The organism is Cobetia sp. MMG027 (assembly GCF_027947415.1).
Classification (GTDB): Bacteria; Pseudomonadota; Gammaproteobacteria; order Pseudomonadales; family Halomonadaceae; genus Cobetia; species Cobetia marina.
Genome location: NZ_JAQJIO010000005.1, coordinates 57,551 through 288,236, shown reverse-complemented (window position 1 = coordinate 288,236; position 230,686 = coordinate 57,551). Strand labels below are relative to the sequence as shown.

Here is a 230,686-nt window from a genome sequence, read left to right as displayed (position 1 = left end):
AGCGGATTGCGCTGGTGGCTCACGATGGCAAGAAGGATGAGATGCTGGCCTGGGCCATGCGCTGGCGCGATGAGCTGTCACGCCACCAGCTGCTGGGCACCGGCACCACGGCCCGACGCATCAGCAAGGAGCTCGGACTTGAGGTCGAAGGCCTGATGAGCGGGCCGCTGGGTGGTGATCAGCAGATCGGTGCGCGCATCGCCGAAGGCAATCTCGACCTGCTCATCTTCCTGTGGGACCCGTTCGCTCCGATGCCGCACGACCCTGACGTCAAGGCGCTGCTGCGCCTGGCGACACTGTGGAACGTGCCGGTGGCCAACAATGTCGCGAGTGCCGACTTCATGTTCCACTCATCACTGATGTCGGAGTCGGTCGAGATCGCGGTCCCCGATGCCAATGACTGGGTCAGCACCCGCGCCTGACACTGGCACATTGCCGATACACGCAAACGCCCGCCCCTCTTTTGAGTGGGCGGGCGTTTGCGTATGGGCTCGTGTCAGCGTGATCCACATGGTCATTGGCTTTATGCAGAACAGCGAATATCCGCGAAAATGTCGTAATCAAACTACATTTCGGACCTGTACCTGACTGACAGCCTCAAGCGCCTTCCTCCAGGCGTCTGATGCCTCACGCCTGAATCCTGAGCTGGCTGGCGATGATCGCCCCGCGTGAGGCCATGCAATAGAGCCCGATGTGATGGGCGTCTCGCTGCGGGTGGATGGCGGGCGCAGGCAGTCCAAGGGCAGCCACACTTTCCGCACTCAGATCATAGGTGGCGCAGGCAGGCTCCAGCACCACGATGTCGCTCACCTCGCCCAGCAGACCATGATTGCGTGCAGAGAGAAGCGTCAGCACCAGGTCCATCACGCAGATGTCCGTGCAGATTCCCGCCACTATCAGCGTCTTCAGTCGCTGCCGGCCAACCCACTCCTGCAGCGCATTGACGCCGCTTGCCGGGTCGATCGCGCCAATATATCCATTGATGCAATCCTTGCGCACCAGAGTGGCATGCGGATCGCTCTCCAGCCACGCAAGCTCGGCCACCAGCTCATCCTCACCACTACCCTGCTCACAGTGAGCGGGATAGGGCGGCTCCGGGACGCCGGGTGAGTGGGAGTCAATGAAGGCCAGCAGCGGGCGAGCATGCGCCGAGAAACAGCGCGCCACGTCGTCACTGAGCGCCACCATGCGGGTTACCTGGGCATTGTCGGCCTGCGGGGCCAGAGCGCCTCCTTGCACCTGACAGAAGCCGTTGATCTCATCGACCAGAATCAGTCCGGCACTCGGCAGCGAACATTCGTAAGGGGCAGGCCGTACCGGCAGGCGCGCATCCAGCGCAAGGGGGGAGTCGAGAGGCGCGGGGGATGCAGGAAACGACAACGGCGAGCTGTCGGGGCTGCTGGCCGAGGTAGCATCGGCCTTTGACGCTCTCGTGTCAGTCTCTGAGGAAGCAATGGAGTGAGGCATCGTGTCGTACCCGAGGCAAGGAAAGCCTTCAGAGTATCAGCAGGTCACCGGACATGGCAGCGACGCACGGGCGATGGCTGCCATGTCGAAGGATACTCAGCCCGGATCAGACTCGCCTGCCACACAATCTGGCGAAGTTGAGGGCGCGTCGTCCAGATATCCCTGGCCACGCACGCTGCTGGTATCGCGCTTCAACACCGCAAACTGAGCGACACGCCCGGGGTCGTCCTCGATCCGCTCGGCAAGGCACACCAGACCCGGCCTGCGTGCGAGAGACGGTGGCGCGATCGCCAGGGTATCGTGGCGCCTCTCGGCCATATCCAGCGCATCCGCCATGTGCAGGCATTCGATGCGTGCGACACCGGGGAGATTGTGCTCAAGCCACTCGCTGCACTCCTCGAACAGAGCCTCGCGCGCCACGATGCGCTGGACCTTCGAGGGACAGAGGTCCGGTGGCCCCAGCAGGCTGAGGCTGATGGCACGGAAAAGCCGACGCTCCACCCGAATGCCCGGCCAGCAGGCCAACGCCTCGTGGGTGGCCGTCACCGGTCGCTGATGCCCTCTTGACCAGGGGACGACGGCAGCCTCCACCTCTCCTCTCACCAGAGCGTTGACCACCTCGTCGATGCCCGCATAGGCACTCAAGGTGGCATTCGAGGCATACATCTTGGCGGCGCATTCGCGTGAGTACCCCCCGAGCCGTCCCGGGTAGCCGACCCGCAGCACATGAGCCGATGCGCGCGTTGTCGATGCATTTTCCTGAGCTTCGCTTACCGTCACCTTCATCCCTGCCCCTCATGACAACGACTGATGAACATCCGACTTGCCATCAGCATAGCCGTAAATGGCGCACTCAGGCGAAACCACCATTGGCACCGATGACCTGCCCGGTGACCCAGGCGGATTCCTCACCGGCCAACCAGGCCACGACGGCCGCGATATCCGTGGCATCCGCGATACGTCCCAGCGCTGCCATGCCCTTGAGACGCTCGATGGTCTCCTCGCTCTTTCCATGCCGGAACAGCCCGGTATCCGTCGGGCCCGGCGCCACGGCATTGACGGTAATCCCGCGTGCGCCGACCTCCTTGGCCAGCACGCGAGTGAGCTGGTCCACCGCGGCCTTGGACGCCGCATAGGGACCATAGGTGGCGAACATCTGGCGCGTCACGGAGGTGGAGATATTGATCACGCGGCCCCCATCACGCAGCTTGCGCGAGGCTTCGCGCATCATGTTGAAGCTGCCGGTGAGGTTGGCCTGCATCAGACTGGAAAAGTCCTCATCCGTGAACTCGGCCAGCGGCTTGTAGAGGCTCATCCCGGCATTGTTGACCAGAATATCCACTCCGCCATAGTGCTCAGTGGCCAACGTGAACAGCTGACTGGCCATCTTGCTGTCGCCGACATCGCCCTGGACGGCAAGCGCCTGCCCGCCAGCTGCCACTATCTCGGCCACCACCTGATTCGCCCCATCGACATCACTGCGGTAATTGACCACCACCCGGGCGCCGTCCGCCGCCAGACGCTGAGCGATGCCTGCGCCGATGCCGCGCGAGGCTCCGGTCACCACCGCCACCTTGCCGCTCAACTGCTGTGCATTCTCCGACATGGCTGTCTCCCCTTTCGTCATGGGCCATCGATTTCAAGGTCCCTCAATCTCAAGGTCCCTCAATCTCAAGGTCCCTCAATCTCAAGGTCCCTCAATCTCGAACCTTGAGCGTCTCAGTCAGACCTCATCATTGCAGCAACCGGATGCCACTGACACCCCTGCAACGCGGGGTTTCGTATCAACAAAAGAACCGCCACCCCGGGCATGCCGGTGGTGGCGGTTCTTTTACATCGGAGGCCTGCCTCAGGCTTGGCCGTTGGCCTGACGCTCGAAGGTATCGGCACGCAGGATCTCGATCCAGTAGCCGTCGGGATCCTTGACGAAGGCCAGACCCTTCATCTTGCCATCATCGGGGCGCTTGACGAACTCGACACCCAGCGATTCGAAGCGCTCGCTGGCGGCGTAGACGTCCGGCACGCTGACCCCGATGTGGCCGAAGCCCTGAGGCTGGGCGTTGCCATCATGATAGGCGAAGTCCGGGTCGTCCTCGGTCCCCCAGTTGTGCGTCAGCTCCAGCATCGCCTCACGCCCGAAGGTGTAGGTGGTGCGCTTGAGATCATCACTCGGCACGTCGCTGGCCTGGTCGTCGTCCAGATAGGCGAGGAAATAGAGGCTGAACTGCATTTCCGGGAAGTCGAGCTTGCGCACCAGGCGCATGCCGAGCACACGGGTATAGAAGTCCAGACTACGCGTCGGATCCTTGATGCGCAGCATGGTCTGGTTGAAGACATAGCCTCGGGTAGCCGGATCAATCTGCTCACTCAGGCCGGGAACCTGCTCGAAATGTGTTGCCATGATGGTCCTTCCACAGGAAAGGACGGCAGGACATCCACGATGCCCGGCCGTCCCTGGTGATCGAATAGCTGTCAGATGGAGACGGCGAGCGGGTTTTGCAACCTCGCCGGCCGCGGCATCACTCGATTTCGATCAGTACTTCCCCCGGCGTGACGCGATCGCCGCGAGCCACGTGGATGGCCTTGACGGTACCGTCGACGCGCGCCGTGATCTCGGTCTCCATCTTCATCGCCTCGCTGATCAGCACCGACTGGCCTGCCGTGACGCTGTCACCCACCGCCACCAGCACCTCGACGATATTGCCCGGCATCGCCGTGGTGACGTGCCCCGGCGCAGACGCACTCGCGCGCCCGCCGCTCTGGCCACCTGCCACGTAATCGTCCTTGGCTTCGAACACCACCTCTTCCGGCATGCCATCCAGGGTCAGATAGACGTGACGCTTGCTGCCCTTGGCACCGCCGACGCCGGTGATCTGCACCGCATAGGACTCGCCGTGGACATCGATGACGAACTCGGTCGGCACGCCGGAAGACACCGGACGCTCCGCCTCGCCCTGTGGGATGATTTCCGGCGTGAGGGTGCCGGCGCGGCGCTCGCTGAGAAAGTCACGTCCCAGCTCCGGGAACATGGCAAAGGTCAAGACATCCTCAGGGGACTCGGCCAGCTCGCCCAGCTCCTCGGTGAGACGCGCCATTTCCGGGCTCAGCAGATCCGCCGGACGCCCGACCTCCACCGGTGCGTTGCCGATGGCACGCGAGCGAACCTCTTCGTTGACCGGCGCCGGCGCCTGGCCATAGCCGCCCTGCAGATAGCGCTTCACTTCATTGGTGATGCTCTTGTAGCGCTCACCGGTCAGCACGTTGAGCACCGCCTGGGTACCGACGATCTGTGAGGTCGGGGTGACCAGCGGCGGATAGCCCAGATCGGCACGCACACGCGGAATCTCGGCGAACACCTCACGAATGCGCTCCAGCGCATTCTGCTCCTTCAACTGACTGGCCAGGTTGGACATCATGCCGCCGGGGATCTGGCTGATCTGGACCGAGACATCCTCACGGGTGAATTCACTCTCGAAGGCCGAATACTTGCGGCGCACCTCACTGAAGTAGTCACCGATCTCACGCAGCGACTCCAGTTCCAGTCCGGTGTCCCAGCGAGTGTCACGCAGCGAGGCGACGAAGGATTCGGTGGCCGGGTGGCTGGTGCCACCGGCGAAGGCCGAGATGCAGGTATCGATGTGGCGGCAGCCCGCCTCGACGGCCTTGATCTGACACTGCGATGCCAGGCCTGCCGTGGCATGGCTGTGCAGGTGGATCGGCACTTCGACAGCCTCGACCAGCGCACTGACCAGGTCGAAGGTGGCATACGGGGTCAGCAGCCCGGCCATGTCCTTGATCGCGATGGAGTCGGCGCCCATCTCGACCAGCTTGCGCGCCTGCTCGACATACATTTCCAGCGTATGCACCGGGCTCACGGTGTAGCAGATGGTGCCCTGGGCGTGCTTGCCGGCCTTCTTGACCGCGCGCATGGCGGTTTCCATGTTGCGCAGGTCATTCAGGGCATCGAACACGCGGAAGATATCGATGCCGCCGGCCGCGGCACGCTCGACGAAGGCCTCCACCACGTCATCGGCATAATGACGATAGCCGAGCAGGTTCTGGCCGCGCAGCAGCATCTGCAGCGGCGTGTTGGGCATGGCTTCCTTGAGCGACTTCAGACGCGCCCAGGGGTCTTCCTTCAGAAAGCGCACACAGGCATCGAAGGTCGCACCGCCCCAGACCTCGAGGCTGTAGAAGCCGGCCTGATCGAGACGTGCCGCGATGGGCAGCATGTCCTCGGTGCGCATGCGCGTGGCGATCAATGACTGGTGGCCATCACGCAGGACGACTTCGGTGACCTTGACGGCATCAGCCGCAGAGTCGCTCGCGGCATGGGGAGTGGAGGTAGCAGCAGTCATGTCAGGTGTCCTTGTCATTGTTGGTTGAGGAGTCGGGGGAAGGACTCGAACGGCATGTCAGGGGTGGACTCAGAGACCGGCGTGCGCCGCGATCGCCGCCGCGATCGCCAGTGCCGTCTGTTCCGGCAGGCGCTTGACCGAGTACTGGGTCAGCTCCGGATGCGCCGCCACGAAACCGGTATCGAAGCGCGCGTTGCGGAAGTCCGGATGCTTGAGGATTTCCTGATAGTAAGGCGCGGTGGTCTTGACCCCCTGCAGGCGCATGTCATTGAGGGCGCGTGACCCGCGATTGATGACCTCTTCCCATGTCAGCCCCCACACGATGAGCTTCAGGCACATGGAATCGAAATACGGCGGGATGGTGTAGCCGGTATAGATCGCGGTATCGGTTCGCACGCCAGGCCCGCCGGGGGCGTAGTAACGCGTGATGCGCCCGAAGCTGGGCAGGAAGTCGTTCTTGGGGTCCTCGGCATTGATGCGGAACTGGATGGCATAGCCGTGATGGCGGATGTCTTCCTGACGGAAGGCCAGCTTGTGGCCCCAGGCGATGCGGATCTGCTCGCGCACGATGTCCACGCCGGTGATCGCCTCGCTGATGGTGTGCTCCACCTGGACGCGGGTGTTCATCTCCATGAAGTAGATCTCGTTGCCCTTGACCAGGAACTCCACGGTACCGGCATTGCGATAGCCCACGGCCCGCGCGGCGCGCACCGCCATCTCCCCGACGTAGGAGCGCTGCTCCGGCGTCAGCTGAGGGCTGGGGGCAATCTCGATCAGCTTCTGGTTGCGGCGCTGGATGGAGCAGTCACGCTCGAACAGATGGATCACGTTGTCGTGACTGTCGGCCAGAATCTGGACCTCGATGTGATGCGGGTCGACCACGCAGCGCTCCAGGAAGACATCCGCACTGCCGAAGGCCTTGGTGGCCTCCGAGATCACGCGCCCCCAGGCCTGCTTGAGCTGCTGGGCATCATCACAACGCCGGATACCCCGCCCCCCACCACCTGAGGTAGCCTTGAGCATCACCGGATACCCCACCTGCTCCGCCACGCTCAAGGCTTCCTCGACATCGGCCAGATTGCCCTTCGAGCCCGGCGTGACCGGCACGCCAGCCGCTTTCATGGCGGCGCGGGCTTCGGTCTTGTCTCCCATGCGCGCGATGACATCACTGGACGGGCCCACGAAGGCAATGCCCGCCGCTTCGCAGATTCTCGCGAACTCAGCGTTCTCGGAAAGGAAACCATAGCCCGGATGAATGGCATCACAGCCTGTCTCGCGGGCCAGATCCACCAGGCGACGGGGGTCCAGGTAGCCGGCCAGCGGGTCTTCGCCGATGAAATGCGCTTCATCGGCACGCTTGACGTGAAGCGAGAAACGATCGGCTTCGGTGTAGACCGCGACAGAGCGGATGTCCATCTCGGCACAGGCGCGTACAATGCGCACTGCGATTTCCCCTCGGTTGGCGATCAGCAACTTGCGGAACATGGTGACTCTCCCTGACGGAACGCGGTGATCTTGTTGTTGACGGCTTGCGTCTGACTCTCCTGCAACCCTGGAGGCTTGCGAGGGCAGTCATGTTCTCAGGCTTTCCACGCTACCCAGCGAGAGACCAATAGAAAAGTTGATATTTTTTTGCCAATCTATAAGTAAAACCTTATGACTGGGTGTGTCATGTCGCGTCCAAATCTGCTAAACCGATTAACTTTCAGACAGTTACAGGTATTTCAGGCCGTCCATCGCCAGCAGTCCTACTCGCGTGCGGCTGAGCAACTCGGACTGACACAGCCCGCCGTCAGTGCCCAGATTCGCCAATTGGAGCAGGCGCTCGAGCAATCGCTGTTCAAATATGCCGGCAAGACCCTGCATATCCTGCCGGCGGCGGATGCGCTGGCAAGCTCGGTACAGTCGATCTTCGGGGAAGTCTCGAGCCTGCAGATGGAGCTGTCGGAAATCGCCGGCACCATCCGTGGCGAGCTGAATCTGGCGGCCGTGTCCACGGCCCAGTATGTGGTGCCGCACATTCTGGCGCGCTTTCGTGCCCGCTACCCGGAAGTCTCGGTGCGCCTGCGCGTCTGCAATCGCGGCCAGGCACTGGAACGCCTCGCCGAGCGACGCGATGACCTGGTGATCATGGGCATGGTGCCCGATGACGCCAACCTGGCCTTCATGCCGATCCTGGACAACGAGCTGATCCCCATCGTCTGGCCCGGCCACCCGCTGCTGGACGTCAAGGGCGTCACGCTGGAGGATCTCGCCCAGTACTACATGCTGATGCGCGAGCCCGGCTCCGGCACGCGTACCGCCTTCGAGGAATTCGCCGCCCGCGAGCGCGTCTCGCTGCGCCATACGCTGGAGCTGGGCTCCAACGAGGCCATCAAGCAGGGCGTGATGGCGCATCTGGGCGTGGCGATCCTGCCGCGGCTGGCCGTCCAGCTGGAGCTGGCCTCCGGCCTGCTGGCCTCGCCGTCCCTGCCGGGCTTCCCGCTCAGACGCTCCTGGTGCACGGTCTATCCCAAGGATCGCTACCCCACGCCGGTCACCGAGCTGTTCCTGCGTTTCGTGCGCGAGCTGCTGCCGGAGCTCAACGCACACTTCAGCGCGCCGATGGAGCCGATTCCCGGGCACAGCGTCGCCTGCCTGCCGCTGGCCACGGAGCAGTGACGCTCCACCACACGCCCCTGTGCTCATGAACCAAAAAAACCGCCGCGGAGATGATCTCCGCGGCGGTTTTTTTTCGGGCCAGTCCGGCTTATTTCACTTCCACACCATGCGCCTGCTTGTCGGCGTGATAGGAAGAGCGCACCAGCGGACCGGAGGCGACATGCGAGAAGCCCATCTCGCGCGCCTTCTGACCGAGCCAGTCGAAGGTATCCGGGTGGACCCAACGATCGATCGGCAGGTGGCTGCGTGACGGCTGCATGTACTGCCCGAGGGTCAGCATGTCGACGCCGTGATTGCGCAGGTCCTGCATGACCTCGAGCACCTGCTCGTCAGTCTCGCCCACCCCCAGCATCAGACCGGATTTGGTCTTCACTTCCGGGCGACGCTCCTTGTAGCCCTTGAGCAGATCCAGCGACCACTGATAGTCGGCGCCCGGACGCACGCGGCGGTACAGGCTCGGCACGGTCTCCAGATTGTGGTTGAAGACATCCGGCGGTGTCTGCTCGAGCACGTCCAGCGCGACCTGCATGCGGCCACGGAAGTCCGGTACCAGCACTTCGATCTCGGTACCTTCACACTTCTCGCGGATCTCGCGGATGCACTCGGCAATGTGGTTGGAGCCACCGTCACGCAGGTCATCACGGTCAACGGAGGTCACGACGACGTAATTCAGGCGCATCTCGGCGATGGCTTCGGCCAGCTCGCGCGGCTCGTCGGCATTCAGCGCATTGGGACGACCGTGGGCCACGTCACAGAACGGGCAGCGACGGGTACAGATATCGCCCATGATCATGAAGGTCGCGGTGCCCCCGCTGAAGCACTCGCCCAGGTTCGGGCAGGAGGCTTCTTCACACACCGTGTGCAGGCCGTGCTTGCGCAGGGTCTGCTTGATGCGGCTCACCTCAGGGGAGGCAGGCATGCGCACGCGCAGCCAGTCCGGCTTCTTCGGCAAGGTCTCGGTGGGAATCACCTTGACCGGAATGCGAGCGACCTTCTCGGCGCCACGCAGCTTCACGCCACGCTCCTTGCGAGCAGGAGCAGCGGAGGGAGCGGGCTTCGGGGTAGCGGTGGTCTCGGTCATCAGTTCTGTCCTGCTGTTCGAGAAATGTCAGCCAGTGCCGCGGGCAGCCCGCTCACCGGAGTCAGGGTCACGTCCCCCAGGCTTGCGCCCAGACAACGCACCAGGCGGTCACGCTCAGCGGCAAGATCCACCGGCTCGCGCGTCAGGTCGCGTAGCTGGGTCATCGCCATGCCGGCATAGCCGCAGGGATTGATGCGCCCGAAAGGCGCAAGGTCCATGTCCAGATTGATCGCCACGCCATGGAAACTGCATCCACGTCGGATGCGCAACCCCAGCGAGGCAATCTTGGCCTCTTCCATCGAGCGGCGCGGATCATCCATGCGCTGCGCCGATTTCTTCACGTAGACCCCCGGGGCATCGGGGCGTGGATACGCCTCGATGCCGTGCTCGGCCAACGCCGCCACCACCGTCTCTTCCAGCGCAGTGACCAGCTGACGAACGCCGATGCCGCCACGCTTGACGTTGAGCAACGGGTAGAGCACCAGCTGGCCGGGGCCGTGATAGGTCACCTGGCCACCCCGGTCGGTCTGCACCACCGGGATGTCACCCGGCATCAGCAGATGTTCCGGCTTGCCAGCCTGTCCCTGGGTAAAGACGGGGGCGTGCTCCACTACCCACAGCTCATCCGGGGCCTCCGGCGAGCGGGTATCGGTGAAGTCACGCATCGCCGACCACACTTCCTCATACGGCAGCACGCCGAGGTGGTGGACGTGAATCGTGTTCATGCATGCGCTCCTGTGCTCATGGCGCAAGCCAGTGAAGTCGCTCGTCTCACGCGAACGTCACAATACCATGTGGATGCGACCGGTGGCCTTGAGGTCACGGTGCAAGGCATCCAGCTGGTCGGTTCCGGTGGCTCGGATCACCACGCGGATGCTGCGATAGTTGCCGTTCTTGCTGTCCTGCCAGGTGATGGCCGTGGCGTCGAAACCGGGCGCATGCACTTCCAGGACATTGCAGACCACTTCGACGAGATCTTCGGCGGCATTGCCGACGATCTTGAGGGAGAAATCGCAGGGGAATTCGATCTTGGGGGGTGTCTTCTCACCCGCTTTTGGCGTGTTGGCCATGGGAAAGCCCTTCCAGTGATTCTATTTCCGACCATTCTACTCAACAAAGGGCGATCCGTCAGCCGGATCGCCCTTCGTGAAAGACGCATCCCCGGGTTTCAGGGGCGCGTGGCGGGCACCGTCGCATCATCTTGCTCGCTGGCAAGGGCGGACGGCACCAGCCTCAGTTGAACAGGCCGTGGAAGAACAGCATCAGGGCGTCCCACAGACGCTTGAAGAGACCGCCCTGCTCGACTGATTCCAGGGCGACCAGCGGCTCTTCCGCCAGCACCTTGTCCTCGAGCTTGATCTGCAGGGTGCCGTACTGCTCGCCGACCTGCACCGGTGCCTTGATGGTGTCCTTCAGATCAAGACGGGCGGTCAGCTTGTCGGCCTGGCCACTCGGCAGGGTCAGATAGACTTCCTTGGCCATGCCAAGACGCACCTGATCCTTCTCGCCGCCCCAGACACGGGCCTGATTGAGCACGGCCCCCTTGTCATAGAGCTTCTTGCTCTCGAAGTAGCGGAAGCCGTAGGTCAGGAGCTTCTGGGATTCCTGGGCACGCGCCTCTTCGGAGCTGGTGCCCATCACCACGCTGATCAGACGTGTGTCTTCCTTCTTGGCAGACGCCACCAGGCAGTAACCCGCTTCATCGGTATGACCGGTCTTCAGGCCGTCGACGTCCTTGTCACGCCACAGCAGCTTGTTGCGATTGGGCTGCTTGATGCCATTCCAGGTGAAGTACTTCTGGGAATAGATCTGATAGTGATCCGGATAGTCGCGGATGATGTGACGCGCCAGAATCGCGAGATCATGTGCCGTGGAGTAGTGCTCCGCGTGCGGCAGACCGGTGGCGTTCATGTAATGGGTATTGTTCATGCCCAGACGCTTGGCGTGCTGGTTCATCAGGTCGGCGAAGGAGCCCTCGCTGCCGCCGATGTGCTCGGCAAGCGCGACGCTGGCGTCGTTGCCTGACTGGATGATCACGCCATGCAGCAGATCATCGACCGAGACACTGGTGCCCTCGCGGATGAACATGCGCGAGCCGCCGGTCTTCCAGGCGTTGACGCTGATACGCACGTTCTCGTCCGGCGTCAGCTTGCCGTCATCGATTTCATTCTCGACCAGATAGGCCGTCATCATCTTGGTCAGACTTGCCGGCGGCAGACGCTTGTCGGCATTGTGCTCGACCAGGATGCGACCGGAATTGGCATCCATCAGAATCCAGGAGGACGCGGCCAGTTGCGGCGCCGCCGGAATCAGGGTGTCGGCCTCGATGGCCCGGGCCGGCGTGGAGGTGACGCTGGTCAGCAGCGCGATACCGCTGGCCGCCATCAGCCCGGCAAGACGGCGCCGCAATGGAAGAAGTCTGGCTTTCAGGGACATGTTGAAATCTCTTTGACACTCATGCGTTAGCCGGGGCACAAGCCCCGGCCATGTTGCACCCTCGTGGGATGCATGATGGATGCGCCAGATCACCGCCGCTAGCGCGGTGCCTGTACGCTGAAGGCGCCGGAGAAGCCGGCATCGGCGATCGCGGACTTGAGCGACTCGATACGCACGCTTTCTTCAAGCGGGCCCACCTGCACCTTGTAAAGATTGCCACTGCCCAGCACTCGGACCGGGCGATCAAGCGCCGCGCTGACGCGCTTGCTGATGCGGTCTGCCGTTTGCAGGTCACTGACCGCCGCCACCTGCAGGAAGCTGGCATCAGCGCCGCTGGCCGTGGTGTCGGTCGCGCGCGCCGCAGAGGCTACCACGGGCTTGGCGGCAACGCTCGTGCTGGACGTCTTCGCCACCACGGAATCGCCGGTTGCGCCCATTTCCTCAAGCCCTGCGATGCCCTGCTCGCGACGCACCGCCTGACTGCGAGCCAGCAGGCGCTCGGACTCGGCCGTGCCCTGGGTCGGACTCGGTCCCGGCCGCCAGGTGCTGGCATCCAGCGTCTCGACGCGCACATGACCGGTACCATGGCCAAGCATGTCGAGACGCCACGCCGCACTGTAGGACAGGTCAATCAGGCGATCATCATGGAAGGGCCCACGATCGTTGACCTTGACGATGACCTGCTTGCCGTTGTCCAGATTGGTGATTCGCGCGTAGGTCGGCAGCGGCAGCGACTTGTGGGCCGCCGTCATGGTGTACATGTCATAGATCTCGCCGCTGGCGGTGGCGTAGCCATGGAACTTCTTGCCATACCAGGAGGCGGTACCTTCCGCCACGTAGCCGCGCGGATCATCCATCACATGATAGGTCTTGCCCCACACCTCATACTCGCTGCGGTTGCCGCTGCGCGTATAGGGCTCGGGCTTCGGCACGGCATCCGGCACCGCGGAGACGTCCGGCGCGTCGTCGGGATAGGCGTCCGAATCCATCTCGTAACGCCCATTCTTGCCCGCCTTCTTGCCCGTGCTCGGCGAAGCACCGTCGCTGACCGTGGTGCCACCACTGCTGGCACAACCGGCCAGCAGGGCAAGCGCCAACGTCAACGGCAGCGCGCGTGACCAGCTCATCCGGCACCCCCATCCTCGAGACGGCGCTTGATCGCCTGGGACAGCTCATTCACGGCCATCGCATACAGATGGCTGTGGTTGTAGCGAGTGATGACGTAGAAGTTGTCATAGCCCACGGCGTAGCGATACCCCTGCTTGAGGTCCAGCGCCAGCGGGATGATCTGGGTATTGCCTGCCACGCCACCCGCGACCTCGACCCCTGCCGCCTCAAGTGCCGAGACGCTCATGTAGGGCTTCTTGGTCTTGTTGAAGGTGACGGAAGACGGCGGCGTACCGGGGCCATCGGCTGCGCTGACGACCGGTGCACCGGCCTTCCAGCCGTGACGGGCGAAATAGTTGCCGACACTGCCGATGGCATCGACGGGGTTGTGCCACAGGTCCCGCACACCATCGCCATCGAAATCGACGGCATAGGCCTGATAGCTGGTGGGGATGAACTGTGGGTAGCCCATCGCACCGGCATAGGATCCCTTGATGGAGAGCGGGTCGATGCCCTGCTCCAACGTCAGCTGCAGGAAGGCGGACAGCTCACCACGGAAGAACTTGCCACGACGCGGATGATCGAAGGCCAGCGTGGAGAGTGAGTCGATCACGCGGTGGGTACCGGTGTGCTTGCCGAAGAAGGTCTCGACGCCAATGATGGCGGCGATGACTTCCGGCGGCACGCCATATTCGGCCTGGGCACGATCGAAGGTCTCGCGATGCTCGGCGATGAACTTCACGCCGGCCTCGATGCGAGATTCCTTCATGAAGATGGCGCGGTACTGGTCCCAGCGCAGGTGCCCTTCCGCCGGGCGCGACATGGCATCCAGCACTTTCTGGCTGTAATCGGCCTGATTCATCAGCTCGGTCACGCGAGCGCGATCCAGCCCCTTGGCCACCAGCTCATCCACCAGCTTGGCCGTCTCCGGGTGAGTTGCGGGAGCAAAGCCATCCGGCGCCGCCATGGCCGCCCCTGACATGCCCAGCAACGGCGCGATCATCAGGGCTGCGCCCCAGTGCTTCAGACGCCGCCCACGTGCGTTAATCACCGTCATCGACTCTCTCCTTGCCTGTCTGCGGGCGTCGGCCCGCGAATGTCCTTGCCATCCGGTAGCTGCAAAGGCCGCGTCAACGCGACAGCAGGCGCCGGTGGGTATGAATGCTCATGAGAATACCGAAGCCCGCCAGCAAGGTCACGCTGGAGGTCCCACCATAACTGACCAGCGGCAGCGGAACGCCCACCACCGGGAGAATGCCTGACACCATGCCGATGTTGACGAACACATAGACGAAGAAGGTCAGGATGATGGCTCCCCCTGTCAGGCGCGCGAAGCTGTCCTGACCATGGTTGGCCATCACCAGCCCGCGCAGCACGATCAACACGTAGAGGGCGAGGAAGAAACTCATGCCCAGAAGCCCGAGTTCCTCCCCGATCACCGCGACGATGAAGTCGGTATGCCGCTCAGGCAGAAATTCCAGCTGCGATTGGGTCCCCAGGGTATAGCCCTTGCCCAGCAGGCCTCCGGAGCCGATGGCGGTCTTGGACTGGATGATGTTCCAGCCGGCACCCAGCGGGTCGGACTCCGGATTCAGGAAGGTCAGCACACGCCGGCGTTGATAGTCATGCATCACCATCCACAGAAGCGGCAGCGCCGAGGCGATCAACGCCCCGAAGAAGGCGATCAGTTTCCAGGAGAGTCCCGCCAGCAGGATGACGAAGACCCCGGCCGCCGCGACCAGCAGCGAGGTTCCCAGGTCCGGCTGCCGAGCGATCAGCAGCACCGGCGTGACGATGATCACCCCACAGATGACCAGATCGCGCCAGCGTGGCGGCAGCGGCCGCTGCCCCAGCCAGCAGGCGACCATCATCGGCATCGCCAGCTTCATGAGCTCCGACGGTTGGAAGCGCACGACGCCGGGAATCACCAGCCAGCGCTGGGCCCCCATGCCGACATCCCCCAGTACCTCCACCGCCACCAGCATCAGGAAACCGCCACCATAGGCGACAGGTGCCCAGCGATACAGCGTGCTCGGAGAGAGCTGCGCCAGGCCGATCATGACCCCCAGCGCCAACGCCTGACGTGACGCCTGGCGCAGCGTGAAATCGATATCCTGACCGCTGGCGCTGTAGAGCACGATCAGACCGCACCCCAGCACGATCAGCAGCAACAGCAGCAGCCAGGGGTCCAGATGGATCCGCTCCCACAGACTGGTGCGACGCCGGCGATTGAGCTCGCCTCCCACGCTGCGCATCGAGCGCTGATAATCAGTCGGCATCATTGACTCCTGCAGGGGTTTCGCTCTGCTCGGCCTGCGCCGCCGTCTCTTCCAGGGCCGCCGCCAGCGTCAGGGCGGCATCACGGGCGACAGGATCAATGCGCGGCAACAACCAGTAATCCGTGATGGCACGTGCCATGGGGCCGGCCACCGAGCTTCCGCCCTGACCGTTCTCCACCACCACGGACACGGCGATCTCGGGATTCTCGACCGGCGCGAACGCCGCAAACAGGGCATGGTCGCGCAGACGTTCCGCCAGCTCGTGACCGTTGTACTTCTGGTCCTGCCCCAGGGTGAAGACCTGCGCCGTACCGGACTTGCCGGCCATGCGATACTTGAGCCCGGGCCCGACGTACTTGCGCGCCGTGCCCTCGCGGCCATTGACCACGTCCTCAAGCGCGCCGATGACCTCGTCCCACCAGGCAGGATTCTCCACCACCACGTCAGGCTTCTCTTCGCTGCGCGGCAACAGCACCGTCTCATCGCCGATGCGCTTGGCCAGATGAGGCGTCACATGCCGGCCACGATTGGCCAGCACCGCCTCGGCGGAGGCGAGCTGCAGGGGCGTCGTCAACCAGTAGCCCTGGCCGATCCCGATGGAGATGGTCTCGCCGGGATACCAGGGCTTGTCGTAGCGATTGCGCTTCCATTCCTTGGACGGCATCAACCCCGGCAAGGCACCCTGCACGTCCAGCGCGGTCTGCTCACCGAACCCGAACTTGTGCATGTACTCGCTGATGCGATCGATGCCCAGTCGATAGGCGACATTGTAGAAGTAGGTGTCATTGGAGACGGCGATACCGCGCCGCATGTTGACCCGTCCATGCCCCCAGCGCAGCCAGTTGCGATACTTGTGGCTGTCATTGGGCAGCTGGAAATACCCCGGGTCGAAGAAGGTGGTCTGCGGCGTGATGACGCCATTGTCCAGCCCCGCCAGCGACATGAAGGGCTTGACCGTCGAGGCAGGCGGATACTGTCCACGTATCGCCCGATTGAACAGCGGCAGGTCGATGTCGGACTGCAACGCACGGTAACTCTTGACGCTGATGCCGGTGACGAACTCGTTGGAATCAAAGCCCGGCACCGAGGCCATGGCGAGGATCTCGCCGCTCTCCGGCTCGATGGCCACGATCGCCCCACGGCGCCCCTTGAGCAGTCGATAGGCCAGATCCTGCAGGCCACGGTCGATGGTCAGCGTCAAGTCCTTGCCGGGCTGCGGGTCGATACGCGACAGCTCACGCAGCACGCGGCCGCGCGCATTAGTTTCCACCTTGCGCAGCCCGGCCTGACCATGCAGCGCCTCTTCATAGAAGCGCTCGATCCCGGTCTTGCCGATGAAGTGCGTTCCCGAATAGTTGCCCTTGTCGAGGGTCTTGAGCTCCGCCTGATTGATGCGCCCGACATAGCCCAGCGTATGCGAGAGCGGCTTGGCATCCGGGTAGTAACGCAGCAGCTGGGCCTCGACCTCGACACCTGGCAGGCGATAGCGATTGACCGCCAGACGCGCGATCTGCTCCTGGCTCAGTTCACTCATCAACAGGGCTGGCTGATAGGGGCGCTGTCGCTGACGCGAGCGTTCCTTGAAGTCTTCGATTTCATCAGGGGGGAGATCGAGAATCTCGACCAGACGCTCAAGCGTCGTCTCCAGATCACCGGCGCGTTCGCGCACGATGGTCAGGTTGTAATTGGGGCGATTCTCGGCAAGCAGACGACCGTTGCGGTCATAGATCAGGCCGCGCGTCGGCGGCAGGGGTTCGACACGCACACGGTTCTTGTCCGAGCGCGTGGTATAGATATCGTGTTCCACGACCTGAAGAAAGACCAGCCGTGCCAGCAGGCAACCGGCCAGCACCAGCACCAGGCCGGCGGCCACGATACTGCGAAGGCGAAAGATCCGCACTTCCTGTTGGGGATTCTTGATCGTCGCCCGGCGTTGGCGCATGGCGGGTCTCGCAACTCGTGTCTTGTCGCAAGCGGCAGGCGCTTAACGGTGATAAGGATGCCCGACCAGCAGTGTCCAGGCGCGGTAGAGCTGCTCCGCCAATACGATGCGCACCAGCGGGTGCGGCAGGGTCAGCGCGGAGAGCGACCAGCGCTGATCCGCGCGGGCCAGCAGGCGTGGATCGAGCCCGTCAGGACCGCCGATCAGGATGGCCACATCGCGACCGCCCAGGCGCCAGTCATCGGCGTGCTGAGCCAGCTGCTCCGTGCTCCACGACTTCCCTAGGACATCAAGGGCGACAACATGTTCATTTCCCTTGAGTTTTTCGAGCATCCGATCACCTTCACTGGCCATGGCACGGGCAATATCCGCGTTCTTGCCACGGTTTCCGGGCGCCAGTTCGATGAATTCGAGGGAAAAGTCTCTTGGCATGCGTTTGAGATATTCCCGGCTACCCTTCTCCACCCAGTCAGGCATCTTCTGCCCGACCGCCAGTACTCGGATCTTCATGTCCTGTCCCGTGTCGTCAGTGGCCAACGGGCATGCCCGCTGACCCTCTCCTTCCGTCCAACCACCACGGGCCCGCCCTGTCAGCATGCTGCCCGCAACCGGCGCCGGTGGCACCGCCGTGCCGCATCACTCCGCCTCTTGAGGCAGGCAAGAGCGGAATCAGCTGCGCTGTTCGAACTCTTCGCTCGTCTCGCGGGGCAGATCGCTCCACAGGCGCTCGAGGTCATACAGGGCACGGGTTTCGGCCAGCATGACGTGGACGACGACATCGCCCAGATCCAGCAACACCCAGTCGGAACCGTTGTCGCCTTCGCAACCCAGCGGCTTGACGCCGGCTTCTTTCACCGTGACCTGCACATTGTTGGCCAGAGCGGCGATATGACGGCTGGAAGTCCCCGTCGCGATCACCATGACATCGGTGACGCTGGTCAGCTTGGAGACATCGATCTCGCTGATTTCCTGGGCCTTGAGGTCGTCAAGGGCGTCGATCACCAGGTTTTTAAGAGCTTCGGTCTGCATGATTCCTCGGAAGTTTGTTCGGCAGGGGGCGCATTCTACCCGTTGGTGATGCGCTCGCCTATGGGCATCGTCAATCTACGCGTCACGAACCCTCACTCACAGGGCGGGCAGTAAAGCGACCGGGCCTCGATATGGCGGATGACCGTCTCGGGCAGCAGGTAGCGCACGCTATCCCCCAGCGCAAGCCGCTCGCGTACGAAGGTCGCGCTGATCGCCATGCGGGTCGGCAATGACAACCGCAGCAACAGGCCGCCGGGACGCGCCATCAGCTCGGCCACCGTCTGCACTTCCCGCCCCTCGATCAAGGCCTTCAACGCCTCTGGCAGAGGAGCATCATGATCAGGGCGCTCGATCACCACGACATGGGCATCATCGAACAATCGCTCGGCGGCATGCCATTCGCCAAGCTTGAGAAAGGCATCATGGCCGATGGCCATCACCAGCCGCGCCTGAGGGCCATATTCGCCGCGCAGGCTCGCCAGGGTGTCGGCACTGTAGGACGGCCCATCCCGGAAAAGCTCGCGGGCATCCGCCTTGAGCCCCGGCTCACCGGCAATCGCGGCCTCCAGCATGGCCAGACGCTCCTCGCTGCTCACCCCGGGTGCGGCACGATGTGGCGGCTGATGGCAGGGAATCATCAACACATGATCCAGGCCCAGCGCCTCACGCAGTTCGATGGCGCTGCGAAGGTGCCCGTGGTGTACCGGGTCGAAAGTGCCCCCGAGCATCGCCACCCGGGGGACCGGCCCGAGACAGCCCTCGAAGCCGGGCTGTGGCTTCTCGTCAGGCAGAGTGTCGCAGGCCTCCCCACCCGGCTGTGCGGCAGGTTCGCGCTGCGCGGCGTCGCCGTCGACATTCAGCGGGCGCTGGCTATCGTCCAGCGCCCGTGGCGATGCGCTGACCGAGGAAGGGTCTGGAGATCTCACTGACGAATCTGCCCATCGCCGAACACGACATACTTGCGTGTGGTGAGCCCTTCCAGCCCCACGGGCCCGCGAGCGTGCAGCTTGTCGGTGGAAATGCCGATCTCGGCACCCAATCCGTATTCGAAGCCATCGGCAAAGCGGGTGGAGGCATTGACCATCACGGAGCTGGAATCCACTTCGGCCATGAACCGACGCGCCAGCGCATAGTTGTCGGTGATGATGGCTTCGGTATGCCCGGAGCTGTGACGCTCGATATGCGCCATCGCCGCTTCCACGCCCTCGACGACCCGAATCGCCAGAATCGGTGCCAGATACTCGGTATCCCAGTCCTGATCCGTGGCGGCCACGGCCTCGGACAGGATGTCACAGGTGCGTTCACAGCCACGAATCTCGACCTCATGGACCGCCAGACGCTCGGCGATGCGCGGCAGCACCTCGGCCGCGACAGCCGCATCCACCAGCAGGGTCTCCATGGTGTTGCAGGTACCGTAACGGTGTGTCTTGGCGTTCTCGGCGATGCTCACCGCCATGTCGAGATCTGCCGTGGCGTCGATATAGACGTGGCAGATACCGTCGAGATGCTTGATGACCGGCACGCGCGCCTCATTGGTGATGCGCTCGACCAGACTCTTGCCCCCACGCGGGATGATGACATCGACGTACTCGGGCATCGCGATCAGACGGCCCACCGCGGCACGGTCCGTGGTGGCCACCACCTGCACCGCCGTCGCCGGCAGCCCGGCCGCCACCAGCGCCTCGCGGATGATCTCACCCAGCGCACGGTTGCTGGACGCCGCTTCTGAACCACCACGCAGGATGCAGGCATTGCCGGACTTGAGGCACAGGCTGGCGGCCTCGATGGTGACGTTGGGCCGTGATTCGAAGATGATGCCGATCACGCCCAGCGGCACACGCATGTGACCGACCTGGATGCCGCTGGGACGATATTTCAGGCCATCGATCTCACCGACCGGGTCCGGCAGGGCCGCGACCTGCTCGAGCCCCTCGATCATGGCGTCGATACGCGCCGGCGTGAGGGCGAGGCGGTCGACCATCGCCTCCGACAGGCCATTGTCTCGCGCTCGCGTCAGGTCATCGGCGTTGGCGGCGGTCAGCGACTCGCGGCGCTCGTCGATCAGTCGCGCCATGATCTGCAGCGCCCGGTTCTTGAGGCCGCTGTCGACACGACGCATCACCACGCTCGCTGCGCGGGCATCGCCGCCCAGACCGTTCATGTAAGCCACGACGTCCGTGGTGTCGTGCTTGCCCAGCTCGCTCATGTGCCTTGTCTCATTCGTAGAAAGATGTAGGAAAATGCCTTCCGCCCGCTCTGGCGCCTGTGGATCAGCCGAGGGAGGGGCGAAGCGAAAGCGCCGGATCACCTCGACACTTCGGAAAATCATGGTTTGGGGTATGCTGGCCCGTATCAGCGCCTGGCAGAGCCGGGACAGGCAGGCGGCATCACGCTCGCACATCCTGTCATGGCATGGCTCAATGCGCTGCGCCCCATCCGACCGAGGAGTCTGGTCGGATTCATGTCATCCACGGGAAAGGTGCCAATATAAGTCACCATGGAGATCAAGTTCAAAGTCCGGGTCAGTCAGTTCATCTGTCTGCTCGGCTCTGTGCTGTTGCTGCTGGAAGCGGCGCGCCAGATCAGCCTCGCCCTGACCATCACCGGACTGCTGCTGGCCATCGGCGGCACCTTGCTGCTGGTGGTCTCCCTGGCGCACGAACTCTTCACGATGGGCTGGTTCCGGACCATGGCCATGCTCAGCGTGGCGGTGATCATGGCGCTGCTGGTGCTGCTGGCACCCGAGCAGCACATGATGTGGCTATGGGGATTTGCCGTGCTGCTGCTCTATCCGCGCCCCGCGTGGCTGGCGCCGGCCTGCGCCATCATCGGGCTGATCACCACCTGGCTGGCACTCACGCCGCTGGGCAGTGACTGGCTGAGCCTTGGCATCGGCATCACGGCCACCTTGATGGCGCTGGGCGCCATCGCCGGGCAGCGTCAGCAGGAGGTCTGGCGTCAGCTGGAGCGGCGCGGTCGCCGTGACGCGAATCGTGCCATCTGGTCACAATACCAGCTGCTCCGGGATCTGCCGCGGGAAATTTCCCGGGCAGATCGTGAAGGCATCCACATCGAGCTGATCCTGCTGGAGCCAGCCACGCCCACCCGCCTCACGCGTCGCCGTCTGCTGAATACGCTGGACAGCGCGGCGCTGCCCCATGAAACACGCTATCAGCTTGACGATGACTGCCTGGCGTTGCTGTTGGTGGCACGCAGCGAACACGCTGCCAACCTGCGGCGGCGTCAGCTCATGGAGCATCTTGCCATGCCAGTGCGGGCGCGGGTCCAGCCGCTGAACGATACCGAGGCCGACCATCTCGACCTGCAGGCGGCGAGCGCCAACCTCAGCGAGGAGCGCGAGCCGATCACTCACCTGCCCGCGCTCCCCTCCCGAAAGGCGGCACTCGCCGACACCCCCCAGGCGGAGGCTGAAGACTGATGTCCTCGTCAACGACGGCCACGCGCGCCAGAGAGCGCCGCCGGCTGGCCAATCGCAAGACCCTGATCATGCTACTGGCGACCCTGGTGCTGGCCACCTACGCGCTCTGGCGTTATCTGGTCGGGGACTACTCCCACATCCTGACACCGGTGCTGGCCACCTTGCTGATGGGGATCGCGACCGCTCTGCACCTCCTGGATGAAGAGCAGCCACTTCCCGCCTATCTGGCGCTGATCGGCGGTTACCTGATGCTGGCGCTGGAGGCCCCCAGCGCGCACATCGGAATGTCGCTGTGGCTGGGATTGCCGAGCATCCTGACGCTGCTGCTGCTGCCATTGGCGCCGGCGATGCTCTTGAACGTGGTACTGGCCCCGCTGTGGCTATGGCTGCTGGGTCAGCCGGATGACAACTTCGGCGAGGTACTGCGCTATGTCTGCCTGCTGCTGGTCGCCAGCCAGCCCTTCGTGATCAACAACCTGCAGTCAGGTGTCATGCGCATGACCGCCAGCGAGGAAGTCGAGTGCAATGCCTACAATGCGCGCACCGGCCAGCAGCGGCTGACCAGCGAGGCCGCACGCGCCAGTGCGCTGGAGCAGCCGTTGAGCATCCTGGTCATCTACCTGCCGCAGCTGGAGATGCTCGGTGAGCAATTCGGGGAAGACCGCCGCATCGAGTGCCTCTCCTCGGCCTGCGATGTCATGCAGGGCATCTCGCGTCAGGGCGATCTGCTGTGTCGCAGTGACAAGGCCACGTTCTGGCTGATGCTCCCCAATACCGGCGAGGCCGGCGCCCTGATCATGCGTGAACGCCTGACGGCCGCCCTGGCGGCGACGACACAGCCCGAGACCGGCTCGATCATCGCTCACGCTCGTCTCGTCAACTACAAGGCGGGCGACACGGTACAGAAACTCGAACAACGCCTGCTGGCCGCCCAACTCACCCTGATGGACCTCAATGAATGAGCAACACCCTTGCCACACTGACTCACTGGCTGGACCCCACCTCCCTGATGGCCACGCTGAGCGAGCACCCCGTGGCGCTGATTGTCATCATCGGCTTCATCTCCCTGCTCGAATCCCTCGCCATCGTCGGCCTGCTGGTCCCCGGCGTGGTCATGCTGACGGCCGGCGCCTCGCTGGCGGGGCATCTTGAGCTTTCCCTGCCACTGGTGCTGCTTTCCGGTGCGCTGGGGGCCGTGATCGGCGATGGCGTGAGCTTCTGGCTCGGCGTCCATCATCGGGATCAGTTACCGCAGCGCTGGCCCTTCTCGCGCCACCCCGAATGGATCGAACACGGTCAGCGCTTCTTCCATCGTCACGGCAGCTGGTCGATCGCCTTCGGGCGTTTCGTCGGCCCGGTACGCCCGATCATCCCGCTGGTCGCGGGCATGCTGGACATGCCGGCCTCGCGCTTCTTCATGGTCAATGGCCTCTCGGCACTGGCGTGGTCTCCCGCCTATCTGTTGCCGGGCTACCTGCTGGGCCAGACCTGGCAATCACTGTTCACGCTGCCACCGGGCGCCAACGGCCTGCTGATCGGCCTGGCCAGCGGCCTGATCGCCTGCGCCTTTGCCTTCTCCTTTCTGCGCCGCCAGCTGGGCCGCGAAGGCCGCCTCTATCACTGGCTGGCGCGCCGCATGCGTCGCTCGGCATCCGGCCGTCGCCTGTGGTGGCAGCTGCGCCACCCCGACCCGGAAGGCGAGTTCCCGCTGGCCTCGATGGCACTGCTGGTCTTTGCCGTCATCAGCGTGCCCGCGATGAGTCTGGCGGCACTCGCTCACCCCGGGCCCTGGCAGATCGACGTCGTCGCGGCCTCGCTCGCCGACAGACTCCACACCCTGCTGCCCGAGAACCTTCTGCACCAGGCCAGCCTGTGGCTCTCGCAGCTCGGCGATGGCACGGGGCTCGCGGCACTCGTGGCGCCCTGGCTCGTGTGGCTGGCACTCACGCGCCGCCATGCGATATGGATCCATCTGAGCGCCGCCTGGGTCGGCATCGCCTGCGCCAATACCGTGCTCAAGTATCTGATCCAGCGCCCCCGTCCGGACACTCCCGCCTTCCTCGAGGGCTCGATGTCGTTCCCCAGTGCCCACACGGCCGGTGCCGTCGCGGTATTCGGCCTGGCAGCCGCCTTCATCGCCGAACGGCAACCCTCTCCACGCCGACGCTGGATCTACTGGAGCGCCATCATCGCCTGTAGCGTGATCGGGCTGTCTCGCATCTTCCTCGGCGTGCACTATCTGAGCGATATCCTGGGCGGCGCCTGTCTGGGACTGCTGGCGTGTGCTCTGGTGCGCATCAGCTACCCTGCCTTCGTCCAGCAACCCTGCCCCTCGCCGGCCGCCCCCGTGGTGTGGTTGAGCCTGGCGAGTCTGGGTCTGCTGACGGCGCGCCTGCTGTGGCTGCCGCTCTAGCCCGTCATTCACGATCGACCCTCAAGGTGATCGCTGCACGTCATCATCACCGCCACCTTCGCCTTCTGCCCAAGAGGATACCCATGCCCGGTCCTGCCGCTCCCCCTGCCAACCAGCCCCAGGCGCTCATGTCGATTCATCTCGGCATCGCGCTGCTCGGCGGCACGGCGCTGTTCTCGAAGGGCCTGCCACTCTCGGCGCTCGACATCACCACCTGGCGCAGCCTGCTGGCCGGCCTGTTCCTTCTGTGGATCGCACGGCTGAAGTGGCAGGTCTCGCTGCGCCTGAGCGGCCGCGACTGGGCGCTGGTGGGCGTGGCCGCGGCGCTGATGGCCGCTCACTGGGTCAGCTACTTCCACGCGATGCAGGTCTCGTCCGTGGCCACCGGCATGCTGGCACTGTTCACCTATCCCATCTTCATCGTGCTGCTGGAACCCTGGGTGGAGGGCACGCGCCTGAAAGCCGGGGATCTGGCGGCGGCAGGGCTGGTGTGCATCGGCGTCTGGCTGCTGGTTCCCGGCGGCGACAGCAGCGCGCAGGGCGATAGCCTGGCGGGAGTGTTGTGGGGCGTGTTCTCGGGCCTGCTGTTCGCGGCGCGCAATCTGCTGGTGCGCTACCGTCTCAGCCACCTCAACCCGGTGCTGTCGATGAGCCTGCAGGCGCTGGGCGTGGTGGTGCTGACATTGCCGTTCGCCTCCGGCGAGATCATGGACGCAAGCCCGGGAACAGGCATCGCCATGCTGGTACTGGCCGTCGTGTTCACGGCCACCCCCCATGCCCTGATGACCTTCGCCCTGGGTGGTCTCAGGGCCAAGACCGTCGGCATGATCGGCTGTCTGCAGCCGGTGTATGGGGTGCTGCTTGCCTGGTTGATTCTCGGCGAGGCCCCCACCTGGATGACGCTGGTGGGCGGCAGTTTCATCGTGGCGGCGGCGGCACTGGAGACCCTGCGACGCAATTGACTCGCACACCACCGTTGAGACAGCTGCCGGCGTTGCGCCAGCCGCCCCGATAGTCCCCGTCGTCGCGGTTGCTCCAGCCGGCGAACACACGAAGGCCCGCCATTGGCGGGCCTTCGTGTGTTCGGGGTGTGTCGGTCAGCGCCTTGGCATGCCGAGGTCAGCCGGTGGCGAGCCAGATGCCCACCCCGACCATCAGGGTCCCCGCGACCCGGTTCATGAGCCGCACGCGCGAACCACGACCGAGCCAGCGCGCCAGTCCACTGCCGCCACCGGCATACAGCATCAGACAGCTGAATTCGAGCGTGAGAATGATACCCACCAGCGCCACCAGCTGTGGCGTCATCGGCAGGCTCGCGTCCAGAAACGGCGGCAGCAGCGCGATGAAGAACGCCCAGCCCTTGGGATTGGCGATGGCGGTGACGAAGCCCTGTGCCGCCAATGTCCGCCGCGAGGCGCGTGGTGCAGCACTGGCCTCGCCCACGACCCCCAGCGCCAGGCGCCCCCGCGAGCGCCACATCTGGATGCCGAGCCACACCAGATAGGCGCCCCCGGCCAGCTTGAAGGCCGAGAACACCAGCGGATAGCGCAGCATGATGGTCGCGACCCCGATCACGGCCGAGACCGCCACCAGCCCGACCCCCAGCAGCTCGCCCACCATCATCCACAGGGTGCGGCGCACCCCTTGCGTCATCCCCAGGGTCATGGCCAGCGTCATGCACATGCCCGGTGTCAGCGACACCAGAAAGAAGGTCGGCACGAACACCGACAACAATGACCAATTCAGCATTCCCTGCTCTCCCTGCACAATCCGATGATCAAGATGACGACACTAGTCACCACTGACATGCCCTTCGCCCCAGCGCGGCATCAGCGCATGCGCGATTCCCAGCTGATTGAGAATGCGCGCGACGATGAAGTCGATCATGTCATCGAGTGTCTGCGGGCGGTGATAGAAGCCGGGGGCGGCGGGCAGGATGACGGCCCCCATGCGCGTCAGGCTCAGCATGTGTTCGAGATGGATCGCCGAGAACGGCGTCTCGCGCGGCACTAGGATCAGCGTGCGACGCTCCTTGAGGGCGACGTCGGCGGCGCGTTCGATCAGATTGTTGCTGGCGCCGGTCGCGATAGACGAGAGCGAGCCGGTGGAACATGGACATACCACCATGGCACTCGGCGCGCCGGAGCCGGACGCCACGGGCGCCATCCAGTCCTCGCGGCCGAAGCAGCGAATCTGACCGGGCCTGGCGGCGTAGCGCTGGGTAAGCACCTCGGTGAGGCGAGCCGGGCGCGCCGGCAGTTCTTCATCGGTCTCGGTGGCGATCACCATGTGGGCCGCCTTGGAGACCATCACCATCACCTCATGACCCGCCGCGACCAGGCATTCGATCAGCCGCAGGCCGTACTGGGCACCCGAGGCCCCGGTCAGCGCGACGGTGACCGCTGACTTGAACTCCCCTTCGGGGGCTTTCGCTTGCTGGCTCATGCCTCACCTTCCCGTGCTGCCAGTGCACTCAACAGACGTTCGTGGATACCGCCGAAGCCGCCATTGGACATCACCACCACCCAGTCGCCGGCGCGGGAGTCATTGGCGATCTTGGCGATCAGGGCGTCGAGGTCCTGCTCGACATCGGCTTCAACGCCGAGAGCACGACACTCGCTGACCGTCTCGTCGAGTGACCAGCCCAGTGTCGGGCCCGCGAACCAGCTGACCCGATCCGCTGCGGTGACCGCTGCCGGCAGGCGCGCCTTCATGGTGCCAAGCTTCATGGTGTTGGAGCGCGGCTCGATCACCGCCCACAGACGACCGCCCTGCCCTTCGGCTGCCACGCCCGGCGCCAGGCCCTCAAGCGTGGTGGCGATGGCGGTCGGGTGGTGCGCGAAGTCATCGATGACCTTGACGCCGGCCACCTCACCGCGCAGCTCCTGACGGCGCCTGGGCGGCGCGAAGCGCGCGAGCGCCTGCAGCGCCGCCTCGACACTCACGCCGCACTCGACGGCAGCGGCCACCGCGGCACAGGCGTTGGCCACGTTGTGGCGTCCGCGCATCGCCCACTGACACTCGACGAAGCGGTCCGCCTCGCCGGACACGGCGGCCGGCGCCAGCGCGAAGTGGCTGCCATCGGCACTGATCAGACGATAGCGCCAGTCGCCACCGGCGTTCTCGATGCCACCTTCATCGCCGAAGCGTGTCACCGGCGTCCAGCAGCCTTGATCCAGCACGCGTTCCAGCGCCTCGGCACCGGCGACGGCGTCCGCCGCGACCACCAGCTTGCCGCCAGCCGGCACGGTACGCACCAGGTGATGGAACTGCCGTTCAATGGCCGCGAGATCCGGGAAGATGTCGGCGTGGTCGAATTCGAGATTGTTGAGCACGGCGATGCGCGGACGGTAATGCACGAACTTGGAGCGCTTGTCGAAGAAGGCCGTGTCGTACTCATCGGCCTCGACCACGAAGGGTGCCTGCGGGTCGCCGATACGCGCGGAATCGCCCAGCTGCGGCGGCACGCCCCCGATCAGATAGCCCGGCGTGAGGCCCGCGCATTCGAGAATCCAGGCGGTCATGGTCGCGGTGGTGGTCTTGCCGTGGGTGCCGGCAATGGCGATCACCGGTCGTCCCGTCAGCACCTCGTCACACAGCCATTGCGGGCCGGAGGTGTAGGCCAAGCCGCGCTCGAGCAGCGCCTCGACTTCAGGATTGCCGCGCGAGACGGCATTGCCGACCACCGTGAGCTCTGGCGCGGGCTCGAGATTGTCGGCGGCATACCCTTCCATCAGGGTGATACCGGCCTCGGCCAGCTGTGTGCTCATGGGCGGATAGACATTGGCATCGCTGCCGGTGACGCGATGGCCGCGCGCACGCGCAAGCAGTGCCAGAGAGCCCATGAAGGTACCGCAAATACCGATGACGTGAAGGTGCATCTGTTTCTCCAATCCGGAAGCCCGAGCAGCCTAGCATGCCCGCCAGGCGGCGAGTAGCACGGGCGTGTCGGGGCAGAACGACAGATACGTGGCATCCGGGCGTCGTGCAGGGGTCATGTCTTTCGGATATGATGCGGCGGGTAAGCGCCAGCCCGTTCAAGACCATGACAAGGAAGCAGAGACGAGAAGCCCATGCCCCAGCACAATGCCTTCTACGCCCAGTCCGGTGGCGTTACCGCCGTCATCAATGCCAGCGCCTGTGGCGTGATCGAAGCCGTGCGTGAACACGGCGACCAGATCGGCAAGCTCTACGCCGGTCACAACGGCATCATCGGCGCCCTGACCGAAGATCTGATCGATGTCAGCCAGGAAAGCGACGAGAACATCGCCGCCTTGCGCCACACCCCGGGCGGTGCCTTCGGCTCCTGCCGTTACAAGCTCAAGAGCATCGAGGATCACCGTACCCAGTACGAGCGTCTGATCGAGGTGTTCAAGGCCCACGATATCCGCTACTTCTTCTACAACGGTGGCGGCGACAGCGCCGACACCTGCCTGAAGGTCTCCCAGCTGGCCGAGACCATGGGCTACCCGATCCAGGCCATCCACGTACCCAAGACCGTGGACAACGACCTGCCGATCACCGACAACTCGCCGGGCTTCGGCAGCGTGGCCAAGTACATCGCCACCTCCACCCGCGAGGCCGGCCTCGACATCGCCTCCATGTGCGCCACTTCCACCAAGGTGTTCATCCTTGAGGTCATGGGACGTCACGCTGGCTGGATCGCCGCCGCCGGTGCCCTGGCTGGCGAAGATGCCACTCAGCCGCCGCACATCGTGGTCTTCCCGGAAGTCGCCTTCCACCGCAAGGACTTCATGGCGCGTGTCGACCAGTGCGTCAAGGACCACGGCTACTGCGTGGTGGTGGTCTCCGAAGGTGCCCGCTATGAAGACGGCACCTTCCTGGCCGATGCCGGCAACACCGATGCCTTCGGCCACCGTCAGCTGGGCGGCGTGGCGCCGACGCTGGCCGGCATGGTCAAGCAGGATCTCGGCTACAAGTATCACTGGGCCGTGGCCGATTATCTGCAGCGCGCGGCACGCCACATCGCCTCGAAGACCGACGTCGAGCAGGCGTACGCCACGGGTCGTGCTGCCGTGGAAATGGCCCTGGCCGGCAAGAACGCCGTGATGCCGGCGATCCGTCGCCTCGGCGATGGCGCTGACTACGCCTGGGACATCATCGAGGCACCGCTGGAGCAGATCGCCAACCATGAGAAGTTCATGCCGCTGGAGTTCATCAGCGAAGACGGCTTCTACATCACTGACGCCTGCCGCCAGTACCTGTCACCGCTGATCCAGGGCGAGGACTTCCCGCCCTTCGTCAATGGTCTGCCGGCGGTCGCCCGCCTCACGCTGGCCAAGGTCGAGAAGAAGCTCACGCCGTTCTCGATCTGATCGATCGCGCTGCCCGCTTCCCCGGGCAGCGCTGTGCCAACGCCGTTGCGGCACCCATGAGAAAGCCCCGCACAGATCACTGTGCGGGGCTTTCTCGTTCATGACGCGAGGCTGCTCTCGACAACCGCACGCCACCGACACACGCAGGGCTATTTGAGCAACCAGGACAGCACCAGCAGCAACAGCAGGATGCCGGCGACGCCCTGCCAGAAATTGGCCGGTTCGCGCATGGCCTCGGATGGCGTGATGGCCTTGCCGGGGTCCTGCTGTGGCAGGCGCAGCGCATAGAGCAGCTCCGACAGACGCCGGAAGCGCAAGGTGCGCTGGGGGTCCAGCGCACGCCTCAGGGCATCGTCCAGCATCTGGGGAACCTGCGGATTGCGCATGCGTGCCGGCTGATACTCCAGCAGCTCGAGGTCCGTCTGGGTGCGCAGCTGATCCATCGACTGAGCGTAGGGCTGCATGCCGGTCAGCAGCCAGTAGATCACCGACGCCAGCCCGTACTGATCGCTGCGGCGACTGACCTCGGCCCCCAGCGCATATTCCGGCGCACTGTGCTCGGTCAGCCCGACCTGGCGCACCAGGGGACCGGCACTCTCGTGCCCATCCCCTTCGCGCAGATGACAGGCCCCGAAGTCCACCAGCACCACCTTGCCGTGACGGTCGATCATCACGTTGTCGGGGTGGATCAACTGATGCAGCACTTCACGCCGATTGAGTGCGTGGACCGCCTTGCCCAGCTGGCGGGCGATATCCAGGCGCTGCTCGAGATTGGCCTGGGGATGCTGGCGCGCCCAGTCGGTCAGCGTCTGCGCCTCCAGATGCTCGAGCAGATAGTAGAGGTGATCCCGCGGGCGCGAGGGTTCCACCACCTTGACGACAAAGGGCGAGTTGACGCGATCCACCACCCACTGCTGGAGCAGGAAGTGCTCGAGATAGGCGTTCTTGAGCGAGAGCTCCGGACTCGGCGCCTTCATCACCATCACGCGCCGGCTCTTGAGATCCCGGACCTTGTAGACGCGCACCCGCGCACTGCGTGACATGACTTCCAGCACTTCCAGCCCATCGATGCGATCCCCCGGCTCCAGCTCGCGCGGCACCGGCAGATCCCCATAGATGCGCCCCGGCGTGTCTTCGCTGGCACTGGCCAGGCGATCGATACGCACCAGCTGGAAGCAGAACTGATCCGCGGTATAGCCACGTTCGTCGGCACGGTCCGCAGCGGCATGCGCGAGACGCTCGCTGGCGGCGTCCAGATCCGAGACATCGTCACGAATCAGTGACACGAAGTCCGAGGGCAGCAAGGTGCCGCGCACCGCTTGGGTGGTCAGCAGGAAGATGTCGCCCTGCTTGAGCGGCAATTCGATGTAATCGATGTCGAGACTGACATCCATGCCCAGAGCCCGTGAGGGATAGCGATAACCGCCCAGGTCCGTGACATGATCACGCGAGATCTGTTCGAACTCGCCACCACGCAGACGGAACACCACGGTATCGCCGGCATGGAACAGATGCGCCGACTGGCCACGGAAGATGACCGCGGAAATCGAGGTGACGTAACTGCCGCCACGCACGAAGCGACTCTGGCTGTAGCACCAGCTGTTCAGCGCTCGCAGCACACGAGTCGCGGAGTACTTGACGCTCCAGTTGTCGGGCGTGGCGAAGTAGTCGGCCAGAAAGCCACGCACGGCCAGATCGCCCGCCTGCTTGGCGATGGCGTTCTTGCTGGTGGTATCCGCGATCAACGCACAGCCGCCCTTGGTCGCCAGCGGGCCACGCTCGACAGGAATTTCCAGCGACATCGAGCTGCGGTGGCGCTTGCGGTCCGGTGCCACGAAGGCCTGACCATAACTGAGTGAAAGCTCTGCATCCGCCAAGGCGGTCTCCTTGCATGTCTGTCCTGCGGTGACGACCCTGCTGGTGCATGCCGGCCACGACAGGCCTCGTCACAGTGTCTGCACGGCACCGCGAGTCGCGCGGCGATCCTTGAACAACGGGCACACCATCGGCCAGAGTATCGAGGGATGGCCTCCACATGGGCTCGCGCGCTGCCAAGTGTTACCCGAGTCAGCCTGCAGTGCCACCACTCGTTGGTGCAACGCAAGGCGATCGAGCGTGGCATAATGGCAAAACGGTCTGCCAGTTCGTATAATTCAGCGGAATTTTGACCCGCAGGCCTTCAACCCGCAAACCCAAGGACTCGACAATGAGTTTCGACAAGATCCCCGCTGGCAAGGAATTGCCGAACGACGTCTACGTAGCGATCGAGATTCCGGCCAATCACGCGCCGATCAAGTACGAGATCGACAAGGACATCGATGCACTCATGGTGGATCGTTTCATGGCCACTCCGATGTTCTACCCGGCCAACTACGGTTACATCCCGAACACCCTGGCTGACGATGGCGATGCCCTCGACGCGCTGGTCGTGACTCCGTATCCGGTCGCGCCGGGCAGTGTCATCCGTGCGCGTCCGGTCGGCGTGCTCAACATGAGCGACGAAGCTGGCGAAGACGCCAAGCTGGTCTGCGTACCGCACCAGAAGCTGACCTCCCTGTACGACGACGTCCAGGAAGTCACTGATCTGCCGGAACTGCTGCGTCAGCAGATCGCGCACTTCTTCGAGAACTACAAGGATCTCGAGAAGGGCAAGTGGGTCAAGATCGATTCCTGGGACGGCGCTGATGCCGCGCGTGCCGCGATCGAGAAGGCAGCAGCTGCCTACCAGAAGGACTGATCCTTCCCGTGACGGTCGCCAACTGACCCTCATTTGCTGACCGCTCATGAAAAAGCCCCCGTCATTGACGGGGGCTTTTCGTTTTCTGGGCTCAGCCCGATCCAGCTCAGGCTGACGAGGCTGGCGGACATGACCTCCGTCAGGGTCCGCCAGCCTCGCGTCAGACTTCAGCCCTTCTCGAGCAGGCTGCGCAGGTCACTGATCGCGGAATTGGCGCGTGCGATGTAGTTGGCCATGACCAGCGAGTGATTGGCGAAGAAACCGAAGCCGGAACCGTTGAGGATCACCGGGCTGCCGATATCGGTCTGGGTCGACTCCAGCTCACGGATGATCTGGTCGATGGAGGTCAGGGCATTCTTGTCTTCCAGAACGCCCTGGAAGTCATGACGCACCGCCTTGAGCAGATGGATCAACGCCCAGGAGGTGCCGCGCGCCTGATAGAAGACATCGTCGATCTCGAGCCACGGCGTCTTGATCTCTTCTTCCGTCTGGGTGCTCTTGGCCGAGGTCGCGTTCTTGTCACCGGCCAGACTCAGATTGAGCTGAGACTTGCCGACGCTCGCGGACAGTCGCTGTGACAGGGAACCGAGACGATTCTCGACATCCGACAGCCAGGCCACCAGATTGTCGGCGCGCGCATAGAACTGGCCATTGTTCTGGGTGTCATCGCTCAGACGCTTGAGGTAGTCCCCCAACTGGCGGTTGGCATCGGCATATTCATGCTCGGCTTCCGGCAGCATCCAGGCATTGGCGTCGATGAACAGCAGCGATTCCGCCTTGCCCAGCGCCTTGTCATCACTGGACTGAGACTGTGAACGACTGAATTCCTTGCGCAGCTCGCGCGTCATGTCGCGCACCTGCACCAGCACGCCATATTCCCAGTTGGGCATGTTGTCCAGCCACAGCCCCGGGGGTGCCACGTCATTCTTCAGATAGCCGCCGGGCTTGTGCAGCAGGGTATCGTTGAGTTTCATCAGGGTCGCGACAGTCGCCGTGCCCGTCGGCAGCACCTCGAAGGCCGGTGCCGGCTGCTCGCCATCGACACTGGCAACGGGTGCCGCCAGCCCATGTACGCGGGCCAGTTCGGTGCGCGTGGCCTGGTCGACATTGAATTCGTCCGGCTCGCTGCTCCAGTAGATCCCAAGGCCAACGCAGACCAGCAGGTAAATGACGAACAGCCCGACCAGTGGTTTCCAGATCCAGCCATACTGAGGTGTTTCCAGCACGTCGCGACCCGCGCCACGCTTGCTGCCTTTACCGAATAGGGCCATGCGTTCTTCCTTGTATGAAGCCTTGTAAAAAGCCGTGTGAAAAAAGACGAGTCAGAAGACCGTGAACCGGTGTCGATACCCGCGTTGCCTCCAGCGCCGGTACTCATGACGTACGTCCTATCCTATCATGCGTCCCTGCGTGTGCCAGTCGCGCTCATCGCGACGTCAGAACCGGGGGGAGATCATCGCTACATGGTGGCGCATTCATCCTGGTGCAAGTCGCGACCCGTGATCATCGTGGGCATCATTGCCGGCCCTCTTTCCGTGACGAACACCTCAAGCGAGCTGATCGCGCAGAGGGCACAGGCACTCGCAAGATCGGCTTCTTCTCCCGGCACTGCAAAAGGATGCCTTCGTGCTTCGTCCGTTTCCCGCAAATGACGCGATCTCCCGCCAGATTCGCGCCAGTCTCGCCCTCGCCCGACCGATGCGCCCCGGGGTGCTGCTGGTCATTGTGCTGCTCCTCAGCCTGACCATTTTCGCCCTGCCAGCCCATGCCGGGCTGTTCGGCAGCAGTCCGGCCGCCTCCTCCAGCAGCGAATCGTCTACTGGGCTGTTCACGAGTCAGGCATCCAGCAGCGACTTCCTGCCGGTCAACGAGGCCTTTACGCCCCGCGCATGGCGTGAAGGCGACACCCTCTATGTCGGCTTCACCAGTGCCGAGGGCTATTACCTCTATCGCCATCAATTCGACTTCGCGACCTCCCGTGACGACCTCCGGCTCGGTGCCGCGGACCTGCCCCCCGGCGAATTCAAGCAGGACCCCTATCTGGGTGACGTGCACGTCTTCCATGACCCACTGGTCATTCGCCTGCCTCTGACAGCCGCAGACCGTCAGAATGCCCCGGACGAGGCGTCATCGATCAGTGGTCCGGTACCGATATCCATCACCTTCCAGGGGTGTGCCGACGCCGGCCTCTGCTATCCCCCCGAGACCGTCACGCTCGAGGCCGGTGAGCAGAGTGCGCCCGACGCCTTTGCCCACCTGATGCCTGATGCCGCCACCCTGGAGAGCGGCGCTGCCGACGACACTGGCGCACATCGTGACGGCGAGCCCACTGCCATCCCGGGGACGGATGGCAGCTTTCGAGCATTGTTCACGGATGCCGGCCTCGTCACCTTGCTCGGGCTGTTCTTCCTGGCAGGCCTCGGGCTGACCTTCACGCCCTGCGTGCTGCCGATGATCCCGATTCTCAGCTCGATCATCGTCGGCCAGCGCCCCAGCCGCCCGCGCGCCTTGCTGCTGTCCTCAAGCTACGCCCTGGGCATGGCGCTCACCTACGCCGCGGCCGGCACGCTGATGGGTCTGTTCGGCGCCGGCCTCAACCTGCAGGCCCAACTGCAATCTCCCGTCGTGCTGATTCCCTTTGCCGCCCTGTTCGTGCTGTTCGCGCTGGCCATGTTCGGCGCCTTCAATCTGCGCCTGCCCGGCCGCCTGCATTCGCGCCTCGACACGCTGCAGGGGCGCCTGATGAATGCCGGCCCGGGGGGATTGGCGCTGGCAGGCGCGTTATCGGTACTCGTGGTATCGCCCTGCGTCTCGGCACCTCTGGCCGGTGCGCTGGTCTATCTCTCCGCCAGTGGCGATGCCACCAGTGGCGGGTTGGCGCTGTTCGCGCTCGGGCTCGGCATGGGGGTGCCGCTGATACTGGTCGGCACCTTCGGCGCCAGTCTCCTGCCCAGGGCGGGCGGCTGGATGGAAGGCATCAAGCAGGCCTTCGGCATTCTGCTGCTGGGCGTGGCGCTGTGGCTGGTAGAGCGCTTGCTGCCGGCCTCGCTGACGGTGCTGGGCTGGGCGGCATTGGCCATCGGCACCGGGGTGGCGCTCGGCGCGATCAGCTCCTCAAGCCACGGCTGGGCCCGCGCCCGTCAGGCACTGGGGCTGCTGGCACTCGGCTGGGGAATGATCAGCCTGCTGGGCGTGGCCGGCGGCGCAAGCGACCCGCTACGCCCATTGGCACCCTTCACCGGAGGCGGAACTGCCTCGGGACAGGCAACCGAGCAGACGCTGGACTTCACCAGCGTCACTGACATGGCTGCCCTCAAGCGCGAGCTGGCACTGGCTGACCGTCGCGGGCAACCGGTCTTCGTCGATTACTACGCCGACTGGTGCATCTCCTGCAAGGTGATGGAGCGCGAGGTCTTTCCGCGCGTCGCAAGCCAGCTGCGCCAGTTTCATCTGATTCGCGCCGATGTCACTCAGACGGATGCCACCACCCGTGAGCTGCTGTCATCGTTCGGCCTCTTCGGACCGCCCAGCCTGCTGTTCTTCGCAGGACAACAGGAAATGACCGAAGCGCGGATTCAGGGAGAGGTCGATGCCGAGCAGCTGGGCGAGCATCTCGACAAGGTGCTGCGTCACCATCGCACTGCCGTGGGTGCATGATCTGGCGGGAGTCAGCCATGCCGGACACCGGCAGATGACGTCGCGATGTTGACAGGATGGCAGCGCGGGAGAGTCGGCGTGGCAATCAGGATAAAAGCGGCAGGAAATCCGGTTCGGTGCCAAACTGGACAGCGTTCGAGAATTTCGGCAGAATCCGCGTCACTGCGACAACAGTCTAGGCTCAATAGGTAAACGTCGCGGATAGTGACGGTATCTTTGCATTTTCACCCAGGGTTAACAGCTCAGCGAGTCACGCACTTGCTTCCGCTGACAAGAGGACTTTCATGGCGCGCATCCTGGTACTCAACGGCCCCAACCTCAATCTGCTGGGCACCCGCGAGCCCGAGGTGTACGGCACGACCACCCTGGAAGATATCCGCTCACGTCTGGAGACACGGGCCAGCCAGGCTGGCCACCAGCTGGACTGGCTGCAATCGAATGCCGAGCATGTACTGGTAGATCGCGTGCATGCGGCCCGTGAGGATGGCACCGCCATCATCCTGATCAATCCCGCGGCCTTTACCCATACCAGCGTAGCGCTGCGCGATGCCCTGCTGGGGGTCGCACTGCCCTTCATCGAGCTGCACCTGTCCAATACCCATGCCCGCGAGGCGTTCCGCCATCATTCCTATCTTTCCGATGTGGCACGCGGCGTGATCATGGGGTTTGGCGCTCGAAGTTACGACATGGCGCTTGATGCCGCCCTGGCCGATCTTGCCTAGCAGGAGAGTCCCGGCGCAGCCTTCAGGCACGGCAGGCCTCATAGCTGCCTGAGACAAGGATTGACCGGCCCATCGGTCGGGACAGCCAATATCGCTGTCACCCGCAACCAGAGACGTCTCGGTTGCACACCCCATTTCCAGCCACCTTTATATCGGGATGAATTTCATGGATATCCGCAAGGTCAAGAAGCTGATCGAGCTGCTCGAAGAGTCCAACATCAGCGAAATCGAGATCCAGGAAGGCGAAGAGTCCGTTCGCATCAGCCGCCATCCGCAGGGCTTCGCCCAGCAGCCGATGATGCAGGCCCCGATGATGATGCAGCAGCAACCGATGCAGCAGCAGGCCGCACCGGCAGCCGGCAGCGTCGAGGCACCGGCAGCCGCCGCTCCGGCAGCGCCGCAGGGCCACACCATCAATTCGCCGATGGTCGGCTCCTTCTATCGCTCTCCGGCACCGGGCTCCAAGGCCTTCATCGAAGTCGGCCAGAGCGTCAAGAAAGGTGATACCGTCTGCATCGTCGAAGCCATGAAGATGATGAACCAGATCGAAGCCGACAAGGATGGTGTGGTGGAAGCCATTCTGATCGAAGACGGCGAGCCGGTTGAATTCGACCAGCCCATGATCGTCATTTCCTGATCCCAACGGACACGTCACCATGCTCGACAAGGTACTGATTGCCAACCGCGGCGAGATTGCACTTCGCATCCTTCGCGCCTGCAAGGAACTGGGCATCAAGACGGTAGCGGTGCACTCCAAGGCCGACCGCGATCTGATGCACGTCCGCCTGGCCGACGAAGCTGTCTGCATCGGCCCGGCCTCCTCTGCCAAATCCTATCTGCACATCCCGGCGCTGATCGCAGCCGCCGAGGTGACGGACGCCGACGCCATCCATCCGGGCTACGGCTTCCTGTCGGAAAACGCCAACTTCGCCGAGCAGGTCGAACGCTCAGGCTTCGCCTTCATCGGCCCGCGCGCTGACACCATCCGCATGATGGGTGACAAGGTCGCGGCCATCGAAGCGATGAAGCTGGCCGGCGTCCCGACCGTACCGGGCTCCGATGGTCCGGTGCCGCAGGATGAAGACGAGATGTTCGCCATCGCCGAGCGCATCGGCTACCCGGTGATCATCAAGGCCGCCGCTGGCGGTGGTGGTCGCGGCATGCGCGTGGTGCACTCCAAGGCCAGCCTGCTGTCCTCGGTGAGCATCACCCAGGGTGAAGCCGCCGCGGCCTTCGGCGACGGCACGGTGTACATGGAGAAATTCCTCCAGAACCCGCGTCACGTCGAAGTCCAGGTGCTGGCCGATGGCCAGGGCAACGCCATTCACCTGTATGACCGCGACTGCTCCCTGCAGCGTCGTCACCAGAAGGTGCTGGAAGAAGCGCCGGCACCGCAGCTGGATGAGGAAGCCCGTGCCAAGGTCCTCAAGTCGTGCACCGATGCCTGCATCGAGATCGGCTATCGTGGCGCCGGCACCTTCGAATTCCTGTACGAGAACGGCGGGTTCTACTTCATCGAGATGAACACCCGCGTTCAGGTCGAGCACCCGGTGACCGAGATGGTCACGGGCGTCGACATCGTCAAGGAGCAGCTGCGCATCGCCTCCGGCCTGCCGCTCTCCATCAAGCAGGAAGACGTCAAGCTGCGTGGCCACGCCTTCGAATGCCGCATCAATGCCGAAGACTCGCGCACCTTCATGCCGTCTCCGGGCAAGGTCGAGCTCTATCACGCGCCGGGCGGTCTGGGCGTGCGCATGGACTCGCACCTGTACTCCGGCTACACCGTGCCGCCGCACTACGACTCCCTGATCGGCAAGCTGATCACCTGGGGTGAGAGCCGCGAGATCGCATTGACGCGCATGCGCAATGCCCTCGATGAGCTGCTGGTGGAAGGCATCAAGACCAACACTGACCTGCAGAAGGATCTGGTGCGTGATGCCGGCTTCCAGGAAGGTGGCGTCAACATCCATTATCTGGAGAAGAAGCTGGGCCTGTAATCTGCCCTGCTTGAGACTGGCAGCATCGGTCGACACATGACAGAAGGGTGGCCTCGGCCGCCCTTCTGTCGTTTGCGCAGGGGCCCTTGAGTGCGCTCAGGGTCATGCCGGCATCCGAGCGCCCCTGCCCCCACTGCCGCTTCGTCTATTCTCTTCACTCCCTACCTATTCGACAGGAGCCACCATGTCCTGGCTGCAACTCAAGGCGCGTATCGCCCCCGACCACGCCGAGATTCTCGAGCATCTGCTGATGGAAGAAGGTGCCTGCGCCATCACCCTGCAGGACGCCGAGGATCAGCCACTGTTCGAGCCGGACCTCGGCAGCACGCCGCTGTGGAGCGAGACAGTGCTTACCGGCCTGTGGGATGGCACCGAAGGCATCGAGACCATGCGCGAGCGGGTCAAGGCCGGCTGGGCGGCACTGATTCCCGATGAGCCCTGCCCGGAGATCGAGGTCGAGATTCTCGAGGACCGCGACTGGACACGTGAGTGGATGGACGGCTTCGAGCCGCTCAAGATGGGCCAGCGGCTGTGGATCGTGCCCAGCTGGCATGACGCGCCCGAACAGGACGCCGTCAACCTGATGCTCGACCCGGGTCTGGCCTTCGGCACCGGCACTCACCCGACCACCGCCCTGTGCCTGGAATGGCTCGATGGCCTGGCCGTGGAGGGCAAGCTCGCCCGGCACAGCGTGCTGGACTTCGGCTGCGGCTCCGGCATCCTGGCCATCGCCGCACTCAAGCTCGGCGCGGTGGATGCCATGGGCACCGATATCGATCCCCAGGCCCTGCAGGCCTCCCGCGACAACGCCCAGCGCAACGAGGTCAGCGACAGGCTGACACTGTGCTACCCGGACCGCCTGCCGGACGCGGGCTATCAGATCGTGGTCGCCAACATCCTGGCCGGCCCGCTGGTCGAGCTGGCCCCGCAGATCGCGGGCAGTGTGGCCCCGGGTGGCCTCCTGGCGCTTTCCGGCATTCTCGCGCCCCAGGCGGGAGACGTGCTCGAGGCCTATCGTGAGGCCGGCCTGATCATGGAAGAGCCCACCGAGCGCGATGGCTGGGTGCGCCTCAACGGCCAGCGCCCGCTCGAGGGCTGAGCCACGCAATACCATGAGTGCCGCAGCGCAGGGAATCCACGGCGCAAAGGAAGACCTCCGGAACGCGCCACGGATGAAATAGCCCTTCAAACCCTGCGGCGCTCTAGGTATCATGACGCCCCCGTGATGCCTGCATCGCGCGCCACCCCACTGCATGACACGAGCCCCATGACCGAGACATCCCTTCACGCCGAGCTCCCGCGCATCGGTGTGCACCAGTTGCCCAATCGCGTGATTCTGGCCCCGATGGCCGGCGTCACCGATCGCCCGTTCCGACAGCAATGTCGTGAGCTGGGCGCGGGGCTCGTGGTCTCGGAGATGGTGACCAGTGACAAGCGCCTGTGGAACACCGTCAAGTCGCGCACGCGCATGAATCATGCCGGTGAACCCGGCCCGCGTGCCGTGCAGATCGCCGGGGGCGATGCCGCGATGCTGGCCGAGGCCGCCGCGCTGAATGCCGAGATGGGCGCCGAGATCATCGACATCAACATGGGCTGCCCGGCCAAGAAGGTCTGCAACAAGGCCGCCGGGTCTGCCCTGATGCGCGATGAGCGTCTGGTCGGCGAGATTCTCGAGGCCGTGGTGCGTGCCGTGAAGGTGCCGGTCACGCTGAAGATGCGCACCGGCTGGTGCGAGGAAACACGCAACGCCATCACCATCGCGCGCATGGCCGAGAGTGCCGGCATCCAGGCGCTCTCCGTGCATGGTCGCACCCGTCAGCAGAAATATACCGGTGAGGCCGAATACGACACCATCGCTGCGGTGAAGGCGGCAGTCTCGATTCCGGTCTTCGCCAATGGCGATATCGACAGCGGCGAGAAAGCGCGACATGTGCTTGACTATACGGGCGCCGATGCCGTGATGGTCGGCCGTGCGGCCCAGGGCAACCCCTGGATCTTCCGCGAGATCAATCACTATCTGGCCACTGGCCATGTAGCTTCCGGCCCGAGCGATGCGGAGCGTGCCCAGGTGATGCGCACCCATCTCGAGGCCCTGTATGAATTCTACGGTGACTACATGGGCGTGCGCATCGCGCGCAAGCATGTGGGCTGGTACCTGGCGACCCGCGAGGATGGCAGTGAGTTGAAGCGCAGCTTCAATCCTCTCGAGGAGCCCGATGAACAGCGCCAGTTCCTGACCCGCCTGTTCGGCGAGCCGGAAGGCATCGCCCGCACCGAGACGCAAGGAAGTCACGCAGCATGACCAGCAGGCACCCTCTATCCCCTGACGACGCAAGCCAGGCCACGCTGATGACGCCCGTTCGGCACCATCAGACCCTGCGCGAAGCCGTCGAGCATTCCATGGCGCGCTACTTCGCCCACCTGGATGGCGAGCAGGTCACCGACCTGCATGCCATGGTGATGGCCGAGGTCGAGGCGCCGCTGCTGGAAGCGGTGATGGCCCACGCCCAGGGCAACCAGACCCGCGCCGCCGATATGCTGGGCCTCAATCGAGGCACGCTGCGCAAGAAGCTCAAGCAGTTTGATCTGATCTGACCCCGCCGGGGCATCCTCACAGGTGCCCCGGCGTCTTTTTGTTGATCCACGAGTGGAGCATCATGCAAGCCAAGCCCCAAGCCATCCGTCGCGCCCTCCTGAGCGTTTCCGACAAGACCGGCATCGTCGAATTCGCCCGTGCCCTCGACGCCCGTGGCGTCGCCCTGCTGTCTACCGGCGGCACCTTCCGTCTGCTCAAGGACAACGGCCTGGCCGTGACCGAAGTCTCCGAGCACACCGGCTTCCCGGAAATGATGGATGGCCGGGTCAAGACCCTGCATCCCAAGATCCACGGCGGCATTCTCGGTCGACGCGGTCAGGATGATGCGGTGATGGCCGAGCACGGCATCGACCCCATCGACATGGTCATCGTCAACCTGTATCCGTTCGCCGCCACCGTGGCCAACCCGGATTGCTCGCTGGAAGACGCCATCGAGAACATCGATATCGGCGGCCCGACCATGGTGCGTTCCTGCGCCAAGAACCACGCGCACACCACCATCGTCGTCAACGCGGCCGACTACGACCGCGTGATCGCCGAGATGGATGCCAATGACAACGCCGTCAGCGACGAGGCGCGCTTCGACCTGGCCGTGGCAGCCTTCGAGCACACCGCCGCCTACGACGGCGCCATCGCCAACTGGCTGGGTCAGCGGGTCGAGGGTGGCAGTGATGGTCTGCCGCGTCAGTACAACGTCAGCCTGAGCAAGAAGCAGGACATGCGTTACGGCGAGAACCCGCATCAGCAAGCGGCCTTCTACGTCGAGGACGGTGCCACCGAGGCCAGCGTCGCCACGGCCGTGCAGGTCCAGGGCAAGGCGTTGTCCTACAACAACGTCGCCGATACCGATGCCGCCTTCGAGTGCGTCAAGGCCTTCGACGAGACCGCCTGTGTCATCGTCAAGCACGCCAACCCGTGTGGCGTCGCCATCGGCGAGTCTGCCCTGGCCGCCTACGAGCGCGCCTATCAGACCGACCCGACCAGCGCCTTCGGCGGCATCATCGCCTTCAACGTGCCGCTGGACGCCGAGACCGCGCAGGCCATCGTCTCGCGCCAGTTCGTCGAGGTGATCATCGCCCCGGGAATCAGCGACGAAGCCGCTGCCATCGTCGCCACCAAGGCCAACGTGCGTCTGCTCGACGTCGCGGAGGCCTGGGCGGCCGAGCGTACCGGCGGTCACGACTTCAAGCGCGTCACCGGCGGTCTGCTGGTGCAGGACCGCGATCAGGGCATGGTCGGCCGTGATGAACTCAAGGTCGTCACCGAGCGCGCGCCGAGCGAGCAGGAACTCAACGACCTGACCTTCGCCTGGAAAGTGGCCAAGTTCGTCAAGTCCAACGCCATCGTCTACATCAAGGATGGCCAGACCATCGGTGTGGGCGCCGGTCAGATGAGCCGCGTCTATTCGGCCAAGATCGCCGGCATAAAGGCCGCCGATGAAGGGCTGGAAGTGCCGGGCTCCGTGATGGCCTCCGATGCCTTCTTCCCGTTCCGTGACGGCATCGACGCCGCGGCGGCGGCCGGTATCACGGCCGTCATCCAGCCAGGTGGCTCCATGCGTGATCAGGAAGTCATCGATGCGGCCAACGAAGCCGGCATCGCCATGGTCTTCACCGGCATGCGTCACTTCCGTCACTGATCGACGGCTCTGACACATGATGTGTGAGCCTCTCTGACGCTCACGAAAAAGCCCCCGCCAGCGAATCGCTGACGGGGGCTTTTCGTATGCCGGGGCATCAACGCCTGCCCCTATTCGACAGGCAGTCTGACCAGGCGCAGGAAGTTGTCACGGGCGACATTGTGCGCCGTCTGTGGCGACAGGGCATCGAGGAATGGCGTGTAACTTGCCAGGATATCGCCCACCGAGCCGAAGCGCCCGACCACGTCACTGCCAAGCACGAAGCGCTGTGGGAAGCGCTCGACCAGCTTGACCCAGCGCGGGCGCGGCTGGCCCTTGTCATCCAGCAGATACGGCTCCAGCACTGACCAGGACAGGTCGATATTCAGGTTGGGATAGGTTTCCAGCATGCGCTCGATCTCGCCGTGCAGCCATGTCATGCGCCCCAGGCGACGATTGAGCTCGGCACTGGTACCCGCATGTGCCCAGATGAAGGTCGTGTCCGGATTGTCGCGCACCGCACTCTCGAATTCCTCGAGATACAGCCCCTCATGCCCCTCACGCTTGCTGGTGACATTGGAATGCACCATCACCGGCAGGCCCTTCTCCGCCGCCAGCGCATAGACCTTTCTCAAGGCGGGATGATTGGCTCGTGGCGTCTCGCCCTCGGTCAGGCGCGTCAGGTCATCATGACGCGTGAAGACCTCGCCGATGCCTTTCCAGAAGCCGGGATAGATCGCCATCAACTGGCGAATCTCATCGGCAGCATTCAGATCAGTGGGGTTGAAGCCGGTGATGAACGGCGAGAAACGCGCCTGGACCGGCTCGGGAGCGCGAGTCAACGCCTCGGCCAGAATGTAATCGGTACCGGAGTACCAGTAGACCGGCCCATCATCACCCATGTAGTAACGCGGCTTCTTGGGCGCGTCCTGCTGCCATTTCTTGGCGACACCGATGCCCGTGATCAGGGCATGATCCACCTGCGCCTCATCCATGGCATCCAGCAAGGCCCCCAAGCCATCGCCCTGCTGGAAGAAGTCGACGAAGTGCAGGTGGGCGTCGCTGTAGTGATAATCGCGTGTCTCATCGGCAGCCACGGGCTCGGCGACAGCTATGCTGCCGGCAAGCCCCAACAGCAACGCCAGCGCCCCCTGGAGGAGAGGACGCTGGCGCAGACAGGACAGGCGAGAGAAACGGACGGGGTGAAAGGCAAGCTTCAGCATGGGTGGCTCCGAGGAAAGATCGCTCGATTCTGCGGTGCCCACCCTTGCCGACGCAAGTGTCCTCAGCTCGCCAATACCGCACCATTCATGCCGGAGGGGCGGCTGGCCTGTTGTTCAGCTGCCTGCTGACGACGGGCAGTCACACGATTCCAGACCTTCTCGTGGAAGAAGAAGGCGACGGTGTTGACCGCAGGCTCGACGATGGCGACCAGACCGCCGACCACGATGTCACCGGTCAGCAGGTAGGTGACACCGAAGGCGATGGAGAAGTGCATGCTGGCAAAGGTCAATGTCTTGATCATGTTGGCTGCCCTCCGGGCGGTCTGTGCTCAGCGAGACGCTGAACCCCAGCGCGTCGCGTGTCTCTTGGTGGGCAACCTGTTGTTGCCTCGATGTAATGAATGATAGTGAGTCTCATCTGCAACTTGAAATCACTTTGCCCTACCCCGCTGATAAGGGCTGGCTATCAAGCGCTCGGATCACCACGCGCCACAGCCCACAGGATTGGGTAGAATGCGCAGCCGTACCATGCGATTGCATTCCCATCCACTCTGTCTCCTCAAGGTCGCCATGACGCCGCCACTCGACTCTGATGCCCTCCAGACGCTGCTTGAACGCCTGTCCAATGATGCCAGCCGCTGCTTCAACGAGGGCAAGGTCGCGGATTACATCCCGGCCCTGGCGCAGGTGGACCCGGATCAGTTCGGGATTGCCGTCTGTCATGTCGATGGCCGCGTCCAGTATGCCGGGGATGCACACACGCGCTTCTCGATCCAGTCGATCTCCAAGGTCCACGCACTGGTACTGGCGATGCAGCGTCTGGAAAGCGACGAGATCTGGTCACGCGTGGGACGTGAACCCTCTGGCCAGGCGTTCAATTCGATCATGCAGCTGGAGGTCGAGAACGGCATTCCACGCAACCCGTTCATCAATGCCGGGGCACTGCTGATCACGGACCTGCTGGTCTCGCGCATCGTCTCGATCCAGAACACGCTGCGTGAACAACTCAGACGCCTGTCCGGCAGCCCCGACATCGGCTTCGACGAGAAGGTGGCGCGCTCCGAGATGGACCACAAGGCACGCAATGCCTCGCTCGCCTACCTGATGCAGGCCTATGGCAACGTGCACTCCGATGTGGATGACCTGCTGGACACCTACTTCCACAGCTGTTCGGTATCGATGAACTGCGTGGAGCTGGCCCGCAGCTTCGCCTTCCTGGCCAATCGTGGCGTCAATCCGCTGGATGGCAAGGAAGTGGTCTCGCCCTTGGAGACACGTCAGCTCAATGCGCTATTGCTGACCTGTGGGCTCTATGACGCGGCGGGAGACTTCGCCTGGCGCGTGGGCCTGCCAGGCAAGAGTGGTGTCGGCGGCGGCATCATCGCCATCCTGCCGGGACAGATGAGCATCTGTGTGTGGTCGCCGCGCCTGGACGGCTATGGCAACTCGATTGCCGGCCGGCATGCATTGGAAGGATTGGTGGCGGGAATGGGGCTGTCACCGCTGGGCTGAGGAGTGAGGAGTGAGGAGTGAGGGCTGAGAAGGGAGAACTGAGAAGTGCGGGCTGACAATACTGAGCTGGGAACCGGCCATAAAAAAGGGCAAGTCGCGTCCGCCACGCCACTCGCCCTGTCTTCAATCCTTGAAGACTATCACCACAGGTCCCGCTCTTTGACTGTAGCGTAAATAAGCATATCCACAAGTAAGAGAATGCCGACAAAGCACACCTGTCTTTGTCCCTGATCTGCGGTAAAAGACGGCGGCATACCGCTTTGGTCTGACACACGCAGCGCGATCAATGCCCGAGACACCTCACCTCTACGACCAATGACGCATGGGCCTCTTGTCGCGAGATTGCTCCCTCTCGCGCATGCCGCTTTCTCATCAGCAGCGAAAATTCCATAGATTGCAGACACGCTTGGCAGCAACAGGCCGGATGACTGAATGACATGAAAAAGCCCGCCCGGTGTCCCGGGCGGGCTTTTTGCAACTGATGTCGTGTCCGGTCATTGCCTTGAGCGCTGGCCATCTATCGACGATGCCACGTTCAAGGATGCAGGCTCAAGCAGGGATCGACGGCGCAGACCCGATGACGAACGGCTCAGCCAAGTGAGAGACACAGATACTTGGTTTCCATGTACTCCTCGAGGCCATACTTGGAGCCCTCACGGCCCAGCCCCGATGCCTTGGTGCCGCCGAAGGGCGCGGCGGCGTTGGAGATCAGTCCGGTGTTGATACCGACCATGCCGTAATCCAGACCTTCCGACACGCGCCAGACACGCTTGAGATCCGTGCTGTAGAAATAGCTGGCCAGCCCGAACTCGGTATCGTTGGCCATCTCGATGGCCTCTTCCTCGCTCTCGAAGGGGAAGATGGCTGCCAGCGGCCCGAAGGTTTCCTCACGGGCCACCTTCATCTCCGGCGTCACCTGCGAGATCAACGTCGGGGTGAAGAAGCTGCCACCCAGCGGATGCGGATGACCGCCCAGCAGCAGCTCGGCCCCCTTGTCGAGCGCATCCTGCACGTGATCCGTGACCTTCTCGACGGCGTCACCATCTATCAGTGGGCCGACCTTGACGCCCTCTTCCATGCCGTTGCCCACGGTCAACTCGGCATTCATCGCCGCTGCCAGCTTCTCGCTGAAGGCATTGACCACGCTTGACTGCACCAGGAAACGGTTGGTGCAGACGCAGGTCTGACCGGCGTTGCGGAACTTGGCTGCCATCGCGCCATCCACCGCCGTATCGAGATCGGCGTCTTCGAACACCAGGAAAGGCGCATTGCCGCCAAGCTCGAGCGAGATCTTCTGGATATGCTGTGAGGCATTGGCCATCAGTCCGCGGCCAACTTCGGTGGAGCCGGTGAAGGTGACCTTGCGCACGAGACGCGAATCGGTCATCGCCTTGGCGATATCCCTGGCAGAGCCCGGCACCACGTTGAAGACACCACGCGGCACGCCAGCGCGCTCCGCCAGCACCGCCAGCGCCAGCGCCGAGAAGGGAGTCTGACTGGCAGGCTTGACCACGATGGGGCAGCCCGCCGCCAATGCGGCACCCGCCTTGCGGGTGATCATCGATGACGGGAAGTTCCACGGCGTGATCGCCCCCACGACACCCACGGGTTGCTTGAGCACCATGATGCGCTGATCACGCTTGGCTGCCGGAATGGTATCACCGTAGACTCGCTGCCCTTCCTCGGCGAACCAGCGCAGGAAGCTGGCGGCATACTGGATCTCACCGGCGGATTCGGCGAGTGGCTTGCCCTGCTCCAGGGTCATGATCTGCGCTAGGTCATCCTTGTGCTCCTGCATCAGGGCGTACCACTTCATCAAGATGTCGGCACGTTCCAGCGCGGGGGTTTCCTTCCAGTCAGCGAAGGCATTCTGGGCCGCCTCGATGGCACGCTCGGTTTCCGCATAGCCCAGGCGAGGCACTCGGCCGATGATCTCGCCGGTGGCCGGATTGTCGACCTCTATCTGCTCACCGGAATCCGCGGCGACCCAACCACCATCGATATAGGCAAAGGGGCGAAAGAGACTGGTATCGTTGAGATGTTCCATGAAGACTCCAGAGGCATGCAGGTGGATCGAGGCGGCATTGAGCGCTAGCCGAGACTATTCAAGACTAGCCTAATAGAACCTAGATGCGGGTTCAGTGCCAGAACCACAACCCTGCCAGCACCAGCCCTGCCATGGCCAGCCCCGTGATCACACGCCCCATGGGCCACTCGCGTCGGCCGGATGGCTGCTTGCCGGCCCCGACAGACGACGGCGGTACCTCACCGAGCTCGCGCTCCGGCGGCATCGACACGACACGCCGCGCCTTCTGCTGCTTGACCCGCGCATTGAACACCTGACTCGCACGCCCGTCACGCACCTCGAAATCCACCGCCAGTCCCGGCCCCGGGAGACCGCGACCGCGCCAACCGACAAGATCGAACACGTACTCGGCGCCCTTGTCATCCGTGATGACACCCTCCTGGGTGGCATCATCGAACCGAGTGATCTCTCCGATCATGCTGCCCCTCCTGACATCCCGTCTCTCCTGACTGTCTAGCGTCCGACACTTGCCGTCTGGATATGGTCTTCCCGGCTGTCCGACAGGGTGATGGACACCGAATCGGAGAAGCGCAGCGCATGCGGCTTGTCGATCTCGACCTGAGCCGTCAGCACCTGCTCATGCTGCATCACGATATCCAGCACTTCCCGCGTCATGCGCTCGAGCAATGCGAAACGCCCATCCTCGACATGCGCGATCAGCTGCTTGGTGATGGTGCGATAGTTGAGGGCTTCGCTGATGTGGTTGAACTGAACCGCACGCGCGGCGCGGTAGCGGATCACCACATTGATCACGACATCCTGACGATTCTGGATCTCGTCATCGTTGATCCCGATATAGGTGCGCAGACGCAGGTTCTTGATGCGAATGGTGGCAAGATCATGATCGAGATGTTCATCGTGCAAGGCATGCATCGGCATCGACGGGGACTCCTGAACAAGAGATGTCAGACAAACGACTCACAGACGACGACGCCGCCTCGAGAGGCGGCGTCGTGGCTATCGGATCAGCTGATCAGGGTCAGGAATTCCTGACGGGTCGGCTGATTCTCGCGGAAGGCCCCCAGCATCACGGAGGTCTTCATGCTGGAATTCTGCTTTTCCACGCCACGCATCATCATGCACATGTGGCGCGCCTCGACCACCACCGCCACACCCCGTGCGCCGGTCACCTGCTGGACCGCCTCAGCGATCTGCTTGGTGAGGTTTTCCTGGATCTGCATGCGGCGCGAGTACATGTCGGTGATGCGCGCGAACTTGGACAGCCCCAGCACCTTGCCCGCCGGCAGATAGGCGATATGGCACTTGCCGATGAACGGCAGCATGTGATGCTCGCACATCGAGTAAAGCTCGATGTCCTTGACCAGTACCATCTCGTCGGTGTCCGAGGTGAAGACGGCGCCGTTGACGATCTCCTCCAGCGACTGATGATAGCCATGGGTCAGGAACTGCATGGCCTTGGCAGCACGCATGGGCGTGTCCTGCAGGCCCTCGCGCTGCGGATCCTCACCCAATGCAGTGATGATCTGGCGGTAATGGTTGGCAATCTCTTCGGTCATCCGTCTGCCTATGGTATCGGTCAGGGGCGCGCATGAGCGCACGCATAGCAGGGGTAAAGCACATAACTTATACAATATCTTAACGTTGAATTGATCTTGTAAAAGTTAGTGTTCAATGTCAGCGCAGATTCTACCTCAGGCCTGCCTCCAACGCAGGCCTGATCACGTCTTTCCCGCAAGGCCGCAACGACGACGCCCTCAACGCAAGGCGTCGAGGGCGTCGGGTCATGGGACTCAAGAATGGCCCACCGGTCTCCGGCGCGGGCGGCTCACGCCAGCCAGCGAGGAGCATCAAGCACGACTCGCTGCTGCTCAAGACTGCGGATGTGGTCATCCCAGTACCCCAGGCTCGCGACATGCGAGAAGGCCTGCGGGAAGGCGGGATCCGTCCAGCGCCGTACCACCCAGGCACTGTGACGCACCATGCGCAGCGTACGCAGTGTCTCGATCCACTTCAGCTCCCCGCGATTGAAGTCGCAGTGCTGCTCATATCCTTCCAGCACCTCGGACAACTGCATGTGGAGCTCGGGGTCACTCTCTCCCGTCAACAGCATCCACAGATCCTGAATGGCAGGCGCATTGAGACAATCATCGAAATCCACCAGCGCGAAGCTGTCATCCCGCCCCAGCATGTTGCCGATATGGCAGTCACCATGCGCACGCAGCAAGCCACTCTGCGGCCAGCTCTGCTCCGCCACCAGGGGGCGCAACGCCTCGATGACACGCTGATAGCTTTCACTCTGACGCTCACTCAGCCAGTCGGAGGCCAGCACGCTGTCACGACTCTCGTCGAGGATGCGCAGTGGCGTGAGCGTTTCACGCTCCTGGAAGAGGCCTTGACGTCCGACGGCGTGCACGCGACCGATCAGCTCTCCCAGATGGTAGAGGTGCTCGGGAGATTCGAGTTCGGGAGCCCGCCCGACCACATGGGGAAACAGCGCGAAGTCGAAGCCTTCGTGATGATGCAGGGTCTCCCCCCTGGCATCCGCCCAGGCCGGCGCACCGGGAACGCCCTCGGCTTCCAGCTCGGCCAGAAAGGCGTGTTCCTCGAGGATCTGGGCGCGGCTCCAGCGATCCGGACGATAGAACTTGGCGACCCAGCGCCGCCGGTCATCATCGGCCAGGTGATAGACCCGATTCTCATAACTGTTGAGCGCGAAGGGCTCGCCGGGCAACCAGAAACCAAGCGACTCGACGGCGGCCACGACACGATCCGGCGCAAGCGCATCAAAGGGATGTGAACGCTTGTCCAGTTCGCCTTCCCGGGATGACGCAGCCTCCCAGGTGTTGCCGTTGGCGCGCTCATCAAGCTCGCGCGAGGTGCCGGATGATTGCGAATCAGCAGGTGTAACAGGATCAATAGGCATGGCAATTCCTCGGGCATGGACCAGCAAACGGCTGCCGGACCTTGCATGCTATGAGATTAGACCCTCACACCGCCAGTCCCGCAGGCCATAGACCAATAGCATCATGGCGAACCAGGCGGCGTACGCGCCAGCACACAGGCGACGACCTCTCGAGCCCCCGCCCGCTGACAGGCCTGCGCCAGGCTGTCGAGGGTCGCGCCACTGGTCATGACATCATCGATCAACAGCACGCTTTCCGGCAGAGGAGCGCTGATGTCATAACGTCCGCGTTGCGCCTTCAGACGTCCGCGCCGCCCCCGCAGACGCTGATCCTCACCGGCCGCATGTCCCGAGCGAATCCGCACCACGTCACCGCGTTGTCGTTCACGCACCCGCAGACCACGCGTCAGCTCCACCAGCACCTCATGCCCCCGCGTTCGTCGCCGTCGCGAATCCCCCGGCACCAGGATGACCCATGCCTCGGGACGTGCTGCCAGCCACTCCCGACAGAACGGGGCCAGCTCTCGCGTCATCAATTGGCGCAGCAGGAGCCCGGCACGCCTCTGATGCTGGTCCTTGTAACGCTGGAAGAGACCCGCGATCAGCCCCTCATAGCGCAATGGAGCGTACACGTGCTGATAGGCCGGTGGCGTCCGCAGACACCGTGCACAGGCCACCTGACTCAATGCCTCGGAGGCCACCGGCTCGGCACAGCACGGGCAGGCATGACGATTGCGCACGATCCGCTCTTCACAGGCCTCGCACCAGTCGCCATGGCGTCCCCTCGGGCGCCTGCCATGCGCATGCCCTCGTTGCTGCTGCAGGCAGAAGGCACAGGGGCGTGACACACGCCTCCTGTCAACCAGCAGACCTTCCAGCGTTGACAGCACTCGCGAAAACTCTATCATTTCAGTCAACCCTCATTCATGAATCGCGTTGACTGACCGACAGCCGTCGCTCGCGGGACTGGATGGCGGCGTGCGCCTGACCCGAAGACACTGGCGATCGTCCGGCGCTGACTGCCACCTGACGCGTCTCACTGCCTGCCTGAAGAAGGATCTCACTCCCATGACCGTAGAAGCCCCGAGCGTGACCACGCAAACCTCGCACGACGAACGGACCAACGCAGATGGCGAGGTACGTCACGACTGGCGCGTCGAGGAAATCGAAGCGTTGTTCGCCCTGCCCTTCAATGACCTGCTGTTCCGGGCCCAGCAGATCCACCGCCAGCACTTCGATCCGAATGCCGTCCAGGTCTCGACCCTGCTGTCGATCAAGACCGGCGCCTGCCCGGAGGACTGCAAGTACTGCCCGCAGTCAGGCCACTACAACACTGGCCTGGGTAAGGAAAAGCTGATGGAGATCCAGAAGGTGGTCGAGCAGGCCCGCGCCGCCAAGGATGCCGGTGCCAGCCGTTTCTGCATGGGCGCCGCCTGGAAGAGCCCGCGGGAGCGCGATCTCGAGGTGGTCACCGAGATGGTGCGTCAGGTGAAATCACTCGGACTGGAAACCTGCATGACGCTGGGAATGGTCGATACCGATCAGGCCAGAAAGCTCGCGGATGCCGGCCTCGACTACTACAACCACAATCTGGACACCTCACCGGAGTACTACGGCGAGATCATCACCACGCGCAGCTACAGCGAGCGCCTGGACACCCTGGCCAGCGTGCGCGAAGCCGGCATGAAGGTATGCTCCGGCGGCATTCTCGGCATGGGGGAAACCACCACGGATCGTGCCGGCCTGCTGCGCCAGCTGGCCAATCTGCAACCACAGCCGGAATCGGTGCCGATCAACATGCTGGTCAAGGTGGCGGGCACGCCGCTGGAAAATGTCGAGGATCTCGACCCCATCGAGTTCATCCGCGCCATCGCCGTGGCGCGCATCATGATGCCGAAGAGCCACGTGCGCCTGTCCGCCGGTCGCGAGCAGATGGACGATTCCACCCAGGCGCTGGCCTTCCTCGCCGGTGCGAACTCCATCTTCTATGGCGAGCGTCTGCTGACCACCGGCAATCCGCAGGCCAACCGTGACCGCGAGCTGTTCGAGCGCCTTGGCCTGCACCCGGAAACCCGCCAGGAAGTCGCCAGTGACGATGTGCGGGAAGCGGCGCTCAAGGCGGCCATGGAAGAACAGGCGCGCGCCAACGTCGAAGGCAGCCTGTTCTACGATGCCACCCGCGAGGCGACGCCCGCCAGCGATGAAGGCCACGTCCGTGAACGCAAGCCCTGCGGTCTGGTGGTCTGATCTCACGTGGCCACCGACACGCCTACCCGCTCACGCTCACGCACGCGCTCCAGTGGCGGCGCAAGCTTCGCCCACCTGGACGACCTGCTCGCCAGACGCGAGCAGGTCGGGCGCTATCGCCGGCGCCTGACACTGGACTCCCCACAGGGGCCCCACGTCAGCCTCGCCGGGCAGGCAGCAGGTGAAGAGGCACGTCCGCTGCTCAACTTCACCGCCAATGATTATCTAGGACTGGCCAATCACCCCACGCTGATCGAGGCCGGTTGTCGTGCAGCCCGGGAATTCGGTGTCGGCAGCGGCAGTGCCCATCTGGTCAATGGTCACCAGGCGCTTCATCACCGACTGGAAGCCCGTCTGGCCAAATTGACCGGACGCCCGCGTGCGCTGCTGTTCTCCACCGGCTTCATGGCCAATCTCGGCGTGATCGATGCGCTCGCGAGCGCCTCGCGCGAGGCCGGGCGCACTCTCGAGATCTTTCATGACCGTCTCAACCACGCCAGCCTCCTCGATGGCGCGCGGCTGGCATCCTCCGGCAACTCAGCCGTGCGCTCACGCCGCTTCCATCATCGCGACCTCGAGGATCTCGAGCGCCAGCTGGCACGCTCACAGGCCGACGACAGGCTGGTGATCAGCGATGGCGTGTTCAGCATGGATGGCGACTGTGCCGATATCACGGGCCTCGCTCGGGCATGTGCTCGCCATGGCGCCTGGCTGATGATCGACGATGCGCATGGGGTAGGCGTGCTGGGCGAGCACGGCGAAGGACTGGTCGGACGGGACACTCCGCTGGCCGAAGTGCCGGTATTGGTGGGCACGCTGGGCAAGGCCCTGGGCAGCGCTGGCGCCTTCGTCGCCGGCAGCGAGGCGTTGATCGAAAGCCTGATCCAGCTGGCCCGCCCATATATCTACACCACGGCGCAACCCCCGCACGTCGCTGCCGCCACCCTGGCAGCGCTGGATATCGTCGAGCAGGAACCACAGCGACGCGAGCACCTGGCAGCGCGCGTACGACAGTTTCGCGAGGGGTGTGCAGCTCTGCTGGCAGGCAGTGGTCTGGCGCTCGGCCTGCCCCCGGTGACGGCAGGCACCCCCTCGCTCCTCACTGACCCGATGACACCGATCCAGCCACTGGTACTCGGTAGCGAAACTCGTGCCCTTGCCTGGAGCGCGGCACTGCGCGAGCGAGGCATTCTGGTATCTGCCATTCGCCCCCCGACGGTCCCTGCCGGCAGTTCACGCCTGCGCTTCACCTTCAGTGCCGCGCACAGCGAGAACGATGTCGAGACTCTGCTGGCCGCCCTCAGGGAGGTGCTGGAATCGAGCACTACCAGACCCACCACGGGGGCCGAGACATGACGCGATTGACACGTCTGGTGCTGTTCAACGGCTGGGGTATCGATGCCCGCATCTGGCAACCCTTGAAGACGCGACTGGCCGAGCGACAGCAAGCTGCCGAACGAGAGCGGACTGCCGGACCTGCGACACGCCCGATCGAGATCGTGACGGCAGACTGGCCCCTTGCGGCGCCTGACGATCCCGAAGCAGCTCCTTCGCACCTCGGCGGAGCGGACACGCTGTGGCTGGGCTGGTCATTGGGTGCGCTACGCGCCGAGGCACTCGCGACTGCGCTGCCGATGGACCAACGGCCCGCGGCACTCATCGCGTTGGCCATGGGGCCGGCGTTCATCACGCCGGATCACGCGACTCCCGAGACGACTCTTGCTCATCGCAGGTCCCCGGCGCCCCTTCCGGCACTGCCCAGCACCACGCTCACCACTTTCCAGACAGCCTTTGCCCGCTCTCCGCTCGCCAGCTGGCAGCATTTCCTGCGCTGGCAGGCCAGTGGCGAGCCTGACCCGCGCGACTGCCTGCGGCAGTTGCGTGAATTGATCGGCACTCGCCCTGAAAGCTCTGTCGATGCACTCTCGGCAGGGCTCGAGGAGCTGGCCACGCGGCGAATGTCACTGACACGAGCAGGTCCGAATCTCGAGTTCTGGCTGGGCCGGGATGATCCATTGCTGGCACCGGGACTTGCCGAGGCACTGCGTGATCACGGCCATCAGGTGGTGGAATATTGCGGCGGACATTGTCTGCCACTGAGTCACCATGATGACCTGGCCGATGCCCTGCTGACTCGCATGGGCCATGTCGTCGTTGCAAGGGAAGAAGACTGAGATGCAGATGGTGACCCTGCCCCACGCGTCGTCGCGCCAGCGTATCGCTCAGGCCTTCGATCGCGGCGCGAGCGAATACCTCACCCTGGCACGCGCCCAGCATGTCATGGCCAGCCGATTGTTCGAGACCTTGCCGACAACGCTTCCGGATGCTGCGGTGGTGCTGGATCTGGGGTGCGGCCCCGGCCAGTGGACACGTGAGCTGGCGTGCCACTACCCCACCGCACGTTGCCTGGGGCTGGATCTGTCGATGGCCATGCTCAGAGAGGCCTCGAGATCCGCCGACACGCCGCCTCGGCACATGACACCAGGCAACGCGCAACCTCCTATCCACTGGTTGCGCGGCGATGCCGAGCGCCTGCCAGTGGCCGACAACAGTCTGGACCTAGTGTTCTCGAGCCTGGCAGTGCAATGGTGCCCCACCCCCCGCCACTGGCTGGGGGAGCTTGCGCGTGCACTGAAGCCGGGTGGCAGGGCGCACATCAATACGCTCGGACCAGGCACATTGGCAGAGATCCGCCATGCCTGGCAGCGACAGGATGGCTCGGTCCGACACTTTCCCTCCCGAGAGCAGCTGATCGACTGGACACGGCGCACTGGCCTCAAGGTGCATTGCCAGACACATCGTCATGTCTTCCATTATCCTGACGTCTCGGCCGTCATGCGCTCCATCAAGGGAATAGGCGCCCAGACAGCGAGCGGGTATCGCCTGACACGTGCGGATCTGGCCCAGGCGACCGCCCGACACGAGGCGCTTCGCACATCGCAAGGATTGCCTGTAAGCTATCAAGTCATTGAACTTGTCATCGAAAAATCAGTCACAGTCTGATAGACATCAACGCGAACACTTTGCAGAAAGATAACGAAATGCCATCAGCGCACTTGAGCAATACCAGCCAGCCTTCCGCCTCCCATGCCATCCCCCACGGCATCGCGGCCTTCGTGACCGGCACCGACACGGAAATCGGCAAGACCTTCATCGCAAGCGCCTTGCTGGCTCGTGCCCGCATGCGGGGCCTGAGCACTCTCGGACTCAAGCCCGTGGCGTCAGATTGTTTCGAGAGTCACGACGGGCTGGTCAATGCCGATGCCCTGTCGCTGCAGGCACAGTGCGAGCCGCCCGCGGATTACGAGAGCATCAATCCCTGGCGATTCGCTCCGGCCATCGCGCCACACATCGCCGCACGCCAGGCAGGCGTGAGTCTCGAAGTGGCCAGGATCTCTCGACACATTCGTCACCAGCGCGAGACGGCCCCGCGTGACCTGACCTTGATCGAGGGAGCAGGCGGCTGGCGCGTTCCGCTCAATGACGAGGAAGATTTCTCGGATCTGGCCATCGCCTTGGGGCTACCGGTGATCCTGGTGGTAGGCCTGAGACTCGGGTGCATCAATCATGCACGTTTGACCCTGGAAGCCATCGAGCGCGATGGGCTTGAGGTGGCAGGCTATGTCATCAACCATCTGGAAGCCGACATGGAAGTCAGTGAAGACAACATGGCGACGTTGTCGCGCACGCTGAAAGCGCCCTGTCTCGGCGTGGTGCCTTGGGTGCGTGATGATGACCTCACTGACAGCCGCCATGCGGCAGAACGCGCCGCGAGCTATCTGCAATTGCCCTGCGGACTCGAGTCACGCAGCCAACATGGCCACCATGACTGACAAGCCGTCGCTGTGGCCTCCCTCAAGGGATAATTGGCCACAAGCGATTGACTTGAAAGGCATCGCAGGTAAAATGCACGCCAGCTTCTCGCGGAAGTGGTGGAATTGGTAGACACGCCAGATTTAGGTTCTGGTGCCGCAAGGTGTGGGGGTTCGAGTCCCCCCTTCCGCACCATCAGCACATTCTGCTGATGCCCTCTCGAAGCATCCTCTCTGTCTTTACTGATCTATCCCCTGCTCCATCAGTCCGCTGTCCACATGATGCAACTTGCTGTGTGATGCGACCTTTCATGGGATACGACTTTCCATATGCTTCTCACGCGTATCGCGATCTCTCGTCGTGGCTTGCCGCACGCTGCATTCCCATGGCGTCGGGCTTGTGTACTCCGTCATTTCCCCTTGCCGTTCTCGCTAGCCGTTTCCCCCTGGCTTCTCCCTCTGTCGTCACACTCCAGTCGTTTCCCTGTCGGATTCAGCGCCCCCTTTCAGCGCCCCCTTTCAGCGTCCAACCGCTTGCATCGAGGAAACGACATCCTCTCTGTTCTTGTCTGGCTCAACGAGGCCTCAGCCTGTCCTGCAGCGTCGCCAGCGTCAGGCGCGCATCGTCCAGAAGTGCCTGTTGCTCATGACGATCATGATGCGCCTCACCGGCCGCTGCCAGTTGCAGATTCAGATACTCGACACCGCTGGTGAAGCGATAGAACGCCTTGTGCGAGGCCACGGCACGGAATGCCTCGAGCTGATCTCCGGGCACCTCAAGAGGTCTGCCGGCGATGACCTCGGGCTCAGCCTCGCGAAGTGTCGCAAGCAGTGGCCTCACGGCAGCATTCCACTCGTGACGACGCGGTAGATGGCGTGCAAGCAAGAATCCGACGAGGCCGCCAAGCACTATCCCACCAAGGCCCCACAGCAGTTCACTTGTCATGTTGGTGTCTCGGTGCATCCATCAGTGATCCAGCATCCTGGTAATAAAGCATGAGTCCTTCTGATACTAACGCGCTGGTGCGCACGGAGTGTAGCGCCTTGACGGAATCCTCCATTCCCGACATCCGTCATGAGACCTTCGTCCCACAAGATCGGCCTGCTGCAGCGGACGATCACGCCATCAGCGCCAGGCGTTCAGGGACCGGCTCAGCGAGCCCGCCCGCGGACTCACTGCGCCCGCCCTCCCCACAGAATCAGCGCACTGCCCAGCAGGCAGACCAGCGAGCCGAGCAGATCCCAGCGACCCGGCACCTGTTGCTCCACCAGCCAGAGCCAGAGCAGCGAGGTGACGATATATACCCCACCATAGATGGCAAAGGCTCGCCCCGCCTGATCGACATCCACCAGCGACAGCAACCAGGCAAACGCACCGAGGCTCATCATGCCCGGGATCAGCCACAAAGGGCTGCGATCCAGTTTCCACCACGCCCAGAAGGCGAAACAGCCGGCAATTTCCGCCAGTGCCGCCAAGGGATAGATCCATACGATTGCCATGACGATATCCTTGCAGGGAAAGATGACAGCGCCTCATCACCTGTCGTGATCAGACGACTCCCCTGTACGAGAAAAAGCGAATAGGATTGACCTGCGGCTGACAGGAACCTCGGGGCCACCCGGACGCCAACCGCTTCCCACGAAAACAATGCCAGGATTGGCGACGTCTTGCGGCGCAGCATAGCGCGACGCGACGTGATGACAAGGAACCTGCAGATGACTCGGCCACGTCTGATCATCAACCGTCTGGATGCGGATCGCATTCAGCGCCTGATCGATAGCAAGCAGCATGATGACGAGCTGGCAACCCGCCTAGAAAGCCGCCTGATTCAGGCGGAGATCGTGCCACCGGATGACTTTCCGAACAATCACGTCAGCATGCGCAGTCATCTGCGCCTCACCGGCTCTCGCTCTGGCCATCATGAACTGATGCTGCGTTATCCAGACCCCGCAAGCGAGGAATGCATTCCGTTCGCCTTCGGCTCCACCGCGCCTTCCCTTCAGCCGGCCATAGCCCCGCTGTGCATCATGTCCCCCCTGGGAATCGCCCTGCTGGGACTGGCAGTCGGCGAGCAGATCACCCTGCCCTGCGAGGATGGCCTGAGCGACATCATCCGTGTCGATGCCATCCTGCATCAGCCTGAGGCCTGTGGTCAGTTCCACCTCTGAATTCGCCGCCAGCGCTGTCGCCTTCTCGCCCGCGCTGGCGCAACAGACCCCAGACCGGCCAGGTTGACAGCCGCCCTGTACCCTGCCGGCCGACACGATACGCTATGATGAAAGTCAGCAGGGTTGCCGGACCTTGCTGCATCACGCCAATGCTCTCTGACCTCCCCACGCCACCTATCCCGCTGCGCACGCGCCAGCCGGGCACTCATCATGTCTGTCAGGAGATCTTCACATGGGCATCTCATCGCACTCGCACATGGGTCTTGGCGCTCAGGCGCGCCTCAAGGAATCGCTGGCCCACTACTCGGCCAGCCATCGGCACCCCGACAATATTCGTCTGCATCTCATCTGTGTACCGCTCATCTTCACCGCGACGCTGATCCTTGTCTGGCGGCTGCTGGGGGGCCAGGGGATGTCCAGCGAACCCGGCGCGGGACTGTGGATGCTGCCCGGCGGCCTGCTGACCCTCGCTGCGCTCGGGTTCTATGCCCGACTCTCGTGGCGCGCATCGCTGGTGATGCTGGTCTGGAGCCTGATCAGTCTTGCCGCGATGTTCGCGATGCTTGGCCTACGCTGGCCAGTGGTCCCGTTGATGGTGGCAATCTTCCTGCTTGCCTGGGTCGGTCAGATCATCGGCCATCGGCTCGAGGGGCGAAAACCCGCATTTCTCGATGACCTGCGCCAGCTTCTCATCGGTCCGCTGTTCGTACTTGTCGAACTGTTTCCCGACCTGCGCGACTGGCTTCTCGCATCCAAATCCTCCTCTGACGACGCCTGAGTCCGCCCTCTGCCCTGCAAAGATCTGCAATGCAAAGGCCTGAAACGCAAACGCCCAGCGATCCGGAAGGATCGCTGGGCGTTTGCGTTTCAGAGTGTCACGAATGAGCCGTTGCCCGAATCATCGCATGGCTCGCCGTACCGGCACGGCTCACTGCGCCGGATCGAAATCCTCGAGACGGAAGGCCATCAGCGGTGCAGCACCTGCCGCGATCTGGGCTTCCAGCGCGACGGCGCGCGGCAAGACCCGCTGGACGAAGTAGTTGCCCATGGCCAGCTTGCGACGGTAGAAATCCTCCCCGCTGGCTCCCGATGTCGCCAATCCCTGTACCGCGGCGCGCGCCATGCGCAACCACAGATAGCTGTAGACACACAGCCCGGCCAGGTCGAGGAAATCGCAGGCCGCTGCCCCCAATTCCTCGGGATTGTCATCCGCGCGGGCCAGCAACTGCTCGGCGACACGCTCCAGACGCGCCAGTTCCTGCTGGCAGGCCTCGGCGAACGGCCGGGTCCGCTCGTCGTCATCCTGTCCCTCAAGCTCGGCCCTGACCTGCTCGGCAAAGCGTGCCACGTACCCCCCGCGATTGCGGTAGAGCTTGCGTCCGACCAGATCCATCGCCTGGATCCCATTGGTGCCTTCGTAGATCATCGCGATGCGGGCATCGCGCACGTACTGCTCGGCACCCCACTCCACGCAATAACCATTACCGCCATAGAGCTGTTGCGCCATGACAGTGGCATCGAAGCCACGATCCGTCAGCAGCGCCTTGGCGATCGGCGTCAGGAATTGCACCAGTGCATCCGCATCAGCCTTCACCGCTTCATCGGCGTGATACTTGACGCGATCCAGCTGCTGACCGGCGAAGACGGCAAAGGCCCGTCCGGACTCGTTCCAGACACGGGTTTCCAGCGCCATGCGGCGAACATCAGGGTGAACCAGAATCGGATCAGCCGGCTTGTCTGGTGCCTGTGCGCCCGTCGGTGCGCGGCTCTGCAGACGTTCAGCAGCGAAATCCATCGCACTCTGATAGGCCACTTCCCCCAGCCCCAGCCCTTGCAGGCCGATGGAGAGGCGCTCGTAGTTCATCATGGTGAACATCGCCGCCAGCCCCTGGTGCGGCTCGCCGATCAACACCCCTTCGGCACCATCGAAGTTCATCACGCAGGTCGCGCTGCCCTTGATGCCCATCTTGTGCTCGATGGACCCACAGCTGACCGCATTCGATGTCGCGGGCTGTCCCTCGGCATCGAGCAGTTGCCTGGAGACCAGAAACAGCGAGATGCCGCGGGTGCCGGAAGGCGCATCCGGCAGCTTGGCCAGCACCAGATGCACGATGTTGTCGACCATGTCGTGCTCGCCACCGGTGATCCAGATCTTGGTGCCGGTAATGCGATAACGTGGCAGCCCCAGCAGTGGGTCATCACCCTCGAGGGGCTCGGCACGAGTGCGGATCATGCCCAGGTCCGTCCCGCAGTGAGGCTCGGTCAGACACATGGTGCCCAGCCAGTCGCCGGCGTACATGCGCGGCAGAAAGACCCGCTTGACGGATTCAGGGGCATGACTGTCCATCGCCAGACAGGCCCCGGCATTCAGTGCCGGGTAGAGCGCGAAGCTGGTATTGGTGGCGTAGAGCATTTCCTCGAAGGCCACGGTGAGCATCTTTGGCATGCCCTGACCGCCGTATTCAGGGTTGCCACCCAACCCCATCCAGCCACCCTCGGCGAGCACCCGATAGGCTTCCTTGAAGCCCTTGGGCGTGGTGACACGCCCCTCTTCGAAGCGCGCGCCCTCGGCATCACCACTCAGGTTCAGCGGCAGCAGCTCTGCCTGGGTCACGCGCGCGCCTTCCTCGAGTATCGCCTCGGCCAGTTCCGCATTCACCTCGGAAGTGGCCTCCATGGTCGCCCATTCCTGCTCGGCCGCGAATACCTCGTTGAGCACGAAACGTGCATCCTTGAGCGGTGCCTGATACTTGGCCATGTGACTCTCCTTGCAGGTCTCTTCCGACGACGTCTTGCAACGGCGTGGTTCGTGATGGCGTGCTGTCGGCCGCGAGCCTTCCGTCGTGACACTGCAATACCGTGACACTGCGCCGCTGGAGCGCTGACAGGGACCGACCCGCGATTCAAACGATTGCTTGAAACAATAGGCGCAATCGCTGTCTGCGTCATCTCGACCTTGGCCCAAGGCGTACCGCGCGACGCTCGCTGCGAGCCACGAGACCTCATGACGCAAGACGCCGCCCCGGCAGGAACCGGGGCGGCGTCTTGAGTACTTGATTACTTGAATGCTCGAAGCCTCACCTCTCTCAGGCAGTGTTCACCTGGGCCAGCGGCGTCGGGTGCTTGCCATCTTCCCAGCCAAGGCTGCTGTCAGCCGTCGGCGAGAACCACTTGAGGGAATCATGCAGGCTGACGACATCCCCGACAATGATCAACGTCGGCGGCTTGAGCCCCTGCCCCGCCACCTGTGCCGGCATCTCCGCCAGAGTCGCCACATGCACGCGCTGACGCGCGGTAGTGCCCTGCTCCACCAGAGCGATCGGCGTGCTGGCCGCCAGACCATGGTGGATCAGCTGCTCGCAGATCAGCGCCAGACTGCCCAGCCCCATGTAGAACACCAGGGTCTGGGCGGGGCGTGCCAGCGCCTCCCAGTCCAGGTCACAGCTGCCATCCTTGAGGTGCCCGGTGACGAAACGCACCGACTGGGCATGATCGCGGTGGGTCAGCGGAATCCCGGCGTAGGCGGCGCAACCGGAGGCCGCGGTGATACCTGGCACCACCTCGAAACTGATCCCGGCATCCGCCAGCGTCTCGAGTTCCTCACCACCACGCCCGAAGATGAAGGCATCGCCGCCCTTGAGGCGCACGACGCGATGGCCAGCGCGCGCATAGTCCACCAGTGCCTGATTGATGCCTTCCTGGGGCACGCTGTGGTCACTGCGCGCCTTGCCGACATACAGCCGGCGGGCTTCAGGCCTGGCCAGTGCCAGAATCTCGTGACTCACCAGCCGGTCATGAATGATCACGTCGGCCTGCTGCAGATGACGCAATGCCTTGAGGGTCAGAAGCTCCGGGTCGCCGGGGCCGGCGCTGACCAGCGCCACCTGACCATGCGTGCCGGTGAAGCGATCCTCCTCCTTCACCGGCAACACCGCCTCGCCCGCGACCAGCCGGGGCGGAAGACGCACGCTGGAGTCCGCCGGATGACGCGGCGCAAACACCATGACGTGCTGCTCACGCGCGTGGCGCAGGATACCGCGGTCCCGGCCCTCGCTACCCGTGACGACCAGCCACAGCTGGCCGGGTGCAGGCACCGGCAACAGCGTATCGGCCACTTCCCAGCCCTCTTGACCGCACAGTCTCTCCAGCGCCGGCATTCGGGCATCGCCGTAGACACACAGATCCGCCCCCAGGCCGGCAAAGCGCTCGGCCAGCGCCAGCGCCTCCTGGCCACCGCCGATCAGGCACAGCTGGAGTCGTGAAGGATCACAAGAGAGATTGAGAAATTCCATGGGCATATCCACAAACGGGGCGAGGCTGGGTAGCAGCCTTCGATGAACGGCATTTTAGAGCATAAGAAACACTCTCTAAAATAACCAATAAGCATAACGACCCCGAAGGCACGTTGTAGCAGAGCCGCAGACGAAAAACCCCCGCTTCCGGCCGGAAGCGGGGGTTCGGGGCGCGAGCGGAGCTGCGCGGCGGGCCTCAGATGTTGAGGGTGTCCACACCGCCCATGTAGCTGCGCAGCGCCTGCGGCACGCTGATGGAACCATCCGCATTCTGATGGTTCTCGAGCACCGCGACCAGACAACGTCCCACCGCCAGGCCGGAGCCATTCAGTGTGTGGACCAGCTGCGGCTTCTTCTGTCCTTCGACACGGGCGCGTGCCTGCATGCGACGTGCCTGGAAGTCTTCGCAGTTGGAGATGGAGGAAATCTCGCGATAGGTATTCTGGCTCGGCAGCCAGACTTCCAGGTCATAGGTCTTGGCCGCCGCGAAGCCCATGTCGCCGGTGCACAGCGTCACGGCACGGTACGGCAGCTCCAGCGCCTGCAGGATGGCCTCGGCATGGCCGCGCATCTCTTCCAGCGCGTCATAGCTCTTGTCCGCCTCGACCACCTGCACCATCTCGACCTTGTCGAACTGGTGCTGGCGAATCATGCCGCGGGTATCGCGACCATAGGCACCCGCCTCGCTGCGGAAGCACGGCGTATGCGCGGTGAACTTGAGCGGCAGATCGCTGGCGTCGAGAATCTCGTCGCGCACCATGTTGGTCAGCGGCACTTCGGCGGTCGGGATCAGGAAGAATTCGCGATCGTCATTGAGCTTGAACAGGTCTTCCTCGAACTTGGGCAGCTGGCTGGTGCCCATCAAGGAATCACGGTTGACGATGTAGGGCACGTAGAACTCTTCGTAACCGTGCTCGAGGGTCTGCTTGTCGAGCATGAACTGCACCAGCGCACGATGCAGGCGTGCGATGGAGCCGTGCATGATGGCAAAGCGTGAACCGGTGATCTTGGCGGCGAGCTCGAAGTTGAGCTGCCCCTTGAGTTCCCCGAGGTCAACGTGATCACGCACCTCGAAATCGAACTCACGCGGGGTGCCCCAGCGATGCAGCTCGACATTGTCATTCTCGTCGGCGCCTTCCGGCACGTCGGCGTTGGGCAGGTTCGGGATGCTGGCGGCCATGGCCTCCGCCTTGCTCTGCAGCTCGGAGAGCTCTTTCTTGGCGGCGTCGAGGCGCTCGCCCAGATCACTGACTTCCGCCAGCAGCGGTGCGATATCTTCACCGCGAGCCTTGGCATTGCCGATGGACTTGGAGCGAGTGTTGCGCTCGTTCTGCAGCGATTCGGTCTCGATCTGCAGATCACGGCGACGCGCTTCCAGGGCGGCGAAGGCCTGGGTATCCAGCTGATAGCCACGACGTGCGAGGCGCTCGGCGGTCGCGTCAAGATCGGCGCGCAGAAGTTTCGGGTCCAGCATGTGGGAAGGCTCTCTCGTCAGTTCACTCAGGCCGCATCGCGGCACGGTAAGGTCATGCGCACTAGTCTACCTCAGCCACGCCCCGCTTCGCAGCCGCCGCAATGCCGAGGCAGCCACCCGGGGGCAGGCCGTCGCTCACAGCAGGGCGCGGGCGAGCTTCATGCCGAGCGCCACCATGCCCAGACAGGCCACCACGCTCACCGCGACGTAGATCAGCCCTGCCAGCATGCGACCGCTGATCATCAGATTGAGCGCTTCGAGGGCGAAGGTGGAAAAGGTGGTGAAGGCGCCGGTGAAGCCGGCCACCATGATCGCCTGCCAGACAGGCGCAAGCTTGAGCTCCTGGGTCACCCAGATGAACAGGAAGCCCATCAGGCAGCTGCCGAGGAGATTGACCCCGAGCGTCCCCCAGGGGAACCCTCGACCCGCCGTTCCCGTGATCCAGCCACTGACCAGATAACGTCCAAGAGCGCCGATGGCGCCGCCCGCTGCTACTGCCAACCAGGTTCCCATGTCTCGCATCTGCCTCATGTCATGAGCCGCCAACGGCTCGTCCAGCTGTCGAAATACAAGACCATGCCTCAGGTACGCAGCCGCACCTGAGGCATGTCATTGACTGCCAGTGTAAGAAAATCGCGGGACGCGGGGAACTCGGGTCACGGGAAAGACGGGTTCAGCAAAGCATGACTCGCCGCCCGTGATGACCGACGGACATGGAATCAGTTCAGCTCGCTTCTCAGCCCATCCAGCACTTGCTGCCACCGATGGTGGGCACCGTCCTTGCCGCCCAGTTGCTCAAGCCCGCGTGCCGTCCAGGTGCCGGGCGTGCCGATGCGCGAGGCAAGCTCGCCCGGCGGGGTATCGGGATGGGCTTCCATCAGGGCAAGGGCATCACGCATCTGGGTCATCAACAACTGGCGGGCCTGCGGCCCGGTGATGCCGGGGACGGTCTGGAACCAGTCAAGCAGCGCCTGCTGCTGGGCCAGCTGCCAGGCATTCACGCAGACTGCCAGCATGCTGGCCTCGAAGGCGGCCTCTTCCTCGAAGGCAATCACCTGCCGGACTGCCGGACTGAGCAGGTCCCGCGTGAGGGGGTCTTCCGGATAGAGCGTGAGCGCGCTCTGCCCCTCGGACACCGCCAGCCCCGTCATCACGCGCACCACCCTGGCCGGCGCGAACCAGCGCTGCAGGTTGGCGAGTGAGACACCGGCCGCCATCACCATCAGATGATGGTCCTTGCTCAGAGCGCGGCTTTCACGCAGTTCCATGGCCAGCGCTTCCAGCTGCTGCGGTCGGACCCCGACCAGCACGCAGAGGCTGGCTTCGCACACCGCGACGTTGCTGGCGTGGCGGACGGCACCGAAACGCCAGCCCAGACGGTGGCTGCGAACATCATTGCGCGGCGAGAGGTGGAACTCCAGATCATGCCGCGAGCGCCCATCGCGCAGGCAGCCTCGCGCCAGCGCGACCAGAAGAGACTCCGCCAGTTCTCCCACGCCCAGCACCCCCAATCGCGTAGGAGGCTGACGGGATTCGCGATGGCAGGTGGAGGTCGAGGGATAGGATGACGATGCCATGGAACGGCTCCTGCTGAGAGAAAGGAAACGAGCAAACCACAAGGGTGTCGGTCGATGGTGCCTCTGCCGATATCCTGCATCGGTAGCTTCTTCACGACAGAGGATGCGGCAAGAGGGATTGCCTCGAGAAGCTCCCGCATGAAGGGGCGTGCCACAACGAGACGTGGCGGGAACTTCCCGGCAATCTAGCCCCTTTCAAGCGTAGTCAGTCCTGACTCGGATGACCGGATTATCCTGACAGGACAGCGCAGGATGCCCCTTGAGGCTGGGGCCACGCCTTCAGCTCAGGTAAGCTTAGGCACATCGGCCCACGTGGCCTGCCTGACGCGACTCACTGCCCGAGCGAGATCATGACCGAACGCCTGCTGGATACGCCTGCCCCCGTCGATGCCCTCTACCTGGACTTCCTGGCCGCCCTGCGCGATGCAGGCTTTGCCGGTGACATCAGTCCGGACTACGCCAACCGTACCGTGTTGTCGACTGACAACTCACTGTATCAGGTACTGCCTCAGGCCGTGGTCTATCCACGTCATGCCGAGGACATCCAGTGCATCGCGCGGCTGTCCAACGACCCCCGCTTCGCGGCGGTCACCCTGGCACCGCGTGGCGGCGGTACCGGCACCAATGGCCAGTCACTCAATGATGGTGTGCTGGTGGATGTGTCGCGCCACATGAACCGCATTCTCGAGATCGATGTCGAGAAGCGTCGCGTACGGGTCGAGGCCGGCGTGGTGAAGGATCAGCTCAATGCCGCGCTCAAGCCGCATGGACTGTTCTTCGCCCCGGAACTCTCGACCTCCAATCGTGCCACCATCGGCGGCATGATCAATACCGATGCGTCCGGCCAGGGGAGCTGTGAATACGGCAAGACTCGTGACCACGTGATCACGCTCGACAGCGTCCTGCTCGACGGGACACGCCTGTCGAGCCATGCCATCGACGATGCCGAGCTCGAGGCACTGTGCGCACGCGAGGATCGCGTCGGTGAAATCTACCGCACCGCGCGCGCCATCGCCGATGAGCGTGCCGAGGAAATCGCCGACATCTTCCCGCCGCTCAATCGCTGCCTGACCGGCTACGATCTCGCCCACCTGCGCGAGGCCGATGGGCGCTTCAACCTCAACAGTCTGCTGTGCGGCGCCGAGGGCACGCTGGGCTTCGTGGTCGAGGCCGAGCTGAATGCCCTGCCCATCGCGCCCTGCTCGACGCTGATCAACCTGCGCTACGCGAGCTTCATGGACGCGCTGCGCGACGCCAAGACGCTGATGGCGGTCGAGAGCAACCGTCCGACTTCCATCGAGACGGTGGATGACACCGTGCTCAACCTGGCCATGCAGGATTTCGTGTGGGACAGCGTCGAGGAATTCTTCCCGGCCAGTGCCGAGGGCTCCCCGGCCATCGGCGGCATCAACCTGATCGAATTCAATGCCGACAGCGAAGCGGCACTGGACGCCAAGGTGGCCGCCTTCAGCGAGCATCTGGCCAGTGACACCAGCGTCGAGCGCCTCGGCTTCACCGAAGCGCGTGGGCGTGCGCAGATCAGTCGCGTCTATGGCATGCGCAAGCGCTCGGTGGGCTTGCTGGGCAATGTCGAGGGGGAAGCCCGTCCGCTGCCCTTCGTCGAGGACACGGCCGTTCCGCCGGAGCATCTGGCGGACTACATCGCCGAATTCCGAGCCGCTCTCGATGCCCGCGGCCTGCGTTATGGCATGTTCGGGCATGTCGATGCCGGCGTGCTGCACGTACGCCCGGCACTCGACATGAAGGACCCCGCCCAGCAGGCGATGATTCGCGAGATCTCCGACGAGGTCGCCGCCCTCACCCACAAGTACGGTGGCCTGCTGTGGGGAGAACACGGCAAGGGCGTGCGCTCGGAATATGCCCCCCGCTTCTTCGGCAGCCTCTATGGGGCGCTGCAGGACGTGAAGGCGGCCTTCGACCCGCGCAATCAGCTCAATCCGGGCAAGATCACCTCGCCCCGCCTGCCAGCCACACTGGTCGACGACGCTGGCGCCAGCGAAGGTGAGAGCGACAAGCGTGATCACGCTGACAGCGCCGTCGAAGCCTTCGACCCCCACCTGATGCGCATCGATGACGTGACCATGCGCGGCGATCTCGATCGCCAGATCGATGAACGCGTGTGGCAGGAATACGCCAGCGCCGTCTACTGCAACGGCAACGGTGCCTGCTACAACTACGACCCCAACGACGCCATGTGCCCGTCCTGGAAGGCGACGCGTCAGCGCATCCATTCGCCCAAGGGACGCGCCAGCCTGATACGTGAATGGCTGCGCCTGGAAGGCAATGCCGGACGGGACGTGATCGCCGAGGCGCAGGCCGCCCGGACGCCGGGCCTCAAGGGGGCCGGCCTGTGGCTGGCGCGTCTGCCGACCCGCATCGGCGCTTCGCTGAAGGCGCGTCGTGGTGGACAGACGCAGACTGGCGCTCAGGAGGCCGGCTTCGATCAGCAGGTCTATCAGGCGATGGCCGGCTGTCTGGCGTGCAAGTCCTGCGCGGGCCAGTGTCCGATCAAGGTCAACGTGCCGGACTTCCGCAGCCGCTTCCTCGAGGTCTATCACCATCGCTATCAGCGTCCGCTGCGCGATTACCTGATCGGCAGCCTCGAGTTCGTGCTGCCGTGGGCCGAGCGCGTCACGCCGCTCTACAACGGCCTGCTGTCCAATCGCCTGGTCAGTCGTCTGCTGGAAGGCCCGATCGGCATGGTCGATGCCCCACGCCTGTCGCGCGCCAGTCTGCGCAGACAGCTCAAGAGCTGGGGCGTCTCGGAGGCGACCCCGACCCAGCTCGGCCGCCTGACCGAGTCCCAGAAGGCCAGAAGCGTGATCCTGGTGCAGGACGCCTTCACCAGCCACTTCGAGGCCCAGCTGGTGATGGACATCATCGAGCTGCTGTCACGACTCGACATTCGGGTGTTCGTCGCGCCCTTCGCCCCCAATGGCAAGCCGCTGCAGGTACAGGGCTTCACCGGCGCCTTCCAGCGCACCGCGCGCGCCCAGGCCAAGCGTCTCAAGGCGATCGCCGATTTCGGCGTGCCGCTGGTCGGCATCGACCCGGCGATGACCCTGACCTATCGTCAGGAGTATGTGAAGACCCTCGGCCCGGACGCCGTGCCGGATGTCCTGCTGCTTCAGGAGTGGCTGATCAGCCTGCGCAAGCTGCTGCCGGTGGGTGTCACGAAGACGGTGCTGGGCAAGATGGACCCGGGCCTGACACTCCTGAGCCACTGTACCGAGAGCACCAATGCGCCGGGGTCCGCCAAGGCCTGGCAGCAGGTGTATGCCGCCTTTGGTCTCAGCCTCGAGACACTCTCCACCGGCTGCTGCGGCATGTCCGGCACCTATGGTCACGAAGCGCGCAATCTCGAGACCTCACGTGCCATCTATGAGCTGTCGTGGAAGGCGGTGGTCGAGGACGAGGCCAATCAGGGCAAGCTGGTCGCCAGTGGTTATTCCTGTCGCAGCCAGAGCAAACGCTTCTCCGAACGTCAGCTGCCGCATCCCCTCCAGGCGCTGCTGCCACTGGTGCGTCGCGCGCAGTGACAGCCAGGGGGCCCAGTGGCCGTGCAGGAGGAATGACATGAGGGGAGCGCGATAAGGCAACGCGACGTTGCATACCACGGAATCAATCGCTAGTCTGCGCCCTTCCGGCCAGCCGTGATGTTGGCATCTGGCCGAGACAAGACGATTCGATGAGCGGTGACCGCGTCAGTGGCACCGCTCATTTTCGCTGACTCCAAGGAAGCTTCCCGATGACGGAACCCGCACTGGCCCTGACCCTGATCGGTCTGATGGCTCTCGGCTGTCAATGGCTGGCCTGGCGCATGCGTCTGCCCGCCATCCTGCCGCTGCTGATCGTTGGCATCCTTGCCGGCCCCGTCACGGGCTGGCTCAAGCCGGATGAGCTGCTGGGAGACCTGCTGTTCCCGCTGGTCTCGCTGGCAGTGGCGGTGATCCTGTTCGAGGGCAGTCTGACGCTGGACTTCAAGGACCTGCGGGGACACGGGCACATCGTCAGACGACTGGTGACCACCGGGGTGGTGATCACCGGCGTGATCGGCACCGTGGCGGCGCATTATCTGCTCGACATGCGCTGGGAGATGGCCGCCGTGCTCGGGGCACTGCTGGTGGTGACAGGCCCGACCGTGGTGATGCCATTGCTGCAGACCCTGCGCGCGCGCGGCAACCTGACCCAGATCCTGCGCTGGGAAGGCATCATGATCGACCCGGTGGGCGCGCTGCTGGCGGTACTTGTCTATGAGTACGTCGCACTGGGCATGACCGGCAATGCGGTGTCACATACCCTGGTGCTGTTCGCCCAGACCGTGGGCCTCGGCCTTGGCATGGGCGCGCTGGGCGGCTGGTGCTGGGGGCTGGTGCTGCGCCACTTCTGGCTGCCCCAGAAGCTGCACAACTTCGGCACCCTGATGGTGATGCTGGGACTCTTCGCCATCTCCAATACCCTGTTCCACGAATCCGGACTCCTGACCGTGACCGTCATGGGGGTATGGCTGGCCAACATGCGCGGCGTGCCTACCCAGCAGATCATCGAGTTCAAGGAGACGCTCACCGTCCTGTTGATCTCCGGGCTGTTTCTGCTGCTGGCGGGGCGCCTGACCGTCGAGCAGCTTTCGCTGCTGTCCTGGCCGGCGTGGGTCTTCCTGGCCGTGTTGATGTGGGTCGCGCGCCCGCTGACTGTCTGGCTGTGCACCCTGGGCAGCGAATTGACGCTGCGCGAGAAGGCGCTGCTGGCCTGGCTGTCTCCTCGCGGTATCGTCGCGGCCGCCGTGGCCTCGCTGTTCGCGCTCAAGCTCGAATCCCAGGGCATCGAAGGCGCCGAGATGCTGGTCCCGATGACCTTCCTGGTCATCATCGGCACGGTGGTGATCCAGAGCTTGCTGTCACGCCCCATCGTCAAGGTGCTGGGTGTCGGTGAGCCACCGCCCTCGGGCTTCCTGATTCTCGGGGCCAACTCGGTGTCGCGCCTGGTCGCCCGCGAGCTGGTGGATGCCGGCTTCTCGGTACGCCTGACCGATACCAACTGGGACGCGGTACAGGAAGCCCGCATGGCAGGCCTGCCGGTCTATTACGGCAACCCGCTGTCCGAGCATGCCTCACAGCATCTCGAGTTGACGGGCATCGGCCATCTCATGCCCCTGTCGCCCTATCGCGAGCTCAACAGCCTCGCGGCGCTGCATTTCGAGCACATCCTCGGCCACGGCCGGGTCTTCCGGCTCGCCGAGGACAATGGCAAGAATGCCAAGCGCCAGCAGGACCAGGCGCTCGGCCACCTGCCGCTGTTGTTCGATGGCCAGGTCACCTACGCCAAGCTGGCCAGCCTGCTGTCACAGGGGGCGGAGTTCCGACGTGCCCGCATCAGCGAGAACTTCAGTCTCGAGGACTATCGCCGGATTCATGATGACCGACTGCTGACCCTGTTCTGCATCAGCAGCCAGGGCCGGATTCGCATCGCCAATTCCGCCGTCGCACTGGAACCCAAGGCCGGTGAGACGCTGATCAGCCTGATCTATGCCGACTCGCCTGAGCTGACCCGACCGGCACAATCCAAGGCGGACAAGGCCGAGTCGAGCAAGTCATCCCAGGCCACAGAAGGGACAGGCTCTGACGCGAGTTCCACCACCCGCTCCACCGCGAATTCCGGCACCGCCACGGGCTCCGGCCCCCTACCCGCCAGCCGTCTCCCCGGTGGCCGGGCCTGATGACGGCTTGAATGCATCCCGAAAGCGGCATGCGCGCAGACGGCACGGCGCCCGGAGATGATGCCAGCCCCCTGACCACGAGGCCCGCTTCCTGCGGGCCTCGTGGCGAATGGCGCACAGCCGCGAAGCGGGATTCACAAAAAATGCCTAAAACGTTAGTGGCAGACTCCGACAGCCGCCCAAAATGCTGGTAGAGTACGCGCCAGTTTTGGCAGCCCTGTCCGGCAGCCAGCGCTATTGCCTTGTCCTCAACGTAACACCTACGCATTCAGGAGCTGCTTGATGCAGATCGTCATGGGCCTGGTGGGCGTCTTAGCCCTCCTGGGGATCGCCTTCCTATTATCTGAAAACCGACGCGCCATCAGCTTGCGCACCGTACTGGGGGCCTTTGCCATCCAGGCATTGCTGGGGGCATTCGTACTCTACGTTCCCGCCGGCAAGAGCATGCTGCTCGGTCTCAGCGAAGGGGTTCAGGCCGTCATGTCCAGCGCCAACGTGGGCATGGACTTCCTGTTCGGTGGCCTGGTCAGCGACAAGATGTTCGAAGTCTTCGGTGGCGGTGGTTTCGTGTTCGCTCTGCGCGTACTGCCGATCATCGTGTTCTTCTCGTCATTGATCGCGGTGCTCTACCACCTGCGCGTGATGAACGTCGTGATCAGTGTGCTGGGTGGTGGGCTTTCGAAGATTCTCGGCACCAGTCGTCCCGAATCGCTGTCCGCCGCGGCCAACATCTTCGTCGGCCAGACCGAAGCACCGCTGGTCGTGCGTCCGTTCATCGCCGGCATGACCCGCTCGGAGCTGTTCGCGGTGATGACCGGTGGCCTGGCCTCCGTGGCCGGTTCCGTGCTGGTGGGCTATGCCTCGCTGGGCATTGACCTCAAGTACCTGCTGGCAGCGTCCTTCATGGCAGCCCCGGGTGGCCTGCTGATGGCCAAGATGCTGATCCCGGAGACCGAATCCAAGACCCAGAGTGTCGAGGAAGCCCTGGGCAAGGACATCGATCGCCCGACCAACGTCATCGATGCTGCCGCGTCCGGCGCAGCATCCGGCGTGCAGCTGGCCATCAATGTCGGCGGCATGCTGCTGGCCTTCATCGCCTTGATCGCGCTGGGCAACATCATCATCGGCTGGATCAGTGGATTGTTCGGCTATCAGGACATCACGCTGCAGCTGCTGCTGGGCTATGCCTTCGCGCCGGTCGCCTGGGTCATCGGCGTGCCGTGGCATGAAGCCATCCAGGCCGGCAGCTTCATCGGTCAGAAGCTGGTGCTCAACGAGTTCGTCGCCTTCGCCGACCTCGCCAGCCATCAGATCAAGCTGTCCGAGCATTCCGAAGCGATCATCATCTTCGCGCTGTGTGGCTTCGCCAACCTGTCCTCCGTGGCCATCCTGATGGGCGGCCTGGGACTGATGGCACCGAACCGCCGCAGTGACATCGCGCAGATGGGCATGAAGGCGATTCTCGCCGGTACGCTCTCCAACCTGATGTCAGCCAGTCTTGCCGGACTGTTCCTGTCGCTGTGACGCTCATCGCAAGCCTCGCATGCGAGTGAGACACGCCGTCAGGTGACCTCTCGACAACGCCCGCCCAGTGCGGGCGTTGTCGTATCCAGCCCGCGTCACGAGCCAGCGAACGCCAGACCGGCAGACGACAGGGCCTGCCGATTGACTCCCTGTCGCCCTCCCCAGACAATAGCTCGGGTAGAAGCCTGGGTGCTCGGGAATCGGGTGAAAGCCCCGTACTGCCCCCGCAACGGTGATCGCAACGCTCATGCCGGTCGAGATGACCAGCCACTGCCTCCGGGACGTCCTCGTGACGACCCTCAAGGGAAGGAGGTGGGAAGGCGCATGAGGGGGTGAGACGTTCCAACAGGACGTCCGCCAGGCGTCAGTCCGGAGACCGGCCCTCGCTTCCACACTGGTTGATGCGGAGGGCCTCACCAGTGGCAAATTCGTCGGGATGTCCTTTTTCAAAGGGGCACGCCGCGACGATGTGCATCCACGCACCCTGTCACGCCTGTCCTCCTCATTGCGTCTGACGCTTGAGGATCATTCATGAATACTTACAAGACCCGTGGTCGCGCGCACGCGCAGGCCAAGTACACCCTCGTGGGCAGTCTGCTGCTGCTGACACCTCCTGCCCTGGCGGCACAGGAGACCACCGCCCCTTCATCGGATAGCCTGGAGACCGTTCAGGTCACCGCCAATCGCATCCCCCAGCTGCAGAATGATGTGCTGGCCAGCACCGACGTCATCACGCGTGGCGAGATCGAACGCCTGCAGGCCAGCTCGCTGGTGGACCTTCTGCAGTCGCGCAATGGCATCGAAGTCGCGCGCAGCGGTCCGATGGGGAGCCAGACCAGCCTGTTCATGCGCGGCACCGAGTCCGACCACACCTTGATCCTGGTCAACGGCCAGCGCATCGCCAACAGCGCCGATGGCCTGGCGCACTTCGAATTTCTGCCGCTGTCTGCCATCGAACGTGTCGAGATCGTGCGGGGGCCGCGCGCCAGCGTCTACGGCGCCGATGCCATCGGCGGCGTGATCAACCTGATTACGCGTGGCGGCAGCGAAGTCGGCCAGCACGCGGAAGTCACGCTGCGCGCCGGCAGCGACGGCACCTTCCGCCAGAACGCCCAGTTCAGCTCGGTGGAAGATGACACGCGTCTCTCCGCCAATCTCCATCATGATGAAAGCGATGGTTTCTCCGCCCGCGATACCGGCAGTGAAGATGATGGCTACGAGGCCACGGGTGCCGAACTGCGCCTTGGGCACGACTTCGGCCAGCGAGCCACGCTGTCTCTCGGCGTCGCCAAGACCGACACGGACTACGATTACGACGATTGCTACGACAGCAGCTTCAGTGCCTCTGAAGACTGCAGCGGAGAAGGTAGCCAGCTGGTACTGGATGCCAGCCTGCTGACCCACCTGAACCCGAACTGGGACATGACGGTCAGCGTGGCGCGTACGCGCGACGAGTACGAGAACACTGAAGCCGGCAGCGATGCCGGGCGTGTCGCCAGTGCCCGCAACGAGATCGGCCTGCGCCACGACTTCTACACCGACCTCGGCACGCTCAGCCTGGGGGTGGATCACCGCGAGGAAAGTCTGGACGCCGATGGCCCCTACTTCACCGCCGACGGCTATGAAGTGGACAGTCGCTATGCCACGGGGGTCTATGGCAGCTGGCAGCTCCAGCAACAACGCCATCACGTCACCACCAGCCTGCGGTATGACGATGACAATCGTTATGGTCATCAGATGACCGGTGGCTCCAGCTATGCCTATGACCTGACTCAGGCACAGCAGCTCGGCGCCAGCTACTCGAGCGCCTTCAAGGCCCCCAACCTGATCGATCTCTACAGCCCTTACGGCTCAGGCAACCCGGATCTGGATGCCGAGACCTCCACCACGGCCGAACTCTTCTGGCGTCTGCAGGAGCAGCGGTGGCATGTGGGCGTCAATGCCTTCCAGACGGATATCGACAATCTGATCAGCTACGAAGGCGCCGACTTCACGCCGATCAATATCGACCGCTCACGCATTCGTGGCATCGAGCTGAGCAGTGGCTGGAAAGGTGACGCGCTCAGCGTCAATCTCGCCATGACCTGGCAGGACCCGGAAGACCGCGAGACAGGAGAGCAGCTGAAACGTCGGGCCAAGCGCTTTGCGCGCCTGGATGCCGATTACGCCCTCGCCGACTGGAGCTTCGGAGCAACGCTGCGTGGCAGTGCTAGCCGCAGCGATACCGATGCCGATACCTACACGGACACTCGCACCGCCGGCTATGGCGTCTTCGACCTGCGCACCAGCTGGCAGGTGATGCAGAACGTCAAGCTGAGCGCCAAGCTGGAGAACGTCTTCGATCGTGATTATCAGCTGGTCAACGGCTACAACACCCAGGGGCGTTACGTCGAAGGCGGCGTGACCTTCTATTTCTGAGCACCTCTTACTGACGACGGGCCACACTCCTCACTGCGCCGCCCCGAGAGCGGCGCAGTGACAATGACTGACGGAGCACACGCATGACGGACCGCAATACCCGCCACAAGACGGCAATGGAAAAGCTCAAGTCACATGTCGACGACAAGGTGGCACAGGCCAATGAGGAGCGCGGCCAGCTGCTGGTCTTCACCGGCAACGGCAAGGGCAAGACGACCGCTGCATGGGGCACCATCACCCGGGCACTCGGCTATGGCTACAAGGTCGGTGTCATCCAGTTCATCAAGGGACTGTGGGAGTGCGGGGAGCGTGAGCGCCTTGCCGAGGATGCCAATCTGGAAGTCCACGCCATGACTACCGGCTTCACCTGGGACACCCAGAATCGTGACGCCGATACCGCGGCCTGTCAGGCAGTGTGGCAGGAAGCGAAGCGCCTGATGCGCGATGAAAGCGTCTATCTGGTCGTGCTTGATGAACTGACCTACATGGTCAAGTTCGGCTACCTGCCATTGGAAGAGGTGATGACGGCGCTGGAAGGTCGCCCCGAGGAGCAGACCGTCATCATCACCGGACGCAATGCCAACCGCGAGATCGTTGCCTGTGCCGATACCGTCACCGAGATGACCGAGATACGTCACGGCTTCAATCATGGCCTCAAGGCGCGCCGCGGCATCGACTTCTGATCAGCTCGACCCACGTCACCGAGCTGCACGCTGCACCGAGATGGCATGGCAGATCTGCGCCATCGCCTCGACGCTGCGCGGCCCCGGACGGCTGACCGGGTCCGGATCCAGTCCGACAAGCGCCACCGAGGCCAGCGGGCCACCCCTGGCTCGCCAGGCTGCCTTCCAACGCTCACGGGGGGCGCCTGCGGCCACCGGATGCAGAATCAGCCGAGGCCCTGCCAGCCACAGCGCTTCACGGCGTATCTGAGGCACCACGGTGGGGGCGTCAGACAACAGCGGCTCTCCCCCGCAGCGGCGAATCAATTCATTGACCAGATGCCCTCCTGCCAGAGTCGTCATCGGGCTCTCGCCCAGCTGGAAGAAGACCGGCAAGGGCGCGTCGCCCTCCATGCCATCGCGTGCCTCCAGGTGACTGATGCGCTTCTCGAGACGCGCCACGTAGGCCTCTGCCTCGGGCCGGGTGCCCATCAACACCCCCAGGCGCTCGATATTGGAGAGTACCTGCGCCAATGTCCTGGGCTCGCTGAGGAAGGTCGTCAGCCCCAGCGCCGTCAGGCGCGCCTGCATTTCCGCGGACAGCCCGCTGCCCCACGCCACGATCAGCGCGGGTCTGGCCGCCAGCACCGCCTCCAGATTCGGCCCTTGATAGCTCGCGACACGCGGCAGCGTCTTGACCTGTGGCGGGTAATCACTGCCCTGGCTGACGGCGACCAGATGTGCAAGCCCTCCCGCCGCCGCGACCAGCTCCGCGGCATGGGGCGCCAGGGTGACCACACGATGAGCGGGCCGGGAAAGCGTCACCGTCTCGCCACCATCATCCACGACGGAAAGACTCGCCGCCCAGGCGAGCGACGGCATTGCGGTGAGCAGCAACGCTGACAATGCCCCGAGGAGCGTGCGTCGTCCCTGAGATAGCGTGACGGTATTGATGGTATCGCTCCTGTATGACCGCGACGTCCCTGACGCCATGAGATGCCTGATCGAGGCACACGATCGCTTCAGCGCCTCTCGTGCGAAGTGCTATCGTGATCCACGCGATGTCGGACGTTCACGCCATCATTCTGTGTCAATATCGACATATGAAAATATCACCATATGACAATATCGCCATGTGCCAAAAAGGAGTTTCCATGCCCCGCATCCTGCCATCCGTAACTGCCGACGCGAGCTCAGGCGTCCAGCATTCCTTCTTGCGTCTAGGGCTGGTGCTGGCACTGAGTGCCGTCAGCGCCGTGAGTACGGCACAGGCTGACCAGACACCTGCACCGGCGCTTGTCCATGTCAGTGCCAGTGCCAGCATCGAAGCCGCGCCGGACAAGGCCAGCATCGAGGCGCGTCTCTGGGAGAAGACACCGGCCAGCAAGGTGGACGACAAGGCACCGGACAGTCAGAAGCAGGGAGAAGCCGCGCGCCAGGCCCGCCAGACACTGGAAGGCCGCATGAGCACGCTGATCCAGGCACTGGAAAGCGCCGGTATCGAGAGTCGCCTGATCAAGGCGGGCAGCCTGACCCTGCGACCGGAGCGCTACTACGAGCGCACGGCCAATGATCAGAACCCGCAGCAATGGCAGCGTACCCATCTCGAGCGCCCGATCAGTATTTCGCTGAAGAATCTGGACCAGGTGCCGGAGGTGATCGACCTGCTGTTGGGAGCGGGGGTGAATCAGCTGGCGGGCGTGCAATATCAGCTCAGTGATCGTGCAGCACTCGAGGACAAGGTACTGCAGCAAGCCCTGACCAAGGCACGCCACAAGGCCGAACTGATGGCCGAGACGCTGGGAGCAACACTGGGTGATGTGCAGTCGATCAATGAATCTTCCCAGAGCCCTCGCCCGCCGATGATGGCCATGCGCGCCGACATGGCAGAAGCCAAGAGTGGTGGCAACGAGTATCGTCCCGGCGAGCTGTCACTGGAAAGTGATGTGCAGGTCAGCTGGGGACTGACATCAGCCGACTGAGCGTCGACACCCCGAACGCCACTCTCCAGACGCCAGCCGCTTGTCCAGAGCCGCTGGCGTCCACGCGTGACTGAAGCTCGGCCTATCTCGAGAGTGACACCCCGCGATTCACACCCCCTCGGGCGCTGACTTACGCCCGGCCACCAAGCTCCGTCTCGATGGCGGCAAGCGCTGCCATGGGATTCTCGGCCTGAGTGACCGGACGCCCGATCACCAGGTGGGTGCTGCCAGCCGCCATTGCCTCGCCCGGCGTCATGGTGCGTCGCTGATCACCGGCCTGGGCAAAGCTCGGGCGGATACCGGGCGTCACCTTGAGGAAGTCCGGCCCACACAGCGCCTTGAGACTGGGTGTCTCGCGCGCCGAGCACACCACACCGTGCATGCCGCTTTGCTGGGCAAGGCTCGCCAGACGCTCGACCTGGGCCAGTGGCGTGACATCCAGGCCGATACCCGCAAGATCACTCTGCTCCATGCTGGTCAGCACGGTCACGGCAATCAGGCGCGTCTCGAGCTGGCGCGTGGCCAGTGCACTAGCGGCGGCTTCCATCATGCGCGCGCCACCACCGGCGTGCACGTTGGTCATCCAGACACCGTGCTCGGCAGCCGCCAGCACGGCCTGCGCGGTGGTATTGGGAATATCGTGGAACTTGAGATCCAGAAAGACCTCGAAGCCGCGCTGATGCAGCGCCTTGAGGATGTCCGGCCCCACTCGCGTGAACAGCTCCTTGCCCACCTTGACGCGGCAGCGCGTCGGATCCAGCTGGTCCGCCATGGCCAGTGCGGCGGCCATATCCGGGTAATCGAGGGCGATGATCAGGGGGGAAGTCGTGGCAGGCATCCGGGCTCCGGGCAATGAGACTAGGCGCGATGACAGGGGGTCATGGGCTCGGGGCAACATTATAGCGCCCACCAACGCACCTGTAAGCTCAGAGAAAGCCGAATCGAATCAGCTCGCTATTCGCGCTAGCACTTTCGCGCGTTGAGCGCTGAAGCGGCCCCAGGGATGAGGAATCGTTTAATTCTTAATGACTACAAAACTCATCCTTCAGCCACAGTGATTCACGTGCTGGGCACAGGGCATCACGGCCCGACCAGACGCCCCGACAATCATCATGAAACAAGGAAAAGCTCATGAAAACTCTGATGGGATCACTCGTCGTCGCAGGCCTGATGGCTTTCACCCCTCTGACGCAGGCTGCCGAGATGAACATCAACACCGCCACCCCTGAGCAACTGACTCAGCTCAAGGGCATCGGTGACAAGAAGGCACAGGCCATCGTCGCCTGGCGCAAGGCCAATGGCCCCTTCACCAGCGTCGATCAGCTGGCTGAGGTCAAGGGCATCAGTGCCAACACGCTCGAACGCATGGAGACCACACTGACGCTCGACAAGACCGGCAACAGCGCCATAACGACGGGTCAGCCGGTCAGCGACAAGGCCGCGCCGCAGGTCAAGACATCCGGTGAGGCGACGCCCAGGGAGATCACCAGCAACCAGAGCTGACCAAGACGGCCGAGGTCAGGTCTCGACTCCCGCCACCCTGCAGGTGGTGAGAAACCACCGGCGAAAGACCAGCCTGGCCAGCGACAGGGGAGTCCCGACAAAAGCAGCGCCGCAGACCTCCTGCGGCGCTGCTTTTGTCGGGGTCAACACGACGGTGCCCGAGAAGCACGGCTTACATGAGGCGTTGCTTTCCTGCCACGAAAAAAAGCCGACCCGAAGGCCGGCCAGCGGGGTTTCCCCCTCCCCTGACGGTGAATCGGGCACCTGCATGCCCGATTCTGGCAGTGAAGCCATCCCTGGCTTTCCCCTTCCCCAAGGGGCTTCCTCAAGCGCCTGCCTCTGCCGGCAACCGACGCCCTGCAACTTCTCCCTGACCAGACGGTGGCCTGCGCCGCTTTACGATACCTCGAAGAGTATCTCCCCCGAAGCATGATGCCCTATGCGGCATCCTCGTACGCCGCCCGTCTCGACATGAGCACTCTATCGCGATCATCGGAAGGCGAAGATGACATGCGTCAATTTCGTGCGCCTGGGTGGCATCACGCCGCTGCCTTCATGATCCACGTCAATTCATGGGCACTCCGCCCCCATGAATCCGTCCCGGAATGACACGCAGCAGACCCGAAACGCAGCAGACCCGAAACGAAGAAGGCGCCTTCGATCATCATCGAAAGCGCCTTCCTGATCAGCGACAGGGAGACCCCTGAAGCGACATGCGGCATCAGCGCGACTTCAGCGACGCACCTTCTTGTCTTCCACTTCGGTATGGCTCACCTCAAGCCCCAGCGGATGGCCTGCTGCCAACTCGGCCCGAGTGGCATCGCGCACTTCCAGCACCTCGACATCCCAGCTGAGGGCCTGACCGGCCAGGGGATGATTGGCATCGACCTTGACCTGCTGATCACCGACTTCCAGTACGGTCACCGAGCGCTGCCCTTCGGGAGTTCGCGCCTGGAAGCGCATGCCCGGTGCAAGCTCCCCCGGGCCGAAGGCATCACGCCCGAAGTACTGGACCAGCCCCTCATCCCGCTCACCGAAGCCTTCCGCCGGCGTCAGGTTGACGACCTTGCTGTCGCCGACGCTGCAACCTTCAAGCGCGGATTCCAGAGCAGCAAGTATATTGTCATGGCCGTGCAGGTAATCCATCGGTTCCCGATCACGAGAAGTGTCCAGGACGGTGCCATCTGCGGTACGCAGCGTGTAGTGCAGGCTGACCACCTGCTGAACGGTAATCGACATGAAACAACTCCAGAAATGACAAGTGCGGTGAGCTCACGCCCTCCCCGGAGGGCGCAGGCACCGAGACTCAGGATTCGCGACGACGCAGCTGACGACTGGACAGCTCGACGCGCTGCTGCTGATTGATCAGATTGAGCAGCACGATGACGCGCTCGTCGCCCTTGGCACTCTCGAAGACACCACTGAGCGAACTCAGCGGCCCATCGATGATCTCGACCTGCTCGCCGGCACGGAAGTAGAGGTTCTCGGCTGGCTGCTCCTGGCGTTGCTCACCATTGGCGATCAGCGCCTCCACCAGCGAGGTGGGGACCGGTGTCGGGGTCGTGCCGAAGCTGACCAGCTTGAGCACGCCACGTGTCGAGCGAATCGGGCGCCAGTTGTCGTCCACCTGATCCAGCCGGATGAACAGGTAGTAGGGGAAAAGGGGCTCTTCCACCCAGCGCAGCTTGCTGCCGCGCTTTCTTTCCACTTCCAGCAGGGGGTGGAAGACGTGAAATCCCTGATTGGTGAGGTTCTCCGCCGCACGGAAGGACTCTCCACCCTTGCACTGGATCAGATACCAGTGCGCCTTGGCAGCGTCTCGGACTTCACTCATGATGACCTCTCATTGCCTACCTGCCCACAGGGGCCCGACGCAAGCCCTTCATCACGCCAGCCAGCTGATGGTCAGCGGCACCTCAGGACAATGCATGGCCCTTGCGCTCAGGCAGTGCGACAATCCCGCCATTGACGATGCATGTGGCGCATGGCCATGGGTCACGCGCGACTCCCGCGCGGATACACTCTCTGCAAGGACAGGCAAGGCTTTGACTTCAAAGGATTTACGCTTACTCGTTGGCCGTCATGGTATCACGTTCCTGATGGGATTCGCCTCAGGCCTGCCGCTGCTGCTCACCGGGAGTGTCCTGCAGGCCTGGATGACGGATGCCGGCGTATCACTGGACGCCGTGGGCCTTCTGGCACTGGTCGGCCTGCCCTATACCCTCAAGTTCCTGTGGGCCCCCTTGCTGGATCGCATCATGCCGCCCGCACTGGGGCGGCGACGCGGCTGGCTGATGATCGCGCAGCTGGCCCTGACCGCGCTGATCGCGCTGCTGGCCCTGCAGGACCCGCACATGTCGCCGCTGACCATGGGGGCCATCGCGCTTTCCGTCAGCTTCTTCAGTGCCACCCAGGACATCGTGATCGATGCCTACCGACGTGAGCATCTGCCGGACAACGAACTGGGGCTGGGCTCCAGCTTCTATGTCTATGGCTATCGCATCGGCATGCTGATGGCCTCGGCCGGTGGCCTGGTGCTGGCAGACATGATCGGTTTCCGCATGACCTACCTGATCATGGCCGCGACCCTGGGAGCCTGCATGCTGGTGACCCTGCTGGCGCCGGAACCCGAGGCACAGGCAGCGCCGCGTGCCCATCACCTGCACGAGATCCTCTGGGACCCCATCCGCCATTTCATGAAACGTGATGGGGCCATCTGGCTCTTGCTGTTCATCCTGCTCTACAAGCTGGGCGATTCCGTGGCAGGCAATCTGACGACGCCTTTCTACAAGGAGATCGGCTTCAGCAACTCACAGATCGGCGCGACCGTGAAGCTGTTCGGCCTGTGGCCATTGCTGGCAGGCACCTTCTTCGGCGGCCTGATGATCATGCGAATCGGCATCTACCGTGCACTGTGGTGGTTCGGCATCCTGCAGATGGTGTCCACAGCCGGCTTCATCTGGCTGCATCACGTCGGTGACTCGCTGGCCTGGCTTGCCGGAGTGGTGGCATTCGAGAACCTGGCGGCCGGCATGGGCAGCGCCGCCTTCATCGCCTTCATGGGCGCACTGACCGACAAGCGTTTCACCGCCGGCCAATATGCCATGCTCTCCTCGATCATGGGCTTGCCACGTGTGGTGATCGCCGCCCCCTCGGGCTATCTGGCCGATGCCGCCGGCTGGGACAGCTTCTTCTGGATCTGCACCCTGGCCGCCATCCCGGGGCTGTTGCTGCTGCTGCGCTTCCGTCATTGGGGGGCAATGCTGGCAACGCCCCACAAGGCGCCAGCGATGTCGGGAGATTGAGAGACAAGCTACCTGAACTGTCTCGGCCGTCGACAGGCTGAGCCGGAAGAAGAGAGAGGCAGGGCAGCTATGTGGAAGAAGGCGCCATGCTCGAGGACTGCGTCATCCTGCCCTTCACCCGTGTGCATGGTGGTCAACAGATGACCGCCGGCATCCTGTTTGAAGGGGAGGCACTCGATGAGCGCGCCCCCCACTGGTTCAAGGACCGACGCCAGGCGGGAGCAGCCTCTCAGCGTGGCGTGGCCTATCGCAACCCGGCACGTCCTCAATGGCAGGAACGTCTCCTGGCCGGCTTGATCAGCGTGGCGGTCCGGCCTCTGGGAGCGCGCCACAAGGCGCTCGTGCATCGTCTGCGCCAGGTACAGAACGGTCACATGCGCTTGCTGGGCATACTGCCGGAACATGCCCCGCCCCCACTGGACCGAGTCGGCGTCAGCAGCGCCGGGGCTCTCCAGCCTCCTGACTGGCGTGCCACGCCGGACGCCTTCGCCGCGACGCTGGAGGCCATTTAGGTCGGGCAGACCCCGGGCCTGCGCGCAGCCTTGCGGGAAGCCTGGCGGCTGCGCCAGCAAGGCAAGCAGCAGTGATCGCCCCCCTACACGCATCCCCCTGAGCCCGCCTCACGATACGAGGCAAGGCACAAAAAACCCCCGCAGTGCCTAAGCACTGCGGGGGTTTTTCCTTCGGGCCTCGTCATACGGGACCTTGCCACACGAGGCCTTGTCATGTGAGCGCTTGCGATCACTCGTCAGGCAGCATGAGCGACCCTTGACACCGGCTCAGCGGTGCTTGGCCAACCAGGCAAGCGCGCCTTCGCTGCGCTTCCACTGATCGCGCATCAGGGTGCGATACTGCCAGGCCTCGCCTCGCGTGCCGGGCTCCGGCGCTTCCACCGCCAGACTCACCGGCCGCGGGTGCTCCGCCACCAGCAGACTGATCAGATGGGAGTTGGCTTCGCGCACGATCACCAGTGCCTCTTCGGCATCCGCCTGACGTCCCAGACGATAGAGTGCCAGCACATGCCCCATCAGAATGCCCAGCAACGGCATTTCATCCTCGAGAGCACGGCGTGAGATATCGTGCTCCGCCAGGGTGACAGCCTCATCATCGCGGCCTTCGCGCAGCAGCTGATCCAGCACCAGCTCGCGCAGACCGAGACTGTCTTCCTCGTCCAGCTTGAGCAGGCGCTCCGCCAGCTGACGTGAGCGCTCGCGCTCACCGCGCTCCATGCCGATCACCAGTCCCAGCCCACAACGCAGCAACTGGGCGTTGTCACCATCCTCCCAGCGCAGCAGGCCGCCGGCCTGTTCGATCTGGTCGAGCCAGCGCTCGAAACGACGCGCCAACGGCACGAAGAAGGTGTCCGACATCCACGGCAGACTGCCGAAACGACTGGCCAGCGCCAGGATCAATCCCTGACAGACCGCAGGAACATCCAGCCATTCGGGACTGGCACACAGCTGTTGCAGCCACTCGTTGGGGTCCTGGGTCTCCCACGGGTCGACATCCAGCGCCAGCGCTGCCTCTTCCTCGATCCGCGCCGGGAATACCGCTTCCCAGAGCCCCAGTGTCACCGCCTGCTCGGCATTCTGACGAAACAGCAGACTGCCGTCGTCCTGAGTCTCCAGCGCCAGACGTGACGGGTGCTCGATCACCTCGAACAGCGCCTGCAGCGAGGCCAGTGAATCCGAGAGTGACTCGTCGGAATTGACCATCTGCTCGGCGAGCGTCGCACGCGGGTTCTCGGCCAGATCAGCCAGGAACTCCAGCTGCCCCGGTTCGATATCCTTCTGCTTGGAGAGACGCCGCCACCAGAAGCGCGCACGTTCCTGCGCCTCTTCCGGCTGCCCTTCATGCAGCAGCAGCATGGCTTCGATATAGGCCAGCGTCGGCGAGTCCGGCAGGGTCTGCTGCGCGCGGACGAAGGCGGCTCGCGCCGAGCCGAGGTCATCACTATCCAGATGCAGCAGGCACTGATGCTCCAGTGCCACACCGCGCAGGAAGGCGGGACCACGCTCCAGCACCTCATCCAGCAACAGGGCCTTCTTGCGGGTGAAGCCGCGCTCCTGATAGAGATCCAGCAGCAGCTCGAAGCCAGGCTCGGCCTGCTCCGGAAGGCGCGACCAGTCACTGGTGTCGAACAACGCTTCCATGATCTGCTGGGCACGCCCGCGGCTACCGGCCTCGGCACTGATCAGTCCCGCCTCCAGCAGCGCCTGAGCCGGCGCGAGCCGCGAAGCCAATGCGGCCTTGAGCTGCTCGCCCTTGAACTCGCGCAGCGACAGCATCCACATCAGGTGCTCCGGTATCGGCGGCAACTGGACCTTGTCACAGCACTGCTTGTACTTGCGGCCGGAATCGCACCAGCAGGGCTCGTTGCGACCGGGCGGTGCCAGCGGCTCGCAGGCGAAATCGAGGCGTACCAGCGGCGTCTGGCTCCACAGCACCGGTGCCAGTGCTACCGCCAGCGCCTCATCACCACCGCTGTAATTCACCCCCTCCGAATGCGCCCACTGCATGAAGGCAGGAAAGGATTCATCAGAGCGGATGGCATCAAGTGCCCCACTGGCGTAACTCAAGAGCCGTTCGACCCACTCGGCAAGCATGGCATCTCCCTAGAAAAAACGTTTCACGGCCCCGCGGACATGGCGCCCGACGGGGCCTGCGAAGCAGGAGGCGGAGTCTATCACGATGATGCCTCACGCCTCATCGTTCACTCCCCCAGTCGGGAGACACAGCGATGACCGGCCGCCTTGAGCTGCTCGGACAGGCAGGCGATGTGCGCCGGACCGACCTCGCAGCAGCCGCCGACGATACGCAGTCCCCGCTGCACCCAGCCCAGCGCATGGGCAGCATACTGCTCGGGCCCGAGATCCTCGCGCGCCTTGAGGTCCTTGACGGTGCCGCCGGGCTTGAGCGCCGCGATCGACGTGAAGCCGTTGGCATAGGCGCCCGCCGGCAGCGAACTGCCAAGCAGCGTGTCAAGGCTGCCCTGAATGGCCTCCGGCGCACTGCAGTTGATCAGAATGGCATCCACGCCGAGCGCTTCCAGCATGGCGACGGTGTCCGCCAGCGGCTCACCGCTGCGCAGGGTCGCATTCAGATCGTCCTTCACGGTCAACGAGACCCACACCGGCAGGCCACTTTCCAGCGCTGCAGTGGCGGCGGCCTGTGCCTCGTCATGCGAGGACAGCGCTTCGCAGAGCAGCACATCGACCAAGGGCGCCTGCAGCGCCACCAGGGTGCGATAACTGGCCAGCGATTCTTCCTGATCCGGTGCGACATCGGGCCGATAGGTCGCGACCAGTGGCGGCAGACAACCGGCCACGCGGATATCCGTCTCGCCACTCAGGGCGATGGCATCCCGCGCCGCCTTGCCAGCGGCCGCATGCACGGCGCCGATGGTCTCGCCGACTCCCGCCAGCGTCAGGCGTTGGGGCGTGGCCGTATAGGTATTGAGCGTGATGACCCGGGAGCCGGCACGAATGAAATCCAGATGCAGATCACGCACCAGCTCGGGCTGATCCAGCATGACCTGGGAGGACCATAGCGGTGTCGGCTCACGACCGCTGCGACGCACCAGCTCCTGCCCCATTCCGCCGTCCAGCAGCACGACATCCCCGGCGCGCGCCCCTTCCCCTGCTGGCGCCCCCGTTACTGCGACTTGTTCCACACGACCTCCTGAGCGATTCGATATCTCTGCAGCATCTGAACTGATGAACTGGCGGCCTACGCCTGGCTGTCAGCCGCGGCGAAATTCTAGCATGGTCAGGCGCGTGACGGCGTGCCGCTCACTGGAGCGAAATGGGTCGCCAGTGCTACTGTTAGCAGCGCCTTTCGCCAGCGATCCCTTGCGCTGCCCCTGCCTGCCCCGCAAGCCCATGCCGCGTCTCGCGGACGTGCCCCATTGATTGAAGGAAGTCTGTCTTGTTGCTGCCGAGTCTCTTTCGTCCCCGCGCCAACCCTGCCAATGATGCACCCCAGGTGCGTCTTGAGCGTGAAGGCCGGGACGAGATTCGCCGCATCACCCAGGCCGTCGAGCGCGTGCCATGGTCAGTGAGCCTGATGCAGATCCTGTGGACGGCCGGCCCGGTGACGCTGATCGGTGCCTGGGGGGGCTATCTGCTCGGGTATGGCAAGGAACCCACCTTCGAGAACTACATCTTCTTCATCTCCTACACCGTCATCACCGGTGTCGCGGGGATCGTGGCCAACATCGCCCACAACCTGACCAGTTCTCGCCGCTATGACCGCACCGAGGCCAAGATCGAGCGCGTCATCGATACCGTGCCTGAGCTGATCCTCGCCACGCGCAACCTGATCGTCGAGAGCCTGGAAGGCGATGCCCGTCGCCGCGAAGCCGCTGCCATGCTGCTGCGCAAGCAGGATCTCGCACCGGAAGGCGTGGAACTGGCGGCGCTGGAGCTGCTGGATGATCGTGACGCCGCCCGCATCATCAGTCAGATCGACGTCTATCGTCGCATCGGTCTGCACGCCCGTATCCGCGACATGAACACCCTGAACCGCGAATGGCTCGAGCCCCAGTTCAATGAGCTGGCGGAGCTGGCGCCCGAGGCCATCGGCCTGCTGCGTGAGCGCTTCGAGGGCCGAGCCCCGGATCTGCACAAGGGCGTGCCTCGTGACGAGAACTTCATCGAGCGTGTGCTGGCCGCCATCGAGCAGGACAACGACCTGCTGATGACGATGCAGGACGTGGAGGAGATGCTGATCCTGGCCTTCGAGTTGATCAGCGGACGCAAGATCCCGCTGTTGACCTTCGAATATCGTGGACGCTGGAAGCTGGCTCGCACGCTGGACAATCTCGAGCACGCCCGTTCCCGTTACCGCATCCGCCAGGCGACGGGGCTGTCACGCCTCAAGGCCCTGACGGTCTATCTGGCGGAGCAGTCCGGCACTCTGGTGGAAGATGCCGCCTCCGGGCTCAGGGCCGAGGTACTGCTGGAGCGCTCCACCCAGGCCATGGACGCGCTCGCCGAGCAGGTGACGCACCTGGCGATCGCCGTCAACGAGGGTGACCGTGAACATCGCAGCGCCCTGCGGACGCGCGCCGACATCCTCACCAACGCCATTCGCCTCTACAAGACGGTCACCAGTGCCTATGAGCAGGTCGGTCGCAGCCACGCCGTCTTCCTCAAGATGTCCAAGCGCTGGGAGAATATCTCCTCGCAGATGTCCGACGATGCCACCCGCCTGCGTGTCGGGCCGGGGCGGCGCGGTCTGCGCATCCAGGAAAAGACCATCGCGCTGGATGACGAGGCCAAGGCGGAGGTCTGCAAGCACCTGGCGGATCACCTCAGCAAGAGTCATATCAAGCGCGTCGACAGCGAGATCGCCTCTCAGGCCCGCGAGACGATCCTGCGCGTCGGCGTCGACAAGGCAAAGGCCATGGCGATCGAGATCGCCCTGGCGCTCGAACCGCACATCCACCTCTCACGCCCGGCCGTCCAGCGCGCCATCAATGGCTCGAATGCCGCCTACTTCGGCCAGCTGGAGCCCAACCAGTCCGCCGCCGCCAAGGCGGCCCTCGGCAGTGCCATGGTGCGCGAGATCGACGACGACCTGTCACGTACCGCCGAATCGCTGGCCATCGCGCTGGTGCGTCACTATCGCGTCGAACTGGAACCGCTGGCGATCGACTTCCTGCGCGACACCTTCGGGGCGCGAGAAGCGACGCTCAACATGCTCAGCAACTACCAGCCGGCGGATCACCACCCGATCAGCTACCTCTCCAACCGCCCGCCGCTGATCCAGACCGCCAACCGCGACTGGTATCGTGCGCTCGTTCAGGCACGCCGTGCCCTCGACGACGATTGATCCCCGCGCCGTGCCAGCGGCATACTGTATGGATCACCATGCAACGTGCCACTGACCGCCAGGATGACCGATGCGCCTGATCATCGCCGAAAAGCCCAGCCTCGCCCGCGCCATCGCCGAGGCCCTGCCCGGGCGCAGCAGCAAGCGCGACGGCTATATCGATGCCGGAGACGCTCGCGTCACCTGGTGTATCGGCCACCTGCTCGAACAGGCGCCGCCGGACGACTATGACGAGCGCTTCAAGCGCTGGTCACTGGATCACCTGCCGATCATTCCAGCACAGTGGAAACTCAAGCCACGCAGTCAGGCACGCGGCCAGCTCAAGACCATTCGAGAACAGCTCAAGCTGGCTGACGAGGTGATACATGCCGGCGACCCGGATCGCGAAGGCCAGTTGCTGGTGCAGGAAGTGCTCGAGCACATGCGCTGGCGTGGGCCGGTCAAACGCCTGTTGATCAGCGACATGAACCGCTCCGCCGTCACGCGTGCCCTCAACAAGCTGGATGACAATCAACGCTGGCAACCCCTGTACGAAGCCGCGCTGGCTCGCCAGCGCGCCGACTGGCTGTATGGCATGAATCTGACACGCGCCTGGACATTGACGGGCCGTCAGGCCGGCCATGATGGCGTGTTGTCGGTGGGGCGCGTGCAGACACCGCTGCTGGGGCTGGTGGTGCGTCGCGACGAGGAGATCGAGGCCTTCGAGCCGCGTGCCTTCTTCCCGTTGTGGATCGAGGCCGGCGTGGCGACCGGCAGCTTCAAGGCCTGGTGGCATGCCCCCAGCTCCCCGTGGCTGCAACGGCTCGCGACCAAGGGCACTCAACTGCCACTGGATGACAAGGGCCGCCTGCTGGACAGCCGCCCCGCCGAGCGCCTCGCCCGCCACCTGGCGACACTGAAGACCCCGGGCGATGGTCACGTCGAGAGCGTCGAGGCCAGCGACAAGTCCCAGCCCGCGCCGCTGCCCTACTCGCTCTCGGCGCTTCAGGTCGATGCCGCTCGCCGCTATCGCCTGCCGGCCCAGAAGGTGCTCGACACCTGCCAGGCCCTCTACGAGCGACATCAGCTGATCACCTACCCGCGCTCCGATTGCCGCTACCTGCCCCGCGAGCATCATGCCGGCATGGCCAACCTGATGATCAGTGCCTGCAGTGGCGATGATGAGCTTGAGCGTTTCAGTGGCGGCGCGGATTTCAGCCTGCGCTCACGCGCCTTCAATGACGCCAAGGTCAGCGCCCACCATGCCCTGGCACCGACAGGGCGCGAGCCGGACTACGCACGCCTGTCGCGTGACGAAGCCAACCTCTACCGCATGATCACCCGCAACGTGCTGGCCCAGTTCTATCCGGCCTACCGCTATCGTGAGGTCAAGGTCGAGCTGCGTTTCGCCAAGGAGCCCTTCCGCGCCAGTGGCCGCAGCGTCATCGACGAAGGCTGGAAGGTGCTGTTCCAGCGCGCGGCACAGGCATCCGACGACAAGGCCCCGGCAGACGACAAGACCCCGCCTCCTCTGCCCGCCTTGCAGGAAGGCGAGCCGGCCTGCGTACTCGACTGCGGTATCGAGGAGAAGGAGACCCGCCCGCCGGAGCCCTTCAATGATGCCAGTCTCATACAGGCGATGATGAACATCGCCCGCTACGTGGAAGATGACGCGGTACGCCGGACGTTACGTGATGTGGATGGCCTGGGCACCGAGGCGACACGTGCGGGCATGCTGGAGACACTGATCAATCGCGGCTACCTGGTGCGCGATGGCCAGGCCATGCGCTCCACGCGTATCGGTCGCGCCCTGATCCATGCGCTGCCGGACGCCGTCTCACGCCCCGAACGTACCGCCCTGTGGGAGCAGCGCCTGAGCATGATTCACGAGCAGGGCGATCCGGCAGCGCCTTTTCTGAGCGAACTGGTCGATGACCTGCGTGCCCTGCTGGCTGACAGCTCGGCCAGCCGCCTGAGCGCTGCGCTGGCCAGTGTGGGTGGCGCGACACCGCGCAAGAATTCCGGGGCACGCAAGGGCAATGGTGCGCGGCGCAAGAGCGGAACCTCTCGACGCAGCAAGACCGGCACGAGCAAGACCAGTACGAGCAAGACCGGCACAAGCAAGGAAGCCGGCTCCGGCAGCACCCGACGCTCTAGCGGCACTCGCAAGCCGGCCGGCTCCCGCCGCAAATCCCCCAGCCAATGAGCCACTTCGCCTCTGTGCCCGCTCACCCAGGATGAGAAATCACGCATGACGACTTCCACGCCGGCTGACGACAATCACACACTCTCGACGGCTTTCGATTCACTTTCCCAGCGTCCTGCCGCTGCAGGCGATTGGCTGTGGATCGTCGGCCCCGGGGCCATCGGTCGATTGCTGGCGGCCACGCTCGCTCACGCCCGCCAGCGCGAAATGGCAACGCAGGGAAGGAGCACATTGCCAAACCTTCTGTTGGTGGGTCGCCGGGCATCCGTCAGCGAGATGGTGACGATCGACATGAGCACTCCGGAAGGTCAATCTGTTAGCTCAGAGATAACTTATTCCTCGATTGGCCAGCTGAGAACCTCGCCATATCATCCACCTGCCGCTATCTGGCTGGCCACCAAGTCACATGCCATCGAGTCTGCCTGGGCACACGTCGCGCCGCTGATAGACTCACGGACACCAGTTACCTGTTGGCAAAACGGGCTGAGCGCACAACCCTGGTTGGCAGAGCAGCACCCTCAACTGCTGTGCGCCAGTACGACCGAGGGTGCCTGGATTCCGGAATCGACCGCGCTTGCCACACACACCCTCCCAGAACGCCTGGCCGTGCAACACGCCGGCCATGGCCAGACCTGGCTGGGCACCTGGTCATCGCAGGCCGATCCGACATCCTCCTCCTCTGCCATGGCGGCCGCAGAAAGGCAGGTTGCCTGGCTGCAGGCGGCTGGCCGTGAGTGTGACCTCAGTGCCGACATCGGCACTCGCCTATGGCACAAGCTGGCGGTCAATGCCGCCATCAATCCACTCGTGGCACGCTTTCGGATTCGCAATGGACAGCTGCGTGATCGTCCCTTTTCCCTGATGGTGCGCCAGGCCGTCGACGAGATCACTCGGGTGCTGGAAGCCGAGGGTATCGCCCCGCCAACGAATGGCTGGCAGGCCCTGGTCGACCAGGTCATCCGTGCCACGGCGAACAACCGTGCCTCGATGCTTCAGGATGTGCTGGCAGGTCGCACCACGGAAGTGGAGGCCATCCTTGGCCCGTTGCGACACGCTGCCCTCCGTCACGGGCTGTCACTGACCGATGACCTGCCTTTGCTCGAGCAACTCCACACTCACCTGAGCAGTCAACAGCCCTGAGCGCTTAGCGCTGGATCCCCGCCCCCTCCTTAGCCATAGCCTCAGACCTGTGACTGCTGGCCCGCCTCGACGTCATTCTCTGGCATTCGGCCAAAAAAAGACCCGCCTCGCGAGAGACGGGTCACAAGCAACAGCCAAGCTGTCGAGAGAGAGCAGCAATGTTCGGTCTTGCGCGTCAGGCCACCGATTGCCGTATGGCAACCCGCTGACCTGGCGAAAATCAGTGGTGGAAACGCTCGGACGCTTCGCGCGCCAGCTCACGAATGCCATCCCAGTCGCCTGCATCGATCAATTTCTGCGGCGCCACCCAGCTACCACCGACACACATCACGTTCTTGAGTGCCAGATAGTCACCGGCATTGTTGAGCGTGATGCCGCCGGTCGGGCAGAAGCGTGCTTCGCTGATCGGGCCACCGAAGGACTTGATGGCATTCACGCCACCCGCGGCCTCGGCCGGGAAGAACTTGAAGCGGCGGTAGCCGTACTGCCAGCCGGTCATCAATTCGGACACGGTCGCGACGCCCGGCAGCATCGGCACGCTGCTGGTCACGCCATACTGATAGAGCGCTTCGGTAGTACCCGGCGTGACGACGAAATCGACGCCCAGCTCTTCCACCTTGCGATACTGTTCCGGCGTGAGCACGGTGCCGGCACCGATGCTGGCATTGGGCAGCGCTTCACGCATGCGGCGAATCGCCTCGAGAGCGCAGTCAGTTCGCAGGGTGACCTCGAGAACGGTCAAGCCGCCTTCATAGAGCGCCTTGCCCAGCGGCACGGCGTCCTCGATGCGCTCGACGGCGATCACCGGCAGCACGGAGGCCTTCTGGCAGATGCTGTCGATCTCGGTCGTGCGCGTCGAGGGAAGTTGTTTTTCGAAGCTCATGGCGTTCTCCTTGCGCCGCAGCGCTGATGTTGTCTAGTACGCCACGGCGCTGATGTGGTTGATAGCGCCGTGGCCGATAGGATCAGGGGGCCCAATACAGCGCCAGAGGCGCGGACAGGAAGGCGCGGATCGGCAACTCGCTGACGGCCTCGACATCGCCCAGCGCACGTGACAGCACGGCCTGCTTGTCGGTGCCCGTCAGATGCAGCACGGTACGGCGCGTCTGCCGCAAGCGCTCGAGGCTCAGGGTGATGCGCGCCTGCGGGACGCTGGGGGCACGCATCGGCACACAGCAATCACGGCTGGTCAGCGCTTCCTGCAGGCGATCCCCATCCGGGAACAGCGAAGCCGTGTGACCATCGCCCCCCATGCCGAGAATCACCGCGGAGGCCGGCCAGGAGAGTGCCGCGATGCGAGCACTCACTTCGCCGCAACCCGCCTCTGGCTCTGCTTCGGCGTTGGTCAGCGGATGGAAGGTCGCGGCAGCGGCTGCGCCCTTCAACAGATGCTCACGCACGAAGCGGGCATTGCTGTCGTCGGCGTCTTCACTTACCCAACGCTCATCCGCGAGGGTGATGTCCACACGCGACCAGTCCAGCGGCTTGTCACGCAATGCGGCGAACAACGGCTTGGGCGTCGAGCCCCCGGAGACCACCAGCAGTGCGCGAGCCTCAGGCGACGCCGCCAGGTCAGCGGTCAGTGCTGCCGCGAGATACTCGGCCAGCGACTCGGCAGTCTGCTGGCGCGGGTCCTGGGTGGCGTTCTGTGTCATGTCGACAGCCATCTCAATACTCCTCATACCAGCTGCGACCATCACGCGTGATCATCGCGATGGAGGAGACCGGCCCCCAGGAGCCCGCCGGGTAACGACGCGGCGTGGCAGCGCGCGACTCCCAGCCATCGATGAGGGTATCGACCCAGCGCCAGGCGTGTTCGATCTCGTCACGACGCACGAACAGATACTGCTGCCCCTTGATGACCTCGAGCAGCAGACGTTCGTAAGCTTCCGGAATCCGGCGCTTGGGGAAGGCGCTGTTGAAGTCGAGATCCAGCGGACCCGGACGCAGGCGCATGCCCTTGTCGAGACCGGAGTCCTTGGTCAGCACCTGCAGGGAGATGCCTTCGGAGGGCTGGAGACGAATGATCAGCTTGTTGGCCGCCAGCGAGCGCTGGTCCGGATCGAAGATGTAGTGCGGCTGCTGACGGAAGTGGATCACGATCTGTGACAGCTTCTCGGGCATGCGCTTGCCGGTACGCAGGTAGAACGGCACGCCTGCCCAGCGCCAGTTGGACACTTCGGTCTTGAAAGCCACGAAGGTCTCGGTGGAGGACTCGGTATTGGCGCCCTCTTCTTCCAGATACCCCGGCACGTGCTGACCATCGACGGCACCCGCGATGTACTGACCACGTACCAGATCAGTGTTCAGACGCTCACCGGTGATCGGGCGCAAGGCCTTGAGCACCTTGACCTTTTCATCGCGAATGGCATCGGCGTCCAGATTGGACGGCGGGTCCATCGCGATCAGGCACAGCAGCTGCAGCAGGTGATTCTGCACCATGTCACGCAGCTGACCCGCCTGATCGAAGTAGCCCCAGCGTCCCTCGATACCGACCTTCTCGGCCACGGTGATCTCGACGTGGGAGATGTGGTTCTGGTTCCACTGATTGCCGAACATCGGGTTGGCGAAGCGCAATGCAATCAGGTTCTGAACGGTTTCCTTGCCCAGATAGTGATCGATGCGATAGATCTGCGACTCGTGGAATACCGCGCCGATGGCATCGTTGATGACACCGGAGCTTTCCAGGTCGGAGCCGATCGGCTTCTCGACCACGACACGCGAGTTCTCATCCAGACAACCGGCGGCCTGCAGGTTGTTGCTGATGTCACCATAGATGCGTGACGGCACGGAGAGATAGATCATCAGCGGGCGCGGCGAAGGCTTGCCCTTGGCGTCAACCCGCCAGTCGGCGATGGCCGAGTAACCTTCCACCGTGCTGAAATCCAGCGCGGCGTAGCTGATACGGGCGAGGAAGCGCTCGATGGCAGCCTTCTCGAAATGCTCCGGCTTGACGCGCTCCTTGAGCGAGGCCTGCACGGTTTCCTTGAAGGATTCGAGGCTGACGTCCTGACGCGCCAGGCCGATCAGGCGAGTCGCCTTGTCGAGCAGACCATCGCGATCAAGGTGATAGAGGGCTGGATACAGCTTGCGCTTGGCGAGGTCGCCCAAGGCGCCGAACAGGGCAATATCCACGCCCGGAATGGTGTCGGAACTCATGCAGCCGATTTCTCCCGTCGAAACTGCCCTGCATGCCTGGCTGGCCGATACGGTGGTGCCCTCCCTGAATCTCCGATGGCGCGACGCGAGGGGCGCAGCACGCAGGATTTCAAGAGGCATGTGGGACACCGGGACGGCTGTGGCGATACATGGCTGGTTATATTAACAACAAATGTAGCGATAACGTCGCGCTCTCTCAAGACAAATCGCCCAACAAGTAGGTAAACTTACCTAAAAGTGGTAGCCAGCGGACGTTTCACTGAGCTTGGAGCATCGTCCGAGGCAAAGGGATGCTTGGCCTGCCAGACGAGTGAGGCTAGGATGCCCAGATTACGTAGTTATTTCACTACACAATGGCAAGGTAATCGGCGAATGGCAGTACACGACCTCATCAACCGCATCCGCGAACGTCTCGACGACCTCAATCGTTCAGAGCGCAAGGTCGCTGACGTCATTCTGACAGATCCGTCGGCCGCCACGGGAATGAGCATCGCGGCACTCGCTCAGGCCTCGCTGGTCAGCGAGCCGACCGTCAACCGTTTCTGTCGCAATTTCGACGCCAAGGGCTTCCCGGACTTCAAGATCAAGCTGGCCCAGAGTCTGGCCGGTGGCACGCCCTATGTCTCGCGCAGCGTCGAGCAGAATGATGACGCCGAATCCTATGGCGACAAGATACTTGGCGCCACGGTTGCCGCTCTCGATGATGCGCGCCGCGCCCTTGATGCCAAGCGCATCGAACGTGCGGTGGATTATCTGAGCCAGGCCAAGCAGATCTGCTTCTTCGGCCTGGGGGCTTCCGGGCCGGTGGCGGCAGATGCCCAGCACAAGTTCTTCCGTTTCAATCTGCCCGTGATGGCCTATGAAGACGTGCTGATGCAGCGCATGGTCGCGGCCGCCTGCCATACCGGTGACGTGATCGTGATCATCTCCTATACCGGCCGCACGCGGGAACTGGTCGATATCGCCAGGCTGGCGCGCGGCAACGGTGCCGCCGTGCTCGGCATCACCGCGCCGGACTCTCCGCTGGCGCGCGAGTGTACCGAGGTGCTGGAAGTCATGGCACCGGAGGACACCGACATCTACATGCCGATGACTTCGCGCATGATCCATCTGGCTCTGATCGATGTGCTGGCGACCGGCGTGACGCTCAGGCGTGGCGTGGACTTCCAGCATCACCTCAAGAAGATCAAGGATAGCCTCAAGGACACCCGTTTTCCGCCGGAATCCTGACGGTTCAAGCAGCGGTGGACTTGCACCGATGCCGCCAAGGCACAACAATACGCGCCATGAACCTGCATGCGGCCGCTGGCTGCATGATCTCCCATGTCGTGAATGCCGAGGAAGCCCCCATGCGCTGGTTGGCCACTGCTGCTCTGACCCTGTTCTCTGCCCTGCCTTTCAGCATCAGTCTGGCGCAAGCCGAGACCTTCAAGTTCACTGCCATTCCCGATGAAGATGAGTCGCGTCTGGTGGAGCGCTTTGACAAGGTCGCCGACTACCTGGAAGAGAAGCTCGGGGTGGATGTCGAGTACGTGCCGGTCAAGTCCTACAGCGCCGCGGTCAGTGCCTTCCGCAATAATCAGATCCAGATGGCATGGTTCGGCGGCCTCACCGGTGTCCAGGCCCGCCAGCTGGTGCCGGGCTCCCAGGCGATCGCCCAGGGTGTGGAAGATGCCGCCTTCCGCAGCTATTTCATCGCACGACGTGATCTCAAGCTGGCCGGCGATGCACAGACGCCGCTGGAGACGCTGCCCGAATCCGTGGAAGGCCATTCCTTCACCTTCGGTGCCAAGACCTCCACTTCCGGCCGCCTGATGCCGGAATACTATCTGCGCGAACAGTTCGATGACGCCCCCGAGAAGGTCTTCTCGCGCGTCGGCTTCTCCGGTGATCACTCACGCACCATCGCGCTGGTTGCCGCCGGCACCTACGACGTGGGCGCCGTGAACTACGCCGTGTGGGAAGCCGCCGTCAAGGATGGCAAGGTCGATCCCGCCAAGGTCCAGGTACTGTGGGAAACTCCGGCCTACCCCGACTATCAGTGGACAGTGCGCGGCGATGCCGACAGCCACTACGGTGCGGACTTCACGCAGCACCTCACTCAGGCGCTGCTGGACATGAAGGATCCGGACCTTCTGGAAAGCTTCCCGCGCTCCGGCTTCATCCCGGCCAGCAATGATGACTACGCCCCGATCAAGACGGTTGGCGAGCAACTCGGTCTGCTGCGCTGAGTCATGACCCAGGCAACACCCTCTCCCCTGCTGCACCTGTCACGACACCACCTCGGCCATGGCGCCGAGGTGGTGTTGCGCGATCTGGACGTTCAACTCGAGCATGGCGAGCGCGTCGCTCTGCTTGGCGCCAGCGGTGCAGGCAAGTCCACGCTGCTGGAAGCCTTGCGCAGCGCCCTGCATGAGCAGGGTACGCCTGCAGCCTGGTGCCCTCAGCGTCAAGGACTGGTGCCTCAGCTCTCCGTGTATCACAACATCTTCATGGGCAGGCTGGATCAGCAATCGTCGCTGACCAACCTGCTCAATCTGCTGCGCCCCAGGCCCGCTCATTGGCAGGCAGTCGCCGCCGTATGTGAACCTCTGGGCATCGCCGGCCTGATGGAGCGCTCGGTCGAGGCGTTATCCGGTGGACAGCGTCAGCGGGTGGCCATCGCCAGGGCACTTTATCAGGGACATGATCTGTTTCTCGGGGACGAGCCCGTGGCGAGCGTGGACCCACATCAGGCCAGTCAATTGATCCACTGGATTCACTCTCGCCATGCCACCAGCGTGGTAGCGCTTCACCAGAAGGAGTTGGCACTCACTCACTTCACTCGTGTCATCGGTCTGGGCAAGGATGAGAACGGCAACGGCAAGGTGCTGCTCGACGCCAATACCGACGACCTGAAGCCGCAGGACCTCGACTGCCTCTACCCTGCCGCCAGCAGTGAGCCACTTGATGTCGACTGATCCCGGCCTCGCGCTCTCCAGACTGCGCAAGCCGCCACGCTGGTGGCAGGCGCGCAGTGAAGGCTCACACTTGCTTCGGCTCGGTATCGGCCTGCTGGCTGCCATGCTGATACTGGCACCCTTCGGTGATCTCTCCATTACCTCACGGGAGCCATGGCAGGAGCTTGGCCGCATGCTGAATGGCCTGGTGATGCCGACCCCCAGTGCACTGGAATCACCAGTGCATGCCTTGATCCTGACGGTGGCGTTCGCCCTGTGGGGGACGCTGCTGGGGGCGCTGCTGGGACTGCCCCTTGCGCTGCTCTACTCCCGCTCACGAGCATTGCGCGCTGTCTGCGCCGGCCTGCGGGCCGTGCATGAGCTGTTCTGGGCACTGCTGCTGCTGCAGGTATTCGGCCTGTCCGCCATCACGGCGCTGGCCGCGATCACCATCCCCTACGCGGCAACCTTCGCCAAGGTCTACGCCGAGATACTGGAACAGGTTCCCCAGGCACCGCGCCGCGCTCTGCCTGCCGCCACATCACGCCTGATGTGCTTCGTGTATGCAGAACTCCCACTGGCATGGTCGCGATTGGCGAGCTACACCCGTTACCGTTTCGAGTGCGCGCTACGCGCCAGCGTCCTGCTGGGCTTCGTCGGCTTGCCGACGTTGGGCTTCTATCTGGAAAGTGCTTTCCGCGAAGGGCGCTACCATGAAGCCGGCGCTCTGCTGTGGATCTTCTACCTGCTGATCGCCACGCTGCCATGGTGGGGGCATCGTCGCCTGCTGCCCCTTCTGGGAGTCGCCAGTCTCTGGTGGCTGGGGCCATGGCCGGACGTGAATCCGACACTGCTGTGGCGCTTCCTCAGCCACGACATCTGGCCAGCGCCGCTGGTCAATGCCAGCGTCGATTCACTGATCTCCGGCCAGCTACTTGCTGATCTGCTGGATTGGGCGAGCTATCTGCCCCACCTGCTGTCCGCGCTGGGCAACACCCTGCTGCTCGGTCTGCTGGGCACCGCAGGCAGCCTGCTGATCGCCATGCTGCTGTGGCCATTGGCCAGCCGACATGTGGGCAATCGTGTCTCCCGACAGACCACTCAGGGGCTGATGATCTTCCTGCGCACCACCCCTGAGCTGATGCTGGCCTTCATTCTGCTGCTGCTGCTGGGCCCCTCGCTCCTGCCTGCCTGGCTGGCACTGTCCCTGCACAATGGCGCCATCATCGCCTTTCTATGTGCACGACATGCCAACCAGATCCAGCTGCCGCCCGGCAAGCCCCGCGGACGACTGGAAAGCTGGCTGTATGAGATCAACCCGAGAGTCGCGCCCGGCATGTTCGCACTACTCTTCTATCGCGCCGAGACCATCATTCGCGAGACGGCGATTCTCGGCATGCTCGGCGTGGCAACGCTGGGCTTCCATATCGATTCGAGCTTCGAGTATCTGATGTTCGACCAGGCCTTTGCATTGCTGCTGCTGACCGCAATACTCAATATCGTCGTGGACAGCGTCGCGCGCCGTCTGCGTCCGACGCATGAAATCGCCGAAGACAGCTGCATTCGCTGACCTCACTCCTTGCTGACCTGCATTCGATTCATGTGCAAGCAGTCACTTCCCTCACACCCGGCCTGCCGCGAGCTTCCCATGACGACATCCGCTCAGATGAAGACAGATTCTGCCGCACAGGCCAGACGTGAGGCGCAGCGCATCACCCTGATCGGCGCGGCGCTGGATGGGGTGGTGGGCATCGCCAAGTTGATCGTCGGCAAGCTGGTCGGCTCTCAAGCCTTGATCGCCGATGGCATCCATTCACTGTCAGACCTGGTGACGGATGCCTTCGTGTTAGTGGCCACTCACTTCGGTCGTCAGGCACCGGATCGCTCCCACCCCTGGGGGCATGAACGCATCGAGACGCTGGGCACGCTGGTGCTTGGCAGCTTGCTCATCGCCGTGGCGGGTGCAATCGGCTGGGAAGGCGTGCTGCGCAGCTGGGAGCTGATATTCGGTACCCTGAGCATTCCGCTGCCAGGGGCTCTGGGCATCGGCGTCGCGGTGATTTCCTTGATCGCCAAGGAAGCCATCTTTCGTGCAACGCTCAAGGTGGCTCGCAAACAGAAGTCCAGACTGCTGGAAGCCAATGCCTGGCACTCACGCAGCGATGCGCTCTCGACCGTCGCCGTGCTGGTGGGCTTGATCGGCACTCAGCTCGGGGCGGGCTGGATGGATGGGATAGCTGCCATCATCGTCGCGGTGATGGTCGGCAAGATCGGCATATCGCTGGCGTGGGAAGCCTCACGGGAATTGATCGACACCGCTCTACCACGCGAACAACAACGCGCCATGAGTGAATGCCTGCTGTCATTGCCGGAAGTGCGTGGCGCACATGATCTTCGCAGTCGCACGCTCGCCGGTCGTATCGTGCTGGAAGTCCACCTGCTGGTCGCGCCACGCATCAGCGTCTCCGAAGGTCATGCCATCGGCCATCACGCCGTGGCACGCCTCAAGTCAGAATTCCCCCAGCTCAGCGATGTGCTCTATCACATTGACCCCGAAGACGATTCACATATCGGCCAGGCGGATACGACACATCCCACACCCATGCAGCCACTACCGCTGCGCAGCGAGATCATCACTGCACTTGATGCCTGCTGGCAGTCACACCCTGTATGGCAAGAACGCAGCGGGCTGATGCTTCACTATGTCAATCATGTCACCACACCCCCTTCTGCTCCCTCGAGTGCTCCGCATGTCGATGTCCAATTGGAGGTTGCCGATCAGGCACTCACTTCGCTCAGCGAATGTAACCTGGCACCTGCATCACGCAACACGACAGTCGATGAACTGCAACGCCTGGCAAAGGACATCCGCTGGCTGGGCACGGTAAGACTCAGCATCATTTCGCGTGCCCAAGACGCCGAAACGTGAGTTACACTTTGCGATACACAGCAGTCTGCCCAGCGGTGCAGTGCCTCAACGAACCCTCTGGTGACGATGATGTTCGTCACCTTGCCCATCTTCAGTGATCACACAAACACCCAAGGAGCACGCCATGAGCAACGCATCCGGCGAAATGCACAAGACACGCATCATCAATGAACTGAAAGGTTTCATTCGCAAGCTGCTGCAAGACCCGAAGATTCTCGAGCAGTCACTGGTCGTAGCGCGATCGCGCCTCAAGGAAGGGGCAGAACAAGGAAAGAATGAGCAAGCAGTGCTGGCCATCATCGCCAACGAAATTTCTGACACTACCAGTATCCATATCCCGGAAGATCCGGCAGAGCACTCCGATGCGGACAAGCTGTTCCTTGAGCTGCTGAAGGATGTGGTAGAGGAAGAAGAAGCACTTTATTGAAGACAATAAAAAACCGCCCCGGAGGGCGGTTTTTTTACAATACAATCTTAGCATCCAGTTGGTGCAAGATTTGCCGGAACACCAGTCGTTGAACAAGTCCAGCTACCACTCGCATCGCGAGTCCATACAAGTGTTGAATTTGCAGCTGTCAAAACTGGCGCAGCATTATTACCAAAAGTAGAGGTGATAGTCGTTGCGGTAGTCAACGGGTTAGTCACAGCAGGAACACCAGTGCCAGCAGGGAGTGCGGCAATCGCCGGTGCAGCATTACCGCCTGTCAGAAGGTTTGACCCAGTAGCGCCCGGATCACATTGACCTGCGCCAGTACCAATTACAGTACGCCCATTCAATATACACTCCTCTACCGAGGTTTTGAGAGCACCAGATTCACTCATTACTCGAGAAACTTGAGATCTTGCAACATAATCCTGGTAACGCGGAATCGCGATGGCCGCCAGAATACCGATAATCGCCACAACGATCATCAGCTCGATCAATGTGAAACCTGCCTGTTGCTTGCGTGTCATGGTGTGACTCCCTTGCCTTTGCGTAGTGAGATCAGGTCGTACGTCCTGAAACCCCGGTTACTGTCCCTGAACATCAAACTGTTACTTAGGGCGACATGCCGTGTCGAGCGTTGCCACTCTGTATCAGCATTCCACCATTGTCAGCATAACATTCTGATATCACGGGGTATCGACCGGACGGGACGAGTGATACCACAGCCACAGTTCAGGTGCCATTGCCATGTCGCAAGATGCTTTCTTGGCGGCGCTGACGGCTGCTTGGTTGTTACAATAGATTACACTCAGTGACATTGCAAGCAACGAACACAAAAACTTCACGATCGAGATTCAGGCGCTCTTCAACGTTACTCCCGCCCCATCAGCATTTGGCTACCTCCCTCCACAAACTCTATCCCCTTCTCATGTCACGATGCGCCATTCCTAGCACAGGGCAATCCAGCTACACTCTTCTGCAAGACGATGTTTGTAATACGATGGCTTGCCGCACCACAGTTCACGCATAGCGCATCAGCACCTGTTTCACGTGTGAAGCAGCGAAAGTAGGCCTATAGGCAACTGCAACAGGAAGAGTGTCATGCCCCAGTCAGAACACACGCTAAAAGGATTTGCTGCACGACTGGTCGACTCTGGCCTGCTCGAACCACAGGCAGCGCAGCTGGCTGAGCAGGAAGCCAATGAGGCCGGGGAAAGCCTGTTGCTGCATATCATCGCACACGGCCTGGTACCGGCACGTGACGCGACATTGGCAGCGGCCTGGGAATATGGCCTGCCGTATGTGGATCTCGATGCCCTTCGTATCGACTCACTGCCCGCCATTGATGAACTGCCTGAGAAGGTCCTTCGTAAGCTAGGGGTATTGCCACTCTATCGCCGTGAGCATCGCCTGACCGTCGGCGTACCCTCCCCCTCGACGCTCACGCATCTTGATGAACTGCAATTTGCCACGGGCTTGTCGATCGAGAGTGTCCTGGTCGCTGCCGACCAGCTGACGCCAGCATTGGAGCAATATCTGGAAGCCGGCGAAGAGAGCGCCATGGATATGCTTGGGGGCGAAGGTGAAGCCCTCGATGGCTTGGAGTTCGAGGGAGAGGAGGATAACAACAACGATCTGGCTATCACAGCCAGCAGTGACGATGCGCCAGTCGTGCGCTTCGTTCACAAGGTACTGCTGGATGCCATCAAACGTGGCGCCTCGGACATTCACTTTGAACCTTATGAATCCACGTACCGGATTCGCTTTCGTATCGATGGCATGCTGGTCGAGAATACTCGTCCGCCCTTCAACATGCGCAACCGTATCTCGGCGCGCTTGAAGGTGATGTCGCGCATGGATATCTCCGAGCGACGTCTGCCTCAGGATGGCGCCATCAAACTGCGACTTTCCAAGTCACGCTCCATCGATTTTCGTGTCAACACCTTGCCAACCGTTTACGGGGAGAAGTTGGTACTGCGTATTCTTGACCCCAGTTCCGCCAAGATGGGCATCGAGGCACTGGGCTTCGAGCCCGAACAGCGTGCCATGTTCGAGAAGACACTTGGCGAGCCTCAGGGCATGATCCTTGTCACCGGCCCTACCGGTAGCGGCAAGACCGTCACCCTTTATACCGGCTTGAACATCCTCAATACGCCTGAGCGCAATATCTCGACCGCGGAAGACCCGGTCGAGCTCAAGGTAGAGGGTGTCAATCAGGTCAACGTTTTGCCCAAGATAGGACTCGACTTCGCCTCGGCACTGCGCGCCTTCCTGCGCCAGGATCCCGACGTGGTGATGGTCGGGGAGATTCGGGACAAGGAAACCGCCGAAATTGCCGTCAAGGCCGCGCAGACAGGCCACCTGGTGCTCTCGACCCTGCATACCAATTCTGCCCCTGAAACGTTGACGCGCCTCAGCAATATGGGCATCGCGCCCTTCAACATCGCAAGCTCGGTTTCCTTGATCATCGCGCAACGTCTGGCGCGGCGTCTGTGTCCCCACTGTCGCCAACCTGCCGAGATCCCCCAGGAAGCCATGGCCTCGATGGGCTTCAGCGCAGAAAATGGCTTCAGTGAGGAAGATCTGGAAAATGCCACCATCTATCGCCCGACGGGTTGCAGCCAATGCACGCTGGGCTACAAGGGACGCGTCGGCATCTATGAAGTGATGCCCATCTCAGACGAGATGAGCCGCTTGATCATGCGGGAAGGCACTGCGATAGAACTGGCGGACCAGGCGCGCAAGGAAGGGTTGTCGGATCTGCGCCGCAGCGGCCTGCGCAAGGTCATGGCGGGCATGACCTCGCTGGAAGAAGTCAACCGTATCACCAAGGATTGATGACAACATGCTGGAGCGTTGACAGCGCCGATGTGAACAATCTTCACCAGCGCTGACTTTTGCTCAGTCATCAGGCACATTGAACATGGATTACCTCCCCCTGCGATGAGCAGGTCACTCATGCACTGACTGCCAGCAGTGTAAATCGCGGCATAGGGAGGGAGCAGCCACTGGCCTGCTCACGTGTAACATGAGTCTCGCGAGTCAAGACAGGGACTCTCATTCATCAGGGAATGACAACCGACATGGCGACGATCAGAACTGCCAAGAAAGACAAGAAGAAGGCGGGCATAGAAACCTGGCAATGGACGGGCAAGAATTCGCGTGGTGAAAAGGTCAAGGGCGAGCTGATGTCCGCCAATGTCGACCAGGTGAAGAATACGCTGGTCGGCCAGGGTATCGTCGTCAAGCGTTTGCGCAAGAAATCCGCCCTGTTCGGTGGCAGCAAGAAAGTCAGCGGCAAGGATGTCACCATGTTTGCCCGCCAGATGGCAACGATGATTCGCGCCGGTGTCCCCGTTCTGCAAGCCTTCGGTATCGTCGCTGAAAGCATGAAAAGCCCGGGCATGCGACACCTGGTGGAAGATCTGATGAATCAGGTCGGTGCGGGCGCCAGCTTCTCGGAAGCACTACGCAAGCACCCGCAACATTTTGACAATCTCTTCTCCAACCTGGTCGCCGCTGGTGAGCAGGCCGGTGCCCTCGACAAGATGCTGGACCGCGTCGCGACCTACAAGGAGAAGATCGATTCCCTCAAGGCTCGCGTGAAAAAAGCGCTCTACTACCCCATCGCCGTCATTGGTGTGGGTATCGGGGTGACGGCGATTCTGTTGATCAAGGTCGTTCCCCAATTCGAAAGCCTGTTCCAGGGCTTTGGTGCTGAACTACCTGCTTTTACTCAGCTGACCATCACTTTGTCGGAATACGCCCAGAATTATTGGTACATCGCTTTGGGCGCCGTGATTCTGGCAGGCATACTTGTCGCTCAAGGCATGAAGCGCTCCGACAAGTTCGCCTATGCCATGCATCGCTTCATGCTCAAGATACCGGTGCTGGGTGATATTCTCGACAAGTCATCCGTGGCACGTTATTCACGCACTCTCGCCACCACCTTTCAGGCTGGCGTGCCGCTGGTAGAATCACTGGATACTGCTGCAGGCGCTTCCGGCAACAAGGTCTATGAACGCGCCATCGCCCAGATCAAGGAGGATGTCTCCACGGGTCAGCAGCTCAACTTTGCCATGCGCAATACTCAGCTGTTTCCCACGCTGGCGGTGCAGATGGTGGCCATCGGAGAAGAAGCCGGCTCTCTGGATGCCATGCTCAACAAGGTGGCCGACTTCTATGAAGAAGACGTCGACAACAAGGTCGATGCCCTGACCTCACTGCTGGAACCCTTGATCATCGTGGTGCTGGGCACTCTGGTTGGCGGGCTGGTGGTGTCGATGTATCTGCCGATCTTCGAACTCGGCAACGCTATCTGATACTTCACGGTCAGATGCTTCATCATGACAGGCGGCCGCGACACCCGAAGGGGCGCGGCCGCCTCATTTCCAGTCCAGCTTTTCTGACAAGGATGTTCCGTGGATTCTCTCGCCTCTCTCCCCCCCGCTCTTCAGGCCTGCCTCGCGGGGATTTTCGGCCTGTTGATCGGCAGTTTTCTGAATGTAGTGATCACACGCCTGCCGGTGATGATGATGCGCCAGTGGCGTGCAGAAGCACGTGAAGCGCTGGAACTGGAGCCGGAAGCGTCGCCACGCTTCAATCTGTTGGTGCCTGCCTCACGCTGCCCTGGCTGCGACACCCCAATCAAATGGCATGACAATCTCCCTGTCATCGGCTGGCTGAAACGCCGCGGCCGCTGCGCGAGCTGCAATACCCGTATCAGTGCACAGTATCCACTGGTGGAGCTCGCCGGTGGCGCGCTCGGCGCTTCCATCGCGTTGATCTACGGCCTGGAAGCACAGAGCCTGTGGATCTTCGGCGCCTGTCTGACACTGCTGGTGTTGTCAGTGATCGATTTCCGCACCCAGCTGTTGCCTGATGCCATCACGCTACCGTTGCTGTGGGCCGGTCTCGCCTACCAACTGCTTTTCCAGCCATTGATGCTGCCAAGTGCCGTGATTGGTGCCATGGCCGGCTATCTGGTGCTGTGGAGCTTCTACTGGCTGTTCAAGCTGGTGACTGGCAAGGAAGGCATGGGCTATGGCGATTTCAAGCTGTTGGCGGCACTGGGCGCCTGGCTGGGCTGGCAGTGGTTGCCACTGCTGTTGATCCTCTCTGCGGGACTCGGCGCAGTACTCGGGATCCTGTTGCAACTGCTGGTACCGCGCCTGCGGGGAGCCCCCATGCCATTCGGCCCTTATCTGGCCGTGGCAGGCTGGATCGCACTGCTGTTCGGCACCCCGCTGATGAGCCTCTACCTCAGCGTGATAGGTGCCTGATGACGACTGCGCTCAATCAAGGCCCCATCATCGGGTTGACGGGCGGTATTGGAAGCGGAAAATCCAGTGTGGCACGGATGTTCGGAGAGCTCGGCATCCAGTGGGTGGACGCCGATGATGTCTCGCGCGAGATCGTGCGTCCCGGCGAAACCGCACTGGCCGAGATCATCGCCCACTTCGGCGAGTCGATCGTCACGGCGCAGGGCGAGCTTGATCGCGCCGCGCTGCGCGAGCGGATCTTTGCTGCCCCCGAGGAGCGTCAATGGCTGGAGCGCTGCACCCATCCGCGTATCCGGGAGCGCATCGTGCAACACCTGGCGGCCATGACCAGCCCCTACCGTCTACTGGTCTCTCCCCTGCTGTTCGAGTCCGGCCAGGACAGCCTCGTCTCACGCACCCTGGTGGTGGATGTCAGCCAGGATGTTCAGCTGGCGCGCACGCTGAGCCGCGATGGCGTCAGCGAAGCGCAGGTACGCGCCATCCTCGCGGCCCAGCTGCCGCGCGAGACACGACTGGCCAAGGCCGACGATGTCATCGACAATAACGGCAATCAGGCGAGCTTGCGTGAGCAGGTCGTGGCCATGGATGTCCGCTATCGCTCGCTGGCCGCCTCCAATGCATCATTTCAGGAGCTTCCCGATGTCTGACTCCGCGTCCTCACAGCCCCACAAGGCGCCCTTGTCCGTTGCCTGCCCGCATTGTCGAACCCCCGTGGCATGGAGCGCCGCCAGCGAATTCCGCCCCTTCTGCAGCAAGCGCTGCCAACTGCTGGACCTCGGCGCCTGGGCTGATGAGTCCCACAGCATCGCCGGCGAGCCGGCCATGGACGAGACCAGCATCGACGAGATGGTGGCACGCATGGAGCGCGACATGAATCAGCAGTAGCGCTCGAGAGAGCCCTGCTGGTTCAGACTGGCTCAAGCTCGACGCTCAAGATGCTCGCCAAAAAAAGACCCTCGAGGCTGGCCTCGAGGGTCTTTTTCGTTCAGGCAACTGCCATCAACGCGCGATCATCACTTCCAGAAGTCACGAATCGACGCAATCCCCTGTGCGCCGACGGCGCGCGCATGGTCACTGTCGTAGCGCGACATGCCCCCAAGGGCATAGACCGGCATGCAGGCCTGCTCGACCAGCTCCTGGAAGTCATGCCACCCCAGTGGTGCACGCTCAGGATGGGAAGGCGTGACACGCAGCGGTGAAAGGCTGACGAAATCACAGGTCACCCGTCCCGCCTGATCCAGCTGTGCCTGGTCATGCGTCGAGGCGGACAACCACTTGTTGGCCGCGATCGGACGCTCGGCCTTCTCTGCCAGCTCCGCCAGACGCACGCTGGTCAGGTGGATACCGTCCGCATCGACCTTGTCGAGCATGGAAGGCTCGGCATTGAGCAACAGACGCGCACCACGTGCATGACAGATCGCCAGCGCCTTCTCGGCCCGGGCAATGTACGCCGCCTCATCGAGTTCCTTGGCACGCAGCTGTACCAGGCGCACGCCATCTTCATCCAATGCACGGATCAAGCGTGTCTCGAAGATTCCCTCATCAGCCTCTTCCGGCGTGATCAGATACTCGCGTGGCAGCGAGACCGCGCGCAGAATCGGCAGATTCGCAGCCGGGAAGGCGTATTTGTAAAGGTCCTCGATCTCGACCCAACGCACTGCCTGCCCTTCGCGGCCGAAGGGCTCGCCATTGAACTGACGCGTTTCCCACACATCCAGCAGGATATGCTTGTCCGGGTATTCGTGATGAATGCGGATCAGCGGCTGAGCACGCGTGATCTCGACCCCCAGCTCTTCGCACAGCTCACGCTTGAGCGCTTCCAGACCGGTTTCGTAGGGCGCCAGCTTGCCACCCGGAAACTCCCATAAGCCGCCCTGATCCACCGTCGAGGGACGGCGTGCAATCAGGACCTGGCCCTGTTCGTTTAAGATGGCGGCAGCCGCCACGTGAACCCTTCGCTTCGGCATGATGCCTGTACCTTTGACTCGCGTTGTACATCCGACTCCACCCTGATGAGGCGAAGCCTGCGGGAGATGTTGCATTACCGTTTCAGCGTAAGCCTCTGCCCTCAGGCATCAGCTACGATAATCGGCATTGATCGAGACGTAATCGTGGGACAGATCCGATGTCCAGATACGCGCCTTCTGCTGGCCACGCCCCAGGCGGATACCGATCACCAGCTCTTCCTCGGCCATGGCAGCACTGCCGGCAGCCTCGGTATAACTGGCGGCTCGTCCGCCCTGCTCGACGATGCTCACGCCGTTGAGCGTGATCGCAACGCCGTCAACCTCAAGATTCTCCAACGGCGCCCGTCCGACGGCCGCCAGAATTCGTCCCCAGTTGGCATCACTGGCGTAGAGAGCCGTCTTGACCAGTGGCGAGTGAGCCACGGTGAAGCCGACCGCACGCGCCTCTTCCACGGAGCGCGCTTCCTCCACCTCGAGGGTGACGAACTTGGTCGCCCCTTCACCATCACGGATGATGGCCTGCGCCAGCTCGAGCATGACGTCGGCCAGCGCAGCCTCGAAGGCGACCAGATCCTCACCCTCGACTCGAGCGGCCCTGGCCGTGACAGCCAGCATGCACGCATCATTGGTCGAGGTATCGGAATCCACCGTAATGCTGTTGAAGCTTCTGACCACGACCCGGCGCAGCATCTCATCCAGCGCAGACTGATCGATGGCGAGATCCGCGTCAGTGGCCACGAAGCCCAGCATGGTCGCCATGTTGGGGCAGATCATGCCAGAGCCCTTGGAAACCCCGGCAATGGTGACACACTCGCCATTGGCCAGCGTCACGCTACGCCAGCTGCCCTTGGGCCGGGTATCGGTGGTCATGATGCCGTGTGCCGCGTCGGACCAATTCCCCTTGCCCAATGCCGCGAAGGCCGTCGGCAGTGCGCCGGTCAGACGATCCATCGGCAAGGGCTCACCGATCACGCCGGTGGAGAACGGCAGAACGGCCTGTGCATCACAACCCGCGACATCGGCCAGGAACTCACAGGTAGCAAGCGCGTCTGTCATGCCCTGCTCACCTGTCCCCGCGTTGGCGTTGCCGGTGTTGATCACCAGATAGCGCGGCCCATCGATCTCGGCCTTGAGATGTCGACGCGCGACATGCACCGGTGCCGCACAGAAGGCATTGCGCGTGAAGGTTCCCGCGAGACGCGATCCTGCATCGAGCGCCATGATCACCAGATCACGTCGCCCCGGCTTCTTGATACCGGCTTCAGCAACCCCGATCTGCAGGCCGGAAATTTCCGGCATGTCTGCGGGGAAAGTGGAAGGCCCTACCGCCATCGTTCACGTCTCCAGTCGCGTTGTCCTGTCACTACACGGCATCGCGGGACAGACGGTGCTGCTCCGCGATGCATTCGATACTCAGTACTGAAAAGCTATGCTCAACGCTGAAAATCTCAGCTCAGCTTGCCATGGCACTGCTTGTACTTCTTGCCGGAACCGCAGGGGCACGGATCATTGCGGCCAACCTTGGGGACATCACGGCGCATCGGCTCATTGTCGCCCTGCGCCTGCGGTGCCGCACCGTACTGCGCCTCGACGATCTCCTCGGCAGCCTGAACGCTCTCATCGCTGACGGTGTCATCTTCCACGCGACGCGTCTCGGCACTGGCCTGCTCGCGCTCGAGATTGGCACGCCGCTCCTCTTCCAGCGTGTCGACCTCTTCCTGACGACGTACCTGGACGTGACTCAGAATGCGCACCACGTCAGCCTTGATGTTGACCAGCAATGACTGGAACTGTTCGAACGCCTCGCGCTTGTATTCCTGCTTGGGATTCTTCTGAGCGTAGCCACGCAGGTGGATACCGCGCCGCAGGTTGTCCATCGCCTGCAGATGCTCTTTCCAACGCGTATCAAGCACCTGCAGCATGACCTGCTTCTCGAAGCGGCGCATCAGCTCGGGACCGACAGCCTCTACCTTGCCGGCATAGAGTTCCTCGTGTGCCGTCTGCAGTCGTTCGCGCAGAGTCTCTTCATGGAAGTGCTCATCCTCTTCCGCCCATTGCACGAGCGGCAGGTCGAGGTTGAAGTCCGTCTTGAGGTCATTCTCGAGCCCCGGAAGATCCCACTGCTCCGGCAGGCTCTGCGGCGGCACGCGCATGGAAATGGCGTCGTCCAGCACTTCACGGCGGATGCCGGCGATGTTCTCGGCGATCTCGTCGGCTTCCAGAATGTCGTTGCGCTGCTCGTAGATCACGCTGCGCTGATCGTTGGCGACATCATCGTACTCAAGCAGCTGCTTGCGCACGTCGAAGTTGCGACCCTCGACCTTCTTCTGCGCGCGCTCGACGGCATTGGAGACCATCTTGTGCTCGATCGCTTCGCCCTTCTCGAGCCCCAGCGCGCCCATGAGGCGCTGCACGCGATCGGAGCCGAACAGGCGCATCAGGCTGTCTTCCAGCGACAGGAAGAAGCGCGTGGAGCCCGGGTCACCCTGGCGACCGGCACGACCGCGCAGCTGGTTGTCGATACGACGCGATTCGTGACGCTCGGAGCCGATCACGTGCAGACCGCCCGCCGCCAGCACGGCTTCGTGACGCTCCTGCCAGCCATGCTTGATCTCGTTGATCTGCTCTTCGGTCGGCGCTTCCAGCTCGGCAAGCTCAGCTTCCCAGTTGCCGCCCAGCATGATGTCGGTACCACGACCCGCCATGTTGGTCGCGATGGTCACCGCGCCCGGACGACCCGCCTGGGCGATGATGGCAGCCTCACTGACGTGTTGCTTGGCATTCAGGACATGATGCTTCACGCCAGCCTTGTGCATCATCTGGGACAGCAGTTCCGAGGTCTCGACTGACGCCGTACCGACCAGCACCGGACGGCCTTCGGCGACCTTCTCGCGGGCATCCTCGATGATGGCGTTGAACTTCTCTTCCGCGGTCAGATAGACCAGATCATTCATGTCCTTGCGCGCGATGGGCTTGTTGGTGGGGATCACCATCACGTCGAGGTTGTAGATCTGACGGAATTCGAAGGCCTCGGTATCGGCGGTACCGGTCATGCCGGCCAGCTTCTCGTAGAGACGGAAGTAGTTCTGGAAGGTGGTCGAGGCCAGCGTCTGGCTTTCCTTCTGGATCGCCACGCCTTCCTTGGCCTCGACGGCCTGATGCAGGCCCTCGGACCAACGACGACCTACCATGGTGCGGCCGGTATGCTCGTCGACGATCACCACCTCGCCGTTGTGGACGATGTAGTCGACGTCCCGCACGAACAGATTCTGGGCACGCAGCGCGGAGTGCACATGATGCAGCAGACTCAGGTTCTGGGCGGCGTAAAGAGAGTCTTCCTCGCCGAGCAATTCCTGGGCACGCAGCAGTGACTCGACCTTCTGATGGCCCTGCTCGGTCAGCTCGACCTGCTTCTGCTTCTCATCGAGAGTGAAATCGCCACTCTCCGGATCTTCTTCGTCGGTGCATTGCACGAGCTCACGCGCCATGCGATCGATGATCTTGTAGAGGTCGGTATTCTCCTCCACCGGACCGGAAATGATCAGCGGCGTGCGCGCCTCATCGATCAGGATGGAGTCGACCTCATCGATGATGGCGTAGTGCAGCTTGCGCTGGACCTTGTCTTCCAGCGCGAATGCCATGTTGTCGCGCAGGTAATCGAAACCATATTCGTTGTTGGTGCCGTAGGTGATGTCGGCCTGGTAGGCGGCACGCTTGTCCTCATTGTTCTGGCCGGAGAAGATGACGCCCACGCTCAGCCCGAGGAATTCATACAGCGGACGCATCCAGTTGGCATCACGCGTGGCCAGGTAATCATTGACCGTCACCACGTGAACGCCTTCACCAGCCAGGGCATTCAGGTAAACGGCGAGTGTCCCCACCAGCGTCTTGCCTTCGCCTGTCTTCATCTCGGCGATGCGCCCTTCATGCAGCGCGATGCCGCCTACCATCTGGGTATCGAAGTGACGCATGCCCATGATGCGCTTGCTGGCCTCACGCACGGTGGCGAAGGCCTCCGGCAACAGCTTGTCGAGGTTCTCGCCTTGCGCAAGGCGCTCACGGAATTCAGCCGTCTTGCCCGTCAGCGCCTCATCCGACAGTGATTCGAGACTTTCCTCGAGGGCATTGACAGCATTGACCCGCTTGCGCAGTCGCTTCACCTCACGGTCGTTCTTGGAGCCCACTACCTTGGTCAGAAATTTACCCAGCATCATCTATCCCTGTCCGTGCCCGGTCGGCACGCCTTCTAGAATCTTGAGATATACGCGTGCGCTTCACGCGCCAGAAGCATCCCGCAGATGGCAACTGGCAAACGGCACACGCGAAAAGGAAACGACATCACCATCACCGGCGCCGAGGGCCAGGTGACGGGCAGACTCTCTCAGGACACCAGAGGTGGTGCGCGCGGGGACATGGCATTCGCCAATCCGCGCAGCAGTACGCGAGCACAGGAGACAAAGCGTCGTTGACGCGAAAGATTGGGACTTCTCTGAGCACCGGGACGGATGAGTCGGCGCAGTGAACGCAGGCTCTGGCGGCGGCTCTCGGCGCGAATCACGCCCGGCGCCAGCAATTGGATGCTGGCCAGGGTCAGATTGACGCGCTCGACCTGCGCAGCGCTCAAGCCTGCGGGGAACAGACAGCTGATCAGCAGGCCGGCCAGCAGCCAGCGCGGTGCCGTGCGCACCGACCAGCGACGCGCGCTGCCGCTACCGGAAGCCGGCAACGGTCTCGAGCGTGCTATGGCGTCGTCATGGCTCATGCTGTTGCCGGACTCCTGCTCATGATAGATTGCCGGAAACCACTGAACCGGCATGCAAGCCCATGAGTATAAAGGCTAAGCGTTTCCGCGCCCAGCCCGCGGCGCGCCTCTTGAACGGCAAGGGCCAGCTTGGCAACGTCATGCGCCAGGCGCGAATGCTGGAGCAGGCCCAGTGGCATCTGCGTGAGGCCCTGCCCACGGACATGCAGGAGCAGGTCTTCGTCGGGGGCTATCACGAAGGAACCCTGACACTGATCACCAATCGTGCCTCCTGGCTGACCTGGCTACGTTATGAGCAGCGCAGGCTGATCAGCGTCCTGCGCGAGATCCCCGAGCTTGCCGCACTCACGCGCCTCAACTTCAAGGTCCGCCCCGTTCGTCCTGTCTTCGTACCGGCTCAACAGCCCAGGCATCTCCCTGCTGCGGCAGCGGAGCATCTGTTGGACTGTGCCTCCCACACCCGGGATGAACACCTGCGCCGCTCGCTTGAGCGTCTGGCAGCACATGCTGATGATCTGCAGGACACCCCGTCTGGCGACGATTGATGGTGGTGCGACATCCCTCTCTCTTGCGGGCGACCGTCGCGCCGGCGCTATTTCCTGAAGACAAACAAGCGCGCCGCCCATGAGGGCGGCGCGCTTGTGATCGTTTCCATGCTTCGGCTGGCAAGGACCGAAGTCTGACATCAGGCTGGACGGGCTAGGTCACAGTCAACTTTCTTCAGGTCGTGCTTGTCACCATCTCGTGATCAGACGGCAAGTGCCGGTGAGGCGTAGGAAATCGGCATCGCTTCGGCATTGTCGAAGGTCACGATCTCGTAGCTGTCTGCATTCTCGAGCAGGGCACGGCACAGCAGATTGTTCAGGCCGTGGCCTGACTTGTAGCCACGGAATTCCCCGATCAGGCTGTGGCCCAGCTGATACAGGTCGCCGATGGCATCCAGCACCTTGTGCTTGACGAACTCATCGTCATAACGCAGACCTTCGTCATTGAGGATGCGGTAATCATCCACCACGATGGCGTTGTCGAGGCTGCCACCCAGCGCGAGGTTCTGGGAGCGCAGGAATTCAAGATCACGCATGAAACCGAAAGTACGAGCGCGAGACACTTCCTTGACGAAGGAGGTCGTGGAGAAGTCGACCGTGGTGGTCTGCTTCTGCTGCTCGAACACCGGGTGATCGAAGTCGATGGTAAAGGACACCTTGAAGCCGTTGTGCGGCAGGAAGGTCGCGACCTTGTCGCCATCACGCACTTCGATCTCGCGCTTGATGCGGATGAACTTCTTGAGCGCGGACTGCTCCTGGATACCCGCGGACTGGATAAGGAAGACGAACGGACCGGCGCTGCCGTCCATGATCGGCACTTCCTGCGCGGAGAGCTCGACGAAGCAGTTGTCGATCCCGAGACCGGCGAAGGCGGACATCAGATGCTCGACAGTCATCACCTTGTCCTGACCGTTGGAAACGGCAGTACACATGGTGGTGTCACGCACGCCCGTGGCATCGGCACGGATGTGTGCATGCGGCTCGAGGTCGGTACGCACGAAGACGATACCCGTGTTGACCGGAGCCGGGCGCAGGGTCAGATAGACCTTGTCACCGGAGTGCAGACCAACGCCTGTTGCGCGGATCGTATTCTGAAGCGTTTTTTGTCGAATCATAGGAGATAGCCAGTCAGCCTGAATTTGGAAACAGTGTTCATGATAACAGCAAAGCAGGTATTCAACAAATTGTCACCTACCGCTGATAGGGAAATTCAACATTGCCACGGGGGCACCATTCAACCCTTCAAGACGCTGACTGGAGCCATGTTGACTATGAACGCGCAAACCCAAAACAGTTCTCACTCTCAGCGACATCAATCGATAATCAATGTGCAAGAACTGCCAGGTTCCTCCCTCTCTTACGCAGGCAACCGCCGTGGCGGATGCCTGCCTTTCCTCTTCAGCCTGCCTGTCATGCCATCCATCTGAATCGCCTGGAATGCCTTTTCGCGCCTCCCAGAACGACTTCACCCACCCGGGTCGCCCCGGGTGGGTGAAGAAAGGCAAAGCGCCTCTATCTGACCGCGCTGTCACCAGAAGATGTCATGGACACCCTGTCGACGTGCGCTTACCTCTCAATCCGCCTGACGGCGCAGGAAGGCAGGAATGTCGAGATAGTCATCCATGTCGCGATTCTTGCGCGGTTCTGGCTTCTTGGCTGCGGCCTGCTGCTGCTCTTCCTTGGCCTGACGGGTGACCGTCGGCGTCTGGAGGCTGCGATAATCAGCCGGCTTCTCCACCGTGCGCTTGGCCGGTGCGGTTTCACGCGCAGCCGGCTTCTCGACACGGCCATCGAGCCCCGCCGCCACGACGGTGACACGCAGCTCGTCGCTCATGTCCATGTCGATGGAGGTACCCACCACGATGGTCGCGTCCGGAGAAGCGAACTCCTGCACGGTGGCACCGACATCGTTGAACTCACCGATGGAGAGATCCGGGCCTGCCGTGATGTTGACCAGGATGCCGCGCGCGCCGTGAAGATCGATATCCTCAAGCAGCGGGCTGCGAATGGCCTTCTCGGCCGCCTCGCGAGCGCGGTTCTCACCGACGGCATCACCGGTTCCCATCATGGCCATGCCCATCTCGGACATGACGGTGCGCACGTCGGCAAAGTCGACGTTGATGATGCCCGGGCTGGTGATCAGCTCAGCGATGCCCTGGACAGCGCCTAGCAGTACATCGTTGGCCGCACTGAAGGCACTCAGCAGGCTGGCGCTCTTGCCGAGGACCGAGAGCAGCTTCTCGTTGGGGATGGTGATCAGGGAATCGACATGCTCGGACAGCTCCTTCATGCCCTGCTCGGCCGCCTTCTGACGACGCGGCCCCTCGAACGGGAAGGGACGCGTCACGACTGCGACCGTCAGGATGCCCAGTTCCTTGGCTACCTGTGCCACGACAGGAGCGCCCCCGGTACCGGTACCACCCCCCATGCCTGCGGTGATGAAGACCATGTCGGCGCCTTGCAGCAGCTCGACGATACGCTCGCGATCTTCCATCGCCGCCTGACGACCCACTTCCGGGTTGGCGCCAGCGCCGAGACCCTTGGTGATCTCGCTGCCGAGCTGAAGGACTGTCTTGGCGGCCACGCGCTTGAGCGCTTGAGCATCGGTATTGGCGCAGATGAATTCGACGCCTTCGATATTGCTCTCGACCATGTGATTGACGGCGTTACCACCGCCGCCACCAACACCGATCACCTTGATGACCGCGCTGCTGGAGGGTGCGTTATCTACCAGTTCGAACATATGCCCTGTCTCCTGGATCACAGTCTTTCTGTAATCCCTGTCAGAAATTTCCCTTGAACCAGCCCTTGATCCGCTCCAGCGTGGAGGTGTCGTGCTCATGGCCGTGAACGCGTCGTGCGGCAGATTCCTCCCTGCGCACCGCGACCGCAGTCGAGGATGGCGTATGCCGCTCCTGTTTCATCCCGTAATGTAGCAAACCCACACCCGTGGAATAAATCGGATTACGGACCACATCTGCCAGTCCACGCACATTCTGCGGGCAGGCAATGCGAACCGGCATGTGGAAGATCTCCTCCGCCAGTTCCACCACACCTTCCATGCGTGATGTACCGCCCGTCAGTACCACACCCGCTGCCACGAGATCTTCATAACCACTGCGACGCAGCTCATCGCGGACCAGGGTGAAGAGTTCCTCATACCTGGGCTCGACCACTTCCGCCAACGCCTGGCGGGACAGATCACGGGCCGGTCGATCACCGACACTGGGCACCTTGATCGTCTCGTCGCTGGACGCCAGCTGTGTCAGAGCACAGGCATACTTGACCTTTATTTCTTCAGCGTACTGGGTCGGCGTACGGAGTGCCATCGCGATATCATTCGTTACCTGATCTCCCGCGATGGGAATCACGGCCGTATGACGAATGGCACCTTCGGTGAACACCGCGATGTCGGTCGTTCCGCCACCGATATCCACCATGCAGACTCCCAGCTCGCGCTCATCCTCGGTCAATACCGCATGACTCGAGGCGAGCTGTTCGAGAATGATATCGTCGACTTCAAGACCACAACGACGAACGCATTTCTCGATATTCTGTACGGCATTCAACGCCGCCGTGACCAGATGCACCCGCGCTTCAAGGCGCACACCGGACATCCCGAGCGGTTCACGAATACCTTCCTGACGATCAATGGCATATTCCTGCGGCAGCACATGTAGAATCCGCTGCCCCTCGGAGATTGCCCGTGCACGCGCCGAATCGATGACTCGTTCGATATCGGACGGTGTCACTTCACGATCCTTGATCGCGACCACACCATCGGAGTTCATCGAGCTGATATGACTGCCGGCAATCCCCACGTATACCGAGTGGATATCGCAGCCCGCCATCAATTCAGCTTCCTCCACCGCGCGCTGGATCGATTGCACGGTCGACTCGATATTGATGACGACACCCTTCTTCATGCCGCGTGAAGGATGTGAGCCGATACCCGCAATTTCGATGCCACCATCGTCGGTCGGTTGCCCCACGATCGCGACCACCTTGGAGGTTCCGATGTCCAGCCCGACCACCATATCCTGTGATTTGGAATGTCCTGCCATAGGTCGGGCCAGCTCCTTGATTCTGGTTCGTCATGAAAAAAATAGCGCGATCGGCGGCGGCAAGAATGCCAGAAACCACCCAGTCAGGTTAACGCTCCGTTTAACCCGAAGATGAATTTGCCTTCATAGTATAGAAGTCACCACTAACGGCACACCAGCCTGAAAATACCAGGAGGCGCAAATCCCCGCTAGAATAGGCGGGATTGTCCCGAAATGAAACTGGAGATAACTCCATTTCACTAATATCAGCGCCTCAAGACCTTCGTTCTGAAGTGTCGCCGATTCTCCCTCAACCGTTGCTTTCTTCCAGTGCTGTCGTCTCGCCATGCCACGCCACGGCTACGCCGTTGGGATAGCGGAGGTCAATGTAGCGAATCTGCGACGCCTGACCCCCCAATTGACGCTGCCAGGCTGCCATGAAGCGAGCCAGACGGGCCTCCCTGTCATTGCGACCCAGCATGACCCAGACGCTGTCATTGACCTGAAAACGCCAGGCGCCACGTGGCTCGAGACGCAACTGGGAGACATTGAGCCCCAGACCGCCCAACTGGCTCTGCAGCGCGTCCAGCTCGGCCAGCACCTCGGAACCGCTACCCTTGGGGCCTGCCAGATTCGGCAGATTTCCCAGCTGGGTGACAGGGGCTGCCTTGAAGGCCTCGCCTCTCACGTTGATCAACTCACCATCATTCCAGTAGGCCACCGGCTGCTGCTCGAACAGCTCGAATTCGAGTGTATCCGGCCAGCGACGCGAAATGCTCACCTCACTCAGCCAGTCGATCGCCAGAGCGCGACGCCGAACTTCCCCCAGCGGGACAGAGAGCCAGCTTTGTCCGCGAATCAACGGCGCGATATGGCGCTGGAGATAGGCGGCGCTCACGTGTTCGAAGTCACCCTTGATGGTGACTCGCTCGATGGGGCGGTCCAGCCAGGTCCACAATGCCTGGCCACCCGCCACCATCAGTGCCGCTCCCAGCACCAGGCCGAACAGTGCACCTGCAGAGCTACGCGCCGCCATGGGTCAGTGTTCGCTCTGTGGGCAGGCGGACGCGGCGACGTCATGACGCTCGGTCAGCGTCGTGTCGAGAATCCGCAGTACCAGCGCCGTGAAATCCAGCCCCACATGCGCGGCTGCCTGTGGCACGAGGCTGTGATCGGTCATGCCCGGCGAGGTGTTGACTTCCAGCAGCCAGAAGGCGCCGTCCGCATCTTCCATCACATCGACACGCCCCCAGCCCTCGCAGCCCAGCACGTTGAATGCCTTGAGCGAGAGAGTCGCCAGTTCGGCTTCGCGCGCAGCCTCCAGACCGCAGGGCAGCAGGTAGCGAGTGGTATCGGTGAGGTACTTGGCATCGTAATCGTAGAAACCGCTGTCCGCTTCGATGCGAATGGCCGGCAACACCTCGCCGTCCAGCACCGAGACCGTATATTCCGGCCCCTTGATGAACTGCTCGGCCATGACGACACCATCGAAACGACAGGCATCCTGCCAGGCGGCCTTGAGAGCGCCAGCCTCCTCGACGATATGGATGCCCAGCGTCGAGCCTTCGTGCACCGGCTTGACCACTACCGGCGTACCGAGCGTCTCGAGCACATTCTGCCAGTCAGTGTCCGCCGCCAGGCGACAGGAGCGTGGCGTCGGCAAGCCTTCGACATCCCAGAGCTTCTTGGTGCGCAGCTTGTCCATCCCCAGCGCGGAGGCCAGCACGCCACTCCCCGTATAGGGAATGCCCAGAAGCTCAAGCGCCCCCTGCAGAGTGCCATCCTCGCCACCACGTCCATGCATGGCGATGAAGACGCGGTCTGCGCGCAGCGCCTCCAGACCGGCCAGGCCATGGGCCATGTCGTACCCCTGCACATCGAGGCCGGCCCCTTCCAGGGCCGCAAGCACCGCCGCACCACTCTTCAGCGATACCTCACGCTCGGCACTCACTCCACCGAACAGCACCACGACGCGACCATAGCGTGTCGCCATTTCCGGCTTCACCGCGGTCATAGCGCCACCTCGGAAAGCTTGAGATCCGCACCGGCCAGTGACAGGGCGATGCCGCCGACATCACCCGCCCCCTGGGTGATCAGAATATCGCCCGGGCGCAGCACATTGTTGAGCAGACTCGGCAACGCACGCTTGTGCTCGACGAACAGCGGATCCACCTGCCCACGCTGACGGATCGAGCCGGCCAGAGAGCGGCCGTCGGCTCCCGGAATCATCGCCTCTCCTGCGCTGTAGACATCCAGCAGCAGCAGGGTATCGACCTCGGACAGCACCCGCACGAAATCCTCGTAGAGATCATGGGTGCGCGAGTAACGGTGAGGCTGATAGGCCATCACCAACCGACGCTCCGGCCAGCCGGCACGCACGGCACGGATCACCATTTCCACTTCTCGCGGGTGATGGCCATAGTCATCGACCAGCATCACGCTCTGCTCGCCATTGGGTGCCGCGAATTCACCATGCACCTGGAAGCGGCGACCCACACCGGCGAAGCTGGCCAGCGCACGCGCTATCGCGTCATCGCTCACGCCGACATCGGTGGCGATCGCGATGGCCGCCAGAGCGTTGAGCGCGTTGTGCTCACCCGGCATGGCCAGCGTGATCTCCAGTGGCGCATGCCCTTCCGGACGCAGCGCAGTGAAGCTCAGCTGACCGCCGCCCTGGCGGAAGTCGCTGATGCGATAATCGGCATCCTCGCTGAAGCCATAGGTCACGAACTGGCGCTGCACGCGCGGCAGCAGCTCGCGGACATTGGCGTCATCGAGACACAGCACCGCCAGGCCGTAGAACGGCAGGTTGTGCAGGAACTCGATGAAGGTGTCCTTGAGGCGATTGAAGTCACCCTTATAGGTCGCCATGTGGTCGGCATCGATGTTGGTGACCACCGAGATCAGCGGCTGCAGGTGCAGGAAGGAGGCGTCGGACTCATCCGCCTCGGCCACGAGGTATTCCCCTTCCCCCAGGCGTGCATTCGTGCCGGCGCTGGTCAACTTGCCACCGATGACGAAAGTCGGGTCCATGCCGCCCTCCGCGAGCAGCGTGGCCGTCAGGCTGGTCGTGGTGGTCTTGCCATGCGTGCCGGCAATGGCGATCCCCTGACGGAATCGCATCAGCTCCGCCAGCATCTCGGCACGACGTACCACCGGCACCCGATGGTCACGCGCCCAGGCCACTTCCGGGTTGCTGGTATCCACTGCCGTCGAGACCACCACCACATCGCTGCCTTCCGCGTTGACAGCCGCATGACCGATCGCCACGCGCACACCACAATCCCGCAGGTGCGCCGTCACGGTGGACTCCTTGAGGTCACTGCCGCTGACCTCATACCCCATGTTGCTCAGTACTTCAGCGATACCACACATGCCCACGCCGCCGATGCCGACGAAGTGGATGCGACGGATGCGGCGCATGCCGACACCACGATCAGAATTCCTAGCGTTCAAGGCGAGTCTCCATGCAGCCTGCCAGCATGGTCGCTACCGCGTCGAGTTCCGCACTTTCGCGGGCGCGAGCGGCCATGCCAGTGAGTATCTTGGGATCCAGCAATTCCCCCAGCGTCTCGGCGAGACGCTGGGCATTCAGCGTATTCTGGGGAATCAGACGCGCCGCGTCGGCCGTGACCATCACCGCCGCATTGGCGGTCTGGTGATCATCCACGGCATGCGGGAACGGCACGAAGATAGCGGGTCGTCCGGCAGCGGCAAGCTCAGCGACCGTCAAGGCACCCGAGCGACACACCACCAGATCCGCCCAGGCATAGGCCTCGGCCATGTCGGTGATGAACTCGCTGACCTCGGCCGTGACACTGGCGGCCTGATAGGCGGCAACGGTCGCCTCCTGCTTGTCACGCCCGGCCTGATGGCGCACCAGGGGGCGCGAGGACTCCGGCAACAGTGCCAGCGCCGGCGCCAGCTGCTCGTTGAGTGCCTGGGCGCCCAACGAGCCCCCCATCACCAGCAGGTGAAGCGGTCGCGCGCGCATGGCCTGCTCCCGGGAAGCGCCCTCGGTGTCTGACGTCTGACCGACGGCGGCGATCTCGTCGCGCACCGGATTGCCCACTACCTGCGCAGCGATGGCGGCAGGGAAGGCGCCGGGAAAGGCGGCGTAGACCCGCGTTGCCATCCGGGCCAACACCTTGTTGGTCAGTCCGGCGATGGCATTCTGCTCATGGATCACCAGCGGAATGCCCTCCAGGCGTGCCGCCAGTCCGCCAGGACCGCTGGCAAAGCCTCCCAGCCCGACGACCAGCACCGGCTTGAGTTCACGGATGATGCGTCGCGCCTGCAGAACGGCGCGGGTCAGGCGAAACGGGATCGCCGCATAGCCGGCAAGCCCCTTGCCACGCAGCCCAGCCACTTCCACTCGATGCAGCGGATACCCCGCCTCCGGAACCAGTCGGTTCTCGATGCCACGCGGACTGCCCAGCCAGTGGATTTCATGTCCCTGGCTGGCGAGAGCACGCGCCAGCGACAACGCCGGTATCACATGCCCCCCCGTCCCTCCAGCCATCATCAGCACGATGCCTGCAGAGGGCGTGTCAGCAGGGGCGTCAGAGGTCTCGGGTCGCGAGGCATCAGCCGCAGGCACTGCAGAAGAAGATGACGTCATGCCTTGGCTCCTTGCGTGGTCTCGGGCGACTTGCCGGTCTTGCGCCGCGCGGGACTCTTGCCGCGCGTCAGCAGACGAACTTCCGTATCGATTCGCATCAGAATGGCGATCTGTATGCAGCTGACGATCAAGCTGGAGCCCCCATAGCTCATCAGCGGCAGCGTCAGCCCCTTCGTCGGCAGCAATCCACTGGCGACCCCGATGTTGATGAAGGCCTGGGCCCCCAGCACGAGGGCGATACCGTAGCCGAGGTAGGCGCTGAACGGCAAGCCGGCAAGCTCGGCACGTCGGGCGATCTTGAAGGCCCGATAGATCAGGAGCGCGAACAGCCCGACGACCGCCGTGGCACCGATCAATCCCAATTCCTCGGCCAGTACCGCGAACACGAAATCGGTATGCGCTTCGGGCAGATAGAAGAGTTTCTGCACGCTGTTGCCCAGCCCCATGCCGCTCAGGTGTCCTCGCCCGAAGGCGATCAGGGCCTGGGTCAGCTGATAGCCGCTGTCGTACATGTTCGCCCACGGGTCGGTATAGGTGGTCAGGCGCTCCCAGCGATAGGGTTCGGCGATCGCCAGCGACCAACCGCCGCCGATGGCCGCTGCCAGCAGGACGATGAAGCCCCACCAGGCGACCCCCGCCAGCAGCAGCATGCCCATCACCGCACCGCCCATCACCACGATGGACCCGAAGTCAGGCTCCAGTGCCAGCAAGAGAATCATCAGCATCAAGGGCATGCAGGGCAGCACGAGACCATTGACGACACTGGCGCGCACCTTGTCGAGACGCCGATCCAGATACCCCGCCAGCCACATCATCAGGCACAACTTGGCGACCTCGGAGGCCTGCACCCCGCCGATCACCGGCAAGGGAATCCAGCGCTTGGCGCCGTTGATCTCACGCCCGACCACCAGCACGACCACCAGCAACACGAACCCCAGCATCAGCATCGCGAAACTGCGTTGCTGCCAGGCCGACATCGGTATGCGCAGCGTGCAATAGGCCGCCACCAGTCCGATCAGAATGAAGATGCCGTGACGCATGCTGTAGTAGAAGGCGTTGCCGTCAAAGCGCTCGCTGGAGATCTCGCTGGAAGCCGAGGTAACCATCACCCAGCCGATACACAGAATCGCCAATGCCGCGAAGACCAGCCAGCCATCCACTGGCTGCTGCTCGGTACTCATCGCCTGACGCACTCGACTGGCCTTGTCACCCATCCGCTTCGCCCTCGTTGCCCGCGTCCATCACATGCTCCGACACCCAGTCACGAAACGCATCGCCGCGCACCATGTAATTGGGGAACTGATCGAGACTGGCGCAGGCAGGTGACAGCAGCACGCAATCTCCCGGACGAGCGACTCGCTGCGCATGCGCCATGCCTTCCGCCAGCGTCGCGACCCGGCTGACGCGAAGGCTATCCTCCAGCGCCAGCGACAGGCGTTCTGCATCCTGTCCGAAAAGCACCGCCTCACGCGCAAAGCGTGCCAGCGGCGCGGCCAACGGCGTGAAGTCCGCGCCCTTGCCCTGGCCACCGGCCAGCAGAATCAGCTTGCCATCGAGTGTCGGACCGAGACCGGCGATCGCCGCCAGCGTCGCGCCGACGTTGGTGCCTTTGGAATCGTTGATCCAGCGCACGCCTGCCACGTCAGCGATCAGCTCGCCCCGGTGCGGCAGCCCCGCGAAGTGCTCGAGTTCGGCCACCATGGCCTCCTGCGCGAGACCGATCGCCGTGCCCATCGCCAGCGCCGCCAGCGCGTTGGCCTGATTGTGACGCCCGGCCAGACGCACCTGTGCGGCAGGCATCACGCCATGCAGGCCTTCGGATGCCACGTGACACAGCATGAGCGTGCCGTTCTGCTCCGCCAGACGCCATTCAGCCCCTTCACTCAACTCCTCGCCGTCATCACCAGAGTCGCCCTCATCCAGGCATACGCTGAAGCTGGCGCGCGCCACTGCATCCTCCTCGGCCGGCCAGCTCCAGGCATCGTCGGCATTGATGACCGCCAGGCCCGCCCCGCGGAAGATGGCACGCTTGGCGGCCTGATAGCCGCGCATGCCGTCATGGCGATCGAGATGGTCTTCGGAGAGGTTCAGGAAGCAGGCGACATCTGCCTTGAGCTCGGGCGTGGTCTCGAGCTGAAAGGATGACAGTTCCAGCACATACAGTTCGGCATCGGGCTGCTCGCGCAGCAGCGTCAGCGCGGCGGTGCCCAGATTGCCACCGACCGCCACGTCACGGCCTGCCCGCTCGGCCATCCTCGCCACCAGCGTGGTGACAGTGGACTTGGCGTTTGAACCGGTGATGGCGATCAGCGTCGGCCGCCTGCCCTGCGCATCCCGGGCCTGGCGTTCATCGAGTGCCCGCACGAACAGCGCGATCTCGCCGATCAGGCGCTCGCGTACCGGGTCAAATACGGCCTGACGCGGGTCGATGCCCGGACTGAGCACCACCTCACCAAAGCGTGACAGATCCAGCGCTTCCAGCGGCCCGAGATGGACCTCGGCCTGCGGTGCATGCTCGCGCAGATTCTCGAGCCCCGGCGGTGCACTGCGGGTATCGGCGACGGCAAAATCGATACCACGATCACTCAGATGGCGAGCGATCGCCTGTCCGGAGACACCAAGACCGACCACCAGGGTCGGTCCTTCGGCAGGCACCGGCGAAGCCGGTGCGTGGGAGGTGACAGAGAGGGTCATCGCGAAAGCGTCCTCAGCGAACCTTGAGTGTGGCCAGGCCAAGCAGCACCAGCACGACGGTGATGATCCAGAAGCGCACGATGACGCGCGGCTCCGGCCAGCCCTTGAGTTCGAAGTGGTGATGCAGCGGCGCCATGCGGAAGATGCGTCGTCCGGTCAGCTTGTAGGAGCCGACCTGCAGGATGACCGAGACGGTCTCCATCACGAAGACGCCCCCCATGATGAACAGCACGATTTCCTGACGCACGATGACCGCGACCACGCCCAGTGCCGCACCGAGAGCCAAGGCGCCCACATCGCCCATGAAGACCTGGGCGGGATAGGTGTTGAACCACAGAAAACCCAGGCCGGCGCCCGCGATGGTGGCACAGAACACCGCCAGCTCGCCGGAACCGGCAATGAACGGAATGTGCAGATACTCCGCGAACTTCAGGTTGCCCGAGGCGTAGGCGAAGATCGCAAGCCCCATGGCCACCAGCACGGTCGGCATGATCGCCAGCCCATCGAGGCCATCGGTCAGATTGACGGCATTGGAGCTGCCGACGATCACGAAATAGGTCAGCACCATGTAGAAGATGCCCAGCGGGATGACGACATCCTTGAAGAACGGCACCAGCAGTGCTGTCTCGGCAGGCGTGGAAGCCGTCAGGTACAGCACCACGGCCGCCCCGATGCCCACCACCGACTGCCAGAAATACTTCCAGCGCGCCGGCAGGCCACGGGGATTCTTCTCCACCACCTTGCGGTAGTCATCCACCCAGCCGACCGCACCGAAGCCCAATGTGACCGCCAGCACCACCCAGACATACAGATTGGTCAGGTCGCCCCACAGCAGGGTCGAGACGGCCATCGACAGCAGGATCATCACGCCGCCCATGGTCGGCGTACCGGCCTTGGACAGGTGGGACTGAGGGCCATCATCACGCACGGCCTGGCCGATCTGGCCATCCACCAGCTTGCGGATGACCCAGGGGCCGAGCCACAGGCACAGCAACAAGGCCGTCAGCGTGGCCAGCACCACACGCAGGGTCAGATAATTGAAAACCGTAAAGGCGCCATTGAATTGGGCCAGAAACTCAGCAAGCAGCAGCAGCATGACTCACATTCACCTTGATGCGTCGACCTTGAGCGCGGCAACGACATGTTCCATGCCTGCGCTACGAGACCCCTTGACCAGAACACTGGCCCCGGTGGGTAGATGGGTACGGGCGTAAGCTTCAAGCTCCGCCCGCTCCTTGAAATGCATGCCACCTGCGCCGAAGGCCTCGGCAGTCGCTCTGGCCTTCTCACCACAGGTGGCAACGAAATCGATACCGAGCTTGCGGGCGTAGGCGCCCACCTCGGCGTGCAGCCGCTCGGCGTCCTCGCCCAGCTCGCCCATGGCGCCCATCAGGCACCAGCGCGGAGCAGGAAGGCTCGCCAACAGCTCCAGCGCGGCCAGCATGGCCCCAGGGTTGGCGTTGTAGCTGTCATCGAGCAGACGAGCCCCATTGTGTCCTTCCACGACCCCCAGGCGACCCGGAACGCTCTCGGCGCTCTCGAGCCCCTCGATGACCAGCTGGCTGTCCACGCCCAGCGCCAGACAGGCAGCGGCTGCCGCCAACGCATTGGCGACATTGTGCCGACCCAGCAGGGCAAGCTGGACCCGCCCCAGCGAGTGGCCGTCAAACGTCAGTTCGAAAGCATAACGCCCGAGCTCATCCGCGCCTAGCTTGCGTGCCTGCAGGCGTGCCGAACTCTCCGCCAGGTCCGCGACGCTGAAGTCGATGATATCCACCGCCTGCCCCGTCACTGCCAGCGCCTGCCAGAGCGTGAAATAGACATCATCACGATTGAGTACCGCCACCGGACGGCGCCCCCCCAGCGGACTGAGTCCGGCAAGAATCTCGCCCTTGGCCTGGGCGATCTGCCCCATGCCACCGAATTCCCCGACGTGAGCACCGGTGACATTGGTGATGACCGCCACCTGTGGGCGTGCCAGCGCGGTGGTCCAGGCGATCTCACCGAGATGATTGGCGCCCAGCTCGACGACGCCATGCTGATGCGCATCGTTCAGGCGCAGCAGCGTCATCGGCAGACCATAGTCATTGTTGAGGTTGCCCTGTGTGGCAAGGCTCTCGGCGTCGAAGCGCGCGGCATCACGCACCAGGATGGCATGCACCAGTCCCTTGACGCTGGTCTTGCCGCTGTTGCCGGTCACGGCGATCAACGGCCGCCCCCAGGCTCGCCGACGTGCCGCCGCCAGCAGACCGAAGGCGAGCCGCGTGTCAGGCACCACGATCTGCGGCAACGGGTCATCCACCGGATGCTCGACCAGCGCCGCGATCGCGCCATTGTCACGAGCCTGAGCCAGGAAGTCATGGGCATCGAAACGCTCGCCCTTCAGCGCCACGAAAAGCGGCGACCGCTGGCTGGACAGCTTGCGGGTATCCGTCTCGATGGCCCCCAATGACCGGCCGACCAGCGCCGAAGGCAGCCGAGCCGAGAGCAGCTGAGCCACCTCATCGAAGCACTCCAGCCCAGGAGACTGCACTGACGCACTCATGCGTCGCTCTCCAGACCTTCCTGAGTGGAGAGCGCACGACGCTCGAGCGCCGCCACCGCATGTGCGACATCCGAGAACGGCAGACGCTCGCCCGCCACTTCCTGATAATCCTCGTGGCCCTTGCCGGCGATGAGAATCACGTCATGTTCGCCTGCATCACGGATGACCTGGGCGATGGCCTCGGCGCGCCCGGCGATTTCCCGGGCGCGCTCCCGGGCCTGGATGCCATCCATCAACTGCTGACGAATGACAGCGGCCTCTTCACTGCGCGGGTTGTCATCGGTGATGACGACGCGATCGGCGCCCTGCTCGGCGGCCGTCGCCATCAGCGGGCGCTTGCCGGTGTCGCGATCACCGCCACAGCCGAGCACGCACCACAGGCGCGCATCATCACGCGCCGGCAGATGGGCACGCAGTGCCGTCAGCGCGGTCTCGACCGCCTCCGGGGTGTGGGCATAGTCCACCACCACCACGGGCGCGCCCTCGCGGGTCAGGCGCTGCATGCGTCCCGGCACCGGCGTCAGACGCGGTGCCGCCGCGAACAGGTCCGCCAGCGAATGGCCGAGACCATGCAGGATCAGCATCGCCAGCAAGGCATTGTCGAGGTTGAAGCGCCCCATCAGATTGAGGCCGAGCTCACGCTCACCGTCAGGTGTCGCGATCACGGCCACCTGCCCCAGCGGCTCGGGGAAGACGTCCAGCACGCGCAGGGTGGCCACCTCGTCACGCCCCATCGCCAACACGCGCACACCGCGCTGCATGCCGGCCAGCATCAGACGCGCCAGCGCATCATCGGCATTGAGCACCGCCAGCTTGAGTTCCGGTCGCTTGAAGAGCTTGGCCTTGGCCGCGGCATAGGCCGCCATGCTGCCGTGGTAATCCAGATGATCACGCGACAGATTGGTATAGCCCGCCACCGTGAAGCGGCAGCCGTTGACACGGTCCTGGTCCAGCGCATGGGAAGAGACTTCCATCGCGACCAGTTCCGCACCGGCCATGCTCAGGCCCTTGAGCGCCGACTGGACGGCGAGTGCATCCGGCGTGGTGCGCTCACCGGCGACCAGCGCGCCAGGGCGGCCGATCCCCAGCGTGCCGATCATGCCGGAGGGGATGCCGAGCGCCTCGGCAAACTCGGCAATGTAATGGGTCACGGAGGACTTGCCGTTGGTGCCGGTCACGCCGACCAGCGTCAGTGACTCCGGCACGCCAAAGGCCTGTCGTCCCAGCTCGCCGAGCTGCGCGCCGAGCCCCTCGAGCCAGACGACACACTCGTCTGCGTGAGACTCAGACGAGGCTTCCCCCTCGGAAGACTGCTGTGCCACTACCAGCGCCGCGCCCTTCTCGAGGGCGGAGGCAATGTAATCGCGACCATCGCTGCCGATACCGGGTACCGCGATGAACAGCGACCCCGGCGTCACGTGGCGACTGTCGATCGTCAGATGCCAGTCGTCTTGCGCCATCACGAGTGCGGTCAGGCGACTATCGCTGAACACGCCGGGCCACAGCGCCATGAGCGCGCCAAGCAGCTCGCTGGCTGTCGCCAGTGGCCGTGCCAGAAATTCGCCCAGCGGCTCTGCCGAGGCCTGCTCGGCCAGATCTTGCGATGAAGTCATGCTGGAAGACCTTCCTTGTTGCTGAAGCTGGGACGTATTCGCTACACGAAAGAAATGGATGTCACGCGCCGTCTCCGGCATGCATGGCGGCAGATGTCACCGCTCACTCGCCGACGGCGCTGTCAGGTGGCACATCCAGAAGACGCAGCGCCTTGCCGACCACGCGACCGAACACCGGCGCCGCGACTAGGCCCCCGTAGTATTCCTCGCCCTTGGGATTCTCGATCATCACCACGGTCACGATGCGCGGGTCGGACACCGGCGCAATGCCGGCGAACAAGGAGCGATAGGCCGTCTTCTGATAGCCACCGGAGGTCACCTTACGCACCGTACCCGTCTTGCCCGCGATACGGTAGCCCTCGACCACGGCACGCTTGGCGGGACCATTGGGCTGGACGATCTTCTCCATCATCCCGAGCAGGGCATGGGAATTCTCGGGCGAGATGATCTGATCCCCCACCGGCGGGGTATTCACCTTGAGCAGCGACGGCGCCAGCCGGCGACCATCATTGGCCAGTGCGGTATAGGCGCTGGCCAGCTGCAAGGCCGAGACACTGATCCCGTACCCGTAGGACATGGAGGCCCGCTTGCTGCGCGACCAGTTGGTCGGGGCCGGCAGAACGCCCGTCGTCTCGCCCGGGAAGCCGGTGCCCGGTGCCTGCCCCAGACCCAGCTCATAATAGCGATTCCATACCGCGTCATCCTCGAGGCTCAGCGCCATGCGGCTCATGCCGATGTTGGAGGAGTGATAGAGAATGCCGGCCATGTCGAGCTTGCCGTAATTGCGGAAATCGCGAATCGTGAAGCGGTCGACCCGCATGTAACCCGGCGTAGTGTCGATCACCGAGTCCGGCTGATACTTGCCGGAGGCCAGACCTGCACTCATCGCCAGAGGCTTCATGACCGAGCCCGGCTCGAAGGCATCGGTGATCGCACGGTTGCGCAGACCGGCAGGGTCAAGCCCCGCACGATTGTTGGGGTTGTAGGACTTCTGATTGACCATCGCCAGCACTTCTCCCGTGCGCGCGTCCATCATCACCAGGGTGCCACCGTCGGCACGGTGCTCGGCCACGGCGGCCTTCAGCTCACGGTAGGCCATGTACTGAAGACGCAGGTCGATGGAGAGGGTCAAATCACCACCAGGCTTGGCTTCGCTGATCAGGTGCAGGTCACGCACCAGGCGTCCCTTACGGTCCTTGAGCACGCGACGCTTGCCCGGCGTACCGGAGAGGTAGGAATTGTAGGCAAGCTCAAGCCCCTCCTGGCCCTTGTCATCGACATTGGTCACGCCGACCAGCTGTGCGGAGACCTCGCCCGAGGGGTAGTAACGCTTGTATTCCTGCTTGTGGTGGACACCCGGAACATCCAGGTCGATGGCGGGTTGCGCCTGAGGAGGGGTCATCTGACGCTTGATGTACATGAAGCCCTTGCCGGCATCACGATATTGGCGCACACGGCGGATCAGGTCGTCAGGCTGCTGGCCGAGCGCGCGTGCCAGCAGTGACAGGCGCACCGGATCATCCGGCACCAGACGCGGGTCCGCCCACAGCGTGATGACCGGCGTCGAGATGGCCAGCGGCTCGCCACTGCGATCGGTGATCATGCCACGGTGCGCGTTGATGCTGTCGACGCGCAGGGTGCGCGCATCCCCTTGATCCTGCAGGAACTGCTGATCGAAGAGCTGCAGATAGCCGATACGCCCCACCAGGGCCAGGAGCCCTGCGAACACGATACCCAGCATGATGCGATAGCGGGCGGACCCCATGGGCCCACGCGCACTCTTGCGTGCCCCGGCGGCGGCAGAACCAGCCGTCTTGCCGCGACTGGCCGCGCCGGGTGGCGCAGTGCGTGCGCCGCGGGAGCGAGGGGCCTTGGGGTCCGAGGAAGGAGGTCGACGTGTGGCCATCAGCGAATGACCTCGACATCATGGACATCCGGTACGCGCATCTCGAGACGCTCGGTACTGATGCTCTCGATACGCGCAGGGGCGGACCAGGCACTTTCCTCAAGCAGCAGACGCCCCCAGCGAGCACGCGCATCATCACGCGCCGCCTCGAGCTTCTGGAGTTGCGCGTATTGGCCGCGCGAGAGATGGGAGCTAACGACGACAGCAGCGGCGGATCCCAGCAGGCAGATCATCAGCACCACGAAGCACAGATGACGCCAACGCATCTGGAACCTGATCGGCCAGTTCCCTCTCCAGCTGCCCTGCTGCTTGCGTCCCGCCATGCTGACTCCCTTATCACTCTGAACGCGGTGATCTGCACCACGATTTATCCCTGCGGGACGACCCGTCAATCCATGCATGTCAGGCATACAACACCCGATGGCTGACGGCTTGTCCTGTTCATCGCCGCAACATGCCGGCCACTCATCACTCGTGATGACCAGCGGTACCATCAGGCGACGACCGGCGCATTATGTCAGCTTGTGGCGTTGGTCGTTAAGCGTTGCGAGGCACCGACACACATGTCGCACAACGCTACGTCCCCTTGCGAGCGCGCCTGCCAAAAGGCAGGCGCTGGGATGACCACGATACACGCCACGAACCGGGCGTTATTTCAGCTTCTCGGCGATGCGCATCACGGCGCTGCGTGAGCGTACGTTCGCCTGCACCTCGCTTTCGGAGGCCTTCTGAGCCTTGCCGACCAGCTTGAGGCGCTTGTTGAGCTGATCTTCGCGAATGGGCATGCCACGCGGCGCCTGATCGCCACGCGCCTTGTCGCGCATGAAGCGTTTGACGATACGGTCTTCCAGCGAATGGAAGCTGATCACCACCAGCCTCCCCCCCGGTTTCAGGGCTTCCAGGCCAGCATCCAGGGCGCGGGTCAACTCATCCAGCTCGCCGTTGACATGGATGCGGATCGCCTGGAAGACACGCGTCGCCGGGTGCTTGTGCTTCTCCCAGTTGGGATGCGCGTCCTTGATCAGGCTGGCGAAGTCACCGGTCCGCGTGATGGGACGCTCGGCGCGGCGCTCGACCACCGCACGTGCGAGACGCTTGGCATAGCGCTCCTCACCATAGGTCTTGAAGACCCACGCCATGTCCTCGGCACTGGCACGTGACAACCACTCAGCGGCACTCTCGCCACTGGTGGGGTCCATGCGCATGTCCAGCGGACCATCATTCATGAAGCTGAAGCCACGCTCGGCATCATCCAGCTGCGGCGAGGACACGCCGATATCCAGCAGAATGCCATCGAGCTGACCATGCACGCCTTCCCGCTCGGCATATTCGCCCAGGCGGGCAAATTCACCGGCGTGAATGGAAAAACGGGAATCCTCGATGGTGGCGGCTTCCGCCAATGCCTGGGGGTCGCGATCACAGGCGATCAGACGTCCACCGTCATCGAGACGCGACAGGATCAGGCGTGAGTGACCGCCGCGCCCGAAAGTACCGTCGAAATAGACACCGGAGACGTCCTGAATCAGCCCATCCACCGCGCCATCGAGCATGACACTGACATGCGCGAAGCGATCCGCAGCTTCGGATTCGGCGGCTGACATGGCAGCGGCTGATTCGGGAACGGAGGGAGCGCTGGGCTTGGACATGACGAAATTCGAGACCTTGGCACGCGTTGCGGGCAGTAAAGGCGGACGCCAGTCGTCTGGCGGTAGACCGCAGGAAAGCAGAGACATTCGCATGATTATCGATGGCACAATCGACAACCGGCGCCGGTCACGACTTCATGTCCGCCGCCATTGCAAATGGCCAGCCACGGAGCACGGAGCGGACGGCGCCGGTCATGCGGTGTCACATGTCAGCCCTGAACTGCGCGTTTCGCATCACAGGGCTGACATCTTCAATATTAGGCGGGAGACGGCCGATAAGCCGGGTCTTGTCGTGGACAGTCATTCATCTAGGCCCTGAATCACTTCAGGGCTCAAGCAACCAACCCGCCCCCACTGCGGGCAGCAGCATAGGGGGCCTATTTGGTCTTGCTCCAGGTGGGGTTTACCTCGCCGCGAACTGTTACCAGACGCGCGGTGCGCTCTTACCGCACCCTTTCACCCTTACCGGCCAGCCGAAGCTGACGTAGGCGGTCTTCTCTCTGCTGCACTTGCCGTCGGCTCACGCCGCCCAGACGTTATCTGGCACCTTGCCCTATGGAGCCCGGACTTTCCTCCCCCAGCTCACGCTGGCGGCGACTGTCTGGCCATCTCCCAAGCGCGCAAGACTATCAGTGTCACATCGTTTCCACAAGCTGGCGCTGCAGTGCACCTGGCCCGGAGGAACGCCGAAAAGCCAGACATGCCAAGCACTTGGAAAACACCTCTCGCTTACGCTTCTCGTGGTTCCGCCGCATCCTTCAGGGCTTGTGCCTTGGCATACCAGGCCTTCTTGCGCCCGCCGACCAGACGAGTGGCAATCGCCGCCATCTGCTTGACGCCGACCCCCTCTTCCCACAGCACCTTGAGAAGCGCATCACCCTCGACGCTGGCAGCCTCGTCGCCCTCACGTGCCGGAGCCCCTTCGATCATGACCACGAATTCACCGCGCGTCTGATCGCCATCCGCCTCCATCATCGCCAGCAGCTCAGCAGCCGTCCCGTCCAGGAAGGTCTCGAAGGTCTTGGTCAGCTCACGTGCCAACACGACTCGGCGCGCCCCGAGAACGTCGTGGATATCCTTCAACAACGCCTGGATACGGTGAGGCGACTCATAAAGCACATGCGTCGCGCTATCCTCACGCAGTGTCGTGAGGCGCGCCTGACGTGGTCCACCCTTGTGAGCGAGAAACCCCTCGAAAGTGAAGCGATCCGTCGGCAGGCCAGCAGCGCTGAGCGCGGTAATCAACGCGCAGGGGCCGGGAAGCGGGACTACCTTGAAGCCGCGCTCCCGCAGCGCCCGCACCACGATGAAGCCGGGATCGGAGATCAGCGGCGTCCCGGCGTCGGAGACCAGCGCGACACGCCGCCCCGCCTCCAGGGCCTCGCACAGCTGATCGACCCGCCCGCGCTCATTGTGGTCATGCAGTGACATCATGGGGACTTCCAGCCCCAGATGGCGCAGCAGACGGGCACTGTGGCGGGTGTCCTCAGCCGCGATCAGATCCACTTCGCCCAGCACCCGCGCGGCACGTGGGCTGAGGTCATCGAGGTTACCAATCGGCGTGGCGACCACGTACAATACGCCTTCAGAAGACTCAGACATTCAATGCTTCGACTCGTTGAACTCAGTGGTAGATATGGACGTCAGAGACAGCCGAGTGGCCTGACCACCTGCGGCAGACATGCCCGCACGAGCAGCCACTCCGAGACCCGTCTCATTCGTCATTGCAGTATTCATCCGTCATTACAGCAGCGGCGACGCGGGCCACGGCCTCCTCGCCCATCAGCCAAGGGACCGTCGTACATGGGCCAGACATGGAATCGTGCGCCTGACAACGTGCTGCGCACTGCGTCAACCATTCGGCACAAGAGCTTGCGCCTCCCACGCACCAGCCTGCGCGGACTGGCCGGCATGGCCATCGCGGCACTGCTGCTGGCCGGGTGTGCCGGGCAGTCCTCCCGTCCCAGCGGACCGGGGGCGGACGCGCTGCTGGCTCAAGCGGAGCAACAACAGGGCCAACAGGCCGCCGGCACCCGACTGCAGGCCGCCGATATCCTAGCACGCAGCGGCGACAACGCGCAGGCGATCACCATCACCTCGGACATCGACCCCGCGAGTCTGGAACCCCAGCAACGCGTGCAATGGGCCCTGTTGCTGTCGCGCATCGCCCTCGAGCAGCAGGATGGCTGGAACACGATACTCGCCACGTCCGTGCTGGAAGACGACATCACGATGTCCAGCGACGATCAGCGCACGCTGCGCAAGCGTCGCGGCCTGGCGCTCGGCATGGTCGGCGAACCTCTGGCCAGTGCCCAGACGCTGATTGCCCTGCAGGCGGACACTGATGACCTCAGCATCAATGACACCCTGTGGGAACAGCTCACGCGCCTGTCTCCCAGCCAGCTCGGCGAGCTGGCCAGCGCCAACGTCATTGCCAGCGGCTGGACGGACCTGCTGCGCCTGCAGCGGCGCTTCGGCGGCAACATCGACCAGATGTTCTCCGCCATCAACGACTGGGCGGATGCCAATCCGCAGCATCCGGCCGCACGCCAGATGCCGCAGGGCATCCTCGATCTGCGCGAGCTCTCCGGCCAGGAAGTCCGCAAGATCGCGGTCTTCCTTCCGCAGTCCGGCCCATTAAAGCGTATCGCGCAGGCAATTCGTGAGGGCATCGAGGCACGCCATCGCAGCGCCATCGACAATGCCGAAGCCACGCCGCAGCTGAGCTTCTTCGATACCTCAAGCGCCGATCTCAAGACATTGTATGCCCGCGCGACCATGGAGGGAGCTCAGGTCGTGCTTGGCCCGCTGGACAAGCAGCTGGTTAGCCAGCTCGAGACCCAGAGCAGCCTGCCGCTGCCGACCCTGGCCCTCAATTACGGCACCCATGAGCGCAATCAGGCCGACAACCTCTTCCAGTACGGCCTGTCCGCCGAAGACGAAGCGCGCCAGGTCGCACTGCGCGCTTCACTTGACGGTCATCGTGGTGCCGCGGCCATGATTCCCGACAATGCCTGGGGTCAGCGCGTCTACAGCGCCTTCCGTGATCGCTTCGAGCAGGAAGGTGGCGACATCGTTTCCATCGAGCGCTACAACCCCAAGGGCCCGGTCAGTGAAGCGGTCAAGGATCTGCTCTCCGTCTCCAGCCAGGATCAGGCGCGCATGAAATCCGCCAAGAAATCCGGCAGCAAGTATGGCCGCGCCCACTCCGGCAACATCGACATGATCTTCCTGCTGGCGCTGCCAAGCTACGCTCGTCAGGTGCCGCCGATGCTGGACTTCTACTACGCAGGCAACCTGCCGATCTACGGCACCTCACACCTTTACGAAGGCTCCCCCCAGCCCGCTCAGGATGGCGACCTCAATGGCGTCAATTTCGTCGACATCCCCTGGGAGGTGCCGCAGGCCTCCTCCGGCGGCAAGGCCACTCTGCCGGAAGCCGATACCTATCGCGCCCTGTCGGATGCCTCTCCGCGCATGCTCAAGCTCAATGCCATGGGCGTCGATGCCTATCGCCTGGCACAGCGCGTTCCGCTGATGCTGGCCGGTGCCGGCGGGGAACTCTTCGGAGCGACCGGCAGTCTATTCCCGCGTCATGATGGACGCATCGAACGCACGCTGCCGTGGGCGGAGTTCAGAGGCGGCGTACCACGCCCGCCGCTGAAAGGCGCCAGCAACCGCACCGTCGAAGCCTACACGCCCTGACATGGCGCGCCCTGGAACGACCGGGCAGGAGCCACCACAGCGTCGCGCGAGAGCGCGCGGCGCCGTGATCGAAGCCGAGGTCGAGAAATGGCTGTCAGCCAGAGGTCTCGTGCCTGTCACGCGCAATTCGCATGCCAAGGGCGGCGAGATCGACTTGATCATGCGTGATGGTGACACCCTGGTGTTCATCGAAGTGCGTTACCGCGCCAGCTCCCGGTTCGGCAGCGCACTGGAAAGCGTGACCGCCACCAAGCAACGCCGGCTGATCAAGGCCGCGCGTTTTTATCTGGCCCATCACGGGCTATCATGTTCCTGCCGCTTCGACGTGGTCGGCGTGGAGGGTCCTCCCCCTCTCGCCATTCACTGGATACGCCACGCATTCGAAGCGTTCTGAAGCCAACGACCAAGAGCCATCATGGATTTCCAATCTCGTATTCTCGGCCACTTCAACGCCAGCATCGACACCAAGACATACGCCAGTGAAGTGCTGCCGCCCTTCATCGAAGCGGCGAGTCAGATGATGGTCCAAAGCCTGGTCAATGACGGCAAGATTCTGGCCTGCGGCAACGGCGGCAGCGCCGGTGACAGCCAGCACTTCTCGTCAGAGCTGCTCAATCGCTTCGAGCGTGAACGCCCGAGCCTGCCGGCCATCGCCCTGACCACCGACACCTCGACGTTGACGTCCATCGCCAACGATTACAGCTACAACGAGGTGTTCTCCAAGCAGATTCGCGCCCTGGGCCAGCCCGGCGACATCCTGCTGGCCATTTCCACCAGCGGCAACTCCGCCAACGTGGTACAGGCCATCCAGGCGGCCCATGACCGCGACATGCGCGTGGTGGCACTGACCGGTCGTGACGGTGGCGACATGGCTTCCCTGCTGGGCAGCGAAGATTGCGAGATCCGCGTACCGGCGACCTCCACCGCGCGCATTCAAGAAGTCCATCTGCTGGCCATTCATTGCCTGTGTGATCTGATCGATCACCAGCTGTTCGGCAGCAACGAATAACGCCTTGCGACACACGGCGCTCACCAGGAGATTACGGCATGACGCCAAAGTACCTGCTTTCCCTCATGGCCACCGCCGGCTTTCTATCCCTTGCGGGCTGTACCACCGTGGCCGACCTGACTCACAGTGGTCCCATTGACGAGGACTACGGTGATCGCACTCTGGGCGCTCAAGTGGAAGACGAGAGCATCGAGACCAAGATCGAAGTCAATCTCGGCAAGATCGATGCGCGCTTCAATGACGCCCATGTCAACGTGAATGCCTACAACGGCATGGTCCTGCTGACCGGGCAAGTGCCCAGCGATGAGCTCAAGCAACGCGCCGCGGAAGTCGCCAAGGATGTCCGTCGCGTACGCCAGGTACACAACGCCCTGGAAGTCAGCGCCAATGCGCCTACCAGCCAGCGCGTCCAGGACACCTGGCTGACCACCCGCGTCAAGGCGACTCTCGCGGCCGATGCCAACATCGATTCCGGGCGCATCATGGTGCTGACCGAGAATGCCAGCGTCTACCTGATGGGCATCGTGACCCGCTCGGAGGCCGACCAGATCGTCAGCAAGGTCTCGGAAGTCGGTGGCATCCAGCGTATCGCCAAGGTCTTCGAGTATCTTGATTGACGTCGACCGCACTCCCTGACGTATGGGTAAAAACGACGACGCCCCACAGGCCTGGCCTGTGGGGCGTCGTCGTTATCAGCCCAAGAGGACTGAAGAGGAGTGTCCGCTTACTTGATGACTCGCAGCGACGGACGCCCCTTGCGGGGAGGCTTCGGCTGATCATCGCCGCCTTCCTCATCGGAGGAGGAGATGCTGCCGCCCTCCTGCTCCTCGGCACTCGCGACCTCATCGGCCGCCGCATCACCCCGTGACGCCTCCTCACCCTGCTCATCATCAGCAGCGCTGCTGGCACCACCGACACTGGCCAGAGTCGGACGTGAAGGCGCCTGAGCCTCCTCACCGGAGGTCGCCTCATCCGAGGCTGCCTCACCGAAGGCCAGGTCATCCGCACCCGGCATGACAGGCTCATGCCCGAACACCATGCCAACGCCATTCTCGCGAGAGTACAGCGCCACCAGCGCCGGTGTCGGCACGCTGACGTGCATCGGCTGACCACCGAAACGGGCATTGAAGCTGACACCCTCATTGGCGATGAGCAGATCACGCACGGCACCCGGCGCGATGTTCAGCACGATCTGGCCATTCTGCACGTGTTGACGCGGCACCTGAACGCCATCCTGCTCGGCATCCACCACGATGTACGGCGTATTGTCGTTATCCAGCAGCCACTCGTAGAGCGCACGTGCCAGATAAGGGCGACTGGAAAGCATGAGAGAACCTCTTGAACTGCAATGGATGTCACGATGACCGACGTCCTGCGACGCCGAGCTACAGCTTGCGGGCACTGACACCACGTGACGGTCGAGACACCTGACCTCGGCCCCTCCCCGCCTCATGATCCGAGCCCGGAACCCACCCCGGGGTGGGTTCCAGTGACTCAAGCACCCCTTTCGGGATTGCTCTAGCGAATCAGATACGCATCTCGCGCTCTGCCTCGGAGAGAGACGCCTTGAAGGCATCACGATCGAACAGACGCTCCATGTAGTTCAGCAGCGGCTTGACCTGCTTCTCCGGCAGCTCGATGTTCAATGTCGGCAGACGCCACAGAATCGGGGCGATGCACGTGTCGACCAGAGAGAACTCGTCGCTCATGAAGAACGGCATGTCATCGAAGATCGGCGCGATTCCGATCAGGCTCTCGCGCAATTCCTTGCGTGCCTTGTCGGCTTCCTTCTTGGTGCCGTTCTGGATGGTTTCCATCATCGGCACCCACTCGCGCTCGATGCGGTGCATCCACAGACGGCTCTGGGCGCGCGCCACCGGATACACCGGCAACAGCGGCGGATGCGGGAAGCGCTCGTCCAGGTACTCCATCATCACCTTGGACTCGTAGAGGACCAGGTCACGGTCCAGCAACGTCGGCACACTGTTGTACGGGTTCAGATCAGCCAGCTCGGCCGGACGGTTGTCATCATCTACATCAATGACATCGACTGCTACACCCTTCTCGGCCAGCACGATCCGTACACGGTGGCTGAAGTGGTCGTCACCACCGGAGTAGAAGGTCATCGATGAACGCTTGGCCACAACACCCATGAAACTGTCCTCGCATCTGTTCGAGCCATGCCCGCGTCAGCTTTTGGCCTGACGAACGGGAATAAGTTTCCTCTGGGCGCCTCATCAACTGCGTGACGCGCCCAGAGGGTCAACCTTGCGTCACCCGCAAGCGACGCAAGCGGGCGCACGACCGATCAGCCGTGCGCCCGTCACTGCCTGCACGCCATTATCAATGAGCGCCACTCCGGGAGCCATCAATGAATGTCGCGCCAGTATTCCTTCTTGAGAAGATATGCCAGCAGAGTAAAGATCAGGATGAATATTAACACCTTGGGGGCCATGCTCTCAGCCTTGAGTCGCGATGGTTCGCCCACATAGGCCAGAAAGTTGGTCAGATCCCACACGGCCTGGTCGAATTCCTCTGCTGTCATGCTGCCCGGCGAGGTGATCTCCAGCACGTCGCAGGAGTCATAGTGCCCCGTTGCCGGGTTCAGCTCCGCGCCCGGAGGCACCAGGTCGCTCTGGGCGCAGACCTTTTCCTGAACGCCCTGCAATGTCTCCAGCACATTGGGCATCGCCACCAGCGGATAGACAGCATTGTTGACACCCCAGGGGCGCTCGGGATCGCGATAGAAGCTCTTCAGGTAGGAGTAGATCCAATCCGTCCCGCGCAGACGCGCCTCGAGAGACAGATCCGGTGGCGGCGTACCGAACCAGCTCGCGGCGTCCTCAGCCTTCATCCCGATGCGCATGGTGTCATTGATCTTGAGTTCTGGCGAGAAAATCAGATATCGCTCGACCAGATCCTCGGGCATCTCCAGGTCCTCTGCGGCACGCGAATAGCGCTGATACTGCAGGCTGTGACAGCCGAGGCAATAATTGGTGTAGAGCTGCATGCCGCGCTGCAACGAGGGCTTGTCATGCAGATCCGGCTGCATCGACTCACGCACTGCCTCGCCCCCTGCCGCGCTGACAGCTCCCGCCCCCAGCAGGCCGGCCACCACCACGCCTGCAGCCAGTACATGCTTCAGCCAGTCCCTTGACCCACCCTTTTGCCCGCTCATCGGCCTGTCACCCTGTCCGGCACCGCTCGCGTCTTCTCGAATCGCGTATACAGCGGCATCAGTATGAAGAAGGCGAAGTACGCCACCGTCGCGATCTGCGCGATGATCGTGCGCTCGAACGTCGGCGGCATCACGCCAAGCACCCCCAAGGTCACGAAGCTGACCACGAACACGAGTATCGCGATACGCGACAGCCAGCCCTTGTAACGGATGGAGCGCACAGGAGAACGATCAAGCCATGGCAACACGAACAGGATGGCGATCGCCAACCCCATCACCACCACGCCCCAGAACTTGGCATCGACCCCGAACAAGGGATAGTTCACGGCCCGCAACATCGCGTAGAACGGCGTGAAATACCAGACAGGGGCAATATGCTCAGGTGTCTTCAACGAGTTGGCCGGTTCGAAATTGGGCGTCTCGAGGAAGTAGCCGCCCCCTTCCGGGAAGTAGAAGATCACGGCACAGAACACGAACAGGAACACACCGACACCCACCAGGTCCTTCACCGTGTAGTAGGGATGGAACGGAATGCCATCCAACGGCTGGCCCGCCTCATCCTTCCTGTCCTTGATCTCGATGCCATCCGGATTGTTCGACCCCACCTCATGCAGCGCCACCAGATGCAGCACCACCAGCCCGACGATGACCAGTGGCAAGGCGATGACATGCAGGGCAAAGAAGCGATTCAAGGTAATGCCGGACACCAGGTAGTCGCCACGGATCATCTGCGCCAGATCCGCTCCGATGACCGGGATCGCCGTGAACAGCGAGATGATCACCTGCGCCCCCCAGTAGGACATCTGCCCCCAGGGCAGCAGATACCCCATGAAGGCCTCGGCCATCAACGCCAGATAGATGCACATGCCGAAGATCCACACCAGCTCACGCGGCGCTCGGTAGGAGCCGTAGATCAGCCCCCGGAACATGTGCAGATAGATGACGACGAAGAATGCGGACGCCCCCGTAGAGTGCATGTAACGGATCAGCCAGCCATATTCCACATCGCGCATGATGTATTCGATCGAGGCAAAGGCCCCTTCGGCGGTCGGGGTATAGCTCATGGTCAACCAGATACCGGTAATGATCTGATTGACCAGCACCAGCAGCGCCAGCGAGCCGAAGAAATAGAAGAAATTGAAGTTTCTGGGCGCGTAGTAGCCTGTCAGATGGTCCTGCAGCATCTGGGTGGCCGGGAAGCGATCATCGATCCAGCGCATGATGCCTCGCGACGCCTTGGCACGTTCTGGATTCCCCATCACACAGCCTCCTCATCGACGCCGATCACCAGCACCTGCTCGCTTTCATAATGATGCGGCGGCACCTCGAGATTCGAGGGCGCCGGCACTCCGGTGAACACGCGACCCGCGAGGTCGAATTTCGAGCCATGACAGGCACACAGATAGCCACCCGGCCAGTCAGCGCCAAGATCCGCGGCCCCCATCTCGGGTCGATAACCCGGCGAGCAGCCCAGATGGGTGCAGATTCCCACCAGTACCACGTACTCAGGCTTGATGGAGCGCAGGACAGCATCCACATAGGCTGGCTGCTGGGGACGGCGTGATTCGGGGTCCTGCAACTCGGCGTGCGGGATGGCCCGGATGTCATCAATCATCTCGGGGGTGCGACGCACCACCCATACCGGCTTGCCGCGCCACTCGATGGTCATCTGCTGACCCGGTGCCAGGCGCGAGATATCCGCCGTGACAGGTGCACCTGCCGCTCTTGCCCGTGCGCTCGGCTGCCAGGAAGCCAGAAAGGGCGTCGCGATGCCAACGGCGCCTATCGCCCCCACGACACTGGTCGCACTGACGAGGAAGCGGCGCCGCCCTCGATTCACACCTCGATTAGCCATATTGTTATTGTCTCCCGAACACCACCGCATGCTGCCAGACCATTCCCTTGCCGGGCACTTGACGCTTGACTGTATTAAAGGGCAAGAACCCACCGCTCACAACTCAAGAAAATCACTTTACCAGAAGCGGCTTTCTTCAATTGCGCTCGCACCATGCGCTTGACGCCCCTATCAAGATCGCAAAAAAAACGCCCAGCACCCTTTCGGGTACTGGACGTTCTTGTGGTCGACGCCTGTTCTCTTAACGCTTGGAGAACTGCGGACGACGACGGGCCTTGCGCAGGCCGACTTTCTTACGCTCGACTTCACGAGCATCACGAGTGACGTAGCCGGCGGCACGCAGTGCCGGACGGAAGTCCTCGTTGTAAGCCATCAGGGCACGAGTGATGCCGTGACGGATGGCGCCAGCTTGAGCGGAACCACCACCACCGGCGACAGTGACGTATACGTCGAACTGTTCGGTGGTTTCGGTCAGCTCGAGCGGCTGGCGAACAACCATGCGACCTGTCACACGACCGAAGTAGTCGTTCAGGTCACGCTGGTTGACGGTGATTTTGCCGGTGCCCGGCTTCAGGAAGACGCGCGCGGTAGAAGTCTTGCGGCGCCCGGTACCGTAGTGCTGCTGTGTCATGGCGATGCTTCCCTCAGATGTTCAGTTCTTGCGGCTGCTGCGCAGCGTGCGGATGCTCGGCGCCAGCATAGACTTTCAGCTTGGACTGCATGGCACGACCCAGCGGGCCCTTCGGCAGCATGCCCTTCACCGCCAGCTCGATCACGCGCTCAGGCTTGTGCTCGATCATCTGGTTGAAGTTCATGGAGCGCAGGCCGCCCGGGTAACCGGTGTGACGGTAGTAGGTCTTGGCTTCTGCCTTGCGACCAGTCACAGCGACTTTCTCGGCGTTGATGACGACGATGTAGTCGCCAGTGTCAACGTGCGGAGTGTACTCGGCTTTATGCTTGCCGCGCAGGCGACGAGCAATTTCGGTAGCCATACGGCCCAGCGTCTTGCCGGCTGCGTCGACGACGAACCAGTCACGCTGGACGGACTGCGGCTTGGCAGTAAACGTCTTCATGGATGAATCACCTATAGTCGGGTCTTGCACTTGAGTGCGCGACCAATCCCTATTTTTCTTGGTTGTCCGACGCCTGGCAGTCAGTGGCAGGCCGCTTGCGCGGTCACCGCCGACTCGACTCCAGACTGCCCACGCCCATCAAGGGTGATTGACCCAGGACGACTCGTGGACCGGACAACAATTCGAGCGAGCGCGCATTGTACATGCCAGACGCCCGCACCACAAAGGCTATTTCGTCTTCCGACATCGCCTCATGGCTTGTGAGGCAGCGCCAGGTATTCACGCGACTGCATTTCCTGCAGGCGTGACAGGGTGCGCTCGAATTCGAAGTCGAGGTTGCCGCCGGTGTAGAGCTGCTCGACCGGTGTCTCGGCACTCATCAGCAGCTTGACGCCACGGTCATAGAACTCATCGACCATATTGATGAAGCGGCGCACCTGATCATCGCTGTCACGCCCCATCTGCGGCACCTCCGACACCAGCACGGTGTGGAACTCGCGCGCAAGCTCGATGTAGTCATTCTGGCTGCGCGGGCCATCGCACAGCTCATCGAAATGGAACCACACCACATCCTCGTGGCGACGCAAGGCATGCAGCACGCGGTGATTGATGCTCAAGCCTTCATCGGCATGACCTTCGGCTCCGGCAATGGAGCGGAACTCACGCGCCAGTCTGGCACCGCTCTCGTCACCCAGCGGACTGTGGAACAGCTCGGCATGCTCCAGAGCGCGCAGGCGATAATCGATACCCGAATCCACATTGACCACGGTGCAATGGCGCTTGACCAGGTCGATAGCCGGCAGGAAGCGCGCACGCTGCAGGCCATCCTTGTAGAGATCATCCGGCACGATGTTCGAGGTCGCGACCAGTACCACGCCCTGCTTGAACAGCTCCTCGAACAGGGTGGCGAGAATCATGGCATCGGTGATGTCCTTGACGAAGAATTCGTCAAAGCAGATCACGCGCGCTTCCACGGCAAACTTGGCCGCCACCAGCGTCAGCGGGTTCTTCTCGCCCTTGTAATGGCCAAGCTCGTTGTGGACGCGCTGCATGAAGCGGTGGAAGTGCGTCCGCATCTTGTCCGCGAAGGGCAGACTCTCGTAGAAGGTATCGACGAGATAGGTCTTGCCGCGCCCCACGCCACCCCAGAAATACAGCCCCATGATGTCCGGGGTCCTGTCGACGGCGGCCGGCCGCGACGGCTTGCCGAACAATCGACGCACCTTGGAGCCAAGCCCGCCATTGCCCGTGACATCTTCGACCTTGTCAGGCGTCTGGCGCGGAGTACGCACCAGATCGTCATAAAGGCGCTGAAGGTGACGAACGGCATCTTCCTGGGCGGCATCGTAGGCAAAGTCATCACGCTTGAGGTCTGCCTGGTACTTCTCGAGGGGCGTAGGTGCTGGCATGGAGAAACCCGGTGCAGGCCAGATTCAGCACTGGGCTGCATCTGGCGCGAAGTGAAACGAGGTCACGCCTGCGCCAGCATGGCTGACAATCAGGCAAGAACGAAATTGCGCGGCATTATACGCCCTGAGTGCAACTTTACCCACCACACCCGACGGGAAGTCCTGCTTCCCAGGCCCTACAGTGCCATGACGCGCCTCGATGGCGAATGGCGCCCTTGCTTCGGGGCGACCAAGGTCTCTCTCATGACGAATTGACGTGACGCGCCAACCCATCGATATAATGGAGTGCGTACGCTTTTGAAATACAGGCACTCTTTGCCTCATGGCCAGCGTCGCTGGACACACTGCAAGAGTCTGGACATTGGCAGCACATCATCGTGATGGCCTGCCCCGGCGGTGAAGATCACCGCAGTCGTGACACAAGGAGAGCGACGTGAACGAGAGCAATATTGACTGGATCCTGGCCATCGCCTGTTTTCTGGCTGGCATCGGTATCGGCGCCTTGTGCTACCACCTCCTGAATGCCAACGTGGCCCGCAATCAGAAGACCCGCCAGAAGCTGGCGGAGCGTGAGCTGGAACTGACCCAGTTCCGTGACGCCCTGAATGATCATTTCTCCAAGGCCAGTGATCTGACGGATCAGATCCAACGTGCCGGCAACGAGCTGCGCCAGCACCTGGCCAGCGGTGCCTCTTCACTGTGCGATGACAGCCAGCTCAAGCGCCGCCTGCTGGATACTGACACCACGCTTGAAGAAGACATGGGCGAGAAGGTCGACCTGCCACGTGACTATGCCGACAATCGCGGCACGCTGTCAGAGGATTTCGGTCTCAAGCCACAACCCGCGGAAGGCGAAGCGCAGAGCGCCAACCCGCCGCGCATCTGAGCAACCTCCTTCTGCCGTGAGTTCCCTCACGGCCATTGGACACGACAACGGCCACCTTCCAGGGGTGGCCGTTGTCGTTGGCAAGGATCACTCAGGCCGTCACAGGGCGACCATGAGCTGACTCAAGCAGGGTTGTCGATATCCACGAAGCGATGCTCGACGCCATGCTCGGCCGCCAGCCACTCGCCCAGCGCCCGAACCCCATCGCGCTCGGTCGCATGATGCCCTGCCGCCAGGTAGGTCACCCCCTCTTCGCGCGCACTGTGCGTGGTCCGCTCCGAGATCTCACCGGACAGGAAGGCATCGACTCCCGCCTCGATGGCCAGACCGATATAGTCCTGCGCCCCTCCCGTGCACCAGGCAATGCGCTTGATCGGCCGATCATGCCCGGCGATCACGAGCACCTCTCGCCCCAGACGACGACTGAACTCGGCCCCCAACGCGGCACTATCCAGCTCACCGCCTGCCGCAAGCTCATCTGCGAGACGCCCGACATGCACCAGTCCACGCCCGGGGACGCCATCCAGGCATCCTTCACTGACCAACCCCAGGCGCTCGGCCAGCTGGGCATTGTTGCCCAGCGTCGGATGGGCATCCAGCGGCAGGTGATACGCCGCCAGATTGATGTCGTTCGCCAGCAGTGTCTTGAGGCGACGGCGCTTCATGCCCGTGATCCGAGCGGGTTCGTTCTTCCAGAAATAGCCGTGATGCACCAGCACCATATCCGCCTGCCATGCCACGGCTTCATCCAGCAGCGCCTGATTGGCGGTAACGCCCGTCAACACTCTGCGGACCTCGCGCCGCCCCTCGACCTGAAGTCCATTGACGGTGTAATCCTTGAAGGCCTGCGCCTCCAGACAGCCATCCAGCGCCTCGACCAGCACGTCACGATCAGCCATTGAGCCTCCAGCAGTCAGATTCATCGAGTGTTACACTGGCTGCCATTGTAACGGCGCAGCCTCACCATGTAAGCGCATGGCAGCTTCGCCGGGTACCGAGACATGGGTGACACGTCTTGAGCACGTCATCAATCTTCCTCTTCACCCTCCGCCTGCCAGCAGCAACCCTGCGGATGGCGACCGCCCCACGGCGGTTGCCCTCAGGAAAGCTGACGGCCCGGCAGGACCACGGATCATTCACCAGGACTCCTGATGCCTCAGACGCGACGCCCCCTTCGCAGTTCATTGCTCCCCCTTCTCTGGCCAGTGGTCACCGGGGTATTGCTTGCCATCGTGGTGCTGGATCGCTTCCCTGAACTTGGACATTCCGAGCCGGCGCCCGAGGTTGGCCAACAGGGCGGCCAACAGGGCGGCGCGATCGTCTCTCGAGATCAGCAGGTGCTGCCATCTCCCGCCTTGACCCTCTCCGCCGAACAGCGCGAGGAATCCGCCAATCCGGTACTGCGCGAAGCGCCGCCACTGCAGCGCAACAGCGGGCCGGCCAGCTACCAGACCGCCGTGGACGCCGCCGCCCCCGCCGTCGTCAACATCTACTCCTCGCGCAAGATCGAGGACGACAGCAAGCACCCGCTGATGTCCGACCCCTTCTTCAACCAGTTCTACGGGGAAAATGCCTTGCGCAGCCAGCGCATGCTGTCGAGCCTGGGCTCCGGCGTCATTCTCTCGAGCGACGGCTATATCCTGACCAACAACCATGTCATTCAGGGTGCGGATCAGATACAGGTCGCCCTGCGTGATGGCCGCGAGACACTGGCCAAGGTGGTCGGGGTCGACCCCGAGTCCGATCTCGCGGCGCTGAAGATCGATATTGAAGATCTGCCGACGGTGGCGATCGCCGACTCGACCCAGGTCCACGTCGGGGATGTCTCGCTGGCCATCGGCAACCCCTTCGGAGTCGGTCAGACCGTCACCATGGGCATCATCTCGGCCACCGGACGCAACCATCTTGGCCTGAATGCCTACGAGGACTTCATCCAGACCGATGCCGCGATCAATCCCGGCAACTCCGGTGGAGCGTTGATCAATACCGATGGCTCACTGGTCGGCATCAATACTGCCATCTACTCCCGCTCCGGTGGCTCGCAGGGCATCGGTTTCGCCATCCCCGCCAACCTGGCACGTGACATCCTCGAATCACTGGTCGATCACGGCCGGGTGATTCGCGGCTGGCTGGGCCTGGAAGTCCAGGAGCTGACGCCGTCGCTGGCGCACTCCTTCGGCTTGAGCGCTCCGCAAGGCGTGGTGGTCGCCGCCGTGCTGCGGGATGGCCCCGCGGCACAGGCCGGCCTGCGTCCCGGTGACATCCTGACGGCAGTCGCCGGCAAGCGCCTGATCGATGCGCGCCTTGCCATGGCCGACATCGCTGCGGTCAAGCCGGGCGACACCCTGCAACTCAATCTGTTGCGGGATGGCAAGCCCATGGAGGTCAGCGTCAAGGTCGGTGAACGGCCGATTCCCGATAGCACGCCCTCTCCTGCCGCCGCAGCTCCGGGCGTCTCATCCCCCGGCTGACAATGGCCGCCGGACTGGCAAACGGCTTTCACGCAAGAACCAGAGCCAGAACCAGAACCAGAACCAGAGCCAGAAAAGCCCGCCACGGAAACCGTGGCGGGCTTTTTCATGCTCATGAACTACACCATGCTCATGAACTACACCATGCTCACTCGATGATGCGATTCTCGGCACTACGGGCGTGAGCGGTCAGCGACTCACCCCGCGCCAGCACCGATGCGGTACGCCCGAGGATGGAGGCACCTTCGGCCGAGCACTGGATCAGCGAGGAGCGCTTCTGGAAGTCATAGACCCCCAGCGGCGAGGAGAAGCGCGCGGTACCGGACGTCGGCAGCACGTGATTCGGGCCGGCACAGTAATCGCCCAGTGCCTCGGAGGTGTGGGAGCCCATGAAGATGGCGCCCGCATGGCGGACACCTTCGACCCATGCTTCCGGATCCGCCACCGACAGCTCCAGGTGCTCCGGCGCGATACGGTTGGTCAGTTCCAGCGCCTGCTCGGGCCCGCTGACGCGAATCAGGGCGCCACGCTCGCGCAGCGAGGTCTTGATGATCTCGGCACGCTCCATGGTCGGCGCGAGACGTTCGATTGACGCCTCGACCGCAGCGAGGTGCTCATCATCCCAGCTGATCAGGATCGCCTGGGCATCCTCGTCATGCTCGGCCTGCGAGAACAGGTCCATCGCCAGCCAGTCCGGATCGGTCACGCCATCGCTGACCACCAGAATCTCGGACGGTCCGGCGATCATGTCGATGCCGACCTGACCGAACACCGCCCGCTTGGCAGTGGCCACATAGATGTTGCCGGGACCGACGATCTTGTCGACGCGCGGCACCGTCTCGGTGCCATAGGCCAGTGCCGCGACGGCCTGGGCGCCGCCGATGGTGAAGACCCGATCGATACCCGCCAGGTGAGCCGCGGCCAGCACCAGTTCATTGACCACGCCATCGGGGGTCGGCACGACCATGATGATCTCGCGCACACCGGCGACATGCGCGGGGATCGCGTTCATCAGCACGGAAGAGGGATAGGCGGCCTTGCCTCCCGGGACATAGATGCCAGCGCGATCCAGCGGCGTGACCTTCTGCCCCAGCAAGCTGCCATGCTCATCCTTGAAGGACCAGCTTTCCGGCTTCTGATGCTCGTGATAGACGCGCACACGCTCCGCCGCGACCGCCAGCGCCTCGCGCTGATCCGCCGGCAGATCGGCGTAGGCTTTTGCCAGACGTTCGGCGTCGATCACCAGCTCCGACATGCTGGAGACACTCAGACGGTCGAAGCGATTGGAAAACTCCACCAGCGCGGCATCGCCTTCCTGCTTGACGCGCGAAAGGATGTCGGTGACACGATGCTGTACCTCGGCATCGGACACCCCCTCCCAGGCCAGCAATGCATCCAGGCGGGCAGTGAAATCGGTATCGCGGCTATCGAGCCGGTTGATCAGGGTATCCATGCGAACCTCTTGTCATGTCATTGGCAGTGAGGGCTGAGCCGGACGGGCGCTGCTGCCAGATCGTCTCTGCGATCTTGAGTGATGTCGTTGCTGACGAGTCCCGCCGCGTGACACGAGGCCGGGACCTGGTCATTCATGCGTCGCGACGTGCTTCCACCGCCTGACGCAGGCGGTCGATCAACGGCTTGAGGCGATCATGCTTCATGGTCATGGCAGCCTTGTTGACCACCAGACGCGTGCTGATGTCGGTGATCAGCTCACGCGGCTCCATGCCATTGGCACGCAGGGTATTGCCGGTATCGACGATATCGACGATCTCATCGGCCAGATTCATCAACGGGGCCAGCTCCATCGCGCCATACAGCTTGATGACTTCGGCTTGGATGCCCTGTTCCGCGTAGTAGCGACGCGCGACATCGACGAACTTGGTGGCGACGCGACGTCGCGCGCCCTGCTGCTGCTGACCGACGACCCCGGCCGTCATCAGACGACAGGCCGCGATCTCCAGATCCAGAGGCTCATAGAGACCTTCGGCGCCATGCTCGAGCAGCACGTCCTTGCCGGCGATGCCCAGATCAGCCGCTCCCAGCTGCACATAGGTCGGCACATCGGTGGCGCGAATGATGACCAGCTTGACGTCAGGCAGATTGGTATCGAAGAGCAGCTTGCGGCTCTTGTCCAGATCTTCCAGCGGTTCGATCCCGGCATCCGCCAGCAGCGGCAGGGTTTCCTTGAGGATACGCCCCTTGGAAAGGGCGACGACCAGTTGCTTGCTCATGGGGTATTCGCCCGTGCTTGTGCGTAAGAATTCAGCAGACGCTGCCGACCTGCGATGGCCGGCAGCGCATGGAGGCAGGACTCGGCTCAACCGGCGGAGCGGCGGATGATCACGCCCAGCCCGGAGAGCTTCTCCTCGATGCATTCATAACCACGATCGATGTGGTAGATGCGATCCACCATGGTTTCGCCATCGGCGACGATGGCCGCGATCACCAGCGAGGCCGAGGCACGCAGGTCCGTGGCCATCACCGGAGCGCCCGACAGGCGCTCGGTACCGGTCACCACCGCCGTGTTGCCTTCCAGGGCGATGTGCGCGCCCATGCGGTTGAGCTCCTGCACGTGCATGAAGCGGTTCTCGAAGATGGTCTCGATCACGGTACCGGTGCCTTCGGCCACGGCATTCAGCGCCACGAACTGGGCCTGCATGTCCGTGGGGAATGCCGGATAAGGCGCCGTACGGATATTGACCGCCTTCGGACGCTTGCCCTGCATGTCCAGCTCGATCCAGTCATCCCCCGTGGTGATGGTGGCACCGGCTTCTTCCAGCTTGGCAAGCACCGCATCGAGGGTATCGGCGCGCGTGCGGGTGACGCGCACCTTGCCACGCGAGGCCGCTGCCGCGACCAGGAAGGTGCCGGTCTCGATGCGATCAGGCATCACGGAGTATTCGCAACCGTGCAGTCTCTCGACCCCTTCGATGACGATGGTATCGGTGCCGTGGCCGGTGATCCTGGCGCCCATGGCGATCAGGCATTCGGCCAGATCGACGACTTCCGGCTCGCGTGCCGCGTTCTCCAGCACGGTACGCCCATCGGCCAGGGTCGCGGCCATCAGCAGATTCTCGGTACCCGTGACGGTTACCACGTCAAAGACGATGCGAGCGCCCTTGAGGCGGCCACCCGGCGCCTTGGCACGGATGTAACCGTTCTCGACCGAGATCTCCGCGCCCATGGCTTCCAGGCCACGGATGTGCAGATCCACCGGGCGCGAGCCGATGGCGCAACCGCCCGGCAACGAGACTTCGGCACTGCCGAAGTGAGCCAGCAGCGGGCCCAGCACCAGGATCGAGGCGCGCATCTTCTTGACCAGCTCGTAGGGCGCATGACAGTGCTCGACCTTGGAGCCGTCCAGCTGCACGGTCATGTTGTCGCCCATCACCGGCTCGACTCCCATGCGCCCGAGCAATTCCAGGCTGGTGGTGATGTCTTGCAGGTGCGGCAGATTGCTGATGGTCACGGGACCTTCGGACAGCAGTGTCGCTGCCAGGATGGGCAGGGCCGAATTCTTGGCACCACTGGCCCAGACTTCCCCGTTGACCGGCCCGTTGCCGGTGATAATCAGCTTGTCCATGAAATGTTCCGATCAGCTCTGGGCGTTGCCGACGGCAGCATCGTACTGCGCCGGGGTATAGGTACGAATGCTGATGGCGTGAAGCGCGCCAGAGCGAATCTCGTCATTGAGTGCGGCGTAGACCAACTGCTGGGCCTTGACGCGACTGAGGTCAGCGAAGACCTCGCCCACGGCGACGACCTGGAAGTTGCATCCTTCACCCTGGATATGAAAATCGACGTTCTCGATTCGAGCCTCGAGCAGGGCCTTGACATCATTCGGTTGCATGACGGGCGATGACTCCTTCGCGGTACATGTCCGGGCCAGGCACATTACGCTGCGCTTCGACCTGGGAGATATGACCGCACATGGTAATCAAAAGCGCGCGGGAACGCGATTGGCGGCAGCCTCCTGCCTCCCACGTTCCCGCGCGCAGTGGTGGTGATCGAGCGGCTGGGCAGCCCGGCCGGAGCACGATCAGACAGCATCGACCTCAGGACGAGGCGCCGAATCCGACGCCTGATCCGTGACCTCCAGTCCCGGCAACAGGACATCGAGGCCAGAGACGGAGGCCAGACGCTTGAGCGCAGGCGATAGACGCAGATGCGTGACATGCCCCGAATGGCGCGCCAGATGACGCTGCCACTCCAGCAGGACACTCAACGTGGCGGTGCTTGCGCCACCGACGCCACAGAGATCGATCTCGATGCCCTCTGCATGCTGCCCGAGCCACTTGCAGCCCACTTCGGCGAGCTCGGAGGCGTGATCGAAATCCGGCTGACCGCTCAGCGTCAGGCAGCCATCGCCGGCGCTCAGGGTCACGTCATCATCATCGAAGAGTGTTTTCATGGTCATATCGCCAGTGGTCAGGCTCAGCTGTCGCTGTCGCCCGCGCTCTCCCCGCTGTCCTTTTCCAGGTCGACATCCGGCTGCCAGCCCTTGATGACGGCATCGATATCACGGCCATTGTCACGCATGGCCTGGTCGAACTGATTGCGGAAGGTCAGGCCCAGATTGACGCCATTGACGATCACGTTGACAACTTTCCACTCGTCATTGCGCAGACGCATGGAATAGGCCACCGGGTACACCTTGCCCTTGGTGTCGATCACGTCCATGTAGACGGTGTCCTGATCTTCATAACGACGCTCGCCTTCACTGTCCTTCACTTCGAGCTTGGCGTAGTCAAAGCTCACCAGGCCCTTCGCGTAGGTACCGATCAAGGTGTCATGGAAGACCTTGGAGAATTCGGTACGCTGTTCCGGAGAGGCACCCTTGAAGTACTTGCCCATCACGCTTGCCGCGATGTAGCGGTAATCCACGACCGGCTCGAGGGAGTTGTCGACCAGCGCTTCCAGCTCGTCGACGTGATCCTTGTAATAGCTTTCGCGGCTGTCGATCTTGGTGGTCAGGCCTTCGACGGTATCACGCAGCAGCACGTCCGGCTCCTGGGAAGCGGCAGAGGCCAGCGGGCTCATCGCCATCATGGCAGACAGGCTCAATACGCTCAGTGGATGAATCAGCTGCTTGAGGATATGGGTCATCGGATTTGCTCCTTGAAAATGTGCATCGCGCCAACGGCGAGTCAGGCCTGCGTCAGCTCTTCGAGAAATTGGAGACGAACTGCTGAATCAACTCTTCCAGTACCAGTGCCGACTGGGTATCCCGGATGGTGTCGCCATCCTCCAGCGTTTCCGGATCCCCCCCGGTGGTCAGGCCGACATATTGCTCGCCCAGCAGACCGGAGGTCAGGATGGCAGCCGTGGTGTCCTTGCTCAACTTGCCCTTGAGGCTGCTGTCCAGCTTCATCGTGACACGGGCGTCAAACCACTTGGGATCCAGCTCGATCTTCTCGACACTGCCGATCGCCACGCCCGCCATGGTCACCTTGGACCGCGGCTTGAGGCTTCCTATCCCTGAAAAGTTGGCATTGAGCACGAAGGTGTCATCCGCCTGCTGGAAGGTGACGCCACTGACGCGCAGCCCGAGAAACACCATGCCCAGAAAACCGGCAAGTACGAACAGGCCCACGCCGAACTCGACCATGCGGGTACGTTTCATCCAATATCTCCAAACATGACGGCTGTGAGGACGAAATCGAGTCCCAGCACCGCCAGCGATGAATAAACCACAGTACGTGTGGTCGCGCGTGAAATGCCTTCCGAGGTCGGGATCAGGTCATACCCCTGGAAGACAGCGATCCAGCTCACCACCAGCCCGAAGACCAGTGACTTGACGACGCCGTTCATGACATCCCCGACGAAGTCGACATTCGATTGCATGCTGCTCCAGTAGGCCCCTTCGTAGATGCCGAGCCAATCGACACCCACGAGCTTGCCACCCAGAATCCCCACGACGCTGAAGCCGATGGTCAACAGCGGCAGGGACACGAAACCGGCCCACAGCCGCGGAGCGACGATCCGCTTGAGGGGATCCACGCCGATCATTTCCATGCTGGTGAGCTGCTCGGTCGCCTTCATCAGGCCGATCTCGGCCGTCAGGGCAGAGCCGGCGCGCCCGGCGAACAGCAGCGCCGCCACGACCGGGGCCAGCTCGCGCAGCAGCGACAGCGACACCATCTGGCCAAGCGCCTCCTCAGCACCGAACCCGACCAGAATGGTATAGCCCTGCAGGGCCAGCACCATGCCGATGAACAACCCCGACACCAGCACGATCGCCAGTGACAGCACGCCGACGAAGTGCATCTGACGCACCCAGAGGGAGAACCCCTCACGGGATGGCAGGCCGACGCCCGCCTGCGCCAGCAGCATGCCGGCGCGTCCGATGGCAGAGATCACCTCGATGGTGCTGCGCCCCAGCGAGGTGATGGCCCCCAGCGGGCCACGATTCAGACCGCTCATGCTGATTGCCCTCTCTGTGAAGTGCCACTGGCCGCTTCTCTGCCATCGAGAATGTCGCCGGCGAAATCCGGCGCGGGATAGTGGAACGGCACCGGTCCATCCGGCTTGCCGTGGATGAACTGGGCCACGCGCGGGTCCGCCTCGGCGTTCAGGGCTTGTGGCGTGCCCTGCGCCATGACCTTGCCATCGGCGATCACATAGACGTAATCGGCGATGGTCAGCGTCTCCTTGATATCGTGAGAGACCACCACCGCCGTCATGCCCAGCGCATCGTTGAGGCGGCGGATCAGATTGACCAGCACGCCCATCGAGATGGGGTCCTGACCGGCGAAGGGCTCGTCGTACATGATCAGGTCCGGATCCAGTGCGATGGCGCGTGCCAGCGCGACACGCCGCGTCATGCCACCGGAGAGCTCGGCGGGCATCAGTTCACGCGCCCCACGCAGCCCGACGGACTCGAGCTTGATCAGCACGATGTCGCGGATCATCGCCTCGGGGAGATTGGTATGGACCCGCAACGGGAAGGCCACGTTCTCGAACACGCTGAGATCCGAGAACAGCGCACCACTCTGGAACAGCATGCCCATGCGACGCCGCATGCGGAACAGCTCGCGCCGCGACAGGGCATGCACATGGTGACCGGCGATATCCACACGCCCGGCGGACGGGGTCAACTGCCCCCCGATCAGCTTGAGCAGCGTCGTCTTGCCGGTACCGGAGGGCCCCATGATGGCGGTGATCTTGCCACGCGGAATCTTCAGGTCTATCCCGGAGAAGATCTCGCGCTCTCCACGGGTGAAGCGCAGGCCTTCGACACGAATCAATGCGTCGTCGAGGTCGATGTCAGCGGAGCCACGGCGAGAGGATGGCGATGCATCAGCGCCGGCCGCAGCGGTCGCTGTAGCAGCCTGACCGGGTAATTCAGTCATAGAAGCATCCGCTGTGAGGGAGTCACGACACTGGCCATGGGCAATCCGTCGCCTGGCACTGTGCCGCGAGTCCGAATCTTGGAGTTCATGGATCACGTCATTCGGGAATCAAGTTAGTTAGCGAACATCGTATCCGAACCCGCCCCCTCACTACCAGTCCGTTGCAGGGTCCATCGCATCCCGCAGATGCGATCCCTTGCCTTGCAATGCCTTGGGGGGATGCGTTTAATGGCGCGGTCACTGGCGACAAGCCGCTGCCCTGCCTCCTGCCCCGAGAGTTCCGATGCTATATCCCATCCTCGCTGTCATCCTTGGCCTGATAGGTCTTGTCTGGAGCGCCGATCGCTTCGTCGAAGGCGCCGCCGCTACCGCATGGCGAGCTGGCATGAGCAAGCTGCTCATCGGGATGACCATCGTCTCCATCGGCACTTCAGCGCCGGAGATCGTGGTCTCGATCATGGCCTCACTTGACGGCACCCCCGACATCGCCACCGGCAATGCTCTGGGGTCCAACATCGCCAACATCGGTCTGGTGCTGGGCGTCACGGCGCTCATCGCTCCCATCCCGGTGCATTTCGGCCTGGTGCGCCGTGAACTGCCGCTGCTGCTGGCCGCGACGGCACTGGGGGGCTATGCCCTCTCCAACAGCGGGCTCGAGCGTCTGGATGGCATCCTGCTGCTGGCACTGCTGGTGTTCACGCTTGTCTGGCTGTTCAAGGTCGACTCGCCGAGTGACGCCGAGAGTCAGGATGACGTCCCCGAGATGAGCGCCGGACGCGCCATCTTCTGGCTGCTCTTCGGACTGGCGGTGTTGATCGCCAGCTCACGCGCGCTGGTCTGGGGCGCCACCGATATCGCCCAGGCACTCGGCGTCCCCGAACTGATCATCGGCCTGACCGTCATCGCCATCGGCACCAGCCTGCCGGAGCTCGCGGCCAGCGTGGCCAGCGCACTCAAGCGCCATCACGACATCGCCATCGGCAACGTCATCGGCTCCAACCTCTTCAACATCCTGGCCGTCCTGCCGGTACCGGGCCTGCTGGCACCGGGACCGGTGGATGGCAGCGCCATCAGTCGCGACTACCCGGTGATGCTCGGTCTGACCCTGATGCTGGCCGCCCTGCTCATCTGGCAGCGTCGCGGCCGCATCGGCCGTGGTCCGGGGCTGGTGCTGCTGGCCTGCTACCTCGGCTACACGGCCTGGCTTGCCATCAGCCTGACTCGCTGACGCCTGTAGGCGGACAGGCCGGAACGATCAGGCCATCCGCCCCATGTCAGCATCACGCCCGAGGCGTTGCAGCGCGTGAGTGACGCCTCTCTCACGCACCTTGAGTCCTGGCCACACACAGGCAACAATCTGAACATGACCAAGTCCTCCAGAATCCAGCCCGCCACCTCCGACATGTCTTCCACTGCCGATGATTCGCCCTCCAGCGGCCGCGATCACGCCGCCATGCAGGCGGATTTCCGCGCCAGCGCCCGACGCACCTTCGCGATCGAGGGCGCCGCCATCGCGGCACTGGAGCACCAACTGGATGCAGAGTTCGATCATGCCTGCCAGCTGATGATGGCGACCAAGGGCCGGGTGATCGTCACCGGCATGGGGAAATCCGGCCATATCGCCAGCAAGATCGCGGCGACTCTGGCCAGCACCGGCACGCCGGCGTTCTTCGTGCATCCCGGCGAAGCCAGCCATGGGGATCTCGGCATGATCACCTCGTCGGACACGGTGCTGGCACTGTCCAATTCCGGTGAAACCGCCGAAGTCACCGCCCTGCTGCCACTGCTCAAGCGCATGGGGACGCCGCTGGTCTCGATGACCGGCAAGCCCGGCTCGACGCTCGCGCGTGATGCAGACGCACACCTGGACACCAGCGTCGCCCAGGAGGCCTGTCCGCTGAACCTGGCACCGACGGCCTCCACGACCGCCGCACTAGTGATGGGGGATGCGCTGGCCGTGGCACTGCTGGAAGCCCGCGGCTTCACCGCCGAGGAGTTCGCACTCTCTCATCCCGGTGGCAGTCTGGGGCGGCGACTGCTGCTGCGCGTCCAGGACGTCATGCATCAAGGCGATGCCCTGCCACGCGTGGCGCTGGGCAGCCCGCTGCGCGATGCGCTGCTCGAGATCACCCGCCAGGGCATGGGTTTCACCTGCGTGATCGACGAGGACGAGCATCTGGTCGGCGTCTATACCGATGGGGATCTGCGCCGCACCCTGGACCAGCACGGCGATCTGCGTGCGCTCAAGGTCGATGACGTCATGACGCGCGGTGGCAAGACCATCCGCTCAAGCATGCTGGCCGCCGAGGCGGTGCGCATCATGGAAGAAAACCGCATCAGCGTTCTGGTAGTCTGTGACGAGGATGAGCACCCGATCGGCGCCATCCACATGCACGGCCTGCTGGCCAGCGGCGTGATCTGAACTCCCCCGCGGGATTGCTGTCTCTGCACGACAGTCCCGTGAGTCTGGCGAGGGCAGCACGCAACCGTTGGCGGTCGTCGCCTACAGGAATGCGTCACGCATGCACGGAATGCGAGGAGAAAGACCATGAATGACATCACTTCCCTGGCGGAGGACTATCCCCAGGACATCATCGACCGCTCACGTCGCGTGCGCCTGCTAGCGCTGGATGTGGACGGCGTGCTGACGGACAACCGGCTGCACTACGATGCCAATGGCGTGGAAACCAAGAGCTTCCACGTCCAGGATGGCCACGGCCTCAAGCTGATCCTGCGCAGCGGTATCCGGGTCGCCTTGATCACGGGTCGCAGCTCGCCGATGGTGGAACGTCGCGCCAAGGAGCTGGGTATCCAGGACGTCATTCAGGGCCGCGAGGACAAGCTGGTCGCGCTGACCAACCTGTGTCGCGAGCACGATATCGCGCTGGATGACGTGGCCTACTGCGGAGATGACCTGCCGGATCGCGAAGCCATCCGTCGCGTCGGTCTGGGGGTCAGCGTTCCCAACGCCATGCCCTATGTGATGAGTGAAGCCAACTGGGTGACCACTCGTCAGGGCGGTGATGGTGCCGTGCGCGAGATCTGTGATCTGCTGCTCAAGGCACAGGGCCACTGGGCCTCGGTGCTGGATACCTATCTGCAGGAGTCGCGCGCCTGATGCCACGTCTTCCCCGTCCCTCTCCGCGCCTGTGGCTGATGCTGCTGCTCCTGCTGGTCGGCGGCGTCATGGCCCTGATCGAGCAGCGCAACAGTCTGGAATCGACAGTGGATGTCGACGCCAGCAGTGATGAGCCGGATTACTATCTCGACGGGGCTGACATGACGCGCTTCGATGCGCGGGGAGTGTCGATCCAGTCGATGACCTCCCCGCACATCGAACACACGCCAGGCGATGACGTGACACGTGCGCAGGCACCGAAGATCCGGACCAACGACAGCGAAGACCGTCGCTGGTACGCCACGGGTGACAGTGGCGTGTTGAGCGCCGGCGGCGACACCTTCACCCTCGAGGGCAATGCCAGACTACGCCAGCCTTCGGATGCCTGGACACTGGACACCGACGTGCTGCATTACAGTCGTGAGCAGAACCGTGCCTGGAGTGACGTGCCGGTGGTGATCACCCAGAATGGTCAACGCGTCGAGAGTGACCGCTTCAGCGCTGACCTCTCTCAGGATTCCGCCCAGCTGGAAGGCCGCGTCCGCAGTACCCTGCAACCCGGCAAGGGCAAGAGCGATGCCGCCCGGGAAGCCGAGACTCTCGACACCGGCAATGACACCACCCGTGACGATGATGGCCGCGTCTCCAGCACCTTCGATGCCGCGCCGGCCAAGGATCAGTGAGCGCACCCCTGCATGCGCCGAATCCTCTCTCTCCGATTTCCGCTTCACGATGGCCTGAGTGATCGTGAAGCCTTACCAGTTCTGCCAAGGAGCACTCCATGACTTCAACGACTCTCACGCCCTTGACGGTCTGGCGCCAGACACTCAGACCCGGTGTCATGGCCCTTGGCCTGGCACTTGGCATGACGACGCTTTCCCCGACCGCACTGGCGCTGGACAGCGATGCCAACCAGCCGATCAACATTGCCGCCGACTCACTGTCACTGGATGACAAGGCCGGCACGGCCACCTATACCGGTCGCGTGGAAATGCGCCAGGGCAGCATGAAGCTGGATGCCGCGCGCGTTGACATCAGTCGCGCCGACAGCGGCGAGATCTCCCTGGTCAAGGCCACCGGCCAGCGCGCCTACATGGAGCAGAAACCCGATACCGACGAGCGACTGGTCAAGGGCTGGGCGAATACCATTCGCTACCACGCGCTGGAGCGCCGGGTGGAACTGGTCGGCGATGCCCGTCTGGAGAAAGGCGACGACACCTTCGAAGGCGGCTACGTGGAATACTTCCTGGACAAGCGCCAGGTCAATGCCAGCAATGGCACCGATGCCTCATCCTCCGAGGGGTCACGCGTCCACATGACCCTGACGCCACGTGGCGCCAATGCCAGCAAGGACCAATGAGCATGACTGCTGCCAGCCCACGTACCCTCAGCGCTCGTCATCTGGCCAAGGCCTACAAGGGTCGCAAGGTCGTCAAGGACATCTCGCTGGAAATCCGCCAGGGTGACATCGTAGGCCTGCTGGGCCCCAACGGGGCCGGCAAGACGACCTCGTTCTACATGATCGTCGGCCTCGTGCGCTCGGATGCCGGTAGCGTGACCATCGATGACCACGACCTGTCCGGCGCCGCCATGCATCAGCGGGCTCGCGCCGGCATCGGCTATCTGCCCCAGGAAGCCTCGATCTTCCGCAAGCTCTCGGTATCCGACAACATCATGGCGATCCTCGAGACGCGCAAGGACCTGGATCGCAACGGACGCAAGGCACGCCTGGAGGAGCTGCTCAACGAGTTCAGCATCACGCATATTCGTGACAGTGCCGGCATGAGCCTTTCCGGCGGGGAGCGCCGCCGCGTGGAGATCGCTCGCGCACTGGCCACCGAGCCGGACTTCGTGCTGCTCGATGAGCCGTTTGCCGGCGTGGACCCCATCTCGGTGGGCGAGATCAAGAGCATCGTGCGCCAGCTGCGTGACCGCGGCATCGGGGTGCTGATCACCGATCACAACGTGCGCGAGACACTCGACATCTGCGATACCGCCTACATCGTGGGCGATGGCCAGATCATCGCGCATGGCGACGCCGACACCATCCTCGCCAACCAGCAGGTGCGTGATGTCTACCTGGGTCATGAGTTCAAGCTCTAGCCCGAGAGTGCCGTCAGCCTGGTGAGAGCCGTCAGCCTGGTGAGAGCCGTCAGCCTGGTGAGAGCCGTCAGCCTGACGAGAGCCGTCCGACCTCTTCTGCTCTCACCAGCACCCACCAGCACCCGCCACTTCCTGCTTCATTGTCGGGGCCTCGTTCCCCGCCCCCTCACGCAAGCGCCTCGACATGCGCTTGCGTGATCTCCCCGTGAACCCTCCTGCTCTGCCACACCTCACTCGAATGCATGACGTCCATACCACCTTGGTGGCAACATGGCATGCAAGTTGCTTGAATATTCTCGACTGCCCCTTGTCAGTGCCCCGACCCACGGTATAGCGTAGATGCACGTTCCTTTGCCGTGAATGACAGACCCCATGAAACCCACCTTGCAGCTTCGACTCGGCACTTCCCTGACCATGACCCCGCAACTTCAGCAAGCGATCCAGCTGCTGCAGTTGTCGACGCTGGACCTGCGTCAGGAGATACAGCAGGCGCTCGAGTCAAACCCCATGCTGGAGCTTGACGAGGAATACGAGTCGCTGGATGTCGCGGAGACACAGGACAAGAGCGAGATCTCCACCTCCGAGACCAACAGCGAGATTCCTGAAGAATACCCTCTCGACAGTGACTGGTCGGACCTCTACCAGGACCACGCAGGCAGCCTGACCAGTTCCGGCAGCGGAAGCTCGAGCGAGGACGGGCCGGACTTCGATCGCAACACCAGTGTCGAAAGCCTGCAGGACCATCTGCGCTGGCAGCTGGCGATGACGGACCTCGATGCGCGTGAACGCCAGATGGCGGAGAGTCTGATCGATGCGGTGGATGGGGCCGGCTACCTGAGCATGAGCCTGGACGAACTGGTCGATGGCCTGCGAGGTCAGGGACTGCCCGGCCTCAAGGCGTCGGAACTCGAGCAGGTCCTGCTGCGCCTTCAGCAGTTCGATCCCACCGGTGTGTTCGCTCGAGACCTGCGCGAATGCCTGCTGCTTCAGCTGGCCCTGCTGCCGGACGATCTGCCGCTGCTGGCCCAGGCCCGCCGTCTGGTGCGGCAATTCCTCGAGGCACTGGGCAATGACGATCGCAAGCTGCTCAAGCGTCGCCTGAGCCTGGATGATGATGAGCTGGATCACGTCATTCGTCTGGTACGGGCGCTCGACCCGCGCCCGGCGTCCGCCTGGGGCGAGCCTGCCAGTGATTACGTCATCCCGGACCTGCTGGTCCGTCATACGCGTCACGGCTGGCAGGTCGAGCTCAACCCGGAAGCGCTGCCCAAGCTGCGTATCCAGCCGGAATATGCCGCCCTCATCAAGCGGGCCGACAAGTCCGCGGACAACACCTTCCTCAAGGACAATCTTCAGGAAGCCCGCTGGCTGATGAAGAGCCTGTCCTCACGCAATGACACCCTGCTCAAGGTGGGCCGCGAGATCATGGCGCGCCAGATCGACTTCCTCGAGCAGGGGGAAGAAGGCATGAAGCCGCTGATCCTCGCCAACATCGCGGAAGTGGTCGAGATGCACGAATCCACCATCTCGCGGGTGACCACCCAGAAATATATCCACACCCCGAGAGGCGTGTTCGAACTCAAGTTCTTCTTCTCGAGTCAGGTGGGTGGCAGCGGCAACGGTGACGCGCACTCCAGCACCGCGATCCGTGCGCGCATTCGCAAGCTGATCTCGGAAGAACCGGCGCGCAAGCCATTGTCCGACTCACGCCTGGTGGATCTGCTGGCCAGTGATGGCATCGAGGTAGCGCGCCGGACGGTCGCCAAGTATCGCGAGGCCATGGGCATCCCCTCCTCCAGCGAGCGCAAGCGCTTGGCGTGAGTCTCGACAACGGATACCCGCAAGCCAGCGGGCTCCACACGTCGGAGCGCTGAAGCTCGCCCCCTTGCACCTGCCATCCTGACATCATCTGCCAATCGGTCGTCTGAATACCGGTTGGCAATGCCTGTCCTTGCGACTGCGTGAGTGACTTCACGCCCCCAATTGCCTATTTTTCCAGCCACTTTTCTCCAGAGTGCTTTCTTTTTCCCTCACATCCCACGGACAGATAGCCAGGGGTCGCCACCGACTCCTGCCACACGAACGTCGACGTAAATGCTGACATTGGCCACAAACGGCCGGTTTCTCGAGCCCCATTCCGTCCGTGATGCGAGGCGATGCTCATGAAGAACCTGCTGATATCCCTCGCTGGGTTGAAGACAAGCCTTGCCCCACGATGCAGCGCAGCGTTGATCTTTGTTCAAAGCTTGGGCATTGTCGGGGTAGACGCTCGGTACACCGGCACCGCCGCTCTCGCCAGCAGATGATCGCCACGAGACCATGGCCGGAGTCAGAAAGTGGCCGCGCGTTCAATCAGGGTTTGCTCGCAGTCAAAAAGGGTTACAATTCAAAGGCAACCCGCTGGATAAAGGAGCGTGTCCATGCAAGTGAATATCACCGGGCATCATGTGGAACTCACCGATCCTCTCCGCGATTATGTCAACGAGAAGCTCGCTCGCCTCGAACGGCATTACGACAACATCACCAATGTTCAGGTGACACTGTCGATCGAGAAGGAACGCCAACAGGCTGCCTGCACCCTGCACGCCGCTGGCGCCGACCTCCATGCCCTGGCAGAAGACCCCAACATGTACGCTGCCATCGACGCGCTCGCCGACAAGCTGGACCGCCAGCTGGTCAAACACAAGGAAAAGTCCCAGGCTCGCTCTCAGGGCACCGGGACCCGTTGACCTTCTGCCATGACACTTGATCAGATCCTTCCCCCCGAGCGCACGCTCTACGGCGTCCCCGGGGGGAGCAAGAAGCGGGTGCTGGAATTCTTCAGCACCTTCATTGCTCAGAACATTCCCAGCCTGGACAGCCAGGAAGTCTTCTCGCGCCTGATCGGGCGCGAGAGACTGGGTTCGACGGGCATCGGCCACGGCGTGGCCGTGCCACATGCACGCAGTCCACACTGCAAGACCCCCATCGCGGCGTTCATGAAGCTCGGTGACCCCATCGACTTTGACGCCATCGATGGCGAACCCATCGATCTGCTGTTCGTGCTGCTGGTCCCCGAGGAGGCAGATGACACCCATCTCACTCTGCTCGGCCAGGTGGCGGAACTGCTCAACTCGCCCACCAACCGGGCAGCATTGCGCCAGGCAGACAGTCAGCGAGCATTGTTCGAAGCCCTGACCTCGGCCATCGCCGAATTGCCGGCGCGCTGAACCTGCAAGCCCGGACTCGCTCCGGGCTTGTCGCTGACTGGCCTCAGGCACCCTCCGCTTTCACCTCATGCTGACCTCGCCCTGGGAGAGCACTCCATGAAGATCGTGATCATCAGTGGTCGCTCCGGTTCCGGCAAATCGATTGCCCTCCAGGCGCTGGAAGACATTGGCTACTATGCCATCGACAATCTGCCCGGCATGCTGCTGGCACCATTGGTCGAGCAGCTGGAAAAGGACAGCCCCACCCGCCGGCGCATCGCGGTCTCCATTGACGCGCGCAACCTCCCCGATGCCCTGAGTCGCTTCCCTGAACTGCTCGACAGCGTTCGTCAGAGCGGCATGGATGTGCAGGTCGTCTACCTGACCACGGACTCCCGTGTCCTGCTCGAACGCTATTCCGCGACCCGCCGCCGTCATCCGCTGACCCGCGACAATGACCGCACGCTGGCCGAGGCCATCGAGATCGAGCAGCAGACACTGGCCCCGATTCGTCAGAAGGCGGACCTGGTCATCGACTCGACCAACCTCAGCGTGCATGACCTGCGCTCGCGCATCACCGAACAGGTCGCGCAGCACAGCTCTCGTCATCTGACACTCACCTTCGAGTCCTTCGGCTTCAAGCATGGCGTGCCGACCGATGCCGACATGGTGTTCGATGCCCGCTGCCTGCCCAACCCCTACTGGGACATCAATCTGCGCAGCGATACCGGTCGTGATGACAGCGTGGCGGAATTCCTGCAGCGCTACCCGGACGTCAAGGCGATGCAGGATGACATCGCCGGCTGGCTGGAACGCTGGCTGCCCGCCTATCAGGCCAGCAATCGCAGTTACCTGACCGTTTCGGTGGGCTGTACCGGCGGCCAGCATCGCAGCGTCTATCTCTGCGAGCAGCTGGCCGAACATTTCGCCAAGCAGCTTCCTGAGGTGCGTCTACGCCACCGGGAACTGGGGATCCATACGGCCCTGGCGATCAGCGATACCCGTCAGGAGTCACACGATGCCCAGTCGTGAACTGGTTCTGACCAACAAGCGCGGGCTGCATGCTCGCGCTGCCACCAAGCTGGTCAACTGCTGTGCGCCCTTCGAGGCCACGGTCATGGTCAGTCACGGTGAGCGACGCGCCAACGCGGCCAACGTCATGGCGCTGCTGATGCTGGCAGCCCCGTGTGGCACGGCGCTGATCATCGATGTCGAGGGCGAACAGGCAGATGAGGCCCTGTCTGCGATCGAGTCCCTGTTCGAGGCGCGCTTCGAAGAGGAAGAATGACGCCGCCGCACGCCGTCTGACATCCCCCGCCCGCCGGCTTTCTGCCACTTTTTCCGCGATGATTGCCCTACCGATAAAAAACAGTGTTTTCTTTTGTCGACGCGCCCCCCTGCGCCAATGGTAGAATCAACGCTGTCCTTCATGTCGACAGGGGAAGCCGACAGATGAGCAAGACGTCACGCAAACTCAAGCCAAGACTTGATCGCCTGTCACAGGCACTGGAAAGTGGCGAGCTGGATCAGGCAAGGCGCATGCTGAATCGCGGCCTGGCACCGGTGGACGTGGCCCACTTGCTGGAATCCTCCCCCCCCAAGGAGCGCAACCTGCTCTGGGAGCTGGTCGACGCCGAACTTCAGGGCGATGTGCTCCAATACCTTGGCGAGGATATCCAGAGCGACTTCCTCAAGGACATGGATGCCGAGGACGTCCTGGCCGCCACCGAGAATCTGGAACCGGATGATGTCGCCGACATCCTCCAGCGGCTTCCGAATGCCGTGATTCTCGAAGTCCTCGACTCCATGGAGGCGCAGGAACGCCAGCGGGTCGAGACGGTGCTGTCCTACCCCGAGGACACTGCCGGCGGCTTGATGAACACGGACACCATCACCATCCGTCCGGACATCACCTTGGATGTCGTGTTGCGTTACATCCGCCGTCACGAGCGACTTCCCGATTCCACCGACACCCTGCTGGTCGTCTCGCGCCGCGATGAATTCATCGGCGCCCTGCCCATCAACCGCCTGCTGGTCTCTGACCCCGGTGTCACGGTGCGCGAGGTGATGGATACCGACAGCGTGGTGATTCCGGCATTGATGCCGGAGAGCGAGGTCGCCTCGCTGTTCGAGAAGCATGACCTGATCTCGGCGCCTGTCGTCGGCGGTGATGGCAATCTGCTCGGGCGCATCACCATCGATGACGTGGTCGACGTCATCCGCGGCGATGCCGAGCACCAGGTCATGTCGATGGCGGGGATGGACGAGGATGAAGATACCTTCTCCCCGGTGATGCGCACCTCCTGGCGTCGCGCCATCTGGCTTGGCATCAACCTGCTGACCGCCTTCATGGCGTCCGCCGTGATCGGGATGTTCGAGGGCACCATCCAGAAGATCACCGCGCTGGCGGTACTGATGCCCATCGTCGCCAGCATGGGCGGCATTGCCGGCTCACAGGCACTGACGGTACTGATTCGCGGCATCGCACTGGGACACGTCAAGAGTGGCAACGTGCGCTGGCTTCTCAAGCGCGAAATCATCGTCGCGGGGCTCAATGGCCTGCTGTGGGCGGTGGTGGTCGCCGGGATCGCCATCGTCTGGTTCGGTGATGTCCAGCTGGGGGCCATCATCGGTGCCGCCATCATGATCAATCTGTTGATCGCGGCCGTGACCGGGACATTGCTGCCGATACTGCTCAAGAAGCTCAATATCGACCCGGCCCTCTCCGGCAGCGTGATCCTGACCACCGTGACCGACGTGATCGGCTTCATGGCCTTCCTGGGCCTGGCGACCTGGCTCTACCTGTAATCACGCCAGGAGAGTCACGCATCATCCGGCAGCCTGCAGAAACGAAGACGGCCGCTCCCCCAGGAGCGGCCGTCTGTCTTTTCACGAAGGATGATCTCTAGCTCAATCTTCCAGCGCGTCTTCCTCACCTTCCGACATGCCCGCGACGGTCATGCCACCGATCAGCCAGCTGCCAGAGTGGATGCTGCCCCGGGTATCGACATCATCACCGACCGCCAGCAGATTGGCGGCCATGTCACGCAGATTGCCGGCGATCGTGAACTCCTCGACCGCGTGCTGGATCTCGCCATTCTCGACCCAGAAGCCCGAAGCGCCACGCGAGTAGTCACCGGTCACGCCGTTGACGCCCTGCCCCATCAACTCGGTCACCAGCACGCCGGTGCCCATCTGCTTGAGCATCTCGTCACGTGAGGTCAGCGGCGCGGTGATGCGCACGTTGCGCGCACCGCCCGCGTTGCCGGTGGTCTGCATGCCCAGACGACGAGCACTGTAGGCGCTCAGCATGTAACTCTGCACCTTGCCGTCGGCAAAGTAGACATTGTCACGCGTGGCGACACCGTCGTTGTCGAAGGCGGCACTCGACATGCCACCCACCTCACGCGGCTTCTCGCCGAGGGTGAACCAGTCAGGGAACAGCGGCTGACCCAGGCTGTCGCACAGGAAGCTGGACTCACGATACAGCGAACCACCCGCGATGGCGGACAGATAGTGCCCTACCAGGCCTGCCGACATCTGCGGGTCGAACATGACCGGCATACGCCCCGTCGCCACCTTGCGCGCGTTGAGGCGTGCCAGCGTGCGGCGTGCAGCCTCACGCCCCACATCCTCCGGGGAGCGCAGGTCGGCCGGGTTGCGCACGCTGGTGTAGTCATAGTCACGCTGCATGCCCTGTTCATCCCTGGCGATCAACATGCAGGACATCGAGTGTCGGCTGCCGCACTGACTGGCCAGGAAACCGTGGCTGTTGCCGTAGACCTGCACACCTTCCCCACTGGAGAAGCTGGCACCTTCGGATTGCGCGATGCCTTCCACTTCCAGTCCGGCACGCTCACACGCCAGCGCCAGATCCGTCGCGTCATCGACGCTGATCGCCCAGGGGTGATGCGCCTGAAGGTCCGGGAAATCGGTGGCCATCAGTTCGGCCGGCGCCAATCCGGCAAAGCTGTCCTCGCCGGTGTAATGAGCGATGGAGACCGCTTTCTCGACCGCGGCACGAATCGAGTCGCTACCGGCGTCGGAAGAGGTCGCGCTGCCCTTGCGATTGCCCAGATACACGGTCACGCCGATCCCCTGATCACGCGACAGCTCGACGGTTTCGACTTCTCCGTCACGCACCGAGATGCTGACGCCCTGATCGACGCTGGCGCCCACCTCACAGGCATCGGCTCCCAGACTGCGGGCCAGCTCGAGCGCTTCGCTGACGCGGCGCTCCAGCAGTTGTTGCTGAGCAACGGCATCAAAGGCCTGGCTCATGTTGTTCTCCTTCTGAGGAGACGGGGCGCTGGCAGTGCTATACTGCCGCAAATTTCCCCGACTCGTTGGAATTGGCATGCGTAAAGAAAGACCTGAGGAGCTCGTCGAGCGTCCCAGCAAATCCCAGATGAAGCGTGAAATGATCGAGCTTCAGGCCCTCGGCAAGAAGATCATCGACATGCCGGCCGGTCAGCGCGCCAAGTTCCCGCTCTCCGATGACATGCTGGCCGCCATCGATGAGTGCGGACGCATTCGCAGTCATGAAGGCCTGCGCCGTCACATGCAGTACGTCGGCAAGCTGATGCGCAAGGAAGACCTCGAGGCCATCAACGCCGTCTTCCAGAGCATGGAGCAGCAGAGCATCCGTCGGGATGCCTCCTTCCAGCGCCTGGAGCGCTGGCGCGATCGCCTGATCGAGGACGACGAAGCCTTCGTGATCTTCGTCGAGGACTACCCGGAGGTGGACCGCCAGGCACTGCGTCAGCTGATCCGCAATTCACGCGCCGAGCGTGATGCCGGCAAGCAGCCCAACAGCGCCAAGAAGCTCTTCAGGCTGCTGCGTGCCGAGCTCGATCTGTAATTCTGACACCTCACGCTTCATCGACGCCGCCGCGGCCCTGCCACGGCGGCGTCGTCATATCGCTTCTCTGCTGATCAAGCGCACCGGTTCATGACTGGGTGCCACCGACCGTCAGCTCATCGAGCTTCAGCGTCGGCTGGCCGACCCCGACCGGTACCGACTGACCGTCCTTGCCACAGACCCCGACCCCGGTATCCAGCTCGAGATCATTGCCGATCATCGAGACGCGACCCATGGCTTCCGGGCCGTTGCCGATCAGGGTCGCGCCCTTGACCGGTGTGGTCACCTTGCCGTCCTCGATCAGATAGGCTTCGCTTGCGGAGAACACGAAGCGCCCGGAGGTGATGTCCACCTGGCCACCGCCGAAGCTGACCGCATAGAGGCCGCGCTTGACGCTCTTGATGATCTCCTGCGGGTCACGATCGCCACCCAGCATGTAGGTGTTGGTCATGCGGGGCATCGGCAGGTGCGCAAAGGACTCGCGACGCGCATTGCCCGTCGGCGCCATGCCCATCAGGCGGGCATTCAGCTTGTCCTGCATGTAACCGGTGAGGATGCCATCCTCGATCAGCGGCGTGTACTGACCCGGCGTGCCTTCATCGTCCACCGACAGCGAGCCACGGCGGTCCGCCAGCGTCGCATCGTCGACCACGGTGACGCCGCGCGCCGCGACCTGTTCGCCCATGCGCCCCGCGAAGGCGGAGCTGCCCTTGCGGTTGAAATCCCCTTCCAGACCATGACCGACCGCTTCGTGCAGCAGCACGCCCGGCCAGCCATTGCCCAGCACCACCGGCATCTGCCCGGCGGGCGCATCGACGGCCTCGAGATTGACCAGTGCCTGACGCACGGCTTCCCGCGCGTAGCGCTCGGCGACGTTGTCGTCACGCAGACGGGTCAGCGGGAAGCGTCCGCCGCCACCGGCACTGCCACGCTCACGACGGCCATTGCGCACCGCGATCACGCTGATGTTGAAGCGCACCAGCGGACGCAGGTCCGCGGCCAGGGTGCCATCACTGGCACGCACCATCACCACCTCGTAAAGCGCCGACAGCGAGGCCGAGACCTGACTGATGGACGGGTCAAGGCTGCGGGCGATGCGGTCCGCTTCCTTGAGCAACGCGACCTTGTCCTCGGCACTCAGGCCATTGAGCGGGTCGATGCCGGAATAGAAGGACGGTGCCTCGGTGATGATCGAACGGGCGACCGTGCCATTGCTGCCACTGCGTGAGATGCCGGCGGCAGTGCGACCGGTGTCGGCAAGCGCGGCGGCATCGATCTGATTGGAATAGGCGAAGCCTGTCTTCTCTCCCGCCAGTGAGCGCACGCCGACGCCACCATCGATGTTGTAGCTGGCGTCCTTGACGACACCATCTTCCAGCACCCAGCTCTCCTGCCAGATACGCTGGAAGTAGAGGTCGGCATAGTCGGTACCCGGACCCATGGCATGTGCCAGGCCGGCATCCAGATCATCCAGGCTGAGTCCGCCCGGGGTCAGCAACAGGGCCGCGGCATCGTCGAGCACGCGACCGGAACTCGCATTTTGCGTCATTCGGCACTTTCCAGAGTAATGTTCGGGTCGCCCCAGGGGCCTGATACCCGATAGTGAATTTGCGTCACCTTGTCGATGAAGCGACCGAAGATCTTGTCGGCCACGAACAGCGCACCGCCCACGGCGGGGGCGCCTGCCAGCACGGCGGCCAACGGCAGGTTCTGACTGACCGGCACCGTGATGGCCATGTGTTGATCAAGGGTACCGCGAAGCAGGTCAACCTGCCCGTTGAGCGTCACGGTGGTGGACGGCGCCTCGATACGCAAGGGGCCATCGCTTTCCAGACGCCCCGCAAAGAGAGTCGCGGCGCCCCGCACCTTGTCGAAGGCCGTGCCCTTGTCGGTCACATCCGAGAAATCCAGCGACAGACGACGCAGCAGATTGTCGACGTTGACCAATCCCAATAGCCGCGCGGACGCCGAGCCGAGATTCAGGAAACGTCCGTCGTCCAGCTTGACCTCGAGCCGCCCGTTGGAGCGCGACAGCGCAAAGTCCTGCGGCGCCCCTGGCCAGGCCAGCTTGGCCTCGGCGCGTGCGCGCTCGGCCTCGATGCCGCGTGGCTGGGACAACCGCTCCAGCAGCCCGCCCAGATCGCTGCCATCCGCGGAAAGGCGAGCGCGCGTCAGACTGTTGGCACCGGCATCCTCCCAGGTGATGTTGCCCTGGGCCGTCATGTCGCCCACGGTAATGGCGAGGGGGGACACCACCAGCCGCTGTTGATCCGACTGCCACTCTGCACTGATGGGTCCCAGCTGCTGCTCGCGCCAGATGAGACGTGCCAGGCGCAGGCTGCCTGCCGGCAGCTCGGCCAGCGCCGCTGGGTAGGGAGTCGGCTCGACCCCGGTGGCCACGGCCTCGGTGAAGTTGCTTGGCGCAGGCTCGGGGGTTTCCCGGGTCTGTGGCGGCCACAGCGCGTCGAGATCAAGATGATCGAGATCCAGAATCAACGGCCGCGCGGCCCCGGACTGCCAGACGAGCTCCCCACTGGCGAGCCTGCCCTCCAGAGTGGCCGCCAGCCCCAGCGCTTGCTGTTGAGAGCTCTGACGAGGCGCTGCCTCAAGCGTCATCGGGCCGGTACACCGATCCTGGATCATCAGACAATCGGTGGCAACGCGCAGCCGTGACAGCTCGCTGAGTGCATCGCCACCGCTGCCACTGGCTCCATCATCGCCACTCGCGCCGGATAGCGCCCCGCCCCATGATGACCAGAGCTCAGGTGCCAGCGTCGGCGTCCGCCAGGCGATATCCCACCCCGTACGGGACGGCCATTGCGGGTCGCTCGGCCAACGTTCCAGCCACAGCTGGCCGGTCATCGGCACCTTGCTGCCATCATCACGCGTATTGCCGCCTTGCCAGCGAGCGCGGGCACGATTGGCGAGCACGACATCGCCACCGCCCTCGGCGAGCCCGACCTCCACCGACAATGCCGCGGCTTCGTCACGCGCCTTGCCGAAGGGAGCCGGCAGATTGATGGCCGCGCCCTTGAGATCACTCGACAGCTGCAGGCTGGCTCCCTCCTCGGGCAGCATCAGACGCGCCTGATAATCGAACGTGCCGCCCAGCGCACGCGGGCTATCTCCCTGATTCAGTGCGGCACGGCTATCCTGCGCCGCATCACCGAGCAGTGTCTCGGGAGCCCCCAGCCAGCTCAGCACCGGTGCCAGCGGCGCCTGGCCACTGAAGGTCACCGCCCCCTTGCTGGCCGAATCCGCCTGACCGATATTGAGTGCCGCCTTGACCGCGCCACCGAACAGCTGCCCTGACAGGTCGCCGGTCAATTGCTCGCGCTGTCCTTCAGGACGCGTGGGGTCATGCACGAATGCCAGCGGGCCGCGAATGCCGGCGATCTCGATGCCCGGCCCGGGGAAGGCCAGGCTTGCCGCCTGCCTCTCACCGACCTTGCCCGTCACCTCCACCCGCGCCTGCTCGGCATCTTCAAGCGGTACGCGAATCTTCATGGCCGCCGCCACGGAGCCCTTGCCCTGCCACTCGGCCAAAAGCTCCGCGGTGTCCTCGAGCGGTGCATGCGAGAGCAGATCGAACAGCGCCTCGACACTGCCCGTGACATCCCCCTGGATATCCAGGGTGTCATCGTGCATGTCGACCTTGGCCTGATCCACCGACAGACGCTGCGCGCTACCCAGCGCGACCGGCCGTGAGTACGCCGACTCGACACTGGCCGTGAGATCATTGTCATGCAGTTCGAGATTGCCCTTCACGCCGTCAAGCGCGGGCCAGCCCTCGACATAGCCGAGCCGCCCGTTCTCGATGGCAAGCTCGAGATCCATCGCGTCCCCGGGGCCGTAGCCATTCTCGCCATTGTCCTCATCCCAGACCTGCTCCAGATGCAGAGAACCCTCTGGCACGACACCTGCCACATCACGCGTCAGCCATTCACGCAGGGAGGGGTCCAGTACCTTGAGCGGCAACCAGTCCGCCAGCGGGATGCTGCGAGCATCCACATCCTGCATGTCCAGATCCAGCTGGAAGCGGTCCGCATCATCCGTGGGAATCTGCAACCCGAAGCGTCCCGTCACCCTGGCGCCATGACGCGAGATATCCAGATCACGCCCGCTGATCTGGCTGCCGGCATCATCCACCTGCCAGTCCACCACCCCCTGCGCGGACTCCAGTGACCAGCTGTCACCGAAGACTTCCGGGAAATGGAATCGCATGCCGGGGGCTCCCTGGAAGGTGACACTGCCCTGCATGCCCCCTTCATCACGACTCCGCGCCGTGACCCACGCCGCCAGCGGCCCGAGCCCCGGAGCGCCCTCCCAGGGTTCCACCTCGGTATCCGTCAGGCCAAGCGCCAGCGTCATGCTCAGCGGGGCTTCAAGGCCGATATTGGCCAGTGACAGGGACAGTCCGGTGGCGGTGCCACGCGGATCGAGTGACTCAAGTATCTCGCCCAGCTCGCCCAGCTCCAGCACATTGCGCCAGCGCGCCACCCGCGCCAGATCGAAGCGACCGGTCACAAGCGAGACACTGCCATCGGCGAGATCCCCCGACAGGGAGATACGCTCAGGGAGGCTGGCAAGCGCGGCCTGCAATCGAGCAGGCTGCTCCTGTGAAGCGGAATCTGAATCCGATGGAGCATCCGAGCGCTGGGCCGCCTGTGCCTCACCGTCACTCACGACGGCGTCATCGAGCTGCGAAGCCCCCACCGAGAGCTGATTGAGCCACGCCTGCCAGCGATCCCCGCCCGACAGATCCCGCAGCCACTGCCCCCGCGCATGGATGTCCTTGAGGGCCAGCATGGCGCCATCGTGATCCAGCGTCAGACGATTGAGATCGAGACGCAGGCGAGCGTCTTCCAGCCGTGCCTCTCGCCAGCGCGCCCACAGCGTGGCGTTGCCATCAGCGTCACGCAGCATCAGGCTGTCGCGCTCACCGATCAGGCGCCCGACACTGGCCAGTGCACCGGCATCCAGCTCCACCTGCAGCTGCGCGGAATAATCGGCGAGCCCCGCATCGCCGGGCAGCACCTCCAGCACGGCACTCACGCCGGCCTGGGGCGACTCCCCTACGCGCAGCTGCCCCTCCAGATGAGCACGTTCACCATCACCGGCCAGCAACAACTCGGCCGCGTTCAGATTGAGCGTATCGTTGCGTCCATGCAGCACGAGACGTACATCCTCGAGCCTCACGCGCTGACGCGCCAGCAGTGCCAGGCCCTGCTCGAGCTGTTCCAGGCTCATCTGCCCCTTGGGCTCGAGGGCTTCAGGCGGGCGCGGCGGCCCCGGCCAGCCCCAGCTGCCATCGTCATGCTGATAGAGGTGAACGATGACGCCAGTGGCGGTCGCACGGTCAAACACGGGCGCCAGATGGCGCAGGGAGGACAGCACATCAAGCCGCGACTCGAGACGCTCCACGCTCAACAGCGGGGCCGCCTCCATCTCGTCGGGCCGAAAGAGGTTCAGGCCGGAGAGCTTGATGGCCGGGTCGAGATAGTCCATTCGCCCGTCAAGCGATGACATCCCGACATTGGAATGGGTCTGGGTAGCGATGAAGTCGCTGATCGCGTCACGGCGAGATTCCAGCGTCGTCAGCCACCAGCGCAGGCCACCGATCACGATCGCCAGCACCGCCAGCAGCACCGCCAGCGCCATCAAGAGCCTTCGCCCCCAGCGCCGCCGCCGTGAAGGCGAAGGGACGGGAGACGAGGCTTGATGAGATGACGGAGCATCACCGGCCGTGGCGGCCGACTCCGTCGGTCCATCCCCCGCTGTCAGCCTGTCTGACTCAGCGGGTGGCACTTGCGGCTCATCCGAGGAAGAGGTCACACGCGGATCTCCGAGCAAACATGATGACACGCTACCTCACGCCTACGCAGGAGGGAGGCACCCGACCTCGAGGGCCATGCATCGCCCTGCTGTGCCAGCAGGGGGAACGAGTGTATCAATGCACCGATGGCGAGACTCCACCGGCGGGAACACAGATGGCGGGCACCTTACATGAGAACGATGTCATATTGCTCCTGAGTATAATGCGCCTCGACCTGGAAACGGATGGTCTTGCCGATGAAACTCTCGAGGTCCGCCACCGAGGCCGACTCTTCATCCAGCAGACGGTCCACCACATTCTGGGAGGCCAGCACCATGTAGGTATCCGGACTGTAGGCACGCTCTTCGCGCATGATCTCACGGAAGATCTCGTAGCAGACTGTCTCCGGCGTCTTGAGAGTGCCGCGCCCCTGGCAGGTCGGACAGGCTTCGCACAGCACCTGCTCCAGACTCTCGCGGGTGCGCTTGCGGGTCAGCTGCACCAGCCCCAGTTCGGTCACGCCGGTCATCTTGTTCTTGGCGTGGTCCCGCTCCAGCGACTTCTCGAGCACTCTGAGCACCTGACGCTGATGCTCGGCCTCTTCCATGTCGATGAAGTCGATGATGATGATGCCACCCAGATTGCGCAGACGCAGCTGGCGGGCTATCGCCGTGGCCGCCTCGAGATTGGTCTTGAAGATGGTCTCTTCAAGATTGCGATGCCCGACGAAGCCACCGGTATTGACGTCGATGGTGGTCATCGCCTCGGTCTGGTCGATCACCAGATAGCCGCCGCTCTTGAGCTGGACCTTGCGCCCCATCGCCTTGTGAAGCTCATCCTCGACGCTGAACAGATCGAAGATCGGCCGCTCGCCGGGGTAATATTCGATGCGCCCTTCCATGTCCGGCATGAATTCGCTGGAGAACTCCTTCAAGCGCAGATAGTTCTCGCGGGAATCGATGCGCACACGCTCGATCTCGTCTCGCATCACGTCACGCAGGGTACGCATGAACAGTGGCAGATCGTCATAGATCACGCTGGGCACGGCGGCAGTCAGACGCCGCTCGCTGACCTTGCGCCACAGCCGCAGCAGGAAATGCATGTCCTGCTTGAGCTCCGCCTCGCTGATGCCCTCGGCGGCCGTGCGCAGGATGAAGCCCCCCGGAGCGTCCGGGTCAAGCTCGGTCAGGCAGCGCTCGGTCATCTCCTTGAGCCGCTCACGCTCGACATCGCTCTCGATACGCTGCGACACCCCGGTGTGGGGAGAGTCGGGCATGTAGACCAGATAGCGGGATGGTACCGACAGATGCGTGGTCAGACGCGCGCCCTTGGTGCCGATGGGGTCCTTGGTGACCTGCACCACCAGCGGCTGACCTTCGCTGAGCAGCTCGCGGATCGACAGCTGCTCATCATGCGGGGTATGCGCGGGCATCACCTCCTGCGCATGGATGAAGGCGGCACGTTCGAGACCGATGTCCACGAATGCCGCCTGCATGCCGGGCAACACGCGCACCACCTTGCCGCGATAGATATTGCCGACGATACCGCGCCGACCGCTGCGTTCGATGAACGCTTCCTGCAGAACACCGTTCTCGACGACCGCAACGCGGGTCTCCATCGGTGTCAGGTTGATCAATACCTCGCCACTCATAGCGCAAGTCCTTGTAAAGTCGTTGCTTGCGATTATGACATAGCAAGGCAGCCCCCGGCTGTGGTCTATCGACTAACGATGTCACCGGCGGCTGATTTTCCACAATCCCCTCGGCGGCCCCCTGCCCGCCCGCCCACCGTCACGACTGCCAGCAGGCAATGCCCCTGGCCATGAGCAAGCGGGACGTCTCGTGCAATGGCAGCCCGACCACCGCGCTGTAACTGCCTTCAAGATGGCTGACGAAGATGGCGCCCAGCCCCTGGATCGCGTAGCCGCCGGCCTTGTCCGCGGGTTCTCCCGTGGCCCAGTACCGCGCGGCCTCCTCACGATGGATGGCGCGAAATGTCACGCGGCTCTCGACCAGCTCGCTCTCGCAGCACAGGGATGGTGACGGCTCGTTCGAGGCGGACGACTGCTGACGATGGCAGAGCGTCACCGCGCTCAGGACCTGATGACGACGACCGGAAAGCGCCATCAGCATCTCGCGGGCATCCGCTTCATCGCGAGGCTTGCCCAGAATCCGGCCATCCAGCGCCAGGGCGGTATCGGCTCCGAGCACCACCGTCTCAGCCTCCCCCTTGTCCAATCGCCTGAATCCGGCCTGTGCCTTCTCACGCGCCATGCGCATGACGTAGTGCTCCGGCGACTCATCGGGACGAGGTGTTTCATCGATGTCGACCGGGGCCACCTCACACTTGACACCGATACTGGCCAGCAGCTCACGCCGACGCGGCGAGCCGGACGCCAGGACAAGACGTGGCGAACGTCCGGGAATCTCGGGCGCTGCGGGGGTTGCGACACTGGACGACGACGCTGACATGTCTCCCTCCTGGGCAGGTTTCTTGATCATGAGACAGCAGAAAGCCGCCCGAAGGGGCGGCTCTCATGCGTACGACATGCCGCAGGCTCACGCCGTCAGTCGACGACGCAGCATCTGCAGCAGGGTGTAGAGCCAGGGCCACAGCGCACCCCCGATCACCGCCGACAGCAGGAAGGACAGACTCACTGGCCCGGCACCGAAGATGCTGCGCAACCACTGGTCCACCAGCTGCGCGATGCCCAGCACCACGATCACCAGCAAGGCCTGCTGCAGCAGTGAGTAGGCGCGGATGCGCTGGTAGAGCAACACGCCCATGAAGGCGGTCAGCGAGAGCACCAGTGCATTGTGCCCCAGCGGTGCCCCCTGCAGGACATCCAGCGCCAGGCCGAACAGGAAGCCATGGAAGACACCGACACTCTGCGGCGAGACGATGCACCAGTAGACCAGCATCAGACCGAGCCACTGTGGACGCCAGATCAACCACACATCCGGCAAGGGCATGACCTGAAGACACAGGGCCAGCAGCAACGAGAACCAGCACAGCAAGGTGGTCTGGGGACGAAAGGCCATCAGTTGTTCTCCCCTGGCGCATTGGCGCTCTGCTGCGCCTCGGCATCCGCCGCGTCCTCGTCACCCGCGTCCGAAGCGGGCGCGGCGAGGTTGTCCTTGGGCAGCTCGTCAAGACTGTCATCCACGTAGAGGCTCTCCACGTCGACGGCGGGTGGCATCTGGATCAGGAAGTTGCGCGAACGCTCAAGCTGGGCAATGGGTTCGGCACTGACGCGAGCGAAGGGCTTGCCGGGGTCATGATAGACCTCGGTGACACGTGCCACCGGCAGGCCACGCGGAAAGCGCAGCGCGAGCCCCGAGGTCACCAGCAGGTCCCCGACACGGATATCCGCGGTGTCCGGCACGTGCAGCACATCCACCTGATCGATCTTGCCGCTGCCCTGGGCAATGAAGCGCAGGCCATTGCGATTGACCTCCACCGGCACGGCATGACTGGCATCACTGATCATCAGCACGCGACTGTTGTAGGCCGACGTGGAGATGACCTGACCGACCAGCCCGTAGGCATCCAGAACCGGCAGGCCGATGCGCACGCCATCCTGCTCACCGCGATCCACCACCATGCGATGGGAGAACGGATCAGCATCAAGCGTCAGCAACTGGGACGTGATGTAGGGGATATCGCTGCGCTGACCGGCATTGAGCAATTCGCGCAGACGGGAATTCTCGGCAGACAGGCTCGCCATGCGTTGCACACGGCTGGACAGATTGAGCAGCTGCTCACGCAGTGCCCGGTTTTCATCGGCGAGCTTCTGCTGGTCGGCAAACACCAGTGCGCCCCAGCTGAGGCCCTCTGTAGGCAGACTGACCACCCATTGCACAGGGGAAACCAGTGTCGCCATGCTGGCACGCACGTCGACCATCCAGCTGAAGCGATCTTCGGCAAACATCAGCGCGAAGGACAGCACCGCACACAACAGCATGCGATAGCCGGGCACGGGGCCACGCGTGAACAGGGGTTTGATAGCACTTCCTCCGACAGGCCGGGACCAGCCGTACAGCACACCCGGCCCCGGACGAGGTCAATCGCTCGACAGCAGCTCGAAGGTGTGCTGATCGATCATTTCCAGCGCCTTGCCACCGCCACGCGCCACGCAGGTCAGCGGGTCTTCGGCGATGATCACCGGCAGGCCCGTCTCTTCCGCGATCAACTTGTCGATGTCACGCAGCAGCGCACCACCGCCGGTCAACACCAGACCGCGCTCGGCGATGTCGGATGCCAGCTCCGGTGGAGACTGCTCGAGCGCGCTCTTGACCACCGAGACGATGGCCGCCAGCGGCTCCTGCAGCGCATCGAGAATCTCGTGGGAGTTGAGCGTGAAGGAGCGTGGAATGCCTTCGGCCAGATTGCGACCGCGCACGTCGATCTCGCGCAGCTCGCCGCCCGGGTAGGCACAGCCGATCTCTTCCTTGATGCGCTCGGCCGTCGCTTCACCGATCAGGCTGCCGTAATGGCGACGCACGTAGGAGGTGATGGCTTCGTCGAAGCGGTCGCCGCCGATGCGTACCGACTCGGAGTAGACCACGCCGTTGAGCGAGATGATGGCGATCTCGGTGGTACCACCACCGATGTCGACCACCATGGAGCCCATGGCTTCCTCGACGGGAAGACCAGCACCGATCGCGGCCGCCATGGGCTCCTCGATCAGGTAGACCTCACGCGCACCGGCCCCTTCGGCCGATTCCTTGATGGCGCGGCGTTCGACCTGGGTCGACATGCACGGCACGCACACCAGAACGCGAGGGCTGGGCGTCAGGAAGGTGCTCTGATGCACCTTGCGGATGAAATGCTGGAGCATCTGTTCGGTGACGGTGAAGTCGGCGATGACGCCGTCCTTCATCGGGCGGATGGCCGTGATATTGCCGGGGGTACGCCCCAGCATGCGCTTGGCATCGGCACCGACAGCCGCGACGCTGCGGGCATTCCCGGATTGGCGAATGGCAACGACGGAGGGCTCGTCGAGCACGATACCGCGACCGCGCACATAAATGAGCGTGTTGGCGGTACCCAGATCGATCGACAGATCGCTCGAGAACAGCCCACGTAAACGTTTAAACATGGAAGTTGATCACCTAGTCCAGACCGGAACCCTGTGCAGACGCGAACGGTACCATTGCCACCCCATGGCGGCAAGCTGACACGCCTGCCAGCGCGCCGCAGATGTGGTACATTTCACGCCGAATCACACTGTGACAGCGCAACGGGCGAGCAGTTGCCTCACCGCTGGCCAACGCCAGGTCACCGAGCAGACTGCACTCGCCGTTACCTCAAGCCTCACGAAGCCAAGACAGGGAAACTTCCATGGCCCTTGAACATTCAGATGTGCTGCGTGCCGCTCACCTCGCACGCCTGGGTCTTGCCTCGCAGGATGCCGAAGCCTATGTCGCGGATCTTGATCGGATTCTCGCCATGGTCGACCAGCTGCAACAGGTCGACACCGACGGCGTCGCTCCCCTGGCGCACCCGCTGGAAGCCACGCAACGCCTGCGTGCCGACGAAGTCACCGAGTCAAATCAGCGCGAGCGTTTTCAGCAGGTGGCTCCGGCCACAGAACAGGGGCTGTATCTGGTACCGCGCGTCGTCGAGTGATCACGCCTGGCCGATCCCTCACGTGAGGTGAGAGACCGCCAGACCTGATACCACGCCACGCGGCACGCCCCGTCCGCCCCCGGAATTTCCGCGTGCGATGCCCTTTGCATCGTGTGCACAGATGGAATCGAACATGTCATCGTCCATTGCACTACATGACAAGACGCTCAGTGAGCTGGCGCAAGGCCTCGAGGCCGGCGAGTACACCAGTCGCGAGCTGACGGAAGCCTTCCTGGCCCGTATCGAACGCCTCGACGGCGAGCTCAACAGCTATATCACCCTGTGCCGTGAAGAGGCGCTGCGCGAGGCCGATGCCGCGGACGCCAGGCGCGCCGCCGGCAATGCCGCACCGCTGACCGGCGTGCCGATGGCCATCAAGGACATCTTCTGCACCGAGGGTGTGCGCACCAGCTGCGGCTCGAAGATGCTCGACAACTTCATCTCCCCCTACGACGCCACCGTAATCGAGAAGCTCAAGGCGGAAGGCGTGGTGATGCTGGGCAAGACCAACCTCGATGAGTTCGCGATGGGCTCCTCGAACGAGAACAGTTACTACGGTCCGGTCAAGAACCCGTGGGACCTGTCCGCCGTCCCGGGTGGCAGCTCCGGCGGCAGCGCCGCTGCCGTCGCCGCAGGCCTCGCCCCGGCGGCACTGGGCACCGATACCGGTGGCTCCATCCGCCAGCCGGCCGCCTTCTGTGGCATCACCGGCCTCAAGCCGACCTACGGCCGCGTCTCCCGCTACGGCATGATCGCCTACGCCTCCAGTCTCGATCAGGGTGGCCCGATGGCACGCTCCGCCGAGGACTGCGCGCGCCTGATGAACGTGATCGCCGGCGCCGACCCGCGTGACTCCACCAGCGTGGTACGTGGCGTGCCAGACTACGTCGAAGGCCTGGACTATGACCTCAAGGGCCTGAAGATCGGCCTGCCGAAGGAATACTTCGGCGACGGCCTGTCAGCGGAGGTCGAAGCCTCCGTGCGTGCCGCGATCAAGGTCTTCGAGGATGCCGGTGCCAGCGTGCAGGAAATCTCCCTGCCGCATACCCACCTGGCCATCCCGACCTACTACGTGATCGCACCGGCCGAGGCCTCCTCCAACCTGTCGCGTTACGACGGCGTGCGTTTCGGCCACCGCTGCGCAGACCCGCAGGACCTGGAAGACCTCTACAAGCGCACCCGTGAAGAAGGCTTCGGCGACGAGGTGAAGCGCCGCATCCTGATCGGCACGCACACCCTGTCCGAAGGCTTCTTCGATGCCTACTACATCAAGGCCCAGAAGGTGCGTCGCCTGATCCGTCAGGACTTCCTCGATGCCTTCGACCAGGTCGATGTGCTGATGGGGCCGGCGGCACCGACCCCGGCGTTCGATCTCGGCGCGCACAAGGACCCGCTGTCCATGTACCTGCAGGATCTCTACACCATCGCCATCAACCTGGCGGGCATTCCGGGCATCAGCGTGCCGGCCGGTCTGGCTGGCAAGCGCCCGGTGGGTCTGCAGATTCTCGGCCCGCACTTCGGTGAGCAGACCCTGCTGGGCGTCGCGCACCAGTTCCAGCAAATCACCGACTGGCACCGCCAGCGCCCGGAATTCGGACAGGAGCAAGCCTGATGCAATGGGAAGTCGTAATCGGGCTTGAGGTTCACGCTCAGCTCGCCACCCAGTCAAAGATATTCTCCGGCTCGTCCACCACCTACGGTGCCGAGCCCAACACCCAGGCCAGCGCCGTCGATCTCGGCCTGCCGGGCACCCTGCCGGTGCTCAACGAGCAGGCCGTGGCCATGGCCGTGCGCTTCGGCCTCGCCGTCAATGCCGCCGTGGCCGGCCGTTCGGTGTTCGAGCGCAAGAACTACTTCTACCCGGATCTGCCCAAAGGCTACCAGACCAGCCAGATGGATCAGCCCATCGTCGGGCCGGGTGAACTCGAGATCCTGCTCGAGGATGGCACGCGCAAGTCGATCCGCATCCACCATGCCCACCTCGAGGAAGACGCCGGCAAGTCGCTGCACGAAGACTTCCAGGGCATGACCGGCATCGACCTGAACCGTGCCGGCACACCGCTGCTGGAAATCGTCTCCGAGCCGGACATGCGCTCCGCCAAGGAAGCGGTGGCCTACGTGAAGGCGATCCACGCCATCGTGACGTACCTCGGCATCTCCGACGGCAACATGGCCGAAGGTTCCCTGCGTTGCGACGTCAACGTCTCGGTGCGCCCCAAGGGGCAGGAAGCCTTCGGCACTCGCGCGGAGATCAAGAACGTCAACTCCTTCCGCTTCATCGAGCGCGCCATCCACTTCGAGGTGGAGCGTCAGATCGAGCTGATCGAGGACGGCGGCAAGGTCGTGCAGGAAACCCGCCTGTATGATCCGGATGCCGACGAGACGCGCAGCATGCGCACCAAGGAAGAAGCCAACGACTACCGCTACTTCCCGTGCCCGGACCTGCTGCCGGTGGAAGTCGACGACGCCTACATCGAACACCTGCGCCAGACTCTGCCGGAGCTGCCGGCCGAGAAGCGCGCACGCTTCGAGGGCGAACTGGGGCTGTCCGCCTATGATGCCAGCGTGCTGTCCGCCAGCCGTGAGATGGCCGACTTCTTCGAGGAAGTGAAGGATGTCTGCGGCGACGCCAAGCAAGCCGCCAACTGGGTGCAGGGCGAACTGGCCGGGCGTCTCAACAAGGAAAATCTCGACATCACCGTGAGCCCGGTCTCGGCAGCCCAGCTGGGGGGCCTGATCAAGCGTATCGTCGATGAGACCATCAACGGCAAGGCCGCCAAGCAGGTGTTCGCCGCGCTGTGGGATGGCGAAGGCGAGAGCGCCGACGAGATCATCGAGTCACGTGGCCTCAAGCAGGTCACGGACACCGGTGCCATCGAGGCAGTGGTCGACCAGGTGATCGCCGACAATCCGGCTCAGGTGACCCAGTATCAGGAAGCCGAACCGGACAAGCGTGGCAAGATGATCGGCTTCTTCGTCGGTCAGGTGATGAAGGCCTCACGCGGCACCGCCAACCCGCAACAGGTCAACAAGGTGCTCAAGGAAAAGCTGGACAGCCTCAGCTGATCCTGCGCCTCTGAGTCATGCCGTCGCTGCATGCAACGGCCAGTCACGGACATCCCGAGGCTGGCCGTTGTCGCTCAAGGACTCAAGGCATTTCCAGTCAATCGTCGCTTCGCGAAGGAAGTTCTGATGGCAGATGATGTCGGTGCGCGCCTGCGGGCGCTGCGTACGCTGCGGGGCATCTCGCAACGCGAGCTGGCCAAGCGCTGTGGGGTGACCCATTCGAGCCTGTCACTGATCGAACAGGGCAAGGTCAGCCCATCGGTCAGCTCACTGTCCAAGATTCTCGCCGCCATTCCCATGAGCATCGGTGATTTCTTCACCATGGAACTCGAGAACACCGCCAAGGTGTTCTATGGCGAAGAGGAGCTGACGAACGTGGGCAGCGGAGAGGTGGCCTTCAAACTGGTCGGGGCCAAGCGTCAGGATCGCAATCTGTCGTTCATGATCGAGACCTACCCGCCTGTCAGTGACACCGGCCGCGAAATGATCACCCATCAGGGAGAGGAAGCCGGGGTGGTCATCGAAGGCGAGATCGAGATCACCATCGGCAGCGACACCCGGGTATTGAAAGCCGGTGAAGCCTACTACTTCGATACCAATGTGCCGCATCGCTTTCGCAACATCGGCGAAGTCGAGTGCCGTCTGGTCAGCTGTGCGACGCCGGCACGCATGTTCTAGACCTTGCGGCAAACACTTGCGGCAGATGACAACAGAAAAGAGGCCACGCGATCGCGTGGCCTCTTTTCGTGCTGCACGGTGTTTCCGCCAACGCGTGACAGCCCGGTTCGGCCCGGTTTCAGTTCAGCTCAGCGCGATCCAGACACTCTTGAGCTGGGTATATTCCGCCAGCGAGTGATGGGACTTGTCGCGGCCGTTGCCGGACTGTTTCACGCCGCCGAAGGGCATGCTCTGATCGCCCCCCGCCCAGTTGTTGACGAAGACCTGGCCGGATTCGAGACGATGGGTCATGCGCATGATGCGGCCGATGTCCTGGCTCCAGAGCCCCGCCGCCAGTCCGAAATCACTGTCATTGGCCAGCGCCAGCGCCTCCTCTTCGGTCTCGAAACCGAAGACCGACAGCACCGGCCCGAAGATTTCCTCACGGCCGATCACCATCTCGGGCGTGACGCCATCGAAGACCACCGGACGGATGAACAGCCCCGGCCCGGCAACGTCTTCGCCGCCGGCACGCAGCACCGCCCCCTCCTCGATCCCCTTGCGGATGTAGCCCATCACGCGCTCATGCTGGGTGCTGTCGACCATCGCCCCCATGAAGCTTGTCGGGTCCAGCGGGTCGCCCGGCTGCATGCGCTCGGCAGCCGCCACCACCTTGGCGACGAAGGCGTCGCGGATCGAGTTTTCCACCAGCAGGCGAGAACCGGCGATGCAGACCTCCCCCTGGTTGTAGAAGATGGCGGCAGCGGCACTCTCCGCCACGCGATCCAGATCCGCGCAATCGGCGAACACGATGTTGGGGCTCTTGCCACCGCACTCCAGGAAGACACGCTTCAGATTCGACTGTCCGGCATACTGCATCAGCTGCTTGCCGACGGTGGTGGAACCGGTGAAGGCCAGACACTCGACGTCCATCGACAGGGCCAGCGCACGCCCGACGGTATGCCCGAAGCCCGGCAACACCTGGAAGACGCCACTCGGGAGACCTGCCTCACGTGCGAGTGCCGCCAGACGCAGCGCTGACAGTGGTGACTTCTCCGACGGCTTGAGGATGACACTGTTGCCCGCGGCCAGCGCCGGCGCGACCTTCCAGGCCGTCATCATCAGCGGGAAGTTCCACGGCACGATGGAGGCCACCACCCCCAGCGGCTCGCGCAGCACCAGCCCCAGCACCTGCTCGCCGGTCGGCGCGACCTCGCCGTACAGCTTGTCGATGGACTCGGCCTGATGGCGGATCGAGCCGATCGCTCCCGCCACATCATCCAGCGCGCTGGTGATCGGCTTGCCCATGTCGAGGGTATCCAGCAGCGCCAGCTCATACTGGTGTCTCTCCATCAGGTCCGCCAGCCTGAGCAGCACCCCCTTGCGCTCGACAGGCGCCATGCGCGACCAGCCCCCCCTCTTGAAGGCGGCGCGCGCATGCCGGACGGCGATCTCGGCATCGGCGCCGTCACAGCTGGCCACCTTCGCCAATCGTTTCCCAGTGGCCGGATTGAGGCACTCGAAGGTCTCGCCGCTGACCGCCGGCACGAAGTCATCGTTGATGAAGGCATTGCCTTGCAGTTGCGGCGTCAGACGGGCGGCGAGCGCCTGCCAATCGGTCAATGTCCGGGGACGACTCATGATCAGGATTCCGAAGTCAGGTAAGAGGGGGCAGGTCACACGAGAACGCGGGAGAGGCAGCCAGCGCCGTGTCATCCTGCAGCGTCTGCAGGCGCGCGGGACACGGCTTCGTCGTCATCTTCACGACGGCTGACGAGGTGTCTCCTCAGCGGATGATGCTTGCCTGGACCTGTCCCGACAGGCCGCGGCAAATCCTTCCAGAATCGCCTGATACAGCGGATGCTGACGTGGTTTCCATTCGGGATGCCATTGCACCGCCAGCGTGAAGGCTCCCGCTGCGATGATCGAGATCGCCTCCACCAGACCATCCGGAGCGACCGCTTCGACACGCAGCCCTTCGCCCAGCCGCGCGATCCCCTGCTGATGCACGGAATTGACCCGCGCCTCAGGCGCGGCGTACAACTCGGCCAGCCGTCCGCCCGGCAGGATGCTGATGCCGTGGGAGGGGGCGAACTGCACGTCGAGATCGCCCTCGGGCTCACGATGATCCCTCAAGCCGGGCACGTTCTGCACCGCCTGATGCAAGCTGCCACCGAAGGCGACGTTCAGCTCCTGAAAGCCGCGACAGATACCCAGCAACGGCAGTTGCAACTCGAGCGCCAGCGGTACCCAGGCCATGGCTGACGCATCTCGTGCCGTGTCTTCATAGGTATTCTCCGGCGCGATGGCCTCGCCATACCGCGCCGGATGCACGTTGGAATAGCTGCCCGTCAGCAGCAACCCATCCAGTCGCGCCAGCAGCGCTCTGGCCGAGTCAGCCATGACGTCTTCCCATACCGGGATCACCAGTGGCTCCAGTCCGAATTCGCGCAGGGCACTGACGTACTTGTCAGTCACCATGTGCGCCGGATGGCCTTCAATCGTGCGACGGCAGGCGATCACACCCACCAGAGGGCGAGACGTCATGGGTTCTCCTTCAGGGGCCACTCATGCACCCCGGTCATTTGGTATGTTTTATTCAACATCGATTGAACTGACATCCTGCCAATCAGGCACGAAGGCAATCTCAAGCAAGGGGAAACCACGGGACAGAGATCGAAAGAAAGCGCCTCAGCCGATGATACTGCCTCAAGGGTGCAACGGGTAAGCGCTGTGAATTATTTGACAACACGGGATGGCGTGGCGATATATGATGTGCCACCACCCACTCACAGGCCCCCCAATGAACAGCCTTCACGTCGATGAGGCCAGAGAGTTTCTGGACCGCCATCCGGAAATCGAGAGCATCGACCTGCTGATCAGTGATATCAGCGGCATCCAGCGCGGCAAGCGTATCCCGCGCGAGAATCTGGAAAAGGCCTACGAGCAGGGCATCAACCTGCCAGGCTCCGTCTTCGCGATCGATATCGCCGGCAACACCATCGAAGAGACCGGTCTGGGCCTGGAGACCGGGGATGGGGATCAGGTCTGCCGCCCGATCCCCGGCACCTTGATGCCAGCCCCCTGGCTGCGCGGCGGCAAGCAAGGCCAGCTGTTGATGAACATGCGCGATGACAGGGACGGCCCCTTCTTCGCGGACCCCCGCAATCAGCTGCAGAAACAGGTCGATATTCTGGCCGGGATGGGGCTGACCGCCGTCGTCGCGCTGGAACTGGAGTTCTATCTCGTGGATCGTGAGCGCGATGACCTGGGCATGGTGCAGCCACCCTGCTCTCCGCTCACGGGTGAGCGCGCCACGGAAAGCCAGCTCTACTCCATCGGAGAGCTGGATGAATATGCCGACTTTCTGGAAGAGATCCAGGATGCCGCACGCATCCAACAGCTGCCGCTGGATACCGCGCTCAAGGAGTGCGCCCCGGGTCAGTTCGAGATCAACCTGATTCATCTCGACGACGTCATGAAGGCCTGTGACAGCGCCGTCCTGCTCAAACGCCTGATCAAGGGTGTCGCCCTGCGTCATGGCTTCGACGCGACCTTCATGGCCAAGCCGTACGGTGATGAAGCCGGCAATGGCATGCATGCGCACCTGAGCCTGGTGGACCGCGATGGACACAATGTCTTCGCAGACCCCGGCGAGAATCCTCTGGGCACCGAGACCCTGCGTCACGCCATCGGCGGCCTGCTGGAACTCATGCCCGCCTCCATGGCGCTGTTTGCCCCCAACCTGAATTCCTATCGCCGTTTCCAGCAGGGCCTGTACGTACCGATGGCGCCCACCTGGGGATTCGACAACCGCTCGGTCGCCATCCGCATTCCCTCCGGCCCCAATGAGGCGCGTCGGCTGGAGCATCGGGTCGCCGGGGCTGACGTCAATCCCTACCTGCTGCTGGCGACGCTGCTGGCCTCCATCATCCATGGCATCACCCATCGGATCTCCCCGGGTGAGCCGGTGACCGGCAATGCCTATGATCAGTTCGAGCCCAGCCTGACCAACAGCTGGCCCGAGGCCCTGACGCTGCTGGAGGAAAGCGCTCCCCTCACGGCCGCTTTCAGCGAGCGCTTCCTGAATGTCTTCATTGCCGGTCGCCGGGCGGAGCGCGAGGCCGCGATGCAGATCATCAGCCGTCTGGAATACGACTGGTACCTGCGCAGCATCTGAGGCGCCTCACCCCGGACACGCTTGCCCAGTGGGCATTCCGGCCGGAGCGCGCCCACTGGCCCTGACCTCCCGCTTCGAGTGCGTCAGAGGCCGAGCCTGTCGCGTGTCTGGTAGTACCAGGCTCCCACGGCAGACAGCGGCACTCGCAACAGTCGTCCCCCGGGGAACGGCAGATGCGGCAGGTTCGCGAAGGCATCGAAGCGACCCTCACGCCCCCTCATCACCTCGCTGATCAGTCGCCCAGCGAGGTGACTGCAGGTCACGCCATGCCCGGAATACCCCTGGGCGTAATAGACATTGTCATTGAGCACGCCGAACTGCGGCAGTCGATTGAGCGTCATCAGGAAGGTTCCGCTCCAGGCATAGTCGATCCTGACGCTGGCCAGCTGCGGGAAGACCTTGAGCAGCTTGGGCCGAATCAGGGACTCGATATCGGCGGGGTCTTCACCGCCGTAGTTGACACCGCCCCCGAAGAGAAGACGGTTGTCGCGAGTCAGGCGGTAGTAATCCAGCAGATAGTTGCAGTCCTCCACCGCCATGCCATTGGGCAGCAGCCCGCGCGCCACGTCATCCGCCAACGGCTCGGTGGCGATGATCTGCGTGCCGCAGGGCATCGACTTGCCCTCGAGCTCCGGCAGCACACCGTGAAGATAGGCATTGCCCGCCATCACCACACGCTCGGCCCGGATGGCGCCAGCGGCCGTCCTGAGCACGACCGGACTGCCATGCTCGAGACTCACCAACGGGCTATGTTCGAAGATCACCCCGCCGAGGGACTCGAAGGCCGCGGCCTCGCCCAGCACCAGATTGAGCGGATGGAGATGGCCGCCGGAGTGGTCGACCAGGGCGCCCGTATACCCTTCGGCGCTCACTTCACGCTGGTAGGCATCCCCTTCCAGCAATTCGAGACTGGTATTGCCATAGCGCTCCCAGAGGGCCTTGTGCTCCTTGAGCCCCTTGAACTGACGCGCGTTGCAGGCGGCAAAGAGATTGCCGTCGCGCAGATCACAGTCGATGGCATAGTCAGCGATGCGATCCCGAATGATGCGATTGCCCTCAAAGGCCATGTCGCCCAATGCCTGCGCCGTCCGTGCGCCGAAGCGCGCCTCGATCACGTCCATGTCGCGACTGTAACTGTTGACGATCTGCCCGCCATTGCGACCCGAGGCCCCATATCCCACGCAGGCGGCCTCCAGCACCATCACCTTGAGCCCCTGCTCGGCCAGGTGCAGTGCCGCCGAGATTCCCGTGAAGCCAGCGCCGACCACGCAGACATCGCAGCTGACCTCACCGGACAACGGCGGGCGCTCGGGGGCGACATTGGCGGAAGCGGCATACCAGGAGGCGGCAGACTCCAGGGGGGTAGTGGCACTCATGACAGCATCCTTGTGGTAGACCAGATCAACCTGCGAACAAGACATCTTGCAGATACACACCATGAGCGCCGGACTGACGCGTCATGCCTCTCACTGACGACAACCCTTCTTCCGCCCGCCTCTTCCCCTGAACCTCGGGAGGCCACGACGGATGTCGTGGCCTCCCGGTATCCGTTGGCGTACCGCAGGGGTCTAGACACGCAGCAGCAGGTGCTCACGCTCCCAGGAGCTGATGACCTGGAAGTATTCCCCATGCTCGGCACGCTTGACGGCCAGATAACTCTTCACGAAGCGCTCGCCGAGGATGTTGGCCAACGGCGTACAGGCATGCAGAGCATCGAGTGCCGGGCCGATATCGTCCGGCAGGGTATTGCCGCCCTCCCAGGCCGAGCCGACCACCGGAGGGCGCGGCTCGATCCGCTCCATCATTCCCAGATAACCACACGCCAGCGAAGCCGCCATCACCAGATAGGGATTGGCATCGGCACCCGCCAGACGATTCTCGACCCGCGTACCTGCCGCGTCCGACACCGGCACCCGCAGGCCCACGGTGCGGTTGTCCAGGCCCCACTCGACATTGATGGGTGCGGAGCCACTGGTGTCATTGCGCATCAGACGCCGATAGGAATTGACGTTGGGGGCGAAGAACGGCATCGCGGCGGGCAGATAGGTCTGCAGGCCCCCGATGAAGTGACGGAACAGCGTGCTCGGCTGACCCGACGCATCGGCAAACAGGTTATTGCCTGACTCGACATCCACCAGGCTCTGGTGAATATGCATCGAACTGCCCGGCTGATAGGCCATCGGCTTGGCCATGAAGGTCCCGTACATGCCATGTCGCAGCGCCGTCTCCCGCAGGGTGCGCTTGAACATCACCACCTGGTCGGCGAGAGAAAGAGCATCCCCATGCTCGAAATTGACCTCCATCTGCCCCGCTCCCTCTTCATGGATCAGGGTGTCGAGATCCAGCCCCATCGCCTCGCAGTAGTCATACATCTCCTCGAACAGTGGATCGAATTCATTGACCGCATCGATGGAGAAGGACTGACGGCTGCTCTCCTGCCGACCGCTGCGGCCGATGGGCGGTTCCAGCGGATAATCGGAGTCGGTATTGGTCTTGACCAGATAGAACTCGGCCTCCGGCGCCACCACCGGCTGCCAGCCCTGTTCGGCATACAATGCCAGTATCCGTTTGAGCACATAGCGTGGCGACAGCTCGACCGGCTCACCATTCAGGTAATAGCAATCGTGGATGACCTGTGCGGTGGGGTCTTCCGCCCACGGCACCAGATAGAGCGCATTCACGTCCGGAATCAGCTGCATGTCCTGTTCGGCCGGGTTCCAGAAGCGGCTGTCTTCATCATCCGGATAGCCTCCCGTGACGGTCTGGATGAACAGCGAATCCGGCAGGCGTGGCCGCCCGCCATTGAGGTACTTGCGCGCAGGCATGATCTTGCCCTTGAGAATGCCGGTCAGATCCGTGACCAGACATTCCACCTCGGTGATACCGTGAGCGGCGAACCATTCCTGCAGGATCGCGTCATCATCTTCATGACCCGGCTGCTCGTGACCCACGTGATTGACACTCATAACACCTTCCTTGAACACCGCAGGCAGCGCCTGCGGTCAATGACGAGATGCCCGCGATCGACGAGACGCCGACTCAACGGGCCTGCACTTCCGACCATAACTGCTGGAAGATCTGCAACTGCTCACCGGAGAGACTCGGCGAGAAATGCAGACGCGCCATGTCATCCTCGGAGGGCTGGATCGGTGGCTGGGTCAGCACCTCATCCAGATACGGCCTGGCGGCGGCATTGGGGCTGGCGTAGTAGTTGTAGTTGGACAACTGCGCGCCGACCTTGGCGTCCAGAAGGAAGTTGATGAAGGCGTGTGCCAGCTCAGGATGCGGCGCCTTGGCGGGAATCATCATCGAATCGACCCACTTCTCGGCACCTTCATCCGGAATCATGTACTTGATATCGGCGAAGGACTCCGGATTCTCGTCCAGATAGAACAGATAGTCGCCGTTGTAGGACAGCGCACCATGCGTGACCTTGCGTGCCAGCTGTTGCAGGGCCGGCGTGCCATCGGAGAAGCCGCTGAAGTTGTCGCGATGCTTGGTCTCGATCAGCAATCTGGCCGCCTCACGCCAGGCATCCATGCCGGTACAGTCATAGCCATGACCGAGATAGGCACAGGCCGCCCCCATGCTGACCTGGCCATCGCCCATCAGGCTGAACGGATATGAGGCATTGACGGCGGGATCAAACAGCAGTGACCAGCTCTTGGGGGCATCCTTGAACGTGCTGGCGTTGTAGACCAGCCCGGTGACTCCCCACTGATACGGGACGGTGTAGTTGGCTCCCGGGTCAAAGCTCGGGTCCTTGAACTGCGCATCGACATTGGCCAGGTTGGGCACTTTCGCCTTGTCGATCTTCTGGACCAGGCCGGTGTTGATCAGGCGCGGCACGTAGTAATTGGACGGCACGATGATATCGTATTGGGACACCCCGCCGGCATTCAGCTTGGCCAGCATTTCCGGCAGGGAGTTGTAATAATTCTCGACCACCTCGACATCGAAGGCCTCTTCAAAGGCGGTGATGATCTCCGGGTCCATGTACTGGGTCCAGTTGAAGAGATACAGCTTCCTGTCTTCAGCCTGGGCGGCGCCTGCCAGCAGCAGACTGCCGATGGCGACCGCGAGACGCAGCGTGTGAGTTGTCATTGTGATGCTCCGTTCAGTCGATGAGAGAGGTGGTGAATGCCCGCCCCCGATACCGGCATGCCTGCCTGGTCAGGGGCGGGGTACGACGAGTGATCCTCCAGCGAAATCATGAAGCGCTGCGCCGGCGTGACAGCGCAAGACTCACGATCGCCGCCAGGGCGACCACCGCCATCATCAGGGTGGCGATGGCATTGATCTCCGGTGTCACGCCCTTGCGTATCGCGCTCCAGATGTAGATGGGCAAGGTGGCGCTCTCCGGTCCGGCGGTAAAGAAGCTGATCACGAAGTCATCCAGCGACAGCGTGAAGGACAGCAGGAAGCCCGAGATCAACGCCGGCTTCAGGGTCGGCAACATGAAGAACTGCACGCGCTGGCGCGGCGTGGCATAGAGGTCCTTGGCCGCCTCGAACAATGTCGGATCCAGACCGACGAAGCGTGAATAGACGATCAGCGCCACGAAGGGAATCTGGAAGGTGACATGCGCGATGATCATGGTGCCCAGCCCCGGCGACAGCAGACCGGTCAACTCATTGATCTTGACGAAGAAGGTCATTTCCGAGATCCCGAACACGATGTCCGGCAGCACGATGGGCAGATAGATCAGCACGATCAGCCAGCCCAGCTTGCGATGACGGTGGCGATACATGCCATACCCGATCAGCGTGCCGATCATCAGCGCCAGCAATGACGACACCACTGCCAGCAGCAGCGAATTGCCCAGCGCCGACAGAATCGCGACATTGCCCAGCAGACGCCGATACCAGCGCAGCGACACGCCGGTGAAGCTTGCGGCACTGTTGGAGGCATTGAAGGAGAAAAGCATCACCACGATCAGCGGCAGATACAGAAAACCGAGCGTCAGCCACCAGAAGCCCCGCAATCCCTTGTGAAGTCCGCCGCGCGTCATATCACCACCTCTTCACCGCCACCCAGGCGCCTGCCGATGCGACGCATGGCATAGAGTCCGATGAAGGTCGCGATCAACATCAGGATCGCCCCCGCCGCCCCCAGCGGCCAGTTGGCACTGCCGGAGAACTGATTGGCGACCAGATTGCCCAGCATCATGCCCTTGCCACCGCCGAGCAGTTCCGGAATCACGTACATGCCGAACGCCGGGATCGCCACCAGCACCACCCCCGCCAGCAGCCCCGGCAACGTCTGGGGGAATACCGCATGCCAGAAGGCCTTGAGCGGCGAGGCGTAGAGATCCTGCGCCGCTTCCACCAGCGAGAGATTGAGCTTCTCGAAAGCGGCATACAGCGGCAGTACCATGAAGGGCAGGAAGTTGTAGACCAGCCCCAGCGTGACCGCGAAATTGGACGGATAGAGCCCCATGTTGGGCGCGATCATGCCCATGGCCTCGGCCAGCTCCGCCAACGGCGTGCCCGGCGCCAGCAGGTTCATCCAGCCAAAGGTGCGGATGACCTGATTGGTCCAGGACGGCACGACTACCGCCAGCAGCATGATCGGCCGCCAGCGCTGGTCTGCCTGCGAGATGTGATAGGCGATCGGATACGCCACCAGCACCACCAGCACGGTGGAAAGCACGGTCTGCCACAGCGAACGCCCCAGCGTCATGAGATTGCCCGGGCTCCAGCCGAGAAAGCCCTGACCCGCCAGCTGCGTAAACGAGGTCAGCGACAAGGGCATCTCCGGCAAGCCATAGGGGCCATTGCTCATGAAGGCCACGCTCATCAGATAGAGACTGGGCAGCACCAGGAAGATGATGATCCACAGCGCGCCGGGGGCGACCGTCAACAGCAGGTGGCGTGACTCGGCCACCACCGCGCGACTGCGTGCCGTGGGCAAGCTCCCGTGATAGGCCATCGTCATGCCTCCAGCGTGATCAGGTCTTGCGCGGCCACCACCACATCGACGTGGTCTCCCACGTCCGGCAACTGGCCGCCCCGATTGTTGACCACCACCTGCAAGGTGACACCCGCCACCTCCACGCGATATTCGGCATGGCTACCGCGGTACAGTCGCTCCTGTACTCGGCCCGGCAGATGATTTTCCAGCACGTCGTAGCGTTCGAATTCGCTGGCGGGACGCCGGCGCAGTTCCAGCGTCTCGGGGCGCAGCAGCAGCAACCCGCCGCTGCCCGGTGCCTGCGCCGTCAGCATGCCCAGCGGCGTGGTCAGCCGGACGGCGTCATCGCGGCTGTCATCGCGAGCCGTGATCTCGAACAGATTGGCATGCCCCATGAAACGCGCCACGAAGGCATTGACCGGGCATTCATAGATCTCGCGCGGCGTCCCCACCTGCTGGATGCTGCCGCTGTCGAGCACCGCGATGCGGTCCGACATCACCATCGCTTCCTGCTGATCATGGGTGACGAACACGAAGGTCATGCCAAGGCGCTTCTGCAGACGCAGCAGCTCGATCTGGATCTGACTGCGCAGCCCGGCATCCAGCGCCGACAGCGGTTCATCCAGCAGCAGCACATCCGGCTCGCAGACCAGCGCCCGCGCCAGCGCGATACGTTGGCGCTGACCACCTGAGAGCTGGTCGACCCGGCGATCGATCAGACTCCCCAGCTTGATGAACTCGGCCATCTCGGCGACCTTTGCCTCGCGCTCGCCACTCGGCATGCCCTGCATGCGCAGACCGAAGGCGAGGTTGTCACGCACGCTGAGATGCGGGAACAACGCATAGGACTGGAAGACCGTATTGACGCTGCGCTGATGCGGCGGCACATCGGTGACATCGCGCCCGCCGATCACCACCTGCCCCTCATCCAATGCCTCCAGCCCCGCCAGAATGCGCAGAAGCGTCGTCTTGCCACACCCGGAAGGCCCCAATAGCGTGAAGAACTCGCCGGGCTGAATGGCGAGATCCACACCATCAAGCGCCGCCACCTCGTTGCCGAAGCGCTTGTGCAGCCCCTTGAGCTGAATGGATGACGCGGCACGGCACTGGAACCGGGGCTGGCCAGCCTCCGACGACTCTCTCGTGTCTCGCTCAGGCGCCATACCCTCGTTGCTGTCCACTGCGCTCATCGCGCCTCCCTTGCGATTACTCACCAGTCGTGTCCCGCTCATGGGCTGTCGGGATGATCAACGATGTCAAATGTGCAGCACCTTCATCATGGCTTCGGCCTAGAGCCGATCACGCAGCGTGTAGAAGCTGGTCGCCAGGACCAGCAGAGGAGTTCGCAACCAGTGTCCACCCGGGAAGGCGCGGTGGGGCATGGCGGCAAAGACATCGAAACGTTCCGCCTGGCCGGCAATCGTCTCGGCGATCAATTTGCCCGCCAGCCCTGCAAGCGACATGCCATGTCCCGAGTACCCCTGGGCGTAATAGACATTCGGGGCAAGACGCCCGAAGTCCGGTGCCCGATTCATGGTGATGGCCACGTCACCCCCCCAGCGGTAATCGATCCCCACCCCGTCAAGCGCCGGAAACAGACGGCGAATCTTGCCGTCCATGCGCGTCTTGAGGTGGCGCGGCTCTCGTCCGGTATAGCTCACCTCCCCCCCGTAGAGCAGGCGCCTGTCAGCAGAGAGACGGTAGTAGTCGAGCACGAAGTTGGCATCGGAAAGGGCATCATTGCCCGGCAACACCTGCGCGACCTGTGCTTCGCTGAGCGGTTCGGTGGCCACGATATAATTGGCGACGCGCATGATGCGCTCATCCAGCCGCGGGACCAGGCCATCGAGATAGGCGTTGGTCGCCACCACCACGAACTCGGCACTCACGCTGCCCTGCGCGGTATGCACACGCGCACGCCCTGCCTGCCCACCGGAGCCATTGGCGACGATGCCACTGCCACTTCGGCCATGCTCGAGCTTGAGCACAGGACTCTGTTCACAGATCGTAACGCCTGCCCGCTGGGCAGCACGCGCAAGCCCGAGGGTGTAATTCAGCGAATGCAGATGGCCACCCTCTCCATCATGCAGCGCCCCGGGATAGGCATCGGTAACGACTCGCGCTCGCAGGGCATCCCCCTGCAACCACTGCAATGCATGGTAGTCATGATCGCGTGCCATGCGCGCCTGAAATTCCTGCAATTCGCGCACATGTCGCGGCTTGACGGCAGCATGCAGATAGCCGCGGGTATAATCACAGGGGATCCGGTGCTTCTCGATCAGTGCGGTGGTGAGACGAACCGACTCGCGACTCATCTCCCAGATGGCATGCGCCTGCTCACGGCCGAGAGCCTTCTCGACCGTGGCGATGTCGGTGCCAAGTCCCGGCAGGATCTGGCCGCCACTGCGTCCCGAAGCCCCGAAGCCGATGCCGCGCGCCTCCAGCAGGATGACCGAATAGCCACGCTCAGCGAGATGCAGAGCCGCTGAGCAGCCGGTGATACCGCCGCCGATCACGCAGACATCAGCGCGTCGTTCACCGGCCAACGGTGGACAGGGCGCAAGCGTCACACGCTGACTGGCCTGGTAGTAGGAGCGGATGTCATCACGCCCACGCTGCGCTTCCTGGCGGTCTCGCCGCGGCTCGTCTGTCGCGCCTGATCTGCAGCCGACCATGCCCCTCCTTACCCGCCACTGTTGAGTTTATTCACCGACCCGGGGAATATTTGCGTTATTTACCACACGTCATCGGCAAATACTGCATATTGATTGCCCCGCGAGGTATAAATTTTCAACACGCACTGTTTTACACCCCTTTTGACGCCCCACAATGGCGCACCCCCCTGAGGTCATCAACGTCAGACTTTTGAGACCAGAAAAGCAAAAGCCCCGCAGCCTGAGAGGCTGCGGGGCTTGGTGACAGACCCTCCACGCATTGGCGTGAAGGGGGCTCGGGGAGTGCTCCACTCATGTCATGTCGAGCGACGACATACCGGACAGGCGGGGTCACGCTTGAGCCCCATGCGTCGCCACTCACCGGTCAGGCCATCGAAGGTGGCGAGCCCTCGATGCACACGCCCGGCACCACTGATCAGCTTGAGCGCTTCCAGCGCCTGGAAGGCCCCGATGATGCCGACCAACGGCGCGATGACCCCGCTCTCGGCACAGGTCAGCTCTTCATCGCCCTGCTCTTCCGGCGAATACAGGCAGCCGTAACACGACGCATCTGCCTCACGGCGATCAAATACCGCCAACTGACCGGAGAAACGAATCGCGGCACCCGACACCAGCGGCGTGCCTGCCGCCACGCAGGCGGCGTTGATCGGGAAGCGCGAACTGAAACGGTCAGTACAATCGAGCACCACGTCCGCGGCGGCGACCTGCTCGGCCAGCGCCTCGCCCTGAAGACGTTCGGACAGGGCGATCACCTCGGTGTCGGGATTGATCGCCGACACCGAGCTGGCGAGCGAGCGCGCCTTGGGCTGGTCGATGTCCGCCTCTCCGTGGGCGATCTGACGTTGCAGATTGGAGAGCTCGACATGGTCATCATCGGCCAGCACCAGCGTGCCGACACCGGCTGCCGCCAGATAGAGCGCCGCCGGGCACCCCAGACCGCCAGCCCCGATCACCAGCACCCGCGCGGCCAGCAATCGTTGCTGACCCGCGATATCGACCTGAGGGAGCAATATCTGACGCGAATAGCGCAGCAGTTGCGAATCTTGCATGGAAGGTGAGCCGTCTGTCTGTGAATGAAGTGAATGCTTTGGCCGGCCGCCGGGCCTGGGCCTGAGCTCTAAACCCTGAGCCCTGCCGCTGGCATCAGGGGCTCGTCACTTGGCGTCGAGATCCTCGATGTCCGGCACATGCAGCGAGAACTGCTCCTTGACCTCTTCCATCACCACATAGCTCTTGGATTCCTTGACCCCGGGCAGCGTCAGCACCACATCCCCGAGCAACTGCCGATAGGCGGACATTTCCGGAATCCGGCACTTGAGGATGTAATCGAACTGCCCCGAGACCAGATGACACTCCTGGATCTGCGGCAGCTTGGAGACGGCACGGCGGAATTCATCGAAGACGGAGGGTGACTGGGTCTCGAGGCTGATCTCGACGAAGACCAGCAGATTGGCCTTGAGCGCCTTGGGGTCCAGCACGGCCTTGTAGCCACGGATGATGCCGGCACGCTCGAGGCGTTTGACTCGCTCCAGACAGGGAGTGGTGGAGAGTCCCACCTCGGAGGCGAGGTCGACATAGGAAATGCGCGCATTTTCTTGCAGGCAGCGCAGGATCTTGAGGTCAATGCGGTCCAGAGAACGTGATTTCGCTTTCATTATAATAGTTTTCCCAGCAGGGTGACTTGCAGCAGGATCATCCTTACTCCTGTCTTTCGTGCAGTCAGGCAACCCGAGAACGCGGGGGTAATCAGGCGACCTTTCCAGTCATGCATCGCTTATTACTACCATACCCGCCCGACAGGAGATACGCCCGCACAGGCAGGCCTGCGACGAGGATTCCACGCAGGCTCCACTGAAAGCAGGGGTTTCCTCTGGCAAGTCCGGGCCGGCCTGCATTCCCGCCCGCCGGGGAGGCGTCAGCCAATGCGCCCCAGCGTGATGCGCTCTCGCCCACCGAGGTCTTCCAGCGTTTCCACTTCCAGAAAACCACCGGCGCGCAGCGCCTCGCGCACTTCCTTGCCCTGGGCCAGGCCATGCTCGAGCATCAGATGACCGCCCGCGGCCAGATGGCGGGGCGCGGCCTCGATCAGATGCAGGAAGTCTGCCAGCCCCTGCTGGCGCGCCACCAGTGCCGAGCGCGGCTCAAAACGCACGTCACCCAGTGCCAGGTGCGGGTCATCATCGGCCAGGTAAGGCGGATTGGCGGTCACCAGCGCAAAGCCGGTCTCGGGAACGGCGGAGAACCAGTCACTGCGCCGGAATTCGACGTTGGGAATCGCGAGATGCTCGGCATTGTCACGCGCAAGCTGCACGGCCTCCTCGATGAGATCGACCCCCAGCACCTGCCACTGCGGACGATGACGAGCGAAGGCCAGCGCGATGGCGCCGGTGCCGGTGCCGAGATCCAGCAGCGTGCCTTCGGGCGCCTCGGCCAGCTCCAGCGCGCACTCCACCATCACTTCGGTATCCGGGCGCGGAATCAAGGTGGCAGGAGAGCAGCGCAGCATCAGGCCATAGAACTCACGGCGGCCAAGCAGGTGGGCGACGGGGTGTCCTTCGGCTCGGCGTGCCAGCAGCGCCTCGAAGCGAGCCACGCCCTCGGCGCCCGCTTCCGACTCGAGATCGCGATCCCCCCAGGTATAGAACCAGGTGCGATCGCGCCCCATCACCTCTCCCAGCAGCAGCTCGGCATCCAGACGCGGAGACTCGCTGCCCGACTCACTCAGACGGGCAGCCGCGGCTGCCAACGTGACATCGATTCTCACCTCATTGCTCCTGCAGTGCCGTCAGCTGGTCTGCCTGATATTCGACGACCAGCGGCTCGATCACCTCGTCCAGCTGACCGGCGATCACTTCATTGAGCTTGTAGAGCGTCAGATTGATACGGTGATCGGTCAGACGTCCTTGGGGGAAGTTGTAGGTGCGGATGCGCTCGGAGCGATCACCGGAGCCCACCAGCTTGCGACGGGCATCGGAAGTCGCCTGTGCCTGGCTGTCCACCGCGGCCTGCTTGAGTCGCGCTGCCAGCAACGACATGGCGCGCGCACGGTTCTTGTGCTGACTGCGCTCGTCCTGGCACTCCACGACCACACCGGTGGGCAGGTGGGTGATGCGAATCGCCGAATCGGTGGTGTTGACGTGCTGCCCCCCGGCCCCGGAACTGCGGTAGGTATCCACTCGCAGGTCGGCCGGATTGATGTCGATGTCCCCGACCTCATCGGCCTCAGGCATCACCGCCACGGTACAGGCGGACGTATGGATGCGGCCCTGGGATTCCGTGGCAGGCACGCGCTGCACGCGGTGCGCACCGGATTCGAACTTGAGGCGCGAGTAGACCCCCTCGCCCTTGACGCGGGCGATGACTTCCTTGAAGCCACCATGCTCACCGTGGCTTGCGCTGACGGTCTCGACCTTCCAGCCCTTGAGCTCGGCGTAGCGGGAATACATCTTGAACAGGTCCCCCGCGAACAGCGCCGCCTCATCACCGCCGGTGCCGGCACGCACTTCGAGGAAGACGTTGGCCCCATCATCCGGGTCCCGCGGGATCAACAGCTGGGTAATCTCTGCCTCCAGCACGTCAAGCGCCGCATCGCTCTCGCGGACTTCCTCACGTGCCATCTCGCGCATCTCGGCGTCGCTGTCATCGCACATGCCGAGGGCGGCCTCGCGATCTTCCTTCAAGGCGCGATGGCGCTGCCATGCCTCGATCAATGGCTCAAGCTCGGCATACTCCCGCGACAGGTCACGGAAGCGGGCCTGATCCCCGATCACTTCAGGCTCCGACAGCAAGGCGGAGATCTCCTCGAAGCGGTCATGGAAGGTGTCGAGCTTGGTGATGAGGCTGTCTTTCATGAAGGGTCCTGTGATGAATCAACCGGCGCGAGCAGCAGCTCCTGCGCCGTCTGAAGAATATCCTGTCGATCGTCGCCTGACGCCTGACGCAGCGCCAGGGTCGGGTGATGCATGAAGCGGTTGGCCAACTGACGGGCCAGTTGCGCCACGACTTCCTGCGGGTCACGGCCCTGATCAAGCTCGGCCAGCGCCTGTGCCTCGCACTCTGCACGCAGTTGCTCGCCGTGGCTACGATAACGCTTGATGACTTCTCCGCCACTGCGCACACGCTTGCGGTGCTGCCAGGCACTGACACCCTGCCGGATCAGCTCTTCGGCCTGGGCAGCCGCCAGCTGGCGATGACGACGGTTTTCCTCGATGACTTCCTGCAGATCATCCACGGTATAAAGGAAGACATCATCGAGATCCCCGACCTGCGGCTCGATATCGCGCGGCACGGCGATATCGACCATGAAGACCGGCTTGTAACGGCGTTTCTTGAGCGCACGCTCCACCATGCCCTTGCCGAGGATCGGCAGCTGAGCGGCGGTGGAGGCTATCACGATATCGGCATTCTCGAGGGCATGCGGAATGCCTTCCAAGCCGATGGCACTGCCACCCAGCTCATCGGCCAGCGACTGGGCGCGCGACACGGTACGATTGGCGATGCACAGGTTGGCGATGCCCGCTTCCTTGAGGTGGCGCGCCACCAGCTCGATGGTGTCTCCCGCCCCGATGAGCAGTGCATTGGCTCGCGAGAAGTCATCGAAGATATGGCTCGCCATGCTGACCGCGGCATAGGCCACCGAGACGGGGTTCTCACCGATTCCCGTCTCGGTACGCACCTGCTTGGCGACCTGGAAGATATGCTGGAAGAGCTGCTCCAGTTCCCCCCCGAGACCGACGGTACCGCGGGCGAACTGATAGGCATCCTTGAGCTGACCGAGAATCTGCGGCTCGCCCAGCACCATGGAGTCCAGGCCGACCGCCACGCGAATCAGGTGGCGGACCGCCTCCTCACCGAGATGTTGATAGCTGCAGCGCTCAAGCTCTTCTGCGGGCAGGCCATGGTATCGGCTCAACCATGCGAGAACCGAGCGCGCACCGTCCTCTGTCACACAGTAGAGTTCCGTGCGATTGCAGGTCGAGAGCACCGCCGCCTCGGAAACTTCCGGCAGACGCTTCAGCTCGGCCAGCGCAGCCTCGAGCTGTGTCGGCGTGAAGGCAACGCGCTCGCGGACATCGACGGCGGCGGTGCGATGATTGATGCCAAGGGCAAGAAGGGTCATGGAGTCAGTCAGTCGTCAGGGTCTGGCCGGCAGGGCTCGCATCGAGGACAGGCGGCTGTCGCTTGGAAAACCTCCGCAATGAAGGGGCCGGCACCTGGCCACCTGCTTGCAGATCTCGTTTGTCAAAGCGGCTGAAATCGTAAAATTAGCGTGCTCATTCTACCACAGCGCCTACATCACGCGAGCCTGCAGGGCGCGGCCAGCGATGAGGAATTTCCATGGGCTTGGCAGTCTGATGCTATCACCTCCCGTCCGCCATGTTGATTCAGGAAAACGCCGAGCGGACAGGCGCTGCCCTTGCCTCCATGACAGGCACCGCCGATGCTATCCCCGTCCGCCTTCAGCCGTTATGCTGGAGCGATCAATATCCCCAGGGTGTGCTGCTGAGGCCGAGCGCAGGTCGGGCCGGAATTTCCAGCAGGCACACGCTGCCAGGCCACCTTTTACGGGTTTCATGACGGCGTGGGCGCGACTCCGGCCGGAACGTGCCGACTGGCCGAGATCCTTCCACCGCTGACTGCGAGGTTGCATGCACGTATCGACTGCCGCTGAACACTCCCCTCGCGGGGCGGCCCACGCGAGCCCTTCCGAGCGCCTGACGGGCACGGCACGGCTGGCCGACAGCCGCTGGACACGCTGCCTGCTGGCCAGTGTGCTGCTGGGTCTGGCCGGCTGCCAGTCGCCGGCCACGCAGGCTCCCTTCGCCTCTCAGCCGGACCCGCTGGATACCGCCCCACCCATCACCAGCGGCCTGGATGCCAACAGTCTCAATCAGCTGCTGGGCGCGGAGCTTGCCGGCCAGCGTGGCGACTACCCCAGCGCCGCCGATGGGTATCTGGCCGCCAGCCGCCGCTTCGATGACCCGGAACTGGCCCGGCGCGCCGTGCTGGCCGCTCGCTACGCCGACAATCCTGCCCTGCTGGAGCGTGCCGCCCAGCGCTGGCAACAACTGGACGATTCCGCGACCGAGCCGGGCATCATCCGCGCCCGCCTGGCCGTGGAGCGCGGCGACTGGATGACGGCGCTCGAGCAGCGTCTCGCGGTAGAGACCGCCGGCGGTACCGGCAACGTGACCACCTTGGCGGAGCAGTCCATCGATGCCGGCGCGGATCTGGAATCACTGCTGTCACGGCTGCTGGAGCATGTCGCGCAATATCCCGCGCAACCGGGCCCGCGAATTGCCGCCGCGCTCTATGAAGCGGCGCTTGGAAATGAGTCCGACGCTCGCAGGCGCCTGATGGCGATGGAAGGCGAGTTCCCCGAACTGGCCGAAGTGTGGCTGGCTCGCAGCGAGATAGAGCGCGACGCAGGCCGCCTGAGCGCCTCACGTCAGGCGGCCGAGCGTGGCCTGGCCATCGCCCCGAATGACAGTCGCTTGATCCTGAGCGCCGTCCAGACCGAACTTGCCGGTGGTGACATCGAGGCCGCGCGCCTGCGCATTGATGACCTTGTCAGCCGCCATGCCAACGCACCGCGCCTGCGTCTGGCACTGGCCAGCCTCTATCTGGACGCCGACTCTCCCGAGGACGCTCGTCGTCTGCTGCTGCCGTTGCTTGATGACACGCCGGTCCCGGATGCCGCCTATGCCCTGCTCGGGCTGGCGGCAGAGGCCAGCGGTGAGATCGACAACGCCATCCTCTATTACCGACAGGTACCGGATGGGGAGCGCTACGTCTCAAGTCGCGCGCGCGCCGCGCAGCTGCTGGTGGAGCATGATCGCAGCGAGGAGGCACGCCAGTTCCTTGCCGTCGAGCGCCTGCGTCATCCGCGTCACGCCATGACATTGCTCAGCTTCGAGATCGACCTGCTGGATGCCCAGGAACACTACGCCGCCGCCGACGAGCTGCTCGACGGCAGCATCAAGGCTCGCCAGAAGACACTCACCAGGGCACGCAGCGAAGGTGACGGCGAAAGCGCTGCCGTGACGGAGAACGAACTGGCCAGCCTGCTGTTCCTGCGCGGCATTCGTCGTCTCGATGACGGGCGTCTCGAGGAGATGGAGCAGGACCTGCGTCAGGTCATTGCACTGGAGCCCGAGAATGCCAGCGCCTACAACGCTCTGGGCTACACCCTGCTGGTAGAGGATGCGGACCGCCGCGCCGAAGCGCTCGAACTGGTTCAGCGCGCCCATGCGCTGAAGCCGAATGACCCTGCCATCCTCGACAGCCTCGGCTGGGGGTATTTCCTCACCGGGGATGCCGCCCAGGCATTGCCCCCGCTGGAAGCGGCCTGGGCACAGCAACAGGATGCCGAGATAGGCGCACACCTCATCGAGGTGCTGTGGTCACTCGAGCAGCAGGATGAAGCACGCAGCCTGGCCATCGAGCTCAGTGAGCGTTTCGAGGAGGCCAGCGAGCTGGAAGCCCTGTTCCAGCGCATCCCGGCTCTGCGACCGGTCGTGGATGCGCCCTGACAGGACAGCCCGGCACTTTCTGTCCATCGGCGAGTCCATTATCCTGACTCGCCGATGGCGCCATCGGTTGCCCATCGACTCTCATTCCGCCATCCGGAAGGCTTTCGCGTCATGACCTCCTCTTCTTTCCCCCTATCATCATTCTCCTCTCCCCGGACACGCCACCTTTCCCTCGCCATGTTGCGCCGTCTGGTGGGGCCAGTCCTGCTGGCCATGACATTGGGCCTGAGCGGCTGTGCCAGTCAGATGGCCAGCGACAACGCCGGTGACCTGACCCGCAATGAAGGTGACTGGCAGCAGCAGAGCGACAGGATCGATTCGCTCACGCACTGGCAACTGGCAGGCAAGGTCGGCATTCGCACGCCGGAGGAAGGTCACAGCGCCAATCTTGACTGGCAGCAGGAGGGCGATGACTACCACATGCTGATCACCGGCCCACTGGGTGCTGGCCGCACGACCCTGGTGCGTGATGCCGAGGGCGTGCGCCTCTCCTCGTCCGACGGCGACTTCCAGGCACCGGACGCCGAAAGCCTGATGCTCTCGCAGCTGGGCTGGTCCTTGCCGCTGGGGGCTCTGGATGACTGGGTCCGCGGAGTGGCAGCCAAGGGCGAGCACGACCTGAAGAGTGACGCCCTCGGCTTCCCCGATACCCTTTATCAGGATGGCTGGGAGGTGGACTATCAGGATTGGACCCGCGCCGAAGGACTGTGGCTGCCGCGCAAGATGAAACTCTACTACGGCGATCTGACCGCCACCCTGATCGTCAACCAGTGGCAGGCACTCTAAGCGTGCCCCCGACGCTCTCTTCTTTCTCCACGGCCAGCATTCCGGCCAGCTCATCCATGACGGACACGATGACCGCGACACTTTCTCTGCCGGCACCGGCCAAGCTCAACCGCATGCTGCATATCACCGGTCAGCGCGCCGATGGCTATCATGAACTGCAGACACTGTTCCAGTTTCTGGATCACGGTGACCGACTGGACTTCACGCTGCGTGATGACGCTGCCATTCACCTCGCCCCGGCCATCGAAGGCGTGCCCGCGGAGTCCAACCTGATCATGCGTGCCGCTCGCCTGCTGAGAGAAGCGGCCGTCGCACGCGGCCAGGTCGCGAGCTCGAATGACTTGCCCGGTGTCGATATCCGGCTGAAGAAGGTGCTGCCGATGGGCGGTGGCCTGGGCGGTGGCAGCAGTGATGCGGCCACCACGCTGCTGGCGCTGGACCACCTCTGGAAACTTGAGCTCGACCTGGACACCCTGGCCGAGCTCGGACTGGCTCTGGGGGCCGATGTACCGGTCTTCGTTCGCGGCTTTTCGGCCTGGGCCGAAGGCATCGGTGAGCGACTGGAACCTGCCCCGCTGGACACCCCGTGGTTCGTGGTGATCCACCCGGGCATCGAGGTCGCGACCCCCACCGTGTTTGGCCACCCGCAATTGACACGTTCCAGTCCCGCGATTAGTATGGCGCGCGCACTGCAGGGGGGCCGCAACGACTGCGAAGTCGTGGTGCGCACTTTGTACCCGGCAGTCGCCGACGCCCTGGACTGGCTGGACCAGTTCGGCACCGCCAGACTGACGGGCACCGGCGCCTGTGTGTTCTGTGCGTTCGATGACGCACGACAGGCCAGCAAGGTGCTGGGCCGACTCGACTCCGAGCGCCCGACCTGGCACGCCTTCATGGCACGTGGTTGCAATCTCTCCCCTCTTCATGCCGCTCTGGCTTCGGCCTGAGCACAGCAACTGGTTGAAGTGAACGTTGCTGGGGTATCGCCAAGTGGTAAGGCACCGGTTTCTGGTACCGACATTCCCAGGTTCGAATCCTGGTACCCCAGCCAATCCTGGCCGTTCCCGGTCAACCCGGAATTCTCCACTCCCGAGATCCCACAAGACTCCAAAGGTGGCTGCGCGTGTCAAAACTGATGGTATTCGCGGGGAATGCCAATCCCGCTCTCGCCCGCAAGGTAGCTGAAGCCCTCGATACCCGCCTGGGCCACGCAACCGTCGGTCAGTTCAGCGATGGCGAGATTGCGGTAGAAATCAACGAAAACGTCCGCGGCAAGGACGTCTTCATCATGCAGTCCACCTGCGCACCGACCAACGACAACCTGATGGAGCTGATCCTGATGGTGGATGCGTTGCGTCGTGCGTCAGCGGCGCGCATCACGGCGGTCGTGCCGTACTTCGGCTATGCCCGTCAGGATCGCCGCGTGCGCTCCGCTCGCGTGCCGATCTCGGCAAAGGTGGTCGCGGACATGATGGTCAAGGCTGGCGTGAATCGCGTCATGACCATGGACCTGCATGCCGACCAGATCCAGGGCTTCTTCGATGTGCCGGTGGACAACGTCTACGGCTCCCCGATCCTGCTCGACGACATCGAACGTCAGAACTATGACAACCTGATCGTCGTCTCCCCGGATGTGGGCGGCGTGGTGCGTGCCCGTGCCATCGCCAAGCAGCTCAACTGCGAGCTGGCCATCATCGACAAGCGTCGTCCCCAGGCCAACCAGGCCCAGGTGATGAACATCATCGGTGATATCAAGGACCGCACCTGCGTGCTGGTCGATGACATGATCGACACCGCCGGCACCCTGTGCAAGGCGGGCGAGGCACTCAAGGATCATGGCGCCAACCGCGTCGTGGCCTATGCGTCCCACGCGATCCTGTCCGGCCCGGCGGTCGACAACATCACCAACTCCGTCCTCGACGAAGTGGTGGTGGCCGACACCATCCCGCTGTCCGACACCGCACGTCGTTCCGGCAAGATCCGCCAGCTGACAGTCGCTGGCCTGATCGCCGAGGCGATCCGTCGCGTCAGCAATGAAGAATCCGTCAGCGCCATGTTCCACTGAGTCCTGTCGGCGGGCCCTGCTCGCCGCTGCTCGGGGAAGAGGCACTGACACCGGCAGATGATCCGTCATCTGCCGACAAGCGGCCGGCCCGGAAATCTCCGGGCCGGCCTCATGGATCCGGTAGCGCTCTGGTCGCGGGGGCTGCCGGATTCTCATTAGACCCTTGAGGTATCTGCAAAATGAAACTGTTCAAACTGAATGCTGAAGTTCGTGAAGACCTGGGGAAAGGTGCGAGCCGCCGCCTGCGTCGTACGAACGACTTCGTGCCGGGAATCGTCTACGGCGCCGACAAGGCCCCGACTCCGGTCATGGTCGACAAGCCGAGCCTGTACAAGGCGGTTGACGATGAGGCGTTCTACTCCTCCATCATCACCCTGAATGTTGCTGGCAAGGCCGAGAAAGTCGTCATCCGTGACCTGCAGCGTCACCCGTTCAAGCCGCTGCTGACTCACATCGACTTCCTGCGCATCGACCCGACCCACAAACTGACCATGAACGTGCCGCTGCACATCACTGGTCAGGAAGCCTGTGTCGGCGTCAAGGATCAGGACGGCGTCCTGCACATCCTGGCAACTGACGTCGAAATCAGCTGCCTGCCGGAAGCCCTGCCGGAATACCTGGAGCTGGACGTGTCCAAGCTGGAAGTTGGCCACACCCTGCACCTGTCCGACATCGCTCTGCCGGAAGGCGCCGAGTCCGTTGCCCTGTCTCACGGTGCCGATCACGACACCGCTGTGGTCAACGTCACTCGTCCGAACATCTCTGCTGACGCAGAAGATACTGCTGAAGGCGAAGAAGCCGCTGCAGAATAACGCAGCCTTCTGATCAGGGAGCCAGACACGCATGTCACGAGTGAAAGCGATCATCGGCCTCGGTAATCCGGGGAGCGAATACGAAGACACCCGTCACAACGCCGGCGTCTGGCTCCTTGACGCTCTTGCGCGCCACGGTCACACCACGTTGCGTCCGGAACGCAAGTTCCATGGCCAGTACGCGAAGATCATCTTCGCCGGTCAGGATCTGCATCTGCTGTTCCCATCGACGTTCATGAATCGCAGCGGTCAGGCCGTGGCCGCATTGTGCAACTTCTACAAGCTCGCCCCGGATGAACTGCTCGTCGCCCACGACGAACTGGACATCGACCCCGGCACCGCCCGCTACAAGCAGGGTGGCGGCCACGGGGGGCACAACGGGCTTCGCGACATCATCAGCGCACTGGGCAACGACAAGTCGTTCCATCGTGCCCGCATCGGCATCGGCCACCCCGGCAATGCCAAGCTGGTGACCAACTTCGTGCTCGGGCGTCCCGGCAAGGCTGAACGCCAGGCCATCGATGACGCCATCGACGAAGTGGTCATGACCCTCCCGGATGCCCTCAGCGGCGAATGGGCACGGGCCATGAATCGCCTGCACTCCTTCAAGCACTGAACCTCTGCATCACCCGGCATCACTCCTCTCCGAATTTCGGTGATTCGCTCAGCGCATCACCTCGCTTGCGTGTGCGCGTCTCGCCACGCGATCAGCAGCAAAAGGCATCATTTGTCGCGCGACATGCGCCCAATGGATGACCTCGGCGGCATGAGGCCTTACACTTCCCGCCTGACTTCACACCGTGCCTGTCCCCTCGTCTCCTCGCATGGCCCGTGCCCTCGCACTCCGGGCCTGCCGGTCGAGACGGTCATCAGTGCCACGCCCCATTCGACACGTCACACCAGGATCTAGCGCCATGGGTTTCAATTGCGGCATCGTCGGCCTGCCGAACGTCGGCAAGTCCACTCTCTTCAATGCACTGACCAAGTCGGGCATTGACGCCGAGAACTTCCCCTTCTGCACCATCGAGCCGAACACCGGTATCGTGCCGATGCCTGACCCTCGCCTGAATGCGCTGGCCGAGATCGTCAAGCCGGAGAAGGTGATTCCGACCACCATGGAATTCGTCGACATCGCAGGTCTGGTCGCCGGCGCCTCCAAGGGCGAAGGTCTGGGCAACAAGTTCCTGGCCAACATCCGCGAGACCGATGCCATTGCCCACGTGGTGCGCTGCTTCGAGGATGACAACGTCATCCACGTCGCCAACCACGTTGACCCGGCCGCCGATATCGAGACCATCAACATCGAGCTGGCCCTGGCCGACCTCGACAGCGTCGAGCGCAGCATCCAGCGCCTGGCCCGTGTCGCCAAGGGCGGCGACAAGGAAGCCATCGCCACCAAGGCGGTGCTGGAGCGTATCCAGCCGCACCTGGCCGAAGGCCAGCCGCTGCGCAGCTTCGGTCTCAGCGATGACGACCTCAAGATCCTGCGTGGCTTCGGCTTCCTGACCCTCAAGCCGACCATGTACATCGCCAACGTCAGCGAGGAAGGCTTCGAGAACAACCCCTACCTCGACATCGTGCGTGGCATCGCCGCCAATGAAGGTGCCAGCGTGGTGCCGGTGTGCAACAAGATCGAAGCCGAGATCGCCGAGCTGGAGGAAGAGGAACGCGAGATGTTCCTCGACGAGCTGGGCATGGAAGAGCCAGGCCTGGATCGCGTGATCCGCGCCGGTTATGAACTGCTGGGCCTGCAGACCTACTTCACCGCTGGCGTGAAGGAAGTGCGTGCCTGGACCGTCAAGATCGGCGCTACCGCTCCGGAAGGCGCTGGCGTCATCCACACCGACTTCCAGAAAGGCTTCATCCGCGCCGAAGTCATCTCCTATGACGACTTCATCGCCTACAAGGGCGAGCAAGGCGCCAAGGATGCCGGCAAGTGGCGCCTGGAAGGCAAGGACTACATCCTCAAGGATGGCGACGTGGTGCACTACCGCTTCAATGTCTGAGGCCTCGGGCGCAGTCAGTACCTGGTGAGCCAGCCTGAAAGCGCCTGATGCTGCAGGGAACGCCCCTGATCTCCCACGAGGTCAGGGGCGTTCTGCATCATGGGTCATGCCCCATCATCAAGAGCACAGCCCTGCAGCCATTGTGCCGCCAGCGTCGCCAACTGGTCCGCCAGTGACTGCGCCAGACGCCCCCTCCCCGCCTCTCGACGCCACACGGCACTCAGCATCAGCTCGCCGGCCTGAGGCAATGTCCGCGCGTCCAGGCCACGCTCCCGACAGGCGGTATGCGCCGTCAAGGCATCGACCACGGCCAGCCCCTCCCCTGCCTGCACCAGTGCCGCTGCCAGCGGATAGGTCTGTACGCGCGTCACGATGCGAGGAGATGACGGTGCTTTCGAGTTACCTGATTCAGACGGTGACGGCATCTCGCTCGCCAGCAGGCCATCGAGACGTCGCGCCAGCGGATCATGCGCCCCCAGCGCGATCAGACGCTGACCGGCAAGCTCCGCCACCGTCATCGGTGCCTGCTGACACTCCTGTGCCCAGTACCCTGCTGGCGCCAATACCTTCAGGGGCATGCGGGCCAGTGCGCGAGTCATCAGTGCCGGATGCGTCGGCGCACTCAAGGTGAAGGCGATATCGACTTCATGCAGCAGCAGGGCATCGATGATCTCGCGGGTGTGCTGGGTGGCCAGCTCGCAATTGACTCGAGCATGTCGCCGGCGCCATTGCCCCAGCGCCTGCGGCAACAGCTGCTGGGCGATCGCCGGCGTCGCCACCACCTTGAGAGACTGCGCCTCACCTGAACGCAAGCCTTCTACCAGCCGCTTGACGTCATCCAGCTGCCCCAGCATCCCCTGGCTTGCCGCCTCCAGCTTGCGCGCCTCCTCCGTGGGCACCAGCTGTCCGGCGCTACGGGTGAACAGCGCGATCCCCCACTGCCGCTCCACCTGCTGCAACGCCTTGCTCGCGGCCGGCTGGGAAACATGCAACAGCCGAGCGGCGCCGGTCACGCTGCCGGCCTGCAACACCGCATGAAAGACCTCCAGATCCCTGAGCCGCATGCAAGATCTCCACATTCTGTCGTGTTGTCTCAACGTCCAGCCGACAGCCTACCCCATAACCGAGGGTTATGACGTGGCGAGGATCTTTCATTCGCCGCTCGGCCCCGGGACAGGCATGCTCATCTGCCTCCCCCATACCGTCAGGAGCCTGCCATGCAACGTCATGTGACCATCATCGGAGGCGGCGTGATCGGCCTGAGCAGCGCTCATGCACTGGTCCGAGCGGGACACTGCGTGACCCTGATCGATGCCCATGCCGAGGTCGCCCGCGAGACCAGCCACGCCAATGGCGGCCAGTTGAGCTACCGCTATGTGGCGCCACTGGCCGATAGCGGCGTGCCCCTCCAGGCCATCAAGTGGTTGCTGGCAGGCAATGAGGCACCGCTGCGGCTGCGCCCGCGGCTTGCCCCCTCGCAATGGCGCTGGATGACGCAGTTTCTGGCCGCCTGCAATCAGCGCACGCATCGAGCAAGCGCAGCGCAGATGCTCGCCCTGGCACTGCACAGCCAACAGATCATGACGCAGTGGCGAGTTCAGGATGCACTCGAGGAGTTCGCCTGGCAGCAACGCGGCAAGCTGGTGATCCATCGCGACTCCGCAGCGCTCGACAAGGCCGCCGCCGCACGCGTCGCACCTCAGGACCAACAGGTGCTCGATGCACGTCAATGCATCGCACTGGAGCCCTCGCTTATCCACCAGCAGGCTCATCTGTCGGGCGGAATCTTCAGCGCCTCGGACGAGACGGCGGATTGCCATGCCTTCTGTCAGGCGCTGGAGCGCAAGCTGCAGGCCTCTGGTCGCTATACACGCCTCGCCAGCACCCGCGTCGCTCCATTGAGCGCGCACGACGGGCGCATCGCGCACCTCGAACTCACCCGCGCCGATGGCCGCCGCGAACGCCACGCCGTCGATACGCTGATCATCGCGGCCGGCAATCACGCCACCGAACTGGTCCGCCCGCTGGGCATCCGCCTATCTCTGCAACCGCTCAAGGGCTACAGCCTCACGCTGCCACTGCCAGCTGACACCCCAAAGACAGCGGCCCCGCGCATCAGCGTGACGGATGCCGCGCGCAAGGTGGTCTACGCCGATCTGGATACACGCAAGTCCCGCCAGCTGCGCGTCGCGGCCATGGTGGATATCGGCCACCGCGAATCTGACAGCTTCCATCCTGCGCTGGACGAGAAGCGCATTGCCGCCCTGCGTCAGCTGGCTAGTGAGACCTTCCCCGACGCCGGCGATTTCTCGCAAGCCACTCCGTGGGCCGGGCTGCGCCCCAGCACGCCGAAGGGCCCTCCGATCCTGGGCCGCCCCCAGCAAGCGGGCAGACCGGACAACCTGTGGCTGAACGTCGGACATGGCAGCCTGGGCTTCACGCTGGCCTGCGCCAGTGGCGACCTCATCGCACGCGCCATCTCGCACGAGACCCGTCCCGGCACGCTCCTCGATACCCTCCCCGACCACCTCGCAGAGCAGCTCGGCTGCTAGCCTGATGAATTCCCTGCCACTTTTTCAGGCTGATGCGTTGACAACATCACGGATAATCCGTAATATTCGCCTCCGTTGGACGGCTACATAGCTCAGCTGGTTAGAGCACATCACTCATAATGATGGGGTCCCCTGTTCAAATCAGGGTGTAGCCACCAACCAAGATTCGAAAGGCCTGACTGCTTGCAGTCAGGCCTTTTTCGTTGCGTCGGATTCACATTCCCTCGCATCGCCTGCGCTCATGCTCGTGACTCCCGCCGACAATCGACACCGGAACCGGAACCGGAACCGGAACCGGAACCGGAACCGAAACCGGAGCCGAAACCGGAACCGAAAGAGGCAGCCCGCAGGCCGCCTCTTTCAATGTTTCAATTTTTCAATGTTTCACTGTGCTCGCCAGTCCAGCTCTGCTCAGTCCAGACGCTCGCGATTGCAGAATGCCACCAGCACCTTGATCAGCATCGCCACATCGGCACTGCCGGACGTCTCACGAATCGAGTGCATGCCCCACTGCGGCAGCCCGACATCCAAGGTCGGCACCCCCACTTCACTGGCAGTGATCGGCCCGATGGTGCTGCCGCAACCCATGTCGGCACGGCTGACGAACGTCTGAACCGGCACCTCCTGCTCCCGGCACAGCTCACGGAACAGACCCGCCGTGGTGCTGTTGGTGGCATAACGCTGATTGGCGTTGACCTTGATCACCGGCCCCGCATTCAGTTTCGGGCCATGACCCGCATCATGCTTGTCCGGGAAGTTGGGGTGGACGGCATGCGCATTGTCACAGGAGATCATCAAGGAGCGCTGCACGAGGCACTGATAACCTTCTTCGTTGTCCAAGCCCACATAGTGATTGATGCGCTTGAGCACATCCGCCAGGAAAGGCCCCTGGGCACCGCAGGCGCTGGCACTGCCGACTTCCTCGTGATCCGTGGCGACGAACAGCGCGCCCTGGCTGCCATCGGCCCCCAGCAACGCTTCCAGGCCGACGAAGCAGGACAGCAGATTGTCCAGGCGTGCACTGGCGACCAGCTCGCCCTTGAGCCCGGCCTGGGCCGCCGGCTGCAGATCATGCAGCCCGAGTTCGAAGTCGATGACCTCCGCGACACGCACGCCGTGCTGCTCTTCCAGCAGCTCGATCAACAGCGCATGGAAGGCCTCAGCCGGGGTGCCAGCCTCCTCGCCCAGCTGCATGACCACGGCGGACATCTGCGTCTGGGCATTGATGGCGCGCCCATTGTTGACGTCACGATCCAGGTGAATCGCCAGGCTCGGAACACAGGCCACCGGCCGCATCACCGTCAGCAGCAGACTCTCGCGACGGCCATCCTGGTGACGCACCTGAACACGGCCTGCAAGCCCGAGATCGCGATCGAACCAGGTATTCAGCAGCACGCCACCGTAGGTTTCGATCCCCAGGGTCAACCAGCCCTGACTGAGCTGGGCTGGATTGGGCTTCAGGCGCAGGCAAGGAGAATCCGTGTGCGCGCCGATCATCCGTATTGCCTCGAGCTGCGTATTACCCCGAGGAAGCTGAAAGGCGATCAGCGAGGAATCATTGCGCGTCACGAAAGCCCGTTCACCGGGCGACAACTTCCAGCTTTCGGTTTCCTCGAGTCGGCGATAGCCTTCGCGCTCCAGGCGAGCCGCCATGGTCGCCGTGGCATGCCAGGGAGTCGGAGAGACATTCAGGAATTCAAGCAGTGCTGGAACGCGGGAATCCGCAATCGCGTAAGTCATGATAGCGTCAAGTCCTCGAAGATGAATGCAAGGCACTGTATAAGAAGAAACATGATGGATAGAGCGAAACGACTCCTCCCTTGCGGTGGTGATCGACCCGCCAGCTCTCGTCAGCCGCGCAGGTCCCGCAGGACCGATCACGCCAGGCAGCGCTGACACGCCATACCGCAAGCCCCGCCGATCAACGACAGGCAACTGTCGCGGACGCGGGAGGCTGCTACAATGCCCGCTCGACCTCTCCGCGGAGAGGTCGCTCAGGGAGCAGAGTGTACATGAATCGGGAGTGCTTCATTGATGAGCCTGTTTGCAAACGTCCGGCGCACGGCATGCCTTGCCTTGTGTCTCGCCATGGCCGGCCCCGCCAGCGCCGCGGTCACCCCTACTGACGCCGATGCACAGGCTGCTCGCGAAGTTGCCGAATCATTGCGTTACGGGCATTACGAAGATGTCACGCTGGATGACCAATGGGCTACCCAGGCATTCACGCAATATCTCAAGACACTCGACCCCCAGAAAGCCTATCTGCTGGACTCGGATATCACCGAGTTCAGTGATCTTCGCCACGACTTCGATGACGCCATGCTCGACGGTGATCTCGAGCGCCTCTACGCCCTGCATGCCCGCTACCAGCAGCGCCTCACCTCACGCCTCGAATGGCTGGTGAAGACGCTGGACGGCAAGCCGAGCTTCGATTTCACCCGCGATGATCGACTCGCACTCGATCGTGCGGAAAGCCCCTGGGCCGACAGCGAGCAGGAGCTTGATGAGCTGTGGCGCAAGCGACTCAAGAACGCCTGGCTGTCGATGTCGCTGTCCGACAAGAGCGACGAGGACATCGCCAAGACGCTCAGCGAGCGCTATGCCAACCAGCTCAAGCGCATCGAGCAGACCAACGACGAAGACATCCTGACCCTGATCATGCACGCCGTCACCGGCAGCATCGATCCGCACAGCGAATACTTCTCCCCACGCCAGGGCGAATCCTTCGATATCCAGATGAAGCTGTCACTCGATGGCATCGGCGCCCTGCTTCAATCCGAAGGCGAGTACGTCAAGGTCTCAAGCCTGGTACCGGGCGGCCCGGCCGAGAAGGACGGGGAGCTCAAGCCGGCGGACCGCATCGTGGCCGTTGGTCAGGGGGATGGCGAATGGACCAACGTGGTCGGCATGCGCCTTGACGATGTCGTGGACCTGATCCGTGGCCCCAAGGGCTCCGTCGTGCGCCTTGAAGTCATCCCGGCCCAGTCCCTGGATGTCACCAAGACACGGGAAGTGGACATCACCCGCGACACCGTCAAGCTGGAAGACCAGGCTGCCAACGCCAAGGTCGTCGACGTCAAGCGCAATGATGGCGTGCACAGGATCGGCGTGATTCACGTCCCTGCCTTCTATGTCGACTTCGATGCCTGGCAGGCCGGCGAAGATGACTATCGCAGCACCACACGTGACGTGGCGCGCCTCATCGATGAGCTGAAGGCCAAGCAGGTGGAAGGCATCATCCTGGATCTGCGCAACAATGGCGGCGGCGCCCTGCAGGAGGCCAATTCGATGATCGGCCTGTTCATCGACCGCGGCCCCACCGTGCAGGTACGTGATGCCCGCGGACGCATCAGCCTGTATGGCGATACCGATGCCGGCACCCACTACGATGGTCCGCTGGCCGTCCTGGTCAACCGCCTTTCGGCCTCGGCCTCCGAGATCTTTGCCGGCGCCATCCAGGATTATGGCCGCGGCCCGGTCATCGGCAGCCAGACCTTCGGCAAGGGCACCGTGCAGACGATCTCCTCGCTGACACAAGGTGAAATCAAGCTGACCCGCGCCAAGTTCTATCGCATCTCCGGTGACTCCACCCAGAACAAGGGCGTCAAGCCGGACATCGCCTTCCCCAGCATCATCGACCCGAAGGAAATCGGCGAATCGAGCCTCGACTACGCCCTGCCATGGGACCAGGTTCGCCCGGTGAAGTATCGTCGCTATGGGGAACCGGCTCGCTACCTGGCAGCCCTGCGTGCCCGCCACGAGAGCCGTGTCGAACAGGAGCCCAACTTCGTCTACCTGCAGAGCGAAGTCGCGCTGTCAAAGGCACTGCGCGCCCAGCAGACCAGCATCAGCCTCAATCGTGAGCAGCGCAAGCGCGAGATGGATGCCCAGGAAGCCGAGCAACTGGCACTGGAAAACAAGCGCCGCCGAGCACTGGGCATGGAGCCGCTGTCGAGCTTCGCCGAACTTGATGCCGCCAGCGATCACATCGCATCGGCAGAAAGTGACCTGCAGCAGGAGATCGAGACGCAGGACAGCACCGACGAGCCAGCCGAGGATCCCATCGATCAGGCTCAGCTCCAGGAAAGCGCCGAGATCCTGCTCGATTACGCCCATCTCAATGGCGATCGCTGAACTCTCTCGTCGTCGCTGACGCGCCGGCACATCGCGATTGCAAGGCCCCTGCCCTCATGTCAGATCCGAGTGCAGGGGCTTTTTCATGCCTGATGCAGGCGTCACCGACACGCACGGGCGACATTCGACGCCATGCGCCACGCCCCGGGCGAGACGGCCCTCGGGAGAAACAGGCGCCAGCAAAGACAGACGAGCAACGAACAGGCGAGTCGACGCACCGGCGCTCGGCACGCGAGGGCAAGCTGAAACGAATAGCAGAAAGAGATCGACCAGCAAGGAAGCGGGCGGACACAGGAAAGCAGGCAGACACAGAAAAGCGGCAGCGAAGGCTGCAGGAGTAAGACACCATCAGCGCAGAATCACGTCATTCTGACGAGAGGCAGGCGGGATCTCGAACGATCGACTGGCAAGAGGGGGAGATACGGGATGTGATATTGGCTCCTCGAACAGGACTCGAACCTGTGACCCAATGATTAACAGTCATTTGCTCTACCAACTGAGCTATCGAGGAACAACGAAATATCGATCGATATCAGGGCGATATCGAAGCTGACGATGAGATTCTCATCTACCAGCGTCATTTCCGGCATTGGCAGGAAGCCTGGGATTGGCTCCTCGAACAGGACTCGAACCTGTGACCCAATGATTAACAGTCATTTGCTCTACCAACTGAGCTATCGAGGAACGACCGGAAATCCATCTGTCAGCGACATCATCATGGATGCTGTCAGACTGACATTTCAAGCATGCTGCGTGTGCTATTGGCTCCTCGAACAGGACTCGAACCTGTGACCCAATGATTAACAGTCATTTGCTCTACCAACTGAGCTATCGAGGAACAACCTTGAACACGCGACGAATTATACGGAAATACTCAATGGCGTCAACCACCTTCGGGCATTCAACCTACCGCAGAACTCGCTCGATTCCTTCTGCCGAATCCACCTCCGAAAGCGCACATGGCGACATCCAGATGTGACAAGGCCCGCACGGATGCAGGCCTTGGAATCACTGGTGGCTACACCCTGATTTGAACAGGGGACCCCATCATTATGAGTGATGTGCTCTAACCAGCTGAGCTATGTAGCCACACGACGAGGCGTATATTGCAGGTCAGGCTGCTGAATTGCAAGCACTTTTTTGCAATTGCCCGTCAAAGTGAGTCAGCGGGATGCTCAGATGCCCAGCGAGGCCTTGACGGCAGGCAGGCCAGGTTCTCCCTGGGTGGTCTCGACACCTTCAAGCCATGCCTCCAGCACGCTGGGGTTCTGCTTGAGCCAGTCTGCTGCTGCCTCATCCGGATCGGCACCCTCATCCATGATCTCGCCCATGATCTGATTTTCCATCTCCAGGCTGAACTCGAGATTGGCCAGCAACGCACCGACATTGGAACACGCCTCACTATATCCCGCGCGGGTATTGGTGTAGACCGTCGCTCCGCCCAGGTTCGGCCCGAAGTAGTCATCCGCGCCTTCCAGATATCCCATCTCGAAGCGAGTGTTCATGGGGTGCGGCTCCCAGCCGAGGAAGACGACCCACTCCTTGGCCGCGATCTTCGACTTCACTTCCGCCAGCATGCCGGCTTCGGAAGAATCGATCATCTCGAAGGCGCCCAGACCGAAGGCATCGTCATCGATCATGTCGGCGATGATCATGTTGCCATCATTGCCTGCCTCGATGCCGTAGATGCGCCCATCGAACTTCTCGAGGTTGTCGGCAAGATCCGCCACCGAGGTCACGCCGGCATCCAGCACGTACTGGGGCACCGCCAGGGTGTACTTGGCCCCTTGCAGATTCGCACGCGGTCGCTCTACCTGCCCCTTGTCGATATAGGGGTCACTGATGGAAGCCATCGACGGCATCCAGTTCCCCAGGAAGACATCGAAGTCATCGTTCTTCATGCCGGCATAGGCGATCGGCACGGAGATCGTGTCGGAGGTCGTCTCGTACCCCAAGCCTTCCAGGACACTGCGCGTCAGCGCCGTGGTGGCAGTGATGTCCGTCCATCCCACCTCAGCGAAGCGCACCGTACTGCACTCCTCTGATACCTCGGCATGCGCCTGGGGTGCCAGCAGCATCCCCATGGCCAGTCCCAGCGGCAATGCGGCAAAACCTGATGATGATTTCATGCTTGTCCCTTCTCTTTGTTATATGAGCAGTACATGTCCGTCACTCACACGTGTCATTGACCCCCACCCGGCCCGGCGACAAGTGACAGCCCGCGGGAGGCGCCACTCATAACACGCTCTCATCACGACAAGCTCCCATGCTGTCGTTGAGAAGCTGCCAGCCTCTGACGAGCTGCCGGACCAGACGTACGAGGCACCTCGTAAGCACCTTCACAGCCTTTGCAAGGACACCTTGTGCCCTCTGGCGTTCTCTATAGTTCTACCAAGCCTGGCTTTCAATAACCACGAATTATGCAACTTGACGCATCACCTTTCTGTCTCTACACTTTTTATTAATTGAACGTTCAATAAAACTCGAGTCACGACAAGATCGAGCCGAATCCCGATTGAACGCCGGATTCAGCAATGCGGTGACAACCGCGTATCCTTGGCGTCTACCAGTACCAAGATTACGCGAGTTTCACCGATACGCCACCTGACGGGAGAGCAAGCTGATGCCGAAAGTGGGAATGGAGCCCATTCGTCGCCGCCAATTGATTCTGGCCACCATGCAAGCCATCGATGAGGCAGGACTGGCCGACGCCACCGTTGCACGGATCGCACGGCATGCGGGCGTCTCCGCCGGCATCATCAGTCACTACTTCGGCGGCAAGGATGGCCTGATGGAGGCCACGATGCGCCAGATCCTCACCGACCTGCGCAGAGCCGTCAGTGAGCGACGCGCCAAGATCGCCTCGAACGACGTCCGCAGTCACCTGCACGCCGTGATCGATGGCAACTTCGATCGCAGCCAGGTCAGTCAGAGCGTCTCCAAGACCTGGTTGGCCTTCTGGGCCTCCAGCATGCATCGCACACCGCTGGAGCGCCTGCAGAAGGTCAATGACCGTCGTCTGGTCTCCAATCTGTCGGCCATCTTCCGTCGCGTGATGCCGCTGGTGGAGGCACGCGATGCGGCGGCAGGGCTCGCCGCCTTGATCGACGGCCTGTGGTTGCGTGGCGCGCTGGACCCCGAGGGACTGGACGTCGAGCGAGCCCGGCGTCTGGCCTATGAATATGTGGAATACCAGCTGGCGCAACACGCCGCTGACGTCTCCACGCCAGCAGCAGATGCACAAGCGTCTGACATGACGCACCCGGTGCCTGCCGAGCATGCCTGAGCGCAACAGCCTCCCCCGCTCGGACGCTTGAACCCACCGGTACTCTACGACTCTCCCCCTTTTCTGATCCCTGACAGGAGCGCAAGCATGGCCAACAGCAACGCAAGCTTCCCGACCCAGACCCTGTACATCAATGGTCGTCGCGTTGACGCGACCTCTGGCGAAACCTTCGAGACCGTCAACCCGGCCACCGGCGACGTCATCGCCCAGGTACAGCAGGCCAGCGGCGCGGACGTGGATGCCGCCGTCGAAAGCGCCCTGCAGGGCCAGAAGGTGTGGGCCGCGATGAGCGGCATGGAGCGTTCGCGTATCCTGCGTCGCGCCGTCGACCTGCTGCGCGAGCGCAATGACGAGCTGGCACTGCTCGAGACATTGGACACCGGCAAGCCGCTGTCCGAGACCGAAGTGGTCGACATCGTCACCGGTGCCGATGCACTGGAATACTATGCAGGCCTCGCGCCGGCCATCGAAGGCACCCAGGTGCCGCTGCGCCAGGAAGCCTTCGTCTACACCCGCAAGGAACCGCTGGGTGTCATCGGTGCCATCGGTGCCTGGAACTACCCGATCCAGATCGCCTGCTGGAAGTCTGCCCCGGCACTCGCCGCCGGCAACGCCATGGTCTTCAAGCCCAGCGAAGTCACGCCGCTGAGCGCACTGAAGCTTGCCGAGATCTTCACCGAAGCCGGCCTGCCGGACGGCGTGTTCAACGTCGTGCAGGGCGATGCCCGCGTCGGCGTGATGCTCACCGAGCACCCGGATATCGCCAAGATCTCCTTCACCGGCGAAGCCGGCACCGGCAAGAAGGTCATGTCCGCGTCCGCCTCTTCCAGCCTCAAGGAAGTCACCATGGAGCTGGGCGGCAAGTCCCCGCTGCTGGTGTTCGCGGATTCCGACCTCGACCGTGCTGCCGACGGCGCCATGATGGCCAACTTCTACAGCTCCGGTCAGGTGTGCACCAACGGCACCCGCGTCTTCGTCGAAGCCAGCGTCAAGGACGCCTTCGAGGCCAAGATCGTCGAGCGCGTCGCACGTATCAAGGCCGGTGACCCGCAGGATCACGCCACCACCTTCGGTCCGCTGGTCAGCTTCGAGCACCTGGAAAAGGTCGTCTCCTACCTGGAGATCGCCAAGCAGGACGGCGCACGTCTGCTGGTCGGCGGCGAGCGCATGAGCGAAGGCGACTTCGCCAAGGGCGCCTGGGTCGCGCCGACCGTCTACACCGACTGCAGCGATGACATGCGCATCGTGCAGGAAGAGATCTTCGGTCCGGTGATGTCCATCCTGTCCTTCGACAGTGAAGAGGAAGTCATCCGCCGCGCCAACGACACCACCTATGGCCTGGCGGCTGGCCTGTTCACCGAGAACCTGAACCGCGCGCACCGCGTGATCCACCAGCTCGAAGCCGGCATCTGCTGGGTCAACACCTGGGGCGAGTCCCCGTCCGAGATGCCGGTCGGCGGCTACAAGCAGTCAGGCATCGGTCGCGAGAATGGTGTCGAGACGCTGTCCCACTACACTCAGACCAAGTCCGTGCTGATCGAGATGGGGCCGTTCGAGTCCGCCTTCTGAGCCACCAGAGGCCATGAGGCCTGAATCGACGACAGCAGCATCGTCTGGCGCAGGATGCGGGATCAGGACACTTGATCCACTGATCCGCTGCAGTGAGTTGATGCACTGAAGATAGCGCCAGATGCCCCACCCGCCGGCATGACGACCCCTCGTCGTGCCGGCCAGCACGCCACGCCACTCATGACTTCGGCGCTGGCAGTGCACGAATCCCGACGAGTCGCTGACAGTGATGGCATACCACTTGCCATGCGCTGCCCCGACGGCTCCTCACAGACACATCACCGTATCCATCCGCCCGGCAGTGGCCACCCCTCGTCGTCGACGGGGCGTCCTGCGCCCGCATGTGGCATCTGATACGAAAGGAGATTTCATGAGCCAATTCGAGCGTGAATACGACTACGTCATCATCGGTGCCGGCAGCGCCGGCAACGTGCTGGCCACTCGCCTCAGCGAAGACGCTGACGTCAGTGTCCTGCTGCTGGAAGCGGGCGGCCGTGACCACCGTTTCGATTTCCGTACCCAGATGCCTGCCGCACTGGCGTATCCCCTGCAGGGCCAGCGCTACAACTGGGACTTCAAGACCGACCCCGAGCCGCACATGAACAATCGCCGCATGGAATGTGGCCGCGGCAAGGGACTGGGAGGCTCCTCGTTGATCAATGGCATGTGCTACATCCGTGGCAATGCGCTGGATTACGACAACTGGGCCAAGGATCCCATCCTGGCTGACTGGAACTATCGTGAGTGCCTGCCCTACTTCCGCAAGTGCGAGACGCGCGATATCGGCCCCAACGACTACCACGGCGGCGATGGGCCGGTCTCGGTCACGACTCCCAAGGAAGGCAACAACGAGCTCTATCACGCCTTCATCGCGGCAGGCATCGAGGCGGGCTATCCGGCCACCGAAGACGTCAACGGCTATCAGCAGGAAGGCTTCGGCCCGATGGACCGCTTCGTGACCAAGGAAGGCCGTCGCGCCTCCACCGCCCGCGGCTATCTGGATACCGCCAAGAAGCGCGCCAACGTGACCATCGAGACGCGCGCCACCACCGATGTCATCCTGTTCGAGGGCAAGACAGCGGTCGGCGTGAAATATGAGCGCAAGGGACAGGACCACCGCGTACGCGCACGCAAGGAAGTGCTGCTGTGTGCTGGCGCCATCGCCTCGCCGCAGATCCTTCAGCGCTCCGGCGTCGGCAACCGTGAGCACCTCGAGCCGCTGGGCGTGAAGATGGTGCACCACCTGCCGGGTGTGGGGGAGAACCTGCAGGATCACCTCGAGCTCTACATCCAGTACGAGTGCACCAAGCCGATCTCGCTCTACCCGTCCCTCAAGTGGTACAACCAGCCGCCCATCGGCCTGGAGTGGATGCTCAAGGGGACTGGTGTGGGTGCCAGCAACCAGTTCGAGGCTGCCGGCTTCATTCGCAGCGATGCCAACGAGGCCTGGCCGAACCTGCAGTATCACTTCCTGCCGATCGCGATCAGCTACAACGGCAAGAGTGCGGTGCAGGGCCACGGCTTCCAGGCACACGTCGGTTCCATGCGCTCCCAGAGCAAGGGCCGTGTCCGACTGACCTCACTGGACCCCAAGGCCGCGCCCTCGATCTTCTTCAACTACATGGCCGAGGAGCGTGACTGGGAAGAGTTCCGCGCCGCCATTCGCCTGACTCGCGAGATCATCGCTCAGCCGGCACTGGACGATTACCGTGGCCGCGAACTGGCGCCGGGCGCTGATGTCCAGACGGACGAGCAGCTCGACGAGTACGTACGCAATCATGCCGAGACGGCCTACCACCCGTGCGGCAGCTGTCGCATGGGCAGTGACGCGACCTCCGTGGTCGATGGTGCCGGTCGCGTGCATGGTCTCGACAACCTGCGCGTCGTGGACGCCTCGCTGTTCCCGGTCATCCCCACCGGCAACCTGAACGCACCGACGATCATGCTGGCGGAGAAGATGGCCGACAAGATTCGGGGCCGTGCTCCGCTGCCGCCGTCCGACGCCGACTACTTCGTGGTCGAGCCGGGCACACCGGCCAAGCAGCCCGCCAAGCGCCAGATCGATTCCGCGCCGATCAACGGCTGATCCCGCGCGATCAACGTAAGCCTCCGTTATGCTGACGGCAGGCATGGAAGCACCATCGATCGTTCGAGGCCCCGCACTGCGGGGCCTTTTTTATGTCTGGCATGTCTCGCTTCCAGGCCATCACTTCCGTCGTGGCAGCCCACCTCCCCGTTTCTCCCCCCCGCTCGCATCGCCTCATCCCACCCGCATCGCTTCATCCCGCCCGCACCGCCTCATCCCGTCTCATGGCATCAGCAGCTCCGATGCCGTCCCGACCGGGGCCAGTGCATCTCCCTGTACCCAAGGCCCCTTTCGCTGCCCATGCGCCTTGTACAGCCACCATTGCTTTCTCCGCGACGTCTCTCCCATCGCTTCACCTTTCGTGCCTTCGACCTTGGGTGGACTGGCGGAGTGAGTCGAGTTGGGATAGGCTGACAATAATTCAAACAACTGTTCTAAACGCATGGCTGCTATGCTGAAGAGGAAGGCCATTCGCTAGAGCTCCCGCAACGCAACCTGGAGATCCTGCCATGACGCAGCTCATCCTCATCCTCGTCGCCCTTGCCGGTCTGCTGACCGTCATGGCACGTGAATCCGGTGCACTGGCCGCCATCGGCGTGCTGGCGGTCACCGGCCTCATCGGCTTGGGCATCAACACCCCGGTGCTTGGTGTCCTGCTGTTGATCGGCGCGGCACTGGTCGCCGTCTGCGGCCTGCCGGCGCTGCGCACCAAGTGGCTCAGCCCGCGGCTGTTCGCGATGTTCAAGAAGGTGTCGCCCAAGGTCTCGGCGACCGAGAAGGTAGCCCTGGAAGCCGGTACCGTGTTCTGGGACGCCGAATTGTTCTCCGGCAAGCCGCAATGGGACACCCTGACCGCACAGCGCAATGAGGGCATCTCCAGCGAGGAGCAGGCCTTCATCGATACGCAGTGCTCCATCGCCTGTGGCATGACCAACAGCTGGGAAATCGCTCGCGAGCGTGCGGATCTTCCCGAGGAACTGTGGGAATTTCTCAAGCGCGAGAAGTTCTTCGGCATGATCATTCCCAAGCAGTACGGCGGCCTCGGCTTCTCGGCCAAGGCGCAGTCACTGGTACTGCAGAAGTTGGCGGTCAACGAGACGCTGATGGTCACCGTCGGCGTGCCCAACTCCCTCGGCCCGGGTGAGCTGCTGCTCAAGTACGGCAGCGAGGAACAGAAGGATTATTACCTGCCGCGCCTGGCGGATGGCCGCGAGATCCCCTGCTTCGGCCTGACCGGCCCGCGTGCCGGCAGTGACGCGACCTCCATTCCGGACACCGGTATCGTGTGCCGCGGCATGCATGACGGCGAGGAAGTCGTCGGTATCCGCCTCAACTTCGAGAAGCGCTGGATCACCCTGGCGCCGGTCGCCACCGTGGTCGGCCTGGCCTTCCGCATGTTCGACCCCGAGCACCTGCTGGGTGACGTGGAAGACATCGGCATCACCTGCGCCCTGATTCCGCGTGAGACCGACGGCATGGACATCGGCCGTCGCCATCACCCGATCGGCGCACCGTTCATGAATGGTCCGATCTTCGGCAAGGACGTCTTCATCCCGCTCAGCTACCTGATCGGTGGCGAGCAGATGGCCGGCCAGGGCTGGAAGATGCTGGTCGAGTGTCTGTCGGTGGGTCGCTGCATCACCCTGCCGTCCGGCTCCGCGGGCATCTCTCGCTACGCACTGGGCTGGAGCGCCGGTTTCGCGCGCATTCGCCGCCAGTTCAACCTGCCGGTGGCCGAGATGGAAGGCGTGCAGGAGCCGCTGGCTCGCATGGCCGCGATGAACTACATCAGCCAGGCCGCCGTACTGCATACCGCCAACATGATCGACAACGGCCACAAGCCGGCCGTGCCCTCCGCCATCCTCAAGAGTCAGCTGACCGAGATGGCCCGCACGCTGCTGACTGATGGCATGGATATCCACGGCGGACGCGGCGTGACGCTCGGCCCGCGCAACTACATCGGCGTGGCATATGCCGGCACCCCGGTCTCGATCACGGTGGAAGGCGCCAACATCATGACCCGCAACCTGATGATCTTCGGTCAGGGGGCCATCCGCTGCCATCCGTACGTGCTGGAAGAGCTGGCCGCCAAGGATGCCGATGACCTGAACGCCTTCGACAAGGCCTTCTTCCGCCATGCAGGCCTCATCTTCGGCAACGCGGCCCGCGCCTTCAGCCAGAGCTTCGGCATCGGCGGCAAGACCACCGGCTTCGACGCCGTCGCCACGCCTTATGCCAACCACATCAACCGCTTCAGCGCCGCCTTCTCGCTGTCCGCCGATGCGGCCATGGCCAGCCTCGGCTCCAGCCTCAAGGCACGCGAGATGCTGTCGGCTCGTCTGGGTGACGTGCTCTCCAACCTCTACCTGGCGTCCCTGACGCTCAAGCAGTGGCACGAATCGGACGCCTGTGAGCACGAGGAAGCGCTGTTCCACTACAGCATGCAATGGTTGCTGCATCGCACCGAGAAGGCACTCGACGAACTGCTCGCCAACCTGCCCAACCGTGCCCTGGCCACGACATTGCGCGTCGTCACGCTGCCGCGTGGTCGTCAGTTCGCCATGCCCAGGGACAGCCTGACCCGCGAGATCGCACGTGCCGTCTCCACCGACAGTGCACTGCGTACCAAGCTGACCGACAACACCTGGGACGCTCAGGACGAAGGCCAGAAGGACAATGCCCTCGCCCGCTACAACGCGCTGCTCAAGGATTACCCGCGTGCGGAGCCGATCTACAAGACGCTGGCCAAGGCCTATCACAAGGGCGAGATCCCGGCCGATGCCCTGTCACCGGAAGCGCGCATCGAAGCGGCGGTCGAGGCCGGTATCCTGTCCGCTGAGGATGGCGACTTCATGCGCGTCTTCGAAGCCGAGGTACTCGACATGCTGACCGTCGACCACTTCGATTTCGATGCCTTCGTGCGCAAGCCGATGGCGAGTGACGGCACAGCCTCCAACCCACAGCAGGACGCCGCCTGATCACCGGCCGACGCCCGCGTGAGCGATGCAAGACCTGATCGCTGATCGCAGAACCAAAAAGGCCCCGCTCAGTGAGCGGGGCCTTTTTATTGGCAGGAGGCGCCATGCTTCGCGTCATCTCGATCTCAGATATGACGCGCGAAGTGCTCAAGATCACGCACGAAGGCGTTCTTGTAGGTCTCGAAGTCCTTCGGGCGCGCCTTGAAGGTGCGCTTGATGCGCTCGCGATCCAGACGCAGCGGCTCGTCCAGCGCCGCGAGAGTGCCGACACGCGCCGCCGGATTCATGCCGACCAGCTCACGCGGGCGATCGCCTTCGGCCTCGGCCTCCAGCCAGTCGTTGATCCCGGCGCGACGCAGCACGCTGACCAGCGAGCCGTCGGTGAGACGCACCTGCAGACGACCATGATCCGCCAGCTGTGACACCAGCGCGATGCCGTGGTCATGGCCACGATGGACCGGCGGCGTCGCCCACAGGGCAAGATTCAGCCCGCGCGCATTCTCGTCGAGCACCAACAGGGCGGCGGAGTGGATGCGCTCGGCATCGTCCACCAGCGCGAACAGGCGAGCGGTCTCGTTCTCGAACCAGACACCTCGGACACCGGCATAGCTCACCAGCGCATCCAGTCCCCCCTCGCGGCCATGCACTTCGGCACACAGCATCGCCAGACACGCATCGCGCCGGGCACCGGCACTCACTTCCACCACTTTCATCGCATTCTCCGCCACAGGCATTTTCAGCGCGCAAGACTAGCACACTCGCCGGATGATCGCCTGATCCACCGCGCCCCGTGCAGGGCCGACGGTAGTTACCCGCACATGAACATCCAACCGTCATAAAGTTGTAAGGAAAGCCTTCTAGAGTCGTCTACGCTTTTCGGACGATCATCATAAGAACAAAAAAATGTTCGCTTGATCGTTCGCCATCGATCGACAGCAGTCAGCCTGCGCGACTCCCACAAGGCTGACCAGGGACCCTCTCAGGAGCTCGACCATGCGCCGCCCTACCCATCACGCAATGCTCAACACCCGTGGCACCCGTCATCTTGCCAGCCTCGCGCTGGCAGTCGGTTTCGCGACCGCTTCCGCCAGTGCCTTGGCCGCCACCGAAGTCGAGTGGTGGCACGCCATGGGGGGCGGACTTGGCAAGAAAGTCGACGAGATCGCGGCCGACTTCAATGCAAGTCAGGATGAATTCGTCGTCAAGCCGGTCTTCAAGGGCAACTACTCCGAGACCATGACGTCCGCCATTGCCGCCTTCCGGGCCGGCAAGGGCCCGGACATCGTGCAGATCTTCGAGGTCGGCACCGCCACCATGATGAGCGCCAAGGGTGCCATCATGCCGGTCCATCAGCTGATGGCGGACTATGCACCGTCAGAAGGCGCGAGTTTCGATCCGAAGGCCTACCTGTCTTCCGTCACCGGCTACTACACCGACACCGAAGGCAAGATGCTGTCGATGCCGTTCAACTCCTCCACCCCGGTCACCTATTACAACAAGGACATGCTGGCCAAGGCCGGTGTCGAATCCGTGCCGGCCACCTGGCAGGAGCTGGGTGATGCCCTCAAGAAGGTCGTCGATTCCGGCGCGGGCAGCTGTGGCCTGACGACCACCTGGCCGTCCTGGGTGATGCTGGAGAACTTCTCGGCACGCAATGACGTGCCCTTCGCCAGCCAGGCCAATGGCTTCGCCGGCACCGATACCCGCCTTGAATTCAACAAGACCGCCGTGGTCGACCACATCCAGCGCCTCGACGACTGGCAGGCCGACAAGCGCTTCGTGTTCGGCGGTCGCTTCGATGACGCGGCGCCGAAGTTCTACTCCGGTGAGTGCGCGATGATGATGGGCTCCTCCGCCAGCTATGCCGGCGTCAAGGAAAGCGCCAAGGGCTTCGAGTTCGGCGTGGCACCGCTGCCCTACGACAGCGACGCGATCGAGACGCCGCAGAATTCCATCATCGGCGGCGCGTCACTGTGGGTGCTGTCCGGCCACAGCGATGAGGAATACCAGGGCGTCGCCAAGTTCTTCCAGTACCTCTCCAGGCCCGAAGTCCAGGCCGACTGGCACCAGTTCACCGGCTACCTGCCGATCACCACCGCCGCGGCGGAGCTGACACGTGAGCAGGGCTTCTACGCCGAGAATCCGGGCACTGACGTCGCCATCACCCAGATGACCTCCGTGACCCCGACCGAGAACTCCAAGGGCCTGCGTCTGGGCAACATGGTGCAGATACGTGACGTGATCAACGAAGAGCTCGAGAAGATCTTCGCTGGCAAGGAAAGCGTGCAGGACGGTCTCGATCAGGCTGTCGAGCGCGGCAACAAGCTGCTGGAGAAGTTCGAGCGCGCCAACGGCTGAACACCGCCACACCATGGTGGGCCGCCTGGGCGGCCCACCATGCCTGGATGCCAGAGAGCGGAAAGCGCACCCGATACCGGTGCCCTTTCCCTTCTCTCCCAGCTTGATGGCGCATGGTTGGCCGAATCCGCGCCGACCATGCGCACACGACTGACGTGATCAGTCCCTCTTCCTTGCGAGACCTCAGCTGCATGGCCCATTTCAATCGACATCCCTTCACGCCGTGGATCCTGCTGGCCCCCCAGCTGATCATCGTCGGCGTGTTCTTCTTCTGGCCGGCCCTCCAGGCCATCGAACAGGCTTTCTATATCGAGGATGCCTTCGGGCTTTCACGTGAATTTGCCGGACTTGCCAACTTCCTCGCGGTCCTCGGCGAAGCGGAATATCTGGAGACCCTGTGGACGACGGTCTACTTCTCGTTTGCCGTCGCCTTCGGCGCCATGGCACTCGCCCTTGGGCTGGCCGTGCTGGCAGACCGCGTGCTGCGTGGCGCCAGCACCTACAAGACCTTCCTCATCTGGCCCTATGCCGTCGCGCCTGCCGTGGCCGGCGTCCTGTGGCTGTTCCTGTTCGACCCGACGCTCGGCATCCTGCCGGAACTGCTGTCCGCCATCGGCATCGACTGGAATCACAACCTCAACGGCAATCAGGCCATGCTGCTGGTGGTACTGGCCTCGATCTGGAAACAGATGAGCTACAACTTCGTGTTCTTCCTCGCAGGTCTCCAGGCGATCCCCAAGAGCCTGCTGGAAGCGGCCGCCATGGATCGCGCCGGCCCCTGGCGACGTTTCTGGACCATCACCTTCCCGCTGCTCTCCCCGACCAGTTTCTTTCTGCTGGTGATGAACGTGGTCTACGCCTTCTTCGAGACCTTCGGC

At 63.2% G+C, this 230,686-nt stretch carries 200 protein-coding genes, 7 tRNA genes, 1 other RNA gene and 1 riboswitch (2 of these 209 cut by a window edge); of the genes, 90 read left to right on the top strand and 118 right to left on the bottom strand.

The features are described 5' to 3' along the window. Nucleotides 1–422, top strand: the 3' portion of a protein-coding gene (locus tag PJK54_RS08760; RefSeq protein WP_077371960.1) for a methylglyoxal synthase. Its footprint begins 52 nt before the window's first position; 422 of the gene's 474 nt are visible here — the last part of the coding sequence; its start codon lies off the left edge, out of view; the stop codon is at nt 420–422. A gap of 205 nt (nt 423–627) precedes the next feature. Here PJK54_RS08760 and PJK54_RS08755 read toward each other — a convergent pair whose 3' ends face one another. The 6 genes from PJK54_RS08755 to PJK54_RS08730 form a co-directional block, all read right to left on the bottom strand. Then, entirely contained in the window at nt 628–1,380 is a 753-nt protein-coding gene (locus tag PJK54_RS08755) for an isochorismatase family protein (protein WP_271302655.1), read from the bottom strand. 183 nt (nt 1,381–1,563) lie between these two features. After that, nucleotides 1,564–2,253, bottom strand: coding sequence for a prephenate dehydratase domain-containing protein (locus PJK54_RS08750; protein ID WP_271302654.1), 690 nt, complete (start codon nt 2,251–2,253; stop codon nt 1,564–1,566). A gap of 67 nt (nt 2,254–2,320) precedes the next feature. Continuing rightward, nucleotides 2,321–3,073 (bottom strand): SDR family oxidoreductase, encoded by a 753-nt coding sequence (locus PJK54_RS08745; protein ID WP_136938284.1) that lies wholly within the window; start codon nt 3,071–3,073, stop codon nt 2,321–2,323. A gap of 243 nt (nt 3,074–3,316) precedes the next feature. Then, a complete protein-coding gene (gene gloA, locus PJK54_RS08740) occupies nt 3,317–3,868 on the bottom strand; it encodes a lactoylglutathione lyase (RefSeq protein ID WP_077371949.1) in 552 nt (183 codons plus the stop codon). A gap of 118 nt (nt 3,869–3,986) precedes the next feature. Then, nucleotides 3,987–5,825 (bottom strand): sodium-extruding oxaloacetate decarboxylase subunit alpha, encoded by a 1,839-nt coding sequence (oadA, locus tag PJK54_RS08735; protein WP_271302653.1) that lies wholly within the window; start codon nt 5,823–5,825, stop codon nt 3,987–3,989. A 69-nt stretch (nt 5,826–5,894) separates the two neighbouring features. Further along, nucleotides 5,895–7,310, bottom strand: coding sequence for an acetyl-CoA carboxylase biotin carboxylase subunit (locus PJK54_RS08730; protein WP_077371943.1), 1,416 nt, complete (start codon nt 7,308–7,310; stop codon nt 5,895–5,897). A 186-nt stretch (nt 7,311–7,496) separates the two neighbouring features. On the opposite strand from PJK54_RS08730, the gene PJK54_RS08725 reads away from it, so the two are divergent. Next, nucleotides 7,497–8,486, top strand: coding sequence for a LysR family transcriptional regulator (locus PJK54_RS08725; RefSeq protein ID WP_077371939.1), 990 nt, complete (start codon nt 7,497–7,499; stop codon nt 8,484–8,486). Nucleotides 8,487–8,574: 88 nt separating this feature from the next. On the opposite strand, the gene lipA is transcribed toward PJK54_RS08725, so the two are convergent. The 12 genes from lipA to PJK54_RS08665 form a co-directional block, all read right to left on the bottom strand. Further along, nucleotides 8,575–9,567, bottom strand: a complete 993-nt coding sequence (lipA, locus tag PJK54_RS08720; RefSeq protein WP_077371936.1) for a lipoyl synthase — start codon at nt 9,565–9,567, stop codon at nt 8,575–8,577. Then, entirely contained in the window at nt 9,567–10,292 is a 726-nt protein-coding gene (gene lipB, locus PJK54_RS08715) for a lipoyl(octanoyl) transferase LipB (RefSeq protein ID WP_084209158.1), read from the bottom strand. Before lipB ends, lipA begins: the two co-directional genes overlap by 1 nt. A 57-nt stretch (nt 10,293–10,349) precedes the next feature. Next, nucleotides 10,350–10,637, bottom strand: coding sequence for an HP0495 family protein (locus PJK54_RS08710; protein ID WP_077371930.1), 288 nt, complete (start codon nt 10,635–10,637; stop codon nt 10,350–10,352). A 163-nt stretch (nt 10,638–10,800) separates the two neighbouring features. Further along, nucleotides 10,801–12,003, bottom strand: a complete 1,203-nt coding sequence (locus PJK54_RS08705) for a D-alanyl-D-alanine carboxypeptidase family protein (RefSeq protein WP_084209159.1) — start codon at nt 12,001–12,003, stop codon at nt 10,801–10,803. 98 nt (nt 12,004–12,101) lie between these two features. Continuing rightward, on the bottom strand, nt 12,102–13,130 hold the full coding sequence (locus PJK54_RS08700; RefSeq protein WP_271302652.1) for a septal ring lytic transglycosylase RlpA family protein: 1,029 nt from the start codon (nt 13,128–13,130) through the stop codon (nt 12,102–12,104). Next, nucleotides 13,127–14,167 (bottom strand): lytic murein transglycosylase B, encoded by a 1,041-nt coding sequence (gene mltB, locus PJK54_RS08695; RefSeq protein WP_077371920.1) that lies wholly within the window; start codon nt 14,165–14,167, stop codon nt 13,127–13,129. Before mltB ends, PJK54_RS08700 begins: the two co-directional genes overlap by 4 nt. A 73-nt stretch (nt 14,168–14,240) precedes the next feature. Continuing rightward, nucleotides 14,241–15,392 (bottom strand): rod shape-determining protein RodA, encoded by a 1,152-nt coding sequence (gene rodA / locus PJK54_RS08690; RefSeq protein WP_371861119.1) that lies wholly within the window; start codon nt 15,390–15,392, stop codon nt 14,241–14,243. Next, the gene (gene mrdA, locus PJK54_RS08685; RefSeq protein ID WP_084209161.1) at nt 15,379–17,331 is read right to left on the bottom strand and encodes a penicillin-binding protein 2; all 1,953 of its coding nucleotides are present in this window, start codon (nt 17,329–17,331) and stop codon (nt 15,379–15,381) included. The genes rodA and mrdA overlap by 14 nt, the downstream gene beginning before the upstream one ends. A 42-nt stretch (nt 17,332–17,373) precedes the next feature. Continuing rightward, nucleotides 17,374–17,841 (bottom strand): 23S rRNA (pseudouridine(1915)-N(3))-methyltransferase RlmH, encoded by a 468-nt coding sequence (gene rlmH, locus PJK54_RS08680; protein ID WP_077371912.1) that lies wholly within the window; start codon nt 17,839–17,841, stop codon nt 17,374–17,376. Between the two features lie 159 nt (nt 17,842–18,000). After that, nucleotides 18,001–18,360 (bottom strand): ribosome silencing factor, encoded by a 360-nt coding sequence (rsfS, locus tag PJK54_RS08675; RefSeq protein ID WP_077371908.1) that lies wholly within the window; start codon nt 18,358–18,360, stop codon nt 18,001–18,003. 92 nt (nt 18,361–18,452) lie between these two features. Then, nucleotides 18,453–19,088: a nicotinate-nucleotide adenylyltransferase gene (gene nadD / locus PJK54_RS08670; RefSeq protein WP_077371905.1), complete on the bottom strand. Its 636-nt coding sequence runs from the start codon at nt 19,086–19,088 to the stop codon at nt 18,453–18,455. 194 nt (nt 19,089–19,282) lie between these two features. Then, the gene (locus PJK54_RS08665; protein ID WP_136938286.1) at nt 19,283–20,566 is read right to left on the bottom strand and encodes a glutamate-5-semialdehyde dehydrogenase; all 1,284 of its coding nucleotides are present in this window, start codon (nt 20,564–20,566) and stop codon (nt 19,283–19,285) included. A 291-nt stretch (nt 20,567–20,857) separates the two neighbouring features. On the opposite strand from PJK54_RS08665, the gene PJK54_RS08660 reads away from it, so the two are divergent. The 4 genes from PJK54_RS08660 (at nt 20,858) to PJK54_RS08645 (ending at nt 25,174) form a co-directional block, all read left to right on the top strand. Next, nucleotides 20,858–21,799, top strand: coding sequence for a hypothetical protein (locus PJK54_RS08660; protein ID WP_271302651.1), 942 nt, complete (start codon nt 20,858–20,860; stop codon nt 21,797–21,799). After that, nucleotides 21,799–22,761, top strand: coding sequence for a diguanylate cyclase domain-containing protein (locus PJK54_RS08655; RefSeq protein WP_077371896.1), 963 nt, complete (start codon nt 21,799–21,801; stop codon nt 22,759–22,761). Before PJK54_RS08660 ends, PJK54_RS08655 begins: the two co-directional genes overlap by 1 nt. Then, complete coding sequence (locus PJK54_RS08650; RefSeq protein WP_240704178.1) at nt 22,758–24,212, top strand: bifunctional DedA family/phosphatase PAP2 family protein; 1,455 nt, start codon at nt 22,758–22,760, stop codon at nt 24,210–24,212. The genes PJK54_RS08655 and PJK54_RS08650 overlap by 4 nt, the downstream gene beginning before the upstream one ends. 83 nt (nt 24,213–24,295) lie before the next feature. Further along, nucleotides 24,296–25,174, top strand: a complete 879-nt coding sequence (locus PJK54_RS08645; RefSeq protein WP_084209164.1) for a DMT family transporter — start codon at nt 24,296–24,298, stop codon at nt 25,172–25,174. Nucleotides 25,175–25,331: 157 nt separating this feature from the next. Here the strand turns inward: PJK54_RS08645 and PJK54_RS08640 are convergent, their stop codons facing one another. Genes PJK54_RS08640 through mpl form a run of 3 tightly spaced genes read right to left on the bottom strand, consistent with a single transcriptional unit; the run spans nt 25,332 to nt 28,093 of the window. Continuing rightward, nucleotides 25,332–25,961 (bottom strand): LysE family translocator, encoded by a 630-nt coding sequence (locus PJK54_RS08640; protein WP_271302650.1) that lies wholly within the window; start codon nt 25,959–25,961, stop codon nt 25,332–25,334. Between the two features lie 42 nt (nt 25,962–26,003). Continuing rightward, the gene (locus tag PJK54_RS08635; RefSeq protein ID WP_077371887.1) at nt 26,004–26,657 is read right to left on the bottom strand and encodes a flavin prenyltransferase UbiX; all 654 of its coding nucleotides are present in this window, start codon (nt 26,655–26,657) and stop codon (nt 26,004–26,006) included. Further along, nucleotides 26,654–28,093 (bottom strand): UDP-N-acetylmuramate:L-alanyl-gamma-D-glutamyl-meso-diaminopimelate ligase, encoded by a 1,440-nt coding sequence (mpl, locus tag PJK54_RS08630; protein ID WP_271302649.1) that lies wholly within the window; start codon nt 28,091–28,093, stop codon nt 26,654–26,656. The genes PJK54_RS08635 and mpl overlap by 4 nt, the downstream gene beginning before the upstream one ends. Nucleotides 28,094–28,285: 192 nt before the next feature. Between mpl and PJK54_RS08625 the strand changes: the two genes are divergently transcribed. Then, entirely contained in the window at nt 28,286–29,548 is a 1,263-nt protein-coding gene (locus PJK54_RS08625; protein ID WP_077371881.1) for a 6-phosphofructokinase, read from the top strand. A gap of 149 nt (nt 29,549–29,697) precedes the next feature. On the opposite strand, the gene PJK54_RS08620 is transcribed toward PJK54_RS08625, so the two are convergent. Further along, nucleotides 29,698–31,425: a bifunctional protein-serine/threonine kinase/phosphatase gene (locus tag PJK54_RS08620; RefSeq protein ID WP_077371878.1), complete on the bottom strand. Its 1,728-nt coding sequence runs from the start codon at nt 31,423–31,425 to the stop codon at nt 29,698–29,700. Nucleotides 31,426–31,754: 329 nt separating this feature from the next. Between PJK54_RS08620 and ppa the strand changes: the two genes are divergently transcribed. Beyond that, nucleotides 31,755–32,285 carry an inorganic diphosphatase gene (gene ppa, locus PJK54_RS08615; protein WP_043331979.1) on the top strand — a complete coding sequence of 177 codons (531 nt, stop codon included), beginning with the start codon at nt 31,755–31,757 and terminating at the stop codon, nt 32,283–32,285. 167 nt (nt 32,286–32,452) lie between these two features. Here ppa and PJK54_RS08610 read toward each other — a convergent pair whose 3' ends face one another. Then, nucleotides 32,453–33,556 (bottom strand): DUF2333 family protein, encoded by a 1,104-nt coding sequence (locus tag PJK54_RS08610; protein ID WP_077371875.1) that lies wholly within the window; start codon nt 33,554–33,556, stop codon nt 32,453–32,455. 355 nt (nt 33,557–33,911) lie between these two features. On the opposite strand from PJK54_RS08610, the gene dsbD reads away from it, so the two are divergent. The 8 genes from dsbD (at nt 33,912) to purH (ending at nt 42,896) form a co-directional block, all read left to right on the top strand. Continuing rightward, nucleotides 33,912–35,942, top strand: a complete 2,031-nt coding sequence (gene dsbD, locus PJK54_RS08605) for a protein-disulfide reductase DsbD (protein WP_271302648.1) — start codon at nt 33,912–33,914, stop codon at nt 35,940–35,942. Between the two features lie 284 nt (nt 35,943–36,226). After that, entirely contained in the window at nt 36,227–36,664 is a 438-nt protein-coding gene (gene aroQ / locus PJK54_RS08600; protein WP_077371872.1) for a type II 3-dehydroquinate dehydratase, read from the top strand. A 166-nt stretch (nt 36,665–36,830) separates the two neighbouring features. Next, a complete protein-coding gene (gene accB / locus PJK54_RS08595; protein ID WP_077371869.1) occupies nt 36,831–37,301 on the top strand; it encodes an acetyl-CoA carboxylase biotin carboxyl carrier protein in 471 nt (156 codons plus the stop codon). A 19-nt stretch (nt 37,302–37,320) separates the two neighbouring features. Then, nucleotides 37,321–38,661, top strand: coding sequence for an acetyl-CoA carboxylase biotin carboxylase subunit (gene accC, locus PJK54_RS08590; protein ID WP_077371866.1), 1,341 nt, complete (start codon nt 37,321–37,323; stop codon nt 38,659–38,661). A 184-nt stretch (nt 38,662–38,845) separates the two neighbouring features. Beyond that, entirely contained in the window at nt 38,846–39,760 is a 915-nt protein-coding gene (gene prmA / locus PJK54_RS08585; RefSeq protein WP_077371862.1) for a 50S ribosomal protein L11 methyltransferase, read from the top strand. A gap of 168 nt (nt 39,761–39,928) precedes the next feature. Next, nucleotides 39,929–40,963, top strand: coding sequence for a tRNA dihydrouridine synthase DusB (gene dusB / locus PJK54_RS08580; RefSeq protein ID WP_271302647.1), 1,035 nt, complete (start codon nt 39,929–39,931; stop codon nt 40,961–40,963). Beyond that, entirely contained in the window at nt 40,960–41,256 is a 297-nt protein-coding gene (gene fis, locus PJK54_RS08575; protein ID WP_043331993.1) for a DNA-binding transcriptional regulator Fis, read from the top strand. The genes dusB and fis overlap by 4 nt, the downstream gene beginning before the upstream one ends. Before the next feature lie 62 nt (nt 41,257–41,318). Further along, entirely contained in the window at nt 41,319–42,896 is a 1,578-nt protein-coding gene (gene purH, locus PJK54_RS08570) for a bifunctional phosphoribosylaminoimidazolecarboxamide formyltransferase/IMP cyclohydrolase (protein WP_271302646.1), read from the top strand. Nucleotides 42,897–43,006: 110 nt separating this feature from the next. On the opposite strand, the gene PJK54_RS08565 is transcribed toward purH, so the two are convergent. Both PJK54_RS08565 and PJK54_RS08560 read right to left on the bottom strand, forming a co-directional pair. Then, nucleotides 43,007–44,098 carry an amidohydrolase family protein gene (locus PJK54_RS08565; RefSeq protein ID WP_271302645.1) on the bottom strand — a complete coding sequence of 364 codons (1,092 nt, stop codon included), beginning with the start codon at nt 44,096–44,098 and terminating at the stop codon, nt 43,007–43,009. Between the two features lie 62 nt (nt 44,099–44,160). Continuing rightward, complete coding sequence (locus PJK54_RS08560; protein WP_077371853.1) at nt 44,161–44,400, bottom strand: DUF2061 domain-containing protein; 240 nt, start codon at nt 44,398–44,400, stop codon at nt 44,161–44,163. 211 nt (nt 44,401–44,611) lie between these two features. On the opposite strand from PJK54_RS08560, the gene glsB reads away from it, so the two are divergent. Then, on the top strand, nt 44,612–45,610 hold the full coding sequence (gene glsB, locus PJK54_RS08555) for a glutaminase B (RefSeq protein ID WP_254696424.1): 999 nt from the start codon (nt 44,612–44,614) through the stop codon (nt 45,608–45,610). A 589-nt stretch (nt 45,611–46,199) separates the two neighbouring features. Here the strand turns inward: glsB and PJK54_RS08550 are convergent. The 6 genes from PJK54_RS08550 to PJK54_RS08525 all read right to left on the bottom strand — a co-directional run bounded on the left by PJK54_RS08550 (nt 46,200) and on the right by PJK54_RS08525 (nt 51,299). Then, nucleotides 46,200–47,657: an NAD-dependent succinate-semialdehyde dehydrogenase gene (locus PJK54_RS08550; RefSeq protein ID WP_271302644.1), complete on the bottom strand. Its 1,458-nt coding sequence runs from the start codon at nt 47,655–47,657 to the stop codon at nt 46,200–46,202. Nucleotides 47,658–47,748: 91 nt separating this feature from the next. Continuing rightward, nucleotides 47,749–48,114: a hypothetical protein gene (locus PJK54_RS08545; RefSeq protein ID WP_077371847.1), complete on the bottom strand. Its 366-nt coding sequence runs from the start codon at nt 48,112–48,114 to the stop codon at nt 47,749–47,751. A 35-nt stretch (nt 48,115–48,149) separates the two neighbouring features. Next, nucleotides 48,150–48,575, bottom strand: a complete 426-nt coding sequence (folX, locus tag PJK54_RS08540; protein WP_077371844.1) for a dihydroneopterin triphosphate 2'-epimerase — start codon at nt 48,573–48,575, stop codon at nt 48,150–48,152. 86 nt (nt 48,576–48,661) lie between these two features. Then, the gene (gene folE / locus PJK54_RS08535) at nt 48,662–49,213 is read right to left on the bottom strand and encodes a GTP cyclohydrolase I FolE (protein WP_077371842.1); all 552 of its coding nucleotides are present in this window, start codon (nt 49,211–49,213) and stop codon (nt 48,662–48,664) included. A gap of 269 nt (nt 49,214–49,482) precedes the next feature. Continuing rightward, nucleotides 49,483–50,466 (bottom strand): serine/threonine protein kinase, encoded by a 984-nt coding sequence (locus tag PJK54_RS08530; protein ID WP_373996117.1) that lies wholly within the window; start codon nt 50,464–50,466, stop codon nt 49,483–49,485. A gap of 215 nt (nt 50,467–50,681) precedes the next feature. Further along, entirely contained in the window at nt 50,682–51,299 is a 618-nt protein-coding gene (locus PJK54_RS08525) for a ComF family protein (protein ID WP_271302643.1), read from the bottom strand. A 328-nt stretch (nt 51,300–51,627) separates the two neighbouring features. Between PJK54_RS08525 and bioB the strand changes: the two genes are divergently transcribed. From bioB to PJK54_RS08495, 6 genes are all read left to right on the top strand, one after another. Next, complete coding sequence (gene bioB / locus PJK54_RS08520) at nt 51,628–52,806, top strand: biotin synthase BioB (RefSeq protein ID WP_077371834.1); 1,179 nt, start codon at nt 51,628–51,630, stop codon at nt 52,804–52,806. Nucleotides 52,807–52,812: 6 nt separating this feature from the next. Further along, nucleotides 52,813–54,162 carry an aminotransferase class I/II-fold pyridoxal phosphate-dependent enzyme gene (locus PJK54_RS08515; RefSeq protein ID WP_271302642.1) on the top strand — a complete coding sequence of 450 codons (1,350 nt, stop codon included), beginning with the start codon at nt 52,813–52,815 and terminating at the stop codon, nt 54,160–54,162. Next, nucleotides 54,159–54,980, top strand: a complete 822-nt coding sequence (locus PJK54_RS08510) for an alpha/beta fold hydrolase (RefSeq protein ID WP_157109494.1) — start codon at nt 54,159–54,161, stop codon at nt 54,978–54,980. The genes PJK54_RS08515 and PJK54_RS08510 overlap by 4 nt, the downstream gene beginning before the upstream one ends. Before the next feature lies 1 nt (nt 54,981). Next, entirely contained in the window at nt 54,982–55,809 is an 828-nt protein-coding gene (locus PJK54_RS08505; protein WP_271302641.1) for a methyltransferase domain-containing protein, read from the top strand. Nucleotides 55,810–55,847: 38 nt separating this feature from the next. Continuing rightward, nucleotides 55,848–56,639 (top strand): dethiobiotin synthase, encoded by a 792-nt coding sequence (bioD, locus tag PJK54_RS08500; RefSeq protein WP_077371825.1) that lies wholly within the window; start codon nt 55,848–55,850, stop codon nt 56,637–56,639. Between the two features lie 90 nt (nt 56,640–56,729). Beyond that, nucleotides 56,730–56,814 (top strand) — tRNA-Leu (locus PJK54_RS08495). Between the two features lie 378 nt (nt 56,815–57,192). On the opposite strand, the gene PJK54_RS08490 is transcribed toward PJK54_RS08495, so the two are convergent. Continuing rightward, a complete protein-coding gene (locus PJK54_RS08490; RefSeq protein ID WP_136938304.1) occupies nt 57,193–57,459 on the bottom strand; it encodes a hypothetical protein in 267 nt (88 codons plus the stop codon). Nucleotides 57,460–57,791: 332 nt separating this feature from the next. Continuing rightward, nucleotides 57,792–58,118, bottom strand: a complete 327-nt coding sequence (locus PJK54_RS08485) for a YnfA family protein (RefSeq protein ID WP_077371819.1) — start codon at nt 58,116–58,118, stop codon at nt 57,792–57,794. A gap of 216 nt (nt 58,119–58,334) precedes the next feature. Here PJK54_RS08485 and PJK54_RS08480 point away from each other — a divergent pair, with 216 nt between their 5' ends. Next, nucleotides 58,335–58,787, top strand: coding sequence for a nucleoside diphosphate kinase regulator (locus PJK54_RS08480; protein ID WP_271302640.1), 453 nt, complete (start codon nt 58,335–58,337; stop codon nt 58,785–58,787). A 232-nt stretch (nt 58,788–59,019) separates the two neighbouring features. Further along, complete coding sequence (locus PJK54_RS08475) at nt 59,020–59,565, top strand: Mpo1 family 2-hydroxy fatty acid dioxygenase (protein WP_205632710.1); 546 nt, start codon at nt 59,020–59,022, stop codon at nt 59,563–59,565. 150 nt (nt 59,566–59,715) lie between these two features. On the opposite strand, the gene PJK54_RS08470 is transcribed toward PJK54_RS08475, so the two are convergent. The 5 genes from PJK54_RS08470 to PJK54_RS08450 all read right to left on the bottom strand — a co-directional run bounded on the left by PJK54_RS08470 (nt 59,716) and on the right by PJK54_RS08450 (nt 66,130). Beyond that, nucleotides 59,716–61,545 (bottom strand): acyl-CoA dehydrogenase C-terminal domain-containing protein, encoded by a 1,830-nt coding sequence (locus PJK54_RS08470; protein WP_271302639.1) that lies wholly within the window; start codon nt 61,543–61,545, stop codon nt 59,716–59,718. A gap of 328 nt (nt 61,546–61,873) precedes the next feature. Beyond that, on the bottom strand, nt 61,874–62,671 hold the full coding sequence (gene cobA / locus PJK54_RS08465) for a uroporphyrinogen-III C-methyltransferase (protein WP_255304421.1): 798 nt from the start codon (nt 62,669–62,671) through the stop codon (nt 61,874–61,876). 604 nt (nt 62,672–63,275) lie between these two features. Then, a complete protein-coding gene (gene serS / locus PJK54_RS08460) occupies nt 63,276–64,553 on the bottom strand; it encodes a serine--tRNA ligase (RefSeq protein ID WP_271302638.1) in 1,278 nt (425 codons plus the stop codon). A gap of 135 nt (nt 64,554–64,688) precedes the next feature. Continuing rightward, entirely contained in the window at nt 64,689–65,066 is a 378-nt protein-coding gene (gene crcB, locus PJK54_RS08455) for a fluoride efflux transporter CrcB (RefSeq protein WP_084209182.1), read from the bottom strand. A gap of 206 nt (nt 65,067–65,272) precedes the next feature. Then, nucleotides 65,273–66,130, bottom strand: a complete 858-nt coding sequence (locus tag PJK54_RS08450; RefSeq protein WP_077371804.1) for a pyrroline-5-carboxylate reductase family protein — start codon at nt 66,128–66,130, stop codon at nt 65,273–65,275. Between the two features lie 350 nt (nt 66,131–66,480). Between PJK54_RS08450 and PJK54_RS08445 the strand changes: the two genes are divergently transcribed. The 5 genes from PJK54_RS08445 to cobO all read left to right on the top strand — a co-directional run bounded on the left by PJK54_RS08445 (nt 66,481) and on the right by cobO (nt 76,492). Beyond that, complete coding sequence (locus tag PJK54_RS08445; protein ID WP_271302637.1) at nt 66,481–69,690, top strand: FAD-binding and (Fe-S)-binding domain-containing protein; 3,210 nt, start codon at nt 66,481–66,483, stop codon at nt 69,688–69,690. A gap of 209 nt (nt 69,691–69,899) precedes the next feature. Continuing rightward, on the top strand, nt 69,900–71,867 hold the full coding sequence (locus PJK54_RS08440; RefSeq protein WP_271302636.1) for a cation:proton antiporter: 1,968 nt from the start codon (nt 69,900–69,902) through the stop codon (nt 71,865–71,867). A gap of 282 nt (nt 71,868–72,149) precedes the next feature. Then, on the top strand, nt 72,150–73,391 hold the full coding sequence (locus PJK54_RS08435) for a NupC/NupG family nucleoside CNT transporter (RefSeq protein ID WP_271302635.1): 1,242 nt from the start codon (nt 72,150–72,152) through the stop codon (nt 73,389–73,391). Between the two features lie 170 nt (nt 73,392–73,561). After that, nucleotides 73,562–73,790, top strand: a riboswitch (cobalamin riboswitch). Between the two features lie 132 nt (nt 73,791–73,922). Then, nucleotides 73,923–75,809 (top strand): TonB-dependent receptor domain-containing protein, encoded by a 1,887-nt coding sequence (locus PJK54_RS08430; protein ID WP_271302634.1) that lies wholly within the window; start codon nt 73,923–73,925, stop codon nt 75,807–75,809. Nucleotides 75,810–75,892: 83 nt separating this feature from the next. Then, the gene (gene cobO / locus PJK54_RS08425; RefSeq protein WP_077371790.1) at nt 75,893–76,492 is read left to right on the top strand and encodes a cob(I)yrinic acid a,c-diamide adenosyltransferase; all 600 of its coding nucleotides are present in this window, start codon (nt 75,893–75,895) and stop codon (nt 76,490–76,492) included. 15 nt (nt 76,493–76,507) lie between these two features. Here cobO and PJK54_RS08420 read toward each other — a convergent pair whose 3' ends face one another. Then, nucleotides 76,508–77,368 (bottom strand): ABC transporter substrate-binding protein, encoded by an 861-nt coding sequence (locus PJK54_RS08420; RefSeq protein ID WP_271302633.1) that lies wholly within the window; start codon nt 77,366–77,368, stop codon nt 76,508–76,510. Nucleotides 77,369–77,625: 257 nt separating this feature from the next. Between PJK54_RS08420 and PJK54_RS08415 the strand changes: the two genes are divergently transcribed. Then, nucleotides 77,626–78,453 (top strand): SIMPL domain-containing protein, encoded by an 828-nt coding sequence (locus PJK54_RS08415; protein ID WP_170212639.1) that lies wholly within the window; start codon nt 77,626–77,628, stop codon nt 78,451–78,453. Nucleotides 78,454–78,583: 130 nt separating this feature from the next. Here the strand turns inward: PJK54_RS08415 and pyrF are convergent, their stop codons facing one another. After that, entirely contained in the window at nt 78,584–79,291 is a 708-nt protein-coding gene (gene pyrF, locus PJK54_RS08410) for an orotidine-5'-phosphate decarboxylase (RefSeq protein WP_084209187.1), read from the bottom strand. A gap of 293 nt (nt 79,292–79,584) precedes the next feature. Between pyrF and PJK54_RS08405 the strand changes: the two genes are divergently transcribed. Then, nucleotides 79,585–79,956 carry a ComEA family DNA-binding protein gene (locus PJK54_RS08405; protein ID WP_271302632.1) on the top strand — a complete coding sequence of 124 codons (372 nt, stop codon included), beginning with the start codon at nt 79,585–79,587 and terminating at the stop codon, nt 79,954–79,956. A gap of 732 nt (nt 79,957–80,688) precedes the next feature. Here the strand turns inward: PJK54_RS08405 and PJK54_RS08400 are convergent. Continuing rightward, entirely contained in the window at nt 80,689–81,195 is a 507-nt protein-coding gene (locus PJK54_RS08400; RefSeq protein WP_077371771.1) for an FKBP-type peptidyl-prolyl cis-trans isomerase, read from the bottom strand. Between the two features lie 67 nt (nt 81,196–81,262). Beyond that, nucleotides 81,263–81,790 carry a transcription/translation regulatory transformer protein RfaH gene (gene rfaH / locus PJK54_RS08395; RefSeq protein ID WP_077371768.1) on the bottom strand — a complete coding sequence of 176 codons (528 nt, stop codon included), beginning with the start codon at nt 81,788–81,790 and terminating at the stop codon, nt 81,263–81,265. 265 nt (nt 81,791–82,055) lie between these two features. Between rfaH and PJK54_RS08390 the strand changes: the two genes are divergently transcribed. Next, a complete protein-coding gene (locus PJK54_RS08390) occupies nt 82,056–83,261 on the top strand; it encodes an AmpG family muropeptide MFS transporter (protein WP_103751364.1) in 1,206 nt (401 codons plus the stop codon). A gap of 86 nt (nt 83,262–83,347) precedes the next feature. Continuing rightward, nucleotides 83,348–83,773, top strand: coding sequence for a hypothetical protein (locus PJK54_RS08385; protein WP_271302631.1), 426 nt, complete (start codon nt 83,348–83,350; stop codon nt 83,771–83,773). A 267-nt stretch (nt 83,774–84,040) separates the two neighbouring features. On the opposite strand, the gene PJK54_RS08380 is transcribed toward PJK54_RS08385, so the two are convergent. Both PJK54_RS08380 and PJK54_RS08375 read right to left on the bottom strand, forming a co-directional pair. Then, entirely contained in the window at nt 84,041–85,867 is a 1,827-nt protein-coding gene (locus PJK54_RS08380; protein ID WP_077371759.1) for an SEC-C domain-containing protein, read from the bottom strand. A gap of 107 nt (nt 85,868–85,974) precedes the next feature. Continuing rightward, entirely contained in the window at nt 85,975–86,934 is a 960-nt protein-coding gene (locus PJK54_RS08375; RefSeq protein WP_240499581.1) for a homocysteine S-methyltransferase family protein, read from the bottom strand. Nucleotides 86,935–87,188: 254 nt separating this feature from the next. Between PJK54_RS08375 and PJK54_RS08370 the strand changes: the two genes are divergently transcribed. From PJK54_RS08370 to PJK54_RS08360, 3 genes are all read left to right on the top strand, one after another. Next, the gene (locus tag PJK54_RS08370; RefSeq protein ID WP_077371752.1) at nt 87,189–89,096 is read left to right on the top strand and encodes a hypothetical protein; all 1,908 of its coding nucleotides are present in this window, start codon (nt 87,189–87,191) and stop codon (nt 89,094–89,096) included. Between the two features lie 70 nt (nt 89,097–89,166). Next, nucleotides 89,167–91,281 (top strand): DNA topoisomerase III, encoded by a 2,115-nt coding sequence (locus PJK54_RS08365; protein ID WP_271302630.1) that lies wholly within the window; start codon nt 89,167–89,169, stop codon nt 91,279–91,281. Between the two features lie 45 nt (nt 91,282–91,326). Then, the gene (locus PJK54_RS08360; RefSeq protein ID WP_271302629.1) at nt 91,327–92,421 is read left to right on the top strand and encodes a ketopantoate reductase family protein; all 1,095 of its coding nucleotides are present in this window, start codon (nt 91,327–91,329) and stop codon (nt 92,419–92,421) included. Nucleotides 92,422–92,641: 220 nt separating this feature from the next. Here PJK54_RS08360 and PJK54_RS08355 read toward each other — a convergent pair whose 3' ends face one another. The 3 genes from PJK54_RS08355 to zwf all read right to left on the bottom strand — a co-directional run bounded on the left by PJK54_RS08355 (nt 92,642) and on the right by zwf (nt 95,580). After that, nucleotides 92,642–93,304 (bottom strand): bifunctional 4-hydroxy-2-oxoglutarate aldolase/2-dehydro-3-deoxy-phosphogluconate aldolase, encoded by a 663-nt coding sequence (locus tag PJK54_RS08355; protein ID WP_077371743.1) that lies wholly within the window; start codon nt 93,302–93,304, stop codon nt 92,642–92,644. An 82-nt stretch (nt 93,305–93,386) separates the two neighbouring features. Further along, on the bottom strand, nt 93,387–94,088 hold the full coding sequence (pgl, locus tag PJK54_RS08350; RefSeq protein WP_271302628.1) for a 6-phosphogluconolactonase: 702 nt from the start codon (nt 94,086–94,088) through the stop codon (nt 93,387–93,389). A gap of 1 nt (nt 94,089) precedes the next feature. After that, a complete protein-coding gene (zwf, locus tag PJK54_RS08345; protein WP_077371740.1) occupies nt 94,090–95,580 on the bottom strand; it encodes a glucose-6-phosphate dehydrogenase in 1,491 nt (496 codons plus the stop codon). Nucleotides 95,581–95,952: 372 nt separating this feature from the next. Here zwf and PJK54_RS08340 point away from each other — a divergent pair, with 372 nt between their 5' ends. From PJK54_RS08340 to PJK54_RS08315, 6 genes are all read left to right on the top strand, one after another. Further along, nucleotides 95,953–96,810: a MurR/RpiR family transcriptional regulator gene (locus PJK54_RS08340; RefSeq protein ID WP_077371737.1), complete on the top strand. Its 858-nt coding sequence runs from the start codon at nt 95,953–95,955 to the stop codon at nt 96,808–96,810. 119 nt (nt 96,811–96,929) lie between these two features. Further along, complete coding sequence (locus PJK54_RS08335; RefSeq protein WP_271302687.1) at nt 96,930–97,811, top strand: putative selenate ABC transporter substrate-binding protein; 882 nt, start codon at nt 96,930–96,932, stop codon at nt 97,809–97,811. 3 nt (nt 97,812–97,814) lie between these two features. Continuing rightward, a complete protein-coding gene (locus PJK54_RS08330; protein ID WP_077371734.1) occupies nt 97,815–98,540 on the top strand; it encodes an ATP-binding cassette domain-containing protein in 726 nt (241 codons plus the stop codon). Then, nucleotides 98,530–100,089, top strand: coding sequence for a PhnE/PtxC family ABC transporter permease (locus tag PJK54_RS08325; protein WP_271302627.1), 1,560 nt, complete (start codon nt 98,530–98,532; stop codon nt 100,087–100,089). Before PJK54_RS08330 ends, PJK54_RS08325 begins: the two co-directional genes overlap by 11 nt. Before the next feature lie 78 nt (nt 100,090–100,167). Next, nucleotides 100,168–101,448, top strand: coding sequence for a cation diffusion facilitator family transporter (locus PJK54_RS08320; RefSeq protein WP_271302626.1), 1,281 nt, complete (start codon nt 100,168–100,170; stop codon nt 101,446–101,448). A gap of 124 nt (nt 101,449–101,572) precedes the next feature. After that, nucleotides 101,573–101,875 (top strand): hypothetical protein, encoded by a 303-nt coding sequence (locus PJK54_RS08315; RefSeq protein WP_271302625.1) that lies wholly within the window; start codon nt 101,573–101,575, stop codon nt 101,873–101,875. Nucleotides 101,876–101,922: 47 nt separating this feature from the next. Here PJK54_RS08315 and PJK54_RS08310 read toward each other — a convergent pair whose 3' ends face one another. Next, nucleotides 101,923–102,402: a pilin gene (locus PJK54_RS08310; protein WP_271302624.1), complete on the bottom strand. Its 480-nt coding sequence runs from the start codon at nt 102,400–102,402 to the stop codon at nt 101,923–101,925. A gap of 574 nt (nt 102,403–102,976) precedes the next feature. Here PJK54_RS08310 and pilB point away from each other — a divergent pair. From pilB to yacG, 5 genes are all read left to right on the top strand, one after another. After that, nucleotides 102,977–104,713 carry a type IV-A pilus assembly ATPase PilB gene (gene pilB, locus PJK54_RS08305; protein ID WP_271302623.1) on the top strand — a complete coding sequence of 579 codons (1,737 nt, stop codon included), beginning with the start codon at nt 102,977–102,979 and terminating at the stop codon, nt 104,711–104,713. A 245-nt stretch (nt 104,714–104,958) separates the two neighbouring features. Next, complete coding sequence (locus PJK54_RS08300) at nt 104,959–106,197, top strand: type II secretion system F family protein (protein ID WP_271302622.1); 1,239 nt, start codon at nt 104,959–104,961, stop codon at nt 106,195–106,197. 99 nt (nt 106,198–106,296) lie between these two features. Next, nucleotides 106,297–107,157, top strand: coding sequence for a prepilin peptidase (locus PJK54_RS08295; RefSeq protein WP_271302621.1), 861 nt, complete (start codon nt 106,297–106,299; stop codon nt 107,155–107,157). Next, nucleotides 107,157–107,804: a dephospho-CoA kinase gene (gene coaE / locus PJK54_RS08290; protein WP_176492893.1), complete on the top strand. Its 648-nt coding sequence runs from the start codon at nt 107,157–107,159 to the stop codon at nt 107,802–107,804. The genes PJK54_RS08295 and coaE overlap by 1 nt, the downstream gene beginning before the upstream one ends. After that, a complete protein-coding gene (gene yacG, locus PJK54_RS08285; protein WP_271302620.1) occupies nt 107,797–108,042 on the top strand; it encodes a DNA gyrase inhibitor YacG in 246 nt (81 codons plus the stop codon). Before coaE ends, yacG begins: the two co-directional genes overlap by 8 nt. A 128-nt stretch (nt 108,043–108,170) precedes the next feature. Here the strand turns inward: yacG and PJK54_RS08280 are convergent, their stop codons facing one another. The 4 genes from PJK54_RS08280 to PJK54_RS08265 form a co-directional block, all read right to left on the bottom strand. Beyond that, nucleotides 108,171–109,124, bottom strand: coding sequence for a Nudix family hydrolase (locus PJK54_RS08280; protein WP_271302619.1), 954 nt, complete (start codon nt 109,122–109,124; stop codon nt 108,171–108,173). Between the two features lie 108 nt (nt 109,125–109,232). Further along, nucleotides 109,233–110,456, bottom strand: coding sequence for a bifunctional glutamate N-acetyltransferase/amino-acid acetyltransferase ArgJ (gene argJ / locus PJK54_RS08275; protein ID WP_084209208.1), 1,224 nt, complete (start codon nt 110,454–110,456; stop codon nt 109,233–109,235). 116 nt (nt 110,457–110,572) lie between these two features. Further along, nucleotides 110,573–113,335: a preprotein translocase subunit SecA gene (gene secA, locus PJK54_RS08270; protein WP_084209793.1), complete on the bottom strand. Its 2,763-nt coding sequence runs from the start codon at nt 113,333–113,335 to the stop codon at nt 110,573–110,575. Between the two features lie 170 nt (nt 113,336–113,505). Then, nucleotides 113,506–113,886 carry a hypothetical protein gene (locus PJK54_RS08265; protein ID WP_127736140.1) on the bottom strand — a complete coding sequence of 127 codons (381 nt, stop codon included), beginning with the start codon at nt 113,884–113,886 and terminating at the stop codon, nt 113,506–113,508. Nucleotides 113,887–113,948: 62 nt separating this feature from the next. Between PJK54_RS08265 and PJK54_RS08260 the strand changes: the two genes are divergently transcribed. Beyond that, nucleotides 113,949–114,431, top strand: a complete 483-nt coding sequence (locus tag PJK54_RS08260) for a DUF721 domain-containing protein (RefSeq protein ID WP_077371700.1) — start codon at nt 113,949–113,951, stop codon at nt 114,429–114,431. Between the two features lie 203 nt (nt 114,432–114,634). Here the strand turns inward: PJK54_RS08260 and lpxC are convergent, their stop codons facing one another. The 17 genes from lpxC to rsmI all read right to left on the bottom strand — a co-directional run bounded on the left by lpxC (nt 114,635) and on the right by rsmI (nt 135,101). Beyond that, nucleotides 114,635–115,546, bottom strand: a complete 912-nt coding sequence (gene lpxC, locus PJK54_RS08255) for a UDP-3-O-acyl-N-acetylglucosamine deacetylase (RefSeq protein WP_065392615.1) — start codon at nt 115,544–115,546, stop codon at nt 114,635–114,637. Between the two features lie 458 nt (nt 115,547–116,004). Further along, nucleotides 116,005–117,174 (bottom strand): cell division protein FtsZ, encoded by a 1,170-nt coding sequence (ftsZ, locus tag PJK54_RS08250; protein WP_077371697.1) that lies wholly within the window; start codon nt 117,172–117,174, stop codon nt 116,005–116,007. Nucleotides 117,175–117,214: 40 nt separating this feature from the next. Beyond that, on the bottom strand, nt 117,215–118,495 hold the full coding sequence (gene ftsA, locus PJK54_RS08245) for a cell division protein FtsA (protein WP_077371694.1): 1,281 nt from the start codon (nt 118,493–118,495) through the stop codon (nt 117,215–117,217). A gap of 289 nt (nt 118,496–118,784) precedes the next feature. Further along, a complete protein-coding gene (locus PJK54_RS08240) occupies nt 118,785–119,510 on the bottom strand; it encodes a cell division protein FtsQ/DivIB (RefSeq protein ID WP_077371691.1) in 726 nt (241 codons plus the stop codon). 3 nt (nt 119,511–119,513) lie between these two features. Beyond that, nucleotides 119,514–120,488, bottom strand: a complete 975-nt coding sequence (locus tag PJK54_RS08235) for a D-alanine--D-alanine ligase (RefSeq protein WP_240704185.1) — start codon at nt 120,486–120,488, stop codon at nt 119,514–119,516. Then, nucleotides 120,485–121,897 (bottom strand): UDP-N-acetylmuramate--L-alanine ligase, encoded by a 1,413-nt coding sequence (gene murC / locus PJK54_RS08230; RefSeq protein WP_271302686.1) that lies wholly within the window; start codon nt 121,895–121,897, stop codon nt 120,485–120,487. The genes PJK54_RS08235 and murC overlap by 4 nt, the downstream gene beginning before the upstream one ends. Nucleotides 121,898–121,919: 22 nt before the next feature. Continuing rightward, entirely contained in the window at nt 121,920–122,996 is a 1,077-nt protein-coding gene (murG, locus tag PJK54_RS08225) for an undecaprenyldiphospho-muramoylpentapeptide beta-N-acetylglucosaminyltransferase (RefSeq protein ID WP_271302685.1), read from the bottom strand. A gap of 95 nt (nt 122,997–123,091) precedes the next feature. Further along, on the bottom strand, nt 123,092–124,309 hold the full coding sequence (gene ftsW / locus PJK54_RS08220; protein WP_077371685.1) for a putative lipid II flippase FtsW: 1,218 nt from the start codon (nt 124,307–124,309) through the stop codon (nt 123,092–123,094). Then, a complete protein-coding gene (gene murD, locus PJK54_RS08215) occupies nt 124,302–125,789 on the bottom strand; it encodes a UDP-N-acetylmuramoyl-L-alanine--D-glutamate ligase (RefSeq protein ID WP_271302618.1) in 1,488 nt (495 codons plus the stop codon). The genes ftsW and murD overlap by 8 nt, the downstream gene beginning before the upstream one ends. 13 nt (nt 125,790–125,802) lie before the next feature. After that, nucleotides 125,803–126,885 (bottom strand): phospho-N-acetylmuramoyl-pentapeptide-transferase, encoded by a 1,083-nt coding sequence (gene mraY, locus PJK54_RS08210; protein ID WP_077371680.1) that lies wholly within the window; start codon nt 126,883–126,885, stop codon nt 125,803–125,805. A gap of 9 nt (nt 126,886–126,894) precedes the next feature. Continuing rightward, the gene (locus tag PJK54_RS08205) at nt 126,895–128,334 is read right to left on the bottom strand and encodes a UDP-N-acetylmuramoyl-tripeptide--D-alanyl-D-alanine ligase (protein ID WP_084209212.1); all 1,440 of its coding nucleotides are present in this window, start codon (nt 128,332–128,334) and stop codon (nt 126,895–126,897) included. Further along, nucleotides 128,331–129,845 (bottom strand): UDP-N-acetylmuramoyl-L-alanyl-D-glutamate--2,6-diaminopimelate ligase, encoded by a 1,515-nt coding sequence (locus tag PJK54_RS08200; RefSeq protein ID WP_442870675.1) that lies wholly within the window; start codon nt 129,843–129,845, stop codon nt 128,331–128,333. The genes PJK54_RS08205 and PJK54_RS08200 overlap by 4 nt, the downstream gene beginning before the upstream one ends. A gap of 205 nt (nt 129,846–130,050) precedes the next feature. After that, the gene (locus PJK54_RS08195; RefSeq protein ID WP_077371671.1) at nt 130,051–131,712 is read right to left on the bottom strand and encodes a peptidoglycan D,D-transpeptidase FtsI family protein; all 1,662 of its coding nucleotides are present in this window, start codon (nt 131,710–131,712) and stop codon (nt 130,051–130,053) included. A 140-nt stretch (nt 131,713–131,852) separates the two neighbouring features. Further along, nucleotides 131,853–132,176 carry a cell division protein FtsL gene (ftsL, locus tag PJK54_RS08190; RefSeq protein ID WP_077371668.1) on the bottom strand — a complete coding sequence of 108 codons (324 nt, stop codon included), beginning with the start codon at nt 132,174–132,176 and terminating at the stop codon, nt 131,853–131,855. A 327-nt stretch (nt 132,177–132,503) separates the two neighbouring features. Next, nucleotides 132,504–133,454, bottom strand: coding sequence for a 16S rRNA (cytosine(1402)-N(4))-methyltransferase RsmH (gene rsmH, locus PJK54_RS08185; protein WP_077371665.1), 951 nt, complete (start codon nt 133,452–133,454; stop codon nt 132,504–132,506). 305 nt (nt 133,455–133,759) lie between these two features. Then, nucleotides 133,760–134,112: RNase P RNA component class A (gene rnpB, locus PJK54_RS08180), an RNA gene on the bottom strand. A gap of 116 nt (nt 134,113–134,228) precedes the next feature. Then, nucleotides 134,229–135,101 carry a 16S rRNA (cytidine(1402)-2'-O)-methyltransferase gene (gene rsmI, locus PJK54_RS08175; RefSeq protein WP_271302616.1) on the bottom strand — a complete coding sequence of 291 codons (873 nt, stop codon included), beginning with the start codon at nt 135,099–135,101 and terminating at the stop codon, nt 134,229–134,231. Nucleotides 135,102–135,302: 201 nt separating this feature from the next. Between rsmI and PJK54_RS08170 the strand changes: the two genes are divergently transcribed. The 4 genes from PJK54_RS08170 to PJK54_RS08155 are packed head-to-tail and all read left to right on the top strand — an operon-like array spanning nt 135,303 to nt 138,830. Next, on the top strand, nt 135,303–137,204 hold the full coding sequence (locus PJK54_RS08170) for a penicillin-binding protein activator (protein ID WP_271302615.1): 1,902 nt from the start codon (nt 135,303–135,305) through the stop codon (nt 137,202–137,204). 1 nt (nt 137,205) lies between these two features. Then, nucleotides 137,206–137,598, top strand: a complete 393-nt coding sequence (locus PJK54_RS08165) for a YraN family protein (protein ID WP_077371656.1) — start codon at nt 137,206–137,208, stop codon at nt 137,596–137,598. 21 nt (nt 137,599–137,619) lie between these two features. Next, nucleotides 137,620–138,213, top strand: coding sequence for a phosphoheptose isomerase (locus PJK54_RS08160; RefSeq protein WP_043332512.1), 594 nt, complete (start codon nt 137,620–137,622; stop codon nt 138,211–138,213). A gap of 38 nt (nt 138,214–138,251) precedes the next feature. Continuing rightward, nucleotides 138,252–138,830, top strand: coding sequence for a BON domain-containing protein (locus PJK54_RS08155; protein ID WP_077371653.1), 579 nt, complete (start codon nt 138,252–138,254; stop codon nt 138,828–138,830). A 107-nt stretch (nt 138,831–138,937) separates the two neighbouring features. On the opposite strand, the gene PJK54_RS08150 is transcribed toward PJK54_RS08155, so the two are convergent. The 8 genes from PJK54_RS08150 to zapE all read right to left on the bottom strand — a co-directional run bounded on the left by PJK54_RS08150 (nt 138,938) and on the right by zapE (nt 145,728). After that, on the bottom strand, nt 138,938–139,540 hold the full coding sequence (locus tag PJK54_RS08150) for a ClpXP protease specificity-enhancing factor (RefSeq protein WP_141392248.1): 603 nt from the start codon (nt 139,538–139,540) through the stop codon (nt 138,938–138,940). Nucleotides 139,541–139,739: 199 nt separating this feature from the next. After that, nucleotides 139,740–140,366, bottom strand: a complete 627-nt coding sequence (gene sspA, locus PJK54_RS08145; protein ID WP_077371647.1) for a stringent starvation protein SspA — start codon at nt 140,364–140,366, stop codon at nt 139,740–139,742. A gap of 215 nt (nt 140,367–140,581) precedes the next feature. Next, the gene (locus tag PJK54_RS08140) at nt 140,582–141,391 is read right to left on the bottom strand and encodes a cytochrome c1 (protein WP_136938333.1); all 810 of its coding nucleotides are present in this window, start codon (nt 141,389–141,391) and stop codon (nt 140,582–140,584) included. Further along, nucleotides 141,388–142,650: a cytochrome b gene (locus tag PJK54_RS08135; protein WP_077371641.1), complete on the bottom strand. Its 1,263-nt coding sequence runs from the start codon at nt 142,648–142,650 to the stop codon at nt 141,388–141,390. The genes PJK54_RS08140 and PJK54_RS08135 overlap by 4 nt, the downstream gene beginning before the upstream one ends. After that, nucleotides 142,650–143,246 (bottom strand): ubiquinol-cytochrome c reductase iron-sulfur subunit, encoded by a 597-nt coding sequence (gene petA / locus PJK54_RS08130; protein WP_077371638.1) that lies wholly within the window; start codon nt 143,244–143,246, stop codon nt 142,650–142,652. The genes PJK54_RS08135 and petA overlap by 1 nt, the downstream gene beginning before the upstream one ends. A 241-nt stretch (nt 143,247–143,487) precedes the next feature. Then, complete coding sequence (rpsI, locus tag PJK54_RS08125; protein WP_043332522.1) at nt 143,488–143,877, bottom strand: 30S ribosomal protein S9; 390 nt, start codon at nt 143,875–143,877, stop codon at nt 143,488–143,490. A 13-nt stretch (nt 143,878–143,890) separates the two neighbouring features. After that, nucleotides 143,891–144,319, bottom strand: a complete 429-nt coding sequence (gene rplM, locus PJK54_RS08120) for a 50S ribosomal protein L13 (RefSeq protein ID WP_065392477.1) — start codon at nt 144,317–144,319, stop codon at nt 143,891–143,893. A gap of 251 nt (nt 144,320–144,570) precedes the next feature. After that, complete coding sequence (gene zapE / locus PJK54_RS08115; RefSeq protein ID WP_077371635.1) at nt 144,571–145,728, bottom strand: cell division protein ZapE; 1,158 nt, start codon at nt 145,726–145,728, stop codon at nt 144,571–144,573. Between the two features lie 433 nt (nt 145,729–146,161). Between zapE and PJK54_RS08110 the strand changes: the two genes are divergently transcribed. After that, entirely contained in the window at nt 146,162–146,614 is a 453-nt protein-coding gene (locus PJK54_RS08110) for a YhcB family protein (RefSeq protein WP_077371632.1), read from the top strand. Between the two features lie 122 nt (nt 146,615–146,736). On the opposite strand, the gene PJK54_RS08105 is transcribed toward PJK54_RS08110, so the two are convergent. Next, nucleotides 146,737–147,513: a Nif3-like dinuclear metal center hexameric protein gene (locus PJK54_RS08105; RefSeq protein WP_077371628.1), complete on the bottom strand. Its 777-nt coding sequence runs from the start codon at nt 147,511–147,513 to the stop codon at nt 146,737–146,739. A 252-nt stretch (nt 147,514–147,765) separates the two neighbouring features. Here PJK54_RS08105 and PJK54_RS08100 point away from each other — a divergent pair, with 252 nt between their 5' ends. Continuing rightward, on the top strand, nt 147,766–149,085 hold the full coding sequence (locus tag PJK54_RS08100) for a S1C family serine protease (protein ID WP_077371625.1): 1,320 nt from the start codon (nt 147,766–147,768) through the stop codon (nt 149,083–149,085). Nucleotides 149,086–149,233: 148 nt separating this feature from the next. Here the strand turns inward: PJK54_RS08100 and hisD are convergent, their stop codons facing one another. The 9 genes from hisD to PJK54_RS08055 form a co-directional block, all read right to left on the bottom strand. Next, complete coding sequence (gene hisD / locus PJK54_RS08095) at nt 149,234–150,538, bottom strand: histidinol dehydrogenase (RefSeq protein WP_077371622.1); 1,305 nt, start codon at nt 150,536–150,538, stop codon at nt 149,234–149,236. Between the two features lie 133 nt (nt 150,539–150,671). Beyond that, nucleotides 150,672–151,316, bottom strand: coding sequence for an ATP phosphoribosyltransferase (gene hisG / locus PJK54_RS08090; protein ID WP_077371619.1), 645 nt, complete (start codon nt 151,314–151,316; stop codon nt 150,672–150,674). 86 nt (nt 151,317–151,402) lie between these two features. Next, on the bottom strand, nt 151,403–152,668 hold the full coding sequence (gene murA, locus PJK54_RS08085) for a UDP-N-acetylglucosamine 1-carboxyvinyltransferase (protein ID WP_077371616.1): 1,266 nt from the start codon (nt 152,666–152,668) through the stop codon (nt 151,403–151,405). A 12-nt stretch (nt 152,669–152,680) separates the two neighbouring features. Further along, complete coding sequence (locus PJK54_RS08080; RefSeq protein WP_077371613.1) at nt 152,681–152,935, bottom strand: BolA family protein; 255 nt, start codon at nt 152,933–152,935, stop codon at nt 152,681–152,683. Nucleotides 152,936–153,124: 189 nt separating this feature from the next. Next, the gene (locus tag PJK54_RS08075) at nt 153,125–153,496 is read right to left on the bottom strand and encodes an STAS domain-containing protein (RefSeq protein WP_065392617.1); all 372 of its coding nucleotides are present in this window, start codon (nt 153,494–153,496) and stop codon (nt 153,125–153,127) included. A gap of 23 nt (nt 153,497–153,519) precedes the next feature. Next, complete coding sequence (locus PJK54_RS08070; RefSeq protein ID WP_077371606.1) at nt 153,520–154,191, bottom strand: MlaC/ttg2D family ABC transporter substrate-binding protein; 672 nt, start codon at nt 154,189–154,191, stop codon at nt 153,520–153,522. Nucleotides 154,192–154,243: 52 nt separating this feature from the next. After that, nucleotides 154,244–154,708, bottom strand: a complete 465-nt coding sequence (gene mlaD, locus PJK54_RS08065) for an outer membrane lipid asymmetry maintenance protein MlaD (protein WP_077371603.1) — start codon at nt 154,706–154,708, stop codon at nt 154,244–154,246. Beyond that, nucleotides 154,705–155,508 (bottom strand): lipid asymmetry maintenance ABC transporter permease subunit MlaE, encoded by an 804-nt coding sequence (gene mlaE / locus PJK54_RS08060; RefSeq protein ID WP_077371600.1) that lies wholly within the window; start codon nt 155,506–155,508, stop codon nt 154,705–154,707. The genes mlaD and mlaE overlap by 4 nt, the downstream gene beginning before the upstream one ends. Continuing rightward, nucleotides 155,505–156,437 carry an ABC transporter ATP-binding protein gene (locus PJK54_RS08055; protein ID WP_077371597.1) on the bottom strand — a complete coding sequence of 311 codons (933 nt, stop codon included), beginning with the start codon at nt 156,435–156,437 and terminating at the stop codon, nt 155,505–155,507. Before PJK54_RS08055 ends, mlaE begins: the two co-directional genes overlap by 4 nt. 283 nt (nt 156,438–156,720) lie before the next feature. On the opposite strand from PJK54_RS08055, the gene PJK54_RS08050 reads away from it, so the two are divergent. From PJK54_RS08050 to mgtE, 12 genes are all read left to right on the top strand, one after another. After that, nucleotides 156,721–157,665, top strand: coding sequence for a calcium/sodium antiporter (locus PJK54_RS08050; RefSeq protein ID WP_084209224.1), 945 nt, complete (start codon nt 156,721–156,723; stop codon nt 157,663–157,665). A 225-nt stretch (nt 157,666–157,890) separates the two neighbouring features. Beyond that, complete coding sequence (locus PJK54_RS08045; protein ID WP_077373096.1) at nt 157,891–158,859, top strand: KpsF/GutQ family sugar-phosphate isomerase; 969 nt, start codon at nt 157,891–157,893, stop codon at nt 158,857–158,859. A 126-nt stretch (nt 158,860–158,985) separates the two neighbouring features. Continuing rightward, the gene (locus tag PJK54_RS08040; protein WP_077371591.1) at nt 158,986–159,555 is read left to right on the top strand and encodes a KdsC family phosphatase; all 570 of its coding nucleotides are present in this window, start codon (nt 158,986–158,988) and stop codon (nt 159,553–159,555) included. Then, nucleotides 159,555–160,238 carry an LPS export ABC transporter periplasmic protein LptC gene (gene lptC / locus PJK54_RS08035; protein ID WP_077371588.1) on the top strand — a complete coding sequence of 228 codons (684 nt, stop codon included), beginning with the start codon at nt 159,555–159,557 and terminating at the stop codon, nt 160,236–160,238. The genes PJK54_RS08040 and lptC overlap by 1 nt, the downstream gene beginning before the upstream one ends. A 98-nt stretch (nt 160,239–160,336) precedes the next feature. Continuing rightward, nucleotides 160,337–160,915, top strand: coding sequence for a lipopolysaccharide transport periplasmic protein LptA (lptA, locus tag PJK54_RS08030; RefSeq protein WP_240499585.1), 579 nt, complete (start codon nt 160,337–160,339; stop codon nt 160,913–160,915). A 2-nt stretch (nt 160,916–160,917) separates the two neighbouring features. Continuing rightward, nucleotides 160,918–161,658 (top strand): LPS export ABC transporter ATP-binding protein, encoded by a 741-nt coding sequence (gene lptB / locus PJK54_RS08025; protein WP_103751363.1) that lies wholly within the window; start codon nt 160,918–160,920, stop codon nt 161,656–161,658. 372 nt (nt 161,659–162,030) lie between these two features. Beyond that, nucleotides 162,031–163,479: an RNA polymerase factor sigma-54 gene (locus PJK54_RS08020; RefSeq protein ID WP_077371583.1), complete on the top strand. Its 1,449-nt coding sequence runs from the start codon at nt 162,031–162,033 to the stop codon at nt 163,477–163,479. A gap of 599 nt (nt 163,480–164,078) precedes the next feature. Continuing rightward, entirely contained in the window at nt 164,079–164,387 is a 309-nt protein-coding gene (gene hpf / locus PJK54_RS08015) for a ribosome hibernation-promoting factor, HPF/YfiA family (RefSeq protein WP_043332555.1), read from the top strand. A gap of 9 nt (nt 164,388–164,396) precedes the next feature. Next, nucleotides 164,397–164,867 (top strand): PTS sugar transporter subunit IIA, encoded by a 471-nt coding sequence (locus tag PJK54_RS08010; RefSeq protein WP_077371581.1) that lies wholly within the window; start codon nt 164,397–164,399, stop codon nt 164,865–164,867. A 96-nt stretch (nt 164,868–164,963) separates the two neighbouring features. Then, nucleotides 164,964–165,878, top strand: a complete 915-nt coding sequence (gene rapZ / locus PJK54_RS08005) for an RNase adapter RapZ (RefSeq protein ID WP_077371578.1) — start codon at nt 164,964–164,966, stop codon at nt 165,876–165,878. After that, entirely contained in the window at nt 165,865–166,134 is a 270-nt protein-coding gene (locus PJK54_RS08000; RefSeq protein WP_077371575.1) for an HPr family phosphocarrier protein, read from the top strand. The genes rapZ and PJK54_RS08000 overlap by 14 nt, the downstream gene beginning before the upstream one ends. A 164-nt stretch (nt 166,135–166,298) precedes the next feature. Beyond that, nucleotides 166,299–167,654 (top strand): magnesium transporter, encoded by a 1,356-nt coding sequence (mgtE, locus tag PJK54_RS07995; RefSeq protein ID WP_077371573.1) that lies wholly within the window; start codon nt 166,299–166,301, stop codon nt 167,652–167,654. Nucleotides 167,655–167,756: 102 nt separating this feature from the next. Here mgtE and pmbA read toward each other — a convergent pair whose 3' ends face one another. Further along, nucleotides 167,757–169,127: a metalloprotease PmbA gene (gene pmbA, locus PJK54_RS07990; protein WP_077371570.1), complete on the bottom strand. Its 1,371-nt coding sequence runs from the start codon at nt 169,125–169,127 to the stop codon at nt 167,757–167,759. A gap of 76 nt (nt 169,128–169,203) precedes the next feature. On the opposite strand from pmbA, the gene yjgA reads away from it, so the two are divergent. Next, nucleotides 169,204–169,707: a ribosome biogenesis factor YjgA gene (gene yjgA / locus PJK54_RS07985; protein ID WP_077371567.1), complete on the top strand. Its 504-nt coding sequence runs from the start codon at nt 169,204–169,206 to the stop codon at nt 169,705–169,707. An 88-nt stretch (nt 169,708–169,795) separates the two neighbouring features. Here the strand turns inward: yjgA and tldD are convergent, their stop codons facing one another. The 7 genes from tldD to PJK54_RS07950 all read right to left on the bottom strand — a co-directional run bounded on the left by tldD (nt 169,796) and on the right by PJK54_RS07950 (nt 180,623). Beyond that, the gene (gene tldD / locus PJK54_RS07980) at nt 169,796–171,256 is read right to left on the bottom strand and encodes a metalloprotease TldD (RefSeq protein ID WP_084209229.1); all 1,461 of its coding nucleotides are present in this window, start codon (nt 171,254–171,256) and stop codon (nt 169,796–169,798) included. Next, nucleotides 171,253–175,368: a YhdP family phospholipid transporter gene (locus PJK54_RS07975; RefSeq protein ID WP_077371561.1), complete on the bottom strand. Its 4,116-nt coding sequence runs from the start codon at nt 175,366–175,368 to the stop codon at nt 171,253–171,255. Before PJK54_RS07975 ends, tldD begins: the two co-directional genes overlap by 4 nt. Before the next feature lie 341 nt (nt 175,369–175,709). After that, nucleotides 175,710–177,173 (bottom strand): ribonuclease G, encoded by a 1,464-nt coding sequence (gene rng / locus PJK54_RS07970; RefSeq protein ID WP_077371558.1) that lies wholly within the window; start codon nt 177,171–177,173, stop codon nt 175,710–175,712. Between the two features lie 139 nt (nt 177,174–177,312). Then, nucleotides 177,313–177,993, bottom strand: coding sequence for a Maf family protein (locus tag PJK54_RS07965; RefSeq protein WP_077371556.1), 681 nt, complete (start codon nt 177,991–177,993; stop codon nt 177,313–177,315). A gap of 87 nt (nt 177,994–178,080) precedes the next feature. Further along, on the bottom strand, nt 178,081–178,563 hold the full coding sequence (mreD, locus tag PJK54_RS07960; RefSeq protein WP_077371553.1) for a rod shape-determining protein MreD: 483 nt from the start codon (nt 178,561–178,563) through the stop codon (nt 178,081–178,083). Further along, nucleotides 178,563–179,528: a rod shape-determining protein MreC gene (gene mreC, locus PJK54_RS07955; protein ID WP_255304420.1), complete on the bottom strand. Its 966-nt coding sequence runs from the start codon at nt 179,526–179,528 to the stop codon at nt 178,563–178,565. Before mreC ends, mreD begins: the two co-directional genes overlap by 1 nt. A 57-nt stretch (nt 179,529–179,585) precedes the next feature. Further along, nucleotides 179,586–180,623, bottom strand: a complete 1,038-nt coding sequence (locus tag PJK54_RS07950; RefSeq protein ID WP_043332576.1) for a rod shape-determining protein — start codon at nt 180,621–180,623, stop codon at nt 179,586–179,588. Between the two features lie 242 nt (nt 180,624–180,865). Here PJK54_RS07950 and gatC point away from each other — a divergent pair, with 242 nt between their 5' ends. The 4 genes from gatC (at nt 180,866) to PJK54_RS07930 (ending at nt 184,897) form a co-directional block, all read left to right on the top strand. After that, nucleotides 180,866–181,153 carry an Asp-tRNA(Asn)/Glu-tRNA(Gln) amidotransferase subunit GatC gene (gene gatC / locus PJK54_RS07945; protein WP_077371550.1) on the top strand — a complete coding sequence of 96 codons (288 nt, stop codon included), beginning with the start codon at nt 180,866–180,868 and terminating at the stop codon, nt 181,151–181,153. 133 nt (nt 181,154–181,286) lie between these two features. Next, entirely contained in the window at nt 181,287–182,765 is a 1,479-nt protein-coding gene (gatA, locus tag PJK54_RS07940) for an Asp-tRNA(Asn)/Glu-tRNA(Gln) amidotransferase subunit GatA (protein WP_077371547.1), read from the top strand. Further along, entirely contained in the window at nt 182,765–184,219 is a 1,455-nt protein-coding gene (gene gatB, locus PJK54_RS07935) for an Asp-tRNA(Asn)/Glu-tRNA(Gln) amidotransferase subunit GatB (RefSeq protein WP_077371544.1), read from the top strand. Before gatA ends, gatB begins: the two co-directional genes overlap by 1 nt. A gap of 126 nt (nt 184,220–184,345) precedes the next feature. Next, complete coding sequence (locus PJK54_RS07930) at nt 184,346–184,897, top strand: cupin domain-containing protein (protein WP_077371541.1); 552 nt, start codon at nt 184,346–184,348, stop codon at nt 184,895–184,897. A gap of 123 nt (nt 184,898–185,020) precedes the next feature. Here the strand turns inward: PJK54_RS07930 and PJK54_RS07925 are convergent, their stop codons facing one another. Next, nucleotides 185,021–186,517: an aldehyde dehydrogenase gene (locus tag PJK54_RS07925; RefSeq protein WP_077371538.1), complete on the bottom strand. Its 1,497-nt coding sequence runs from the start codon at nt 186,515–186,517 to the stop codon at nt 185,021–185,023. A 120-nt stretch (nt 186,518–186,637) separates the two neighbouring features. Next, nucleotides 186,638–187,423 carry a gamma-glutamyl-gamma-aminobutyrate hydrolase family protein gene (locus PJK54_RS07920; protein ID WP_077371535.1) on the bottom strand — a complete coding sequence of 262 codons (786 nt, stop codon included), beginning with the start codon at nt 187,421–187,423 and terminating at the stop codon, nt 186,638–186,640. Nucleotides 187,424–187,679: 256 nt separating this feature from the next. Between PJK54_RS07920 and PJK54_RS07915 the strand changes: the two genes are divergently transcribed. Beyond that, nucleotides 187,680–189,056, top strand: coding sequence for a glutamine synthetase family protein (locus tag PJK54_RS07915; RefSeq protein ID WP_077371532.1), 1,377 nt, complete (start codon nt 187,680–187,682; stop codon nt 189,054–189,056). Nucleotides 189,057–189,139: 83 nt separating this feature from the next. Here the strand turns inward: PJK54_RS07915 and PJK54_RS07910 are convergent, their stop codons facing one another. The 12 genes from PJK54_RS07910 to hemA form a co-directional block, all read right to left on the bottom strand. Then, entirely contained in the window at nt 189,140–190,432 is a 1,293-nt protein-coding gene (locus PJK54_RS07910; protein WP_077371529.1) for an NAD(P)/FAD-dependent oxidoreductase, read from the bottom strand. A 192-nt stretch (nt 190,433–190,624) separates the two neighbouring features. Further along, complete coding sequence (locus PJK54_RS07905) at nt 190,625–192,022, bottom strand: glutamine synthetase family protein (RefSeq protein ID WP_077371526.1); 1,398 nt, start codon at nt 192,020–192,022, stop codon at nt 190,625–190,627. 73 nt (nt 192,023–192,095) lie between these two features. Further along, complete coding sequence (locus PJK54_RS07900; protein WP_077371523.1) at nt 192,096–193,160, bottom strand: ABC transporter substrate-binding protein; 1,065 nt, start codon at nt 193,158–193,160, stop codon at nt 192,096–192,098. 106 nt (nt 193,161–193,266) lie between these two features. Further along, nucleotides 193,267–194,067, bottom strand: coding sequence for an ABC transporter permease (locus PJK54_RS07895; RefSeq protein ID WP_271302614.1), 801 nt, complete (start codon nt 194,065–194,067; stop codon nt 193,267–193,269). After that, nucleotides 194,064–194,987: an ABC transporter permease gene (locus tag PJK54_RS07890; RefSeq protein WP_077371517.1), complete on the bottom strand. Its 924-nt coding sequence runs from the start codon at nt 194,985–194,987 to the stop codon at nt 194,064–194,066. The genes PJK54_RS07895 and PJK54_RS07890 overlap by 4 nt, the downstream gene beginning before the upstream one ends. A 2-nt stretch (nt 194,988–194,989) precedes the next feature. Next, nucleotides 194,990–196,159 carry an ABC transporter ATP-binding protein gene (locus tag PJK54_RS07885; protein ID WP_271302613.1) on the bottom strand — a complete coding sequence of 390 codons (1,170 nt, stop codon included), beginning with the start codon at nt 196,157–196,159 and terminating at the stop codon, nt 194,990–194,992. Between the two features lie 99 nt (nt 196,160–196,258). Next, complete coding sequence (locus PJK54_RS07880; protein WP_271302612.1) at nt 196,259–197,644, bottom strand: NAD(P)/FAD-dependent oxidoreductase; 1,386 nt, start codon at nt 197,642–197,644, stop codon at nt 196,259–196,261. A gap of 296 nt (nt 197,645–197,940) precedes the next feature. Then, entirely contained in the window at nt 197,941–198,693 is a 753-nt protein-coding gene (locus PJK54_RS07875) for a HesA/MoeB/ThiF family protein (RefSeq protein WP_077371508.1), read from the bottom strand. 105 nt (nt 198,694–198,798) lie between these two features. Continuing rightward, nucleotides 198,799–199,299, bottom strand: coding sequence for an Lrp/AsnC ligand binding domain-containing protein (locus PJK54_RS07870; protein ID WP_077371505.1), 501 nt, complete (start codon nt 199,297–199,299; stop codon nt 198,799–198,801). Between the two features lie 260 nt (nt 199,300–199,559). Then, nucleotides 199,560–200,408, bottom strand: coding sequence for a peptide chain release factor N(5)-glutamine methyltransferase (gene prmC / locus PJK54_RS07865; protein WP_077371502.1), 849 nt, complete (start codon nt 200,406–200,408; stop codon nt 199,560–199,562). A 1-nt stretch (nt 200,409) separates the two neighbouring features. Further along, a complete protein-coding gene (gene prfA, locus PJK54_RS07860; protein ID WP_077371499.1) occupies nt 200,410–201,495 on the bottom strand; it encodes a peptide chain release factor 1 in 1,086 nt (361 codons plus the stop codon). Next, nucleotides 201,492–202,763 carry a glutamyl-tRNA reductase gene (gene hemA / locus PJK54_RS07855; protein ID WP_077371496.1) on the bottom strand — a complete coding sequence of 424 codons (1,272 nt, stop codon included), beginning with the start codon at nt 202,761–202,763 and terminating at the stop codon, nt 201,492–201,494. Before hemA ends, prfA begins: the two co-directional genes overlap by 4 nt. 529 nt (nt 202,764–203,292) lie before the next feature. Here hemA and PJK54_RS07850 point away from each other — a divergent pair. The 8 genes from PJK54_RS07850 (at nt 203,293) to ychF (ending at nt 210,845) form a co-directional block, all read left to right on the top strand. Continuing rightward, nucleotides 203,293–205,176, top strand: coding sequence for a tetratricopeptide repeat protein (locus PJK54_RS07850; RefSeq protein ID WP_271302611.1), 1,884 nt, complete (start codon nt 203,293–203,295; stop codon nt 205,174–205,176). A 111-nt stretch (nt 205,177–205,287) separates the two neighbouring features. Continuing rightward, nucleotides 205,288–205,962: a lipoprotein insertase outer membrane protein LolB gene (lolB, locus tag PJK54_RS07845; protein WP_077371490.1), complete on the top strand. Its 675-nt coding sequence runs from the start codon at nt 205,288–205,290 to the stop codon at nt 205,960–205,962. A 68-nt stretch (nt 205,963–206,030) separates the two neighbouring features. Beyond that, nucleotides 206,031–206,909 carry a 4-(cytidine 5'-diphospho)-2-C-methyl-D-erythritol kinase gene (ispE, locus tag PJK54_RS07840; RefSeq protein ID WP_271302610.1) on the top strand — a complete coding sequence of 293 codons (879 nt, stop codon included), beginning with the start codon at nt 206,031–206,033 and terminating at the stop codon, nt 206,907–206,909. Between the two features lie 29 nt (nt 206,910–206,938). Then, nucleotides 206,939–207,013: transfer RNA gene (locus PJK54_RS07835), tRNA-Gln, on the top strand. Between the two features lie 84 nt (nt 207,014–207,097). Then, nucleotides 207,098–208,027 (top strand): ribose-phosphate pyrophosphokinase, encoded by a 930-nt coding sequence (locus PJK54_RS07830; protein ID WP_077371487.1) that lies wholly within the window; start codon nt 207,098–207,100, stop codon nt 208,025–208,027. A 179-nt stretch (nt 208,028–208,206) separates the two neighbouring features. After that, a complete protein-coding gene (locus tag PJK54_RS07825) occupies nt 208,207–208,839 on the top strand; it encodes a 50S ribosomal protein L25/general stress protein Ctc (protein WP_077371484.1) in 633 nt (210 codons plus the stop codon). A 31-nt stretch (nt 208,840–208,870) separates the two neighbouring features. After that, on the top strand, nt 208,871–209,455 hold the full coding sequence (gene pth, locus PJK54_RS07820; protein ID WP_077371481.1) for an aminoacyl-tRNA hydrolase: 585 nt from the start codon (nt 208,871–208,873) through the stop codon (nt 209,453–209,455). A 298-nt stretch (nt 209,456–209,753) separates the two neighbouring features. After that, on the top strand, nt 209,754–210,845 hold the full coding sequence (ychF, locus tag PJK54_RS07815; RefSeq protein WP_077371478.1) for a redox-regulated ATPase YchF: 1,092 nt from the start codon (nt 209,754–209,756) through the stop codon (nt 210,843–210,845). A gap of 104 nt (nt 210,846–210,949) precedes the next feature. Here the strand turns inward: ychF and PJK54_RS07810 are convergent, their stop codons facing one another. Beyond that, nucleotides 210,950–211,909 carry a LysR family transcriptional regulator gene (locus PJK54_RS07810; RefSeq protein WP_170877339.1) on the bottom strand — a complete coding sequence of 320 codons (960 nt, stop codon included), beginning with the start codon at nt 211,907–211,909 and terminating at the stop codon, nt 210,950–210,952. A 153-nt stretch (nt 211,910–212,062) separates the two neighbouring features. On the opposite strand from PJK54_RS07810, the gene PJK54_RS07805 reads away from it, so the two are divergent. Both PJK54_RS07805 and PJK54_RS07800 read left to right on the top strand, forming a co-directional pair. Continuing rightward, nucleotides 212,063–213,397 carry a D-amino acid dehydrogenase gene (locus PJK54_RS07805; protein ID WP_077371472.1) on the top strand — a complete coding sequence of 445 codons (1,335 nt, stop codon included), beginning with the start codon at nt 212,063–212,065 and terminating at the stop codon, nt 213,395–213,397. Nucleotides 213,398–213,478: 81 nt separating this feature from the next. Further along, nucleotides 213,479–213,555 (top strand) — tRNA-Met (locus tag PJK54_RS07800). A gap of 253 nt (nt 213,556–213,808) precedes the next feature. Here PJK54_RS07800 and PJK54_RS07795 read toward each other — a convergent pair. Beyond that, nucleotides 213,809–215,137, bottom strand: a complete 1,329-nt coding sequence (locus PJK54_RS07795) for a M18 family aminopeptidase (protein ID WP_077371469.1) — start codon at nt 215,135–215,137, stop codon at nt 213,809–213,811. Nucleotides 215,138–215,431: 294 nt separating this feature from the next. On the opposite strand from PJK54_RS07795, the gene PJK54_RS07790 reads away from it, so the two are divergent. Continuing rightward, the gene (locus tag PJK54_RS07790) at nt 215,432–217,531 is read left to right on the top strand and encodes a carboxy terminal-processing peptidase (RefSeq protein WP_077371465.1); all 2,100 of its coding nucleotides are present in this window, start codon (nt 215,432–215,434) and stop codon (nt 217,529–217,531) included. A gap of 435 nt (nt 217,532–217,966) precedes the next feature. Here PJK54_RS07790 and PJK54_RS07785 read toward each other — a convergent pair. From PJK54_RS07785 to PJK54_RS07765, 5 genes are all read right to left on the bottom strand, one after another. After that, nucleotides 217,967–218,042 (bottom strand) — tRNA-Asn (locus PJK54_RS07785). A 97-nt stretch (nt 218,043–218,139) separates the two neighbouring features. Next, a tRNA-Asn gene (locus PJK54_RS07780) sits at nt 218,140–218,215 on the bottom strand. Between the two features lie 78 nt (nt 218,216–218,293). Beyond that, nucleotides 218,294–218,369, bottom strand: a tRNA-Asn gene (locus tag PJK54_RS07775). Nucleotides 218,370–218,543: 174 nt separating this feature from the next. After that, a tRNA-Met gene (locus tag PJK54_RS07770) sits at nt 218,544–218,620 on the bottom strand. Nucleotides 218,621–218,706: 86 nt separating this feature from the next. Further along, nucleotides 218,707–219,660: a choline ABC transporter substrate-binding protein gene (locus PJK54_RS07765; protein ID WP_084209251.1), complete on the bottom strand. Its 954-nt coding sequence runs from the start codon at nt 219,658–219,660 to the stop codon at nt 218,707–218,709. 494 nt (nt 219,661–220,154) lie between these two features. Between PJK54_RS07765 and betI the strand changes: the two genes are divergently transcribed. From betI to betA, 3 genes are all read left to right on the top strand, one after another. Beyond that, on the top strand, nt 220,155–220,817 hold the full coding sequence (betI, locus tag PJK54_RS07760; protein ID WP_176502849.1) for a transcriptional regulator BetI: 663 nt from the start codon (nt 220,155–220,157) through the stop codon (nt 220,815–220,817). 87 nt (nt 220,818–220,904) lie between these two features. Further along, a complete protein-coding gene (gene betB, locus PJK54_RS07755) occupies nt 220,905–222,386 on the top strand; it encodes a betaine-aldehyde dehydrogenase (RefSeq protein WP_077371457.1) in 1,482 nt (493 codons plus the stop codon). A gap of 370 nt (nt 222,387–222,756) precedes the next feature. Then, nucleotides 222,757–224,472, top strand: a complete 1,716-nt coding sequence (gene betA / locus PJK54_RS07750; protein ID WP_077371454.1) for a choline dehydrogenase — start codon at nt 222,757–222,759, stop codon at nt 224,470–224,472. Nucleotides 224,473–224,694: 222 nt separating this feature from the next. Here betA and PJK54_RS07745 read toward each other — a convergent pair whose 3' ends face one another. Beyond that, nucleotides 224,695–224,943, bottom strand: coding sequence for a hypothetical protein (locus PJK54_RS07745; RefSeq protein WP_077371451.1), 249 nt, complete (start codon nt 224,941–224,943; stop codon nt 224,695–224,697). Nucleotides 224,944–224,981: 38 nt separating this feature from the next. Between PJK54_RS07745 and PJK54_RS07740 the strand changes: the two genes are divergently transcribed. After that, the gene (locus tag PJK54_RS07740; RefSeq protein ID WP_077371448.1) at nt 224,982–227,450 is read left to right on the top strand and encodes an acyl-CoA dehydrogenase; all 2,469 of its coding nucleotides are present in this window, start codon (nt 224,982–224,984) and stop codon (nt 227,448–227,450) included. 125 nt (nt 227,451–227,575) lie between these two features. Here the strand turns inward: PJK54_RS07740 and PJK54_RS07735 are convergent, their stop codons facing one another. Further along, nucleotides 227,576–228,163, bottom strand: a complete 588-nt coding sequence (locus PJK54_RS07735) for a hypothetical protein (protein WP_077371445.1) — start codon at nt 228,161–228,163, stop codon at nt 227,576–227,578. 280 nt (nt 228,164–228,443) lie between these two features. On the opposite strand from PJK54_RS07735, the gene ugpB reads away from it, so the two are divergent. Beyond that, nucleotides 228,444–229,808, top strand: coding sequence for a sn-glycerol-3-phosphate ABC transporter substrate-binding protein UgpB (gene ugpB, locus PJK54_RS07730; protein ID WP_373996113.1), 1,365 nt, complete (start codon nt 228,444–228,446; stop codon nt 229,806–229,808). 191 nt (nt 229,809–229,999) lie between these two features. Beyond that, nucleotides 230,000–230,686, top strand: the 5' portion of a protein-coding gene (gene ugpA, locus PJK54_RS07725; RefSeq protein WP_077371440.1) for a sn-glycerol-3-phosphate ABC transporter permease UgpA. 189 nt of this gene lie beyond the right edge of the window; only the first 687 of its 876 coding nucleotides appear in the window; the start codon lies at nt 230,000–230,002; its stop codon lies beyond the right edge, outside the window.

Bases quoted from the DNA above. Each gene is read 5' to 3' on its own strand.
- PJK54_RS08750 (WP_271302654.1), bottom strand. From the start codon at position 2,253: ATGAAGGTGACGGTAAGCGAAGCTCAGGAAAATGCATCGACAACGCGC.
- PJK54_RS08745 (WP_136938284.1), bottom strand. From the start codon at position 3,073: ATGTCGGAGAATGCACAGCAGTTGAGCGGCAAGGTGGCGGTGGTGACC.
- gloA (WP_077371949.1), bottom strand. From the start codon at position 3,868: ATGGCAACACATTTCGAGCAGGTTCCCGGCCTGAGTGAGCAGATTGAT.
- oadA (WP_271302653.1), bottom strand. From the start codon at position 5,825: ATGACTGCTGCTACCTCCACTCCCCATGCCGCGAGCGACTCTGCGGCT.
- PJK54_RS08730 (WP_077371943.1), bottom strand. From the start codon at position 7,310: ATGTTCCGCAAGTTGCTGATCGCCAACCGAGGGGAAATCGCAGTGCGC.
- PJK54_RS08725 (WP_077371939.1), top strand. From the start codon at position 7,497: ATGTCGCGTCCAAATCTGCTAAACCGATTAACTTTCAGACAGTTACAG.
- lipA (WP_077371936.1), bottom strand. From the start codon at position 9,567: ATGACCGAGACCACCGCTACCCCGAAGCCCGCTCCCTCCGCTGCTCCT.
- lipB (WP_084209158.1), bottom strand. From the start codon at position 10,292: ATGAACACGATTCACGTCCACCACCTCGGCGTGCTGCCGTATGAGGAA.
- PJK54_RS08710 (WP_077371930.1), bottom strand. From the start codon at position 10,637: ATGGCCAACACGCCAAAAGCGGGTGAGAAGACACCCCCCAAGATCGAA.
- PJK54_RS08705 (WP_084209159.1), bottom strand. From the start codon at position 12,003: ATGTCCCTGAAAGCCAGACTTCTTCCATTGCGGCGCCGTCTTGCCGGG.
- PJK54_RS08700 (WP_271302652.1), bottom strand. From the start codon at position 13,130: ATGAGCTGGTCACGCGCGCTGCCGTTGACGTTGGCGCTTGCCCTGCTG.
- mltB (WP_077371920.1), bottom strand. From the start codon at position 14,167: ATGACGGTGATTAACGCACGTGGGCGGCGTCTGAAGCACTGGGGCGCA.
- rodA (WP_371861119.1), bottom strand. From the start codon at position 15,392: ATGATGCCGACTGATTATCAGCGCTCGATGCGCAGCGTGGGAGGCGAG.
- mrdA (WP_084209161.1), bottom strand. From the start codon at position 17,331: ATGCGCCAACGCCGGGCGACGATCAAGAATCCCCAACAGGAAGTGCGG.
- rlmH (WP_077371912.1), bottom strand. From the start codon at position 17,841: ATGAAGATCCGAGTACTGGCGGTCGGGCAGAAGATGCCTGACTGGGTG.
- rsfS (WP_077371908.1), bottom strand. From the start codon at position 18,360: ATGCAGACCGAAGCTCTTAAAAACCTGGTGATCGACGCCCTTGACGAC.
- nadD (WP_077371905.1), bottom strand. From the start codon at position 19,088: ATGCTCGGGGGCACTTTCGACCCGGTACACCACGGGCACCTTCGCAGC.
- PJK54_RS08665 (WP_136938286.1), bottom strand. From the start codon at position 20,566: ATGAGCGAGCTGGGCAAGCACGACACCACGGACGTCGTGGCTTACATG.
- PJK54_RS08660 (WP_271302651.1), top strand. From the start codon at position 20,858: ATGGAGATCAAGTTCAAAGTCCGGGTCAGTCAGTTCATCTGTCTGCTC.
- PJK54_RS08655 (WP_077371896.1), top strand. From the start codon at position 21,799: ATGTCCTCGTCAACGACGGCCACGCGCGCCAGAGAGCGCCGCCGGCTG.
- PJK54_RS08650 (WP_240704178.1), top strand. From the start codon at position 22,758: ATGAGCAACACCCTTGCCACACTGACTCACTGGCTGGACCCCACCTCC.
- PJK54_RS08645 (WP_084209164.1), top strand. From the start codon at position 24,296: ATGCCCGGTCCTGCCGCTCCCCCTGCCAACCAGCCCCAGGCGCTCATG.
- PJK54_RS08640 (WP_271302650.1), bottom strand. From the start codon at position 25,961: ATGCTGAATTGGTCATTGTTGTCGGTGTTCGTGCCGACCTTCTTTCTG.
- PJK54_RS08635 (WP_077371887.1), bottom strand. From the start codon at position 26,657: ATGAGCCAGCAAGCGAAAGCCCCCGAAGGGGAGTTCAAGTCAGCGGTC.
- mpl (WP_271302649.1), bottom strand. From the start codon at position 28,093: ATGCACCTTCACGTCATCGGTATTTGCGGTACCTTCATGGGCTCTCTG.
- PJK54_RS08625 (WP_077371881.1), top strand. From the start codon at position 28,286: ATGCCCCAGCACAATGCCTTCTACGCCCAGTCCGGTGGCGTTACCGCC.
- ppa (WP_043331979.1), top strand. From the start codon at position 31,755: ATGAGTTTCGACAAGATCCCCGCTGGCAAGGAATTGCCGAACGACGTC.
- PJK54_RS08610 (WP_077371875.1), bottom strand. From the start codon at position 33,556: ATGGCCCTATTCGGTAAAGGCAGCAAGCGTGGCGCGGGTCGCGACGTG.
- aroQ (WP_077371872.1), top strand. From the start codon at position 36,227: ATGGCGCGCATCCTGGTACTCAACGGCCCCAACCTCAATCTGCTGGGC.
- accB (WP_077371869.1), top strand. From the start codon at position 36,831: ATGGATATCCGCAAGGTCAAGAAGCTGATCGAGCTGCTCGAAGAGTCC.
- accC (WP_077371866.1), top strand. From the start codon at position 37,321: ATGCTCGACAAGGTACTGATTGCCAACCGCGGCGAGATTGCACTTCGC.
- prmA (WP_077371862.1), top strand. From the start codon at position 38,846: ATGTCCTGGCTGCAACTCAAGGCGCGTATCGCCCCCGACCACGCCGAG.
- dusB (WP_271302647.1), top strand. From the start codon at position 39,929: ATGACCGAGACATCCCTTCACGCCGAGCTCCCGCGCATCGGTGTGCAC.
- fis (WP_043331993.1), top strand. From the start codon at position 40,960: ATGACCAGCAGGCACCCTCTATCCCCTGACGACGCAAGCCAGGCCACG.
- purH (WP_271302646.1), top strand. From the start codon at position 41,319: ATGCAAGCCAAGCCCCAAGCCATCCGTCGCGCCCTCCTGAGCGTTTCC.
- PJK54_RS08565 (WP_271302645.1), bottom strand. From the start codon at position 44,098: ATGCTGAAGCTTGCCTTTCACCCCGTCCGTTTCTCTCGCCTGTCCTGT.
- PJK54_RS08560 (WP_077371853.1), bottom strand. From the start codon at position 44,400: ATGATCAAGACATTGACCTTTGCCAGCATGCACTTCTCCATCGCCTTC.
- glsB (WP_254696424.1), top strand. From the start codon at position 44,612: ATGCGCAGCCGTACCATGCGATTGCATTCCCATCCACTCTGTCTCCTC.
- PJK54_RS08550 (WP_271302644.1), bottom strand. From the start codon at position 47,657: ATGGAACATCTCAACGATACCAGTCTCTTTCGCCCCTTTGCCTATATC.
- PJK54_RS08545 (WP_077371847.1), bottom strand. From the start codon at position 48,114: ATGATCGGAGAGATCACTCGGTTCGATGATGCCACCCAGGAGGGTGTC.
- folX (WP_077371844.1), bottom strand. From the start codon at position 48,575: ATGCCGATGCATGCCTTGCACGATGAACATCTCGATCATGATCTTGCC.
- folE (WP_077371842.1), bottom strand. From the start codon at position 49,213: ATGACCGAAGAGATTGCCAACCATTACCGCCAGATCATCACTGCATTG.
- bioB (WP_077371834.1), top strand. From the start codon at position 51,628: ATGACCGTAGAAGCCCCGAGCGTGACCACGCAAACCTCGCACGACGAA.
- PJK54_RS08510 (WP_157109494.1), top strand. From the start codon at position 54,159: ATGACGCGATTGACACGTCTGGTGCTGTTCAACGGCTGGGGTATCGAT.
- PJK54_RS08505 (WP_271302641.1), top strand. From the start codon at position 54,982: ATGCAGATGGTGACCCTGCCCCACGCGTCGTCGCGCCAGCGTATCGCT.
- bioD (WP_077371825.1), top strand. From the start codon at position 55,848: ATGCCATCAGCGCACTTGAGCAATACCAGCCAGCCTTCCGCCTCCCAT.
- PJK54_RS08485 (WP_077371819.1), bottom strand. From the start codon at position 58,118: ATGGCAATCGTATGGATCTATCCCTTGGCGGCACTGGCGGAAATTGCC.
- PJK54_RS08480 (WP_271302640.1), top strand. From the start codon at position 58,335: ATGACTCGGCCACGTCTGATCATCAACCGTCTGGATGCGGATCGCATT.
- PJK54_RS08475 (WP_205632710.1), top strand. From the start codon at position 59,020: ATGGGCATCTCATCGCACTCGCACATGGGTCTTGGCGCTCAGGCGCGC.
- PJK54_RS08470 (WP_271302639.1), bottom strand. From the start codon at position 61,545: ATGGCCAAGTATCAGGCACCGCTCAAGGATGCACGTTTCGTGCTCAAC.
- serS (WP_271302638.1), bottom strand. From the start codon at position 64,553: ATGCTGGACCCGAAACTTCTGCGCGCCGATCTTGACGCGACCGCCGAG.
- crcB (WP_084209182.1), bottom strand. From the start codon at position 65,066: ATGGGAACCTGGTTGGCAGTAGCAGCGGGCGGCGCCATCGGCGCTCTT.
- PJK54_RS08450 (WP_077371804.1), bottom strand. From the start codon at position 66,130: ATGGCATCGTCATCCTATCCCTCGACCTCCACCTGCCATCGCGAATCC.
- PJK54_RS08445 (WP_271302637.1), top strand. From the start codon at position 66,481: ATGACCGAACGCCTGCTGGATACGCCTGCCCCCGTCGATGCCCTCTAC.
- PJK54_RS08440 (WP_271302636.1), top strand. From the start codon at position 69,900: ATGACGGAACCCGCACTGGCCCTGACCCTGATCGGTCTGATGGCTCTC.
- PJK54_RS08435 (WP_271302635.1), top strand. From the start codon at position 72,150: ATGCAGATCGTCATGGGCCTGGTGGGCGTCTTAGCCCTCCTGGGGATC.
- PJK54_RS08430 (WP_271302634.1), top strand. From the start codon at position 73,923: ATGAATACTTACAAGACCCGTGGTCGCGCGCACGCGCAGGCCAAGTAC.
- cobO (WP_077371790.1), top strand. From the start codon at position 75,893: ATGACGGACCGCAATACCCGCCACAAGACGGCAATGGAAAAGCTCAAG.
- PJK54_RS08415 (WP_170212639.1), top strand. From the start codon at position 77,626: ATGCCCCGCATCCTGCCATCCGTAACTGCCGACGCGAGCTCAGGCGTC.
- pyrF (WP_084209187.1), bottom strand. From the start codon at position 79,291: ATGCCTGCCACGACTTCCCCCCTGATCATCGCCCTCGATTACCCGGAT.
- PJK54_RS08405 (WP_271302632.1), top strand. From the start codon at position 79,585: ATGAAAACTCTGATGGGATCACTCGTCGTCGCAGGCCTGATGGCTTTC.
- PJK54_RS08400 (WP_077371771.1), bottom strand. From the start codon at position 81,195: ATGTCGATTACCGTTCAGCAGGTGGTCAGCCTGCACTACACGCTGCGT.
- rfaH (WP_077371768.1), bottom strand. From the start codon at position 81,790: ATGAGTGAAGTCCGAGACGCTGCCAAGGCGCACTGGTATCTGATCCAG.
- PJK54_RS08390 (WP_103751364.1), top strand. From the start codon at position 82,056: ATGGGATTCGCCTCAGGCCTGCCGCTGCTGCTCACCGGGAGTGTCCTG.
- PJK54_RS08385 (WP_271302631.1), top strand. From the start codon at position 83,348: ATGCTCGAGGACTGCGTCATCCTGCCCTTCACCCGTGTGCATGGTGGT.
- PJK54_RS08380 (WP_077371759.1), bottom strand. From the start codon at position 85,867: ATGCTTGCCGAGTGGGTCGAACGGCTCTTGAGTTACGCCAGTGGGGCA.
- PJK54_RS08365 (WP_271302630.1), top strand. From the start codon at position 89,167: ATGCGCCTGATCATCGCCGAAAAGCCCAGCCTCGCCCGCGCCATCGCC.
- PJK54_RS08360 (WP_271302629.1), top strand. From the start codon at position 91,327: ATGACGACTTCCACGCCGGCTGACGACAATCACACACTCTCGACGGCT.
- PJK54_RS08355 (WP_077371743.1), bottom strand. From the start codon at position 93,304: ATGAGCTTCGAAAAACAACTTCCCTCGACGCGCACGACCGAGATCGAC.
- pgl (WP_271302628.1), bottom strand. From the start codon at position 94,088: ATGGCTGTCGACATGACACAGAACGCCACCCAGGACCCGCGCCAGCAG.
- zwf (WP_077371740.1), bottom strand. From the start codon at position 95,580: ATGAGTTCCGACACCATTCCGGGCGTGGATATTGCCCTGTTCGGCGCC.
- PJK54_RS08340 (WP_077371737.1), top strand. From the start codon at position 95,953: ATGGCAGTACACGACCTCATCAACCGCATCCGCGAACGTCTCGACGAC.
- PJK54_RS08335 (WP_271302687.1), top strand. From the start codon at position 96,930: ATGCGCTGGTTGGCCACTGCTGCTCTGACCCTGTTCTCTGCCCTGCCT.
- PJK54_RS08330 (WP_077371734.1), top strand. From the start codon at position 97,815: ATGACCCAGGCAACACCCTCTCCCCTGCTGCACCTGTCACGACACCAC.
- PJK54_RS08325 (WP_271302627.1), top strand. From the start codon at position 98,530: ATGTCGACTGATCCCGGCCTCGCGCTCTCCAGACTGCGCAAGCCGCCA.
- PJK54_RS08320 (WP_271302626.1), top strand. From the start codon at position 100,168: ATGACGACATCCGCTCAGATGAAGACAGATTCTGCCGCACAGGCCAGA.
- PJK54_RS08315 (WP_271302625.1), top strand. From the start codon at position 101,573: ATGAGCAACGCATCCGGCGAAATGCACAAGACACGCATCATCAATGAA.
- PJK54_RS08310 (WP_271302624.1), bottom strand. From the start codon at position 102,402: ATGACACGCAAGCAACAGGCAGGTTTCACATTGATCGAGCTGATGATC.
- pilB (WP_271302623.1), top strand. From the start codon at position 102,977: ATGCCCCAGTCAGAACACACGCTAAAAGGATTTGCTGCACGACTGGTC.
- PJK54_RS08300 (WP_271302622.1), top strand. From the start codon at position 104,959: ATGGCGACGATCAGAACTGCCAAGAAAGACAAGAAGAAGGCGGGCATA.
- coaE (WP_176492893.1), top strand. From the start codon at position 107,157: ATGACGACTGCGCTCAATCAAGGCCCCATCATCGGGTTGACGGGCGGT.
- yacG (WP_271302620.1), top strand. From the start codon at position 107,797: ATGTCTGACTCCGCGTCCTCACAGCCCCACAAGGCGCCCTTGTCCGTT.
- PJK54_RS08280 (WP_271302619.1), bottom strand. From the start codon at position 109,124: ATGCCGAAGCGAAGGGTTCACGTGGCGGCTGCCGCCATCTTAAACGAA.
- argJ (WP_084209208.1), bottom strand. From the start codon at position 110,456: ATGGCGGTAGGGCCTTCCACTTTCCCCGCAGACATGCCGGAAATTTCC.
- secA (WP_084209793.1), bottom strand. From the start codon at position 113,335: ATGCTGGGTAAATTTCTGACCAAGGTAGTGGGCTCCAAGAACGACCGT.
- PJK54_RS08265 (WP_127736140.1), bottom strand. From the start codon at position 113,886: ATGAGCCATGACGACGCCATAGCACGCTCGAGACCGTTGCCGGCTTCC.
- PJK54_RS08260 (WP_077371700.1), top strand. From the start codon at position 113,949: ATGAGTATAAAGGCTAAGCGTTTCCGCGCCCAGCCCGCGGCGCGCCTC.
- lpxC (WP_065392615.1), bottom strand. From the start codon at position 115,546: ATGATTCGACAAAAAACGCTTCAGAATACGATCCGCGCAACAGGCGTT.
- ftsZ (WP_077371697.1), bottom strand. From the start codon at position 117,174: ATGTTCGAACTGGTAGATAACGCACCCTCCAGCAGCGCGGTCATCAAG.
- ftsA (WP_077371694.1), bottom strand. From the start codon at position 118,495: ATGGCAGGACATTCCAAATCACAGGATATGGTGGTCGGGCTGGACATC.
- PJK54_RS08240 (WP_077371691.1), bottom strand. From the start codon at position 119,510: ATGGCGGCGCGTAGCTCTGCAGGTGCACTGTTCGGCCTGGTGCTGGGA.
- PJK54_RS08235 (WP_240704185.1), bottom strand. From the start codon at position 120,488: ATGACCGCGGTGAAGCCGGAAATGGCGACACGCTATGGTCGCGTCGTG.
- murC (WP_271302686.1), bottom strand. From the start codon at position 121,897: ATGCGCCGCATCCGTCGCATCCACTTCGTCGGCATCGGCGGCGTGGGC.
- murG (WP_271302685.1), bottom strand. From the start codon at position 122,996: ATGGCTGGAGGGACGGGGGGGCATGTGATACCGGCGTTGTCGCTGGCG.
- ftsW (WP_077371685.1), bottom strand. From the start codon at position 124,309: ATGGGTGACAAGGCCAGTCGAGTGCGTCAGGCGATGAGTACCGAGCAG.
- murD (WP_271302618.1), bottom strand. From the start codon at position 125,789: ATGACCCTCTCTGTCACCTCCCACGCACCGGCTTCGCCGGTGCCTGCC.
- mraY (WP_077371680.1), bottom strand. From the start codon at position 126,885: ATGCTGCTGCTGCTTGCTGAGTTTCTGGCCCAATTCAATGGCGCCTTT.
- PJK54_RS08205 (WP_084209212.1), bottom strand. From the start codon at position 128,334: ATGAGTGCGTCAGTGCAGTCTCCTGGGCTGGAGTGCTTCGATGAGGTG.
- PJK54_RS08200 (WP_442870675.1), bottom strand. From the start codon at position 129,845: ATGGCGCTGTGGCCCGGCGTGTTCAGCGATAGTCGCCTGACCGCACTC.
- PJK54_RS08195 (WP_077371671.1), bottom strand. From the start codon at position 131,712: ATGGGGTCCGCCCGCTATCGCATCATGCTGGGTATCGTGTTCGCAGGG.
- ftsL (WP_077371668.1), bottom strand. From the start codon at position 132,176: ATGGCGGGACGCAAGCAGCAGGGCAGCTGGAGAGGGAACTGGCCGATC.
- rsmH (WP_077371665.1), bottom strand. From the start codon at position 133,454: ATGTCAGCCGCCGAATCCGAAGCTGCGGATCGCTTCGCGCATGTCAGT.
- rsmI (WP_271302616.1), bottom strand. From the start codon at position 135,101: ATGTCTGAGTCTTCTGAAGGCGTATTGTACGTGGTCGCCACGCCGATT.
- PJK54_RS08170 (WP_271302615.1), top strand. From the start codon at position 135,303: ATGGGCCAGACATGGAATCGTGCGCCTGACAACGTGCTGCGCACTGCG.
- PJK54_RS08165 (WP_077371656.1), top strand. From the start codon at position 137,206: ATGGCGCGCCCTGGAACGACCGGGCAGGAGCCACCACAGCGTCGCGCG.
- PJK54_RS08160 (WP_043332512.1), top strand. From the start codon at position 137,620: ATGGATTTCCAATCTCGTATTCTCGGCCACTTCAACGCCAGCATCGAC.
- PJK54_RS08155 (WP_077371653.1), top strand. From the start codon at position 138,252: ATGACGCCAAAGTACCTGCTTTCCCTCATGGCCACCGCCGGCTTTCTA.
- PJK54_RS08150 (WP_141392248.1), bottom strand. From the start codon at position 139,540: ATGCTTTCCAGTCGCCCTTATCTGGCACGTGCGCTCTACGAGTGGCTG.
- sspA (WP_077371647.1), bottom strand. From the start codon at position 140,366: ATGGGTGTTGTGGCCAAGCGTTCATCGATGACCTTCTACTCCGGTGGT.
- PJK54_RS08140 (WP_136938333.1), bottom strand. From the start codon at position 141,391: ATGAGCGGGCAAAAGGGTGGGTCAAGGGACTGGCTGAAGCATGTACTG.
- PJK54_RS08135 (WP_077371641.1), bottom strand. From the start codon at position 142,650: ATGGGGAATCCAGAACGTGCCAAGGCGTCGCGAGGCATCATGCGCTGG.
- petA (WP_077371638.1), bottom strand. From the start codon at position 143,246: ATGGCTAATCGAGGTGTGAATCGAGGGCGGCGCCGCTTCCTCGTCAGT.
- rpsI (WP_043332522.1), bottom strand. From the start codon at position 143,877: ATGACACAGCAGCACTACGGTACCGGGCGCCGCAAGACTTCTACCGCG.
- rplM (WP_065392477.1), bottom strand. From the start codon at position 144,319: ATGAAGACGTTTACTGCCAAGCCGCAGTCCGTCCAGCGTGACTGGTTC.
- zapE (WP_077371635.1), bottom strand. From the start codon at position 145,728: ATGCCAGCACCTACGCCCCTCGAGAAGTACCAGGCAGACCTCAAGCGT.
- PJK54_RS08105 (WP_077371628.1), bottom strand. From the start codon at position 147,513: ATGGCTGATCGTGACGTGCTGGTCGAGGCGCTGGATGGCTGTCTGGAG.
- PJK54_RS08100 (WP_077371625.1), top strand. From the start codon at position 147,766: ATGCCTCAGACGCGACGCCCCCTTCGCAGTTCATTGCTCCCCCTTCTC.
- hisD (WP_077371622.1), bottom strand. From the start codon at position 150,538: ATGGATACCCTGATCAACCGGCTCGATAGCCGCGATACCGATTTCACT.
- hisG (WP_077371619.1), bottom strand. From the start codon at position 151,316: ATGAGCAAGCAACTGGTCGTCGCCCTTTCCAAGGGGCGTATCCTCAAG.
- murA (WP_077371616.1), bottom strand. From the start codon at position 152,668: ATGGACAAGCTGATTATCACCGGCAACGGGCCGGTCAACGGGGAAGTC.
- PJK54_RS08080 (WP_077371613.1), bottom strand. From the start codon at position 152,935: ATGCAACCGAATGATGTCAAGGCCCTGCTCGAGGCTCGAATCGAGAAC.
- PJK54_RS08075 (WP_065392617.1), bottom strand. From the start codon at position 153,496: ATGAAAACACTCTTCGATGATGATGACGTGACCCTGAGCGCCGGCGAT.
- PJK54_RS08070 (WP_077371606.1), bottom strand. From the start codon at position 154,191: ATGACCCATATCCTCAAGCAGCTGATTCATCCACTGAGCGTATTGAGC.
- mlaD (WP_077371603.1), bottom strand. From the start codon at position 154,708: ATGAAACGTACCCGCATGGTCGAGTTCGGCGTGGGCCTGTTCGTACTT.
- mlaE (WP_077371600.1), bottom strand. From the start codon at position 155,508: ATGAGCGGTCTGAATCGTGGCCCGCTGGGGGCCATCACCTCGCTGGGG.
- PJK54_RS08055 (WP_077371597.1), bottom strand. From the start codon at position 156,437: ATGACTGAATTACCCGGTCAGGCTGCTACAGCGACCGCTGCGGCCGGC.
- PJK54_RS08050 (WP_084209224.1), top strand. From the start codon at position 156,721: ATGCTATATCCCATCCTCGCTGTCATCCTTGGCCTGATAGGTCTTGTC.
- PJK54_RS08045 (WP_077373096.1), top strand. From the start codon at position 157,891: ATGCAGGCGGATTTCCGCGCCAGCGCCCGACGCACCTTCGCGATCGAG.
- PJK54_RS08040 (WP_077371591.1), top strand. From the start codon at position 158,986: ATGAATGACATCACTTCCCTGGCGGAGGACTATCCCCAGGACATCATC.
- lptC (WP_077371588.1), top strand. From the start codon at position 159,555: ATGCCACGTCTTCCCCGTCCCTCTCCGCGCCTGTGGCTGATGCTGCTG.
- lptA (WP_240499585.1), top strand. From the start codon at position 160,337: ATGACTTCAACGACTCTCACGCCCTTGACGGTCTGGCGCCAGACACTC.
- lptB (WP_103751363.1), top strand. From the start codon at position 160,918: ATGACTGCTGCCAGCCCACGTACCCTCAGCGCTCGTCATCTGGCCAAG.
- PJK54_RS08020 (WP_077371583.1), top strand. From the start codon at position 162,031: ATGAAACCCACCTTGCAGCTTCGACTCGGCACTTCCCTGACCATGACC.
- hpf (WP_043332555.1), top strand. From the start codon at position 164,079: ATGCAAGTGAATATCACCGGGCATCATGTGGAACTCACCGATCCTCTC.
- PJK54_RS08010 (WP_077371581.1), top strand. From the start codon at position 164,397: ATGACACTTGATCAGATCCTTCCCCCCGAGCGCACGCTCTACGGCGTC.
- rapZ (WP_077371578.1), top strand. From the start codon at position 164,964: ATGAAGATCGTGATCATCAGTGGTCGCTCCGGTTCCGGCAAATCGATT.
- PJK54_RS08000 (WP_077371575.1), top strand. From the start codon at position 165,865: ATGCCCAGTCGTGAACTGGTTCTGACCAACAAGCGCGGGCTGCATGCT.
- mgtE (WP_077371573.1), top strand. From the start codon at position 166,299: ATGAGCAAGACGTCACGCAAACTCAAGCCAAGACTTGATCGCCTGTCA.
- pmbA (WP_077371570.1), bottom strand. From the start codon at position 169,127: ATGAGCCAGGCCTTTGATGCCGTTGCTCAGCAACAACTGCTGGAGCGC.
- yjgA (WP_077371567.1), top strand. From the start codon at position 169,204: ATGCGTAAAGAAAGACCTGAGGAGCTCGTCGAGCGTCCCAGCAAATCC.
- tldD (WP_084209229.1), bottom strand. From the start codon at position 171,256: ATGACGCAAAATGCGAGTTCCGGTCGCGTGCTCGACGATGCCGCGGCC.
- PJK54_RS07975 (WP_077371561.1), bottom strand. From the start codon at position 175,368: ATGGCGCTGGCGGTGCTGCTGGCGGTGCTGGCGATCGTGATCGGTGGC.
- rng (WP_077371558.1), bottom strand. From the start codon at position 177,173: ATGAGTGGCGAGGTATTGATCAACCTGACACCGATGGAGACCCGCGTT.
- PJK54_RS07965 (WP_077371556.1), bottom strand. From the start codon at position 177,993: ATGTCAGCGTCGTCGTCCAGTGTCGCAACCCCCGCAGCGCCCGAGATT.
- mreD (WP_077371553.1), bottom strand. From the start codon at position 178,563: ATGGCCTTTCGTCCCCAGACCACCTTGCTGTGCTGGTTCTCGTTGCTG.
- PJK54_RS07950 (WP_043332576.1), bottom strand. From the start codon at position 180,623: ATGTTTAAACGTTTACGTGGGCTGTTCTCGAGCGATCTGTCGATCGAT.
- gatC (WP_077371550.1), top strand. From the start codon at position 180,866: ATGGCCCTTGAACATTCAGATGTGCTGCGTGCCGCTCACCTCGCACGC.
- gatA (WP_077371547.1), top strand. From the start codon at position 181,287: ATGTCATCGTCCATTGCACTACATGACAAGACGCTCAGTGAGCTGGCG.
- gatB (WP_077371544.1), top strand. From the start codon at position 182,765: ATGCAATGGGAAGTCGTAATCGGGCTTGAGGTTCACGCTCAGCTCGCC.
- PJK54_RS07930 (WP_077371541.1), top strand. From the start codon at position 184,346: ATGGCAGATGATGTCGGTGCGCGCCTGCGGGCGCTGCGTACGCTGCGG.
- PJK54_RS07925 (WP_077371538.1), bottom strand. From the start codon at position 186,517: ATGAGTCGTCCCCGGACATTGACCGATTGGCAGGCGCTCGCCGCCCGT.
- PJK54_RS07920 (WP_077371535.1), bottom strand. From the start codon at position 187,423: ATGACGTCTCGCCCTCTGGTGGGTGTGATCGCCTGCCGTCGCACGATT.
- PJK54_RS07915 (WP_077371532.1), top strand. From the start codon at position 187,680: ATGAACAGCCTTCACGTCGATGAGGCCAGAGAGTTTCTGGACCGCCAT.
- PJK54_RS07910 (WP_077371529.1), bottom strand. From the start codon at position 190,432: ATGAGTGCCACTACCCCCCTGGAGTCTGCCGCCTCCTGGTATGCCGCT.
- PJK54_RS07905 (WP_077371526.1), bottom strand. From the start codon at position 192,022: ATGAGTGTCAATCACGTGGGTCACGAGCAGCCGGGTCATGAAGATGAT.
- PJK54_RS07900 (WP_077371523.1), bottom strand. From the start codon at position 193,160: ATGACAACTCACACGCTGCGTCTCGCGGTCGCCATCGGCAGTCTGCTG.
- PJK54_RS07895 (WP_271302614.1), bottom strand. From the start codon at position 194,067: ATGACGCGCGGCGGACTTCACAAGGGATTGCGGGGCTTCTGGTGGCTG.
- PJK54_RS07890 (WP_077371517.1), bottom strand. From the start codon at position 194,987: ATGGCCTATCACGGGAGCTTGCCCACGGCACGCAGTCGCGCGGTGGTG.
- PJK54_RS07885 (WP_271302613.1), bottom strand. From the start codon at position 196,159: ATGAGCGCAGTGGACAGCAACGAGGGTATGGCGCCTGAGCGAGACACG.
- PJK54_RS07880 (WP_271302612.1), bottom strand. From the start codon at position 197,644: ATGGTCGGCTGCAGATCAGGCGCGACAGACGAGCCGCGGCGAGACCGC.
- PJK54_RS07875 (WP_077371508.1), bottom strand. From the start codon at position 198,693: ATGCAAGATTCGCAACTGCTGCGCTATTCGCGTCAGATATTGCTCCCT.
- PJK54_RS07870 (WP_077371505.1), bottom strand. From the start codon at position 199,299: ATGAAAGCGAAATCACGTTCTCTGGACCGCATTGACCTCAAGATCCTG.
- prfA (WP_077371499.1), bottom strand. From the start codon at position 201,495: ATGAAAGACAGCCTCATCACCAAGCTCGACACCTTCCATGACCGCTTC.
- hemA (WP_077371496.1), bottom strand. From the start codon at position 202,763: ATGACCCTTCTTGCCCTTGGCATCAATCATCGCACCGCCGCCGTCGAT.
- PJK54_RS07850 (WP_271302611.1), top strand. From the start codon at position 203,293: ATGCACGTATCGACTGCCGCTGAACACTCCCCTCGCGGGGCGGCCCAC.
- lolB (WP_077371490.1), top strand. From the start codon at position 205,288: ATGACCTCCTCTTCTTTCCCCCTATCATCATTCTCCTCTCCCCGGACA.
- ispE (WP_271302610.1), top strand. From the start codon at position 206,031: ATGACCGCGACACTTTCTCTGCCGGCACCGGCCAAGCTCAACCGCATG.
- PJK54_RS07830 (WP_077371487.1), top strand. From the start codon at position 207,098: ATGGTATTCGCGGGGAATGCCAATCCCGCTCTCGCCCGCAAGGTAGCT.
- PJK54_RS07825 (WP_077371484.1), top strand. From the start codon at position 208,207: ATGAAACTGTTCAAACTGAATGCTGAAGTTCGTGAAGACCTGGGGAAA.
- pth (WP_077371481.1), top strand. From the start codon at position 208,871: ATGTCACGAGTGAAAGCGATCATCGGCCTCGGTAATCCGGGGAGCGAA.
- ychF (WP_077371478.1), top strand. From the start codon at position 209,754: ATGGGTTTCAATTGCGGCATCGTCGGCCTGCCGAACGTCGGCAAGTCC.
- PJK54_RS07810 (WP_170877339.1), bottom strand. From the start codon at position 211,909: ATGCGGCTCAGGGATCTGGAGGTCTTTCATGCGGTGTTGCAGGCCGGC.
- PJK54_RS07805 (WP_077371472.1), top strand. From the start codon at position 212,063: ATGCAACGTCATGTGACCATCATCGGAGGCGGCGTGATCGGCCTGAGC.
- PJK54_RS07795 (WP_077371469.1), bottom strand. From the start codon at position 215,137: ATGACTTACGCGATTGCGGATTCCCGCGTTCCAGCACTGCTTGAATTC.
- PJK54_RS07790 (WP_077371465.1), top strand. From the start codon at position 215,432: ATGAGCCTGTTTGCAAACGTCCGGCGCACGGCATGCCTTGCCTTGTGT.
- PJK54_RS07765 (WP_084209251.1), bottom strand. From the start codon at position 219,660: ATGAAATCATCATCAGGTTTTGCCGCATTGCCGCTGGGACTGGCCATG.
- betI (WP_176502849.1), top strand. From the start codon at position 220,155: ATGCCGAAAGTGGGAATGGAGCCCATTCGTCGCCGCCAATTGATTCTG.
- betB (WP_077371457.1), top strand. From the start codon at position 220,905: ATGGCCAACAGCAACGCAAGCTTCCCGACCCAGACCCTGTACATCAAT.
- betA (WP_077371454.1), top strand. From the start codon at position 222,757: ATGAGCCAATTCGAGCGTGAATACGACTACGTCATCATCGGTGCCGGC.
- PJK54_RS07745 (WP_077371451.1), bottom strand. From the start codon at position 224,943: ATGGCCTTCCTCTTCAGCATAGCAGCCATGCGTTTAGAACAGTTGTTT.
- PJK54_RS07740 (WP_077371448.1), top strand. From the start codon at position 224,982: ATGACGCAGCTCATCCTCATCCTCGTCGCCCTTGCCGGTCTGCTGACC.
- PJK54_RS07735 (WP_077371445.1), bottom strand. From the start codon at position 228,163: ATGAAAGTGGTGGAAGTGAGTGCCGGTGCCCGGCGCGATGCGTGTCTG.
- ugpB (WP_373996113.1), top strand. From the start codon at position 228,444: ATGCGCCGCCCTACCCATCACGCAATGCTCAACACCCGTGGCACCCGT.